The 230,686-nt window shown below is 38.8% G+C and carries 203 protein-coding genes, 18 tRNA genes, 3 rRNA genes, 9 pseudogenes, 1 CRISPR repeat array, 1 riboswitch and 1 other annotated feature (2 of these 236 running past the window's edge); of the genes and pseudogenes, 81 read left to right on the plus strand and 152 right to left on the minus strand.

Going from position 1 to position 230,686, the window contains the following annotated elements; genetic code table 11:
• Positions 1-360 carry the start of a bifunctional oligoribonuclease/PAP phosphatase NrnA gene (locus NSQ84_RS13530; RefSeq protein WP_130156151.1) on the minus strand. Its footprint begins 579 nt before the window's first position, so 360 of the gene's 939 nt are visible here — the first part of the coding sequence; its start codon is at positions 358-360; its stop codon lies beyond the left edge, outside the window.
• Positions 361-448: 88 nt separating this feature from the next.
• Between NSQ84_RS13530 and NSQ84_RS13535 the strand changes: the two genes are divergently transcribed.
• Positions 449-748 (plus strand): YtpI family protein, encoded by a 300-nt coding sequence (locus NSQ84_RS13535; protein ID WP_063387389.1) that lies wholly within the window; start codon positions 449-451, stop codon positions 746-748.
• Positions 749-795: 47 nt separating this feature from the next.
• Here the strand turns inward: NSQ84_RS13535 and NSQ84_RS13540 are convergent, their stop codons facing one another.
• From NSQ84_RS13540 to NSQ84_RS13560, 5 genes are all read right to left on the minus strand, one after another.
• On the minus strand, positions 796-2,115 hold the full coding sequence (locus tag NSQ84_RS13540; RefSeq protein WP_066247825.1) for a CBS domain-containing protein: 1,320 nt from the start codon (positions 2,113-2,115) through the stop codon (positions 796-798).
• A gap of 142 nt (positions 2,116-2,257) precedes the next feature.
• Positions 2,258-2,938: a metal-dependent hydrolase gene (locus NSQ84_RS13545; RefSeq protein ID WP_063387387.1), complete on the minus strand. Its 681-nt coding sequence runs from the start codon at positions 2,936-2,938 to the stop codon at positions 2,258-2,260.
• Positions 2,939-3,007: 69 nt separating this feature from the next.
• The gene (locus NSQ84_RS13550) at positions 3,008-3,769 is read right to left on the minus strand and encodes an SDR family oxidoreductase (RefSeq protein ID WP_063387386.1); all 762 of its coding nucleotides are present in this window, start codon (positions 3,767-3,769) and stop codon (positions 3,008-3,010) included.
• A 229-nt stretch (positions 3,770-3,998) separates the two neighbouring features.
• Positions 3,999-5,369, minus strand: a complete 1,371-nt coding sequence (gene argH, locus NSQ84_RS13555; RefSeq protein ID WP_063387385.1) for an argininosuccinate lyase — start codon at positions 5,367-5,369, stop codon at positions 3,999-4,001.
• Entirely contained in the window at positions 5,366-6,571 is a 1,206-nt protein-coding gene (locus NSQ84_RS13560) for an argininosuccinate synthase (RefSeq protein WP_063387384.1), read from the minus strand. The genes argH and NSQ84_RS13560 overlap by 4 nt, the downstream gene beginning before the upstream one ends.
• Positions 6,572-6,737: 166 nt before the next feature.
• On the opposite strand from NSQ84_RS13560, the gene NSQ84_RS13565 reads away from it, so the two are divergent.
• Positions 6,738-7,040 carry a hypothetical protein gene (locus NSQ84_RS13565; RefSeq protein ID WP_117017227.1) on the plus strand — a complete coding sequence of 101 codons (303 nt, stop codon included), beginning with the start codon at positions 6,738-6,740 and terminating at the stop codon, positions 7,038-7,040.
• A gap of 12 nt (positions 7,041-7,052) precedes the next feature.
• Here the strand turns inward: NSQ84_RS13565 and NSQ84_RS13570 are convergent, their stop codons facing one another.
• The 9 genes from NSQ84_RS13570 to sppA form a co-directional block, all read right to left on the minus strand.
• Positions 7,053-7,874, minus strand: a complete 822-nt coding sequence (locus NSQ84_RS13570; protein WP_327873800.1) for an EcsC family protein — start codon at positions 7,872-7,874, stop codon at positions 7,053-7,055.
• A gap of 75 nt (positions 7,875-7,949) precedes the next feature.
• The gene (locus NSQ84_RS13575) at positions 7,950-9,407 is read right to left on the minus strand and encodes an alkaline phosphatase family protein (RefSeq protein WP_327873801.1); all 1,458 of its coding nucleotides are present in this window, start codon (positions 9,405-9,407) and stop codon (positions 7,950-7,952) included.
• 327 nt (positions 9,408-9,734) lie between these two features.
• Positions 9,735-10,925 carry an acetate kinase gene (locus NSQ84_RS13580; RefSeq protein ID WP_327873802.1) on the minus strand — a complete coding sequence of 397 codons (1,191 nt, stop codon included), beginning with the start codon at positions 10,923-10,925 and terminating at the stop codon, positions 9,735-9,737.
• Positions 10,926-11,290: 365 nt separating this feature from the next.
• Complete coding sequence (locus NSQ84_RS13585; RefSeq protein WP_144597838.1) at positions 11,291-12,280, minus strand: class I SAM-dependent methyltransferase; 990 nt, start codon at positions 12,278-12,280, stop codon at positions 11,291-11,293.
• 90 nt (positions 12,281-12,370) lie between these two features.
• A complete protein-coding gene (tpx, locus tag NSQ84_RS13590) occupies positions 12,371-12,871 on the minus strand; it encodes a thiol peroxidase (RefSeq protein ID WP_063387376.1) in 501 nt (166 codons plus the stop codon).
• Between the two features lie 101 nt (positions 12,872-12,972).
• Complete coding sequence (ytfJ, locus tag NSQ84_RS13595) at positions 12,973-13,440, minus strand: GerW family sporulation protein (protein ID WP_063387375.1); 468 nt, start codon at positions 13,438-13,440, stop codon at positions 12,973-12,975.
• On the minus strand, positions 13,437-14,141 hold the full coding sequence (locus NSQ84_RS13600) for a DUF2953 domain-containing protein (RefSeq protein ID WP_339211987.1): 705 nt from the start codon (positions 14,139-14,141) through the stop codon (positions 13,437-13,439). Before NSQ84_RS13600 ends, ytfJ begins: the two co-directional genes overlap by 4 nt.
• 68 nt (positions 14,142-14,209) lie before the next feature.
• Positions 14,210-14,695, minus strand: coding sequence for an RDD family protein (locus NSQ84_RS13605; protein WP_063387373.1), 486 nt, complete (start codon positions 14,693-14,695; stop codon positions 14,210-14,212).
• 11 nt (positions 14,696-14,706) lie between these two features.
• The gene (gene sppA, locus NSQ84_RS13610) at positions 14,707-15,708 is read right to left on the minus strand and encodes a signal peptide peptidase SppA (RefSeq protein ID WP_063387372.1); all 1,002 of its coding nucleotides are present in this window, start codon (positions 15,706-15,708) and stop codon (positions 14,707-14,709) included.
• A gap of 136 nt (positions 15,709-15,844) precedes the next feature.
• On the opposite strand from sppA, the gene NSQ84_RS13615 reads away from it, so the two are divergent.
• On the plus strand, positions 15,845-16,645 hold the full coding sequence (locus NSQ84_RS13615) for an NAD kinase (protein ID WP_094246343.1): 801 nt from the start codon (positions 15,845-15,847) through the stop codon (positions 16,643-16,645).
• 53 nt (positions 16,646-16,698) lie between these two features.
• Here the strand turns inward: NSQ84_RS13615 and NSQ84_RS13620 are convergent, their stop codons facing one another.
• From NSQ84_RS13620 to ezrA, 6 genes and pseudogenes are all read right to left on the minus strand, one after another.
• Complete coding sequence (locus tag NSQ84_RS13620; protein WP_063387370.1) at positions 16,699-16,917, minus strand: alpha/beta-type small acid-soluble spore protein; 219 nt, start codon at positions 16,915-16,917, stop codon at positions 16,699-16,701.
• A 92-nt stretch (positions 16,918-17,009) separates the two neighbouring features.
• Positions 17,010-18,227: a tRNA uracil 4-sulfurtransferase ThiI gene (gene thiI, locus NSQ84_RS13625; protein ID WP_066247844.1), complete on the minus strand. Its 1,218-nt coding sequence runs from the start codon at positions 18,225-18,227 to the stop codon at positions 17,010-17,012.
• Positions 18,228-18,229: 2 nt separating this feature from the next.
• On the minus strand, positions 18,230-19,378 hold the full coding sequence (locus NSQ84_RS13630; RefSeq protein WP_117017221.1) for a cysteine desulfurase family protein: 1,149 nt from the start codon (positions 19,376-19,378) through the stop codon (positions 18,230-18,232).
• Positions 19,379-19,548: 170 nt separating this feature from the next.
• A pseudogene (locus tag NSQ84_RS13635) lies at positions 19,549-19,696 on the minus strand (ATP-binding cassette domain-containing protein); the annotation flags it as partial.
• 635 nt (positions 19,697-20,331) lie between these two features.
• Complete coding sequence (locus NSQ84_RS13640; protein WP_094246540.1) at positions 20,332-21,231, minus strand: aldo/keto reductase; 900 nt, start codon at positions 21,229-21,231, stop codon at positions 20,332-20,334.
• A gap of 495 nt (positions 21,232-21,726) precedes the next feature.
• Positions 21,727-23,427, minus strand: a complete 1,701-nt coding sequence (gene ezrA / locus NSQ84_RS13645) for a septation ring formation regulator EzrA (protein ID WP_327873804.1) — start codon at positions 23,425-23,427, stop codon at positions 21,727-21,729.
• Positions 23,428-23,611: 184 nt separating this feature from the next.
• Here ezrA and hisJ point away from each other — a divergent pair, with 184 nt between their 5' ends.
• Entirely contained in the window at positions 23,612-24,409 is a 798-nt protein-coding gene (gene hisJ / locus NSQ84_RS13650; protein WP_063387365.1) for a histidinol-phosphatase HisJ, read from the plus strand.
• Here hisJ and refZ read toward each other — a convergent pair.
• Positions 24,406-25,041, minus strand: coding sequence for a forespore capture DNA-binding protein RefZ (refZ, locus tag NSQ84_RS13655; RefSeq protein WP_063387364.1), 636 nt, complete (start codon positions 25,039-25,041; stop codon positions 24,406-24,408). The genes hisJ and refZ overlap by 4 nt on opposite strands.
• A 124-nt stretch (positions 25,042-25,165) precedes the next feature.
• Here refZ and NSQ84_RS13660 point away from each other — a divergent pair, with 124 nt between their 5' ends.
• Complete coding sequence (locus NSQ84_RS13660; protein ID WP_066247848.1) at positions 25,166-25,645, plus strand: GAF domain-containing protein; 480 nt, start codon at positions 25,166-25,168, stop codon at positions 25,643-25,645.
• 145 nt (positions 25,646-25,790) lie between these two features.
• Here the strand turns inward: NSQ84_RS13660 and NSQ84_RS13665 are convergent, their stop codons facing one another.
• Positions 25,791-27,596: a sensor domain-containing diguanylate cyclase gene (locus tag NSQ84_RS13665; protein ID WP_327873805.1), complete on the minus strand. Its 1,806-nt coding sequence runs from the start codon at positions 27,594-27,596 to the stop codon at positions 25,791-25,793.
• A gap of 385 nt (positions 27,597-27,981) precedes the next feature.
• Here NSQ84_RS13665 and rpsD point away from each other — a divergent pair, with 385 nt between their 5' ends.
• Positions 27,982-28,584, plus strand: coding sequence for a 30S ribosomal protein S4 (gene rpsD, locus NSQ84_RS13670; RefSeq protein ID WP_063387361.1), 603 nt, complete (start codon positions 27,982-27,984; stop codon positions 28,582-28,584).
• A 1,437-nt stretch (positions 28,585-30,021) separates the two neighbouring features.
• Here rpsD and NSQ84_RS13675 read toward each other — a convergent pair.
• The 13 genes and pseudogenes from NSQ84_RS13675 to NSQ84_RS13735 all read right to left on the minus strand — a co-directional run.
• Positions 30,022-30,345, minus strand: a complete 324-nt coding sequence (locus NSQ84_RS13675) for a hypothetical protein (protein WP_144597833.1) — start codon at positions 30,343-30,345, stop codon at positions 30,022-30,024.
• Positions 30,346-30,432: 87 nt separating this feature from the next.
• Positions 30,433-30,759, minus strand: a complete 327-nt coding sequence (locus NSQ84_RS13680) for a hypothetical protein (RefSeq protein ID WP_144597832.1) — start codon at positions 30,757-30,759, stop codon at positions 30,433-30,435.
• Positions 30,760-31,658: 899 nt separating this feature from the next.
• Positions 31,659-31,924: pseudogene (gene tnpA / locus NSQ84_RS13685) on the minus strand (IS200/IS605 family transposase); the annotation flags it as partial.
• Positions 31,925-32,716 carry a hypothetical protein gene (locus tag NSQ84_RS13690; RefSeq protein WP_130158291.1) on the minus strand — a complete coding sequence of 264 codons (792 nt, stop codon included), beginning with the start codon at positions 32,714-32,716 and terminating at the stop codon, positions 31,925-31,927. It lies immediately after the preceding pseudogene.
• 286 nt (positions 32,717-33,002) lie between these two features.
• Complete coding sequence (istB, locus tag NSQ84_RS13695) at positions 33,003-33,740, minus strand: IS21-like element helper ATPase IstB (protein ID WP_327848832.1); 738 nt, start codon at positions 33,738-33,740, stop codon at positions 33,003-33,005.
• 2 nt (positions 33,741-33,742) lie between these two features.
• Positions 33,743-35,242 carry an IS21 family transposase gene (gene istA, locus NSQ84_RS13700; protein ID WP_327848831.1) on the minus strand — a complete coding sequence of 500 codons (1,500 nt, stop codon included), beginning with the start codon at positions 35,240-35,242 and terminating at the stop codon, positions 33,743-33,745.
• A gap of 111 nt (positions 35,243-35,353) precedes the next feature.
• Complete coding sequence (locus tag NSQ84_RS13705; protein WP_339211989.1) at positions 35,354-35,785, minus strand: RHS repeat-associated core domain-containing protein; 432 nt, start codon at positions 35,783-35,785, stop codon at positions 35,354-35,356.
• Between the two features lie 126 nt (positions 35,786-35,911).
• The gene (locus NSQ84_RS13710; protein ID WP_311066395.1) at positions 35,912-36,259 is read right to left on the minus strand and encodes a hypothetical protein; all 348 of its coding nucleotides are present in this window, start codon (positions 36,257-36,259) and stop codon (positions 35,912-35,914) included.
• Between the two features lie 39 nt (positions 36,260-36,298).
• Positions 36,299-37,128, minus strand: a pseudogene (locus NSQ84_RS13715) (RHS repeat-associated core domain-containing protein); the annotation flags it as partial.
• Positions 37,129-37,130: 2 nt separating this feature from the next.
• Positions 37,131-37,871: an immunity 26/phosphotriesterase HocA family protein gene (locus tag NSQ84_RS13720; RefSeq protein WP_082829339.1), complete on the minus strand. Its 741-nt coding sequence runs from the start codon at positions 37,869-37,871 to the stop codon at positions 37,131-37,133.
• Positions 37,861-38,623: pseudogene (locus tag NSQ84_RS13725) on the minus strand (RHS repeat-associated core domain-containing protein); the annotation flags it as partial. The gene NSQ84_RS13720 and the pseudogene NSQ84_RS13725, both read right to left, overlap by 11 nt.
• Positions 38,624-39,945: 1,322 nt before the next feature.
• The gene (locus tag NSQ84_RS13730) at positions 39,946-40,365 is read right to left on the minus strand and encodes a hypothetical protein (protein WP_311066397.1); all 420 of its coding nucleotides are present in this window, start codon (positions 40,363-40,365) and stop codon (positions 39,946-39,948) included.
• A gap of 19 nt (positions 40,366-40,384) precedes the next feature.
• Positions 40,385-41,362: pseudogene (locus tag NSQ84_RS13735) on the minus strand (RHS repeat-associated core domain-containing protein); the annotation flags it as partial.
• Positions 41,363-41,894: 532 nt separating this feature from the next.
• Here NSQ84_RS13735 and NSQ84_RS13740 point away from each other — a divergent pair.
• Positions 41,895-42,042 (plus strand): annotated as a pseudogene (locus NSQ84_RS13740) (ISNCY family transposase); the annotation flags it as partial.
• A 401-nt stretch (positions 42,043-42,443) separates the two neighbouring features.
• On the opposite strand, the gene NSQ84_RS13745 reads toward NSQ84_RS13740, so the two are convergent.
• The 7 genes and pseudogenes from NSQ84_RS13745 to tyrS form a co-directional block, all read right to left on the minus strand.
• The gene (locus NSQ84_RS13745; RefSeq protein ID WP_311066398.1) at positions 42,444-42,821 is read right to left on the minus strand and encodes a DUF2750 domain-containing protein; all 378 of its coding nucleotides are present in this window, start codon (positions 42,819-42,821) and stop codon (positions 42,444-42,446) included.
• Positions 42,822-42,825: 4 nt separating this feature from the next.
• Positions 42,826-43,140: a polymorphic toxin type 8 domain-containing protein gene (locus NSQ84_RS13750; protein ID WP_311067363.1), complete on the minus strand. Its 315-nt coding sequence runs from the start codon at positions 43,138-43,140 to the stop codon at positions 42,826-42,828.
• Positions 43,141-43,248: 108 nt separating this feature from the next.
• Positions 43,249-43,748: pseudogene (locus tag NSQ84_RS13755) on the minus strand (RHS repeat-associated core domain-containing protein); the annotation flags it as partial.
• Positions 43,749-43,968: 220 nt separating this feature from the next.
• Positions 43,969-44,586 (minus strand): hypothetical protein, encoded by a 618-nt coding sequence (locus tag NSQ84_RS13760; protein WP_311066399.1) that lies wholly within the window; start codon positions 44,584-44,586, stop codon positions 43,969-43,971.
• A gap of 94 nt (positions 44,587-44,680) precedes the next feature.
• Positions 44,681-44,920 carry a hypothetical protein gene (locus tag NSQ84_RS13765; protein ID WP_044743717.1) on the minus strand — a complete coding sequence of 80 codons (240 nt, stop codon included), beginning with the start codon at positions 44,918-44,920 and terminating at the stop codon, positions 44,681-44,683.
• On the minus strand, positions 44,921-51,904 hold the full coding sequence (locus NSQ84_RS13770) for a DNRLRE domain-containing protein (RefSeq protein ID WP_339211994.1): 6,984 nt from the start codon (positions 51,902-51,904) through the stop codon (positions 44,921-44,923). It abuts the gene before it with no gap.
• Positions 51,905-52,189: 285 nt separating this feature from the next.
• Entirely contained in the window at positions 52,190-53,452 is a 1,263-nt protein-coding gene (gene tyrS / locus NSQ84_RS13775; RefSeq protein WP_327873344.1) for a tyrosine--tRNA ligase, read from the minus strand.
• A gap of 48 nt (positions 53,453-53,500) precedes the next feature.
• Positions 53,501-53,717: a binding site (T-box leader), on the minus strand.
• Positions 53,718-53,845: 128 nt separating this feature from the next.
• Here tyrS and NSQ84_RS13780 point away from each other — a divergent pair.
• On the plus strand, positions 53,846-56,635 hold the full coding sequence (locus tag NSQ84_RS13780) for a transglycosylase domain-containing protein (RefSeq protein ID WP_327873345.1): 2,790 nt from the start codon (positions 53,846-53,848) through the stop codon (positions 56,633-56,635).
• Positions 56,636-56,764: 129 nt separating this feature from the next.
• Here NSQ84_RS13780 and NSQ84_RS13785 read toward each other — a convergent pair whose 3' ends face one another.
• Positions 56,765-57,211 carry a GNAT family N-acetyltransferase gene (locus NSQ84_RS13785; protein WP_094244649.1) on the minus strand — a complete coding sequence of 149 codons (447 nt, stop codon included), beginning with the start codon at positions 57,209-57,211 and terminating at the stop codon, positions 56,765-56,767.
• Positions 57,212-57,324: 113 nt separating this feature from the next.
• Positions 57,325-59,040 carry an acetate--CoA ligase gene (acsA, locus tag NSQ84_RS13790; protein ID WP_063387341.1) on the minus strand — a complete coding sequence of 572 codons (1,716 nt, stop codon included), beginning with the start codon at positions 59,038-59,040 and terminating at the stop codon, positions 57,325-57,327.
• Between the two features lie 159 nt (positions 59,041-59,199).
• On the opposite strand from acsA, the gene NSQ84_RS13795 reads away from it, so the two are divergent.
• The 3 genes from NSQ84_RS13795 to NSQ84_RS13805 are packed head-to-tail and all read left to right on the plus strand — an operon-like array spanning position 59,200 to position 61,706.
• A complete protein-coding gene (locus NSQ84_RS13795; protein WP_063387340.1) occupies positions 59,200-59,832 on the plus strand; it encodes a GNAT family N-acetyltransferase in 633 nt (210 codons plus the stop codon).
• Between the two features lie 34 nt (positions 59,833-59,866).
• On the plus strand, positions 59,867-60,508 hold the full coding sequence (locus tag NSQ84_RS13800; RefSeq protein WP_063387339.1) for an acetoin utilization AcuB family protein: 642 nt from the start codon (positions 59,867-59,869) through the stop codon (positions 60,506-60,508).
• Position 60,509: 1 nt separating this feature from the next.
• Positions 60,510-61,706 carry an acetoin utilization protein AcuC gene (locus NSQ84_RS13805; RefSeq protein ID WP_063387338.1) on the plus strand — a complete coding sequence of 399 codons (1,197 nt, stop codon included), beginning with the start codon at positions 60,510-60,512 and terminating at the stop codon, positions 61,704-61,706.
• A gap of 35 nt (positions 61,707-61,741) precedes the next feature.
• Here the strand turns inward: NSQ84_RS13805 and ccpA are convergent, their stop codons facing one another.
• From ccpA to NSQ84_RS13825, 4 genes are all read right to left on the minus strand, one after another.
• Complete coding sequence (gene ccpA / locus NSQ84_RS13810) at positions 61,742-62,746, minus strand: catabolite control protein A (protein ID WP_066248881.1); 1,005 nt, start codon at positions 62,744-62,746, stop codon at positions 61,742-61,744.
• Positions 62,747-62,986: 240 nt separating this feature from the next.
• On the minus strand, positions 62,987-64,063 hold the full coding sequence (locus NSQ84_RS13815) for a bifunctional 3-deoxy-7-phosphoheptulonate synthase/chorismate mutase (RefSeq protein ID WP_063387336.1): 1,077 nt from the start codon (positions 64,061-64,063) through the stop codon (positions 62,987-62,989).
• A gap of 477 nt (positions 64,064-64,540) precedes the next feature.
• Positions 64,541-64,984 (minus strand): YtxH domain-containing protein, encoded by a 444-nt coding sequence (locus NSQ84_RS13820; protein ID WP_311066406.1) that lies wholly within the window; start codon positions 64,982-64,984, stop codon positions 64,541-64,543.
• Between the two features lie 32 nt (positions 64,985-65,016).
• Positions 65,017-65,448 (minus strand): DUF948 domain-containing protein, encoded by a 432-nt coding sequence (locus NSQ84_RS13825; RefSeq protein WP_063387334.1) that lies wholly within the window; start codon positions 65,446-65,448, stop codon positions 65,017-65,019.
• 197 nt (positions 65,449-65,645) lie between these two features.
• On the opposite strand from NSQ84_RS13825, the gene NSQ84_RS13830 reads away from it, so the two are divergent.
• A complete protein-coding gene (locus NSQ84_RS13830) occupies positions 65,646-66,761 on the plus strand; it encodes an aminopeptidase (RefSeq protein WP_311066407.1) in 1,116 nt (371 codons plus the stop codon).
• Between the two features lie 59 nt (positions 66,762-66,820).
• Here NSQ84_RS13830 and murC read toward each other — a convergent pair whose 3' ends face one another.
• The 10 genes from murC to NSQ84_RS13880 all read right to left on the minus strand — a co-directional run bounded on the left by murC (position 66,821) and on the right by NSQ84_RS13880 (position 77,813).
• The gene (gene murC / locus NSQ84_RS13835) at positions 66,821-68,119 is read right to left on the minus strand and encodes a UDP-N-acetylmuramate--L-alanine ligase (protein ID WP_063387332.1); all 1,299 of its coding nucleotides are present in this window, start codon (positions 68,117-68,119) and stop codon (positions 66,821-66,823) included.
• Between the two features lie 203 nt (positions 68,120-68,322).
• The gene (locus NSQ84_RS13840; protein WP_339211997.1) at positions 68,323-70,905 is read right to left on the minus strand and encodes a DNA translocase FtsK; all 2,583 of its coding nucleotides are present in this window, start codon (positions 70,903-70,905) and stop codon (positions 68,323-68,325) included.
• Between the two features lie 153 nt (positions 70,906-71,058).
• Positions 71,059-72,318 carry a M48 family metallopeptidase gene (locus tag NSQ84_RS13845; RefSeq protein ID WP_327873347.1) on the minus strand — a complete coding sequence of 420 codons (1,260 nt, stop codon included), beginning with the start codon at positions 72,316-72,318 and terminating at the stop codon, positions 71,059-71,061.
• Positions 72,319-72,401: 83 nt separating this feature from the next.
• Positions 72,402-72,707 (minus strand): AzlD domain-containing protein, encoded by a 306-nt coding sequence (locus NSQ84_RS13850; RefSeq protein ID WP_311066410.1) that lies wholly within the window; start codon positions 72,705-72,707, stop codon positions 72,402-72,404.
• Positions 72,700-73,419, minus strand: coding sequence for an AzlC family ABC transporter permease (locus NSQ84_RS13855; RefSeq protein ID WP_094244637.1), 720 nt, complete (start codon positions 73,417-73,419; stop codon positions 72,700-72,702). The genes NSQ84_RS13850 and NSQ84_RS13855 overlap by 8 nt, the downstream gene beginning before the upstream one ends.
• Before the next feature lie 18 nt (positions 73,420-73,437).
• The gene (locus NSQ84_RS13860) at positions 73,438-73,995 is read right to left on the minus strand and encodes an XRE family transcriptional regulator (RefSeq protein WP_094244636.1); all 558 of its coding nucleotides are present in this window, start codon (positions 73,993-73,995) and stop codon (positions 73,438-73,440) included.
• Between the two features lie 105 nt (positions 73,996-74,100).
• Complete coding sequence (locus NSQ84_RS13865) at positions 74,101-74,889, minus strand: ABC transporter ATP-binding protein (protein ID WP_063387326.1); 789 nt, start codon at positions 74,887-74,889, stop codon at positions 74,101-74,103.
• The gene (locus tag NSQ84_RS13870; RefSeq protein WP_094244634.1) at positions 74,864-75,832 is read right to left on the minus strand and encodes an ABC transporter permease; all 969 of its coding nucleotides are present in this window, start codon (positions 75,830-75,832) and stop codon (positions 74,864-74,866) included. Before NSQ84_RS13870 ends, NSQ84_RS13865 begins: the two co-directional genes overlap by 26 nt.
• A gap of 17 nt (positions 75,833-75,849) precedes the next feature.
• Positions 75,850-76,812: an ABC transporter substrate-binding protein gene (locus NSQ84_RS13875; protein WP_063387481.1), complete on the minus strand. Its 963-nt coding sequence runs from the start codon at positions 76,810-76,812 to the stop codon at positions 75,850-75,852.
• 263 nt (positions 76,813-77,075) lie between these two features.
• Positions 77,076-77,813, minus strand: a complete 738-nt coding sequence (locus NSQ84_RS13880) for an MBL fold metallo-hydrolase (RefSeq protein WP_063387324.1) — start codon at positions 77,811-77,813, stop codon at positions 77,076-77,078.
• A 103-nt stretch (positions 77,814-77,916) separates the two neighbouring features.
• Between NSQ84_RS13880 and yhfH the strand changes: the two genes are divergently transcribed.
• Positions 77,917-78,048 carry a protein YhfH gene (yhfH, locus tag NSQ84_RS13885; protein WP_065095529.1) on the plus strand — a complete coding sequence of 44 codons (132 nt, stop codon included), beginning with the start codon at positions 77,917-77,919 and terminating at the stop codon, positions 78,046-78,048.
• A gap of 61 nt (positions 78,049-78,109) precedes the next feature.
• Here the strand turns inward: yhfH and NSQ84_RS13890 are convergent, their stop codons facing one another.
• The 5 genes from NSQ84_RS13890 to NSQ84_RS13910 all read right to left on the minus strand — a co-directional run bounded on the left by NSQ84_RS13890 (position 78,110) and on the right by NSQ84_RS13910 (position 85,093).
• On the minus strand, positions 78,110-79,123 hold the full coding sequence (locus NSQ84_RS13890) for a LacI family DNA-binding transcriptional regulator (RefSeq protein ID WP_063387323.1): 1,014 nt from the start codon (positions 79,121-79,123) through the stop codon (positions 78,110-78,112).
• 279 nt (positions 79,124-79,402) lie between these two features.
• Positions 79,403-80,821, minus strand: a complete 1,419-nt coding sequence (gene hemY / locus NSQ84_RS13895; protein ID WP_063387322.1) for a protoporphyrinogen oxidase — start codon at positions 80,819-80,821, stop codon at positions 79,403-79,405.
• 12 nt (positions 80,822-80,833) lie between these two features.
• Positions 80,834-81,772 carry a ferrochelatase gene (gene hemH / locus NSQ84_RS13900; RefSeq protein WP_311066411.1) on the minus strand — a complete coding sequence of 313 codons (939 nt, stop codon included), beginning with the start codon at positions 81,770-81,772 and terminating at the stop codon, positions 80,834-80,836.
• A 41-nt stretch (positions 81,773-81,813) separates the two neighbouring features.
• The gene (gene hemE / locus NSQ84_RS13905) at positions 81,814-82,854 is read right to left on the minus strand and encodes a uroporphyrinogen decarboxylase (protein WP_311066412.1); all 1,041 of its coding nucleotides are present in this window, start codon (positions 82,852-82,854) and stop codon (positions 81,814-81,816) included.
• Positions 82,855-82,981: 127 nt separating this feature from the next.
• Positions 82,982-85,093, minus strand: coding sequence for a PBP1A family penicillin-binding protein (locus tag NSQ84_RS13910; RefSeq protein WP_327873352.1), 2,112 nt, complete (start codon positions 85,091-85,093; stop codon positions 82,982-82,984).
• Positions 85,094-85,226: 133 nt separating this feature from the next.
• Between NSQ84_RS13910 and NSQ84_RS13915 the strand changes: the two genes are divergently transcribed.
• The 3 genes from NSQ84_RS13915 to NSQ84_RS13925 all read left to right on the plus strand — a co-directional run bounded on the left by NSQ84_RS13915 (position 85,227) and on the right by NSQ84_RS13925 (position 87,789).
• Complete coding sequence (locus tag NSQ84_RS13915; protein ID WP_327873349.1) at positions 85,227-85,733, plus strand: antibiotic biosynthesis monooxygenase; 507 nt, start codon at positions 85,227-85,229, stop codon at positions 85,731-85,733.
• Between the two features lie 111 nt (positions 85,734-85,844).
• Positions 85,845-86,594, plus strand: a complete 750-nt coding sequence (locus NSQ84_RS13920) for an ABC transporter ATP-binding protein (protein ID WP_327873350.1) — start codon at positions 85,845-85,847, stop codon at positions 86,592-86,594.
• Positions 86,578-87,789: an ABC transporter permease gene (locus NSQ84_RS13925; RefSeq protein ID WP_066248913.1), complete on the plus strand. Its 1,212-nt coding sequence runs from the start codon at positions 86,578-86,580 to the stop codon at positions 87,787-87,789. Before NSQ84_RS13920 ends, NSQ84_RS13925 begins: the two co-directional genes overlap by 17 nt.
• Positions 87,790-88,321: 532 nt before the next feature.
• On the opposite strand, the gene NSQ84_RS13930 is transcribed toward NSQ84_RS13925, so the two are convergent.
• A complete protein-coding gene (locus NSQ84_RS13930; RefSeq protein ID WP_339211999.1) occupies positions 88,322-90,148 on the minus strand; it encodes an IS1182 family transposase in 1,827 nt (608 codons plus the stop codon).
• Between the two features lie 202 nt (positions 90,149-90,350).
• Here NSQ84_RS13930 and NSQ84_RS13935 point away from each other — a divergent pair, with 202 nt between their 5' ends.
• The 5 genes from NSQ84_RS13935 (at position 90,351) to NSQ84_RS13955 (ending at position 94,176) form a co-directional block, all read left to right on the plus strand.
• On the plus strand, positions 90,351-90,773 hold the full coding sequence (locus tag NSQ84_RS13935) for an HIT family protein (protein WP_063387316.1): 423 nt from the start codon (positions 90,351-90,353) through the stop codon (positions 90,771-90,773).
• A 130-nt stretch (positions 90,774-90,903) separates the two neighbouring features.
• On the plus strand, positions 90,904-91,983 hold the full coding sequence (gene serC / locus NSQ84_RS13940) for a 3-phosphoserine/phosphohydroxythreonine transaminase (protein ID WP_063387315.1): 1,080 nt from the start codon (positions 90,904-90,906) through the stop codon (positions 91,981-91,983).
• 82 nt (positions 91,984-92,065) lie between these two features.
• Positions 92,066-92,593 carry a tryptophan transporter gene (locus NSQ84_RS13945; protein ID WP_063387314.1) on the plus strand — a complete coding sequence of 176 codons (528 nt, stop codon included), beginning with the start codon at positions 92,066-92,068 and terminating at the stop codon, positions 92,591-92,593.
• Between the two features lie 319 nt (positions 92,594-92,912).
• Entirely contained in the window at positions 92,913-93,278 is a 366-nt protein-coding gene (locus NSQ84_RS13950; RefSeq protein WP_063387312.1) for a hypothetical protein, read from the plus strand.
• 295 nt (positions 93,279-93,573) lie between these two features.
• Positions 93,574-94,176, plus strand: coding sequence for an HTH-type transcriptional regulator Hpr (locus NSQ84_RS13955; RefSeq protein WP_066248920.1), 603 nt, complete (start codon positions 93,574-93,576; stop codon positions 94,174-94,176).
• On the opposite strand, the gene NSQ84_RS13960 is transcribed toward NSQ84_RS13955, so the two are convergent.
• Positions 94,160-94,498, minus strand: a complete 339-nt coding sequence (locus NSQ84_RS13960) for a DUF1878 family protein (protein WP_144597108.1) — start codon at positions 94,496-94,498, stop codon at positions 94,160-94,162. The two genes, NSQ84_RS13955 and NSQ84_RS13960, sit on opposite strands and share 17 nt — an antisense overlap.
• Positions 94,499-94,621: 123 nt before the next feature.
• Between NSQ84_RS13960 and NSQ84_RS13965 the strand changes: the two genes are divergently transcribed.
• Positions 94,622-94,801 carry a hypothetical protein gene (locus NSQ84_RS13965; protein WP_066248923.1) on the plus strand — a complete coding sequence of 60 codons (180 nt, stop codon included), beginning with the start codon at positions 94,622-94,624 and terminating at the stop codon, positions 94,799-94,801.
• Positions 94,802-94,864: 63 nt separating this feature from the next.
• Here NSQ84_RS13965 and NSQ84_RS13970 read toward each other — a convergent pair whose 3' ends face one another.
• Positions 94,865-94,951 carry a YjcZ family sporulation protein gene (locus NSQ84_RS13970; RefSeq protein ID WP_063387309.1) on the minus strand — a complete coding sequence of 29 codons (87 nt, stop codon included), beginning with the start codon at positions 94,949-94,951 and terminating at the stop codon, positions 94,865-94,867.
• Positions 94,952-95,160: 209 nt separating this feature from the next.
• On the opposite strand from NSQ84_RS13970, the gene NSQ84_RS13975 reads away from it, so the two are divergent.
• Positions 95,161-95,997, plus strand: coding sequence for a peptidylprolyl isomerase (locus NSQ84_RS13975; RefSeq protein WP_094244627.1), 837 nt, complete (start codon positions 95,161-95,163; stop codon positions 95,995-95,997).
• A gap of 272 nt (positions 95,998-96,269) precedes the next feature.
• On the opposite strand, the gene NSQ84_RS13980 is transcribed toward NSQ84_RS13975, so the two are convergent.
• The 4 genes from NSQ84_RS13980 to NSQ84_RS13995 all read right to left on the minus strand — a co-directional run bounded on the left by NSQ84_RS13980 (position 96,270) and on the right by NSQ84_RS13995 (position 101,789).
• Positions 96,270-96,464, minus strand: coding sequence for a sporulation YhaL family protein (locus NSQ84_RS13980; RefSeq protein WP_063387307.1), 195 nt, complete (start codon positions 96,462-96,464; stop codon positions 96,270-96,272).
• A 69-nt stretch (positions 96,465-96,533) separates the two neighbouring features.
• Complete coding sequence (gene yhaM / locus NSQ84_RS13985; protein ID WP_066248928.1) at positions 96,534-97,478, minus strand: 3'-5' exoribonuclease YhaM; 945 nt, start codon at positions 97,476-97,478, stop codon at positions 96,534-96,536.
• Positions 97,479-97,558: 80 nt separating this feature from the next.
• Positions 97,559-100,537 carry an AAA family ATPase gene (locus tag NSQ84_RS13990; RefSeq protein WP_327873351.1) on the minus strand — a complete coding sequence of 993 codons (2,979 nt, stop codon included), beginning with the start codon at positions 100,535-100,537 and terminating at the stop codon, positions 97,559-97,561.
• Positions 100,538-100,550: 13 nt separating this feature from the next.
• Positions 100,551-101,789: a DNA repair exonuclease gene (locus tag NSQ84_RS13995; protein ID WP_165381992.1), complete on the minus strand. Its 1,239-nt coding sequence runs from the start codon at positions 101,787-101,789 to the stop codon at positions 100,551-100,553.
• A gap of 179 nt (positions 101,790-101,968) precedes the next feature.
• Between NSQ84_RS13995 and NSQ84_RS14000 the strand changes: the two genes are divergently transcribed.
• Complete coding sequence (locus NSQ84_RS14000) at positions 101,969-102,154, plus strand: YhzD family protein (RefSeq protein ID WP_130158916.1); 186 nt, start codon at positions 101,969-101,971, stop codon at positions 102,152-102,154.
• 204 nt (positions 102,155-102,358) lie between these two features.
• On the opposite strand, the gene NSQ84_RS14005 is transcribed toward NSQ84_RS14000, so the two are convergent.
• The 11 genes from NSQ84_RS14005 to NSQ84_RS14055 all read right to left on the minus strand — a co-directional run bounded on the left by NSQ84_RS14005 (position 102,359) and on the right by NSQ84_RS14055 (position 113,387).
• Positions 102,359-102,553: a hypothetical protein gene (locus NSQ84_RS14005; RefSeq protein ID WP_311066419.1), complete on the minus strand. Its 195-nt coding sequence runs from the start codon at positions 102,551-102,553 to the stop codon at positions 102,359-102,361.
• Between the two features lie 368 nt (positions 102,554-102,921).
• A complete protein-coding gene (locus tag NSQ84_RS14010; RefSeq protein ID WP_130158840.1) occupies positions 102,922-104,415 on the minus strand; it encodes a coproporphyrinogen III oxidase in 1,494 nt (497 codons plus the stop codon).
• A gap of 97 nt (positions 104,416-104,512) precedes the next feature.
• A complete protein-coding gene (locus tag NSQ84_RS14015) occupies positions 104,513-105,376 on the minus strand; it encodes a Cof-type HAD-IIB family hydrolase (protein ID WP_094244621.1) in 864 nt (287 codons plus the stop codon).
• 95 nt (positions 105,377-105,471) lie between these two features.
• Positions 105,472-106,701: an ROK family transcriptional regulator gene (locus tag NSQ84_RS14020; protein ID WP_130158842.1), complete on the minus strand. Its 1,230-nt coding sequence runs from the start codon at positions 106,699-106,701 to the stop codon at positions 105,472-105,474.
• A gap of 173 nt (positions 106,702-106,874) precedes the next feature.
• Entirely contained in the window at positions 106,875-107,291 is a 417-nt protein-coding gene (locus tag NSQ84_RS14025; RefSeq protein WP_063387297.1) for a GreA/GreB family elongation factor, read from the minus strand.
• Between the two features lie 179 nt (positions 107,292-107,470).
• Positions 107,471-107,821, minus strand: coding sequence for a YlbF family regulator (locus NSQ84_RS14030; RefSeq protein WP_066248950.1), 351 nt, complete (start codon positions 107,819-107,821; stop codon positions 107,471-107,473).
• A 122-nt stretch (positions 107,822-107,943) separates the two neighbouring features.
• Positions 107,944-109,146: a Ger(x)C family spore germination protein gene (locus tag NSQ84_RS14035; RefSeq protein ID WP_311066422.1), complete on the minus strand. Its 1,203-nt coding sequence runs from the start codon at positions 109,144-109,146 to the stop codon at positions 107,944-107,946.
• On the minus strand, positions 109,143-110,252 hold the full coding sequence (locus NSQ84_RS14040; protein ID WP_311066423.1) for an endospore germination permease: 1,110 nt from the start codon (positions 110,250-110,252) through the stop codon (positions 109,143-109,145). The genes NSQ84_RS14035 and NSQ84_RS14040 overlap by 4 nt, the downstream gene beginning before the upstream one ends.
• Before the next feature lie 15 nt (positions 110,253-110,267).
• The gene (locus NSQ84_RS14045) at positions 110,268-110,501 is read right to left on the minus strand and encodes a hypothetical protein (RefSeq protein ID WP_066248956.1); all 234 of its coding nucleotides are present in this window, start codon (positions 110,499-110,501) and stop codon (positions 110,268-110,270) included.
• A 24-nt stretch (positions 110,502-110,525) separates the two neighbouring features.
• Complete coding sequence (locus tag NSQ84_RS14050) at positions 110,526-112,151, minus strand: spore germination protein (RefSeq protein ID WP_311066424.1); 1,626 nt, start codon at positions 112,149-112,151, stop codon at positions 110,526-110,528.
• A 108-nt stretch (positions 112,152-112,259) separates the two neighbouring features.
• Positions 112,260-113,387: a DUF445 family protein gene (locus NSQ84_RS14055; protein WP_311066425.1), complete on the minus strand. Its 1,128-nt coding sequence runs from the start codon at positions 113,385-113,387 to the stop codon at positions 112,260-112,262.
• 120 nt (positions 113,388-113,507) lie between these two features.
• On the opposite strand from NSQ84_RS14055, the gene NSQ84_RS14060 reads away from it, so the two are divergent.
• The 5 genes from NSQ84_RS14060 (at position 113,508) to NSQ84_RS14080 (ending at position 118,725) form a co-directional block, all read left to right on the plus strand.
• A complete protein-coding gene (locus NSQ84_RS14060; RefSeq protein WP_130158442.1) occupies positions 113,508-114,869 on the plus strand; it encodes a YheC/YheD family protein in 1,362 nt (453 codons plus the stop codon).
• Positions 114,870-114,922: 53 nt separating this feature from the next.
• Positions 114,923-116,032, plus strand: a complete 1,110-nt coding sequence (locus NSQ84_RS14065) for a YheC/YheD family protein (RefSeq protein ID WP_066248962.1) — start codon at positions 114,923-114,925, stop codon at positions 116,030-116,032.
• On the plus strand, positions 116,016-117,368 hold the full coding sequence (locus NSQ84_RS14070) for a YheC/YheD family protein (protein WP_130158445.1): 1,353 nt from the start codon (positions 116,016-116,018) through the stop codon (positions 117,366-117,368). The genes NSQ84_RS14065 and NSQ84_RS14070 overlap by 17 nt, the downstream gene beginning before the upstream one ends.
• Entirely contained in the window at positions 117,358-118,401 is a 1,044-nt protein-coding gene (locus NSQ84_RS14075) for a YheC/YheD family protein (RefSeq protein ID WP_165381968.1), read from the plus strand. The genes NSQ84_RS14070 and NSQ84_RS14075 overlap by 11 nt, the downstream gene beginning before the upstream one ends.
• A gap of 126 nt (positions 118,402-118,527) precedes the next feature.
• Positions 118,528-118,725 carry a hypothetical protein gene (locus NSQ84_RS14080; RefSeq protein ID WP_063387287.1) on the plus strand — a complete coding sequence of 66 codons (198 nt, stop codon included), beginning with the start codon at positions 118,528-118,530 and terminating at the stop codon, positions 118,723-118,725.
• A gap of 83 nt (positions 118,726-118,808) precedes the next feature.
• Here NSQ84_RS14080 and NSQ84_RS14085 read toward each other — a convergent pair whose 3' ends face one another.
• On the minus strand, positions 118,809-119,054 hold the full coding sequence (locus tag NSQ84_RS14085) for a hypothetical protein (RefSeq protein ID WP_327873883.1): 246 nt from the start codon (positions 119,052-119,054) through the stop codon (positions 118,809-118,811).
• A gap of 249 nt (positions 119,055-119,303) precedes the next feature.
• Between NSQ84_RS14085 and NSQ84_RS14090 the strand changes: the two genes are divergently transcribed.
• Positions 119,304-119,519, plus strand: a complete 216-nt coding sequence (locus tag NSQ84_RS14090; RefSeq protein ID WP_063387285.1) for an alpha/beta-type small acid-soluble spore protein — start codon at positions 119,304-119,306, stop codon at positions 119,517-119,519.
• A 75-nt stretch (positions 119,520-119,594) separates the two neighbouring features.
• Positions 119,595-119,801, plus strand: coding sequence for a DUF1657 domain-containing protein (locus NSQ84_RS14095; protein WP_063387284.1), 207 nt, complete (start codon positions 119,595-119,597; stop codon positions 119,799-119,801).
• 91 nt (positions 119,802-119,892) lie between these two features.
• On the opposite strand, the gene NSQ84_RS14100 is transcribed toward NSQ84_RS14095, so the two are convergent.
• Complete coding sequence (locus tag NSQ84_RS14100) at positions 119,893-120,840, minus strand: LysR family transcriptional regulator (protein ID WP_063387283.1); 948 nt, start codon at positions 120,838-120,840, stop codon at positions 119,893-119,895.
• A 240-nt stretch (positions 120,841-121,080) separates the two neighbouring features.
• Here NSQ84_RS14100 and NSQ84_RS14105 point away from each other — a divergent pair, with 240 nt between their 5' ends.
• From NSQ84_RS14105 to NSQ84_RS14135, 7 genes are all read left to right on the plus strand, one after another.
• Positions 121,081-121,698 (plus strand): isochorismatase family cysteine hydrolase, encoded by a 618-nt coding sequence (locus tag NSQ84_RS14105; protein WP_063387282.1) that lies wholly within the window; start codon positions 121,081-121,083, stop codon positions 121,696-121,698.
• Positions 121,699-121,733: 35 nt separating this feature from the next.
• Positions 121,734-122,999, plus strand: coding sequence for an MFS transporter (locus tag NSQ84_RS14110; RefSeq protein ID WP_327856409.1), 1,266 nt, complete (start codon positions 121,734-121,736; stop codon positions 122,997-122,999).
• Positions 123,000-123,394: 395 nt separating this feature from the next.
• Positions 123,395-124,606 carry an ABC transporter substrate-binding protein gene (locus tag NSQ84_RS14115; protein WP_327873884.1) on the plus strand — a complete coding sequence of 404 codons (1,212 nt, stop codon included), beginning with the start codon at positions 123,395-123,397 and terminating at the stop codon, positions 124,604-124,606.
• 89 nt (positions 124,607-124,695) lie between these two features.
• Positions 124,696-125,556: a branched-chain amino acid ABC transporter permease gene (locus tag NSQ84_RS14120; RefSeq protein WP_094246385.1), complete on the plus strand. Its 861-nt coding sequence runs from the start codon at positions 124,696-124,698 to the stop codon at positions 125,554-125,556.
• Entirely contained in the window at positions 125,557-126,549 is a 993-nt protein-coding gene (locus NSQ84_RS14125; RefSeq protein ID WP_327856411.1) for a branched-chain amino acid ABC transporter permease, read from the plus strand.
• Positions 126,546-127,301: an ABC transporter ATP-binding protein gene (locus NSQ84_RS14130; protein ID WP_063387278.1), complete on the plus strand. Its 756-nt coding sequence runs from the start codon at positions 126,546-126,548 to the stop codon at positions 127,299-127,301. Before NSQ84_RS14125 ends, NSQ84_RS14130 begins: the two co-directional genes overlap by 4 nt.
• Positions 127,294-127,998: an ABC transporter ATP-binding protein gene (locus NSQ84_RS14135; RefSeq protein ID WP_063387277.1), complete on the plus strand. Its 705-nt coding sequence runs from the start codon at positions 127,294-127,296 to the stop codon at positions 127,996-127,998. The genes NSQ84_RS14130 and NSQ84_RS14135 overlap by 8 nt, the downstream gene beginning before the upstream one ends.
• A 372-nt stretch (positions 127,999-128,370) precedes the next feature.
• On the opposite strand, the gene NSQ84_RS14140 is transcribed toward NSQ84_RS14135, so the two are convergent.
• The gene (locus NSQ84_RS14140) at positions 128,371-129,660 is read right to left on the minus strand and encodes a globin-coupled sensor protein (RefSeq protein WP_327856412.1); all 1,290 of its coding nucleotides are present in this window, start codon (positions 129,658-129,660) and stop codon (positions 128,371-128,373) included.
• A gap of 343 nt (positions 129,661-130,003) precedes the next feature.
• Here NSQ84_RS14140 and NSQ84_RS14145 point away from each other — a divergent pair, with 343 nt between their 5' ends.
• The 6 genes from NSQ84_RS14145 (at position 130,004) to NSQ84_RS14170 (ending at position 135,693) form a co-directional block, all read left to right on the plus strand.
• Positions 130,004-130,444, plus strand: coding sequence for an Hsp20/alpha crystallin family protein (locus NSQ84_RS14145; RefSeq protein WP_063387274.1), 441 nt, complete (start codon positions 130,004-130,006; stop codon positions 130,442-130,444).
• Between the two features lie 133 nt (positions 130,445-130,577).
• A riboswitch (cobalamin riboswitch) is annotated at positions 130,578-130,757 on the plus strand.
• Positions 130,758-130,892: 135 nt separating this feature from the next.
• Positions 130,893-133,157 carry a ribonucleoside-diphosphate reductase subunit alpha gene (locus NSQ84_RS14150; protein WP_327873885.1) on the plus strand — a complete coding sequence of 755 codons (2,265 nt, stop codon included), beginning with the start codon at positions 130,893-130,895 and terminating at the stop codon, positions 133,155-133,157.
• A 12-nt stretch (positions 133,158-133,169) separates the two neighbouring features.
• Entirely contained in the window at positions 133,170-134,213 is a 1,044-nt protein-coding gene (locus tag NSQ84_RS14155) for a ribonucleotide-diphosphate reductase subunit beta (RefSeq protein WP_063387272.1), read from the plus strand.
• A 563-nt stretch (positions 134,214-134,776) separates the two neighbouring features.
• Positions 134,777-135,184: a fluoride efflux transporter CrcB gene (gene crcB, locus NSQ84_RS14160; protein WP_327873886.1), complete on the plus strand. Its 408-nt coding sequence runs from the start codon at positions 134,777-134,779 to the stop codon at positions 135,182-135,184.
• Positions 135,185-135,196: 12 nt separating this feature from the next.
• On the plus strand, positions 135,197-135,559 hold the full coding sequence (gene crcB / locus NSQ84_RS14165) for a fluoride efflux transporter CrcB (protein ID WP_063387269.1): 363 nt from the start codon (positions 135,197-135,199) through the stop codon (positions 135,557-135,559).
• 60 nt (positions 135,560-135,619) lie between these two features.
• Positions 135,620-135,693, plus strand: a tRNA-Pro gene (locus NSQ84_RS14170).
• A gap of 75 nt (positions 135,694-135,768) precedes the next feature.
• Here NSQ84_RS14170 and NSQ84_RS14175 read toward each other — a convergent pair.
• Together NSQ84_RS14175 and ytvI are read right to left on the minus strand one after the other, a co-directional pair.
• Positions 135,769-136,860, minus strand: a complete 1,092-nt coding sequence (locus NSQ84_RS14175) for an AI-2E family transporter (RefSeq protein WP_066250881.1) — start codon at positions 136,858-136,860, stop codon at positions 135,769-135,771.
• A gap of 141 nt (positions 136,861-137,001) precedes the next feature.
• On the minus strand, positions 137,002-138,030 hold the full coding sequence (gene ytvI / locus NSQ84_RS14180) for a sporulation integral membrane protein YtvI (protein WP_063387477.1): 1,029 nt from the start codon (positions 138,028-138,030) through the stop codon (positions 137,002-137,004).
• A gap of 377 nt (positions 138,031-138,407) precedes the next feature.
• Between ytvI and NSQ84_RS14185 the strand changes: the two genes are divergently transcribed.
• The 3 genes from NSQ84_RS14185 to NSQ84_RS14195 are packed head-to-tail and all read left to right on the plus strand — an operon-like array spanning position 138,408 to position 139,834.
• Positions 138,408-138,854: a sporulation protein gene (locus tag NSQ84_RS14185; protein ID WP_063387267.1), complete on the plus strand. Its 447-nt coding sequence runs from the start codon at positions 138,408-138,410 to the stop codon at positions 138,852-138,854.
• Positions 138,817-139,092, plus strand: coding sequence for a DUF1232 domain-containing protein (locus NSQ84_RS14190; protein ID WP_327873887.1), 276 nt, complete (start codon positions 138,817-138,819; stop codon positions 139,090-139,092). Before NSQ84_RS14185 ends, NSQ84_RS14190 begins: the two co-directional genes overlap by 38 nt.
• A gap of 52 nt (positions 139,093-139,144) precedes the next feature.
• A complete protein-coding gene (locus tag NSQ84_RS14195; RefSeq protein ID WP_066250886.1) occupies positions 139,145-139,834 on the plus strand; it encodes a TerC family protein in 690 nt (229 codons plus the stop codon).
• A gap of 173 nt (positions 139,835-140,007) precedes the next feature.
• Here NSQ84_RS14195 and NSQ84_RS14200 read toward each other — a convergent pair whose 3' ends face one another.
• Positions 140,008-141,423: a SpoVR family protein gene (locus tag NSQ84_RS14200; protein WP_063387264.1), complete on the minus strand. Its 1,416-nt coding sequence runs from the start codon at positions 141,421-141,423 to the stop codon at positions 140,008-140,010.
• A gap of 54 nt (positions 141,424-141,477) precedes the next feature.
• On the opposite strand from NSQ84_RS14200, the gene NSQ84_RS14205 reads away from it, so the two are divergent.
• Positions 141,478-141,600: a hypothetical protein gene (locus NSQ84_RS14205; protein ID WP_339212004.1), complete on the plus strand. Its 123-nt coding sequence runs from the start codon at positions 141,478-141,480 to the stop codon at positions 141,598-141,600.
• A gap of 57 nt (positions 141,601-141,657) precedes the next feature.
• Here NSQ84_RS14205 and hmpA read toward each other — a convergent pair whose 3' ends face one another.
• Complete coding sequence (gene hmpA, locus NSQ84_RS14210) at positions 141,658-142,878, minus strand: NO-inducible flavohemoprotein (protein WP_066250888.1); 1,221 nt, start codon at positions 142,876-142,878, stop codon at positions 141,658-141,660.
• Positions 142,879-143,055: 177 nt separating this feature from the next.
• On the opposite strand from hmpA, the gene NSQ84_RS14215 reads away from it, so the two are divergent.
• Together NSQ84_RS14215 and NSQ84_RS14220 are read left to right on the plus strand one after the other, a co-directional pair.
• Positions 143,056-143,493 (plus strand): Rrf2 family transcriptional regulator, encoded by a 438-nt coding sequence (locus NSQ84_RS14215; protein WP_063387262.1) that lies wholly within the window; start codon positions 143,056-143,058, stop codon positions 143,491-143,493.
• A 155-nt stretch (positions 143,494-143,648) separates the two neighbouring features.
• Positions 143,649-143,894 (plus strand): YhdB family protein, encoded by a 246-nt coding sequence (locus NSQ84_RS14220; protein ID WP_063387261.1) that lies wholly within the window; start codon positions 143,649-143,651, stop codon positions 143,892-143,894.
• A 342-nt stretch (positions 143,895-144,236) separates the two neighbouring features.
• Here the strand turns inward: NSQ84_RS14220 and NSQ84_RS14225 are convergent, their stop codons facing one another.
• Both NSQ84_RS14225 and NSQ84_RS14230 read right to left on the minus strand, forming a co-directional pair.
• Positions 144,237-145,985: a phospho-sugar mutase gene (locus NSQ84_RS14225; protein ID WP_327856419.1), complete on the minus strand. Its 1,749-nt coding sequence runs from the start codon at positions 145,983-145,985 to the stop codon at positions 144,237-144,239.
• Positions 145,986-146,280: 295 nt separating this feature from the next.
• The gene (locus tag NSQ84_RS14230; protein WP_063387258.1) at positions 146,281-146,703 is read right to left on the minus strand and encodes a CBS domain-containing protein; all 423 of its coding nucleotides are present in this window, start codon (positions 146,701-146,703) and stop codon (positions 146,281-146,283) included.
• 158 nt (positions 146,704-146,861) lie between these two features.
• Between NSQ84_RS14230 and NSQ84_RS14235 the strand changes: the two genes are divergently transcribed.
• The 3 genes from NSQ84_RS14235 (at position 146,862) to NSQ84_RS14245 (ending at position 150,242) form a co-directional block, all read left to right on the plus strand.
• Entirely contained in the window at positions 146,862-147,281 is a 420-nt protein-coding gene (locus NSQ84_RS14235) for a disulfide oxidoreductase (RefSeq protein WP_063387257.1), read from the plus strand.
• A 299-nt stretch (positions 147,282-147,580) separates the two neighbouring features.
• Entirely contained in the window at positions 147,581-148,054 is a 474-nt protein-coding gene (locus NSQ84_RS14240; RefSeq protein WP_063387256.1) for a thioredoxin family protein, read from the plus strand.
• Between the two features lie 244 nt (positions 148,055-148,298).
• Complete coding sequence (locus tag NSQ84_RS14245) at positions 148,299-150,242, plus strand: IS1182 family transposase (protein ID WP_339212005.1); 1,944 nt, start codon at positions 148,299-148,301, stop codon at positions 150,240-150,242.
• 152 nt (positions 150,243-150,394) lie between these two features.
• Here NSQ84_RS14245 and NSQ84_RS14250 read toward each other — a convergent pair whose 3' ends face one another.
• Entirely contained in the window at positions 150,395-151,219 is an 825-nt protein-coding gene (locus NSQ84_RS14250; protein ID WP_094244595.1) for an aldo/keto reductase, read from the minus strand.
• An 81-nt stretch (positions 151,220-151,300) separates the two neighbouring features.
• A complete protein-coding gene (locus tag NSQ84_RS14255) occupies positions 151,301-151,876 on the minus strand; it encodes an NAD(P)H-dependent oxidoreductase (RefSeq protein ID WP_144597066.1) in 576 nt (191 codons plus the stop codon).
• 196 nt (positions 151,877-152,072) lie between these two features.
• Between NSQ84_RS14255 and NSQ84_RS14260 the strand changes: the two genes are divergently transcribed.
• Positions 152,073-152,312, plus strand: a complete 240-nt coding sequence (locus NSQ84_RS14260; protein WP_144597064.1) for a hypothetical protein — start codon at positions 152,073-152,075, stop codon at positions 152,310-152,312.
• Between the two features lie 99 nt (positions 152,313-152,411).
• The gene (locus NSQ84_RS14265) at positions 152,412-153,029 is read left to right on the plus strand and encodes a DedA family protein (RefSeq protein ID WP_066250903.1); all 618 of its coding nucleotides are present in this window, start codon (positions 152,412-152,414) and stop codon (positions 153,027-153,029) included.
• A gap of 201 nt (positions 153,030-153,230) precedes the next feature.
• Here NSQ84_RS14265 and NSQ84_RS14270 read toward each other — a convergent pair whose 3' ends face one another.
• The 3 genes from NSQ84_RS14270 to NSQ84_RS14280 are packed head-to-tail and all read right to left on the minus strand — an operon-like array spanning position 153,231 to position 156,429.
• On the minus strand, positions 153,231-154,379 hold the full coding sequence (locus tag NSQ84_RS14270) for a thiolase family protein (protein WP_311066436.1): 1,149 nt from the start codon (positions 154,377-154,379) through the stop codon (positions 153,231-153,233).
• Positions 154,376-155,857 (minus strand): AMP-binding protein, encoded by a 1,482-nt coding sequence (locus NSQ84_RS14275; RefSeq protein WP_144597060.1) that lies wholly within the window; start codon positions 155,855-155,857, stop codon positions 154,376-154,378. Before NSQ84_RS14275 ends, NSQ84_RS14270 begins: the two co-directional genes overlap by 4 nt.
• An 11-nt stretch (positions 155,858-155,868) precedes the next feature.
• A complete protein-coding gene (locus NSQ84_RS14280; RefSeq protein ID WP_094244590.1) occupies positions 155,869-156,429 on the minus strand; it encodes a biotin transporter BioY in 561 nt (186 codons plus the stop codon).
• 480 nt (positions 156,430-156,909) lie between these two features.
• Between NSQ84_RS14280 and yidC the strand changes: the two genes are divergently transcribed.
• Positions 156,910-157,686: a membrane protein insertase YidC gene (yidC, locus tag NSQ84_RS14285; RefSeq protein ID WP_063387247.1), complete on the plus strand. Its 777-nt coding sequence runs from the start codon at positions 156,910-156,912 to the stop codon at positions 157,684-157,686.
• A 269-nt stretch (positions 157,687-157,955) separates the two neighbouring features.
• On the opposite strand, the gene yhbH is transcribed toward yidC, so the two are convergent.
• Both yhbH and NSQ84_RS14295 read right to left on the minus strand, forming a co-directional pair.
• Positions 157,956-159,122, minus strand: coding sequence for a sporulation protein YhbH (gene yhbH, locus NSQ84_RS14290; RefSeq protein WP_311066437.1), 1,167 nt, complete (start codon positions 159,120-159,122; stop codon positions 157,956-157,958).
• Positions 159,123-159,320: 198 nt separating this feature from the next.
• The gene (locus NSQ84_RS14295) at positions 159,321-161,216 is read right to left on the minus strand and encodes a PrkA family serine protein kinase (protein WP_063387245.1); all 1,896 of its coding nucleotides are present in this window, start codon (positions 161,214-161,216) and stop codon (positions 159,321-159,323) included.
• 449 nt (positions 161,217-161,665) lie between these two features.
• Here NSQ84_RS14295 and NSQ84_RS14300 point away from each other — a divergent pair, with 449 nt between their 5' ends.
• On the plus strand, positions 161,666-162,778 hold the full coding sequence (locus NSQ84_RS14300; protein ID WP_144597056.1) for a glycerol dehydrogenase: 1,113 nt from the start codon (positions 161,666-161,668) through the stop codon (positions 162,776-162,778).
• Between the two features lie 189 nt (positions 162,779-162,967).
• Here the strand turns inward: NSQ84_RS14300 and trmL are convergent, their stop codons facing one another.
• Genes trmL through queG form a run of 3 tightly spaced genes read right to left on the minus strand, consistent with a single transcriptional unit; the run spans position 162,968 to position 165,568 of the window.
• Positions 162,968-163,441, minus strand: a complete 474-nt coding sequence (gene trmL / locus NSQ84_RS14305; RefSeq protein ID WP_063387243.1) for a tRNA (uridine(34)/cytosine(34)/5-carboxymethylaminomethyluridine(34)-2'-O)-methyltransferase TrmL — start codon at positions 163,439-163,441, stop codon at positions 162,968-162,970.
• Positions 163,442-163,473: 32 nt separating this feature from the next.
• The gene (locus tag NSQ84_RS14310; protein WP_186439328.1) at positions 163,474-164,394 is read right to left on the minus strand and encodes an amidase domain-containing protein; all 921 of its coding nucleotides are present in this window, start codon (positions 164,392-164,394) and stop codon (positions 163,474-163,476) included.
• Positions 164,395-164,434: 40 nt separating this feature from the next.
• Positions 164,435-165,568: a tRNA epoxyqueuosine(34) reductase QueG gene (gene queG / locus NSQ84_RS14315; RefSeq protein ID WP_063387242.1), complete on the minus strand. Its 1,134-nt coding sequence runs from the start codon at positions 165,566-165,568 to the stop codon at positions 164,435-164,437.
• Between the two features lie 82 nt (positions 165,569-165,650).
• On the opposite strand from queG, the gene NSQ84_RS14320 reads away from it, so the two are divergent.
• Entirely contained in the window at positions 165,651-166,316 is a 666-nt protein-coding gene (locus NSQ84_RS14320) for a phenylalanine--tRNA ligase beta subunit-related protein (protein WP_339212007.1), read from the plus strand.
• Positions 166,317-166,435: 119 nt separating this feature from the next.
• On the opposite strand, the gene NSQ84_RS14325 is transcribed toward NSQ84_RS14320, so the two are convergent.
• The 3 genes from NSQ84_RS14325 to NSQ84_RS14335 all read right to left on the minus strand — a co-directional run bounded on the left by NSQ84_RS14325 (position 166,436) and on the right by NSQ84_RS14335 (position 169,250).
• Positions 166,436-166,509 (minus strand) — tRNA-Gly (locus NSQ84_RS14325).
• Between the two features lie 1,100 nt (positions 166,510-167,609).
• Entirely contained in the window at positions 167,610-168,773 is a 1,164-nt protein-coding gene (gene trpB / locus NSQ84_RS14330; protein ID WP_063387240.1) for a tryptophan synthase subunit beta, read from the minus strand.
• An 84-nt stretch (positions 168,774-168,857) separates the two neighbouring features.
• Positions 168,858-169,250 (minus strand): VOC family protein, encoded by a 393-nt coding sequence (locus tag NSQ84_RS14335; RefSeq protein ID WP_063387239.1) that lies wholly within the window; start codon positions 169,248-169,250, stop codon positions 168,858-168,860.
• Between the two features lie 362 nt (positions 169,251-169,612).
• On the opposite strand from NSQ84_RS14335, the gene NSQ84_RS14340 reads away from it, so the two are divergent.
• The 3 genes from NSQ84_RS14340 to ssuE all read left to right on the plus strand — a co-directional run bounded on the left by NSQ84_RS14340 (position 169,613) and on the right by ssuE (position 171,577).
• A complete protein-coding gene (locus NSQ84_RS14340) occupies positions 169,613-169,921 on the plus strand; it encodes a hypothetical protein (protein WP_063387238.1) in 309 nt (102 codons plus the stop codon).
• Positions 169,922-169,997: 76 nt separating this feature from the next.
• A complete protein-coding gene (locus tag NSQ84_RS14345) occupies positions 169,998-170,759 on the plus strand; it encodes a class I SAM-dependent methyltransferase (protein WP_144597049.1) in 762 nt (253 codons plus the stop codon).
• 278 nt (positions 170,760-171,037) lie between these two features.
• Positions 171,038-171,577: an NADPH-dependent FMN reductase gene (gene ssuE / locus NSQ84_RS14350; protein WP_117016930.1), complete on the plus strand. Its 540-nt coding sequence runs from the start codon at positions 171,038-171,040 to the stop codon at positions 171,575-171,577.
• Between the two features lie 163 nt (positions 171,578-171,740).
• Here ssuE and NSQ84_RS14355 read toward each other — a convergent pair whose 3' ends face one another.
• The 3 genes from NSQ84_RS14355 to NSQ84_RS14365 all read right to left on the minus strand — a co-directional run bounded on the left by NSQ84_RS14355 (position 171,741) and on the right by NSQ84_RS14365 (position 174,942).
• Positions 171,741-172,505, minus strand: coding sequence for a DeoR/GlpR family DNA-binding transcription regulator (locus NSQ84_RS14355; RefSeq protein ID WP_311066438.1), 765 nt, complete (start codon positions 172,503-172,505; stop codon positions 171,741-171,743).
• 90 nt (positions 172,506-172,595) lie between these two features.
• The gene (locus tag NSQ84_RS14360; RefSeq protein WP_117016929.1) at positions 172,596-173,834 is read right to left on the minus strand and encodes an MFS transporter; all 1,239 of its coding nucleotides are present in this window, start codon (positions 173,832-173,834) and stop codon (positions 172,596-172,598) included.
• Positions 173,835-173,853: 19 nt separating this feature from the next.
• Positions 173,854-174,942, minus strand: coding sequence for an alcohol dehydrogenase catalytic domain-containing protein (locus tag NSQ84_RS14365; protein WP_339212010.1), 1,089 nt, complete (start codon positions 174,940-174,942; stop codon positions 173,854-173,856).
• Between the two features lie 207 nt (positions 174,943-175,149).
• Here NSQ84_RS14365 and NSQ84_RS14370 point away from each other — a divergent pair, with 207 nt between their 5' ends.
• The 6 genes from NSQ84_RS14370 (at position 175,150) to NSQ84_RS14395 (ending at position 184,126) form a co-directional block, all read left to right on the plus strand.
• Entirely contained in the window at positions 175,150-176,799 is a 1,650-nt protein-coding gene (locus NSQ84_RS14370; protein WP_066250957.1) for a ribulokinase, read from the plus strand.
• A 296-nt stretch (positions 176,800-177,095) separates the two neighbouring features.
• On the plus strand, positions 177,096-178,115 hold the full coding sequence (gene adhP, locus NSQ84_RS14375; protein ID WP_063387231.1) for an alcohol dehydrogenase AdhP: 1,020 nt from the start codon (positions 177,096-177,098) through the stop codon (positions 178,113-178,115).
• A 2-nt stretch (positions 178,116-178,117) separates the two neighbouring features.
• Entirely contained in the window at positions 178,118-179,605 is a 1,488-nt protein-coding gene (locus NSQ84_RS14380) for an aldehyde dehydrogenase family protein (RefSeq protein WP_063387230.1), read from the plus strand.
• A 259-nt stretch (positions 179,606-179,864) separates the two neighbouring features.
• Positions 179,865-181,013, plus strand: coding sequence for an iron-containing alcohol dehydrogenase (locus NSQ84_RS14385; RefSeq protein ID WP_063387229.1), 1,149 nt, complete (start codon positions 179,865-179,867; stop codon positions 181,011-181,013).
• Positions 181,014-181,015: 2 nt separating this feature from the next.
• Positions 181,016-182,665 (plus strand): ATP-binding protein, encoded by a 1,650-nt coding sequence (locus NSQ84_RS14390; RefSeq protein WP_339212012.1) that lies wholly within the window; start codon positions 181,016-181,018, stop codon positions 182,663-182,665.
• A gap of 18 nt (positions 182,666-182,683) precedes the next feature.
• A complete protein-coding gene (locus NSQ84_RS14395; RefSeq protein ID WP_327856435.1) occupies positions 182,684-184,126 on the plus strand; it encodes a sigma-54 dependent transcriptional regulator in 1,443 nt (480 codons plus the stop codon).
• A 151-nt stretch (positions 184,127-184,277) separates the two neighbouring features.
• Here NSQ84_RS14395 and NSQ84_RS14400 read toward each other — a convergent pair whose 3' ends face one another.
• The 4 genes from NSQ84_RS14400 to NSQ84_RS14415 form a co-directional block, all read right to left on the minus strand.
• Positions 184,278-185,495 carry a dihydrolipoamide acetyltransferase family protein gene (locus tag NSQ84_RS14400; RefSeq protein WP_327856436.1) on the minus strand — a complete coding sequence of 406 codons (1,218 nt, stop codon included), beginning with the start codon at positions 185,493-185,495 and terminating at the stop codon, positions 184,278-184,280.
• A 77-nt stretch (positions 185,496-185,572) separates the two neighbouring features.
• Positions 185,573-186,607, minus strand: a complete 1,035-nt coding sequence (locus NSQ84_RS14405; protein ID WP_327856437.1) for an alpha-ketoacid dehydrogenase subunit beta — start codon at positions 186,605-186,607, stop codon at positions 185,573-185,575.
• A gap of 26 nt (positions 186,608-186,633) precedes the next feature.
• Complete coding sequence (locus tag NSQ84_RS14410) at positions 186,634-187,626, minus strand: thiamine pyrophosphate-dependent dehydrogenase E1 component subunit alpha (protein WP_063387224.1); 993 nt, start codon at positions 187,624-187,626, stop codon at positions 186,634-186,636.
• Positions 187,627-187,780: 154 nt separating this feature from the next.
• A complete protein-coding gene (locus NSQ84_RS14415) occupies positions 187,781-189,631 on the minus strand; it encodes a sigma-54-dependent Fis family transcriptional regulator (protein ID WP_130157094.1) in 1,851 nt (616 codons plus the stop codon).
• A gap of 535 nt (positions 189,632-190,166) precedes the next feature.
• Between NSQ84_RS14415 and efeO the strand changes: the two genes are divergently transcribed.
• Genes efeO through NSQ84_RS14430 form a run of 3 tightly spaced genes read left to right on the plus strand, consistent with a single transcriptional unit; the run spans position 190,167 to position 194,110 of the window.
• Positions 190,167-191,018: an iron uptake system protein EfeO gene (gene efeO / locus NSQ84_RS14420; RefSeq protein ID WP_066250965.1), complete on the plus strand. Its 852-nt coding sequence runs from the start codon at positions 190,167-190,169 to the stop codon at positions 191,016-191,018.
• Positions 191,019-191,021: 3 nt separating this feature from the next.
• Positions 191,022-192,320, plus strand: a complete 1,299-nt coding sequence (efeB, locus tag NSQ84_RS14425; RefSeq protein WP_063387221.1) for an iron uptake transporter deferrochelatase/peroxidase subunit — start codon at positions 191,022-191,024, stop codon at positions 192,318-192,320.
• A 32-nt stretch (positions 192,321-192,352) separates the two neighbouring features.
• Positions 192,353-194,110, plus strand: coding sequence for an FTR1 family protein (locus NSQ84_RS14430; RefSeq protein WP_066250968.1), 1,758 nt, complete (start codon positions 192,353-192,355; stop codon positions 194,108-194,110).
• 118 nt (positions 194,111-194,228) lie between these two features.
• On the opposite strand, the gene NSQ84_RS14435 is transcribed toward NSQ84_RS14430, so the two are convergent.
• The 16 genes from NSQ84_RS14435 to NSQ84_RS14510 form a co-directional block, all read right to left on the minus strand.
• The gene (locus tag NSQ84_RS14435) at positions 194,229-195,077 is read right to left on the minus strand and encodes a TIM barrel protein (RefSeq protein WP_066250971.1); all 849 of its coding nucleotides are present in this window, start codon (positions 195,075-195,077) and stop codon (positions 194,229-194,231) included.
• Positions 195,078-195,115: 38 nt separating this feature from the next.
• Positions 195,116-195,760 (minus strand): SDR family oxidoreductase, encoded by a 645-nt coding sequence (locus NSQ84_RS14440; RefSeq protein ID WP_339212017.1) that lies wholly within the window; start codon positions 195,758-195,760, stop codon positions 195,116-195,118.
• A 43-nt stretch (positions 195,761-195,803) separates the two neighbouring features.
• The gene (locus NSQ84_RS14445) at positions 195,804-196,748 is read right to left on the minus strand and encodes an LLM class oxidoreductase (protein ID WP_063387217.1); all 945 of its coding nucleotides are present in this window, start codon (positions 196,746-196,748) and stop codon (positions 195,804-195,806) included.
• A 132-nt stretch (positions 196,749-196,880) separates the two neighbouring features.
• Positions 196,881-197,993, minus strand: a complete 1,113-nt coding sequence (mnmA, locus tag NSQ84_RS14450) for a tRNA 2-thiouridine(34) synthase MnmA (RefSeq protein ID WP_082829590.1) — start codon at positions 197,991-197,993, stop codon at positions 196,881-196,883.
• Positions 197,994-198,075: 82 nt separating this feature from the next.
• Positions 198,076-198,510: an Rrf2 family transcriptional regulator gene (locus NSQ84_RS14455; protein WP_063387215.1), complete on the minus strand. Its 435-nt coding sequence runs from the start codon at positions 198,508-198,510 to the stop codon at positions 198,076-198,078.
• 677 nt (positions 198,511-199,187) lie between these two features.
• On the minus strand, positions 199,188-199,823 hold the full coding sequence (locus tag NSQ84_RS14460) for a LysE family translocator (protein ID WP_066250976.1): 636 nt from the start codon (positions 199,821-199,823) through the stop codon (positions 199,188-199,190).
• Between the two features lie 317 nt (positions 199,824-200,140).
• Positions 200,141-200,503: direct repeats of the CRISPR family, unit length 30 nt; unit sequence GTTTCAATTCCTTATAGTTAAGATAAAAAC.
• A 496-nt stretch (positions 200,504-200,999) separates the two neighbouring features.
• Positions 201,000-201,197: a hypothetical protein gene (locus NSQ84_RS14465; protein WP_314736881.1), complete on the minus strand. Its 198-nt coding sequence runs from the start codon at positions 201,195-201,197 to the stop codon at positions 201,000-201,002.
• Positions 201,198-201,548: 351 nt separating this feature from the next.
• A complete protein-coding gene (locus NSQ84_RS14470) occupies positions 201,549-201,902 on the minus strand; it encodes a n-acetylglutamate synthase (RefSeq protein ID WP_186439329.1) in 354 nt (117 codons plus the stop codon).
• Positions 201,903-202,240: 338 nt separating this feature from the next.
• Positions 202,241-202,681 carry a hypothetical protein gene (locus NSQ84_RS14475; RefSeq protein WP_066250979.1) on the minus strand — a complete coding sequence of 147 codons (441 nt, stop codon included), beginning with the start codon at positions 202,679-202,681 and terminating at the stop codon, positions 202,241-202,243.
• Between the two features lie 278 nt (positions 202,682-202,959).
• The gene (glpK, locus tag NSQ84_RS14480; protein WP_066250982.1) at positions 202,960-204,450 is read right to left on the minus strand and encodes a glycerol kinase GlpK; all 1,491 of its coding nucleotides are present in this window, start codon (positions 204,448-204,450) and stop codon (positions 202,960-202,962) included.
• Positions 204,451-204,485: 35 nt separating this feature from the next.
• On the minus strand, positions 204,486-205,313 hold the full coding sequence (locus tag NSQ84_RS14485) for an MIP/aquaporin family protein (protein ID WP_066250984.1): 828 nt from the start codon (positions 205,311-205,313) through the stop codon (positions 204,486-204,488).
• Positions 205,314-205,610: 297 nt separating this feature from the next.
• Positions 205,611-205,874 (minus strand): HPr family phosphocarrier protein, encoded by a 264-nt coding sequence (locus NSQ84_RS14490; protein ID WP_066250986.1) that lies wholly within the window; start codon positions 205,872-205,874, stop codon positions 205,611-205,613.
• Between the two features lie 24 nt (positions 205,875-205,898).
• Positions 205,899-206,291: a dihydroxyacetone kinase phosphoryl donor subunit DhaM gene (dhaM, locus tag NSQ84_RS14495; protein WP_063387208.1), complete on the minus strand. Its 393-nt coding sequence runs from the start codon at positions 206,289-206,291 to the stop codon at positions 205,899-205,901.
• On the minus strand, positions 206,288-206,917 hold the full coding sequence (dhaL, locus tag NSQ84_RS14500) for a dihydroxyacetone kinase subunit DhaL (protein WP_066250987.1): 630 nt from the start codon (positions 206,915-206,917) through the stop codon (positions 206,288-206,290). The genes dhaM and dhaL overlap by 4 nt, the downstream gene beginning before the upstream one ends.
• A gap of 54 nt (positions 206,918-206,971) precedes the next feature.
• Positions 206,972-207,967 carry a dihydroxyacetone kinase subunit DhaK gene (gene dhaK, locus NSQ84_RS14505; RefSeq protein ID WP_339212018.1) on the minus strand — a complete coding sequence of 332 codons (996 nt, stop codon included), beginning with the start codon at positions 207,965-207,967 and terminating at the stop codon, positions 206,972-206,974.
• 115 nt (positions 207,968-208,082) lie between these two features.
• The gene (locus NSQ84_RS14510) at positions 208,083-210,128 is read right to left on the minus strand and encodes a sigma 54-interacting transcriptional regulator (RefSeq protein ID WP_339212020.1); all 2,046 of its coding nucleotides are present in this window, start codon (positions 210,126-210,128) and stop codon (positions 208,083-208,085) included.
• Positions 210,129-210,497: 369 nt separating this feature from the next.
• Between NSQ84_RS14510 and NSQ84_RS14515 the strand changes: the two genes are divergently transcribed.
• From NSQ84_RS14515 to NSQ84_RS14550, 8 genes and pseudogenes are all read left to right on the plus strand, one after another.
• Positions 210,498-211,058, plus strand: a complete 561-nt coding sequence (locus tag NSQ84_RS14515; protein ID WP_063387204.1) for a glycerol-3-phosphate responsive antiterminator — start codon at positions 210,498-210,500, stop codon at positions 211,056-211,058.
• A gap of 331 nt (positions 211,059-211,389) precedes the next feature.
• A complete protein-coding gene (locus tag NSQ84_RS14520; RefSeq protein WP_339212021.1) occupies positions 211,390-213,060 on the plus strand; it encodes a glycerol-3-phosphate dehydrogenase/oxidase in 1,671 nt (556 codons plus the stop codon).
• Positions 213,061-213,442: 382 nt separating this feature from the next.
• The gene (locus NSQ84_RS14525) at positions 213,443-213,859 is read left to right on the plus strand and encodes a hypothetical protein (RefSeq protein ID WP_063387202.1); all 417 of its coding nucleotides are present in this window, start codon (positions 213,443-213,445) and stop codon (positions 213,857-213,859) included.
• A 23-nt stretch (positions 213,860-213,882) separates the two neighbouring features.
• The gene (locus NSQ84_RS14530) at positions 213,883-214,281 is read left to right on the plus strand and encodes a hypothetical protein (protein ID WP_063387201.1); all 399 of its coding nucleotides are present in this window, start codon (positions 213,883-213,885) and stop codon (positions 214,279-214,281) included.
• A 174-nt stretch (positions 214,282-214,455) separates the two neighbouring features.
• Positions 214,456-215,132: pseudogene (locus tag NSQ84_RS14535) on the plus strand (pre-toxin TG domain-containing protein); the annotation flags it as partial.
• Positions 215,109-215,465, plus strand: a complete 357-nt coding sequence (locus NSQ84_RS14540; RefSeq protein WP_261308793.1) for a hypothetical protein — start codon at positions 215,109-215,111, stop codon at positions 215,463-215,465. The pseudogene NSQ84_RS14535 and the gene NSQ84_RS14540, both read left to right, overlap by 24 nt.
• Positions 215,466-215,470: 5 nt before the next feature.
• The gene (locus NSQ84_RS14545) at positions 215,471-215,821 is read left to right on the plus strand and encodes a hypothetical protein (protein WP_029761977.1); all 351 of its coding nucleotides are present in this window, start codon (positions 215,471-215,473) and stop codon (positions 215,819-215,821) included.
• 100 nt (positions 215,822-215,921) lie between these two features.
• Positions 215,922-216,119: pseudogene (locus tag NSQ84_RS14550) on the plus strand (tyrosine-type recombinase/integrase); the annotation flags it as partial.
• 135 nt (positions 216,120-216,254) lie between these two features.
• Here the strand turns inward: NSQ84_RS14550 and NSQ84_RS14555 are convergent.
• From NSQ84_RS14555 to NSQ84_RS14645, 19 genes are all read right to left on the minus strand, one after another.
• Positions 216,255-216,338: transfer RNA gene (locus NSQ84_RS14555), tRNA-Leu, on the minus strand.
• A 26-nt stretch (positions 216,339-216,364) separates the two neighbouring features.
• Positions 216,365-216,453: transfer RNA gene (locus NSQ84_RS14560), tRNA-Leu, on the minus strand.
• Between the two features lie 6 nt (positions 216,454-216,459).
• Positions 216,460-216,533, minus strand: a tRNA-Cys gene (locus NSQ84_RS14565).
• A gap of 5 nt (positions 216,534-216,538) precedes the next feature.
• Positions 216,539-216,613 (minus strand) — tRNA-Gly (locus NSQ84_RS14570).
• A gap of 16 nt (positions 216,614-216,629) precedes the next feature.
• Positions 216,630-216,704 (minus strand) — tRNA-Gln (locus tag NSQ84_RS14575).
• Positions 216,705-216,716: 12 nt separating this feature from the next.
• Positions 216,717-216,792 (minus strand) — tRNA-His (locus NSQ84_RS14580).
• An 11-nt stretch (positions 216,793-216,803) separates the two neighbouring features.
• Positions 216,804-216,877: transfer RNA gene (locus NSQ84_RS14585), tRNA-Trp, on the minus strand.
• Between the two features lie 4 nt (positions 216,878-216,881).
• Positions 216,882-216,966 (minus strand) — tRNA-Tyr (locus NSQ84_RS14590).
• A 12-nt stretch (positions 216,967-216,978) separates the two neighbouring features.
• Positions 216,979-217,051, minus strand: a tRNA-Thr gene (locus NSQ84_RS14595).
• Positions 217,052-217,067: 16 nt separating this feature from the next.
• Positions 217,068-217,143, minus strand: a tRNA-Phe gene (locus tag NSQ84_RS14600).
• Between the two features lie 5 nt (positions 217,144-217,148).
• Positions 217,149-217,224: transfer RNA gene (locus NSQ84_RS14605), tRNA-Asp, on the minus strand.
• 2 nt (positions 217,225-217,226) lie between these two features.
• Positions 217,227-217,303 (minus strand) — tRNA-Met (locus NSQ84_RS14610).
• 108 nt (positions 217,304-217,411) lie between these two features.
• Positions 217,412-217,487 (minus strand) — tRNA-Val (locus tag NSQ84_RS14615).
• Between the two features lies 1 nt (position 217,488).
• Positions 217,489-217,563: transfer RNA gene (locus NSQ84_RS14620), tRNA-Glu, on the minus strand.
• Positions 217,564-217,576: 13 nt separating this feature from the next.
• A tRNA-Ser gene (locus tag NSQ84_RS14625) sits at positions 217,577-217,668 on the minus strand.
• 3 nt (positions 217,669-217,671) lie between these two features.
• A tRNA-Asn gene (locus tag NSQ84_RS14630) sits at positions 217,672-217,746 on the minus strand.
• A 112-nt stretch (positions 217,747-217,858) separates the two neighbouring features.
• Positions 217,859-217,974: ribosomal RNA gene (gene rrf / locus NSQ84_RS14635) — 5S ribosomal RNA — on the minus strand.
• A gap of 137 nt (positions 217,975-218,111) precedes the next feature.
• Positions 218,112-221,043, minus strand: a 23S ribosomal RNA gene (locus tag NSQ84_RS14640).
• Positions 221,044-221,181: 138 nt separating this feature from the next.
• Positions 221,182-222,735, minus strand: a 16S ribosomal RNA gene (locus NSQ84_RS14645).
• The 16S, 23S and 5S rRNA genes sit together here with 16 tRNA genes alongside, the layout of an rRNA operon.
• A gap of 1,210 nt (positions 222,736-223,945) precedes the next feature.
• Between NSQ84_RS14645 and NSQ84_RS14650 the strand changes: the two genes are divergently transcribed.
• Positions 223,946-224,308, plus strand: a complete 363-nt coding sequence (locus NSQ84_RS14650) for a YgzB family protein (protein WP_066247276.1) — start codon at positions 223,946-223,948, stop codon at positions 224,306-224,308.
• 24 nt (positions 224,309-224,332) lie between these two features.
• On the opposite strand, the gene perR is transcribed toward NSQ84_RS14650, so the two are convergent.
• The 6 genes from perR to NSQ84_RS14680 form a co-directional block, all read right to left on the minus strand.
• On the minus strand, positions 224,333-224,776 hold the full coding sequence (perR, locus tag NSQ84_RS14655; RefSeq protein ID WP_186439264.1) for a peroxide-responsive transcriptional repressor PerR: 444 nt from the start codon (positions 224,774-224,776) through the stop codon (positions 224,333-224,335).
• Positions 224,777-225,021: 245 nt separating this feature from the next.
• Positions 225,022-225,492 carry a thioredoxin-dependent thiol peroxidase gene (gene bcp / locus NSQ84_RS14660; protein ID WP_063386251.1) on the minus strand — a complete coding sequence of 157 codons (471 nt, stop codon included), beginning with the start codon at positions 225,490-225,492 and terminating at the stop codon, positions 225,022-225,024.
• Positions 225,493-225,553: 61 nt separating this feature from the next.
• Positions 225,554-225,958, minus strand: coding sequence for an ion channel (locus tag NSQ84_RS14665; protein WP_063386252.1), 405 nt, complete (start codon positions 225,956-225,958; stop codon positions 225,554-225,556).
• 138 nt (positions 225,959-226,096) lie between these two features.
• Positions 226,097-226,882 (minus strand): ABC-2 family transporter protein, encoded by a 786-nt coding sequence (locus NSQ84_RS14670; protein ID WP_063386253.1) that lies wholly within the window; start codon positions 226,880-226,882, stop codon positions 226,097-226,099.
• Between the two features lie 4 nt (positions 226,883-226,886).
• The gene (locus NSQ84_RS14675; RefSeq protein WP_063386254.1) at positions 226,887-227,678 is read right to left on the minus strand and encodes a hypothetical protein; all 792 of its coding nucleotides are present in this window, start codon (positions 227,676-227,678) and stop codon (positions 226,887-226,889) included.
• The gene (locus NSQ84_RS14680) at positions 227,671-228,705 is read right to left on the minus strand and encodes an ATP-binding cassette domain-containing protein (protein WP_063386255.1); all 1,035 of its coding nucleotides are present in this window, start codon (positions 228,703-228,705) and stop codon (positions 227,671-227,673) included. Before NSQ84_RS14680 ends, NSQ84_RS14675 begins: the two co-directional genes overlap by 8 nt.
• 162 nt (positions 228,706-228,867) lie before the next feature.
• On the opposite strand from NSQ84_RS14680, the gene NSQ84_RS14685 reads away from it, so the two are divergent.
• Together NSQ84_RS14685 and NSQ84_RS14690 are read left to right on the plus strand one after the other, a co-directional pair.
• Positions 228,868-230,169 carry a glutamate-1-semialdehyde 2,1-aminomutase gene (locus NSQ84_RS14685; protein ID WP_339212024.1) on the plus strand — a complete coding sequence of 434 codons (1,302 nt, stop codon included), beginning with the start codon at positions 228,868-228,870 and terminating at the stop codon, positions 230,167-230,169.
• Between the two features lie 342 nt (positions 230,170-230,511).
• A protein-coding gene (locus NSQ84_RS14690) for an aromatic acid exporter family protein (protein WP_066247279.1) crosses the window boundary here: on the plus strand, positions 230,512-230,686 show its start. 899 nt of this gene lie beyond the right edge of the window; only the first 175 of its 1,074 coding nucleotides appear in the window; the start codon lies at positions 230,512-230,514; its stop codon lies beyond the right edge, outside the window.

Raw genomic sequence — 230,686 nt, forward strand, 5'->3', positions numbered from 1 at the left:
GGCAGATGTGTCTACCCAGACTATATCTCCATAAGGATCTTCATTTGGATGATGATCGATTTTGATCAATTTTTTCCCTTTATCATATCTTTGATCGCAAATTCGTTCTTGGTTTGCTGTGTCACATACGATGACGAGTGCTTCTTGATAGACGTCATCTTGAATTTCATCCATTTTGTACAAAAACGTTAAAGAAGGCTCATCGTTGCCGACTACATATATGTTTTTTTCAGGAAACGATTCTTTTAACAATTCCGCAAGCCCGCACTGAGAACCGTATGCATCAGGATCCGGCCGGACATGTCTATGTATAATAATCGTATCGAATGCTTTTATTTCATTTAAAATCTGTTGTTTCATTTCAGCTCTCCTTTATCATCATAAATGTTTTATTTCATCATTTACTAATGGTAAAATGATAATCGATACTTAGATGGAGGTTGACATCATGCCTGTTTTAGCTATCCTAACGGTCATTTCTTTATCTTTTTATGTTTTTTACAAAATCAAATATTTTCGCACGAAACGTCCGATGGAAAGAAGCTGGATTTCATCTAAATCTAGCATTTCTCTAGGATTGTTTGTCTTCTTTTTCGGATTAAACCAAATGTTTTTAAACCGATCCACTGTTGCGCTCATCGTCGGTGTTGTTTTTATTATAACAGGTTGTCTGAGCATTTGGGCAGGATATAAAGCTTACAAATATTATTTGCCTTTGGCAATCAAAGAAAGCGAAAATGCCCGCTAAGAAAATTATATGGGAGAGACTGTCCTTATTTTTCAGACAGTCTTTTTTTAATTACGATCCATGATTTGCACCATTAACATAGCTTTGCCGACTAAAGTGTTTTCGTGGAATACTTCCACATCAATTTTCCCGAATTTTCGACCCACGTCTAATATTTTCGGATGAATTTCAATCATGCTTTCCATTTGAACAGGTTTCAAAAAATAAATCGTCATATTCTCAACGACAAGCTCGCCTTTCTTTTTTTGTCTCAAATGATAATTGGCCGCTTCTGTAACTAGAGTTGTGAAGGCACCGTATGAAATGGTACCGAACTGGTTTGTCATTTGCGGTGTTACTTCACATTTAAAAATGTTTGATTCTTTTGCTTCATCAGAAAGATTGATCATCTGCCTCGTGATGATGTCATCAATTTTTTCACCTGTGTGCGGCTGCCGTTCAATTGAATGGAGAGCCTTTAAAACGTCCTGTCTGGAAATCATACCTGATAGGCGGCCGTTTCCGTCCACAACAGGCAATACTTCAATTCCTTCCCAAACCATTATTTGCGCAGCTGAAGCGACAGATGTTTTTCCTGTAACGGTTATCGGGCTTTTTGTCATCACTTTTTCAATGGATGTTTTTCGATCTGACGTCATAATATCCTTTGCCGTGACAATTCCAACAACCTTCAAACCTTGATCAATGACCGGGAATCGTCCGTGTCCAGTTTGCCGGTTGTATTCAAACCAGCGTTCAATCGGATCATTCGGGGTTAACGTGACAGTTTTTTCTAATGGGGTCAAAATGTCTTCCACTAACACGATTTCCTTTTTGATCAGCTGGTCATATATCGCTCTGTTTATCATCGTAGCCACTGTAAAAGTATCGTAGCTAGTGGATATTATCGGGAGCTCGAGCTCATCCGCCAGTTTTTTTACATAATCATCTGTGTCAAATCCCCCGGTTATTAAAACGGCGGCACCTGCCTCTAAAGCCGACTGCTGGGCTTTTGTCCTGTTGCCGACAATGAGCAAGTTTCCAGCACCTGTATATCTCATCATCGCTTCCAATTTCATGGCGCCGATAACGAATTTATTTAAAGTTTTATGAAGACCGGCCCTGCCGCCTAACACTTGTCCGTCGACAATATTGACAACCTCCGCAAATGTCAGCTTTTCAATATTGTCTTTTTTCTTTTTTTCAATTCGAATGGTGCCGACCCTTTCGATTGTGCTGACAAAGCCTTTATTTTCCGCATCTTTAATCGCACGATAGGCAGTTCCTTCACTGACATTCATAACTTTGGCAATTTGTCTGACAGAAATTTTATCTCCGACGGGCAGAGACTCAATATAGTTCAAAATTTGTTCATGCTTTGTCGCCAATTTCTTCCCTCCTTTTAAGTTACATGATTGGCAAATTCTTCAAACATTTACTTATTTTTTCCTAAAATTTACTGTTTAACAAACAAATGCTTTGAACTCATAATACGTAAAATGAACGGCTAAAAGCCGTCCATCAACAATCTCACAGTTCGATTGTTTCTCCTGGTTTCAATAGGAGACCGACACCGTCTGGAAGCTTGGAAACAAAATCTTCAGGGTTTTGCTGGATCACTGGGAACGTGTTGTAATGAATCGGCACGACTTTTTTAGCTCGAATCCATTCTGCTGCTGTAAGAGCATCCTCCGGCCCCATTGTATAATTATCGCCAATCGGCAAAAAGGCTAAATCAATTTCATTGCGTTCTCCAATTAATTTCATATCAGAAAACAATGCTGTATCGCCTGCATGATAAATCGTTTTGTCCTCAGCTGTCAACAAAATTCCTGCTGGCATGCCAGTATACACAATGTTTTGGTTATCTTCCGTATAGCTGGAGCCATGGAAAGCCTGAGTCAGCTTTACTTTTCCAAACTCAAACTCATATGCTCCCCCGATGCTCATTCCATGGGTTTTAATCCCTTTCCAGCTCAAGTATGTAGCCAGCTCTGCAATCGCCACGACTAACGAATCATTTCTTTTTGCAATCTCAACCGTATCCCCTACATGATCATTATGGCCGTGTGTCAACAAAATGACATCTGCTTTCACATCTTCTACCTTCAAATCGGTTTGCCCGTTCCCATTAATGAACGGATCAATGATAATGTTTTTCCCATTTGTTTCAATTTGAACGATGGAATGACCGTGAAAGGAAACCTTCATAAAAAACCCCTCCTTTTCGAATCTACTTTCATTTTACTGGAAACTTATGCTTTTGAAAACGTTTTATCGTTATTGATGAAATCGATGAATGACATTAGCAGCTCCCGTCGCTTCAATTATGGCGCCTGTAATAAAATCTGACTGTTCATCGCACAAAAAGGTTATAATTCTTGCGATATCTTCCCCTGTACCTGATCTTCCAATCGGAGTGTTCACGTCAATATGCTTTCTAGCTTCTTCAATGGTCGCCTCTTTCATTTCCGCCGTAATGTTTCCTGGACAAACCATATTTGCTGTGATGCCGTTTTCCGCCTCTTCAATAGCAATCGTTTTTGTCAAAGAGACTAGTCCGGTCTTAGCCGCGCTGAACGCCGAGCGGTGAAGCCATCCTGAAGCATCCCCGGCACCTTGGAAGCCGTAGGTAATGATTCGGCCATACTTTTGTTTCCTCATAATCGGGATTGTTCGTTTCACTAAATGAAACACCGAGCTTAAATTTCCTTCAATCATTTCATACCATTCCTGATCAGAATAATCAGCAAGCTTTTTCCTCTCAAATATATACGGACCCGCATTATTAACTAAACAGTCAATACGGCCAAAGCACTGATAAGTTTGATCAATCAGCCGAATTAAATCTTCCTTTTTCGTCACATCACATCGTATAAACAGCAAACGGTCGCGCATAGAAGCATATTTTTCCTGCAGTTGTTCAACTCCTGTTTGATTATTGTGATAACTGACCGTCACGCTGTACCCCTTTTCCAAAAATAATTCGGTCACCTTTCTTCCAAGACCTCTTGAGCCTGCCGTAACAATTGCATGGCGCACCCATCAATTCCTCCCTTTATTTACTACAATCATTTTACAATAATTTTTTAAAATGCAAAAACGGAATAGCTTCCACGATTTTTATCAGCAAGAGGTTGGAATGCAAGTGCAAGGCGGCCTTTCCATACAAAAAAGCGGGCACAATGAGTACCCGCCTGTTTCAGCTTATGCGCAGAAGACTGATTTTTCATTGAAGGTCTTTATTCAATTAAAACAAATGGAGTTGGATTTATATAATCGCCTTTGCTTTATTGATTTGCTCCTTTACTTCCTTAAATCCGGTTCCACCTAAGCTGTTTCGTTTGTTGACCGCTTCGTATGGGTTCAGAACTTCATATACATCATTTTCAAACAGAGAGGATGCTTCCTTATACTCTTCTAATGGCAAGTCAAGTAAATAGATTCCTTTTTGAATGCATTTATATACAAGTTTTCCGACTACTTCATGAGCTTCGCGGAAAGGAAGGCCTTTTTTCGCCAAATAGTCAGCGAGTTCAGTAGCGTTTGAAAAATCCTGCTTCACCGATTTTTCCATCTGCTCTTTATTTACTTTCAGCGTTTCGATCATTCCCGTCATAATTTGCAAACAGCCCTCTACTGTTTTTACAGTATCGAACATGCCCTCTTTATCTTCCTGCAGGTCTTTGTTATAGGCAAGAGGGAGACCTTTTAAAACCGTAAGCAAACCGACGAGATTGCCGACGACGCGGCCGCTCTTCCCTCGAATTAATTCCGCCATATCCGGATTTTTCTTTTGTGGCATGATGCTGCTGCCGGTCGAATAAGCGTCATCCATTTCAACGAACTGGAATTCCTGCGAGCACCATAAAATTAATTCTTCGCAAAATCTTGAGAGATGAATCATCAACAGCGAGCTGTTGCTCATAAATTCAACAATAAAATCCCTGTCGCTCACAGCATCCAGGCTGTTTAAATAAACTTCATCGAAGCCTAAAAGCTCAGCCGTATATTTCCGGTCAATCGGAAAGGTTGTCCCAGCTAATGCGGCAGCGCCAAGCGGACTGATATTAATCCGTTTCAAAGATTCTGTAAATCTAGATTTGTCACGCTCAAGCATCCAAAAATAAGCCAATAAATGATGGGCGAATGAAACCGGCTGCGCCCGCTGCAAATGTGTATATCCCGGCAAAATTGTCTCAATATGCTGTTCAGCTTTGTTTACAAGCGCTTTTTGCAATTCTCTGATCAGTTCCACAATGGCTTCAACATGTTTTTTTAAGTATAGATGCATATCGGTCGCCACTTGGTCGTTGCGGCTTCTTGATGTATGCAGCTTTCCGCCGATCGGTCCGATTTCATCTATTAACATTTTTTCAATGTTTAAATGAATATCTTCATATTGAACGGAGTATTCAAGCTCCCCATTTTTTGCTTTTTCCAAAAGACGGTGCAGCCCTTTTTCAATCGCTTCTCCTTCCTCTTTTGTTAAAATGCCGCACTTGGCAAGCATTTTAACATGGGCGAGGCTCCCTTGAATGTCTTCCTCTACGAGCTGTTTGTCAAACGTGATCGACGCATTGAATTCGTCGACCCATGCTTCGGGCGTCTTTTGAAAACGGCCGCCCCAAAGTTTTTTCATATTGTCACCTTCTTGTTTTTCACGATGCTGTTCACCGCTGTTGGAAGGCCGAACAGTTTAATAAAGCCGACTGCTGCTTCATGATCAAATGAATCTTCTTGCGTGTAGGTGGCCAGCTTTTCATCATAAAGCGAGTACGGAGATTTTCTTCCTTCAACAATTGCGTGCCCTTTATACAATTTTACGCGCACTGTCCCTGTTACATATTTTTGAGTTTCTTTCAAAAATGCTTCCAATGCGCTTTTCAGCGGAGAGAACCAAAGACCGTTGTAAATAAGCTCGGCAAGCTTTTGTTCGATCAGCGGTTTAAAATGCGCTACTTCTTTAACCTGTGTTAAATCTTCCAATTCTTTATGCGCTTTGATCAATGTCATAGCCGCAGGGCATTCGTACACTTCGCGCGATTTAATGCCGACAAGTCTGTTTTCCACATGATCGATTCTGCCGACGCCATGTTTTCCAGCGAGCGCATTCAGCTTCAAAATTAGTTCATCTAACTGCATTCTTTGACCGTTCACTGCTACCGGTACGCCTTGTTCAAATTCAATTTCGATGATGTCCGCTTCATCCGGTGCATTTTCAATGGAAGAAGTCAGTTCATAGGCATCCTCAGGCGGTGCAGCCCATGGATCTTCTAAAACTCCGCATTCATTGCTTCTTCCCCATAAGTTTTGATCGATGGAATATGGGCTGTCCAGATCAATCGGAATTGGAATGTCATGCTGTTTCGCATATTCAATTTCCTCTTCACGCGACCATTTCCATTCCCGAACAGGTGCCAAAACCTCCAGCTCAGGATTTAACGCTTTTATGGAAACTTCAAAGCGCACTTGGTCGTTTCCTTTTCCGGTACAACCGTGAGCAACTGCAACAGCGCCGGTCTTTTCCGCTATTTCCACTAATTTTTTGGCAATGAGCGGTCTTGAAAGAGCGGAAACAAGAGGATATTTACCTTCATAAAGGGTGTGTGCCTGAAGGGCGATCAACGCATATTCTTCCGCAAACTCTTTTTTCGCATCTATAATATAAGATTGTACAGCACCGACTTTTAGTGCTTTTTCTTTAATAAACTCTAAATCCTTCCCTTCCCCAACGTCCAGACAGCAGGCAACGACGTCGTATCCTTTTTCTTGCAGCCACTTGATGGCGACAGATGTATCTAAACCTCCAGAATAGGCCAATACTACTTTTGGTTTTGACATGTTCATTCTCCTCTCCGATGTATACAAAATGAATAAAAATACTTTTTTATTCATAAAAATGCAATCATTAATTAAAAATGTAACAGTTTTGCTGACTTTTTTCAATAGTTTTTTTAAAAAAGCATTATTTGTTTATGATATAATTTGCATAATAAAAAATGGAGGAATGGAAATGTTTGAATATAACGAAAGATTGGGGATTCCTCTTCCTGCATTCAGCAAGCATTGGGAGGAATATCCAAATGAGGTTCAACAGCAAATTTTATCGGATTGGGAATGTATACGTGGACAAATCCCTGACCGCATTAAACATTTAGAAGCGATAATAAATAAAAAGCAAGAGCAGTTGAATGACGAAGAGGATTTTGAGCTTTCGTGCAGACTAAATGAAGAAATCAGTGAGATTGCTTCCATCATCAATGATTTATGGCTTTGGTACCGGATTGATCCGCATATAACAAAAGCTTGAGAAATTATATTTTCATCTCAAGCTCATCCCTTCATAATGATGTCTATATTGATAAAATTTATGGGCAAACTCAATGGCCACTTTCATAGAACGATAGCGAATGCCGCCTCCGATCATTAAGCTTAAAATCGGCTTTCCCCGAATTGTTTTATATTTGAATGTTTGCACGGCAATGCATTTTAAGATTTGGTTTACAGTTTGATGGTTGACAAATGGTTCGTTCTGCTCATAAAAATAAGCATCATCTCCATTTTGTAATTCCTCTTTTAGTTGATTCCACGCTTCAAATTTTAAATGTTTCGGCATTAAAGAGCTGTGAAAAACCTTTAGAGACAGCATCATTTCATAAGGTGACGAAACTTCATAACCATACGCAAGAGATAATGTTTGCACAGCCCGCATATGAAAAATTATTTGCAGCACAATATCTGCACTTAGCGAAAAAACACCACCTGAAGATGCGATTCCTCCTTGAATAAAGGAATACAGCCGCTGCTTCGCCATTTCCTTCTCAGCCAATTGATAGCATTCTTCTAAAGGGAGCTTTTTTAAATCAGTGATCGTTTGAACTTGATCGGAAATAACACGTGCAAATGAGAGGATCCGCTTCCGTGTTTCTGAATAGAAGATCGAGCTTTGCAAAATCGAATGCATATGAAACAAAACGTAATCGACCTTCTCAAACATTTCTTTTTGAATATGCTCAGGAAGGTCATTCAATCTTGTTTCCAGCCATTTGTCAAATGGAAGCGTGCATTTACATGCACATTTTTCCAACTCTTCCTCCCAGCATTTCATTTGATTTACCCAGCTTTCTTCCAAAATGGCCCCCAAAAATGCACCGCCTTTCTTTTTAAACAAATGCTCGCAAATATACAATGATATTATATCACGGAATTGATATAACTCTTAAGAGTCGAGCATTGATAAAATCCAATCCTTTACATCTATCATCCGATTATACTTCGGCAATCGCTCTGTCCCTGAAACGATGATTGCTGCTAAAGAGTCATGCTGGTGTAAACCGCCATGACTCGCACCGCCCACATGCACTGGAGATGACCCGTACTTGAATTCAAAGCCAGGATAAGCGCTAATCATAAGAAATTGTCCTTTATGTGACAAAGCGGCTGCATGTAATCTTGCCAGCGCATCCGGATATTCCCCGTACTTAATTCGGGTTCCTTCCGTGAAAATATCCAACACTTCAATGTCTCCGTTTAAAGTCCACATACTTCCATACGGATCTTCCCATTGACCTCCTTTTTTAAACATCAGCATTCCTTCCCGCCGCCCTGAAACAACTTTTATTTTTTCCTCTTCTTCCCGCCAAGCGATGACATCGATGCGTGCATCTGTTTTCAAAATGTTTGCAATTTCTTCAAGCGAATGGTTCGGCTGTAATAAATATACGAACGCCATGCGTTGATTGACCGCAAGTACGAGATCATCATCCTTCCGTACACCTTTTGACAGCTTGGTAATACGATATGGGCTGAGTAGCTTTTCTAAATGGATCAGAGGATTTTGATTTCTCGGGCGGACAACCGCTTGGCCGTTATCGCCCATAATGATCCAAACATTGTTCTTCAGCGCTTCCTCCCATGAATGAAAACTGTCTAACACTTTTTGCAATTCACGATCTGTTTTTACGATTCCTGACAGATCCTCAACTCCTTTTTTATGTATAATTTGATCCATATCAGGAAAATAGACCATTGTAAAAGGAGGCAAAGAATGATTTTTAATAAGATAAATAAGCTCCTGAGCAGAAAATCGATTATTAAAGCCAAATCTTTGCCAGAAGTGTCCATACTTTGCAAATGGGTTTTGTTTAATGAAGGAGCCGTAAGTTAACAAATCCGGTCCCTTAACAGTAAGGCTTCTATGAAAAGTAGGCAGCAAAGATAATAAAAACGGAAGCTGCATTACTTTTTCCTGACTTCCTCGATAGAGAAGTCCATTAATAGACGCGGAATTTTTCCCCTTTTTGCTCAGTTCTTCAAAAATGGTTGCGGCCTTTTTGTTTAAATGCTCATGATTTATATTGTACAGCGGATCCTTTAATGAAGTTGCGAGCCCCAGCTGTAAAAGCTCAGATGCATTTGTTCCATAATTAATAAGACGCTTTTCTTCATCATGAAACCAGACTAATCCTGGAACGTGATGCACATCTGAGTAATGCCCGGTAAGCAGACTGCTTTCCACATTGACGGACATCGTCGGAAAAGGACTGATAATTTCTGAAGCAGTACCATGCTTCATGAAAAAGGCGAAAGCCGGCGCCATTTTATTGTCTACTGCTTTTTTCAAAAAAGGGAGCATGAGAGTATCGATAATCAACAATATCACATTTTTTTTAGCCATTTTGTTCCATCCTCATCGTTTATTTGCTATTAGAATTTGTCTAGAAGGTGAAAATCATGCAAAAAACTCCGGTTTTTTAAACCGGAGCAATATTAAACGCTATTATCATTCTCATCCCCTTTCAATCATCACTACTTTATTTTTGAAATAAAAAATGTTGGAGGGAATGAATCATTTTAGTTCCCCTGCATCGTTCATCATATAAATAGATTATTTCCACTTTTTATTGGTAAAAAAAAGCAACCTCCGTTCATATCCATTTCGGAATATGAAAAAAGGTTGCGTTGGTTACGAGTTCAGGTTTTGCTGTTATCCCTCGGCAAAACCTTATAAATTCGCTATTCTCATTACATCTCTTGCAATCATCACTTCTTCATTTGTCGGTATAACTAGAACTTTTACTGGTGAGTGTGGATAGTTAATAAACGCTTCTTTTCCACGTACTTTGTTTAAGGCAGGATCCCAATAAACGCCCATAAATTCCAATCCCCGCAGCACTCGTTCGCGGACAACGTCACTGTTTTCACCAATGCCGGCGGTAAAGATAATCGCATCCACACCGCACATCCGCGCCGCATAAGATCCGATATATTTATGAATGCGGTCAGCAAAAACCGCCAATGCCAATTCGGCGCGAGCATTCCCCTTCGCTGCAGCATCTTCGATATCGCGCAAATCGCTTGAGAAACCGGATATTCCTAAAAGTCCGCTCTTTTTATTTAATACATTAATAACTTCATCAGCGGTTTTACCTGTTTTTTCCATGATATATGGGATAAGCGCTGGATCAATACTTCCGGAACGAGTTCCCATCGCAACACCTTCAAGAGGCGTAAATCCCATCGATGTATCGATTGATTTTCCGCCTTCAACTGCTGCAATGCTGGCACCATTTCCTAGATGGCAGGAAATAAGCCGCAAATGCTTTAAAGGTCTTTCAAGCAATTGAGCTGCCCGTTCCGTTACATATTTATGAGACGTTCCATGGAAGCCGTATTTGCGAATTCCGTATTTTTCATAATAATCATATGGCAAACTGTATAAGTAAGATTGTTCCGGCATCGATTGGTGAAAGGCAGTATCGAACACCGCTACCGCTGGAACGTCCGGAAGCACCTTTTGGAAGGCGCGAATGCCAAGCACATTGACTGGATTATGCAAAGGCGCCAAATGAGAGAGTTCTTCAATTTTCTTTAAAGTTCCATCCGTAATAAGCTCTGAGTCACTGAAGATCTCTCCTCCATGTACAACCCTATGACCGATTCCGTCAATATCATTTAACGTCCGGATAATTCCATATTCAGTTAATTTATTTAGCACAAGCTGTACCGCTATTGAAAAATCGGTAATTTGACAACTTTCTTTCTTTTCTTCTCCGTTAACATATATCTTAAAAAATGATTGGTCCAAACCAATCCTTTCAACTACCCCTTTTGTTAAAACTTCTTCATTCGGCATTTCAAACAATTTAAACTTTAATGAAGAGCTTCCAGCATTTACAGCTAAAATCTTAGGCATGTATTTTCATTCTCTCCTTCTTTTTGTTGATGAAACTTTTTTAAAAATTCCTGCATGTGACATAGAAATTAGCAAAATATGTGAAACACCAGACTTGTCTAATTTTAAAAAGAGAGATGATCGCTCTATACATTTAAACATTGATAAAGCAACATTTCAAGTGAAAAATAAATGTTTATCTGTATACAAAAATTTCTAAAAATAAAAAGCGCTTCCATCCACTTCCTAAATGAAACGGAAAGCCACTATTCGCTAAAACCGAAGATTTCTTTTCTCTAGTTTAGTTTTTATGAAAAATAGATGAAATAAACCGAATCCTAAAAAAAAAGGCGACATGGCTGTCACCTTTTAGTGTCTTCATCTTTTCATTTATTTGTCCGGAGCCACTCATCAATTTGATCCATAATCGAAGCAAGAGCTTTTTTATTCGAAAATTTCGGTAGATCAACAAGCATAACCCGTTTGGGCGGTACAATTCCTTCTCCCTTTTTTTGCAAAATAAAGATGCTTTTTCGACTATTTTCCGATTTAAACATGGAGCGCGGGAGCTGCAACAGGCCTTGAATCACTGTATTTTCTTTTAAATATCGATTCAATTTTGGAGCTTCAGGCGTCTCAAAAAGATGGTTTGGTATAAGGAAAAACAAATAACCGCCTTCTTTTGTATAGCGGATGCTCTGCTCAATAAAAAGATGATGGGCGTAAGAATGGCCTTCATCAGCCTTCAATTCAAAATGCTTTGCGACGTCATGATCGGGATAATAGCCGACTGGCAGGTCGCACACCACCGCATCCACAGGGTCGATAAAAAGGTTTTTTAAGCTATCCTGATTATAAAAGTCAATAGAATGCTTCTGCAAATTTGCATTCACATAAGCGATTTTAACTAACAAATCATTTATATCGATTCCAATGCTTTCAACTTGCTTTGCTTCCAGTTGGTTTAAGACAGCCGAGAGTAAATTACCCGAACCTACAGCAGGGTCTAAAATCATTAAATTTTTTTCATCTTGAAAAAATTTTTGCACAAGATAGCCGAGCAATATGCAAACACTGTCAGGGGTCATTTGGTGGATTTGCTGATTATCTTCCTTTAATCCTTTTAAAACAGCGAGCTGAAAAGCTCTCCGAATTTCTTCATTTGAGTAGTGATCCAAATGAAACGTCCGGTATATATTGTTCAGTTTTTTACTTGTAATTTCGCTAATGGAATCTTGAACTGCAGTTCCGTGAAACAGGTTTTCTCCTGTGTTCGCTACCGCTTCAATGTATGTACAATTCATCTCGTTTTTAATGATTTCTGCCGTCTCATTAATGAGTGAAAACAGTTTTTCAACATTTGAAAATCCTTGCATAAAGGCTTCCTCCTTTAAGCTCGTCACATCCTTTCATTTTAGCGTTTCATTGTTTTATAAGCAAGAAAAAAAGGACCTTGCATCAGGTCCTTAATTTGCTGCTTTTGCAGCTTCAATCGCCGCTTCATAGTTTGGATGATTTGTCGCCTCGCTGACATATTCTACATATGTTACATTATCGTTTGAATCAACAACAAAAACAGCGCGAGCAAGCAGACGCAATTCTTTGATTAATACTCCGTACGCCTGTCCGAAAGAAGCGTCGCGATGGTCAGATAACAATTGTACATTTTCAATTCCGTTCGCACCGCACCAACGTTTTTGCGCAAAAGGAAGATCCATGCTGATTGTTAAAATTTTAACATTATCCAGCTTGGAAGCTTCTTCATTAAAGCGGCGTGTTTGTGCATCACATACGCCAGTATCGATCGAAGGAACAACAGAAATGATTCGGACCTGCCCTTTTGTATCAGCTAAAGTAACTTCCGACAAATCATTCGCAAGCACTTTGAAATCAGGCGCTTTATCTCCAACCTTCACTTCATTTCCTAAAAGAGTTACCGGATTTCCTTTAAATGTTACGTTCGCCATTTTATCCCCTCCAAATCTATGTATAGTTTAACTATAGCTTGTTTTTGTAGACTTTTCAAAGAAAAAGTGTTTGAAAATTTCAAAAAGCTGCCAAAGCAGCTTTAAATGTCAAAATCAATTTTTTCTTTTTCATTGTTATCGTCTTGTATATGTTTTTTCTTTCGAAACAGTTCTTGAATTTTTTCTACCGTTTGAGGGGTTGCATCTAAAATTTTTTCATAAAGATGGGTATTTTCATCTAAATGAAGAATTTTGATTCCATTTGTTCCAACAATAAGAAATGCAATTGGCGTAATCGATACACCGCCTCCGCTTCCTCCGCCGAAAGGAAGTTTTCCTTTTTCACCTGTAGTGCTGCTTCCATAAGGACCGCTTGAATGTTTTTCACCTGTCGGTCCGTAAAATTCACTGCCACCTGCCGCAAATCCGAATCCCACTTTTGAAACGGTTAGTATAACACTCCCATCAGGAGTTTCAACTGGATCGCCAATTATGGTATTGACATCGATCATTTGCTGCAAGTTTTCCATTGCCGTTTTCATTAACCCTTGAATCGGATGATCGCTCATACTTTTGCCTCCTCTAAACTATGTTCATTCTTCTTGTTTTTCTTGGCAAACGGTAAGTTTCGCCATAATGCTGTTTTTGATCTCGACCATTTTACGAGACGCAATCCTGCTATGATAGCATTCCCAAGTCGGAATTGCATCATACATACAAATGTCGTTTTCAAAACCATTCGGTTGAAATTAGGAAAGATTGAAACAACTGGATAACCTTTTAATGTAAAGTATCGGGAAGCGAAATAAATAATAGAGCTTTTCATCCCCCATAGTGTACCCGCCGACATTCCTGTTGAGGCAGCTTCTCCCGTTCCGATTTCAGTACGCCACTCCCATTTCACAATCCGAACCTTCTTCAAAAATTTCCGAATAATAAAGGAAAAGTGGATAACATTTTCCAATATTTCTTTAAAATTTTGCAGCTTCTCAAACAGCTCTTCAGGAGTCACTTTTTCGGACGATTTTTGAGTTGAATGTTTCGTTTCTTTTTCTTGTTTATAAACGATATTTGGACCTTCTTGATCCAGTTTTATAAAAGGGATTTTGATTGTGTAGCGAATAAGGCCGAAAAACAATAGAAATGTCACTCTTAGCCGATCGTCATATTTATCGTGTTTATATGAAAGTACAATCGTTAATTTTGTCATTGCAACTAGAAGCACAAATATCAAAAATAGGACAAAGACTATTGAAAGCCAAAATGGCATAATTTCACATCCTTTCAGTGAACCATTATCACCTCTCTATAAAAAAATAAACCTGCCTTTTCGGCAGGTCATCTTGAAAACCGTTCATCATGAATAACTGTTGTATCGCTGAATAAATCGTGCAGTCCTTGTTTCTTTTTTGTAAAAGCAACGATCAAATATCCAATCCACGTAACCTTGGAGATGTACCGTCCGATCCATTCCCTGAAGAAAACATCGGTCCATGTAAGCTTATCATTTTTTAAAGATATAACACGCAGGCCAAAAACCATTTTCCCGAGCGTTTGTCCTAAAAACTTCGTCATAAGAATAAAGTAGGAAAAGAAAAACAAGGCGCTTAAAATTCGATAAGGTGAAAAAATAAAATCGCTTTTTTCCAATCCGATCAGTAAAAAAAGCGGATTGGCAACAATTCGGATGACGCTTGAAACAACAATGAGGTCAAGCAAGTATGCCCAAAACCGCATCCAAAATCCCGCAAAGTGATAAGAGATGTCTGTTTGAACCTCACGCTTTTGTTCAATTTGATTTATTTCTTCAAATGTTCCATCCATGTTGGCACCTCCTACTCCGAATATAAATACATCAGGCGGGGAGAATTCGGTTGTGAAAACAATTTGTATAGTCCCTGCATTTCCAGATCTTTAGAGATCACCTTCCCAGCCATCATGGAAAGGAACGATTCAAATCCAAAGCTCGATTTATATTTGAATACATATGGATCTGATAAGTCTAAGTCTTTTTTCATCATTTCCACCGCATCATCAAAATAGCCTAGCTCGTCAACTAAATGGAGCTGCTTCGCCTGCCGGCCGTCATAAATTCGTCCATCGGCAATTTTCCGCACTTCCCCTTCATCCATCTTTCTTCCTTGCGAGATTACGTCTACAAAGCCTTCATAAGCGTTATTCACCATTTTTTGAAGAATTTCTCTTTCCTCTTTTGTCATATCTCTTGTTGAAGAAAAAATGTCTTTATATGGACCGCTTTTGATCGTTTCTACTTTCACCCCAAAGTTTTTTGCCAATTCACTGTAGTTTATTCCTTGCATAATGACCCCTAGCGAGCCTGTCATCGTATCCGGTGCTGCAATAATTTTATCGGCAGGAGTTGAAATATAATATCCTCCTGAAGCTGCCATGGTTCCCATCGAAACATAAATCGGCTTTTTCGCCTTTTCTTTAACTTCCATTAGTTTTTTATGAATTTCTGCACTTTCCACTACTCCCCCGCCAGGAGAGTTGACTCGCAAAATTATTCCTTTTACGCTTTTATCCTCGCCGGCCTTTTCAATCAATTTCAAAAATTCTTTATGATTGTAGCCTTCACTGGCAAAAATCGATGTAACATCTTCTCCCGTATCTTGAATCACTCCATTTACTTCCAGCACCGCAATTTTTTCATCCGGCATTCCTTCTTCAAGGACTTCCTCGGAAAACTGCGATTCAAAAAAATTCTCAGACAATTTTTCTGCATTTGAAACAGCCATAGAAGTAAAGCTAATGATCATCGAAAAAACAAATAATGCTGCGGCAATTCCTAACGCAGCCCACCTTTTTCCACTCAAGATGTTTACCTCCTTGATTCAATTTCACCTTTTTTGACATGTTCCATTATAAAAATGTTAAACTATATATCATAGTGTATTTTAACATTTATTTATATAATTGTGGAGAATCTTCCAAAAAGAGGAGGTTTTTTTGATGGATCCACGCCGAAATATCTACTTCTTTTACAAACATAGCGATCACCTTGAACAGAAAATAGCTTCGTTGATTGACTTGGCGAAGCAGTATGATTTTCGTCCTGTTGAAGATTGGAGACATGCGAACATTATCGTAGCAATCGGAGGGGACGGAACATTTTTGCAAGCGGTTAGAAAAACGCAATTTCGCGACGACTGTCTGTACATAGGCATCGCAACTGAAGGGCATATCAGTTTTTATTGTGATTTCCATATAGATCAAAAAGACAAATTAGTTGAAGCTTTTCAGCTGGAAAAGGTCGAGGTAAGAAGATATCCAACCATCGATGTCACCGTCGACCATGAAGTAAAGATTTCCTGCTTAAATGAATGCAGTGTCAGATCAGCAATTATTAAAACATTTGTTCTGGATGTATTTATTGATGATATGCATTTTGAAACGTTCCGAGGCGACGGAATGATTATTGCCACTCCAACAGGGAGCACAGCCTACAATAAATCTGTGAAGGGAGCTGTCGTCGATCCGCTCATAGACTGTTTACAAGTAACTGAACTTGCATCTTTGAACAATAATCTATATCGGACGTTAGGATCCTCTTTTATTTTAAGCGGAAATCGAAAGCTTACATTAAAAGTAGTGCAGGACGGCAACGATTATCCGATTATCGGAATGGACAACGAAGCTCTAAGCATTCGTCATGTCAACCAGCTGGATATTGAATTAGGAAAGAAAAAAATTAAAACTGTTAAATTAAAAGATAATTCTTTCTGGGATAAAGTGAAAAGAACCTTTTTATAAAATGAAAATGAGCGAAAAGGATCACCTTTTCGCTCAAAAGCCAAAATATTCATTTATTGAAATGTTCCGCCACCGCCAGATAGTTGCTGCTGAGCAAAAGATACAAGCCGCTTTGTAATTTCTCCTCCAACGGAGCCGTTCGCGCGGGATGTAGTATCAGGACCTAAGTTTACACCGAATTCTGATGCGATTTCAGTTTTTAATTGCTCAAGTGCTTGTTCAGCACCAGGAACTAAAATTTGGTTAGAGTTGCTAGATCTGTTTTGAGCCATGTGTCATTCACCTCCTTGTGGATATAGAATGTGAAAAAACACATGGCTTCATGCATAAAACGAAATGGTAATTGTTTTGAACTTGTGGAATATTATAGTAAATTTTCAAAATCCTCTTCTATTTTTTCTTGTATATCATGTTTTCTTGGAAATTCAATTGTTACTGTTTCCTCAATCGCCTTCTGAATGAGAGGTTGAAAATCTACATAGCTTTCAAGCTTTAATATTTTCTCCCTTTTCGGCTTCGTTTTCGGTGAAGCTGGTGTAAAAATAGTACAGCAGTCTTCATAAGGTCTGTTTGAAATCTCAAACGTATCAATTTTTTCGGCAATTTCAATGATTTCATTTTTATCCATTGAAATTAAAGGTCTCAGTATAGGAGTTGTCGTCACTTCATTAATAGCATACATGCTCTCAAGCGTTTGGCTTGCTACCTGCCCTAGACTTTCGCCTGTTACAATGGCTAAGGCGCCTCGGTTTTTCCGAATTTCATCGGCAATTTTTAACATCATTCTTCTAGTCGATGTCATTGTATAATTTTCTAATATTTTTTGCTGAATGGTCACTTGAATTTCTGTAAACGGAACGATGTGAAGCACGATTTTGCCGCCAAATTCGGTTAATTTTTCTACGAGATCCATAACCTTTTGCTTCGCTCTTTCATTCGTATATGGAGGGCTGAAGAAATGGATCGCTTCAATCTCCAAGCCTCTTTTCATTGACAAATACCCAGCGACAGGGCTGTCAATTCCTCCAGAAAGCATCAGCATCGCCTTTCCGCTTGAACCAACCGGAAGCCCTCCCGCCCCTTTAAAATCTTTGCACATTATATATGTGGCATGCGGACGGACCTCTACGCGCACGTTTATGTCCGGATGATGAACATCTACTTTCAAACCGTCAGTATGAATAAGTATATGCCGGCCAATTTCATAATTGAGTTGGTCTGAAGTTAACGGAAACGATTTATCTGCTCTTTTGGCCGACACTTTAAAAGTGTCTCCGTTTTTATACAATTGCTTGACTGCCTGTAAAGCCGTGTCCTTTATGGCTTCGATGTCGCTTTTCGTTCTGATTGCCAAACTGAAGGACTGTATGCCAAAAACTGTTTGCAATTTTTCCGCTACCTTTTCCCCGTCTTCTCCATTTAATTTGATGAAAAGACGATCTCTGTTCGCTGTATACTCTAAAGACGAAAAGGAAGACAATGCAAGTTTTATATTGTTCTTCAAATGGTTAATAAAATGTTTGCGATTTTTTCCCTTTAAAGACATTTCACCATATCTGACTAAAATATGATCATATTGCATGTTTATAACCCCATTATATTTTTTAATTTTTGTATAGATGATGGCAGGACGTCAATCAACGGCTTGACATCATCGATCGTCTGCCCAATTGAAAGGCTTATGCGGATGGCGCTTTCGGTGATGCTGCTTTTTTTGCCCATCGCCTTCAATACTTTGCTTTCTCCCTTTTTCCTTGAAGAACAAGCTGAAGTAGTGGAGACATAAATATTCTCCTCTTCAAGCATATGAACTAAAACTTCCGCTTTTATACCAGGTACAGAAAAGTTGATAATATGAGGGGCGGAAGATTCCTTTGGTGTGTTGATAATAATGCCATCTATTTTTTCAAGCTCATTTATAAGATAGTTTTTCGTATTAATCAGACGATCGATCTTCTCTTCATAGTCGTTGAATGCCAGCCTTAAACCTTTCGCTAGGGACACGCTGCCCGCTAAATTTTCGGTGCCTGATCTAATGCTTGCTTCCTGGCCACCCCCTGATAAAAGAGTGAGAATTGGTGTATTTTTTCTAATGTACAACACTCCTGTACCGTTTAGGGCATGAAATTTATGGCCAGATATTGTACATAAATCAATTCCCGCTTTTTTTATATTTAAAGGAACCTTCCCGACTCCTTGCACGTGATCGACATGATAAACGATGTTCGGATAGTTTTTAAGTATTTCGCCAATCTCTTCAATTGGCTGAATCGCTCCGATTTCATTGTTGACATGCATAACGGACACTAAGATTGTATCGTTACGTACAGCCTTTTGTATGTCAGCTGGAGACACAATGCCATTTTCATTTACAGGAATCCACGTCACTTCAAACCCGAATTCTTTTTCAAGCTGTTCAAATGCTTCGCTGACAGAAGGGTGTTCAATTACAGTCGTAATCAAATGCTTTCCTTTATGTCTTTGTGCAAAAGCCGCGCCTTTAATCGCCAAATTATTTCCTTCCGTTGCTCCAGACGTAAATATGATTTCCTGTCCGCTTACACCTAGCAAATCGGCTACTTGTTCTCTTGCTTTTGTTAAAAGTCTTTCCGCTTGAACACCCAAATGATGAAGAGATGATGGGTTCCCGAAAAACTTTTCCGCCACTTGCCGGTACGTATCAAGTACATCAGGGTAAGGCTTTGTAGTTGCACTATTATCCAAGTAAAGCATCGGTTGTATACCCCTTTGAATTATATTTTCTAACACTTTGCAATGCAATATTAACATAAGTAAATTGAAATGAAAAAGAAAAGATCATCACATAAACGGGCTCATTCAGACGAAAGCCTTTGTCCACGCACGTAAGCCGCTTTTTTTGTGAATTCAACAACGTCATCTTCGATCATCGTCGTCTTCCCGCATCCGCCGATCCCAAGCAGCGTGTAAAACTTCCCGCGTTCAATCTTAAAAACTGACATCATCAAGCACGACTAACCTATCGTATTCCTTCGTCACTCGCTTCACAAAGCGGATGATTTCTCCATCAATCGTTTCCTACTCCTTGCGCCGAAAATAAAATTTCATTTCTCTCAATCCTTTACTAGTGAGATCAAACTCTTCCTTATTCCTATCAATGACGCTTAGAACATGCACACAATAAAAAACTCGTTTCTCACTAGCATTACGCTAGAGAGAAACGAGAAAAAGCTGATTTTTGCCGCTGTTCATTATGCCATAAAAAGAGACATCGGCTCTATTTTTCAAAGAAGAACTAAAAATAAGCGCTCATTAGACGCCTATAGATCAAAAAGTTACGTTGTTCAAGAAAAGACTGCCGGAACACTGCCACAGCTGCCAGCAGGTTCAATAGTTTTAACCTGCTGATGATTCGCTTCTTGAATCCGTTCATTCATCATGTCCTTTAGCTGCCCTTTTTGCTTGCTCCTTGCCTGCCTGAGCTAAATCGGGAAACGTCAATCCTTGAAAAAAAGTTTTCATTGACTGCCTTCGTTTCTATTTCCTTTTAATGAAGGGGCTGTCTAATAAGTCGTTTTTTCGGGTTATTGACCCCTTTAATGTTTTAGAAACTTTGATATATCGGTGTTTATGATTTTTTGTTTTCGATGGGAGCTTGACTTTCTGGACAACTCCAGCGTATTACCGAATATTGCTTCAGCAACATGTTAAATGATATCCAAAGGCACTTTTTTACGAGGTTTTGGAAATGCCTCATCAAGTCGGTTCAAGTCTTCTTGGGTTAATTCAATAGCAGCAGCTTCAGCATTCTCCAGCACATGCTGCTCTTGCCCAGCTTTTGGAATAGCAATGACATCATTCGTGCGTATCGTCCAAGCAAGTGCAATTTGTAATGGTTTTACATTGTATTTTTTGGCAATTTCATTAACAGTTGGATCCGTCAACAACTGCTTTCTTAATGTACCTCCTTGGGCAAGGGGGCTGTACGCCATAATCGGTATATGATGTTCCCGGTGCCAAGGCAGCAGATCAAAATCAATTCCTCTCGAACCTATATGGTATAACACTTGGTTTGTCGCACAGTTTGATCCGTTGAGCGTGTTCCATAGCTCTTCCATATCGTCTGTGTCAAAATTGGAGACTCCCCATCTTAATATTTTTCCTTCTTTTCGCAGCTTTTCCATACCTTCGATTGTTTCTTCTAAAGGAATGCGGCCTCGCCAATGTAAAAGATATAAATCTAAATAGTCCGTCCCCAGCCGTTTTAAGCTGTTTTCACATGCAACGGAAATCTTGTCTAGTCCTGCATTATGCGGATACACTTTAGAGACTAAAAACACATCATCTCTGCGCCCTTTGATTGCTTCGCCGACTAAGCGTTCAGAAGCGCCATTTCCGTACATCTCAGCAGTGTCAATTACTTTCATGCCCAATTCTATTCCAAGTTGTAAGGCTTTTATTTCTTTAGCTTTCTCCTGTGGCTTATCTCCCATGTACCATGTTCCTTGACCTATACATGGAACAGTCGTGCCATCAGGCAGCTTCACTACTCGTTTTTCAACATGACTTCTTATTTCCATGATTTTATTACTGTCCAATAATCCCATCCACTCTCGACCCTTTCCGTTATATTGTGAATTTCCCATTCTATAAAATTCCGCTTTCATACCTTTTTGACTTCAAAAATATGTACGTGCTTTCGAAACTTGTTTTTAGTGTTTGTTTAATTGCTATTGTTTCCCTTTTACACCTTTATAACAAATGTGGCAATGAATTACAATAAAAAAGCCCTTCACAGCGGCAAGCGCCTAGAAGGGACAAATAAAAATAAGGAAAGGGCGATTCACAAAATCATCCGGCTGTGGAATTTCATTATCTTATAGATAACAAGCTCTGCAATTGTTCATGTTTGTACAAGTGGAGTTTCAATTTCTTATAGGTTTTCTCATGTTAAGTGAAAAAATATGCTCTCCAAACCGACATTTCGCACAGCATTATTGCTTCAACTCCTCATAGTTAAATAAAAATGCTTACTGACTATAGTCCAATATGGAAGCATGGGCAATAAAAATGCCCGTCTTTCAAACGAAGACAGGCATAAATCATAGATCTTTCAATTCATTTTCAACAAGCTTCTGTATTCTTTCCATCGCTTCCGAATCGATTTCTTCTATGGCAGCAGCCGCTTGCTCCAAAGATTTGCTGTATTCATAATTTCTGAACAACTGTTCAGCTTCTTTTAATTTTTTATCAAGGCCCGAATACGTGCTGCGGTATCGATTACCGTATTGTATTAATCTTTCGACTAAACAAACTTGGGCAATGATCTCATCTGTGTTTTCTTTTAATTGTTCGATGATGCTCACAGCATCGTTTAAATACGTTTGGACTCGATCCATATCGAGCGGAATTTCTTCAAGCGCATTGCTGACCTTTTCAAACGATTGCTGAGCAGTTTGTAATTGCTCCACGAAGCTTTCCGGAAGGCCGGGAATGTTGTTTTTTCGAATCGCCCGTTTAATCTCAGCCATCATTCGCTTTAGTTCTGCTAATTTGTCGCGCGCGTTTAATTCATCCTTTCTCAATGCCTGAAGCATCGAATGCCATTCGTTGTATTTTTCCTTTGCTTGATCAATTTGCTTATTAAAACTTTCCAGTTCCTCCTGTAAAACGGAATACGCAATATTGGAGTTCTCTATGCTTGCCAAAATATGCTTGTAATGATTTTTCAGTTGGTTCATCAGTTTATCCAACTCTTTTAGCTTGTCGACATCATCATTTGACAGCTGGTAGCTCTGCTGTACAAGACTGACTTGTTCTTTTAAATCATTTTTTTCCTCTAATAAAGATTGCAGCTTTTCCCCGGTTTTTTCCGCTTCTTGTCTTACATATTGGCTCGCATACACTTCCTTCTCAAGCATTTCGTAAATGTTATCAATCGTTTCTTTTATGGAATCAAGACCCATTTTCACGTCTTCTGTCTCTGCTTCACTTAGCTTCTTTTTCAAGCCCTGCATTTTTTCCTCAATATGCGAAATTTCTTTTTCCACTTCCAAATGCTCAAGCTTGTAGCCATCCTCGAGCAGTTTTTTATACCCTTCTTTCAATTCGGAAATCTCGTTCGGCACAATCATTTGACATTCAGTTAAAAGCTTTGGAATCTCCTCTACTTTTAATTGGAGTGCTTCAAGCTTCTGTTTTTGTTCATCCAAAATTTCCTTCGCTGTTACGTAATTTCCCGAGTTCATTTCCTCATCAAATTTTTCCATTGTATGTAACATTTCATACAACTCTTTTTCCAGCCGTTCATACGCAGTTCCAAATGTATGGCGATGGGAGAGCAGTGTTTTTTTCAACTCTTTTAGCTGTTGTTTGACTGCTTCACCTTCTGTCTTATTATTGCTTTCTGTTGCAACAAGATCGTTAATGTGCTGAACAATGCCGGCTATTTGTTCTTCTATTTCTTTTAAAACCGATTCAATATGTAATAAAACTTCTTTTGACTTTTTAAAGCGGTATTTTTCAGCATATTCCTCCGCTTCAAACAGAAGCTCTTCCACCTGCGGAAGCCTGCTAGTGACGATATCGTCCCAATCTTTTCGCCAGCGTTCAAACAATTCTTCTGTTTCTCCACTCATGATTAATTCTTTTACTTTGGACAGTTCATCTGTTATGGACTGATTCATAATGTCTATTTTCCAAGCTTCAAGACGGTCTACTTCTTTATAAATATTTTTTCGAAATCCATAACCGATTCCAAATAGAAGGAAAATCAATAAAATTAATACAATCACAACTTCCATTATGAGCCCCCTCGGTCCGTTTCACTTTCTTAAAGGGTATGTATATTTTAAACGACGTTGTCGAAAAAACTTTCAAAAGAAAATAATGTGTTCTCAATGTATTTATGATACCATGATAACGACATTTTTTGAGCAAAATTTTTAATTTTTTCACATAAATCTCGACAAACTTGAGGTGATTTCTATGAAAAAAGATGGACATGTTCACACCCCTTTTTGCCCCCACGGTACGGACGATTCATTTGAATTGTATATTGAAACTGCCATAAAAAAAGGATTTTCTGCTATAACCTTTACAGAACATGCTCCATTGCCGGAAGGGTTTGTTGATCCAACTCCCGATAAGGACAGCGCAATGCCCTTCAGTGATATCGACCGCTACTTGTCTATTTTGCTAGACTTAAAAAAACAATATAAACGCGATATCGATATTCATATCGGTTTAGAAGTAGACTATATTAACGGTTTTGAAAGAGAAACAGCGCAATTTTTGGACAAATACGGTCCTTTTCTTGATGACAGCATTTTGTCCGTACATTTTTTAAAATTAAATGGACAATATTATTGTGTAGATTTTGATGAACATACGTTTCAAAAAATGGCGGAGCTTTCAGGCGGCATCAATCATTTATACGAATTATATTATGCGACAGTATTAAAAGGGGTTGTTTCAGATCTTGGAAAGTATAAGCCGAAGCGGCTTGGACATATTACGCTAATACACAAATTTCAAAAGCTTTTCCAAGCCACATTTGATGAAAAGCCTTATATTGAACAGATTTTTGCTGAAATGAACAAAAGGGGGATGGAACTGGACGTCAACACTTCCGGTTTACGAAAAGCCTTTTGCGGAGAAATTTACCCGCCAGAGGATATTATACAAGCGGCCAAAAAACAAAGCATCCCTCTCGTTTATGGTTCTGATGCCCATAGCGCGAAGGATGTAGGCAGCGATTTTTCACTTTTTGAAAAAATGGTTTAGTCATTTGATTGTTTTTCGTTTTTCTGAAAAAGTATTTGTTCCAGCCATGAAACCAGCTGTTTACTATATTGCTTGACAAAATATTCTTCGTACGGATTAATATGTAAAACTTCATACATGTATTGAGGCTGTAAAAACGGCATATTTATTAAGCTTTTGAATTGTACTAAAAAATGGGGAATGTCTACTTGTTTAAATTGGTTCGCTCGCATCCCTCGTTCAAGCAGGTTAAGCAAATAATATTTTTCTTTCGCTAAATAAGTCATCATCACCTGGCGAATGAGAGTCGAATCAAGCGTTACTTCTCGGTGGACAAAACGGGCAAGCCGGCGGTTTTCATATTGATAGCGGAGAAGTTCTTCAACGATTGCCATAAGAGAGAGTTTTGGAGATTCTGTACATTTTTGATAGCATTGATCGATTACGTCTAAATAACCTTCATAAAACTTGGACACTAAATGTTCCAATAATCCGTTTTTTCCTTTAAAATAGTAAGAAATATGGGCGATATTTGCATTGGCCCGTTTGGCAATTTCCCTAACCGATGTTCCGGTGTAACCTTTTGTATTAAAAAGGAAAATTGCTGCATCAACGATATTTTCTTTCGTAACAGTGTTCGTTTTCGTTTGCAAGTGGATCACTCCTTTTGTTGATGGCTGTTAGAAGTTTTCTACCCGCAACGATATTTTCCTGCTATAATTTCTCGACAAAGTTCGTACTTACTTGTCATTTTGAAAAAGAAAGTGAGGAATTTCCATGTTTGTCGTCGAAAGCTATAATGGAACAAAAGAAGAAAATTATGAGCTTGTGTTAAAACAGCTTACAGCATTGATTGAAGGGGAAAAAAATGTCATAGCGAATTTAGCTAATGCATCCGCCTTGTTGAATCAATTTTTGTCAGAAATCAATTGGGTTGGTTTTTATGTAAAAGACGGAGATGAGCTTGTTCTCGGACCTTTTCAGGGGCTGCCGGCATGCGTTCGAATTCCTATTGGCAAAGGTGTATGCGGAACAGCTGCTTTCGAAAAAAGAACGGTGAGAGTGGCTGATGTAAATGAGTTCCCTGGACACATCGCCTGCGACGCGCGATCACAATCGGAAATCGTTGTCCCGCTTATTAAGAACGATGAGGTAATCGGTGTGTTAGATATTGACAGCCCGATTAAAAACCGATTTGATGAAATAGACCAAAGATATTTAGAAAAATTTACGAATATTCTTACAGAATACCTTTAATAGCCTTGTTTTTCAAACGCCGGAAGTCGTGAACAGGTGGAAATGAGCATTCAACTTTTGAACCCTTTCAAATGATATAAAAAAGGGTTCCTAGTTACGATCTGTCAAACGATTTTAACAAATCAGAGCAATACCTAGGAACCCTTTATGCTCTTTCTTGGTCTAAAACCGATACTTGATTTTTTCCATTGCGCTTTGCCTGATACAAGGCATCATCTGCTCTTTTAAAAAGAAGGGCAGGCGAATCATTTTTATGAGCTGCATCCCAATAGGAAACACCGCATGAAACTGTTACAGGCGGTTTCGTTGATTTCCGCACAGCTGAAACAATTCTGTTTGCCACTTCACATCCGATTTTTAAACCCACTTTAGGAAGATAAATGGCCAGCTCTTCTCCGCCCCATCTAGCTCCTACATCTTCCTCCCGTATGTTGTTCCTTATCGTTTTAGCAATTTGAATAAGCACTTTATCGCCTACTTGGTGGCCATACGTATCATTGATTTGTTTAAAATTGTCTACGTCTATTAAAATTAATGTGCCTCTTTGGTCTTCTTTAAACGATTGATGAACAACCTCGTCAAAATATTTTCGATTAAAAAGATTTGTAAGCGGATCTGTAATCACGAGCAATTCCAGCTTTTCCCGAAGCATGGAGTTCGTAAAGGCGAGTGTAGAATGAGACACAAGCGATTCCATTAATTTGTACATATCAAACGTGAAGGAATACGGTTCCTTACGCAGCACAACAGCAAATCCGATGATTTTTTCACTGTCGATCATCGGAACAGCCATTATTGATTTATAAACGGCTTCCCCGAGAATGGAATTGGAAATATCGCCAGTGAATACACTATTTTGCTCCAATATATTTTGTGCAACCCAATCAACGTAAGCCTTCGATTCATCTGAATGGAAAAACGATGTACTTTCTGAAAGCATGTTCCATTTTTTATTTTCATCAAAAATAAAAAAAGCGGCCTCATCTGCAGAAAATGAACGAAGCATTCTTTTAACCATGTATTTCATCGTATCTGAAATCCGCAAGTTTTTATTAATTTTTCGAGCCGTATCATTAATGAGCTGCAAATCGTTTACATGCTGCTTCGACTGTTCATACAGCTTGGCATTTTCCAGCGCTTTGCCGCCGGCCTTTGCCACTTTTTCGATCATATTGATTACGTCATCGATTTGTTCAATATGAAGTGGGATATGTACATCAATTAATCCATAAACACCCTGTCTTCCTGCAATCGGGACATAAATATAGAGCCCGTTTGACGAGCTTCTTACGACCATATCGCCTTTCAAAAAGGCTGTCATAGCTTCCTCATACTGATCTATTTCCTGCTCCAAATTTTTCACAGGAATTTCATGTCCTAATGAATAATCCATTGGCAAAATGAAATGGCATAATAGGTCGGGATACATTTGCCTCAAAGTGTTATAAAGCTTGTTTAACACTTCTTCTTCTTTCATAATGGAATAAAGTTCATCAGTTAATAAAAACAATTGATAATATTTTTCTTTAAGCGTTTTTTGCAAATATAATTTTTTTCCGTGAAAAAACATGGCAAAACATATTTTAGAAATTTTTTCTAGTTGTTGATTAGAAAGTTTGTGAAGTACACGGCCTCCTCTGAATTCCAACAGCATTTTTGGAGAGGATTCTGCCGAATACTGCAAAAACAATCGTCCTTTTTCTTTGTAAACTACAAATTGTTCATCGTCTTTGAAGCTAAATGATTTCGAAGCACCTTTTACATCGTCATTGCTCGAGTATTGGCATAAAAAAAGATTCGAACCGATCTCTTTCCAAATCGACACATTTTGAAGATTAAATGCTTTGATTAAAATTGCAAACATTTCATTAATAAATTCATCGAAATGCTGTCTGTCCGAATCATTCATAAGTAATCGGAAAAATAAGTTTTCAAAATGATCCCAATCCATACTCCACCACCTATAACCGGGAAAATAGACCTTATTACTTTAATAGTATTATAACATGAAGCACAATTTTTTTTGTGAAATAATTGGTATTTTTTTCACAAAAAATAGAAATGAATGTGTGAAGTTCGTCGGATTAAATATTCCTTTTCGCTGACAGCAAAGGAAATAATCTTGACACCGCTCATTTAAAATCATATAATGATCGTTGTGTAAAATATAGCAGCCTAAGGATTCGACAATTATGATTTCATTTTGTTCCTCAAATCTGAGGTGTACCGTGTAACTCTCTGCTGCTGGAGCGAAGGTACATGAAAACAAAATGTGCATAATTGAGAGAATCAGTCTGTTTGTATTTTACAATCGAAAATACAAAAGGAGGAGCAATATGTCTCGTTATACAGGTCCTACATGGAAAATTTCCCGCCGTTTAGGCATTTCTTTGAGCGGCACAGGCAAAGAGCTTGAAAAACGTCCGTATGCACCTGGTCAGCATGGTCCAGGCCAACGGAAAAAACTTTCTGAATACGGCTTACAATTGCAAGAAAAACAAAAGCTTCGCCATATGTACGGAGTTAACGAACGTCAATTCCGCAATACTTTCGTAAAGGCGGGCAAAATGCCGGGTATTCACGGTGAAAACTTCATGATCCTTTTAGAGTCTCGTTTAGATAACATTGTTTATCGTCTTGGCTTGGCTCGCACTCGCCGTCAAGCACGCCAATTGGTTAACCACGGCCATATTTTAGTGGATGGAAGCCGCGTGGACATTCCGTCTTACCAAGTAAAACCAGGCCAAACGATTTCTGTCCGTGAAAAATCCCGCAACCTTCAAATCATTAAAGAAGCGGTTGAATTAAACAACTTTGTTCCTGAATATTTAACATTTGATCCGGAAAAGCTTGAAGGAACATACACTCGTCTGCCTGAACGCTCTGAATTGCCTGCGGAAATCAACGAATCGCTCATCGTTGAGTTCTACTCTCGTTAATAAAATTAGATTGTATAATTCAGTATTTAAAAACCCTGAAACCCTTGAGAAGAAAGGATTTCAGGGTTTTTTTGTTTCAATTTAGGTTTGATCACAATTTGATCATAATGTATTATTTTGGGGCAAGTGGGGCAGCTTTTGGAGCTACTTTTTATAAAAATGCGGACAGATGCTGAATTATTTTTATATACATGAAAGTACCAAAATGAGATTTAGAGCCTGTGGAAATCCTTGAAATCGTATCAGTAAATTCAGATCTATCACGATTCATAAAATGTATGTGCATAGTAAAACGTTTTTATAACTTAAAATTTTCCCTATTTTAACCAATTCTTTTTACTCACATAAAATACACGGGACATTTGCTCTATTGAATTTAAATTGTTTAGTTTTGTGCCTGCATGCCATATCGTTGCAGAAAAAAGCTTGAAGACTCACTTCTTAAAACAAAAAAAGGAATTGAGCGCATAATGAAGAATATTTATATACGGCAATATTCTATTAGATTTAGTTGTAAAATCCCAATAACGAATGCTTTCACAGCTGGTGAAATAATATCGATTAATGATCTTCTAATGAAATAGATGCTGATACATCGGATGACGAAGCAAAATTTGAGGTAGGAATTTAGTTCTTTACTCAAATTTAAAATTAAAAGTTGATGATGAGTAAGAAATCAATTTTTTAAAGGGGCTGCCTGATGAGTCCCTAAAATGAAAGATTTGGGAGAAATACTACAGTAAAGGACAAAAATAATTGAATCAAATTTGTAAATGTCCTTCATAGAGGCAATGAACCCAACAAGAAGCAATTATATGTGCTGAATGTCCGTCAGAAAACTTTTGAAGAACCAATTCAGAAAGAGGGAGCATAAGAAAAGTCCTTCATAAGACTTCTGAAGGATATAAAAAGATAGAAAAAATGGTCTGCCCGATAAGTCCCTAAAATGAAGGGGCTCGAAAAAGTCAGTTAACCCTGACCTTTTGGACAGCTCCTTGTTTCTTTAAATATTACAGTATTTCACGCAGGTGGTGGACGATATATTGGATGATTTTAATTTGATTATATTCTTATGGAGAACTTCATTTGTTATTTCAATAATTACATTTATAATTGGTTTACTCCATCGTTCTTGGCTGTTTATGCTTATTAGTACTGTAACATTTTTACCAGTTGCATATTATTTTCTCGGTGCGTTAAACGCATGGCGGTTAGTTGGATATATACCAATTTTATTATTTTCACTTACAGTCCTGTTCTGGTTTCTTAAAAAAAGAAATAAGAGCGGAGAGAAAATAAAACGATAAGATCTTCCTCTTCAACAAAAGTATTTGAATAGATAAATGCAAAGATTGACCATAAAATTTGGCCAATCTTTTTTGCATAACCGTGTTATGAAAAAACAAGTGGAATATTGAAAAATCCAAGATTTAACATTCAATTGTCTTTCCTTTTCCCAAACCCTACTGCAAGTCCTAGAAAAATATACGCATAGGACAGGATGATTAATTCCAAAAAGCCAAATTTATGAAAAATAAGTGAATCCGGAGCTTTTTCATCGATATAATCCCCCTTGCCAACCATATAAACCCCGACCAAGAGATAGATCACAATGGATATTGCCAAAAATAATTTACCGAATATAGTAAAACGAAATTTAGAAACAACTAACGCAATTATCATCCAATATCCTAATCCAAGTAAGACTAAAAAAATTGAAATATAATATGGCTCGTAAACAGCCAATTCACTAATTTTCATTGTTATCGTTCTCCTTGATTCCTTTATTATGGATTACATCCTTATATCCCGTCTCCACGGCTCCAAATTCCTTGGGGATTTCCAATTTCAATTCTCTTTCCTTTTCCCAAACCCTACTGCAAGTCCTAAAAAAATGTACGCATAGGACAGGATGATTAATTCCAAAAAGCCAAATTTATGAAAAACAAGCGCATCAGGTGCCTCCTCATCGATATAATATCCTGTTCCTACCATATAAGCTCCGACCAATAAATAAATTACAATGGATATTATCAAAAAAATTTTACCGGAAATCTTAAATTGATATTTAGAAATAGCTAATCCTATTAAAAATAAATAACCTAAACCGAGTAAGATTAACAAGATGGTTATATATGTAGGTTCATAAACACTTGGCTCAATATTCATAATCATCCACACTCCTTCTTACAAACAAAAGTGCTACATCATCCTCTAAGTTTGGGGCATCGACAGAACCGATAGCTCCGAGCCCGCTTCTTGATCGTCTATGTCAATTTTCACTTCAAATCCATCTTGCCGAGAGATCACCTCTTCTCCCTTCTCCACAGTCGGAACTGTTTCTAAATCTTCAATTAAATCACAGGGCAATTCGTCATATAATCAGGCGATGATAATTGTCTGAAGATTACTTTGTGCATTTACTGGAAAACTCGTATAAAAATAAGGACAAAAAAGTGCAATGAAACCAAACAAATATTTTTAATTTTCATATAATTACCTATATAACTAGTATTTTACAATTAAAATAAAATTTGACAAGCTTTTCTTTATTAAAAACCCACTCCCAAAGAGGGTGGGATGCTATGGATGAAGGTTATTCTTGCACATGTATTGGACATGCACTGTTAGTATTTAACTGTAGATGAGTGAATTTCATTACATTTATTACCATCTTCAAAAAGTAAACAAAGATACCCTTATGCCACTCGTAACTGGTGTTTAATGGAATCTAGTGGCACTCCTCGTTGAGCTTCGTAATAAATAAACTCAATGAGATTGTGAATTTTTCTCGATCTCACACTCGCAAGACCGGTTGAAAAATCACTTGAATGTTCTGTCATGCAATAGATATACGTAAATTGTACGATGACCCAAAATCGTTTAATGCCTCGCTCATGTCGGGGCTGTCTAATAAGTCGATTTTCCGGCTTATAGACGTCCCTTTAATGTTTTAAAATGTTGATTTTATGATGTTTCGTTTTCAATGGATTTTGACTTTCTGGCCAGCCCCTAAAAGAATATGAAAGGTTCGCCAACTGCACTTCTCTTCCGGCAACCCTCAAATGGTTACTTTTTATCTCTTTCCCCGTGAACGGATCTATCTTATTTGATCTGTAACTATATCATCCTGTATTTGATTCCGTATATATTCTTCAATTACTTTCTTATTTCTTCCTACCGCATCCACATAAAAACCTCTGCACCAAAATTTTCTGTTGCCATACCGATATTTTAAATGTACATGTCTATCAAATATCATTAAACTGCTTTTCTCTTTTAAATATCCCACAAACGAGGAAACATTCATTTTTGGCGGGATATTTACTAACATATGAATTTATGAAGAAAGATACGAAACTTTATTTACTTTCCATATAAGCTGCGTTTCTTTTTCTAAAAAAGTTACAACCCACCCAAAATGATGTAAATGATCGGTAAATGTTACCTTATGATTTAGTGTCCATGTTAAATCCCCTAAATATCTCCAATAAAAAGATTCGTGTGGTCTGTCTACTCTTACCAATCTTTCTTTTTTTAAAACCTTATTTCCTTTTTGACGTTTTATTTCTAAATATATATCTACATAAGAGACTTCGTGTTCACATATAATGCTACATATATATCTACGATTAGGGCTGCTCTTTTTCTTATAGATAAATGTATTTTTGTAATTTAATTCTTTTATCTTGTTGTATATTTCACGAAAAATTTGCTTATCCCATCCTCGCTCATCAGCAAGTTTTTCCATACCCTCTTGTAACACTTCTAATACCATTTTCTTTTTTTCCAAGTCATCCGTAAGAGAGAAGTATTGATTATAATCCATTTCAACATAAACAGTAATAAAATCGGGTACCATTTCCATTTCAATTTCTTTCTCGCTTAATTTAGATAGATCCGGTACGCATTGAATGATAACCCCCTTTTCCCCATCTGTATGAATTTCGGGCAAAAGACGAGTATAAAGTGATGTAATACATCTTGTTTCATAATGAAAGATGGCGGACTTGCTTTGCCTATAATCGGTAAAGGGGCTTGTCTCACCAGTATCATAGTCAACTATTACAGTATGATCAAAATAGTTTATATCACTTGGAATAGAAAGTTGAATATCCCTTATAACAGTCATTTTTTCACTTCCTTTTATTAAATTTATGGACGATAGTGAAATGGAGGTGATAATTTGTTGTTAGGCTGGATTCTATTAATGTATTCCTTATGCCTTTTTTTCCATCTCAGTGCATTATACCTACCACGTATGTTAGTTTTTACTATTCGTGAAGCATACCGATCTGTCCTGTATTGCCTATTCCACTTTCTAACTTGTCTTTCAGCGCGATATGTGTTTTTTGCAAGCAAAAAGTGCAGAGTATTGCAGCGAAAAATACATAGGCTTGCAGCTTTATTTTTTTACATTAATTACCATTCAATTTCACAGAAGAAAGAGCATTTTTCAGCCGGTAACTTTCACCTGTGAATGCGATGATATGGGCATGGTGTACCAAGCGATCCACTAAAGCGGAAGTTAAGCGGTTATCTCCAAACACTCGATTCCATTGGCCAAACTCTAAATTCGATGTGACAATCACACTTTTATGTTCATAACAGTCGGCTATGATATGAAACAATAATTCCGATCCTTGTTTTTGGAAAGGAACATATCCCAGTTCGTCTAGTATAAGTAAATCGCACTTATCGATTTGACGTTTTACTCGTTGTAAAGTACCTTCTTTTAACGCCTCCTCTAATTGTCCTACCAAATCTGCGACACGAAAGAAACGAACCTCAAACCCTTTTTCGCAGGCTTTTAATCCAAGAGCTGTCGCTAAATGGGTTTTGCCTGTTCCTGGTGAGCCAAGAAGCAATAAATTTTGTTTCCCATGTAAGAAACGAAGGTCACAAATCTCTTCTTTTGTCGTGGTAGCTGGCAGATGCAACTGGTCGTTCCATTCATAATCTTTCAACCATTTCAGTTCTCTAAATTTGGCTTTTTTTATTAGTCTCGATACCTTGGCAGCTTGTCTTGATGAGACTTCGGCCAGTAATACATCACATAAAAACTGTTCTTTATTCTCAAAGACAATGTCTTCATACTGATCAGCTATATAAGCAAGGTGCAGGGTTTTACAGACTTCTTTCAGATCACGAGCGATCATCAGTTATCCCTCCCTTCTAAGGTCGGACATAGCCTCTGATCATACATGCTTAAATCCGTTTCATAATCTAGTAATACAGAAGGGGTATGGGGTTCTGACAATTTTTCCGGATAAGTTGCTTTCTGAGCTTCCAATAAGGAACCCAATTCGTGCGGCTCTTTTTCAATACGTTGCTCCATTTCCAAACATTTATGGATGTCTTGTAAGGCATGAACCTCCAGCAGTTTTTTTAAGCCTGCCACCCGTTTCTTAATCTCATCAGGTTTTATCGTAAGATAAGTTTGTACTCTTTCGGGCAGGTATTTAAAGAAACGAGAATACTTAACAGCACGTGGCTTTTTCTCCCAGTCGGCCAAGATGTTGTCCCATGGTATAGGCCTTGTGGTCATCATATAGGGACGTGAGTCTTGATAGATCATTTCACCGTCATTCGAAAAGCAAGTGAATTTGTCCCATTCCTTTTTAATAACTAGTGTCTGTTTGATCCTCGCTTTATGAATAAGGAATTTTTCTCTATCGACTAGAATCTCGCCATATTTATTTACAGTAGCCGAGTCGATTGAAAAGATTGGAAGATCACTGATTGGCAAAGCTTTTAATTGCTTCTGATCCTCAGCCCACAATTCTTCTATCGGAACTCCTTTTTCGTAGTGAGGGCGTTTTCGATCGGTTACCATTTTCTCTTCTAGCCAGTGGGCCAGTTGTGAAAAATCCTCCATTACTGGGGCTGTTACAAAAAAGTTATTTCTTGTATAGCCTACCTTTTTCTCTACATTCCCTTTTTCATGTCCACTACCGGGATTGCATGGTTGTACTTCAAATCCATAATAGGACTGGAAGCGTAAGAAAGAGTCCGTATAGCTTCTCTTGTCTCCCTTGCCTACCGTTACAACCGCTGCCGACAGGTTATCAATTCGTAAATATGTCGGGACACCCCCAGCCTGGTGAAATAACTGTTTCAAGCCCTCTAGAAAACACTCCGAGTTTTCTGCCGGCAGGGGATAAGAAAAGGCGGCATTACTATATGGAAAACTGAGAATAAGAGTTTTGATGTCTTTATATGCGCCGTCTTTTACAGCCGTCATATTTCCAAAATCCACTTGGGCTTCGCCCGGAGGGTGCTCCAGACGTTCGTATCTTGTGGTTTTTTCTTCTTTTATTTGTGGTCTGCGATGCTGAATGTACTCACAAACGGTTCGATAAGAACCTTTAAACCCGTGCTCTTCTTTAAGTTGTTCAAACATCTTCTTGTTTGTTCGTCTTTCTTTTTTCTTAAGCTTCATGTCCTCCTCAAGCCAACAATCTACGATTTCTCCGTACTCTTCCTCGTACATCATTCCCCTTCGACGGAAGGGAAGAGATTCTACTGGTACTTCACCGTCAGCGTATTTTTTTGCTGTTCTCCAATTTTTACCTGTCTTTTTAGCGATCTCAGAGATTGACATATCTTCGACTTCTCTTAAATGTTTGATATAATTAACTTCAGGCATTGCTAGCATCCTTTCTTATCCTCCTACTGTTAAGTTCTGCTCAATCTCAACAGTAGAGGTTATTGGGTGAGCTGGCAAGCCTTTTTTTATGCAGCTATTCTGCACAAATTTCTTGCAAAACTATGTACTTTTATTTTGCAATAAACAGCGATATGATTTTCCCTTTTTAGAAATCCTTCCACTACTAATACCAACTTTAACTACTTTATTAGTTTTTTTATCATAAATTTCATATCCATGTATCGCAGAATTTCTTTTACGATTCGAACGATATTTTTTTGAAATTTTTTTATACTTCTTGTAGACCTTATAAATCTTATAAGCTCTATAAGCCCCCATTCCAGCTATAATAACAATATGAGCATAATGCCCATCCGGATCGACCAGCATCATCGGGTTGTTGTTTGCATACGTATAGCCGTTCTGCGTAAGAATGTCATCCGCATCGCCTGGATCTGGATCCAAGAACAAGAACACGCCATGAGTTGGATGGTAGTATCGGGCGATCAAGTAGTATAGACCCGTTTCTTGGTCATATTTGGTATCCCGCATAGCGGTAGGGTTTTTTCTTCTGTTTCCCGAATTCTGAGATGGTTTCCCCAAACCTCGTAATTGAAAAGGCAGATTTCCCCTAGCTAAGAAACCTGCCTTTCTCTCTTATAAAATTTCTTACATAGTCTATAACTTCTTATCTTTTTGAGGTGGATTTAAAAACATATCATCATCAATGCCATATCCTTCTGGAGCCCAATAAGTTTCAGGATAACAATATTCATTAAACAACTTCCTCAAATACCTTATCGTTTCACTCCATGTCAAAAAAGTAACAAAACTATAAGGTGGATCTCCTTCATTATTCCATACTGCCCAAGTTCTATTTGGCAATTCAGTAACATACCATCCCCCGTCTTCTGGAATATGAAACATAAAGAATGTATTATCACTAGCCTCAGACCATGTACGATAGCCAAGCTCTTTAGCAAACTGTTCATATTTGCTAAAGAAAATCTTTTTAAAAAAATTCATTTTTCCCTCCACATATAAACATTTTACAAAATATATAAGCTATTTTTTCCTGTTCTTCACTTTCCATATTGTAATCCTCCAGGCTTCTCCACTTCTATAAAATTTACCTTTAAAATGAGGATGATTTTTAGTAAACTTGTTACTTTGTAAATGATAACCATGGTTATTATGCGGAGGATGGAGTTCTATAGATCTATATTTCCTTTTACCTTTATTATTTTTAGTAGAATAAAGAACTCCCCAATATCCTTTACCCGAATCGTTTGCCCCCTTTATCCGTCCTATTTTGTGAATTTTAAAGCCTGTTTTCTTTATCTTTTGAAATATGTCTTTAAATAATTTAGCCCTGTGCCCATCCGGATCGACCAGCATCACCGGGTTGTTGTTCGCATAACTATACCCGTTTTGCGTGAGTATGTCATCGTCATCCCCCGGGTCGGGATCTAAAGATAGGAACACGCCATGCGTTGGATGATAGTAACGGGCGATCAAGTAGTATAGACCCGTTTCGTTGTCATATTGGTATCCTGCATATCGATATGGGTTTTCCGCTGCCATATCCCCCGATTGGGAAAGAATATTTCCCCACGTATCGTATTGATAGCGCGCGGCAATGTTTCCTTGGGCATCCGTTAAAGCAATGACATCGCCATGGGCGTTATAGTGGTAAAAGTAGGTGGCACTACCTTTTTTCATCGCCAACAGCTGGCCGTTTTCCCCGTATATATACGATCTTACCACATTTCCGCTCGCATCCGTTTCGTACAGAACATTCAAGCTGTCGTCTTGGTATGGTAGTTTGTAATTACGCTATTAATGTTCTTTTGAATTCGTTAACTATCTTCACTGTATAATAAAAAAAAGCTAATTACTATTTTCTCGTTTGCTTTTCATAGTAAGATTTTACAAGCATTTCCACTATATTATTACTACCAATCAGACCAATTGGATTTTTTATTTTTTCCCCTTCCTCTTTAGAAATAGGCTCTAATTCTGCTATTGGTGTATTCGCATCCCCTCGACTCACAAAATATTCCTTACCATTGTAAAACACAAAATCAGGTAACTCATATTCTTCAGGATTGAATTTTCTTTTAGACAATTTCCCAATAATTTTCCATTCTTTATTAACGATTCCATATATTCCACTGTTAATAGTATATAGAACAGAAAGTTTTTCAAATTGATTACTAAAGTTTTTTATATCTAATATTTCATTAGTGAAGATATCAAAATATTGTATATAAATGTCATCCTTTAGACCTTCTCCTTTTACTACTAAACCATAAGCATATTTTTCAATTTCTTTAAGCGGGATTGCAAATACAATGCCTGGTTCAATGTTAGGAACCTTTTTTCTCTTTTTCAACTTAAATTTTACATCGGAGATTTCCATTTCCTCCAATTGTTCGGCTATATTTGAATCAAGTTGCATAGCCTCCATAATCAATGCTTCTAATTCAACCACCGTTGGTTTTCTTTCTAAATCTTCTTCATAAATTTTTTTGATTTCTAATAGCGTATCACTTAACAAATCGATTGCATCGTCACTTAAAATAATTGTTTCCTTGTTCTTTATGCTTTCCCAGAATGACATACAATCACCAACCATATCTTCTTATTACTTCTTTATAAATCCTTCTAGATTCGCTCATATATTTTCTATACTTTTTATTTCTTTTACTAATAGGTCTTATCTTGTTTCTAAGCTTACTTTTTCCACCGTGTTTCAAATATAGGCGGTGTTCTAATCCACGCGCTTGTCCCCAGGACAGATTGCTAGCAACTTCTTCAAAATCTAAATTAGAATGGTTTTTACTATGGACATATCTTCTCTTCTTAATATTTTTAGTTCTTCCGACATATTTTACTACATTTCCTTTCTTTAAGACATAAACAGAGTGTTTTGCCGCTTTGAGTCTTCCTCCACCAACAAAACCAATAGCTGCAGCAGTTGCGACACCTTTCCATCCTTTTCCTGACTTGTACGCCTTATACCCGTCATAAACCGCAAACCCTGCATTGATAGCCATCCACACAAAATGCCCATCCGGATCGACCAACATCACCGGATTGTTGTTCGCACTATACCCGTTTTGCGTGAGGATATCATCGAATCTCCTGGATCAGGGTCCATGGATAAAAACACGCCACGCTCTGGGTGATAGTATCGGGCAATCAGGTAGTATAGACCCGTTTCTCGGTCATATTGGTATCCCGCATATCGGTATGGGTTTTCGTCGGCCAAGGAGCCGGATTGGGAAAGAAGGTTCCCCCACGCATCGTATTGATAGCGCGCGGAATGTTTCCTTGCGCATCCGTCAAAGCAATGACATCGCCATGGGCGTTATAGTGGTAAAAATACATGGAAGTACTTTTTTGTGATGAGAAACTATATAAGTTGCAATTTTGTTTTACATGGCATTGTTCGCTCTTCTTGTCACCGTGCCAGCTTGTCAGGTGATAAAGACGGGACATGGAGATCGGAAATTCTTTATTACAACCTATATACCTAAATTTTTTCTTTGTTTTCTATTCATTTTTTTCACAATAATAAATAAAAAGACTATCTCATAAATCATGAGATAGCCCATATTACAGCTGTTTTTTAAACATAATTTCCATGTTCGTCTATTCCTATTGGATAAAATGGCATTTTTTCAATAATTCTAAATAGCTCCTCATGTTCACCTGACAACCAATCAACACAAAAATCTTTTGGATTTACATAGTATTCATTTTCCTCATTATCGTTTAACTTGTCACACTCAAACCAATATTTCCTAAATACGGCAATTACTCTTCCGCTAATACTTAATTCGTATTCATATCTCTCTTTGTCAAGATTCGGATCTAAAAATTCCTTTTCTTCTTCAATTGTCTCTTTTAATTCTTTTACATATTTTTAAAAAAGTATTTCATAGTCGTTCATTATCATGGCCTCCATTCATCAGGATAATATCTTTCCTGTTTACTACGATTACATCTTTGACAAGCAGTTTTTAGATATTTTGGATTATTGGCATATTTTATACGTGCTTTTCTAGACATGGCATACCCTTTCTTATAATAATGAATGATGGATTATGATCGACCTCTTGTTTACCCCCTTTTCTACCACAATACTGACAAGTATAATTATCTCTTTAAAACTGCATCTCTTACACTCTTTCTAGTACCATTTCCGTAATGTTTTTTACGATTGTGAATTCCTTTATTTACCTTTATTTTTTTCGGTTGCAGTTGGCATCGTACCTCATCGTTTCGCTGCCAAACCGAATAAGCTGATTGGCCCGTTATAATCGGCATTTGTCGTCGTCGATTGTCCATCCTTTGTTTTCGCAACTTTCTTTCAACTAATTAAATCCGTCATAAGTATAGTTGTTGTTCATTGTAACTAAAGACTGTTTAAACGAACCTATGTCTTCAAAGGTTAATCTAGCTAAAATTAGGCTAAACGATGTTTATAAATAATCCTCAAAAACTTAACTATAAAAAAAGGGGGTGATTCCCCCTTTTAAACGATAAATTTCACTCTCATGTTTAAGGTTTTAATTTCTTACTAATAAAATTCTGTCAATACCATCTGAAGTTGAAGTAATGATTAACTCTTGTAGAATACAACAAAAAATTTTTCGTGCTCTTCTAACAAAATAGCCATCCTCAATTCAAAATCAAATAATAAATTATTTTTTTATATTTATTATTTTTCCATCTAGAGAAATTTTTCTTGTCTCAATCAACAAAATTGAATCCCAAATTTCTATTATAATATTTACTTTAGAATGATATTGTTTACTCCATTCCTCCTCATTTGGTAAGCAAAAATGTAGTTCACCTAAAGGTTCGTTTTGATAATGGATGGAGGTTAACTCTAAAAAATCCACTTTTTCCCTATCATAAAAATTAAATCTAAATTCCTCACTATCCTTAACAAAGTAAAATGAAGAAACATCAATAAAAGCTATTTCATGAAATTTTACAACCTTATCATCCGTAATCTTAATCTTAAATTTTATAATGTCATTTAGTAAGTCTACTTGTGTATCTAAAATTTCAGCGCCCCATAGCTTATCAAGTATTTTCTGTATATCAACGTTCCCCATATTACTCCTTCTTTCTGTTCTAATATTTTTTATTTAAAATACGGCTTATTTCTTTATAAGATTTCCTTGAAAGATTAATATGTGTGTGTAGCCTATCACTACTTTTGTTGCCATACCTATCGAATGAACCATATTTGGAATGACTTATTCGATAATATGCTTTCTTTCTATTACCAGAGCCAGCATTCATCACTCTAACCCGATAGGAGTGCTTTCCATCAGGAATAGATACTTTCCATCCATTGCCCTTAGCTCTTTCCAAAGTACCTCCATGTTTTTTTGCAACTTTTTTCGCTAGCCTATAAGTTCTTGAAAATTTACCTGCTTTATATGCCCTATACGCAATTTTGGCACCTTTAAACGCAGCACCGCCAACCAATCCCACACCAACGGCAATCGCCGCAGCCTTCCAACCGCCTTTTTTAAATGCCTTATACCCATCATACGCCGCAAATCCCGCATTGATAGCCATCCACACAAAATGCCCATCCGGATCGACCAGCATCACTGGATTGTTGCTCGCATACGTATAGCCGTTCTGCGTCAAGATATCGTCCGAATCTCCCGGATCAGGGTCCATGGACAAGAACACGCCATGAGTTGGATGGTAGTATCGGGCGATCAAGTAGTAGAGTCCCGTCTCTTCGTCATATTGGTATCCCGCGTAGCGATACGGGTTTTCTTCTGCCATCCCACCGGATTGGGAAAGAAGGTTCCCCCACGCATCGTATTGATAGCGCGCGGCAATGTTTCCTTGCGCATCCGTCAAAGCAATGACATCGCCATGCGCGTTGTAGTGGTAGAAGTAGGTGGCATTGCCCTTTTTCATCGCCAACAGCTGGCCGTTTTCTCCGTATATATACGATCTTACCACATTTCCGCTTGCATCGGTTTCATACAGAACGTTGAGGCTGTCGCCTTGATAATGGTAGTTGGTCACAACCCCATTTACTTTCTTTTGAATGCGCCGGCCGTCTTCTTTATAACAAAAAGAGATTATACCCGAAATTCCGGTATAACCTCTGACCAAGAAACACTTTAATGCCGTTCTTGCGATTGAATCATCGAGTGTAGCCAAAAGATCGCTTTCTCTTTTTTTAAATGCTAGGATTCATCTCTAATTTATAAGGTTTTAACTCTCTTTTAATAAAATCTTATGAATATCCTCGATGTTTGAGGTCGTAGGGAGCATATACGGAGTATTTCCAAGGCTGATGAAAAGTTTCTCATCATGATTTGGCTAACATGCTTCAAAAGTGAAAACTAGTCCACTAGAGTTAAAATAATAGTCTTCTTCTAAAATGTTTATTGCAAAATAAAAATGCAGAGCTTTGCAGAGAATTTGGCTTATGCCAACTTTACATGGAGTGGTGGGCGTGATAGCCTTGTTAGGCGAAGCCAGCCCTTGATATTGCTGGCTTTCTGGCTTTTTAATCACGCCCACAGAGGCTTCATGTCAAGTTGCAATTCTCTGCACTTTTCTTTGCAAAACTCTGTATTTTTTCTTTGCTAAAAACAGCCAATGGCTGTGGCTGTTTGGGCTTCGACGGGAGATTGAACGGGTATTTAACGAGTAAAGAGTAATGGGATGGAGCCCCCCCATGATATGGATTTCATCGATATTTACTGCATGTGTTATGTTGCATTCTTATGCATAATTTCGAGTTTTTACTCTAGTTTTGCAACACCATCGAGCATATTCAACCTCCACCTCATGGATACGCAGGACGAAGGAATGTGTGGACCATCATCTAGTGATACATGGGAGGGTGAGCGACCATGAGAAGTGTGGAGACTTTTAGCACGGTCATACGCAGTATTATAGATATTGTAAATATGTTCCGTAGGATAGGTCTTAACATGTAAATATATTGTATAAATTCAAGTAATATTTATTTATATGAGGTGGCAAAGCTATCATGTGTTCTGCAAAATTTAAAAAAAACGTAAGAAATCTGAAGAAAATTAAAGTTTATAGAGGGAGGTTCTAAAAATGAATTTACAAAAAGAGCGGCAGTTACTGAACTGCCGCTCTTTTACCCCAAAATTTTACTATAGATAACGTTGCTATCAAAAGTCTAATAATTTTCTAATTCACCTTCTAAATCTCCTAACAAAACTTCAACTTCCATTACTGCGGAATCATAACCATTCCAAAAAATCGATGGTCTATATCCATCTTCTTTTATCCTAGGAAGCCATTCATTCATAAACTCATCGAGTTCAATTGGTTCAGGAGTATATCCTTCCCATTCTTTGGCGGCACAATATTGAGCAAATTCTCTTTTAGGCCAAAAAGGAATTAGTAGATTGCCATTATCATCCTCAGTCATTGCCCAACCGTCTTCGTAGAGTCCCCATACCTCTCCCCAATCGACCACTTTTTTTATAAAGTATTCATACCTTTTGTTAGCTGGTAAGTTAAGAACAGAGTAAAATTCTTTTTCATTTATCATGTTTTTACCTCCTTCTTCCATAGCGATCATACTTGTGCTGAGTTCTATGATTTCTTATTGTTTGTATATCACTGTGTTCGTACCCGTATCCTTTTCTTGCCTCATATCCACGTCTATGAGCTAACTCATATCCCTTTGGCACTCTTATAGTTCTTCTTTTCCCCCTTTTAATCTCATTAATATCACGTCGAATTTCACCACGTAAAGCTGATGATAATTTATCATCATTTGCTAATTCTCTTAAACGTGCTTGTTTACCTCTTCTACCACTAGCAAAAAACTGTAAATCCAACCTTCCAGCCCGTCTAACTTTATACACCCTATACGCAATTTTGGCACCTTTAAACGCAGCACCACCAACAAGCCCTACGCCTACTGCAATCGCCGCCGCTTTCCAACCGCCTTTTTTAAAGGCCTTATACCCGTCATAAACCGCAAACCCTGCATTGATGGCCAGCCATACCCAATGCCCATCCGGATCGACCAGCATCACTGGATTGTTGCTCGCATACGTATAGCCGTTCTGTGTGAGGATATCGTCCGAATCTCCTGGATCTGGATCTAACGATAAGAACACGTCATGCTCTGGGTGATAGTATCGGGCGATCAGGTAGTATAGACCTGTTTCGTTGTCATATTGATATCCTGCATAGCGATATGGGTTTTCCGCTGCCACATCCCCCGATTGGGAAAGAAGGTTCCCCCACGCATCGTATTGATAGCGCGCGCCAATGTTTCCTTGGGCATCTGTTAAAGCGATGACATCGCCATGGGCGTTATAGTGGTAAAAGTATGTCGCATTGCCTTTTTCATCGCCAAGAGCTGGCCGTTTTCTCCGTATACATACGATTGTACCACCGTTCCGCTCGCATCGGTTTCATACAAGACATTGAGGCTGTCGACTTGGTAATGGTGATAGTTAGTGATTTTTCAGTTGTGTATAGTTAAACATAGGGATCTTTTTCAGACTTATTTTGTGCGTACAAGATAACTCAAAAAATTATCATTGCAGGGGTTTCGGTGATAATGTTTTTTGGTTGTAACAATCGGTTTATCCGGTACTCCGCCCATGTAAAAAGCCTTAAGAGAATAATTCTCTTAAGGCAATATTAAGATAATAACTCTATAATAACTCTTTTCACAATACTTAATAACCACTTTTATAATTTAAAAATAGTTTGTCTTTAACGTCTTTTGGAATAGTGAAGTTTTTATAATTAAGGCCAATCCAATCAGTAACCTCATTATCAATTGGTCTCCAATTATTGAATATCGGATTTAAGGAGTCCTTATACATTTTTTCACTGAATGCAATAACGCAAACCTCTTTTTCTCTTTCTGCCCATATTCCCCACTTCATTGAAGGAGAAGCCCATACTACAGTATAGGAATTAACAAATATGGAGTCGGCTGGACTATCTTCTGGACTGAAATTCAAAATATCCAAGTATTGATCAGGGGTAATACTTATTTCTAACTTAACCCAATTAAAATAACCGAACTCTTTAAAATAATAGGTTATTGGATCAGGATCAAGTACAGCCATTATGATAAAATCATCATTTGTTTTATTAGCTAATTCCCTGATTTCACTCCAGAATTCGTCTGTCATAGTGAAATCAAATTCTTTAAACAAGTAATTTGTAAACTCTTTATGAAATACTTGGTTTGGTAAAGAACTATTAGAAATAAAAATTGTATTTATAAGATTTTTGAGATTCTCAAATTCCCTCATATTATCAATAAATTTATTTTTATATTCCATTATTTCGCTCCTAACCTTATTTTTAAAGTATCTTTTTTACCATTGGGACTATAAATCGTAAATCTGAGAAATTTCACCTTTTAAACAGACATACTTACATAAAACACCTTCCAATTTCGTCTATTAATCTCTCTAATTTTATCCCCAGCTCATTTGGTTCATCATCATTATTTAATCCTTTTTCCAAAAACTCTTCATTTACAATATCTCTCAATTCGTTACCTAAAGTTTCATTTATATTAATTTCATTATTTAAAACCCACAGAAGGTCGGGTCTACGGGATTCCAAGCATTCTCTTAATAAAAGTAACATATCTGCGCTTAGCTTTAACATTTACTTCCTCCTTATACCTTTTGAGCCCTTTGCGTAAGTAGTAATTATTTTTCCGTTCTTATTTAGAACTACAACCGCATTCTTACCCACATATTTCGTTCTTCCTCCTGACTGTTGAACCACTTTCTTTGGGTTTCTAGTTGCATCTAGAATAGCTTTAGGAGCCACTCCTCTACCACCATCTCTTTGCATAGCCTGTGCTAAACCATGTTTAGTATATCCTGTTATTTTTCCAGCTACAGCCTTTCTAGTAACTTTAGCAAAATTTAGAGCCCGTCTAGCTTTATACACCCTATACGCAATTTTGGCACCTTTAAACGCCGCACCGCCAACCAATCCCACACCAACGGCAATCGCCGCAGCCTTCCAACCGCCTTTTTTAAATGCCTTATACCCATCATACGCCGCAAATCCCGCATTGATAGCCATCCACACAAAATGCCCATCCGGATCGACCAGCATCACTGGATTGTTGTTCGCATACGTATAGCCGTTCTGTGTAAGGATATCGTCAGAATCTCCTGGATCAGGGTCCATGGACAAGAACACGCCATGCTCTGGGTGGTAGTATCGGGCAATCAGGTAGTATAGACCCGTTTCTCGGTCATATTGGTATCCCGCATATCGGTATGGGTTTTCGTCGGCCAAGGAGCCGGATTGGGAAAGAATATTCCCCCACGTATCGTATTGATAGCGCGCGGCAATGTTTCCTTGCGCATCCGTCAAAGCAATGACATCGCCATGCGCGTTGTAGTGATAGAAGTAGGTGGCATTGCCCTTTTTCATCGCCAACAGCTGGCCGTTTTCTCCGTATATATACGATCTTACCACATTTCCGCTTGCATCGGTTTCATACAGAACGTTGAGGCTGTCGCCTTGATAATGGTAGTTGGTCACAACCCCATTTACTTTCTTTTGAATGCGCCGGCCGTCTTCATCGTATTTGTAGGTGACAAACGGAGTGCTTTCGCCTTTTCTTGTAATCGAAACCAATTGGTCCGCTTCGTTCCATTCATATCGATACTGGCCGTCTTCCAATCGATTGCCGTTGGCATCGTACGTGATCGTTTCACTGCCAAACCGAATAAGCTGATTGGCCTCGTTATAATCGGCATTTGTCGTCGTCGACTGCCCACCCTTTGTTTTCACGACTTTCGTCCGGTTGCCGAATCCATCATACGTATACTCGATCTTCGTTCCATCTGGAAGCTCTTCTTCCACTAATTGATCCAGCTCATCATAACGGTAATCGATTGCTTTTCCTGTTGGGAATTCCACTTTCGTCCGATTGCCGTTTTCATCATAACGGTACGTTTCGGACAGTATTTCTTTTCCGTCCGCTGTACCAACCGATACGTTTTCGACGAGGCCACGATCATCATATATAAAGGTTGAACCGGCTCCGTTTCCTGTCGTGAAGGTGCGGATGTTTCCTTTCTCGTCGTAGTCAAAGCGGTACGTATACGTCCCGTCTGTCACAATTGTATTTTGGTCCAAGGCATTATATTGAAAATTCACTGTTTGGCTAAAGGAGCCGTGGGAAAACATAAACTGCTGCAATTTATCCGATGTCGTTGGATATTGCCATTTTTGCAGCCCACCGCGATCGGATTGTTCGATAACACGGTTCGCCGAATCAAATTTTCTTGTCTTCGTCGTGCCGTCTTTTAGATATTGGACGGAAAGTTCGTTTCCATTTTTATCGTAGCTGAATTCGTAATATGGGACGTTATTGTAGGAAATTGTTTTGACTCTTTCCGTTCCGTCATAAGACCATTGAATCGTGTTTCCCTTCGGAAGGACTGTTTTAGTTTTATTTCCATTTGCATCATATTCATTTGTCGTCGTATCTTTGAGCGGACCAACAGTTTTAATGAGTTTATCAGCTGCATCATACGAGTAGGTAAAGGTTTGCGACCGGCCGCCGCTTGTCCGAATGACTTTTGATGTCATATTTCCGTTCGCGTCATAATCATAATTGACGGAAGTGCCGTTCGCTAACAGCAGCTGTTTTAAGCGATTCGATAAATCATACGTGTATTCTTTCTTGTTTCCTTTCTCATCGAACTCGCTCAATATATTACCAACGGCATCATAATTCTTTTTCGTAACATATCCGGCTTCATCAGTTTCTTGAATAACATAATTTCCGCTAGAATCATACTTATTTTTCGTCACGACGTTTCCTTCCATCAAACGGATCGCGTCAAACCACACTGTTCCCGTGTAATTGCCTCGAAACACAACGGATACATCGATTTTATCGATGGGCTTCGAAGGATTGATGGAAACGGCGGCACGGTTCCATTCTTGGGTTCCGATCGGAAAGTCTGCAGTATACGTTTGAGTTGCCCCGTCTGTAAAATACGCTTTAGCCGTTATGGAATAGTCGCTCGGGCTCACCGTACCGTTTGCTTTGACATCCTGCGCTTTCGAAAGACCTGTGAGTGTCAAACGAAGCGGTGTATCATTTGATGTTTGGCCAACAATCACCGTCTGTTTATATTCGCCGGCCGATTGCGTAGTGCTTGTTCTTGAAAATTTTAAAGAGGATCCTCCGTCAAAGGATTGCGTAGAATCCACACTTCCTCCTGTTCCGTTCCAATTCGCAATGGTCCCTTCAAAACTGCTATTGATAACTGGGTTATAACTCGAAGAAACCTGTGCCTCTTCCAATTGGATGCTATCAAACCAGGCTTCTCCGGAAGCATCTGGAGACTTATGATCGACCTCTAAATACACGCGAATTTTGACGGTACTCGGTGGAGTAGTAAACGTCACTTGCCGTTCTGTCCATGGTCTCGTACCGGTTAGTTGGCTGTAGCGATTGTCAGCCCAAGAAATCCGGCGATTTTGACTGTCTAAAAATTCGATATTAAAGAACGCATTGGCCTTCGTCAAATTCGTTTTGATCTTCCCGCTTAACGTATACGTCGTGTTCGGTTTCACGGCAATTTCTTGGGTAGCCGCCACATAGCCAAGTTCCGTTCCAGGCGAACTTGAGGCAGTGACGATTTTTAAAGTTTTTCTTCCAAGCGACCGATGATGACGATTCGTGTCTTCAAACAATTGTCCGGAATCGTTAGAACGAAGAAGATTCCAAGCTGTGATTCCCTGTTCGAAGCCGCTATTTGAGAGTAAGTTCGCTGCACTGCCTAATGTATTGCTTTCTTCAATAATATTCCCATAGGTATCGTATTTTGCTATAGAAGATGTTTTTCCGGATTGATCAGTTTCGGATACAGGATTTAAGCCATCGTAGGCAATCGTAGTGGTATCACCTTCCGTATCTGTCTCTGAGATGACATCATTATTTTTGTTATACTTGTATGTTTCTGTACCGTACTGATCTTTCACCGTTAACACATTCCCGTTTGCATCATACGTATATGTTTCAGTAGGTTTCACAGCATTTTGATCATTCGGATCCCGTGATTCTACTAGATTATTTCCCTCATACACGTAGCTTGTCGTAATGTTTAACCCGCCTGCATCTTCGATTATTTGAATGGGGTTCGCTGCTTCATTAAAGGTATACTGAATTTTGCGGCCATTCGGCTGGATCACGACGAGCTGCCGTTTCGTTTGATCATAATTCAACTTATAAATGCGGTTCTCGGGATCTATTACTTGACTGATCCTGTCTCCATTGTAAATGAATTGATTGACAACAGCTTTAGCTTCTGTATGCGTCGGTTCATATACTTTCTCTAGACGGCCATGTTCATTATATTCGTATCTCGTGGTTTCTTTGCCCGCCTTGGTGACTTTTGTTAACAAACCATTCTGATACTCAAACGTGATCGAACGGTTTAGTGGATCGGTAATCTTTTGAATTTTGCCGCTTGCGTTATACTCCATAGTCAGTTTTCTTCCTGATGCATCAATAATGGACACAAGCTTTCCATTCGCATAACTATAAGTCGTTGTATTTCCATGACCGTCGACCATTTTGGTTAACTTTCCGTCGCTTTTTCGGAAGTGAATTTTCGTTTGATCTTTGTCGGTCAATATATATTCATCGGCTGTTTCGCTTAATTCCAAATAAACACCTGTCGGAGCTTTATACGTACCATCGGATAGCTTCGTGAATATATGGAGCGTACCATCTTCATCTGTAAATCTCGCTTCTTTACCCTGAGCAATGATGCTTATTTCCGCATCACTCTGCCATCCTTTTCCAAATAATCCATCCGAAGTAGATAGACTATTGTAAGTTCTTGTCATTCCTAGCCCCGGTCCTCTTCCAGAAATCGATACATCATCTTCGTCGACGATGAGGTTACCGGTAGCGGCATTCACGCTTGCATAAGGAACATCAATGATGGACCAGTATTCCTCCTTTCCTAAATACTCATTCCCCTCCGGAATTTTTACCGTCAATGCCTGATTGGAATATATTGTTTCCCCATCTGCATCGTATGCACTGAGTCTAAACCAGTAATTGGTGCTTGTCGCGTAATTTGTCCCCATTTTTGCATATAATGGGGAAGGATCCTTCGGAAGCTCCAATCCCTTTCCATCATGATGCAGCGTTAAAGATCCGGAAGCCCCTTTTTGGATTTCCTCTGAAGTAGGCCAGATTCCTTTATTTTGGGTCGTCCAATGGTCCACATCTCCTACATCAAATGCTTCATAGTACTGGCCGTTAAATATCCACACTTTGTAGCCTGTTGCACCGGGAATTTTTTTCCAATCCAGCATAACATAACCGGATTTGCTTCCTAATTGGTTGGCGTAAGCAAATCCAGAAGGAGCTGACGGCACAGGTAAATCCGAAATGCTCGGCTTATACGCATCCGAGTAGACGGTTTCCCCTTGAGCGTTATAGGCACTGACACGAATCCAGTAGTTGGTCGCCGTTGCATATTTTGTTCCTGCATTTTCATAGACTGGGGAAGGATCAACGGCCAATTCTGCGCCAAGACCATCATGTAAATGGAGTTTATAGCGGCCAGTATTTATTTCTGCAGCAGTTGGCCAATATTTTTTGTTTTTCGTTGTCCAAGAAGTGACGTTCCCGACATCAAGCGATTCATAGTTTGAACCGTTAAAAAGCCAAATTTTATACCCCGTCGCTCCGCTCACCGGTTTCCATTTGAAATCGATATATCCTGTTCCGTTGCCATTGGTATAACTAACCCCCGTTGGTGCAGATGGTTTCTTCAAATTAGGAATGGTTGGCATAAAGGCTCCAGACATGGCGCTTTCGCCTTGGGGAAAAATCGCGCTTACTCGGAACCAGTAGTTCTTGTTATTCGGATAACTTCCTCCTGAATTTCGATAGACTGGGGAAGGATCGACAGCCAGCTCCGTTCCTTTCTGATCTTGGTGTAGGTCGAATTTTCCGGCGTTAATTTCAGAAGAAGTCGGCCAAATTTTCTTTCCATTAGTGCTCCAAGAGGTAACATTGCCTACCTCAAAGGCTTCGTATGATTTACCGTTATATATCCATACTTTATAGCCCTTTGCCCCAGGAACCGGATCCCATGATACATTCACATATCCTGTGCCGTCTCCATTGCTAAAAACTGTTCCTTTAGGAGTTTGGGGAGCAGGGATCGTATACGTCACCGACAAATACGGTTTATAATTACTATTCGTAGAAGAAACGACTTTTTTCCAATAGGTTTTTCCATTTCCATTCGTATGAAGTTTGAAACCATACTGTTGCTTCTTGCCAGAAGCCCATTCTTTAACTGTATTCGTTACATTAAATTCCGCCCATTGATCTCTGGCCACATCAACTTTCCCAATATTAGTTGAAGAGGGCTTATTATTCCAATTCAATGCACTAGCTGACCATGAACCATTCACAGCATCTAACCATAACCCCGTTTTGGTGGTAGAGGAGTATGAATGGGTTACATAAACATTAAAAGTGGCATTCGTAATATTCATATTCTGTATACTTGATAGATTGTGATTTAAGAAAGCATAGCAAGTGCCGGTTGTGTTATCATAATAACCAACTTTTAAAACATACTGTCCTTGTACTAAATCCCATTTACTGGATGAAGAACTGTAATTAGTCGTTGGATATGCACTCATCACAAATGTATCCGTTGACACATTTATTGAAGTGCTTGGATCAATATAAACTGGATATACGCGTTTAGGATCTTTCAACCATTCAGGATCAGCTTTTATCGTTAAAACATATCCTTGCGCTTCTTTTTGCAATTCGTATGTTACATCTTCTGAACGCTCTACTTCACCAGAGTATTCATCGACATTGGAATCTACCATAAACGGCTTCGGCAGTTCAAAAACCTTTTCTTTTTCTTGATTCATAAACAGTATTGAACCATCATTTTGGACTTCAGCCTTTAAATCCGTTTTCAAATAAAATTTAAATATATGATAACCGGTAAATGAGTGAAGAACTAAATCTTCTTTTGTCGCTTGATTGAATGTAATATTCTGTAAATCTATAAAAGGAAAAATATTTTTGTGAAAAATTTTATTATCTTTTTTCTTATAAATAGCAGAAACATCCTTCGCCTTTATTGGCTGTACACCATTGCCGGCTGCTTCTAAAATGGAAAAGGAAATTGAATGTCCATTATAATGGAAAGTGGCATATTCTCCTTTGACCATTTTTTTATGAAAGTTTGTCTCGATAATAGTATTCTCTGTTTCGACAGAATTCGACTGATCGGTGCTTTCTGTTAGATTAGGAGAAATTTCCTCAAATGGCTTCCCCTTCTTTTTCCTTATATGGATCGGCTCAAAATAAATCTTTTTGGTAAATGTGCCATCACCATTGTAAAAAACTTTTGTATTCTCTGTCCGTTCCTCAATGATTTCCCCTCGTTTAAGGTTAATTTTAGGGGTCGGGACTTTTGACGGTAAATGACTTTCAGTAGAGTTGTTGTCTTTAGAATGAATGGTTTCTGCGAAAACGTCTAAAGGAACGGATGAGAAAAATAACAGATTCACAATTGCCCATATCAACCATTTTTTTAAACGACTAATTTTCATATAATTCCTCCTTTTCAATAATTTGTTAAATTGATTATACTTTATAAAAACTAGATTTAGGTACATTTTTTGACATACAAAATTCTGTATTTTTCGACAAATTTTGCTTCTTTTGTACGAAAAAACCCCCCTTCAATGAATAAATTAATCCATTCAATTGAAGGGGGGGTGCTTTTGACTTATTTAATAGAATACGGGTATGAGCGGTGGTCGTTTAGAATCACTCGCCCGTATATTTTCCAATTGATTTTAATAGGCCCCTAAAGTGTGAGCAGAGGCATATGATTATTTGAAATGAATTAAGAAATATTTCTTTTTGCCCCGGCGGATCACAGCAAATTGACCTTCGATGGTGTCTTTTTCAGACACAATATAATCAAGCTCCTGCACCCGTTCGCCGTTAATGTAAATCGCACCGTTTCCGATGTCTTCTCTTGCCTGCCGTTTCGATGGAGAAATTTTCGCCTGAACCAATAAATCGACTAATCCGATTTCATTTTCGGTCGTTTCATACGAAGGCACATCTTTAAAGCCTTGTTTTATTTCTTCTGCTGTTAAAGCTTTTATATTGCCGCTGAACAGCGCTTCGGAAATTTTGACTGCCTGTTTGAGTGCTTCTTCGCCATGGACAAGCTTTGTCACTTCTTCCGCTAACGCTTTTTGCGCAGACCGTTTTTCAGGAGTATTTTTCACTTCTTCTGCCAATTGTTCAATTTCTTCTTTTGATAAGAAAGTAAAATATTTTAAATATTTGATGACATCCCGGTCATCGGTATTGATCCAAAATTGATAAAATTCGTAAGGCGATGTTTTTTCTTTATCGAGCCAGATGGCTCCTCCTTCCGTTTTGCCGAATTTTGTGCCGTCGGCTTTCGTGACGAGCTGGAGTGTAAGACCGTATGCTTTCGCATTTTCTTCCGTTTTTCGAATTAGTTCAAGTCCTGACGTAATATTTCCCCATTGGTCGCTTCCGCCGATTTGCAAGCGGCAATCATAGGTTTGGTACAGCTTTAAAAAATCGTACGATTGCAAAATCATGTAGCTGAATTCCGTAAAGGAAATGCCCGTTTCAATTCTTGACTGCACGGTTTCTTTCGCCAGCATATAGTTTATGCCAAAGCTTTTGCCGATATCGCGCAAAAATGTGATGACATCCAATGGCCCGATCCAATCGTAGTTGTTGGCCAAAATGGCCGGATTCCCTTCTTTTTCAAAATCCAAAAAGCGGGAAAGCTGTTCCTTAATGCGTTCTGACCACTGCTTCACCGTTTCTTTTTCATTTAATGTTCTTTCCTGTTTTTTTCCGCTTGGATCGCCGATCAAGCCTGTTGCGCCGCCAACAAGAGCAATCGGTTGATGACCTGCCTCTTGAAATCTTTTTAACGTTAAAATCGGCAGCAAATGCCCGATATGAAGGCTGTCTGCCGTCGGGTCAAAACCGCAGTACAGCTTCACCTGTTCCTCTGACAACAATTTATCTAATCCTTCTTCATCCGTTACTTGATTAATGAGTCCGCGATATTTTAAATCTTCTAGCAAAGCATTCATCAAACCCACTCCTTTTCAAATTTTATCCAAATAAAAAACGCCCCTTCATGAAGGGACGTATAATTACGCGGTACCACCCTGCTTAAGAACATTTGCATGTTCTTCACTCATTCTGATAACGGCTAAAAACCGTCCTTTGCTACTTCACTTTCACAAAGAATGCTCATGGAGGTAATTCACAAAGCATTTATGTGCTGATTCGCACCGGCCATCAGCTCTCTGAAACAGGGAAATGCCTGCTACTTTCTCCAATCAACGCTCAAGTATTTTTTTCATTAATAAACATTTTTAGCATAATTGACATCCTTTGTCAACTAAGATTAGAACAGAGGGCGTCAACCGGAGAAAAAAATATGCTATAATAAACTAGATTTTGTAGAGGGATGATGAAAAATGGAGAAATGGTACGAATTTTTTAGGAAGGTAAGCTCCTTTTATCATAAGCACCAGCAAAAAATGGTCATTGCCTATAACGTAACATGGAACTTATTTCTTTTACTATTGGTTATCGGTTTAATAGGCTTCTCCTTTATCGGAGGATTAGGAGCTGGTTATTTTGCATCGCTTGTAAAAGATGAGCCGATCCGTTCCGAAAAAGAATTGGAAAAAGACATTTACGATTATTCTGAAACAACGAAAGTGTACTTTGCAGACAATGTCTATTTAGGGAAAATTCGCACAGATCTTGAACGTGAAAAAATCAAAATTGATCAAATTTCCGAGCATTTAAAACATGCAATTGTTGCAGTGGAGGACGAATATTTTTACGAGCATAAAGGGATTGTCCCAAAGGCGATCATGCGGGCGATTTTCCAGGAGTTCTCAAACTCTTCTGTCAGAACCGGCGGAAGCACCCTCACACAGCAATTAATTAAAAACCAAATATTGACCAACGAAGTGTCATTTGAAAGAAAAGCAAAAGAAATCCTGCTAGCATTGAGATTAGAAAAATATTTTACGAAAGATCAAATATTAGAAGCCTATTTAAATGTATCATCATTTGGACGAAACAGCTCCGGAAGAAACATTGCAGGCGTGCAGGCTGCAGCGCAGGGGATTTTTGGCATAGATGCGAAAGACTTATCGATACCGCAGGCAGCTTTTATCGCTGGTCTCCCTCAAAATCCTTTTGCTTATACACCGTTCACAAAGGACGGAGAAGTAAAAGAAGATTTACAGCCTGGTATAAACCGAATGAAAACCGTCCTAAGAAAAATGTTTGCAGAAGGATATATTACAAAAAAAGAATATGAAGAAGCACTTAAGTTTGATTTAAAGGCTCATTTAGCCAAAAAGAAAAAACCTGATATTGAGCAATATCCTTGGATTATATACGAAGTTGAAAAAAGAGTGAAGGATATACTGGCTGAGCAGCTAGCGAAAAAAGACGGTCACAAGCTGGAGGATCTCCGAAAAAATAATAAAGAGCTGTTTAATCGATACATGGCGCTGGCCGATCAAGACATGAGACAAAACGGCTACAACATTCATACGACCATTGACAAGAAAATTTATGACAAAATGCAAGAGGTTGTCAAAAACTACAAGTATTACGGAAGTCCAAAGCTTGAAAAGAAAAAAGATCCTGAAACAGGCAAGACCGTAACCATCGAGGAACCGGTTGAAGTCGGCGCTGTTTTAATCGAAAACAAAACTGGAAAAATTATCTCCTTTGTTGGCGGCCGTGATCATAACAGGGAGCAGACAAACCATGCTACAAGAGCATTAAGACCAAACGGTTCAACAATGAAACCGCTCGCTGTCTATGCACCCGCGATGGAAATGGGCATCGTCCAGCCGGGAACTGTTGTGGCAGATCTTCCATTTTCAATCGGGAAATATCAGCCGAAAAACTATGGAGGCGGCTATCACGGATTAACAAGTATTCGAACAGCATTGAAACATTCATATAACATTCCGGCGGTAAAAACCTATGCAAAAATTATTTCGCAAAATCCGGTATCCTATTTAGAAAAAATGGGATTTAGTTCACTTGCTCAAGAAGATTACAGTTCATTCTCCCTCGCTCTTGGGGCAATGACTTACGGAGTAACCGTGGAGGAAAACGTAAACGCCTTCGCAACATTTGCCAATAACGGTGAATTTGTCGACGCCTACATGATTGAAAAAATTGAAACACAAGACGGAAAAGTTATATATCAACATAACAGCAAGAAAGAGAAGGTCTTTTCCCCTCAAACAGCCTATTTAATGATTGATATGATGCGGGATGTCATTCAAAGCGGAACGGCTTCCTCTTTAAAAAGGTATCTATCATTTCAATCTGATTGGGCTGGAAAAACAGGAACTGGGCAGGATTATCGGGATGCATGGTTTGTTGCTGTAAATCCTAATGTATCCTTCGGCACATGGATCGGTTATGACACGCCGAAAAGGCTGGAAACGACCTACAAAGGTTTGACCTACAGCAATAGAAATATATTGCTTTGGGCAAAATTAATGAACGCCGCATACAGCGTCAAACCTGACTTAATAGATCCTAACACTTCCTTTAAAATGCCTAAAGGAATTGTTTCAAGATCGTATTGCGCCCTCTCTGGGGATCTGCCTTCTGAATTATGTAAGAAAGCTGGACTCGTTCAAACTGACTTGTATAACGCTAAATTTCTGCCGAATAAAGTGGATAAAAGCTTGGCGTACGGCAAATTTGTTTTAGTAGACAACGTAGCCTATCAAGTGCCGGCAAATGCACCGGCTGAATTCGTCCAGGAAGGGCCTCTGCTGAAAAAAGAAGTATTGAATAATCTTGGGATTTCAGACGTGTCCCAATTGACTAAACTTCTTCCTAGCGGAGTTAATTTAGAGGCTTTGACGTTGACCGGCAATAGGGTTCTTCAGGATAATGGCAAAGCTCCTTCTAAAGTGCCCGCTGTAAAGCTTAGCGGAACAACATTATCCTGGAGCAAAAGCGGTGAATATGATGTTATCGGGTACAGGGTTTATGCAGCTCCATCTAATTCAAATAGTTTCAAAAAAATTGCCAGTATACCTGCAAAAAATAACTTAAGCATCTCAGTCGGAAAATCTCCTGCCTCCTATTACGTCGTTGCAGTTGATGTGGCAGGAAAAGCGTCTCCTCCTTCAGCCATTGTAAAAACGGCGCAATCTGGAAAAACAGAGCCGCAGCAAAAACCGAAGCCGACGGCAAATGCAAGGCAATAGGCGAATGGAAAAGATGCATTAAACGATCAACAAAGTAGACGAAACAGAAAAAACAGCCCAGCAAAACTTGCTTTCACCCAATAAATATTTTAAAAAGGACCGCACGTGGTCCTTTTTATCTTTTACTGGCTAGTGTGACGGCAGCTTTTTTAAGAAAACATAGCTTACTTTATTGTATCGCATTTTTTCTTCATAGAAGCGGTGTGCGTCAACGCGCTGCAAGCCGGAAGATAAAGAAACAATATTATAGCCATTTTCTACAGCATATTGATGAACATACGTTAAAAGCTTTTCACCGTATCCTTTTGATCGTTCTTCAGGCAATGTCACTAAATCACAAACCCAAATGAAACGCCCGTAGTATAAAGTGATCATTGGCATAAATCCGGTGATGGCAACCATTTTATTATGATCGTAAAGAGCAACTAATTGATATCCTTCCTTTTGTTTAGCTTCAAGCACCAATTCAAGAAATGATTGTTCATCAAGATGAGTCCGCAAATGTTTCATTACTGAAAATCCTTCTAAAATTTCCTCTTTCGTTCGCAATTCTTTCAATAAAAGGGATGATTCCATAAGCTTCTCTCCTATTTCATTTTAGCGTTTATTTTATCAATCTATTATTAATGCCTGAACCGCCAATAACAAAGCCGCAAGCCTATTTACTAGACTTACGGCTTCTATTATTTTTAATCTTCCAACGTCGACAAGTCACCTGTTGGCAAGTTAAGCTCCCATGCTTTCAACACGCGGCGCATAATTTTTCCGCTTCGAGTTTTCGGCAGTTTTTCGCAAAATTCTATTTCCCGTGGCGCTGCATGTGCTGCCAGCCCTTTTTTAACAAACTGGCGAATATCCTCTTTCAAATCTTCTGATGCTTCATAGCCGCTGCGCAATGCAACGAACGCTTTAATAATTTCTCCTCGAACAGGGTCCGGCTTGCCGATAACTCCAGCTTCCGCTACAGCGGGATGTTCAACAAGCTTGCTTTCTACTTCGAACGGTCCGACCCGTTCGCCGGAAGTCATAATGACGTCATCAACCCGTCCCTGGAACCAAAAATATCCATCTTCATCCATATAAGCGGAGTCTCCAGATACATACCAGTCGCCGATAAAATAAGATTCATATTTTTCAGGATTATTCCAAATTGCTTGCATCATGGAAGGCCAGCCTTTTTTAATTGCTAGATTCCCCATTCGGTTTGGAGGCAATTCATTTCCATGATCGTCAATAATTGCTGCTTTTACGCCGGGGATCGGCTTGCCCATTGATCCAGGCCGGATATCCATACACGGATAGTTGCAAATAAGATGCCCGCCTGTTTCCGTCATCCACCAAGTATCATGAATGCGCTTATTAAATACTTTCATTCCCCAGCGAATAACTTCAGGATTTAAAGGTTCTCCGACACTTAAAATATGGCGCAGAGAGCTTAAATTATATTTTTTCACCAATTCGTCTCCTGCACTCATCAGCATCCGAAACGCTGTTGGAGCGCTGTACCAGACAGTGACACCGTATTTTTCGATTGTTTCATACCAATAATCAGGGCTGAATCTGCCTCCAACAATAACATTTGTAACACCTAGGAGCCACGGACCAAAAATACCATAAACTGTTCCGGTCACCCATCCAGGGTCTGCCGTACACCAATAAATATCTTCTTCCTTCAAGTCAAGAACCCATTTTGCTGTTTGATAATGCTGAATCATCGCATTATGGACATGGAGAACGCCTTTCGGTTTTCCTGTTGATCCGGAAGTATAATGCAAAAGAAGTCCGTCTCTCCGATCCACCCATTCAATTTCCAAATCTTTGCTTGCATTTTCAAAATGAGCAAAGAAATCGATTATTTTTCCTTCTTCTTTTACATCTTCTCCTACAACCACCACATGTTTGAGCGCAGGCAATTCATCAATTGGAACTCTTGGCAGCAGCTCTTTTGTTGTTACAATCACTTTTGCTTCACTATCTTCCAAACGATCCTTTACCGCGCTCTCCATAAACGCTTCAAATAAAGGACCTACAATAGCTCCCAGTTTAATTGCGCCCAAAATGACAAAATAAAGCTCTGGACTTCTAGGCATAAATACGAAAACCCGATCACCTTTTTGAAGGTCGGTATGCTGTTTTAAAACATTCGCAGCTTTATTGGAGAGCTCTTTCATCTCTTCAAACGTATACTTTTCGTCACGATTCGCATCGCGATAATAAAGTGCGACTTTATTTTTTTTGGCCCCATCTGCATGACGGTCAATCGCCTCATAAGCCGCATTGATTTTCCCAGTTTTACTCCATGAAAAATTCTCCTCTACTTCTTTCCAGTCAAAGCTTGCATATGCTTCCTCATAGTTTGCTAAGTTGTGGTTTCCTTTTATTGCTGGTAGCGCTTCCACTTTCATCGAAGTACCCCCCTAAAAATTAGTATATTTGTTTATCATTATATAACTTTTTATTCCATTTCGCAATTTTGTAAAAATTTTTTACAAAACAAATCCGATTATGTTCGACAATTCCTGTATAATATGAATAGGTTATTAGATTGGTAGGCGGTGTAATGAATGGAACATAAAAAAACATATCATGCCAAAGAAATTGAAACTCCAAATGGAACGGTGATTGTCGAAGGGCCAATTCCCCCCGATAAACTGGCAGGCTATAAATTTCATGAGGATTTAACAGCTTTCCGTCCTGCACCAAGGCAGCACAAAGCGCTTGTAGAAATTGCCAAGCTTCCTGAAGGACGGATTATTATTGCCAGAAAAGGCGAAACAATCATCGGGTATGTTACATTTTTATACCCTGATCCTCTAGAACGATGGTCTGAAGGAAAGATGGAAAATTTAATTGAGCTAGGAGCCATTGAAGTGATTCCAGAATTTCGCGGATGTGAAATTGGAAAAAATTTATTGATTGTTTCGATGATGGATGATGCAATGGAAGATTACATCATTATTACAACGGAATATTATTGGCATTGGGATTTAAAGGGAACTGGCTTAAATGTTTGGGAGTATAGAAAAATGATGGAAAAAATGATGAATGCAGGCGGTCTTGAATGGTATGCAACAGATGATCCAGAAATTTGCTCTCATCCTGCAAACTGTTTAATGGTTCGTATTGGAAAAAGAGTAGATAACGAATCGATTCAGAAATTCGACCAATTAAGGTTTACAAACAGATTTTTGTATTAATCGCCATGCTATTCTTGGAAAGGGGATGGATAACATGATTATTGAAAAAATCATGCAAAAAAACGTACTCACGCTTTCTCCGGATCACTCGATCCAAGATGCTTTAAACTTAATTAAAAAAGCTAGAATCAAGCATATTCCGATCATCAGCGAAGAGAATACCCTTATTGGCATTATATCAGACAGAGATATTCGCGATGCTGCTCCCTCTATATTAAGTAAAAATGAAAAATTGGATGCGCTTTTAAACAAGCCAGTTAAAAACATTATGAAAACCGATGTCATAACCGGACACCCTCTTGATTTTGTTGAAGATGCTGCTACGATTTTTTATGAGCATAAAATCAGCTGCCTCCCCATTACTACAAATGGAAAGCTTGTCGGAATTATTACCAAAACAGATGTTTTGAATACGTTTGTAAAGTTGACTGGAGCCCATCAGCCCAGCTCCCGCATTGAAGTAAGAGTTCCCAATATAACCGGAATGCTTTCAGAAGTCGCAACAGTATTTCATAAAGGAAAAGTAAACATTTCCAGCGTTTTTGTGTATCCGGAAGAAAACGAAAAATTCAAAACACTAGTTTTTCGGGTGCAGACGATGAATCCAATGGGGCTTATTACTGAGCTTGAGAAAAAAGGTTATACCGTTGTATGGCCTCATATGATGGGGGAATAACATGAAAGACAGCGTGTTTATTTATTCCCCTTTATTTTTAAATTATAAATTTAGTAATAAGCACCCATTCAACCAGCTGCGAGTAGAATTAACAGTTGATTTGCTAAAAAAATTGAAAGCGCTTGAAGATGATGAAATAGTTGAACCAAGATTTGCAACAGATGAGGAGCTGGAGCTTATTCATGATGCCGGCTATATTCGTGCAGTAAAACAGGCAGGGGAAGGAAAGCTGTCTGAGCATGAAGCTTTAAACTACGGACTTGGTACGGAAGATACACCTATTTTTCAAAACATGCATCAGGCCAGTTCTCTTATTGTTGGCGCGACATTAACAGCAGTTGATCATGTCATGATGGAAAAATCGAAGCATGCCTTAAATTTAGGCGGAGGTCTTCATCACGGCTTCAGGGGGAAAGCGTCTGGATTTTGTATATATAATGACAGCGCAGTGGCGATTAAATATATTATCGAAAAATATGGGGCAAGGGTGCTGTACATTGACACGGATGCGCATCACGGAGATGGTGTTCAATGGTCGTTTTATGATGAGCCAAACGTTTGTACACTATCTATTCATGAAACTGGGCGATATTTATTTCCTGGGACAGGAACAGTTCATGAGCGGGGACAAGGTTCTGGATACGGTTTTGCCTTTAATATTCCGTTAGATGCATTTACCGAAGATGAATCATGGCTAAAAGTTTACAAAGAGGCCGTTACAGAAGTTGCAGAGTACTTTAAGCCTGATGTCATCGTCACTCAAAACGGAGCTGATGCCCACTATTTTGATCCACTAACTCATCTTCACGCCAGCATCAATATTTACCGGGAAATTCCGAAGCTTGCACATGAAATTGCCCATAGCTACTGCGATGGAAAATGGATAGCTGTCGGCGGAGGAGGCTACGATATTTGGCGGGTTGTTCCAAGAGCTTGGTCGCTCATTTGGCTGGAGATGAAAAATTTAAGCTGCAAAGCACAAGGGGCTCTTCCGAAAGAATGGCTGGAAAAATGGCAGGAGAAATCTCCCGTTGAATTAATCCCAACATGGGAAGATCCCGATCCGTTATATCAACCGATTCCAAGGAAAAAAGAAATTGAAGAAAAAAACAATCACACTCTTGAATTGGCTCTGCAATTCATCCGGCAGCAAAGGGAATATAATGCAAAAAAAAATGTTAACGGCCAAACTTTTTAAAAAAGCTTGGCCGTTTTTTCTTCAGCTTAAAAAGATTATGATTTTGTCGATTGCCGAATTTCAATACGATGCGGGAGTTCAACAATATGATTATCTACTTCCTCTTTGTTCATCAATTTTGTTAACAGGCGCATCGCAACCGCACCGATATCGTAAGACGGTTGGACAACGGTTGTTAATCGCGGACGAACCATAGTCGCCAAACGAGTATTGTCAAAGCCGATGACATCAAAATCTTTCGGAATTTCATAGCCTTTATCTTGAGCGGCATGAATCACGCCCAATGCCATTTCGTCCGTTCCAACAAAGATTGCAGTCGGTTTTGGCGACAGCTCCAACACTTTGTCAAATGCTTCAATCCCGGATTCGTAGGAATAATCTCCTTCTACTACAAATTGTTCATCGTATTTGATCCCTGCCTCTTCAAGTGCACGTATGTATCCTTTAAGTTTTTTCACTTTATTCACAGGCTCTTCCATCGGCCCGGATACATAGGCAATATGTTTGTGTCCTTTATCGATTAAAAACTTAACCGCATCATAGGCTGCCTGTTCATAATTGATATTAACAGAAGGCAGTTCATTGTTTTCATCAAAAGTTGATGCAAGCACAATAGGAACCGGTGAACGTTTAAATTCTTCCACATGCTCCTCTGTAATATTGCCGCTCATAAATACAATTCCATCCACTTGTTTCCCTAAAAGGGTGTTAAGCAAATGCAATTCTTTTTCTTTATTTTGGTCAGAATTGCTTAAAATAATATTATATTTATACATCGTTGCGATGTCTTCAATCCCGCGAGCCAATTCTGAATAAAATGTGCTTGATACATCCGGTATAACAACACCTACAGTCGTCGTCTTTTTGCTAGCCAGCCCTCTTGCGACAGCATTTGGCCGATAGCCGAGACGCTCAATCGCTTCCAATACTTTCTTTCTAGTTGTCGGCTTTACATTCGGGTTGCCGTTTACAACTCGTGAAACTGTCGCCATTGAAACGTTCGCTTCACGTGCAACATCATATATCGTCACATTATTCATGATCAACACTCCTCATCTAAATGATCTATATCAAATAAATAACAGTCTCTTCCGTATAACTCTTATCATACGATACAAAGCATTCGTCCGCAATGTGCTTGGCGTGTTTTCTTATATTTTTACCTTTTTCGTTAAAAAAATATGTTCATTAAAGTATATCCTTCATTAAATAATGTAAACGATCTACGCAAAAAAAGGAACCTTAAAAGGCTCCTTTTTTAAAAAATAGACGATATTCAATTAGGCATTTACTTTCGCTAATGGTCTTAATTCAGAAATAAACTGATTGAATTGCTCAATATTCATTTGCTGCGCAGAATCTGACAAAGCTACTTCCGGATCCGGATGAACTTCAGCCATAATACCGTCTGCCCCAATAGCAAGAGCAGCTTTTGCAGCAGGAATTAGAAGGTCTTTCCGGCCTGTTGAATGAGTGACATCAACTAATACAGGCAAATGTGTTTCCTGTTTTAAAATCGGAACTGCTGTAATGTCCAGCGTGTTTCTTGTAGCGCGTTCATACGTGCGAATTCCGCGTTCACAAAGAATGATTTGATCGTTACCTCGAGAAATAATGTATTCCGCAGCATTCATAAATTCTGATAACGTTGCAGAAAGACCGCGTTTTAACAATACAGGCTTGCGAACAGATCCTGCTGCTTTTAACAATTCAAAGTTTTGCATGTTCCGTGCCCCGATTTGGATGACATCGATGTAATCAAGGGCCACATCAATATCTTGAGGCGACACAATTTCACTAATAACTGCCATATCAAACTCATCAGCAATTCTTTTTAAAATTTTTAAGCCTTCAATACCTAAACCTTGGAAATCATATGGTGATGTTCTAGGTTTAAATGCACCGCCTCTTAGCAGCTTCAAGCCTTGTTTCTTCGCTGCTTCCGCAACAGCAGCTACTTGCTCATAGCTTTCTACCGCACAAGGACCGACAACAAAGTATTGACTGCCATCCCCGATTTTTTCGCCTTTGACGTCAACGATTGTATTCTCTTTCTTTTTCTTTCTTGATACTAACAATGCTTTGCGATGATCGTCCTCTTGAAGCTCTAATGCCGCTTTAAATATTTCCTTAAAAATATGCTGTAAAGTGGAATCTTCAAATGGACCATTATTATGTTCTTTTATTAAATCGAGCATTTTTCGTTCACGGACAGGATCATATCGGTTAACTCCTTGCGCTTCTTTCGCTTTCCCAATTTCTTGAACAAGCTTGCCTCGCTCGTTAATTAATTTTAAAATTTGCAAATTGATTTCATCAACCCGTTCCCTAAGCGCTTCTAATTCTGTATTGCTCATTTTTTCCACCCTTTCACATCCGTCAAAATTTTAAGCATTTGATTTTAATTAGGGTTTATTATAAACCATATTCCTTGAAATGTCACTAAAAATTTCTTTATCGATTAAACGCTTTTAAGCGGTAAAGCGTTTATTTTTTTCAAAATATTTTCTTCAGTTCTTCACAAGTCATTTTCCAATGATCATCATGCCAGATAAAATTATTATACAATATTTGGGGGATTTATGTTTATTTTATGTTATGTTTCAGTTATGGAATCGGACAATTCTTGTACATGTAAACTAAATGATTAGGGCTTTGGCAATCAGCAGCAAAAGCTTAAAATTCTTGAAAACCTTGCCGGCTGATGGACTTGTAACACTGTTCGAAAAATATTCCCCATGAAAATTTTCACGCTTTTTTCCTCTATTCGCTGCCTATTTTCCTGTAAACGAAAATCATCGGCTTGTTTGCCGATGATGATTGTCTTGCCAAACCTATGACTTTGTTTCTTTATTGTTTTCGCTTTGAAGCTCTTCATCTAAGGCTTGTGAAGTGTCAGTCAAATTTTCTGTTTTCTGACTTTGTTCGTCGTCAAGCTCGGTGTCAGCGGAATCTGAAGGATTTTCTTTTTCAGAAATTTCATTTTCATTGCTTCGTTCCTTTATTTTTTTTACCAAGCCCTCAGACTGCTCTTGGATTTTCTGTTGAATATTTTGTGATTTTTCTTTTGCCAAGCTGATAAACTGTACTCCTTTTTCATATGCTTCGCTTGTAATTTTTGATGTTTTTTCCTTCACTTTTCCCGCCTGATCATTAAAATTTTCGCGAAGCTCTTTTCCTGACTTTGGCGTAAGCAATAATGCGGAAGCTGCCCCAACAACAGCGCCTATAATAGAACCTATTATGAACCCTTTTTTATTCGTGCTTTTTTTTGACATGTTTGCGCCTCCTGTTTTTTAAGTAAAATTAATTAATCAGTTTGCTTCTTTGATCGTTTTCTCTGCTTTACTTTATCAATCAATTCCATCACAGCATTTGTCCACTGGATGGCTTGAGCAACTTTTTCTTCATTTTTTTCCAATTGTCCAGTTACACTCGCTGAAACTTTTTTCATAGACCGATTAAATTGTTGAATGGATGTTCCGATCTCTTTTACGGCATCCACCACTGAGTTGACCTTCTCAGATTTTTTCTGAATGTCTTCCGCCAATTGGTTTGTTTTATGAAGCAAATCTGTTGTTTCTTTTGTAATGCCCTCCACCTGCTTTTCAAGGCCCGCAAGCGTCCCGGCTACTTGATCGAGTGTAATGCGCAGAGATTTTAATGTTTTGGCTAAATAAACAACTAACACTGTAAAAGCTACGGCTATTAGCGCAATGCTTGCATATAATATGAATTCCAACTGCTGCACCTCCAAGTAAAACCAATAATACAATTCCCTAATTTTTCGGAATGCAAACATAAAATCTGCAATCATTTATCTATTCGACATTTTGTCAATTGAATCCTTTCGATCATATCAAAAATAGAACAAGTTTTAAATCCAATCAGGAAACGCTACAATATTATTGTATAACGAAAAAAAAGGAGGCCGGCAAGTTGAAAGATCCAAGAATCAAAAAATTGGCAAAAATTTTAATTCATTATTCATGCCAACTGCAAAAAGGCGAAAAAGTGCTTATTGAAAACTTTGGTCTTGAGAAGGAGCTTGTGATTGCTCTCATCCGCGAGGCTTACAAAGCTGGCGGGCATCCGTTTGTTTCCATTAAAGATCATCAAATAAACCGAGCTTTATTGCTTGGAGGACAAGAAGAACAATTCGAAATGATGGCTGATTTCGAAGCAAATGTCATGAAAGAAATGGACGCATACATAGGCCTCAGATCAGGCAAAAACATTAATGAATTTGCTGACGTTCCAGAAGAAAAAATGAAGCTGGAAGGCAGAACAATCGGGCAAAAGGTGCATCGTGAAATCCGCGTTCCGAAAACAAAATGGGTGGTTCTCAGATACCCGAATGAATCCATGGCACAGCTTGCAAAAATGAGCACAGAAGCGTTTGAAGACTTTTATTTTAATGTCTGCACTCTTGATTACGAAAAAATGGATAAAGCGATGGATGCGCTTGTTGAACTGATGAACAAAACTGACAAAGTACATATTAAAGGTCCTGGCACTGATCTGACTTTTTCAATCAAAGATATTCCTGCGATTAAATGTGCAGGACGCATGAATATTCCTGACGGTGAAGTATTTACAGCGCCTGTTAAAAATTCTGTGAACGGCACCATTACGTTTAATACGCCTTCTCCGTACCAAGGATTTACATTTGAAAATGTTCGGTTAACATTTAAAGACGGAAAAATCATTGATGCGTCAGCTAATGATACAAAACGATTAAACAGCATTTTGGATACAGATGAAGGAGCAAGATATATCGGTGAATTCGCCATCGGTGTCAATCCATATATCCTTCACCCGATGCAGGACATTCTGTTTGACGAAAAAATCGCTGGAAGCTTCCACTTTACGCCAGGGCAATGCTACGATGAAGCGTATAATGGCAACCATTCCAATATCCACTGGGATTTGGTCGTCATTCAGCGTCCGGAATATGGAGGCGGAGAAATTTATTTTGACGACGTATTGATCCGAAAAGACGGACTGTTTGTCATTCCGGAATTGGAGCAGCTAAATCCTGAGAATTTAAAATAGTGCATTCTTCGCTATAAAAACAAAACGACTGTAACATTTTTTGTTACAGTCGTTTTGTTTTAAACACACAGCTTTTCATAGGCATCTTGATATTTTTGAATATCTCCTGCACCCATGAATAAAATAACGCTGCTTTCATGCTTTTTCAAAACTTTAATGTTCGTCTCATCGATTAACTCTGAATGTTCAATTTGCGCCTGCAAATCTTTTATCGTGAGGTTCCCTATGTTTTCACGGGCAGAGCCAAAAATTTCGCATAAGTATACTTTGTCGGCGCTTTTTAAACTATCCGCAAACTCATTAAGAAATGACTGTGTTCTTGAAAAGGTATGAGGCTGAAAAACAGCAACAATTTCCCGGTCAGGATATTTTTGCCGCGCAGCTTCAATTGTTGCTTTTATTTCCGTAGGATGATGGGCGTAATCGTCAATCAGCACTTGTCCTCCGAAATTTTTGGCGCTGAATCTTCTTTTTACGCCTTTAAACGTTTTGACGCGCTCCTGAATAACATCAATTCCAATATTTTCGTATTGGCATAACGTAATAACCGCCAGCGCATTTAGAACGTTGTGATCCCCGAATGCAGGAATTTCAAACGTGCCGTAAAACGTATTCCGAATATATACATCAAATACAGTTCCCGTTGTGCTTTTCACCACATTTCTCGCTTGAAAATCGTTTTCCTCATGAAAACCGTAATATAATACCGGAACTTTCGCTTGTATTTCCTGTAAACGCTCATCATCTCCGCAAGCGATAATTCCTTTTTTCACTTGTAAAGCCATTTGCTGAAATGCTGAAAAAACATCATCCAGATCACGATAATAATCAGGGTGGTCAAAATCAATGTTCGTCATAATCGCATAATCCGGATGATAGGATAGAAAATGGCGCCGGTATTCACATGCTTCAAAGACAAAATATTTGCTGTTTTGAACTCCTTTTCCCGTTCCGTCTCCAATCAAGTATGAGGTAGGAAAAGCACCTTGCATAACATGAGACAGCAAACCGGTTGTAGATGTTTTACCGTGCACGCCAGTTACCGCTATGCTTGTGAATTTGTTCATCAATTCCCCTAAAAATTTGTGATAGCGGTAAACCGGCAATTGAAGTCTCTTTGCTTCTTCAATCTCCTCGTGTGTATCTGGAAAAGCATTACCAGCTATTACAGTTAAACCAGGGTGAATGTTATTTTTCGAAAAAGGAAATATTTGAATTCCCCGTTCCTCCAAGCCTTTTTGTGTAAAAATATATTTTTCAATATCAGATCCTTGTACATTTTCATTCATATCATGAAGGATTTGAGCTAAAGCACTCATCCCTGTTCCTTTTATGCCAACAAAATGATAAGCAGTCATATAAGAACCTCCAACAATCGTCTATCTGTAAAATAATATATGACGAATGACTAGTTTTGCAACTATAATATTTATTTCCTGCAAGCTTCATAACGCAATATTGTATACTTTTAGTGTTTCCTAATTGAAAGCAACGTATATCGTTTTAAATCGGCATTGCCAAAATCAGCCCAACATTTTAATAATATCATGTTCAGTACATCTCAACTACTCTCTTTTATTGTTTTCAATTGTTCTTCTGACACTAGCACGTCTCGCGGCTTGCTTCCTTTCGGCGGGGAAATGATCCCTTGCTCCTCCATTAAATCAATCAATCTGGCCGCTCTATTATAACCGATTCGAAAACGGCGTTGAAGGCTTGAAGCCGAAGCATGCCCCTGCTCTACAACAAACTCGCAGGCTTCATAAAAAAGATCATCTTCTTCTGCTTGGAAATTTGTTTTCGCAAGCAATTCCTCTTGTTTAAACAAATAATTGGGAGCCATCTGGTTTTTTACATGGTGAACGACGCGATCAATTTCATCATCAGAAACAAAAGTTCCTTGAACTCTTACCGGTTTTGCAGAACCGTTTTCTAAAAACAGCATGTCTCCTCTTCCTAGGAGTCTTTCTGCACCGGAAGTATCAAGAATCGTTCTTGAATCTATTTGCGATGATACGGAAAATGCTATTCTTGTAGGAATATTCGCCTTTATTAAACCGGTTATAACATCAACAGACGGTCTTTGTGTGGCAATTAATAAATGGATGCCGCAAGCTCTCGCTTTTTGGGCAATCCGGCAAATCGCCTCCTCCACATCGTTCGGCGAAACCATCATTAAATCAGCGAGCTCGTCAATCACAATCACGATGTACGGCAATCGTTTCTCCTTTTCCTTGTCGCCGACTCGTTCATTAAATTTCTCGATATCTCGAACGCCTACATGGGCAAATAATTCATACCTTCTTTCCATTTCATCTACCGCCCATTTCAGTGCAGCAGTAGCTGCTTTTACATCCGTAATAACAGGGCTGACGAGATGAGGTATGCGGTTATACGGTGCAAGCTCCACCATTTTTGGATCAATGAGGAGCATTTTCACATCATTTGGAGTTGCTTTATAGAGCAGGCTGACTAAAATCGTATTGATACAAACGCTTTTTCCTGACCCTGTAGCTCCCGCAATCAAACCATGCGGCATTTTTTTCAAATCCGTCACAATCGGCTCCCCTGAAATGCTGAGGCCCAGAGCAACCGTTAACGGAGAGCGGTTGGCTTGAAAAGCTTTCGACCGTAAAATCTCTCTTAAAAAAACCGTTTTGCTTTTCCGGTTTGGCACCTCAATCCCTATTGTGTTTTTCCCCGGTATCGGAGCCTCAATCCGGATGTCTTTTGCAGACAAGCTTAATTTAATATCGTCTATCAAGTTAGTTATCTTGCTCACTTTTACGCCGGGTTCAGGGTGAACCTCAAACCTCGTGACGGAAGGTCCTTGTGACACATTGACCACTTTTGCATTGACATGAAAATTTTGCAGCGTAAGATCGAGCAAATTCTTTTGCTTTTCTATCCACTGATCATCCGCTTCTTCCTCAAACGGCTGAACGTTCAGGAGGGTGAGCGGCGGAAACAAATAATTTTGCCGTTTTTCCTTTACTTCAAGCTTTCGTTTATCTTGTCCAAACATAATGACATTATATGGAATAATTGTCTTTTCGTTTTGATTTGATGAAAGCTTTCCTCTGGAAACAGGCTTTCGTCTGTCATCGAACTTTTTCTCTAAATGCTTTGGATCCGCTTCCTGTTTTAGGCTCGTCTCCTGTTTTGGACCTTCCTCCTGATTTAGATCTGTTCCTTGTTTTAGATCTGTCTCCTGTTTTAGATTCGTCCCCTGCTTTAGAACTGTCTCTTGTTTTAGATCCGTCTCCTGATTTAGACCTGTCCACTGTTTTAGATTCGTCTCTTGCTTTGATCCCGTCTCCTGGTTTAGATCCGTCCACTGTTTTAGATTCGTTTCTTGCTTTGATTCCATCTCCTGGTTTAGATCCGTCCACTGTTTTAGATTCGTCTCTTGCTTTGATTCCGTCTCCTGGTTTAGACCTGTCCACTGTTTTAGATTCGTCTCTTGCTTTGAATCCATCTCCAGCTTTGAAGCCTCGACCGATTGAGCTTCCTCAGCTTCCCGCTGTTTATCCTCCGAAGGCGGTACTGTTATTTCAAAATATGAATCCTCAGCTTCGTGATCTTGTGTTTTTGATATTTCTTTTTCATAATCGTTTTCATATTCTATCATTTCATTTATTTCTATTTCTTCTGCTGCAGCAAACTCCCTTTGCACTTCTTTTTGTTTTTCCAGATCATTGACGAAAATATCATGTACGTCTATGTCCGTCTGTTGCTGATATTGCTCTTCAATTTTTTTGAAAAATAAATCATCTCTATTCCTTGGTCCAAATCCAAAAATCGGTGAAGGGATTTCCGTTGGCTGAAAAGATTTTCTTTCCTTTTGTGCGCCTTGTGCACTATTCAGTCGAGACTGCTTGCGTTCAGAAGATGTTTTTGCTTTTGATTTTGCCGCATCCGCTGGGCGTCTCGTTTCTCGCAATGTTTCATCATCGGATATTAGCGGAAACCGAAAGTTTCCTTTCGGATATTGATATGTAACTCTAGCTTGCATCTCTAATCTATCGTCAGTTAATGATTGATCTTTTATTTTTTCAGTAGAATTGTTTTTATCTATCTTTCTTTCATATTCTTCTTCCTGATTATCGAAAAACAACCGCAACAGTTTTGACAACCAGCTCATCTATGATCACTCTTTCATTCATACTAATCTCATCCTATATTTTATCAATAAAAATACTTTTTGGAAGTTTAAAAAGCAATGACAAACATTAATATTATATTGCTAAAATCACAGATTTAAAAATAAATAAGACTCCCTGTATAAACAAGGAGTTTATTCTTTATTTTTTATATTTTCGATATACATTATTCGTTCAATCAGAGGCGGATGATCGTAACGTAAAAATTTCACTATTTTCGGCGGATTTATTTCGCTGCGGCTAAATTTCGCCAAATGTTGAAATGTTTTTACAGCCGCTTCCTCGTTTTTTGTCATTTCAATTGCATATAAATCCGCCTGTTTCTCTTGATACCTTGATACTATGCCGGATATAGGGCTTGAAGCGAACGATAACATCCCCAGCAGCAAAAGAAATAGAGGAAGCGACGACAATTCACGTATAGATTGAATGTTCAGCCTTTTTCCCCATCGATTTGTACAAAAAATCATTAACCGATGAATGATATATAAACCTGCCAAGGAAAGAAGCAAATACCCGGCTATTCCGATATAGATGTGCTTCATCACATAATGTCCCATCTCATGAGCCATAATGAATAATATTTCATCTTCGCTTAATTTATTTAACGTCGTATCCCACAAAACGATTCTCGAATTTGATCCTATTCCTGTCACATAGGCGTTCAACGCATTTGTTTTGGTGGACATATCCACTTCATACACATGCTCCGCGGGAATATCTGCTTTGGAAGCTAGCTGTAAAATTTCTTCCTCCAGCTTTTTATTTTTCAACGGGTAAAAATCGTTGTACAGCGGATCAATGATTACCGGCTGAATAAACATTATAAACAATGTGAATGGTATCGATGCAAACCATGCCCAAAGCCACCAGCGCTTTTCAAATTTTCGAATAATGATGTATAGAAACGTGACGACAACCGCCATTAAAACATAATTAACAAGAAAATCGGTCACTTCATCCTTCAGCCACGAGTTCAACGTCTGGGTCGAGATTTGAAAATCCTTTGACAGTTTGTAGTTCAGCCAGCTGACAGGTAATGTTAGTAAAGTGACAAGCAATGACAGCCAAAAATAGTATAAAGCTGTTTGGACTATAAAGAAACGGGATGCTGTTTCCGCCCATTGCTGAAATGTTTTTGAAAACCCAAAGCTTAGCACAATAAAAAAGATGATCCACTCTAACGGAATAGATATGAAAAATACCAAATTTTTCAATTGCGAATAATTTTCTGACAGCTGCAGCTCCTCTGCCGTTAAAAACGTTTTCGGATCGGCAGAAGTACCTTCAATTCCCTTCGGCAGCTCATAACCCGTCCAGAAGAATAAATAGAAGTATAAAACCAAACCGTAAACTGCATATAATAAAATGATCGTTAGAAGACTCTTTTTCAAGCCGAATACCCCCTTGAGCTTAACTCCCTCCTTTAGTAGTTTAGATAAAAAAACATCGTAATAGAACTGCTTTTCCAAAATATTTAGAAAAAGAAGCTGTAAAAAGATAAAACGGCAATTGAACACATAACTACAAAAAAGACGTTGGCTCCGAAATAAGCAGCAATGAACGCTGTAAATGCACCGACTGCTCCAAACAGGAAATCCTCGTGAATAAAAAAGACCGAGGGCACGATCAATGCACCTAATGTTGCATATGGTACATTTTTTAATACATTTTGCCAAAACGGAGGGAGATGTAATTGACTGAAGACAACAAAAGGAAGCATTCGCGGTATGTATGTCACAACGCCCATTCCGATAATCAACCAAAATATTTGGCTATTCATCTTGCTGCACCTCTAATTTTCTAAAGATACATTCCACAACAACGGAGGAAAATAAGGACGACAATGCAATAGACCAGCCTATAGACAGCCGTCCGGTCGTCAATAAAACGGAATTTATCACTGCAGATAATAAAGCTAGTACGATAATTTTCCGATGTTTTTTTAATGAAGGAACCAATAAGCCGATGAATAGGGCATATAGAGCAATTCCCATGCTTTCCTGTAAGAAAGCGGGCAAATTTTCTCCAACTATATAACCGATTCCAGAATTGATCACCCAGCTGCTATATGCCATCAAGCATAGTCCAAACATATATGGTGCTGTGACCATTTCCTGTCTGACAGCCGCAACTGCATATGTTTCATCTGTTACACCAAAGCCGTACAGAGCTTTTATCCATATGGAGTCTTTCTCCACTTTCTCATTTAATGATGCTGACATAAGGAAATGGCGGATGTTTACAATGAAAGTTGTCATAATAATTTCCCAAGCACCAACATGCGCAGCAATTAGGCTTAATGACATATATTGAGCCGCTCCTGCAAAAACGATTGCACTCATCATCACCGTTTCCGCAATCGAAAGTCCCGTTCTTTCAGCAAGAAGGCCGAAAGCGATGGCAACGGGGAAATAGCCGATGGCAATGCTGATTCCTGCTTGAATGCCTTGGATTAATTCCGATTTATATTTTGCCAATGCTGTCGAATGCAATCGGAATCACCTCCATTTCTAGTTTTCCGGATAATAAATGATCACATAATATTTAACTTTTTGATCCGTTATATTTTTATAATCATGCTTTTTGTCCGCTGCAAATCGGATCGCTTCCCCTTCGCGAACAACATAAGAACATCCATCAATTACAATTTCTAAAGCTCCCTTTTGAATGATCAAAATTTCTTGCACCCCGTGCGCATGTTCATCCGATTGATGGACATGTCCAGGCTCTAAATGTGCTTCAAACACCTCAAACGGCTTGCCGATTTCAAACGTAAACATCGGGTATACTTTATACTTTTCATCATCATCAGATATAGCCGGTATGTTTGATAAAGATATTTTTTGAACGCTTGACGCCTCCTCCTTCATCAAAGCGGAAAATGATACATGAAGTCCGTTCGCTATTTTCCACAGCGTGGAGACAGTCGGATTCGCTTCCCCCCTTTCAATTTGTGCAAGAATCGCTTTGGAAACGCCTGTCTTTTCAGACACCTTGTCGAGGCTTAGCGCCATCCTTTTTCGGATTTTACAAAAATTTTCCCCAATAATTTGCTGAATCGGCTTCATGTTTTCCTCCTTTTTTATGTTTTGTTTATTATATCATACATTTGTTTTATATATTGAACAAAATTGCATTTAAAAACCTCTCCCCTGAATGGAAAGAGGTAAATATCAGCTTAAGAGCACCCGGTCAGATACTGCATCTTGAATTTTGGCAAATTCGTCCATTAATTTCGGAATGGTCAGTTTTACTTTTTCTTCAGCAGATGCCTCAAAAATGATTTTTCCGCGATTCATCATCAGCAATCTGTTTCCTAGATCAATCGCCTGCTGCATATTATGTGTAATCATAATCGTTGTTAAATTATATTCTTCAATAAATTTTTTCGTAAGCGACAGGACGACCTCTGCGCGTGCGGGATCTAATGCGGCTGTATGCTCATCAAGCAATAATATTTTCGGTTTCGTAAATGTTGCCATCAAAAGCGACAACGCCTGTCTTTCCCCGCCTGACAGCAATCCTACTTTCGCATTTAAACGGTTTTCTAATCCAAGCCCTAAAAGCGACAGCTGCTCCTTAAAATAATTTTTCCGCTTATTCGTTACACCTCTGGCCAAAGTTCGTTTATGAACACGGCCGTAAGCGATCGCCAAATTTTCTTCAATGGTCAACGTCGGCGATGTGCCTGACAACGGATTTTGAAACACTCTGCCGATATATTTTGATCGTTTATGCTCAGGAAGTGTTGTTATATTTACGCCGTCAAGCCAGACTTCCCCCTCATCGGGAAACAGCTTTCCAGCTATGATGTTCAGCAAAGTCGATTTCCCTGCGCCGTTGCTGCCAATAATCGTAATAAAATCGCCTTTTTCGACCTCTAAATGAATTCCATCTAAGGCGATTTTTTCATCCAATGACCCTTCGTTAAACACTTTATGAATGTGTTTTAGCTGAAGCAACTTGTTCACCCCGCTTTCTTGCCAATTTTCTTTTTTTCTCACGCCGTTTTTCAAAATATCGCGGGATGATTAACGCCAAAATGACGATACAAGCTGTAATTAATTTTATATCGCCTGTTTCAAAAAAGTTAAATCTAAATGCAAAGGCGACTATGAAACGATAAATGACAGCACCGATTATAACAGCTAAGGTAGCCCGAACAATCGTCTTGCTGCCGACAATTGCCTCTCCAATAATAACGGAAGCAAGCCCGATCACAATCATTCCAATTCCCATATTGGCATCGCTGAAGCCATTATATTGGGCGACAAGTGCACCTGACAAAGCAACCAAACCATTTGACAATCCTAATCCTAATACTTTAAGAAAGTTTGTATTCGCCGAAAAACTTTTAATCATTTCTTCGTTATCTCCGACAGCTCTTATAGCAAGTCCGATTTCCGTTTTTAAGAAGTAATCAAGGATGAGCTTTAAAAAAGCGACCAATAACACCATTGAAATGATGACTGACCATGTGGTCGGGGAAAAAGAAATGACGCTCTTAACGGCTTGATCGATCGGTGCCAGCGCATCGGCCAGCTTTGAGAAAAGCGTTTCCTCCTGTAAAAGCGAAACATTCGATTTTCCCATAATTCGCAAATTAATGGAATAAAGAGCGATCATCATTAATATACCGGATAACAACGGATTAATTTTCCCATACGAATGCAAAATTCCCGTTAAGATCCCAGCTAGAAAGCCGACAATCATTCCGGCAATCGTCGCCATAACAGGATGAGCTCCGTCTATGATCATGACGGCTGCGACGGCAGCTCCAGTAACGAAGCTACCGTCAACCGTTAAATCTGGAAAATCTAATATTCTAAAAGATAAATAGACTCCGAGAGCCATTATTGCGTAAATAAGTCCCGCCTCAAGTGAGCCATATACTGCTGTCAGCATGTAAACACCCTTCCAAATTACTCAATAAACTCTGCTTCTTTGCTCCACTCGTCTAAAATCTTAACGTTCATCTCAGCTGCTGCTTTTTTATTAATAAGAAGCTTTAAGTTTTGCGGATATTGAACAGGCAGTTCAGACGGCTTTTTCCCTTCTGTTAAAATTTTTGCAGCCATTTCTCCTGCTTCATAGCCAATGTCATAATATTCAAATCCGTACGCAGCAAAACCGCCTTTTTTGACTGAATCTAATTCACCGACAAACAGCGGGATATCGTTTTCATTTGCAACGGAAATGACCGAATCAAGCGCAGAAACAACGGTATTGTCAGTGATAATGTAAAAGCAATCGACTTTGCCGACAAGAGATTCAGCAGCTTGTTTCACTTCAGCTGAAGTAGAAACAGAAGCTTCGACAATTTTCAAATCCGTTCCTTCTGTCGCTTTTTTAACAAGGTCAATTTGCGCAACAGAGTTTTGTTCGCCTGAATTATAGATCATTCCTATTCTTTTGCCATCTAAATATTGATCAATAAATTTCACCGTTTTCGGTATGGCATCAGGATGGGTATCAGTTGTTCCTGTTACATTCCCTCCTGGATTTTCCATCTCTTTCACAAGCCCGGCGCCGACAGGATCTGTTACGGATGTAAATACAATTGGAATATCCTTTGTAGCATTTGCTGCAGCAAGTGCACTAGGCGTTGCATTCGCAAAAATTAAATCGACGTTATCTCCGACGAAGTTATTCGCAATCGTTTGGGTATTCGATTGATCCCCTTGAGCGTTTTGAATATCATAATCTACATTTAACCCTTTATCTTTAATTGCTTGTTGAAATCCCTTCAATGCCTCATCCAGCGACGGGTGCGCTACAAATTGAGTGATACCAATTTTAAATGTTTCTTTCTTTCCTTCTTCACTATTGCTTTCGCTGCTGGACCCTTTGCTGCTTCCACAACCTGACAGCACGAGGAGCGCCATCAAAAAAATTCCTCCGATTGCTCCTATCCTAGTTTTCAAAATTTTCTTCCCCCTTTTTTACTTTTATGCTTTAAATTATAACAATATATTTTTGATTTTCAATTATTTTCTGACGAATTTTCCAAAAAAATAAGGATGCCAACATACTGCACCCTTACAGAAAATGGAACACTATTCTGTCAAAATGAAGTTTGCAAGTAGCTTTAAGTTTATGAAATGTTCGGCAAAAGGCTGTCCCATAATTTTGCTAATATAATTTCTCTTTAATCAATATGTAACGACAACCCTGTTTTAGCCAGCTTGATCGATCCATTAAAAATCGTTTTAGCTTCTTCTATCAATTCTTCATGATTGCCTTTATGAGGCAAATGAGTCAGCAAAAGTTCTTTTACATTTGCTTCCTTAGCAATTGTCGCAGCTTCGTGGGAATTCATATGCCCAAACTTTTTGCCGTCTTCATTCGCATACATATTGCATTCGCATATAAGCAAGTCCGCATTTTGGCTGAATGGAATGAATTCATTTTTAAAGCTTGAATCTGCCGTGTATACAACCGTTTTATGTCCTGAAGTAAATCTCATGGCAAAACAGTCAACAGGATGATCTGTTTTTAAAAATGTAATCGTAAACGGACCGATCGAAATCGATTGATCAGGATCGTATGAAATTCCTTTTGTCACATTCAAATGTGTGAGTCTGTCAAATTCTTTTGTATCAAGGCTATGTCCGTAAATGGGCAAAATTTTGTTTGATTTTTGCAACATGCCGGTAATTTGTCTTGCATATTGCAGCGGTCCAATATCTGCAATATGATCATGATGATAATGAGAAAGGATCACAGCATCTAAATCTGAAAGTGATACAAAATTTTGCAGCTGTGATAATACAGCACTTCCGCAATCAACTAACAGGTTAAACCCCTTTTCCTGAAATAAATAGCCTGATGTAGCCTCATTCGCTTCTGGATAGCCTCCCCAGAACCCTACAACTGTTACTTTCATCACCCTTATCCTCCTCAATAAGAAAAAATGTTTTAAAACAGTATTGACATTTTTCATTCTGTTATAATACAATGTTAATAACAACAGCACGGGGGGATAATAAATGTTAGGACAAAAAATCACTGAATTTTTTAGAAACTTGCCAAGAAAAAAATGTATTGAATGCGGAAAAGAAATTGAAGAACAGCACGAATGCTACGGGAACAAATGCAATCATTGCTTACATGTAAAATAAATTTATTCAGGCAATTCTAAAAAGAATTGCCTGAATATTTTTTCTCTTCTCTTAACCTGTACTAATACACATTGTAATTGGCTAGCTTTGAAGAATCCCTTACAATTAATGTAAGAGGCAAAAGATGCACCTCTCTCTCTTTATACCGTCTCGTTTTTATTTTTTCCATCATCACTTCCATTGCTAAATGACCCATTTCTTTCACCGGCTGATTAACCGTCGTAATCATAGGCTCCATCAGTTCAGTTATAGCCTGATTGTCAAACCCGACGACCGCTAATTCTTCCGGGACACGGACGCCAAGTCTCTTTGACTCAGAAATCATCCCGGCTGCCACTTCATCAGAACCTGTGAAGACCGCCGTTGGAGCTTCAACCATCTCCATCATTTTCCTCAAGACATTTTTTCCGTCTTCAAATGTAAATACATTTCGGAAAATATATTGCTCAGGAAGGTACAATCCCGCTTCACGAAGTGCTTTTCGAAAACCTTCTTCCCTAGCTCTCGAAACATTACTGTTTACATTTCCACAGCAAAAAGCAATTTTATTGTATCCTTGATCGATTAAATGCTTAGTTGCAACATACCCTCCGTAGTTTTGATCCATATGAATCATCGGGACATTTGCCTGTTCATCGAATTCGTTGCATAAAATAATCGGACCGTATTCTAAAAACGGCTCAACAGCCTCCCAGCCATTTAGCAATGTCGTCATAATCACTCCATCTACTTGTTTCGTTTTTAACAAGTTTAAATAGTCTAATTCTTTTTTTGCTGAATATAACGTTTGACAAACAATCAATTGATAATGGTATTGAGACGCAACGATTTCCAGCGATTCAACAAATTGTCCAAAAAACGGGTTCATAACCCTAGGAATAATGACAGCAATAATTTCAGTTTTTTGATTTCTTAAACTTCTAGCTGAAGAATTAGGTACATACCCTAATTGCTTCATTGCTTCTAGCACTAATTGTTTTTTTTCCTCCGATACGTAAGGCTGATTATTTATCACCCTTGAAACTGTCGTTTTCGATAAACCAGCCAGTTTTGCCACATCTTCAATTGTAGCCACTTTCATTCCTCCAAAAACTTTGGGATCCCTTGATTTTCTTTTGATTATAGATCAATGGTCAACAGATGTGCAATGAATTTTTTATATCTTTCCAGATCGCTTTTTCTAAAAAAAACAGAAATGCTAACTTGTTCAACAAATATATATTTTCTTCAATTTGAATTGTCGGACTTTAAACAATGGGAACCAACCAAGGCGTTTTAAAGATCAGAAGTCGGAAGCGTCAAAACTTGCTAAAATGGATGCCTCCTCTGAAAAAATAAGAGACAAGCCTGCCTTTTAAGCTTGTCCCAAATGTAAAAATTGAAGAACATCTTTCACCGCTTTTTTACCTTGATCAATGCAGTCCGGGATCCCCAATCCTTCAAAAGAGGCACCCGTTAAATATATTCCGGGGTATTTTTGTCCCATAATACTTTTTATATTTCTTATGTTGTCAAGGTGTCCGACAATGTATTGAGGCATTGCTTCCTTCAATCTTGTAACAATAGAAAAAATCGGTTCTCCTTTTACCGGCATCAATCGATTTAAGTCATCCAAAACGGTTTGAATGATCACATCATCCGGCTGGTCAACAACCGCTTCATCTCCTGCTTTTCCAACATACGCTCTTAGCAGCGTTTTGCCCTTCGGAGCAGTATGCGGCCATTTTTTGTTGGTCCATGTACAAGCAGTAATCGTATAGCCGCTGTTTCTCGAAACAACAAACCCCGTTCCATCTGCGGGCAGCTGAACAGCTTCTTCCGGATAAGCCATTGCAACGGTTGCAACAGATGTTGAAGGCATTTTTTTGAAATAAGCGAGTGTTTGCTGCTCATTCGGAAACATAGATGGAATAGCATCATGCTGAGCGGTAATGACTATCGCATCCGCCTTGTCAACAGTTCCGTCAGATAATTCCAAATGGTAGAGATCATCTTCCTTTTTAATCTCCGAAACTTTTATTCCTTTTTTCACTACCGTATGATCCAATTGGCGTTCTATTGCTTCAACAATCGATTGCAAACCAGTTGAAACGGTTTGAAAAATCCCTTTATGTTGCTCCTGTTGTTGTTTTTGTTTAGACTTTTGCGCCTGCTTGGCCATTCCTAAAATTAAACTGCGATGCTTTTGTTCAATTTCATAAAAGTGCGGAAAGATTGCTAATAAACTTAAATTATAAATATCTCCTGCATAAATCCCGGAAAGAAGCGGTTCAATCAAATTTTCAACCACTTCGCTGCCGAGCCTGCGGCCAAAAAATCCGCCTAATGACTGATCTCCGTCCACTTTTTTCTTCGGCAGGAAAAGGTCAAACGAAGCCCGCAGCTTGCCAGTTAACGAAAACAAACCGGAGGTGGCGAAAGAAGCAATATTTGTTGGCACGCCCATAACCGCTCCTTTTGGGATCGGATGGAGCTTGTCGCCAACAAGGACAAAAGATTGCCCCACGTCATTGTTCACCAAATAATCTCCAAGCCCTACGTCCTTTGCAAGCTGCGTAGCGCTTTTTTTCCGCTCCAAAAAGGAATCCGGACCTCTTTCAATGATAAATCCGTCCCTTTTTATCGTTTCTATTTTTCCTCCTAATCGCGGCTTCGCTTCAATCAGCACAACATCTATTGGAAGATGATTTTTTTTAATTTCTGACTGCAAGTAGAACGCAACTGAAAGCCCAGTTATTCCCCCGCCAACAATTGCTACTTTTTTTCTTCCCATAAAATCTCCTTCTTATTTTGACATTCCTAAGTGTTTTAACACGACTGTAGCTAAACAATCGATGAATTCAGGTTTTGCATTCGGCATTTCTGGACGATAATAAGCTGCTCCAAGCTCGTCTGTTACTGCCTTGCACTCGACATCGTTATCGTATAGAACTTCCAAGTGATCAGCCACAAAACCTACTGGAGCATAAACAAACGTCCGGTATCCTTTTTGTTCAAACAGATCTCTTGTTAAATCTTGAACATCTGGTCCGAGCCACGGCTCCGGAGTATTGCCTTCACTTTGCCAGCCAACAGCAAAATGCTGCACTCCGGCTTCTTTTGCAATTAATTCAGCTGTTTCTTGTAATTGATCTGGGTAAGGATCCCCTAATTGCACAATTTTTTCCGGCAGACTATGTGCTGAAACAATTAATACAGCTTTTTCCCGTTCTTCTTCAGTCATTTTCGCGTACGTTTCTTTTATTTGTTTAGCCCAATATTCAATAAATTTCGGTTCTTTATACCAGCTTTCGATAGAAGTGATGGAAGGCCCTCCGAGTTTTTTTGCAATTTCCTTTGCCCTGCCGTTGTACGACTTAATGCTGAAGGTCGAATAGTGCGGAGCTAAAACGATGCTGACCGCCTCAGTAATTCCATCTTTATTCATTTGTTCAACTGCATCTTCAATAAACGGCTCAATATGTTTTAATCCTAAATACATATGGAATTCTATTTCATTTTGAATATGATTTAAATATTTTTCTAAACCTTTCGCTTGTTCCTCTGTTATTTTAGCAAGAGGAGAAATGCCTCCGATCGCCTTGTATCGTTCTTTTAAATCTTCCAGACTTTCTGGATCAGGCTTTCTTCCATGGCGAATGTGGGTGTAATAGCGTTCAATATCCTCTTCTTTATATGGTGTACCATAAGCCATCACTAACAAACCCATTTTTTTCTTCGACATTACGTGCACCTCCAAAATTCAAGTTGATCATTTATTTCGATCTATTTTTGCTTATAATCATGAATAAATTCCGTTAATTTTTTTAATGTTTCCGGTTTTACTTGTGGAAAGACGCCATGTCCAAGATTAAAAATAAAACCTGGCTGTTTCATTCCTTCATCTAAAATAGCCTTTACCCGTTCTTTCACAAAATCCCACGGCGCAAGCAAAACTGCCGGATCAAGATTTCCCTGCAATGTTTTGGAAATCCCCATTTCTCTGGCAGCAGAAATCGACAGACGCCAATCTAAACCGATCACGTCTAAAGGCAAATCATTCCATTCTTCTACTAAATGTCCTGCACCCACTCCAAACATAATAAGCGGCGCCTCTTTTTCCTTTAATTCCGAAAAGATGCGGTTCATCACCGGCTTAATATAATATCGATAATCAGAAGCATTTAATGCTCCGACCCATGAATCAAAAATTTGCACCGCTTTAACCCCTGCGTCAATTTGCGCTTTCACGTAAGCAATGGTCATATCGGCAAGCTTTTCCATTAAAAGAAACCAAGCTTCTGGTTCAGCATACATGAATGCCTTTGTTTTGTTATAATTTTTGGAAGGGCCTCCCTCAATCATGTAGCTGGCAAGTGTGAATGGTGCTCCGGCAAATCCAATCAACGGAACGTTCAGTTGCTCATTGACTAAAAGCTTAATCGTATCTAAAACATATGGAACATCTTCCTCAGGATGAATTTCACCAAGTTTTTTTACATCCTCCAGCGACCTGATCGGATTTTCAATAACAGGCCCTGTTCCCGCTTTAATTTCAACTTGAACTCCAATGGCAGGCAGCGGCGTCATAATATCTTTATATAAAATTGCGGCATCAACCCCGTACTGCTCGACAGGAAGTCTAGTGACATATGCACAAAGCTCTGGTTGATGAGTAATTTCAAATAAGCTGTATTTTTCTTTTAACGCCCGGTATTCAGGCTGGGATCTCCCGGCTTGTCTCATATACCAAACAGGAACATAGTCCGTCGCTTCGCCTCTGCACGCTTTTAAAAAAGTATCATTAAAGCTTTTCTTCCTATCCATGTAAATCCCCCTTTAAAAACGATTCCTTTCTAATACTCTTTTTAAACTATACCTCTTCCCTTGCCCGATTGTATAGGAATATAAGGGAAATGTCATAAAATCGACGAAAGATCTTTCCAGCATTTTGTTATTCCCAGCGCGGGCTGACAAAATCAGTACCTTCCCCTTCCTGATGGGTTTGTGGATTATAAGGGACAACTTGATAAAAATGCTCTGAAAAAATGTTAATATACGGTATTTCATATTCTCCTTTTCCCTGTACAGATCCGACCAAATTCTTGCTTTCTCCGCTTCGTTCATAAATTCGGTATACGACCCGGTCATCATCTTGAGCAGGCCATTTTAATGTCACTTTAAATAATTGAAGTGCGTGAAATTGATATGTGGCGGAAAGCGAAGGGATTTGTGAAAGCCTGATTGGTTTTTCTAAATCTTTCACTTTTTTCGGAATCGTAAAGGATGTTTTTTCCTCAAATTTCAAACCGCTTAAAATATTTTTAAACATTTTCGTTGGATAATCGCTCCCACCCTTTAAAAAATGTTCTTCATCTGTCCGGTCATATCCGATCCACACTGCCCCCGTCACGTCAGGAGTATATCCGACAAACCATGCATCCATCACGGCGCCCTTTTTCCCAGGAAATGATGTCGTACCCGTTTTTCCAGCTAAAGCTCCTTCATATTGTCCCGCTTTGGCAGTTCCTTCTTTAACAACCTGCTCCAGCATCCTCGTCATATTCCACGAGGTTTGCGGAGAAAAAACTTGATATTTTTGTTTTTTTACTTCTGCCACTACATCGCCGTTGGCATTCACAATTTTTTGTATGAAATACGGCTTGCTGTATTGGCCATTATTGGCAAAAGTTCTGTATGCATTTGCCAAATCAAACGGCGACACGCCGTACTTTAGTCCTCCTAAAGCAATCGCCAGTCCTTTATCCTCAATATAAATCCCGTTTTTCTCTAAATACTCTTTGCTTTTATCGATTCCAAGCTTATCGAGCACCCATACAGAAGGAGCATTTTTTGAATGGATTAGCGCATCATACATGGTTACATGTCCGTCATAACGTCCATCGTAATTGCTTGGAGAGTATCCTTTATAATCCAATTTCTCATCTTTTAGAAGAGAATAAGGCTGAAAAAGTCCTTCCTCCATTGCCGGAGCATACACAGCTATCGGCTTAAACGTTGACCCCGGCTGGCGCTTCGCTGTCAATCGATTAAATCCTTTGGAAACATAATTTCGTCCGCCGATCGCAGCGAGCACACCGCCTGTTTTATTATCTAATAAAATAAAAGCGCCTTGAGCATCATCTTTCGTACCTTGAAAATAAGCCTTTTCTTTAAAAACTTTGAATGCTTTTTCCTGAACATCGATATTGATCGGAACGGTAATTTTATATCCGCCTTTTAGGAGTTCTTCATTTGAAAGATGATACTTATTTTCCGCTTCCTCAAATACCATGTCAATATAGGCGGACAGCCAAGGCTTATCTTCCGTTTTATGAATATTCAGACCTAATGTTTTCCCCTGGCTTCTGACAGCTTGCTCCGGAGAAATATAGTTTTCGCGCTCCATTAAGGTTAATATCGCATTTCTTCTTTCTAAGCTTTTTTCTGGGTGCAAAATCGGAGAATAGGCTGCTGGAGCCTTCGGCAGGCCGGCTAGCAGCGCCCCTTCTTCAATAGTCAGTTCAGAGGCATCTTTATTGAAAAAAAATTTTGATGCAGACTGGATGCCGTATACGCCATGTCCAAAATAGATTTGATTCAAATACATCTCTAAAATTTTTCTTTTGCTATATTTCTGTTCAAGATAAATGGCAATGATAGCTTCTGTCATTTTTCTCAAAACCGTTTTATCGTTTGTTAAAAAAACATTTTTGGCGAGCTGTTGGGTGATTGTACTGCCGCCCTCTACTTTTTTGAAAGCAGCAATGTCCTTGAACAGCGCCCTTGAAATTGCCCGAAAATCAATGCCGTGATGCTCATAAAACCTTTTATCTTCAACAGCGATGAAAGCATTTTGTACATGCTTCGGAACTTTATCAATATCGATGATCTCTCTGTTTTCTAAATATAATTTCGTAATGGGCCGTCCTTCTTGATCGATCAAAGAGGTCGCAGAATGCAAAACAAGCTTTTTTTCATCCACAACGATAGCGCCTATCCAAATCATGGCAAAGTATGCGATAATACTTAACACAGCAGCAGCTAAAACGATTCCCGAGATCATCTTTATTTTTTTCAACAATGTTTTCACCTCTGTTTAACTCCCATAATTAGTATTGTATAATTTTGGATACAGTATGTAACATGTTTAACTTTTTTCGCAAATTGTCAAGTGATTTTCGTGCGAGGTGACTGTTATGAATGTTTATATAGCTTTCGGCACTATTGAATATTTAAGCAAAATCAAAAAAAATAATCTAGCAGAATGCATGTTATTCATGCATGACGGTGAAAGCGCCGTCCTTATGCATGAAACAAAAGGAACAACAATTTTTAAAGAACCCAAAAAATATGAAATTATTGATAAAAGAGGAAGCATCTGCAGCGATGGAGGGTTTGCGGTGTTTACCTATATATCTGTTACAGATGAAGGAAAACCTCTATTTGAACAGCAATTTAAAGAGCTATCTCGATTCATTGAAAGCCATTCGGGCTTTGTTGCCTTAAGAGTTCTCCGCCCTCTTTTCAAAAACACTTATATCATTTTCACTTTATGGGAGACAGAACAAGATTTTAACAAATGGGAGCAAAACGAAGCTTTTGCTAACCACTTTAAAAAAGCTTTAGGGATGAGCGATAAACTCATTTTTCCTTCTCCACCCCGAGTAAAGAAATATTATATTGTAAAAGATGAGAAGGAATGATTTAAAATGGAAAGAGAGAAGAATGGATCAAAACATGCAAAAATAGTTGAAACGGCTAAATACATCAAGCCTCATTTAATTTTAAAAAAATAAAGGGGAGAGGCGGAAAATATGACTTTATTATCAGTAGATCAGATTACCGGCGGGTACACAAATAAGCCTGTTTTAAAAAATGTTTCATTCACTGTAAACGAAAATGAAATGGTCGGTTTAATTGGATTAAACGGTGCGGGGAAAAGCACAACGATCAAGCATATCATCGGTTTGATGGAGCCAAGTGACGGGACTATTAAAATTAACGGCAAAACATTTCAGGAAGATCCGGTGCAATATCGAAAGCAATTTAGTTTTGTTCCTGAAACCCCTATTTTATACGAAGAAATGACGTTATTTGAGCATTTGCAATTGATGGCTATGGCGCACGGGATCAGTGAAGAGACATTTAACGAGCGGCTCGATCCTCTTTTAAAAACATTTCGAATGGAAAAGCAGTTGAAATGGTTTCCGGCACATTTTTCTAAAGGGATGAAACAAAAGGTCATGATTATGTGCGCTTTTTTAGTTCAGCCATCCCTTTACATAATTGATGAACCGTTTGTCGGGCTGGATCCGTTAGCCATTCACGCCCTGCTTGATCTCATGAATCAGGCGAAAAAACAAGGTGCTGGCATTTTAATGTCAACCCACATTTTAGCAAATGCAGAACGGTTTTGTGACACTTTTGTGATTTTGCACAACGGAACCGTCCGGGCTCAAGGAACTAAACTTGTGCTGCAGGAGCAATTCAATATGCCTGGTGCAACATTGGACGATCTTTATATTCGGCTGACAAAGGAGCAAGACGATGAGATCAATCAATGATATTTGGCCTGCCCGTTTGGCAGCACATATAAAAGAAACACAAACATACTTGCGTTATATGCTGAACGATCATCTGCTTTTAGTGATTATGTTTTTATTAGGCGGAGGAGCCTATGCGTATCAGCAATGGCTTGATCAACTCCCACCTCATTTTCCATCAGCATTCTTAATGGCACTCTTGTTAGCATTAACGGTAACTTTTTCGCAAGTGCGCACGTTGTTAAAAGAACCTGACATCATCTTTTTACTGCCTATGGAAAAAGGATTAAACCATTATTTTCAGCGTGCTTTTATATACAGCTATATCCTTCAGACTGTCCAAATGATCGTATGCCTAATCATTCTTGCACCTTTATATTTTCAAAGCGGTGAAGGTGAAGGCATCAACTATTTATTCCTTATCTTCCAGCTTACGGTTATTAAATATTGGAATTTGTGGATTCAATGGAAAATGACCCATTTTCCGGAGCGGTTATCCCAGATAATGGATAAGTTTGTCCGATATGCTGTCAATTTCACGGTAATTTATTTGGCTGTTAAGGAAAGCATGCTGTCCCTGTTTATTTACGGCATGATGGCATTGGTAACCATTTATTTCTTCAAGATAACGAGGAACAAAACGCTGCAGTGGGAATTTTTAATTTTGCAGGAAAATCGCAAATTGCAATCATTTTATAGATTGGCCAATATGTTTACTGATGTGCCGAAACTGAAGGCTGAAGCAAAAAGACGGAAATGGATGGACTGGATTTTGTCTTTCATCCCTTACAAGCAATCAAATGTATTTTTATATATGTTTTCCAGATCCTTCATTCGTTCAGGAGATTATTTCGGATTGTTTATCCGCTTATTGATGATCGGCGTTATTGTCAGCATCTTTTTGCCTTTGTCACTTGTATCTTGCATCATTTTGCCGGCAGCTGTTCTCTTCCTAACCGGAATTCAATTAACGAGCTTATACAAGCATTATGATGCTCTTTTTATCGCTGACTTATATCCAGTTCCACAAAATGTAAAGAAAAAAAGCTTTTTACGCCTTCTTTTTACCATTCTTTTCATTGAGCTAGCCGTTCTTACCATTGTTTTATTAACGCAAACGAATATTTTATTTGTCGGCGTCCAGCTGGCAGTCAATGCGTTATTTGCATATATTTTTGTTTATATGTACTTTTCGGGAAAGTTTTTGGCACGATAAAGGAATGGAACGGAACGGAAGAATCTTCTTGGACATCTGTTTTTTATCGTTTTTCATGGACGGTTTGAATAAACTTTATGGCATTTAAGGAAGCGTCCTAATTTATTTTCAACAGGAAGCTCTTTTTCATTTGAACCGTGAGGAAAAGCGTTCATTTTCCAAGCAACCTGTTTTGGCAGATGGCTGCGAATGCTAAAAACATTTCACAAAGCCAATTTTCTCTTACGGCGCCGGATTGTTTTTTTAGAGCGAGCGGTTTTTTTGACTTAACGCTTTTTGCTTATGCCGCCAATTTTTTTCCCGAGGCGTTAAACGCCTTTTCATATTTATCATCAAAAAACGCTCAATTTTTTTATTTTACACAACATAAAAAATAAATTAGTGGGTATGCTATTGACTGAAGAGGGTGACAACACACTTTAACAGATGTTTGTCATTAAAATTTTTTCATGTCGTGTTCTAACAAAAGTTTAAAGTGTCAAAAAGGAATACCATTCATTATTTGAAAATGGGGTGTTGACGAAAGACACTTTTAAATCGCTTTTTTAACATGTGCATTGAAACCCCTCTTCAAGGGGCTGTCCGATAAGTCCCTAAAATGAAGCAAGTGGAGAAAAACAATTCGTTTCTCTCCACTTGCTTTTATATTTTTTCGATTTTTATCTGAAAGTAGCTGGCGGATGCCGGCTACTTTCAGTATGTTGTGGGCTAATGCCACAATCCCAAACTCAACATGTACCTTGTCGAGGCCCCGCAAAGAAAATCTGCGGAACGACCGATTGCCCTTGATGTGACCGAACACACTTTCTGCCTCGACTTTGCGTCGAGCGTAGATGGCGGCTTTCTCTTCACATTCAAGGGCTGTTTTGGCCTTTGCTTTCATTTCTTCGAAGATGGGATTCCAGTGAACTTGACGATTTCCCTTCGCTTTTGTGCATTTCGCTTTCAATGGGCAATCGGTACAATCTTCACATTCGTATATTTTGAAGCTTTGTTCATAGCCAGATGGATTCTTTTTGTTTTGGTATTTTTTAAACGTTACTCTCCTTCCATTCGGGCAAATAAAACAATCATCCTCTTCACAATAGGTCCAGTTTTTGGCATTTTTAATGTCTTTTTTGTATGTACGTGTTTGTTCTTTTACATAGCTCCCATAAGGAATTAGAAACTCAAAACGGGGCTCTTTCTCATCACCAACTGCATATACATAGTTTTCTTCACTACCATAGCCTGCATCCGCAATGACCGTTTTGGGCATCGGTAATGAACTGGAGGCTAGCTTCTCCATATGTGGGATAAAGCAACGTGTATCGGTCGGTCGTTGATGAATGGTATAAAACAAGATAAACTGATTCTCTGTCCCCATTTGCACGTTGTATCCGGGCTTGAGCTGACCGTTTTTCATATGGTCTTCTTTCATGCGCATGAAGGTTGCGTCTTTGTCTGTTTTCGAGTAGCTGTTACGGTCACCGAACATTTCCTTTTGTTCCTTGTATCTTGCCATTCGGGGCAGGAAATCTTCACGAATTTGTTTCACCGATTTCTTTAATTGACTGCGTTTTTTTCGCTTCTCTTTCCGAATGGATGTATCGGTCTCCTTTTCGATTTCTTCCGTTAGCGTTTCAACTTTTTCTTCTATTTCTTTTGCGATTTCCTCCATGTTTTGTTCGGTGATCTCTGTATGTTGATCGCTTTCCTTTTGCCCTGTTCCGGCTTCTAATTGGGTTAATTCATGAATGTGCTTTAGTGTTTCTTGGATTTTTTCTTTTAATTTCTCTTCGAATTTCAAAGTGGATTTTTTCCACACAAAAGAATACTTATTGGCATTGGCTTCGATCTTAGTGCCATCCAAAAAGTAGTTTTCCATCGTGATGTAATGTTCTTTTATCAATTTGAGAATCATGACTTCAAAGAGCTCATCCATGAAAGCTTTCATCCGTTCCCCTCGGAACTCATTAATGGTGCGAAAATCTGGTTGTTGCATCGCTGAAAGCCACATGGCAGGAATATTTTCTTTAACGAGTTTTTCGATTCCTCGGCAGGAATAAACCTTTTGAGAATAAGCATACAGAATGATTTTCAGCATCATTTTGGGATGATAGGAACTTCTGCCGCCGCCTTTATAATGAGAAAACAATTGTTTATCTGGTATCGCCTCCACCATTTCGTCCACGACACGTGCCACGTGATGTTCGGGTATAAGAGATTCAATATCATAAATCATTTGAACTTGACGGTTGTCATATGGTTTGAAAGTAGGGGCTAAATTTCTTTTGGCAGGAGTTTTTTCTTCTTTTCCATCTAGAGGAAGTGTCATTTGTGTGTTATAATTTTCACGAGTAATCATTTGATTGCTCATAAAAAATCGTCCTTTCTGTAATGTTGTGTGGTAACTTCATTTTACTAGAAAGGACGATTTTTTTGTGCATTTTTTTTAAAAAGTGAAAAAATGAGGGGCTCCAAAAAGTCAGTTACCCTGACTTTTTGGACAGCCCCTTTTATGTTTTCTTTCATTTTCAACACGTGGTAAAATAAAGAAAAAAATTGCGGGGAGTGTCATTATGAGCGATTGCATTTTTTGTAAAATTATTAACGGAGAAATTCCTTGTGCAAAAGTATACGAGGATGAACACGTTTTAGCTTTTATGGATATTATGCAGGTAACGAAAGGACATACACTCGTCATCCCAAAAGTACATAAAGAAAACGTTTTCGAGCTCACACCTGACATCTCAAGAAACTTTTTTGAAGCTGTTACGAAGGTCGCAAAGGCGGTAAAAAAACAATTGAATCCAAAAGGATTAAATTTAATCAATAACAATGGCGAAGAAGCCGGTCAAACAGTGTTTCATTACCATATGCACATAATTCCTCGACACGGAAAAGAAGATGGTTTAGGCATAGTATGGAAATCCCATCAAAATGATTATACTCCAGAAGATCTTGCACAGCTTGCTGAAACAATAAAAGGCGGATTGCAATAAAAAATAAACGGCTAAAGGATCCTAACAACAGGATCCTTACTGTTTTCTAACCGACACAAAATTTTTTATTTCCCCTCTCCTTTTTTCATGATAGGATGTTTTTATAAATGTGTTAAAAGGAGGACGAATCGTGGATCGAGTATACAATTTTAATGCAGGACCAGCAGCTATACCAGTCGAAGTATTACAAAAAGCTCAAGGCGAGCTGTTGAATTTCAATCATACAGGCATGTCCGTCATGGAGCTGAGCCATCGGAGCCAGGCGTATGATGAGGTTCACAATAATGCCAAGAGCTTATTGAAAGAATTGCTTAATATCCCTGATTCGTATGATGTGTTATTTTTACAAGGCGGGGCAAGTCTGCAATTTGCCATGATCCCGATGAATTTTTTGAATAATGAAAATATCGCCTATTATATTTTAAGCGGAGCATGGTCTGAAAAAGCGTTAAGCGAAGCAAAAAAATTTGGTGAAACAAATGTGTTGGCATCAAGCAAAGAGTCAAATTACACACACATCCCAAAACAATTCGAGGCAAATTCGCTCCAAAATGCTGCGTATTTGCATATTACGTCAAACAACACAATTTTTGGGACGCAATGGCATGAGTTCCCAAGCACGAATGCACCGCTGATTGCGGATATGTCCAGCGATATTTTGAGCAGAGAGCTGAATATCGAACAGTTCGATCTCATTTACGCAGGGGCGCAAAAAAATCTAGGACCTTCCGGAGTCACTGTTGTCATCATTAAAAAAGATCTAATTGAAAAAGCAAATAAAAATGTACCAACTATTTTGAGCTATCAAACACATGCAAGCAAAAACTCTTTATATAACACTCCACCGACCTTTGCCATTTACATGCTTTCTCTAGTGTTGGAATGGGTAAAAGAACAAGGCGGAGTAGCTGAAATTGAACGCAGAAACAAACAAAAAGCTCAAATATTATATAACGCTATAGACGAAAGCGATGGCTTTTACAAAGGACATGCAGAAAAAGAAAGCCGTTCATTCATGAACGTAACATTTACGCTGCCGTCTGATGAATTGACAAAAGCGTTTGTTCAAGAGGCAAAAGAAAATCGATTAATAGGTCTATCCGGTCATCGTTCTGTCGGTGGCTGCCGTGCATCCATTTATAATGCGGTAACGATTGAAGCATGTGAAAAGCTCGCCCAGTTTATGAAAGAATTCAGAAAAAAACATTAAAAGCCTATCCTAACTTTAACGATCATACGCTATAATAGTGGAAAGTTTATTAAAGATGAGAACAGAAGAGGAGAGTTTAGAGATGAGAACGAAAGAATTAGTCATTTTATCTTTATTTGTCGCCATCGGCGTTGCTCTTCATGCGATTGTGCCGCCCATATTTAACGGGATGAAGCCGGATATGATGCTGTTGATGATGTTTTTAGGAATTTTCTTGTTTCCTGGGATGACAAACGCCGGTCTGCTGGGCATTGCAACTGGCATATTATCCGGATTGACAACCAGTTTTCCCGGCGGACTCGTTCCGAATATTATTGATAAAATTTTGACGGCATTTTTAATATATTTTCTATTTCTAGCCTTAAAACCACTCAAACAAGCAATAGCAAGGGCGGGAATTTTAACAGTCATAGGAACATTAATTTCCGGCACAGTGTTTCTTTTAGCAGCGCTCTTACTTGTAGGTCTCCCAGGAGGCGCCGGATTTACTGCATTGTTCCTTGCGGTTGTATTGCCGGCAACAGTTATCAATACAATTGCAATGGTGATTATTTATCCCATTGTTGAAAGCATTCTTAAACGTTCTAACGTTCTATCAGAAAATAAATAAAACAGATTGACCCGATCTATGATCGGGTTTTATTATTGTATATAATAAAGAAGAAAAGCTATTAAAAGTGACGTTAATCCGCCAATCGCTAAAACTGACGCCCTCTTTTTCAGAAGATGTTTTGGAGGATATGAACTCGCAGAATTGGCTAACTTCAAATTATAAAAAGCTCCTACAAGAAACAACATGCTAATGATAAAAAATAAAAAAATAACACCCGCCATAATTTCCCTCCCTTACTTTTAGTTTATGCATCTTCAACTAAGGCTATGTTTTTATTGACGGATTTTGAAAACAAGGAACTATAGGAGTGGTAAAAATGTCAAAAGGCAAATCTTTTCTATATGGATTTTTCGTCGGCGGTGTTGTTGCCGGAGCAGCTGCACTGATTACGGCTCAAGCGAGGAACGGCAATGTTTTAAAAAAAACCAGATGCAATTTGCATAAGCTTGAAAACATATTTGGAGACTTGAAATCTGATGGGAAATCGTTAAAAAAGCAAATCGCACAATCAGCGAAAGAAGGCTTGCAAATTGCTAAAGAAGTCGCTGCAGATGTCAATCGGTCCATTCAAGCATGGCAGATGGAAATTGATCCGAATAAAAAAAATTTGGAGCTGCATGTAAAAGAGATTAAAGATAAATTAACAGAGCTAGAAGATCAAATCAAAAAAGAAAGAAACTGACGCTTCAAGTTTGCGGAAGCCTTTTACAATTAAAAATATTAAGCATGTCAAAGAATTGGCAGGGTGTCAATTCTTTTTTGCTATAATTTATAATCATGAAAAATTGTTACAGTATAGAAAATCTTGATCGTTCTCATCATTCTTCGCAAAATTTATTACCGCTTCTATGTGTACTATTTTTAGTGTTTCACTATTTATTTAAAAATTTCGTAAATTACATCTTTATAAATCTTTATTTTATTGGCATAATAGAAGATATTAAAAATGTTAGTATTATACAAAGTAGGTGGAAAAATTGAAGAGATCGCTCGACAGCTATACGATAAAAGATGCACTTCTGTTCAGCCAGCGTGTCGCTCAGCTAAGCAAAGCGCTTTGGAAATCCATTGAAAAGGATTGGCAGCGCTGGATTAAACCATATGATTTAAACATCAATGAACATCATATATTATGGATCGCCTATCATTTAAAAGGAGCCTCGATCTCAGAAATCGCAAAATTTGGGGTCATGCACGTATCGACGGCATTCAACTTTTCGAAAAAATTAGAAGAACGCGGTTATTTAAAATTTTCCAAAAAAGAAAATGATAAAAGAAATACTTACATACAATTAACAGAAAAAGGAGAGGAAGTGCTGCTTAAGCTTCTTGAAGATTATGATCCATCCAAAAACACCGTTCTGAAAGGCGCGCTTCCGCTGCAAAATCTATACGGAAAATTTCCTGAAATGATCGAAATTACAGCAATTATCCGAAACATTTACGGAGACGATTTCATGACAATTTTTGAACGCTCATTCAATAATATCGAAAATGACTTTGTCATTGAAGACGGAAAAATCAAGAAAAAGAAAGATGTGGAGGAACATTCTTATTTAAAAACTACAGTGAATCAATAGTTCGTTTTAAGTCTTTCATTAATTCAGTATACAGCCCTTGTAAATAAAGGGCATCGATCGTTTCATTGACATCCAGCTTTGGCGTCAGCTGTCCGGCAAAAAGCGTAAGAAGATTTTCAAAATATACAAATCCTTGCGCTTTTTGCTCCTCATGCTCCTTTGCTAATTCATCGCATATGCGAAAAACCTCTTCTATTTCCTCCTTCATAAGCCCTTTTTCCATCACGAGCTTGTAGAAAGGATACATTTCAATATTCATCATTTTCATAAACAAAGACATATAATATTCTAGAGTTTCCAGTCTTCTTTCTAAATCTTTCATTCCATCACATCTTTCTTCGGTTCATAATGGGGGCTGAAAACTCCCCAAAAATTTCCCATAACCCTATCTTTTTTGTCATTATTTTGATATTGTAATAGGTATGAATGGAAGGGGGGATTTCAAATGCTATTATATTTTATCATTTTTGCCGTCTTCATTCTATTTTATATAAACAAACTGACAACTGCTCTTTGTTCCATTCGTGAACTCCCTGAAGAAAAACAGTCAAACGTATTCCGCACCATTAATGTCTTAATTACCATTTTACTAATTTCATCATACATAGAAATTTCCTTTACTTAAAAGTTTTTTTACTTCATTAAAAAAGCCGGCAGAAAACCTCTTCTGCCGACTTTTTTGAAACCATTAATAGATCCAAGCAGCACCAACAATAATTAGTAAGATGAACAATACAACGATTAACGCAAAGCCTCCACCATATCCTCCGCTCATCACGACACCCCCTTTTTGTGTCTTTACGTTATCGTATGCACTGTTCTTTTTTTCGCATAGGCATTTGTCCTTCTTACTGGAATTTTCTTAACCCAAATTCGAAACGATTTTTCCATTACTTGGACAAACAGTTGCAAATCATATAGTTTCATGTCAAAATGTGAGTATATTTGTTTTAGATAGACAAAAAAAGGTAGGAGTTGTAAAGTATGAAAAAATTTGCATTAGCGGTTATCGCAACGGCCAGCTTATTCGCTTTGAATGCATGTTCAAACGGTGCAAATGATGCGGTCGTTGAAACAAAAGCCGGAGATATTACGAAGGACGAATTTTATGAAGCATTGAAAAACCGTTTTGGTAAAGATGTTTTACAAGAACTTGTGCATGAAAAAGTATTAAGCGAAAAATTTAAAGTCTCCGACAAAGAAATTGATGAAGAGCTCGAAAAAATGAAACAGCAGTACGGCTCCCAGTACGATTTAATTGCTCAGCAATACGGAGACAAGGTTTTGAGACAAATCGTGAAGGTCGACTTGCTACGCAAGAAGGCAACAGAAGCGAATATTAAAATTACAGATAAAGATTTAAAAGAATATTATGATTCATTGAAAGGAAAAGTACGCGCCAGCCACATTTTAGTGGAAGATGAAAAAACAGCGAAAGAAGTAAAAGAAAAACTTGATAAAGGCGAAAAATTTGAGGATTTGGCAAAAGAATATTCGATCGACGGATCTGCCTCCAACGGCGGAGATCTTGGATGGTTTGGCAAAGGCCAGATGGTGAAAGAATTTGAAAATGTGGCATTTAAATTAAAAGAAGGAGAAATCAGCGACCCTGTTAAAACAGAATACGGTTACCACATTATTAAAATCACTCAGACGGTAAAACCATTCGAAGAAATGAAAGACAGCCTGAAAGAAGATGTCAAAAAACAGAAAATATCTGATCCGTCATTGATGCAGGAAGCTATTGACAAAGCAATTAAAAACGCAGATGTAAAAGTAAACGACAAAGATCTAAAAGATTTGTTTGAAACCCAAAATTAACATATGGCATATAGAAGAAAGGGGGACTAAAAGCAAAGCTTCGTCCCCCCTTTTTAGCATTCAAAACATGACAGCGTATATAAATGTTTTTTTATCAACCTGCACCAGCTTTGCCGGGTTGACAATGGATCTTTTTATCCGGATTAAAGCAGCTCACGTTTTGTCTGATGTCTTTTGACTGTTTGATGATGTTTTTCCGAAAATCGTCGCGCTCCCGCTGGTCGGATAGAGGAAATTGAAAGCATAGTAGAAAAGCTGACACAATTTTGTTTCTAATTTGCAGATGTCATCTTTTCTTTCGCTCGCTTTTCTTTTTCTTTTTTCATTCTTTCGATATATACATTTCCTTCCCGCTCAATAAAAATTTCTTCTATTTCTTTGTCTTTTTTAGCTGTTTTATATGCCATATATGCACTAAAAATAATTCCAACAATACATAAATATACCCACCACGGCAGAAACGTCATTCCATCTCCTCCTTGCATAGACAAGCTTTTTTATTTCATTTTATGCAAGGGGCTCTATATTATGATTCTCTATCGATGAAATGACGGTTTATAGAATGAGCGATTGTCCAGAGCGAAAATCCGTTCCGTAAATTCTCCCGGCTTGACTCGTTCAAGCGCCCGGTCCAGCATGTTCATTTTTGCATCGATATTATCAATATGATGGAGAATTTCCGCTTCCTTAACCATCGGCATTTTCGGACTTCCCCATTCCGGTTTCCCGTGATGGCTCAATACCATATGCTGCAAAATGACGACCTCTTCGCCGGAAATCCCAAGTTCCTTCGCTGCTTCTCCAATTTCGTTTACCATGATGGAAATATGCCCAAGCAAATTCCCTTCAACTGTATAAGAAGTGGAAATGGGGCCCGACAGCTCAATTACTTTGCCAAGATCATGAAGTATGACCCCGGCATATAATAAATCCTTGTCTAAACTCGGATAAAAGTCAGCAATCGCTTTGGCAAGATCAAGCATGGAAACAACATGATAGGCAAGGCCTGATACATATTCATGATGGTTTTTCGTCGCCGCCGGATATAAGAGAAAAGCGCTTTGATGCTTGTTCATCAAGAATCTTGTTATCCGTTGAATGTTTGGATTTTTCATTTCAAATATGTACTTCGTAATTTTTTCAACCATTTCTTCTTGAGATAATGGCGCTCTTTCTACAAAATCCTGTACATTTAAATTTTCATGCGGCTCTGCCAATCGGATGTTGCGGATTTTCAGTTGATTTCTTCCCCTGTAATGATGGATATCGCCAAATATTTTAACAATCTGTTGAGGCAGATAATTTTCTTCATCTTCTTTGCTCACATCCCATAGTTTTGCTTCAATTTCCCCGGAACGGTCTTGCAAAATTAACGTTAAAAAAGGTTTTCCATTGCTTGCAATACCTTTTGTTACTGATTTTATCAGCAAAAAAAGATCTACCTGCTCCCCAACATTGTAATGAATAATTCCTTTAGCCATCGTATTCTCCTTCCACTTTCCGCCTCGTAACTTATAGTATAGCATACGAACCAAATGTGCGACGGTCTAACAAATATATTTTATAAGTAAATGATTTCTTCGTCTTGAAAGTAAGATAATATATGCTGATGGCAAGTAAACAGCAGCATTTGATGATGATCCGACAGCTGTCTCATAATACTCACAATATTTTTTATGCGCAAATGGTCAAAATTCACAAAGCTGTCATCGATCATTAATGGAAGATGAATTCTCTTTTGCATGCTTTCTGCCAGCGCAAACCGGATCGCCGTGTACAGTTGTTCAGCTGTTCCTTGACTCAGTTCTTCAGCCGTAAAAATAAGCCCGTCTTTCCTTTTCACTGAGAAAGAAGGCGAACCCTCCGCCAGATAAATGTTTTCGTATTCCCCAGACGTTGCTATTCGGAAAAAATATTCCATTTTATGCAACAACTTCGGCATTTTTTCATTTCGAACATAATTCGTCGTATGTTTCAGCATCTCTCTTGCCACTGCCATTGCCGCCCATTTTTTCGCAAGCTTTTTTGCTACAGAACGCTTCATTTCAAACGAATATTTCAACTCAGAATATAGACCTGATAGTTCTATTTTTCTAATCTCTATTTCTGTTTCCGCTAATTTCTTCCGGATAGAATCCTCCATTTTTTCGAGTTCTTCTTCTTTTTCCTCAAGAAATGTTTCTCGCTCTTTCAAAGCCCTCTCATTTTGATAATCGTTCATATCGCTTGATGTCAATAATCCTTTCGTTCGCAGCTGCCCTTCAATCCAGTTTAATTCGGTTTCGATTTTTTCTCTCTCTTTTTTGAGCATTCCTATTTTTCTATATTCTTCCTCGCTTGCTGCTCCGACTGACTGAAACAGCTTCTCTAATTCTCTTTCAATGCTTTGAAAGGTCAAACGAAATTTTGTTTTTTCCTCTTGAACCTCTTTTAGCTGCTTCATCAATGCCTCTTTTTGCGATCGTTTCTTTATATTTTCTTCCATTATTCTTCTCAGTTCTGAATAGCGTTTCTCAATTGAGTCGGCACGAATGTTATAATATTCACACAAAGGATCAAACTTTTTTCTAAACTGATTTAAGTTTTCTTCATACAAACGAACTTTTTCCTCTAACATTCTTTTTTCTCTTATCAGCTTTTGACAGCTTGCGATGCGTTCAAACTGCTCAAGCAATTGTGATCCTTCGGCTTCTTTCGGAAGATGAAAATGTTCATAAAACGGGAAAATTAAATGTTGCAATTGATACTTTTCATGTTCCCATTCGTCATATAACGAAAGAATCCGTTCATAAGCTTGTTCTTTACCTTTATAATTCATCTTCTCGATCTCAATTTTTTGGCGGACTTGCTGATCCTTCCATAATATTTCCTTAATATGCTTCAAACGCAACGTTCTTTCCAAGATTCGGGAATCATTTTGTTTATCAAGTTTTTTCACAAGCTGTCCATGCTCATTTTGTAAATGCTTTAACAGCTCATCATCCTGTGGACGGAAGAAAAAGAAAACAATGATGAAAGGAAGAAACGCTGTTAAAAACAGCCAATTCTTATAAACGAACGAAAGAACAATGGCAAACGCAAAAACAGATAGCAAAGATACAGTGAGAATTTTCCATTTTTTTAATTTTTCCCGATTCTTTTTTTCTCTTTCATTGATTTTTGCTTTTAACTGGGCAATCTGCTCTTTTAAATAATGTTTGTCGGCCGTTTGCGCCATTTCTTGTTCTATGGCTGACTGCTCCTCTATTAATCTTTCCCTTTCAGATGGATCAAGCAGAAAAGATTCGTATTCTTTTATGCGGCGCTCACATTCTTCCAGCGAATATTGGGCACGCTCATATTGTTCATCGAGAAGCTTTTTTCTTTGAAATAATTGTTCATATTTCTTCGCAGCATCCTTTATTTTTTCCTTCATGCGAACAGATGTGTCGATTTTTTTTATAGCATTTTCATCTTGATGGCCGAAAATATAGATGAGCTCCTCATGAATCTGTCCTTCCATCATTTGTTGTTGAACAATGAAAAGTTTTTGCTCTTCTAATTGTTTTTGGATGAGGGGAAATTGGCTTTTTAATTCCTCAAATATTGTCTCGTCAGCTGGACGGCCGTCGATCTTCAAGGCTGATAAGGAATCCTCGATCCCCTTTTCTTTTTCCTGCACCCTTCCCAGCTGTTCTAAAACTTCGTCTCTTCTTGCCGAAAGCTTTTCCAGCCGAACAAACCCGTCCTCCGGGAATTGAATGCCGTCAGGAAAATCTTTTAACAGCTGCAAGCATTCTTTCCGTCTTTCCAAAAGGGGAAGAACTGCTATTTGTTTTTCCACTTTTTTCCGTTCTGTTTTCAGCGTCACCTTCTCGTTCTGGCAGTCCTTCAGCTGCTTCTCTAAGCTGTCCCTTTCTTTGATCAAAAAATTGTAAGCGCGCTGCTGTTCTTTTGCATGTTGCAGTTCTGCAAAGTCCTCCATCAGTTCATTTAACGATCTGTTCAGCAACGGTTTTCGTCCGTTCGGTTTAAACAAATCCTCCTGCTCTCTCTGCAGTTTCTCCTCTAAACGATATAACTGATCAGACCCGAATACACTTGTTAAAAATAAATATTTTCCCAGCTTCTCACGATTCAGCTCATACACTTTTTGCAACCCGAATAAATCAAAGGAAAAAATCGCTTGATATGTTGGTCTGTCGGTTCCTTTTAAAATTTCAGCCAGCTCTTTATCCCCTCCTGTCCGTCCATCCTGGAAATAAAGAGTTACATCCCCCGCTGCGGCTCTCCCTTTTACGCGCTCCACTTTTACTGTTCCGAAATTTTCACATTCGATGATTAATGCCCCGCCGTATTTTCCGCCCGTTTTTGGTTCGAACCGTTTATCCGGATGCTGTTTAACGGGAAATCCGAACAGCATGCTATGGATAAAAGACATCAGCGTCGATTTTCCGGCTTCATTTAAACCGTAAATGACTTGTATGCCATGATCCGAAAATGAAATTTTTTTATCTGCAAATTTTCCGTAGCCATAAATATGCAGTTCTTTTATTTTCATCTTATCACCTTTTTTACGACCGCTTCCATTCTTGCTTAAACAGCTCATAATAAATCATTGTTTTCGCTTCTTTTATCAATTCTTCTTTTTCATTTTCTGTGAAAGATTGAAAGAAACGCCGAAATAAACGATTTTTATATAAAGGCTCCATCGCTTCGTCAAATTGATGAAAATGATCCAAAATTTGTTCAAAATCTTTCGAAATGTAAGAGGAGGAGAAAAAGTCGTCGCTCGGCACGATTTGATGTTGAATGGAAACAATCCAAACGAATTCGTTCTTTCCTTCTTCCTCTTCATTCAATATTTGCGCAAGCTCATCCAAATGATCCTGATCCATAAGATCCCAAAACAATGATGAAGCTCCATCTAGCATAATTGTCAAAAGAGCCGAGCCATTTCGTCTCTGCTGTTCCTTTACCGCTCGAATATGATCATATAGCTCGCTAACAGCAGCTATTTCATTTACAGAGAGCTTGATTTCATTCCAAAGTATGTCAAATACCGGCACAAATCGGTACGCGCTTTTCCCGCCTTCTGCTAATTCTACAAGATACACTCCCTTTTCTCCCGTTTCTTTTTTATGGCGGCCTTGAATATTTCCCGGATAAATAATCGGAGGGTCGGAACGATGTAAAATTTGCCGTTTATGTATATGTCCTAAAGCCCAATAATCAAAATCTTTTTCCAATAAATTTTGAATCGTAAAAGGACAATACGGCTCATGTCCTTCCGTCCCTGACGCGGTGCCGTGAAGAAGACCGATATGAAGCGGCGCTTCGCTTCTTTTTTGAAATTTATAGACAATATTTTCTGTAACCGAACGAGTCGGATAGCTGTAGCCGTAAATGTTGGCTAAAACCTTTCCGTCGCGGACAAACGGTATACATTCTACATCACGATCGGAAAAAATATGAACGTTTTCAGGCCATTGAATATGAACCCAATTACCTCCTGTATGATCATGATTTCCAAAAATAATAAAAACTTGGATGCCTTCTTCATTGAGCCGTTCAAACTGTTTCTTTAATCTCAACTGGGCTTTCAAACTGCGGTCTTCGTCATCATACAAATCTCCTGCGATCAGTATAAAATCGACTTTTTCTTTTGCCGCCAGTTCAATTACACGTTCAAATGCCGTAAAAGTACTTTCTTGAATTCTTTTAAAGATGCTTTCCGGCAAATGCTCAAGCCCTGTGAACGGACTATCTAAATGCAAATCTGCCGTATGTATAAATGTTATGCGGCGAGTCATAGTCTCCCTCTTTTCACTCGTTTCCGGAACGTACGTTTGCTTTTCCATATTATATCATTTTAATGTGAAAAAATACATCCCGGTACCCGGGCCCCTGCCAAAAAATTTTTTAAAAAAAGCTGAAAGGATTTTTTTTCAGGAAAAAGAAATATATTTTTTAAAAAAGGAGGATGTTTGAAATGCCGACATATTTTTTAACTGCGTTTACAAACAAAGGAGAACTGTTTTTAAATGAAAAGTTTGAAGCAAATTCAGAACAAGAGGCAAAAGAAATCGGTTCAGAAATATTGAAGGAGCATCAATGTTTAAATACCGCGCATCGCTTAGTTACTTCTTCTGGCCGGCTTGTTTTATTTCATCGCTAAAACTTAACAGGATTGACAGTCCACAAAACAATGACAGGGGAAGTCTTTCACAACAAAAATACTGCGCGGCATAAGCCGCCCGCTATATTCATCCTGCTCCCCAAATTTTATGAGGCTAATTTAAAATATCTAAATGGATATGACGCTTTTTAGCCATTTACCCGTGTGGAAAAATTGTAGTGGGCATCTAAAATCAGTTTTTTCCTAGTCCCCTGCATTTTGTGGGGGGCATTTTTCTTTCCAAAACTGCCTCTCAAAAATTAGGATGATTTTGGTTCTGGAGCTCACTAAAATCCCGATCACAACAATGCTAATAATGGTCGCGACGACATCATGTTTAAGAACTAAATTTGAAAAAGTAATAGCTAAAAGACCGACTATTCCAATTATGATGAACATCTTATTATCTCCCATTTTGTTCACAGAGCCCCCTTCAATATCATCCCATTAATTTAAAGCTAACATGATGAAACAGATTTATCAGAGGCTGTCCAAGAAGTCCTAAAAATAAAAGCAAGTAGAGAATAGCTCGTATTTCTCTACTTGCTTTTGTATGTTTTGTCTGAAGTCTGCCGGCTACGTTTGTTGCAGGCTAATGGCGCAATCGCTTTTATGATTAAGTCTCGCGATCTCATCTATTAAAATTTGTTCTAAAGTGTTTTTAGGGAAATACGGAAATCGTTCTCCATTTTCGACGTTCCCAAGCTCTTGTTTTCTATCGGGCCCTCCTTTCAACACGACCCGATACGTTGTGGAGCGTAAAATTATCAATTTTCGCCATAAAGAGCGTTTAGCAATTTGATTTTTTCATTTGTATAATGTTTAAAGCCATCGTTATACGATTTCGGATCTTTCGGATTGGCGAAATGAGTGATTTCCCGGGAAACCGGGTCGATCAATTTGCTTGATGCCCCGCAGCCTAATCCGATAATCGTTTGCATTTCTTCCATGATGATTATATTGTATATACTCTCATAACCCTTCCGGGAATATCCGACATTTTCTAAATTTCCTAAAATATTTTTTTGACGGTACAAATAATAAGGCTCATAATGATTTGCCTTTGTCCATTCAACCGCTTTATTCATCATTTTTTCTACTTCGCTTCGTTCAGCTACTTTATATTTTTCTTTGTTTTTTGTCATTTCCGATGCCCGCTTAAAGGAAAGCGTGTGGACAGTCAATGATTCAGGCATCAATTTGGCTGTCTCCTCAAGGGTGAACTCAAATTCTTTTAACCCTTCCCCCGGCAGTCCAATAATTAAATCCATGTTGATGTTGTTGATGCCCATTTCCCTAGCTAAATGAAATTTTTCAATCGTCTCCTCAACTGTATGATGTCTTCCGATTGCTTTCAATGTTTCCTGTATATATGATTGAGGATTAATGCTGATTCTGTCTATGTTCCATTTTTTTAAAACATTCAGCTTCTCTCTTGTAATTGTATCCGGCCTGCCGGCTTCTACTGTGATTTCCCGAATGCGATCAACATTTGGAAAAGATGTATACATTTCTTCATAAAGCATATCCATTTCTTCTGCCGTAATGCTTGTCGGTGTCCCTCCGCCGTAATAAACGGTCGTAATATTGATGCCTCGTTCTTTTAGCCATTCGCCGATCATTCTCATTTCATAATGCAGACCGCCGAGAAAAGAATCAACTTTTCCTTGCTTGCCGCCAATAGCATAGGCAGGAAAGGTACAATATGCACATTTTGTCGGGCAAAAAGGAATGCCGATATAAATGCTTACTTCTTTTGTCAAATTGTAAAGATCAGGAACAACAGTTAATTGTTTTTCTACAATTTGTTCCATGATGCGAATTTTTTCATTTGATACGAGCAAATCTTCTTTTAATTGTTTATAAATTTCTTCATTTTTTCTTCCTTCAAGCTTCTTTTTATGAAAAAGCTTAGTGGGTCGGACACCTGTTAAAATCCCCCATTTTTGCGTAATTCCCGTATACTGTTGAAGAGCTGTTACATAAACATTCAATACCGCCTGCTTCATTTGTTTGAATTGTTCTTTTTCATCTGTTGCGGTAAAGCTTTTTTCTAAAAAAGCTTCATACGTTTTTCCTTCTGCTTTTAGCTCGCAAGCCAACCGAAAATCACTCTGTCTGAATTCGAAATTGAATAATGCTTCGATATCATGTTCAGAAGGTTTTAAAAAAATTTCGGCTTCTTCAAAAAACAAATTAGATATTAACTGAAGAGGCCGCATAAAACGTTCATCATTTATGCCGCTGATTTGAATGCGCATGTGATCACCTTGTCGAATAGAATAAAACTCCTTATAGTGTACTAAAGGGGATTTTTTCAGTCAATACGAAAAAAACATCCTAAGAAGCGGATGTTTTTTATCTGTTTTTAATTTTATTTAAAAATTTAATTGGGTATTGTTTTCGGAAATGCTCTTTTACCATATATGAAACGCCTTGTTCATCATTCGACCTCGTGATCCAGTCTGCTGCCCGTTTTACTTCAAACGGAGCATTCCCCATCGCAACCCCCAAACCTGCCTGCTGGATCATATCCAAGTCGTCAAGGCCGTCGCCGATTGCGACCATTTCATCCAGCTTAATGCCTAAATGATTGCCAAGTACCTGCAAGCCATTCAGTTTAGATATTCCCTTTGGAACAATTTCAATTTTTCCGTCATGAATCTCGATCACATCTACATCATAAAAAGAATCAAGTATCGTTTTTTCCGCCTCTTTCAATTCCTCCTTCGTATCAAAATATACATCAATTTTTGGGGCAGCTACTGGCTCATCAATTAACGCATCAGCAAGAGATTCTACAAATTGAATTGGATAAAAAAGCGGATCTGACGAATTCAATAGCATTTTGCTTACAAGATTTGAAGAGATTTTTTTCCGGTTGCCGATCGAAAAACGCTCATGAATGATTCGAATATTACAATTAAAATATTCGAGCACTTGCACAATATTAAATGTTTTTTCTTCTGAAATTCGCTTCACATAAAGAGGTTCATCTAAACGGTTTCCGATGAACGCTCCCCCATGAGTAATTAAGTGGCTGTCTATTTTGAGCGCCTTTGCAACTTTTTTTGCCGATTGAAAATGGCGGTTCGTCACCAAAGTAATATATACATCCTTTTTTTGAACAAATTCTATCGCATCCTTCGTAGAATGCTGAAGGCGTCCATTTGAACGGAGGAGCGTTCCGTCGATATTTAAGGCAAGCAAGCGGTAGAGCATGTGTTGTCCCCCTTCTCTTGTTGTTAAATTCTATTATGAAAATATGTCCTTGTGAGACAAATTAGAACTTTTGTGTACTAAAGGAAGGGGAAACATTATGACACCGATTCATATTGAACAGAAAACATTTCATTTAGCACTAGGGCAACAGCGCCAATGACCGTCGCTTGATCTCCCAGCTTTGACAACACAATTTCTGTTTTTTTCGCTTGCTCTGTCAAAGCTCTTTGTTCAACCACTTCTTGAATCGGAGTTAAAATAAAATTCTTTGCCTTTGCTAATCCGCCCCCAATAATAATACGCTCTGGATTGAATAAATGGATAATGTTCATGATGGCAATTCCTAAATACCTGCCAGTCTCCTCTAAAATGTCTTTAGCAAGCAGGTCTCCTTCTAATGCAGCCTCATAAATCAGTTCTCCGTTCACATTTTCTATCATTCCGTTTGTCCGTTCTATTAATTTCGTTTTATACCCAAGCGATATTTTGTTTAATGTACGCTGTTTTATCCCTTCAGACCCAACAAGCGCCTCTAAACATCCGTCTTTCCCACACGAACATTTCAAACCGCTGCTTTCTATAAACATATGGCCGATTTCACCCGCTAGTCCGTTCGTTCCATGAAACAGCTTCTTATTTAAAATCAAACCTGCCCCAACTCCATGACTGATCTTAATGCATACAAGATTGCTAATTCCCACCCCGCTGCCAAACCAGTTTTCGCCTATTGCCATGGCACGAACATCATTTTCAATTTTGACAGGAAGACGAAATTCTTTTTCAAGCTCTTTTTTTAACGGTACATTTCGATGCTGCAATTGGGGAGCAAAACCGCTTGAACCTTCATCTGCGTCAATCCTGCCATGAATACCGATGCCAATTCCTACAAATTTTTTTAATTCTATACAAGCTTCATCCATCATAATGTAAAGCTGTTTAGCAATCATTTGGAACAAACGTGAACTCGTCATCTCTTCTTTCATCGTGATTGTTTTATATAAAAGTGTTTGAGCGTTTAAATCCGTGATGGCAAATCGGATTTCCCTCGGGCTGATATCAATACCGAAAACATAAAAATTTGATGAGTTGATTTTCAGCAAAATGGGTTTTCTTCCCCCGCTGGAAGATCCGGTCTGCCACTCTTTTACCAATCCTTCTTCCAACAATTCATTTACAATATTTGTGACTGTCGGAGGTGTTAATTTTGTTTCTTTCGCAATGTCAGATCTTGAAATCGATCCGTGTGTCCGAATTGTATTAAGAATTAAAGATTTATTCAATGATTTCATTAATTGGAAACTGCCGACAATTTTTTCATCTTTCATGACAACCACCCCGAAATATACAGAGGCTCGTAATGTAAACCCTTACATTTTAGTATCTCAATGAATCAAGGTTTTCGCAAGTAATATTTTATTAGAAATTCCTACAGCTCGACGCTGCAAGAGGAAATGAAGAGAGTATGAAAGGGGATTTCTCCCCTTTCATGTTTCATAATTTATTTTTCTAAATAATGGATTTCAGAAATTTTAACAGCTGTTTTTCCTCCAGGTATGTCTAAATCAATCGAATTTCCTCTCATTTCAAGCAGCAGCTGATTACCGATGGGAGATAAAAATGAAATTTTCCCTTGGTCAGGATCAGCTTCTTCAGGAAAACAGATTGTATATGTTTCTTCATCCTCTTCTTCCAAATATACAATTTTCACTGTCGCCCCAATAAAAACTTTTGTGAAAATATCTTCATCTTCTTGATTAAAAAGCTGTTCCAATTCCCTTACATATTGCAAAAACTTTTTTTGATTATTCATATAAAATCGGCCGATTGGAGAAGTTCTGTCATTTTGTTGTTTCTGAAAAAGCGTTAATTGTTCTCGCAATGCCGTTTTTAAGCTGGATAGCGTACTATGGCTCATAAAATATGCCACCTCCTTTTTCTTTAATAAAAAAATGGAAAATGAGTCTTTGATTCATGATCTGTTCCCTCCAATTTTGAAAATGAAAAAAGAGATGCACAAAAAGTACATCTCACTCTAGACTACCAAATATTTTACTTTTTTCAATAAAATCCTTGATTTGATATTCTTTTCTTTTACTATTCACTTTTTTTATAAAGCTCATCAAGCGGCTCCAAAATAATGCTGGTTATCCTCTGTAAAAGCATATTCATGCTTTCCTCTGCTTTCAACAATGCAGCAATCTTGCCGTTTTGCTGTACTAATTGAACGCATTTTTCTGCATGAATAATTTCTTCTTCAGTAATTTCTTTTCCGGTTACTTGTTTTTCATGCAGGTTTAATTGAGTGCTGCGAAAGTTGTGGAAAATGTTTTTCGCTGATTCATCGTGTTGGACATCATCATACAATTTTTTTAATTGAATATATTCCTTGCTTTGTTCTAATGCTTTTTTCAAATCGTACGCGGAATTATATAAAATATTAGACACTCCTAATCCCTCCTCGCTCCGCGAGCCCTTTTAGCTAATATAAAGGATGACAAGGCCGCCTGTCAAAAAAGTTTTAAAATTCCCTTACACCCTGAGGAATTTTTTTTTGGAAGTTCGGGAAGCTACGGTTTCATTTCATGAAGAGGAGAGTTATTAATTGTGCCGATTCTCCTTAGCTTTACGTCAACATCCACATGAACCGGTATATCTTTAAAATGAGAGTGCCAATCTTTTTTAACTTTATGCCAAATCGACGGATGGCTGCGATGAAGGGCTTCTCCAAATCCAAAAATATCTACTTCATATTTTTTCTGGGAAGCTTGAATAGCTGTCAGAATATCTTTTTTAACCTTTTCCTCAGCTTTTTTCTGCAAAAGGTTTATCGTTTCTATTTTCTCCAAATCCATTCGTTCGCATTGAACCTCGGCTACCGCCCCATCTATATGCAGCTGAACGGTGCCTTTAAACTGATGACCGTCAACTTTTGTTTGAATCTTGCTGTTTGTTCGGATCGTTTCAATTGCCACCTTCTTCTCTTTGCATGGCACATTAATGACTGCTCTTTGCACTTTTCCTAATGCATAATGGAGACCATTGCTTTCCTTCTCCGTTAACCAGTCAACTAACTTATCTTTCCTCATGATAGCTACACTACCAAATTTGAGATACGCATCAGCTTTTGTTTTTTCAACATTTTCTATTTTTTCTCCAGCTTCAGGATTGCCTATTATTTCTACACCTATCACATGAGGTTCAATGCCTTTATAAACTAACTCGTTGACAAATTGATTGATTTCTATTGTTTCGATAGGCCCCCATGATTTTTCAGATAACTTTAATGAAGAACTTAATTTATGTGCAGGAATTGTCTCCAGCTGGCTAAGTACTTTTAAAATGTTTTCAGCTCTAGTGTTTTTAGCGATAGAGAGATAAAAATCTGTCCGAAATTCTTTCCCCCTTACTACATAATCAATAATTTCCCCCATTCCTTCTTTTGCTAAATCCTCTCCAATAATCAACATGCGGAGATGACTTGAATAAACGGCTCTTGGCGAGAAAGTTGTCACTTTTCTCATCGCCTCAGACAATGTACGCGCTTTCGACTGGAATGTTCTAACAGGAGCTTTTGTTATTCCCCCTTGTTTTACAGTTGCTACCTGTCCCGGGTTGATCACTTGTATCGTTACAAGTAATTCATCATCTACTTTGTCTATTCCTAATGCTGAAACGATTGCGATGTCATTTAACTCCCTCCGATCCCAGCAGCCTGCCAGCAACATGATGGACGCCAATATGAATAAAAGACTTGTCAACCGCTTATTCATCTATTTCCCCTCACATGACGCTGACGTTTTTTCATTAGAGCTGTACCCAACAGGATGAGAGGAAAAAGAAACCCGATCGTTAAAGAGTACAAAGGCCAAATATTATGTACAAACTCAAAAAAGTGAACGATGTTCGGATGGAAGGCGATCGCATACACAATCAGCATCATAGAAATAGGAAGAGTAATCGAACGATAATCTTTTATTTTAAATAGTTGAGAGAGACCTAAAACAAAAGCATAAAAACTGATGGTTAGCTTATAAAAAATAGATAAAAACCAAATTCCCGCCATAATAACCTCTACGCGTTGAAAAAATTTTCCTATTTCAATTTTTCTTGCCAGGGCATAGCTCGGATATATTTGTCTGGCTGTATTTTCGACACCTAAAACAAGAATAGAAAACATGACAACAAATGTAAGCAGGATTCCTCCAATTATAACGCCTACTAAAAATCCTTTTTCTGCTCCTTTTTGATGATTGACAAAGGGAGCAATCATTAAAAAAACGATTAATTCTAAATACGGCAGACTAATAAAATGATAAAACCCAAATAAAATCGGTTTCATTCCTTCTCCCAATATCGGTTGCAGGTTTCCTATTTTGATTTGAGGCAAAATCGCGATGAAATAGATTGCTAAAAGGATGAATAGCCATAATGAAATGATTTCTGAAGAACGTCCAATCACTTCTAATCCTAAAAGGGTTGCCATAACAACGACTCCCATAAAAACAATATGGATAGCATCGATCGGTGTATCAGGCATCATTTGAGTAGTTGTAAAATCGCCGATTTCCCTGAGCAATTCACCGGATAAAATAAAAGCATACATGAGAAATAATGCAACCGCGAATTTTCCAATCCATTTTCCGAGCAAAAGCTCGCATATTTCTACAAGAGTCATATTTGGAAAAATTGAATATATTTTAATGTACATAAGCACTAAAAGAATGGAGATGATGACCGTAAAAATGGTTGCTATCCAAGCATCCTGTTTCGCATCATTCACTAATGCAGTAGGAGCAACGAGAATTGAACTTCCAATCGTAAATAATAAAACTAACATTTTATATTGATTTGCTGTTATTTTCCCGTTGTCTAACATACCTTCACCAACCTCTTATTGAAATATTTTGTTCACTGCTTCGCTTAGCGGCTGGTAGATCCATGTGAGCAATTCAATCGGATTTGGAATAGGAAAATTAATGCATCTGGCAATACTTAATCCTGTTCCTAAAAAAAGAAAAATGATAAACACAATAAAATCCTTCCAGAGCTTATGTTTTAATAGCAGCAGAGCTTCGATTATAAAAATACATGCAGAAACGAAAAGAATGCCGATTATGTTCCACATTCATTTAATACCCCTTTAGGTAATCTATTTCTTCTTTCGTTGATTTTCGTTTTGAAAAAGTGATTTCTCTCTTTTCGTATTTTGCTGTGAACTAAAAACTCGTGGTCGAAAAATAAGCAGACGGCGGGGCAGACGAATAAAAACGTCCTTTTGATCTGCCAGCGTAAACGGAGCCATTGGACTTAAATAAGGGACGCCAAATGAACGAAGACTGCTCAAATGAAGAACTAGCGCCACCAATCCAAGGATAATTCCGAACAAACCGAAAGATGCGGCAAGCCCCATAAAAACAAATCGTAACATCCGCACGGTGATCGCTAGGTCATACGAGCTGACCATAAAACTTGAGATAGCTGTAAATGCTACAACAATTACCATTGCGGCGGAAACAATTCCCGCGTCTACTGCTGCCGTCCCGACAACTAATGTTCCAACAATTGAAACGGCTTGTCCGATAGCTCTTGGCATTCGAAGTCCTGCTTCCCTTAAAATTTCAAGCATAATTTCCATTAGAAATGCTTCAATAAATGCGGGAAACGGAACGCCTTCCCTTTGGGCGGCAAGACTGATCAAAAGCTGTGTCGGCAGCATTTCCTGATGAAAAGTTGTAATAGCAACATAAAGAGACGGTGCAAGGAGCGCAGTGAAAAAACCGAAAAAACGGAGAAAACGAATTAATGAACTTATATCTGCGCGTTGATAATAATCTTCAGGGGATTGCAGAAATTGCACAAAAATTGACGGTACAGTTAAAACGAAAGGAGTGCCGTCCACTAAAATGGCTACGCGGCCTTCGAGAAGATGTCCTGCCACGATATCAGGACGTTCCGTATTATAAATAGTTGGAAATGGCGTGTATGAGTCATCTTGAATCAGCTCTTCGATATAACCGCTCTCTAATATTCCATCAATATCAATTTGTTCAATTCTGCTTCTGACCTCCTGCACCACTTCTTCTCTCACAATCCCTTTAATATACATAATGCTGACTTCCGTTTTTGTTACTTTTCCGACTTTTTTTGATTCAATCCATAAACGATGGTCTTTTATCTTTCTGCGAATAAGGGAAGTATTGACACGCAAATTTTCCGTAAATCCTTCCCGAGGACCGCGAATAGTTGTTTCAGTTGTTGTCTCTTGGACTCCCCTCTCCTTTCCGCCTTTCATTTCAACGGCAAAGCCTTGTTCGTATCCATCGAATAATAAAACAACTTTTCCAGACAGAACAGCATTCGTGATAACGTTGAAATCATGCACATCTTCAATCGAACCGACGGTCAAGACCATTTCTTTTATATAATTGAGCAGCGTCAAACCTGCCAGATCTTTCAGATCCACTTCATTTCTTCTCAATTCAAACATTAACGATTCCATAACAAAATTATGATTCGCTTCACTGTTAATCAAACCGTCCGTATAAATAATCCCGACGCGGATTTCCCCTTGTCTTCCTATTCTTATTTCCCTTGTAACAATGTCGCTGCTGTTGCCAAATGCTTCTCTAATTTTTTTTAAGTTTTCATGCAAGCTGCGTTTGAGCGTTTCATTGCTTTGCGGTTGCTTGCTGCTATCTTGCTTTTCCTTGTCTGCTAATAGCTGTTCAAATGACTTTTTATCGATCGATTTCTTAAAAAATTTTAAAAAGCTCATGCCGAATCCCCCTAACGGTTTTTGAACCTTTTACTTGTAAAGTGCCCAATTGTTCTTTTAATATGTAAAAAATCCCATGAAGCAGGCGGTTTGCCTGTTTTCATGGGATTAAATAAACAGAATGATAATCGATTGTACGAACCCGATTATACCACCAAGGAGAGCGCCTAAGTAGGTAATCATTTTAAATTCCCTTTTGGAAATAGTCAGTACAACTTCTTCGAGACGTTCAACCGAGAAGGATTCTACCTGTGCCGTCACAATTTCATCGATATCGAAAGCTTTCATAATCTGTTCCACACTGTTTTGCAAATAAAGAACAGAGCTGGAAATGACGGCTGGCAGCATTTTTTCCATAATTGCTTGTTTATACGGCTGGATAAGCTCTGAAATTGGTTTATCCAATGTTTCGTAGATACGTATTTTTTCCGAAATAAGTTTTGCAATGGACAAGCTTGTCTTTTCTTTGTCCATCCTGCTTGTAAACTCAGAAACCGGCATATCAAGCAATCGGCTCCATTCTTTAAAAAGAATGGAAGAAATCAGATCAATCGTCCCTTGATGACGAAAAAACTTTGCTGCTTCTAATTGAATTTTATCTGCGATATTCAAGTTTCCTAAAAACATTTGAATCATGCCGCCAAACGTTCCTTTTTGTTGAAGAAAGTCATCGATCATTCTTTGCAGCGCTTGTTTCCCTTCATCACTTTCAACATATTGAACGCCTTTCATTGCAATCCATTCTGCAAGACTAGGAATTTGCAATTCGATGTTCTTCTTCCATTCTTGCGGCAAAAAATGACTGACTTTTTGATCTGTATTGAAAAAATGAAGTATGCTTTTTTCAATCGCTCGTTCAAGTCGGGTGGCAATCATTTCCTTGCTGTTGGATACTCCATACTCTTCCAGTAATTCCGTTAAAGTTTTTTGTTTGGCAAGCCAAGCATCTATCGATTGAAGCAGGAATGATTGTATTTTCTGCTGGAAGGAGACCTCCTCCATTTTCTTTTTGATTCCTTCTGGTGTAACTAAATGCTCGATCACCATTTTTCCTAGCTGCCTAGCCAGCTCATCCCGGCGTTTCGGAATAAGGCCTGGCGTAAAGGGAAGCTTTTTTCCAAACAAATAGATTGGTCTATATGGGCGAAAAAGCATTTTAATGGCAATGTAATTCGTAACACCGCCAATAAATGCACTAATTACGACCATCATAGCTGATGTTAATATAAATTCCATTTGCATCTTCCTCACTGTTTATTCACAAGATCAACTGCCAGACATACGATATCATAGCATGATTTACCTAAGTTAATATTATAAATCGGTTAACATTTGTAAGCAAACGGGGTAATTCAAATGGCAGAAACAAAAATTTTAATGATTCCACTCGAAGAAAAAAACGGTTTCTATATGGAAATAAGCGATTCTTTGCAAAAAGCTTTGACCCTTCCACTGATCCAAACGTTTTCCTTACATTGCGGCCAAGAAACAGTTAAAACAAAAGCCTCCTTCATCCGAAACGAAAAAATCGTTCTTTATGCCAGTGAAGAGATTTACAACGCTCTTCATCTTCCTATAAAATCTTTAACGCTTCGTCTTCAGTATGATAAATTCACCAACACCTTCAAACTTGGACCGGTCATTTGTGTATTGATTGATTCTATTCAGGACGATGAAAAAATCCAGTTTGGAAATATTGATGATTTTTGTAAAGAGATGGCGAATTACTGTGCGGAAATTGGCGCATTTTTTTGTATTTCAACATTAACTGATCTGCAGCAAAATCAGAAGAAAGGGTTTCATTTATCTCATCAAAATTGGAAAAAGGAAACCATTCCTTGTCCTGACGTGATTTATAATCGGATTCGATCAAGAAAATTAGAGTATTCTCAAAAATATTTGAAGTTTTTGCAATTTGCAGCTGCAAACGATATACCGGTGTTTAACCACCGCTACTTAAACAAATGGGAAATTCATAAAATTTTTGCGTCCAACCAGCATCTTCTTCCCTACCTTCCAAAAACGATGCTTTTAACAAAAAAATCAGATTTGCAAGTGTTTGTAAATGATTTTCAAGACGTATTTATTAAACCGATTAACGGCAGTCAAGGGAGAAGAATTATTCGCTTGAAAAATAGAAACGATCTTTTCGAAATATACTTTACCCATCCCGGTAAAAGCGAGCAGCCAATTATTTTTCATTCCTTTCAGGAAATGTATAAACATCTCTTTCCATATCTCAAAAGAGAACCGCATATTATTCAGCAGACAATCGACACAATCAAATTGGATAATCGACCGCTTGATTTCAGGTTTCTATGTCATAAAATCAATCATCAGGACTGGAAAATAACCTCTTCTGTCGCCCGCCTTTCCGCTAAAGATCAATTTGTTAGCAATTTAGCTAAAGGTGGAGAGCTGTATAAAATTAAAAAAATCTTATCTGACATTTTTGATAAAAGCACTTGTTTACATCTTTGCAGCATTCTTTCGGAAATAGCACTGGAAGCCGCCAAAACAGTTGAAATGAACGTGGAGGGAGAATACGGGGAATTTGGAATTGATATGGCTGTAAGCGAAGATCAGAAACCATGGATTTTAGAAGTCAATACAAAGCCATCTAAAAATATTGAATACTCTCTCAATCCTTCCATTCGTCCGTCTGCCAAAGCAATCATCCGTTATTGTTACTTGATAAGTGGTTATGATGTTTCATAACGATTCATATAATAATTGGGTAAATATAGATAAACGGAGGCAGGCGGATATTTGTGGCAGAACCTCTTTTGTCTTTCGGATTTTTAGTCAATAAATATTTTCATGAAGCAGCCTATTTTAAAAATATTTCAAAAGCGGCAAAAAAATTGAATATGAAATGTATTATGTTTCGCCCGTTGGACGTACAATTTGCAAATGGGACGTTAACGGGATTTACATTCAATTTGACATCTAATAAATGGGAGCGAAGTACTTTTCAGCTTCCACATTATATTTATGACCGCTGTTTTTATGGCAAAGATGCTGCTTCCATTCAAAACAAAAAAGCCGTTCAAAAATTAAAAATACAACAAAATGTTTCTTTTCTAGGCTACGGATTCCCAGATAAATGGAAACAATATAAAACATTAAAAACTGATCCATTCATTTATCAATATCTTCCTGAAACAGAATATTTCCATCATCCCGATCAAGTTTATACATTTTTGCAATCATATGAGGAATGTATCTTAAAACCAATTCACGGCAGTTCAGGAAAAGGAGTGCTTGTAATTAAAAAGGAAAAGGAGACGCTATTTCTATACTTTTTCATTGGAGCGAATCAAAGGATCGTCCGTTTGAAACATTTCAATCAATTGAAACCATTTCTTGCGAAGAGACAAGTTGACTCATACATTCTTCAACGATTGCTCCCTTTAAAGGACAAACAGCAGCGTCCATTTGACTTGCGCATTTTATTTCAAAAAAACGAGTTCGGTCAATGGATTATGCAAGGAAAAGGAATTCGAATCGGTCAAAAACATACGTATGTATCCAACTTGTCAAAAGGCGGTTCTGTCGTTTCCCTTGAACAATGGGAAAAAGATATTCCAAGGCAGCGATTGAACCATATTTATAACCAAATCGAACAGCTTGCTCACCATCTTCCGCAAAAAATTGAAAAAAATTTTGCTCCTTTATTTGAGCTTGGTGTGGACATCGGCATTGATTTGCAAAATGAAACGATATGGATTTTAGATATTAATTCTAAACCAGGGAGAAATGTCGTTTTAAAAACAGATCCTGCGAGAAAAACAGTTCTGTACGAAGCTCCTGTCCGCTATGCCCGCTACTTGCAACATTCTCTACAAACCGGGGTGGAAATAAATGATTTATCAAATTAAACAGGCAGACCACCTAAACCAAACCGTATTGCTTCCTAGCTCTTTTTCCCATGTAACGATCGAAGCGATCTCTTTCGGCAAACGGAAAATAGCGTGCCGTTCTATTCTCCATGACGAAGACAGCCAAAGCATTTATATTTCAAAAGATATTGCCGAATCTCTGCTTTTACCTAAAAATATTAGGATCAAAGCTTTAGTCCATAGTGAAACGCTATTTTTAGGCCCCGTTGTCGGCATTTTCACAGCAGGTTTTTATAAATCCCTTTTGCGCCCATTGGGCGACAGATCGATATTTTTTTCAAAATTAGTGGTCAACGGCTGTTCAACAGGCGCTTTTTGTTTTGTATTTGGGATACATCAAATTCATTGGGATTTAGAGATGATTGAAGGCTATACATTCAATGAATCCGGATGGGTAAAAATAACCGTTCCATTTCCAAATGTCATCTATGATCGTCTTCCAAATCGGAAGGTAGAAAACTCAGACTACTTTCAGTCTGCGAAAAAAAACTTATTTATGCGCTCAATTCCGCTTTTCAACTCAGGCTTTTTCAACAAATGGGATGTCCATCATATTTTATCCAAAGATGAAACAGTAAGGCATTACTTGCCGGAGACATATCATGCTCCGTCCATAAAAACAATTGAACAGCTGATTAACCGCTTTCAAACGATTTATTTAAAACCTGAAAACGGAAGCCTTGGCCTAGGAATATTTAAGCTGGTGAAAAATCGGAAAAATGGATCAATTCTTTGCTGCTATTATGATGAGAACGGAAAAGGCCAGTTGAAGCTGTCCTCTTCTATTGAAGGCTTTTTGCAGCATTTTTTTACACAGCGATCATTAGATCAATATATTGCTCAACAAGGCATTTCTCTTCTCCACTCGAGTGGAAATCCTGTCGATTTCCGCGTGCACACAAACAAGAACGAAAACGGAATCTGGCTTGTCAGTGCAATCGCTGCGAAATTGGCGGGAAAGGGAAATCCTACAACACACGTAAAAAACGGAGGAACAATAAAATCTTTGCATGAATTATCATTGCCGCTGAATAAAGAGGACATTTACCGTTCACTTTCCACCGCGGCCCTTTCTATTAGCAAGGCGATTGATCGCAAAATGGACGGTGAAATCGGAGAAATCGGTTTTGATTTCGGCATCGACAATAACGGGAACATATGGCTATTTGAAGCGAACTCGAAGCCTGGCCGCTCCATTTTTATGCATAAAGATTTGCAGCAAGAAGACCGGCAAACATTGCGCTTTCCATTCCAATATGCCGAATATTTAATGAAAAAAACAATTTCAACTGAGGAGATCTATGATGCCCCATGAAATGCTCGTCGGAATTTTAGCTGGTGATAACGATCGAAGCGGTTCTTTTTATGGAAACATTTCGTTATTTAAAGCTATACAAAGACATTTGGCTGAGCAGCACAGTTCAAGCTTTGTTTTTACACCTTCTGGCATGAAAGAAAAATCGATCGTCGGCTATATATATGAACCGAACGAAAATCGCTGGTTGAAAAAAAAGTTTCTATATCCAGATGTTGTCTATAATCGCTATCCGTTTCGCGATACAGTTCAAAAAACAGATTTCGTTTTCCGCTCTTTAAACAAAAAAAACATCCCATATTTCAACAGACATTTTTTTAATAAATGGGATGTCATTACTTGTTTGCAAAAAAATAAGCACCTTCTTCCTGTCATACCTGAATCGCAATTAGTAACATCGAAACAAGATTTTTATACATTTTTTGAAAAATACCCCTCCGTTTATTTAAAGCCTGTTGGACAAAGCCAAGGGAAAGGAATCATTAAAATAACAGCCGAATCCAAACATAACTACATTATCAAAACGGTAAATTCTATAAAAAATGAATCTCCATTGGAAAATATTTGGAAAGAAATAAAACATTTCATTTTAAACGAGCCGTATATGATGCAGCAGGAGATCGTCTCCGATCAGATTAACAATCAGAAATACGACTTGCGCATTCTCGTTCATTACAGTCAAAACCAATATGTTATTTCGGGAATTGGCGTGCGCGCATCTAAAAACATTACAACACATGTAGTACATGGAGGCACTATCCTTCCCTTCTCCTTTGTCAAAAACCGTGTCGATACAAAAAAACTGGAAACTATTTGCCATGAAATTGGCAGCACACTCTCTCAATGTTTTCAATTCATTGGGGAATTTTCTATTGATGCTGGAATTGATACAAAAGGAAATATTTTTATTTATGAGGTTAATTCGAAACCGATGGTGTTCGATGAAAAAGACATATTCCAAAACGGAATTGTCCAGCTAAGCAAATTGTTCCATCATTTAGCAAAAAATCAAATCGATTCCAAAAAAACTTGATAAAAACGGATGCACAAGCCACAAATTTTTGTAATCATCCATGATATCATACATTCTTTTTATAATTTTACCTTTTCCTGAGCAACCTAATGAATAATTCCAGTGAATAAGGAGGGTAATACGGTTATGGATAAGGATAAGGAAGTAAAAGATTCGCTATATGAAGGTCGTGATCAATCGTTTATGGACATTGACAGAATGATTAATGAAGGTCTTTCAGGAGGATCTGTTCACTACCGTTACAATGCGACCAATATTGAAGAAGCAAGAGACCTCGAGGAAGAAGAACCGCCTTTTGACATAGAGAAAAATAACGGAAAGTAAGCCTGATGTTTGAAAAACACATCAGGCTTTTTAAATTTTAGCTGTAAAAGAATTCAGAGCTTAAAGCTTAAAAGCCCCTTTCGTTATGTTTCCTGAATGATTGCATGCTCTCCTTCATGGCATTGACTGCAATATAAAAGATGTATGCATTGATAATTTTTTAGTGAATCTCTTTTTCCATCTAAAAGCTTCATCAAGTCCATTTCCATATAAGCACTGTAGTCATCTAAATAGTCAGTAATTTTCCCTGCATCCAATAAAATGCCTCCGCATTTGGAACAATACTTATGAAGTTGCTGAAATCCATTGCATAACGGACAAGCTCGCATATGAAAACTCCTTTATTTGTTGTTGATTTATGTATAATGTTCCCTTTCTAGTCTGATTTACAGAGTAACGACACAAAACAGAAATTACCATTTCTCATTTCGAATAGATTTTTACATCCTACTCATACTACTTAATGAACAGCATACATCCCGGTGGGTTAAGCCGAGTTTGGCAGTGAATCTTTTGATTCACGCTGGTGCAACTCCAGCTAACCCAGCCAAAAAAAAATTCACAAGGAGTTGAAAATTATGGCTCAACAAAACCGAAGCAACAACTCTAACCAACTTTTAGTTCCTGGTGCACAACAAGCGCTTGAACAAATGAAATACGAAATCGCAACAGAATTCGGTGTAAATCTCGGACCAGACACAACTTCCCGTGCCAATGGATCTGTTGGTGGAGAAATCACAAAGCGTTTAGTTGCACTTGCTCAACAACAAATTGGCGGTTTCCAACAACAATAACTAAAAAATTTATATTCATGGCTATGGAGGCACTACCCGTGTCTCCTTTTATTTGAGAATAAGGAGGTTTTTCAAATGACAGTTGGTACAAAATTGATGGAAACTATTTCAAGCTGTGAAAGTGCGGTTGCAAACTTACATAGCTTCGCACTGGAAACAGAAGATCAACAAGCTAAGCAGTTATACCAAAACCTTGCAAAACAACAACAGGAAGTGCTTGACCATTTAAAAGCGAGGCTAAATTACATTCAAAACGAAGAGCCGCAATTTAAACAGCTATAAATCAGGAGGGGACCATTCACTCTCCTGATATTTCCCATTTTGTTCTTGAACCCTTCCAATTCAGATTCCTCTTTCTTTCTAGACTTCATCTTCATTCATTTTTCTTCATTGTCTGTTTAAAATCAACAACACGCCTGTACACATTATAAGAAATTTTTTCTACAGGAATTGAGGCACCGTTCGCTTTCAAATATGCGATTTGAATGTGGATCTTAGGTATTTTATTAGTACCTATGTCAACCAGCCGAACCGGAATCCTTCCCTGATGAATTTGATCAAAAAATTGAGTTATGCTCGATTTTGGAATAATCGTATAACCATAATCGCCAGCGACAAGATTGATCATAACATTCATATCATCAATTATGTGAAACTTCGCGATCTCAAGCTGCTGAATGATTTGGGACGTAATGTTGCTGTGATAAACAAGTACTGGATTATCAAAAAGCAAAAACGGTTTGTTTTTTAATAAAGAAATGTTCGATAAATCATTTTCGATCTTAAAACTATTGTTAGAACAGTAAAGAAGAACCATCTCGTCTTCGATTAGCGGTAGACTATTAAAAACGCTTTTTTGCTCTTCAGTATAAAAAATTCCGATCATTACAGCTTCATTTTCAATTAGTGTAATAATGGTCTCTGTTGGCAGCGACAAAATTTTAAACTCGATCTCAGGATCATATTGAAATTCAGCCAAAATGTGTTGAACAAAAAGAGGGACAAGCCAGGAATCAATTCCAATATATATTTTTTTTATATCAATAACCTCTTTATAGGATACCTTAAATTCATGACACACAGTTAAAGCGTTACTAAAATCTTGCAAAAATTGAGCAACATAAGGCAAAAAATATCTCCCTTTTTCAGTTAACCTTACTCCTTCCCAGTTTCGTTCAATCAAAGAGAAACCGAGACCCTCTTCAAGTTTTCGAATGCGCGCACTAAGTGTAGGTTGTGTCACATGCATTTGTTTCGCCGCTTTAGAAATACTTTTCGTTCGAGCAACCATTAAAAAAGAATATAAGCTTTCAAAATCCATGCTAACCTCCTCCAACGAAACCGTTTTCTTAACAAATATGTTGCAGTGATGAAATAAATAATAAAATGGCTATAAAAAACTTCTATATCCATCATATAATCAATCCATGCTATACTATATCAAAAATTATAGCAATATTCACAAAATTAAAAAAAGAATGGTGAATGCTTCTTTTTTTAAACTAGGATATCTTTAAATATTTAAAATTCAAAACAATAAAAATATTATGGAGGGATTTCTATGGAAAATTTTATTGCATGGAATTTCAATAAAAATAAAGCTGTTCTTCTTGTGATTGATATGCAAAATGATTTTGTCAAAGAAGGCGCCATCATGGAAGTTCCAATGGCACGCCGCAATTTGCCGAATATGAAAAAAATTCTTGATTCATGCCGCCAACATCATATACCGGTCATTTTCACGACACATGTGCTTTTCGACGAATATGAAGTATCTCCATTAGAAGTTGCTTACCAGCCTTGGCTAAAGAAAGAAGGAATGCGAAGCGGTACACTAGGTGTACAAGTGGTCGATGAATTGAAACCGCTTCCAAGCGAAATAACCATCCAAAAACATAGATATGACGCTTTTTACAATACACAATTGGAAACTATTATACGGAACATCCGAGGAGCAGGAATAGTGGATACTGTCATTATTACAGGAACAGTTACGAACGTCTGCTGCGAAAGTACAGCTAGAAGCGCTTTTATGCGTGATTTCAAAGTAGTCTTTGTCGGGGATGCCTGCGGCGGATTTGACGATGCTTCTCATCAGGCAACATTAACTGTTATCGATAAAGTTTTTGGACGAGTTATGTCAACAGAAGAGCTTATTCAACAAATCGAAAAAAATTAGATATCAATTAATACATTTAGGGAGTTGGAGTGAATATGCGAGAAAACATGTTGAATAAATGGGATCGGTCATATGAAAAAAAGTCTGTTCCTCTTCTCGCCATTGGTTTTGGACTTGTAGGACTAGATAGATGGATCATTAGTCCTCTATTCCCAGTAATGATGAATGATCTAAATTTAAACTATCAAGATTTAGGCATCATTGTCGCGATCACGGGAGTTTTCTGGGGTTTGTTTTCCATTATTATGGGCGGTGTATCAGACAAAGTCGGAAGACGTGTTATTTTAGTACCCGCTATGATTATTTTTTCGTTATTAGTTGGCTTTACAGGCTTAGCTGCCGGATTGATGAGTTTACTGTTTATAAGAGCTGCCATGGGTGTTTTTGAAGGTGCATTTTGTTCGGTTAGTGTTGCGGCAACAGCTGAAGCCTCTCATCCGAAAAGAAGAGGGTTTAATATGGGGGTTCAGCAAAGTACATTTGCTCTATTTGGTCTAGGTTTAGGCCCAATTATTGCTACTCAATTGTTAGGCATTGTTCCTTCATGGCACTGGGTATTTGCTGTTGTAGCTGTTCCCGGATTGATCGTTGCTTATTTGTTGCATCGCACAATTCGTGAACCAGATCATGTAATGTCAAACAGTCTTGACAAAAGCCAGTTGTCAGAAATGGGAAAAACGGAACGGACGCCTTGGATCAAGATCTTTCGTTCTCGCAATGTCAACTTATCTATGATCGGATTGATTGGAATCATGTGCTGTGTTTTTGTTTTAAGCGCGATGCTGCCTAACTATTTTACAGATTATTTACATTTTTCTGTTGCTCAAATGGGCTTTGTGATTTCAGGAATTGGGTTCGGTGGATTCCTGGGGCAATTAATCCTTCCGGGGATTTCTGACTTGCTCGGAAGAAAAACAACTTTGATTGCAGCTTTCATTTTAGCAATAATTGTTCTCCTTATTTTCATGAACATCGGCGCTCAACCCGTTTTACTGTTTATGCTTCTGTTTATATTAGCATTGCTTGCCTTTGGAAGTTTATGCTTAATGGCAGGTCCTGTACCGGTTGAGTCAGTGCCGCCTTCTCTTGCTGCTTCTGCAGCGGGTATTCCTATTGGGATCGGCGAGATTTTTGGCGGCGGAGTGATGCCGGCATTAAGCGGGTTCATTGCGCAAAATTATGGCATCGAGAAAACGCTTCTCCTTGCTCTTGGAGGCTTAATAGTATGTCTCGGCATTGTTTGTTTTATAAAAGAAACTGCGCCCACTAAAGTAAAAAAAGGAAATGCTGTTTCCATTTAATTTTCGATATAGGGAGATAAGTTGTTAAGGAGCAATTCAGTAAAATTGGGATGTATAGCTCTTTTCGCGTGTTTTTCATATAAACAATTTTAATCCGAATAAACAGCTTCTGCTTTAACCGAAACAGTCATAGTCACATTAGGAATTTATAAATTTGCTAAGTGCGATAAGAATCATCTTTCTGGACAGCTGTTTATTTTAAAATTATAAAAATTATTCATTCGTTGCACATTCTGAAACAACGATGTTGTGAAGACAATCTGCAAGCAATAATATAAAAAACAATAATAAAAAAATTTGGAATATTAAAAATATAAATAAGGGAGGGAAAAGCTTTTTAACCTTGCAATCCAAAAAATGAAAGCGTTTAACTAATGCTTTTAGGGGGGTATAAAATGGTGGGAAAAGGTAAATTTTTGAGTGTTCTTTTTATTACTATAATGTTGATTTTATCAGGTTGTTCAGGATCGGCTGTAAGCAATAGCAAGTCTAATTCCAGCGGTGAAAAAGATACAATCAAAATTGGCGTCATCCTTTCTTCAACTGGAACATTCGCTCCGCTTGCGGAAAGCATTAAAAACGGATTTAACCTTTATCTTGAAGAAAATGATAACAAGTTGGGCGGAAAAAAGGTGGAAATAAAATTTGAAGATGATGAAGCAAACCCGCAAGTTGCTTTAAGGAAATATCGCCAATTAGTCAAGAATGAAAAAGTAGATATACTTGTTGGACCAATTTCTTCAGCAGTCGCTTACGCATTGAGAGACGAGGTGGAGAAAGACAAAATTATATTAATTGATGCCAATGCTGCCGGAAACGATCTTTCCTGGAGCAAAAAAAGCGATTACATTTACCGCCTGTCATTTTCCAACTGGCAAAATGGCAGCAGTGCTGGAGAATATTTAGCAAAAAATGTTGGAAAAACAGCGGTAGCGATTGCACCCGACTACCCTGCAGGAAAGGAAGTTGTTTCCGCTTTTAAAGAAGCTTTTGAAGCTGCTGGCGGTAAGGTAGTAAAAGAAATATACCCTAAATTAGGAACGAATGATTTCGCAACGTATCTTACTGATGTAGCCCAAGTAAAGCCTGAACTAGTTTTTACATTCATGGCAGGCAGCGATGGAATTCGGTTTGTTCAGCAATACAATGATTTTGGCTTAAAGGGAAAAATTCCGCTGTCAGGTCCAATGGAATTTGGCGATCAACTGATCCTCGAACCTACTGGTGAAGCAGCAGAAGGAATCATTTCTGGCATCCTGTACTCGCCTTGGCTAGAAAATGATGAAAACAAAAAGTTTGTAGAGGCATATCAGGAAAAATACGGAAAGCTGCCAAACACTTTTTCAGTGGGAGGCTATGACTCCGCAAAAGTCATAGATATAGCGATTAAAGAAGCAGGAAGCACAAATGCAGAGGATTTAATAAAAGTCCTTAAAGGGATTTCCTTTGACAGCCCACGCGGACCAATTACGATTGATCCAAAAACGAACAACCCAATACAGAATTTCTACATCGCAAAGAACACAAAAAAGGATAATCAAATTGTCCCTGAAGTACTGGAGACAGTCGAAAAAGTAACGATGCCTGAAAAAGCTCCTGCAAATTAGTCCATGTAACCGGATTGGGATCTGGGGCAAAGTTCTCCAGTCCCAATTTGTCGTTTCATAAATTGAGAAAGTGGGGGATCGTTTTGTCATTGTCTATATTTTCTGTACAGCTATTAACGGGATTAGCGTATGGGATGCTGTATTTTATGATAGCAGCAGGGTTGACGATTATTTTAGGAGTTATGAATATTGTTAACTTGGCGCACGGTACATTATTTTTACTTGGATCCTATATGGCCTTTACCTTTATGAATCAACAATTCAGTTTTTGGATTGCTTTATTGTTATCAGTTGCTGTTACGGCTGTGATCGGGATTATTATTGAAAAATTATTTATTCGACAAATTTATGGAAAAGAGCTTGAGCAGGTGCTGCTCACATTTGGTTTAGCCTTCGTTATTGCGGATACCGCAAAGTGGATTTGGGGTACAGAGCCTCAAACGATGGCTGTCCCTGCTTTGCTCGATTCGTCGATCTCCATTGGACCGATGGTTTTCCCTTTTTATCGGTTGTTTGTTGTTTTAATTGGCTGTCTGCTAGCGCTGCTTCTTTGGTATTTTGAGAGCAAAACTAGAATCGGCGCGATTATTCGTGCAGGTGTGGATGACAGGGCAATGGTTTCAGCTCTTGGAATAAATGTTGGGGTCGTATTTACTGGAGTTTTTGCTTTCGGTGCAGGACTAGCTGCGTTGAGCGGAGTATTAGGAGGACCGTTAATCGGGATGTATACAGGTATGGAATCAGACATTCTCGTTACATCATTAATTGTTGTAGTGATCGGCGGCTTAGGTTCGTGGAAAGGCTCTTTCATTGGTGCAATTCTCATCGGATTGATTGAGACCTTCGGCAAGATTTGGTTTCCTTCATTATCAATGCTAATCGTATTTCTTCTCATGGTTGTAGTATTAATTATCCGTCCTCAAGGGCTATTTGGAAGGGAGGTGGCATAGTTGAAAAAGAATATTCTAATTTTCATTGTATTTCTGCTTATTGCTTTCGTTCTGCCCTTCGTTTTAAGTGTGTATGGGATCGATCTTGTTTCCGAAATCTTCATTATGGCTATTTTTGCCATGAGTCTTGGTTTAATAATGGGGTATGCAGGAATGGTTTCACTAGGTCATGCAGGATTTTTCGGAATTGGAGCCTATACCGTGGCACTTCTCGGACCGCATATTCCAAATTCCTACTTGTTACTATTTTTTTCTATCTGCTTATCTGGTCTTCTTGCATTAGTTACTGGCGCGATATTTATACGCACTTCGAAATTTTACTTTTTAATGATTACTCTTGCTTTCGGACAATTGCTGTTTGCTCTGGCTTGGCAATTAAAGCAATGGACTGGCGGAGCAGACGGCATGAAAGTTTCCGCTCCTTTGAATCTCGGTTTTGGCGAAATTGTCAGTCCTATAGGGATTTATTCCGTAATGGCAGCAGCTTTTATTATTGTTTATTTACTGCTTAGATTTTTTGTTGAATCTCCAGTCGGTAAAGTTGTCAAAGGAATAATGGAAAACGAAGCACGAATGAGTGCATTGGGGTACGATGTACGCATTTATAAGCTTTTAACATATACATTTTCCGGAGCCCTAGCAGGATTTGCAGGATCTTTATACGGATTTTACAACCTTTTTGTAAGCCCAGATGTATCGAGTTGGATGTTTTCGGGTCAAGTTATGATGATGGTAATAATTGGAGGAGTTGGTACACTGATTGGTCCGGCAATCGGAGCTGGCCTATTCATTTTTTTACAGAACTTTATCAGCACGTACACAGAACGGTGGCCAATTATAATGGGAGCCCTGTTAGTGATTCTTGTGCTGGTTGGCAAAGGTGGAATTATCCATTGGTTTGCTTTATTGAAATCTAAGATTTTTTATAAAAAACGAAAAAATAGCGATGATTACGCTCCGCAGCATGTTGAAAAAGAGGAGGTAGTCAATTGAGTATATTAAAAGTAGAAAATATAAACAAATCATTCAAAACATTACAAGTTCTTCAAAACGTATCATTGGAAGTTCAGCCAGGAGAACGCCATGTTATCATCGGCCCTAACGGTGCGGGGAAAACAACTCTTTTTAATTGTATTACAAATGTCCTGCCAATTGACTCAGGAAAAATATTTTTGGAAGGGCAAGAAATAAGCAATATGCCTTCCAGTAAATTGGTTCATTTAGGAATGTCGCGAACGTTTCAAAAAAACAACTTGTTCGGAAATTTGACAGTCGAAGAAAATCTTCATCTTGCTTTAACAGCAACGAAACGATATCGCTACCAAATGTTTCATGCGTTGACAAAGCATATCGACCTCAAAAAAGAAACAGATGAAATCCTTGCACAATGGGAGATTTCTACACGCAGAAATGTCAAGGTGAACAATCTTTCCTATGGAGAGCAGCGGCTTCTTGAGATTTTGCTAGCGATGGCGTCTAAACCGAAGATCTTGCTTTTGGATGAACCGACATCAGGAATGTCTCCAGCAGAAACTGCACAGACAGCTGAAATGATTCAAAAGCTTCCTCGGACAGTATCTATACTAATTATTGAACATGATATGGATGTTGTATTTTCCATTGCTGACAGAATTACTGTTCTTCATCACGGAGAAGTGATATTAAGCGGCACTCCCGAAGAAGTTCGAAACAATGAAGAAGTAAGGAAAATTTACTTTGGGGGAGGTGCAAAAGCTCATGCTTGAGCTTCAAAATGTCCATTCTTACTACGGAACGAGTCATATTCTTCAAGGTGTTTCATTTTCAGTTCCAAGCAAGAAATGTGTTGCTCTTCTTGGGAGAAATGGAGCAGGTAAATCAACAACGATTCATACGATTGCCGGGCTGCTTAAACCGCGGAGGGGAAAAATTCAATTTAAGGAACGGCAGCTGAATAACCTGTTGCCTCATCAAATTTCGTGCCTTGGAATTGGATTCGTTCCACAAGGAAGGCGGATTTTCCCTTCTCTTACCATTCGTGAAAACTTGACAATGGCTGCCCGTAAAAATTTAATAGACCGAAATAATAATTGGGATTTGGAAAGGGTATATGAATTATTTCCTGTTTTAAAAGAAAGAGAAAAAAATATGGGTACTGAGCTTTCAGGCGGACAACAGCAGATGCTTGCAATCGGAAGAGCTTTGATGACAAATCCCAGCTTTTTATTAATGGATGAACCATCGGAAGGATTAGCCCCTGTCATTATCGATCAGGTCGGCGATATAGTTGTAAAACTGAAGCAGGAAGGACTTTCGATCTTAATGGTTGAGCAAAATATATCACTCGCATGCAAAGTAGCAGATGAAATTTTAATTATGAACAAAGGTACTATTGTATGGCAGGGCAGTCCAGATGAATTAATGAGAAATAATGAAATACAACATAAATATCTTGGGGTATAGAAAAACACCACATAACATTTGGAAGAATATGAGGATATATGTTCAATATATGAGCATATATCCTTATTTTTTAATCTCTAAGCAAAACGATAACGATGTTAGAACTGCGTAAACAATTTTTTTAGATCCTCGTACATTAAATTTGTACAGAACCAAAGAACTTGTTCAGCTTTTTTGTGATTCATCCAGAAAAAGAAGGAAAAACATTTGCAACAAGCGGATTTGCCGACGGTACAGGCGGTATGGTGATTTATGACGCAAACATCTCCCGGCCGCCCTCCTTTTCATCTATCTATTTTATGGTTCAGTACCAATAAAAACCCCATCTCTCCTAAGTTCGGAATGATGGGGCTCGAGCGTCTGAAAAAGAATTTATATATGATTGGCCAGCTTTTTTAAATGTTCTGAAGTCTCATTGATTTGCGCAATGAAATTTGTTATATCATCAATGATTTCAGCAAAGTTTTCGAGTTCATTTTTCGTCTTTTCAGTTTGTTCTTTATTTTTGTCGAAGGCATACAAAATATTGTCGAAGAATTGGTTCATCTCTTTCATTCTTTGCGAACCATTGCCTGTAAGCTCTGTTACTTCCACAATAGATGAAGCGGTATCGTTAATTTTCGCTCTGATTTCCTCAATTAAATTGGAAACGCCAAGCACGGAATTTTTTGTTTCTTCCGCCAGCTTTCTCACTTCACTAGCAACAACAGCGAATCCTTTCCCGTATTCCCCTGCGCGCGCTGATTCAATTGCGGCATTTAAAGCCAGCAAGTTAGTTTGTTCAGCAATAGAAGTAACAATCGAGACGACATGATTAATTTTTTCAGAAGTTTGTTCAAGCGACTTTATTTTTAAAGCAATATCATCAGTCCGTTCTTTTATATTGACCATTAAACCGGAGTGAAAATTCAAGTCTTCTCTCCTTGAACTGACCTCTGCTTCGGTTGATGCCGCTGTTTCAAAACGATCAACTGCAATTAAGGCAAATTGTTTGGATCGTTCGTTAATTTTTTGTATAGCTGAATTGGCTGATTCAATAAGATCAGCAAGACGAATGGAGGTTTGGGCGATGTTTTCATGAAGCTCCTGTTTTTCCTTTTCGATTTTTTGCCGTCTTTTTAAATACTCCTCATTATATGCTTCCAGCACAATTTGCTGTTCAAAGTTTAACATTTTTGCAATGGTGACCACCGCTTTATGATAATCTTCCTTCGATGGACACGCTTTCGCAACAACGGAAAAAATAGATTTCTGTAATTGCTGGAATGAACTCATGTACCAAATCGTATCTAATCCAATGCGGACGTGAGCTACAGCAATCCGCTTCATTCTTGTTATATCTTCATCTGTCAAGGATCCGCTAAACATAAGCAGCACATGTTTTTTCAATCTTTCCTTCTGCTTTTCGATCGAGCTGTATTTATTAATTATGTCAATCAAAAATTGTTCTTGATGGAGAGCATCATAAAATGCATCGATAATAAACTTTATGTTTTCTTCAATCGCATCTTTTAATATAAGAGTACAAATAAGATCATCCTTTGTCAGGCCAACCATCGCTAATTGTCTTTGATATTTTTCATCAGTCACTTCAAGTTTTACTTGTTGAAGATCTACTTGTTTTTCAAAAAGTGATGGAACTTGTTTTCTTTTTTTAAACATTGGTTGATTTCCCCTTCAAAATTCATTATTAGTGTCCATTGTATATATCGGCAATTAAAAATAGATGATCAACAATTTTTTCAATTAATTTTTAAAATTTATTCAAATTCGTTACATTCAATATTCGAAAATGAAATATTTTCTATAAAACTAAAGATTACTGTTGACGAAAAACATGTTTAAAGGCGATTATAAATAGTAAAAATCTGAAAGAGCTCTATTCCGAAATAACTTTGGATACACCGGACATTGAAAACAATAATTGGAATTTTGCTTGGTGAATATTTCTCGGTTACAACACAAATAATATTTTCTGTAAAAAAATCAAAGGAGGAACAATCATATGGCTCTCATTCCTTACGATCCTTTTTCTGAGATCAACCAATTTAGACGAAACATGAATCGCGTTTTTTCTGAAAGCTTCCCGCATTTTTTTGAAAACTTTGAGACTATGAATACCCCCCGGCTTGATATTCATGAAACTGCTAATGAAGTAATTGTTACGTGTGATTTGCCCGGCCTTGAAAAAAAGGAAGACGTTGACATTCATCTTGATCGCAACGTTCTTACGATCAGCGGCACAATTCAAAGAAGCAAAGAAGTAAAGGAAGAAGAAATGCATAGACGCGAACGGTTTGTCGGGCGGTTTCACCGCGCTGTTGCATTGCCGGCAAATGTAAAAGAAGAAGAAGTGAGCGCGACATATAAAAATGGCGTTTTGGAAATCCGTATTCCAAAACAAACCGAAAACAACAAAAAGAAAATTGATATTCAGTTTCATTAATTGTTTCGTGAGGTTGCAAAATTTCAATCAGCCTCACTTTTTTATTGCAATTTTCGCCAAGTACGATTATGATGAATATATAACACCAAAAATCTATATATTGTGTAATCAAAAACAATTAAATACTATATATTGAAAACCTAACGACAAAGGTGCTGTTTTCAGCTTAAAAGGGAATCCGGTGAGAATCCGGAACTGTCCCCGCAACTGTGAGTGCTACGAAATGAATAATCCACTGTACGTTTCGTATGGGAAGGATTCAAAGTAGGATGAAGCACGAGTCAGGAGACCTGCCTTTGTCCGAACGTTTCTAATTCTTCGGGGGTTGGGAAGATGAAACGATGGTTTGAATGGAGTAGTTTCGCCTTATAAACTGCCTCCCTTTTAATCATCGTTTGATCCGCTCAGCTTCCTGAGCGGTTTTTTATTTTGATAAGGAGGATGTTTGATGAATATTACGAAAGCATTAAATCTATACGAGGTTTTTCAAAATCATTTTAACAGGAGCGATTGGGAGCTTTATCTAAGGCAGCTTGAAAAAAAGTTTCCATCCCTTTCCTTTCATGAATACAGCGAGAGAGTGTCGACAACCCTACAATACCAGCAGATTGATGATCTTGAAAAATTTACAAACCTGCTGATTATTGAAGCTTTAGCAAACATTTCGGAAAGTGAGCCGGATTGGACTTTTTTAGCTGCACACGTATTTCTTGAAAAAATTTACTATGAAGCGAGCCAAAACAGAAATTACAACCAACCGGGCTACGGCGATTTTTATTTGTTAATCGAAACATTAACCGATCTTGGAATCTACAACCCTCTTTTGCTAGAGCATTATTCAAAAGAGGAAATTATGGAGCTGGGAAATGCCATTGATCCTGAGAAGGACAAGCTGTTTACATACATCGGATTAAGGACTCTTTACGACCGGTATTTAGCTAAAGATTTTCATAAACGAACATTTGAGCTACCACAGGAACGTTTTATGATCATCGCTATGACGTTAATGATCAACGAGCATCCGTCCAAACGTTTGCATCTTGTAAAGGAAGCGTATTGGGCATTGAGCCATTTATATATGACGGTTGCAACACCGACATTGGCTAATGCAGGAAAATCAGTCGGTCAGCTTTCAAGCTGCTTTATTGATACGGTAGACGACAGCCTTCAAGGCATTTATGATTCGAACACTGATATTGCCAATGTTTCTAAAAGCGGCGGAGGCATTGGAGTTTATTTAGGGAAAATCAGAAGCCGCGGAAGCGATATCCGGGGGTTCAAAGGAGTTTCATCAGGTGTCATTCCTTGGATGAAGCAATTAAATAATACTGCAGTGAGCGTCGACCAGCTCGGCCAAAGAAAAGGAGCAATTGCCGTTTATTTGGATGTTTGGCATAAAGATATTTTCGCCTTCCTTGATGCAAAATTAAATAACGGAGATGAACGGCTGCGCACCCATGATTTATTTACAGGTGTATGCATTCCTGACCTATTTATGGAGCAAGTTGAAAAGCGCGGGGACTGGTATTTGTTCGATCCCCACGAAGTTCGCAAAGTCATGGGATTCAGTCTGGAAGATTATTATGATGAAGAAAAAGGTAACGGCAGCTTTCGGGAAAAATATTTTGAGTGCGTGAATCATCCTTCCTTATCTAAAGAAAAAGTGCCTGCGATTGAAATAATGAAACGGATTATGATCAGCCAGCTTGAAACGGGAACGCCTTTTATGTTTTATCGGGATGAAGTGAATCGAAAAAACGCAAACAAGCATGCCGGCATGATTTATTGCAGCAATTTATGCACAGAGATTGCGCAAAATCAAAGTGCTACTACTGTTGAAGAACAATATGTTGAAGATGGAAAAATTGTCATTGTGAAAAAGCCCGGCGATTTCGTCGTCTGCAACCTTTCTTCCATCAACTTGGCACGGGCTGTCCCAGACAACGTTCTGGAACGTTTAATCCCTATTCAAGTGCGGATGCTGGACAACGTTATCGATTTAAATAACATTCCGGTATTACAGGCGAAGCTTACAAATGAAAAATACCGTGCAATCGGTCTTGGAACGTTTGGCATGCATCATTTATTTGCACTAAAGGAAATTACATGGGAAAGCGACGAGGCAGTCCAATTTGTCGACCAATTATATGAAAAAATTGCGTATTTAACCATTCAGTCGAGTATGGAGCTCGCAAAAGAAAAAGGCGCATACCCTCTCTTTAAAGGCTCGGAGTGGGATACAGGGCGATATTTTGAAATCCGCGGTTATACGTCAAAAAAATGGCAGGAATTAAAGGAAAAAGTGCAGACTTTTGGGATTCGCAACAGCTATTTAATGGCGGTCGCACCGAACGCATCGACCTCCATTATAGCCGGAAGCACAGCAAGCATCGATCCAATTTTCCAAAAAGTTTATTCAGAGGAAAAGAAAGACTACAAAATTCCAGTTACCGTTCCCGACTTAAATGCGAAAACGACTTGGTATTATAAATCCGCTTATTTGATCGACCAAACATGGAGCATTAAACAAAATGCAGTGCGCCAGAAACATATTGACCAGTCCATTTCCTTCAACTTTTACGTCCTAAACACGATTAAAGCGAAAGAATTGCTGGAGCTTCATTTGACAGCTTGGAAATCCGGATTAAAAACAACGTATTATGTCCGTTCGACATCAAGCGACATTTATGAATGTGAATCATGTGCAAGTTAAGGAGGAATTAATATGGAGCAAACATTAACAAAACGAGTTATTATGGATCCTGATGCACCAAACCGTTCAACAGCAATAGTGAACGGAAAATGTTCCAACGTGCTCAATTGGGATGATGTCGCCTACCCGTGGGCATATCCAAAATATAAACGGATGCTCGCAAACTTTTGGACACCTTTTGAAATTAATATGGCTCAAGATGTGAAGCAATTTCCTGAGCTTTCAGAAAGAGAACAGGACGCATTTTTAAAAATTATCGGCCTCTTAGCTTTATTAGACAGCATTCAAACCGATTATGCCGGAAAAGTTGCTGATTATATTACAGACTCGAGCATAAACGCCTTAATGATTTTGCTCGCTCAGCAGGAAGTGATTCATAACCATTCATATTCGTATATTCTTTCAAGCATCGTGCCTAAAAACGTACAGGATGAAGTATTTGAATATTGGCGGAACGAACCGGTTTTAAGGAAGCGAAATGAATTTGTCACCAACGGGTATAAAGCATTTGCAGAAAATCCGAATGTGGAGAATTTGTTGAAATCGATCGTCTTTGATGTCATACTGGAAGGTTTATTTTTCTATTCCGGTTTCGCATTCTTTTATAATTTAGCCAGAAACCAAAAGATGGTAGCCACTAGCACGATGATTAACTACATTAACCGTGATGAACAAATACACGTAGGTTTGTTTGAAAAAATTTTCAAAGCGGTGCTGAAGCAATATCCTGAATATGATACAGATGAACTGAAACAATTCGTTTCGAAAACATTTATGAAAGCAGCCGAGCTGGAAATCGAATGGGCCGGTGTAATTATCGGCAATGACATTGAAGGCCTGCATTTAAAAGATGTGGAGAGCTATATTAAATTTTATGCGAATTTCCGTGCCAATCAGCTGGGATTCGAACGTCCTTTTGAAGGCTATCGGACAAATCCTTTGAAATGGATACGGGCTTATGAAGAAGTGGACTTAGGAAAATCAGACTTCTTTGAACAAAAATCGAGACAATATACAAAAGTCAACACGATTGATAACGGCTTTGATGAGTTGTAAAAATTTACGTTCTCATGATAACGGGCAGCAGAGACTGCCCGTTTTTTTATCTGCTGCCAAACCAAAAGGAATGCTATGAATGAATTTTTCGATAAGCAAATACTTTCTTTTAAAAGAGCTTATCTTTTTGGGAACCTAAGCATCCCATTTTTCCATGCCATGGTATAATATGTGCGGAGGGGATCTATGTTAAAATCAACCTTGATCATAATGTCAATTTTGTTAGTAACAATTCATTTCGCTATTCTATATTTTTGGATGTTTGATTGGAAAAAATTAGCTACAAAAACAGGCTTTATAAGTTGGTTTGCCTCGATTCTATTAGGCATCTTTGTATATTTTTCTTTTCAAACTTTCAGCAGATGCGACAAAGCTGCTGTCGTCATCAGAAACATATTGTTATGTTCAACTTTACTGACCATCTTTTTAGCTTGTATTGCGTTCATTATAGAAGCAATTACAAAGGCGATGCCCTAAAAAGAAATATAGTTTTCACGAAGATTAAGAAAATCATATTGGCTAAAAAGAACTATGTTGTTTTCCACCATTGCGAGGTGAATATAATGATTTATTTATTAGTCGGTTTGGGCGGGATAGCAGGTGCCTGCCTTCGATACAGTGTCGGCCTATGGACTTCCAGCTTTTGGACCGGATCTTTCCCAGCAGCGACACTTTTAGCCAATTTGGCTGGAAGTTTTCTTTTAGGATGGTTGACTGAATATGTATTTAAAATAAAAGGATTTCCTCCCCATTTTGCCACAGCGATCGGTACTGGCTTAATCGGGTCATTCACAACATTTTCAACTTTTAGTTTTGAGAACATTCAATTGATGATTGCCGATAAATGGGAAACAGCCATTATGTATACATTGTCAAGCTTAATAGGCGGTTATTTATTTGTTTCATCTGGTTATCATCTTGGCCGAAAAATGCTTTCCCAGCACAACGCACGAACGGCCGGTCATGAATAGGAGTGAAGAGTAATGCTTTTCAACTTTATCGTTGTAGGAATCGGAGGTTTTTTAGGAGCTAATGCCCGCTTGATCGTCACCAATTGGATTAAAAAGAAAAGCAATATGAAGTTCCCTGTCGCGACATTTATTATCAATGTCAGCGGATCTTTCCTGCTCGGCCTTTTGATCGGCATGAATATTTCAGAAGCATATCTACTGTTATTTGGAACAGGATGTTTAGGAGCCTTTACCACCTTTTCTACGTTTCAGCTTGAAAATAAACAGCTGTTAACAGAAAAACAAAAAACAGTGTCCATTTGCTATTTTCTTTCAAGCTATGCGTTCGGTCTTTTGTTTGCCTTTCTCGGCTTCCAACTAGGCGCTATATTTTAAAAACTTATTTGAATCATATTGTCATGGTTTGATTTTTTCTTTATAATACAGATTGTCCAGCGGGATGTAGCTCAGCTTGGTAGAGCACCAGCATGGGGTGCTGGGGGTCGCAGGTTCGAATCCTGTCATCCCGACTCTGTAAATCTCCTAAATCATCATTTAAAACCAAAAACGCCGCTTGAGCTTTTTCAAGCGGCTTATATTTTGAATTACGTCTTTTTAATCCCTTTCCTCAGTTTAATTAATTTATATAAGTTAATCACAACCGTTTTGGTTACAGCATATGTTGGAACAGCCAAAATCATCCCCAAAATTCCCGCGATATTTCCTGCAACAAGCAACAAAATAATAATGGTCAACGGATGTGTATCAAGCCTCTTGCCGATAATAAACGGAGAAATCACATTCCCATCAATTTGCTGAACAATTGTCACGACAATAATCGCAAGAAGTGCTTTAAAAGGCGAATCAAGCAAGCCGACAATAACGGCTGGAGCAGCTCCAATAAACGGACCTAAATACGGAATAATATTGGTGATTGCCACAGTTATTCCAAGCAGCAAAGCATATGGCAGATCAATAATTAAGTATCCGATAAACGTAAAGAGCCCGACAAACATGGAAACAAGCATTTGTCCTTGAATATAGGTAGATAAGGTTTCGCCTGTTTCCTTTAAGATAATCATAACTTCATCGCGGAAATCGCTCGGAAAAAACTTTACGACCTGGTGCGGCAGCTTATGTCCGTCCTTGATCATATAAAATAAAATGAACGGCACCGTGACAATAATGAGTGTTATATTTGTGATAACGCTGAAAACGGACTGAACGCCATTCGTAATATTATTTGTAATTCTCGATGCATATTGCGTAATGGTGCTCTCAATTTTTTCAATGGAAAAATAATCTTGCGTCAATACCCATTGGAACCAGCTTGTTTGATAGAGGTTTTCAATGATTTCTCTCGTTTTTGTTATATAAAAAGGAATGTTTCGAATTAAATCATTAAACTGCTTAACAATCGTAGGACCTACCAATCCGATGGCGATCGAAATTCCTCCGATAAACACGATATACAAAATCAAAATGGCCAGCACTCTTGGAATTTTTCGCTTTTCAAGAAAGCCAATAATCGGAGCAAACAAAAAGTAAAGAAAACCGGAAATAATTATAGGAAAAAACAAAGTAGTTATAAAGATCACAATGGGCTCAAAAAGAAAAGATATTTTTGTGCTGAAATATAAGATCAAAATGATCAAAAGTATTTCTAACGTCCAAAAATGAAGTTTTGATTTAAACAAAATGCTTGCCTCCCGCATCCAATTTTGCAACATTCGTTCCAATATTTAGAATATCATGTATTTACATATTCTAAGCAATTTTTTTCAATCCTCCTATTGCTTCTAATCCAAATTTTCCGCTCAAATTTAAGGAAAACCTTTTTAAATTTTTATGTTAAGCTTTATAATGTTTGCTCTTCGCAATGTTTCAAACAAAATCACAACAACTGGACCTAAGAATAAACCTAATATACCGAGCATCTTTAGTCCAATGAACATGCTGATCAAGGCGGCAAGAGGGCTTATTCCCATGTTGGTTGACATAATTTTCGGTTCGACAGCACGTCTGACGACAGTGATCACAAGAAATAAGACAACTAATCCTATTCCGAGATTGGTTTGCCCCTGGCTAAATGCATAAATAGCCCAAGGAACCAGCACTGATCCTGTTCCCAATATAGGAAGGATGTCAACAACCACGATAATGATCGCCAAAATCAAGCTATAATCCACACGAAGCAGCACCAACCCAATATAAGCTAGTATAAATGTCAGCAAACTTAAAATAACTTGCGCTTTAATAAAGCCGAAGCCTGCTTTATAAAGATCATTCACAACATATTTTATTTTATTTCTCGTTTTTTCTGTCAGCATGGTCTCGAGCGAAGCCCATATTTTCGGCAGATCCAAACTGATTAAATAGAGAGCAATCAAATAAATCAGCGCTTCAATGAAAAAGCCAGGAATGCCGGAAACAAATAATATGAGCGATTCCATCAATTGCTTCACAAGACCGTCAACTGCATTGACAGAATTATTAATGGAAATTTCAATAGACGTCATGACACCTTCTGGAAGGGAAGCGGAATAATTTTCCCACGTATCAAGAAGAGGATTAATAAAATCATGATTGAATTTTCTAACATATAAAGGGATATTTTCTATAAAACTCACAAAGTTTGTATATATAAAGTTTATCAAACCAAAGCCTAGAATACATAATAAGAGTAAAAAAACAACAAAAATGAGCAAAACTGCATAAGGTCTTTTTATTTTAAATCGATTTTGGAGAATGCTGATAGGCTTTTCAAGTACAAGAGCTGTAAGCAGCGCAAGCAATATCGGGATGCTGAACGGTATTAGTATAAGAATGGCAATACCAATGATGATAAGCGGAAGATACTTTTTCATTTTCAATACATCATTCTCCTATCTATTCTATACTCAAAATCATCATGTTATCCTTATTATATCGTGGATTTTCCATTTGAACTATTGAAATTCCTTATTATTTTTATAAATTGTTATTTGTTCGACATTTTGCAAAACACATTTACTTCAGTAAAAAAAATACTAGACAAATCGCAATTTGACCAATATAATCAAATTAGAAAAACGGAATAAGAATAAAAATTCCCAAAGGGGAGTAGCTTAACAATAAAGTCGTCATTTCGTGGAGGAATCCACCGGCTTTATTGAACAACTGGATGTTGTTAGCGAGACCTTTGCCATAAAAATGGCAAAGGTCTTTTTGCATCTTAAAACAATTTTTGGGAGGATGATTTGAGTTGCTGCTTAGAAAATATATGTCCAAAATCGGAATAGGCTCTGCAACAGTCGATCTTGTACTGGATAAAGAAACGTATTCTCCAGGAGAAAAAGTAACAGGCACGCTCTACATTAAAGGAGGCACTATAACTCAAAAGATTAAGCAGCTGCAATGTGATCTTATGAAAATAAACAATCAGGCTGATCAGCAATCAATCGCCTCCATTACGTTATTCGCTCCTGACATAATCGATCCAGCTGATTGCGCAAAAATTCCTTTTGAATTTGTTTTACCAAAGCATCTTCCCGCAACAACAGACAGTTTAACATACCGTTTTAAAACAACATTAGTGTTTGAAGAAGGAATCGATAGTCTGGATCATGACACAATACAAATTTTAAAAAATAAACCTAGTGGAGGGGAAAACGATGAGAAAAATATGGAAAAGAATTCGGTTCATTTATAACTTTCGTTCATTTTTCCCTTTTATATTTGAATTTTTCTTATCGAAGGAGGTGAATAGGAAAAAAAAGCTATTCTCGATCGCTTTCATAATTGGATATTTCCTGTTGCCGTTCGATGCAATACCAGATTTCCTGTCCTTAAATGGAATTGTGGATGATGTCGTTATATTTACTTTTATCATGCAGCAAATGATCAAAATGGCTCCGAAGGAATTACAGGAAAAATATTGTCTTGCATAACAAAGGATAAAAACATCGAAATGAGTATAAAATATTTGAGGAGTGATAAATATTGGAACTATTCTCACCTGAGTTTTTTTCAGCATTACTTTCGATTGTTATCATTGACCTTGTTTTAGCTGGTGATAATGCCATTCTAATCGGTTTAGCAGCTAGAAATGTGCCGAAACACCAACAAACAAAGGTCATTATATGGGGGACATTTGGAGCGATTTTTATCCGGGCAATTGCGACGCTTGCGGTTGTTTGGCTTTTAAAAATCCCTGGACTGCTATTAGTCGGCGGAATTCTTCTCCTTTGGATCGCCTATAAACTTCTCATCGATAAAAAAGAACATAACGTCGATACCGGGAATAGCTTTTGGTCCGCTATGAAAACGATCATTGTAGCAGACGCTTTAATGGGGCTTGATAATGTTTTAGCGGTTGCCGGTGCCGCGCACGGATCGTTCCTTTTAGTCATAATCGGATTGTTAATTTCCATTCCAATCGTTGTGTGGGGCAGCACGCTCATCATCAAATGGATTGAACGGTTCCCAGTTATCGTGACAATTGGGGCTGCCGTTATTGCCTTTACAGCAGCCAAAATGATCGTAGATGAAAAATTTCTAAAAGGCTTCTTTGAAGAAAACCCGCTTCTAAAATGGGGCTTAACCATTATTCTTGTTGCAGGCGTTATTTTTGCCGGATATTTAAAAAAGAAAAAAGCTTCCCCTGTGGAAGCAAAAGAAGAAGCATCTTAAAAAATGATGCTGATACCGTTTTTCCTAAAGCCTAAAAACAAATTCCGTGGGGCTGTCTAATAAGTCGATTTTCCGGCTTATAGACGTCCCTTTAATGTTTTAGCAATGTTGATATATCAATGTTTATGATGTTTCGTTTTCAATGGATTTTGACTTTCTGGACAGCTCCATCATTACAAATATTTTCGATGGACATTCCGGCCGTCAAAATTAAATAAAACAGGTTTATCCTCAATAATCGTTTCTAAATGGACACCTCTCCCCCAAAGCTGATAAATGTATGGAAGCACCTTTTCAAGGTACTTAATATCAAGTTCAATCCCTTCATACCAATGTTTTAAATATAGTTCGCCGTTTTTCATATAATCCCCATCCATTACCGTAATGTACGGAAAACCGCCATTCACCCGCATGCTTACGAGCTGATCCCGCACTTTTTCCCAATCTTTATCAACAATTTTATAGTCTTTGCCTTGTTTTTGAAATAAGTACATGTCTTCCCGCATAACAAGATCTTTTGTTAAATAGTTGCGAAGAAATGAAATATCCGATTCAATTTCCCGCACCTCAAACAGCTTTTCCCTGCCCGAACCGGGTTGAATTCCCCGCTTTTTCATTTCCTCTGTCGGATTGTTATACCTTTCTTCGATATCCTCAAATATTTTTAAACCTAAATAATAAGGGTTAATGCTCGTTCTTGACGGTTGTACGACACCTGCATTTAATTTAGCATATTCAATTGCTTCATCAGAGGTCAAATCCAGCTCTCTCATGATCCGCTGGTGCCAATACGTCGCCCAGCCTTCATTCATTATTTTTGTTTCAAGCTGAGGCCAAAAGTATAGCATTTCCTCTCTCATCATTGTTAAAATATCACGCTGCCAGTCTTCAAGCTCCCGGCTATACTCTTCGATAAACAAAAGCACGTCTTTCTCCGGTTTGGGAGGGAATTTTTTCTTTTTCTTGATTGTCTGTTCACTTTTTTCTTTTTTTTCTCCTAAAGACCAGAGATCATCATACGGTGTTTTGTATGTCTTAAGCTCTTCTTCCTCATCAACATCATCCAAGCTCCAAGAAAGTTTTGTCCGAACTAAAGACGGATCAATATGTTCTTGGATGGATAAAACCGCGTCTAAAAATTTTTCCACTTCTCTTTTTCCATATAAAAGTTCATATTTCTTGATTCTTTCCGCTGTTGCCGCCATGCTTTCGACCATATCCCGTTTCGTATTACTAAAGCGAATATTGTTTTTAAAAAAATCACAATGCGCGAGGACATGTGCAACAATTAGTTTATTTTGAATAAGAGAATTAGTATCAAGCAAAAAGGCATAACAAGGATTTGAGTTAATCACCAGTTCATAAATTTTACTAAGACCTAAATCATAATGGAGCTTCATTTTATAAAATTGCTTTCCAAAGCTCCAATGGGAGAAACGAGTCGGCATTCCATATGCACCAAATGTATAAATAATATCAGCTGGACAAATTTCATATCTCATCGGATAAAAATCAAGACCAAACCCCTTTGCGATTTCTGTTATTTCTTCAATTGCATATTGAAGAACTTTATGATCCTCCTTGTTCATTGTTCATCCCCCTTCTTTTTCCTTACAACAATTTATGAAAACAAACGGGAGATGATGAAAAACATTTTGAACGTTGTGTCAGATTGCACTATTTCCATTTCACATCTTGAACTGCCTGTCACAAAACGAAAAGCAAAAAAGGGAGACATTCCTGTTCAAAAATACACAATCTTATAAAAAAAATGGTGCCTTCTCACGGCACCAAATATTAAAAACTTTTTTGGAAAAACTACATTAAATGGTCGAACCTTCAGGCTGCGCAATTTGTAGAGCTGGTCCAAAAAATTCGTAATGAATATTTTCAGAAGCAACCCCCAGCTCCTTTAAATAATTAATGACTGCTTTCATAAATGGCACAGGGCCGCAAATAAAATAATCTGCATTTTCAGATATGAATTGCTTAAGAATGTCTTTAGTCATATAACCTGTATGATTGGCGCTTTCTTGACGTGACGGCTCCGTATAACAAATAAAGGATGTTCCATTTGGCAACCTGTTCATTAACTCTTTTACTTCCAAACGAAAAGCATGAACATCTTCATTTTTAGCAGAGTGAACAAAACGAACCGGTCTAGAAGGATTTTCTTTTGCTATTGTATTCAGCATGCTCATAATTGGCGTTACTCCAACACCGCCGCTGATGAAAACAACCGGCGAGTTTTGCGTGACATCCAATGTAAAATCGCCAGCAGGCACGCTAATATTAAGCTCATCGCCAATTTGAACATCATCGTGCAGGTAATTCGATACGACCCCTTTTGGTTGATCCGGTTCTGCCTCACGTTTAACAGAAATTCGAAAATATTCTTTGCCAGGAGCGTCTGATAAGCTGTATTGACGATTCAGTAAATATTGATGGCCGTCTATTTTTACTTTTACGGTAACATATTGTCCGGGCAGGAATGATGGCAATACAGCATTATCTTTCGGTTTTAGGTAAAACGATGTAATAACAGAGCTTTCTTTTACTTTATCTACAACAACAAACGGCTTAAAGTCTTTCCAGCCACCTTCCATATTTTCAGCGTCAGCATACATTCGTTGCTCCAATTCGATAAATACGTTTGCAATTTCGTTATAAGCTTCTTCCCACGCAGAAATAATTTCATCTGTTGCTAAATCGCCTAACACTTCTTTCATAGCTGCTAATAAATTTTCGCCGACAATTGGATAGTGTTCTTTTTTAACCCCTAAGCTTCTGTGTTTATGAGCAATTTGCTTCACAGCTGGCAAAATCGTCTCCAATTGATCAATGCGCTCGGCAGCAGCATAAAGTGTGGTTGCTAGCGCTGTTTGCTGTCTTCCTTTCTGTTGGTTTGTATGATTAAAAATATTTAATAACTCCGGATGATTGGAAAGCATTCGTTTATAAAAATGACTTGTGATTTCTGTTCCTTGCTTAGCTAAAACTGGCACGGTGGACTTTATAATTTCAATAGTACGTTCGGATAACATAAATTTGCACTCCTTTGTTTTTAAAAAAAGATGTATTTTATATATATCTTTAAAATAGTTGATCTTCGTCTTAAAAGCAATATTTTAAATACATCTTTTGAAAAGATGTCACATTTTTGAACCTAAATTATCCATCAGTGTATAATGGAGCTAGTACGGACAAAGAGAGGGAGGCCAATGCGTCTTACAAACTATACTGACTATTCGCTCCGTGTGCTCATTTACATTGGCACGAAAAACCGAGAGGAATTATCCAATATTAAAGAAATTGCGGATGTGTACGGCATTTCAAAAAACCATTTAATGAAGGTCATTTACCAGCTTGGGAAAAACGGGTATATTGAAACGATTCGAGGACGAAATGGCGGTTTCCGTTTAGCACGTCCTGCATCTGAAATAAATATTGGCGATGTGGTCAGAAAAACTGAAGAAGATTTCCATCTTGTCGAATGTTTTAATGAAAAAAACAGCGAATGTGTGATCACATCCGCCTGCAGGCTGCGCCATGTTTTCCAGCAAGCCTTGCAAGCTTATTTACAAGTGCTGGATCAGTACACACTCGCTGATTTAATCATAAATCAAAACGAATTGAAGCATTTGTTTAATGTGAAGTAGAAAAAAGCCTTAAATGGTCTTTCGTTTTTTGAATGAGGCATTTATACATTTGTTTTGAAAGAAACGGCTGTTGTTATGTCCAACATTTGCAACGGTACAAAAAACCGATTTATTCATACAATAAACATAACTCCTTTTAGGGAGGGATGTTTATTATGAATAAAATGGATTACGACAAAGCATTATATTACACGCACCGTTCGCAATGGGACAATTTGATTATTTTAATGGTGCGCACAAACGACGATTTTCTTTCCAAAAAAATTGAGCATTTTTTACACGCTTATAATTTTGAACACGATTATCAAATTATTGAGCATAAACTATATGCTTTACTTCGTTATATTGACCATGCATTAGAAAACGTAACAGAGGTTGAACCGGAAATCGCGCTGAAATAGTTTCCAGAAAGGTGACTCAATAGTTTAAGCAACCTTTTTTCAGAAAAGTTATTTCTGAAAAATGGGGTTGCTTTTTCTTTCTGTTTTAGTCGTTTAAGTTATTGCTTCAATGCTAAAAGCGGCGATCGTTTTTGCCGAAAGCCCGTTTTTTCAGGAGCCTTTTTTCATGGCTATTGATCCGCTGCTATAATCGGCTATCAACTTTGCCAAAACTCGGGACTTAGCTCGCTTTTTCAAGAGCGTAAACGAAAAAGCGAGGGTGGAAAAACGTCTTGTTTTTCTCCCTCGCTCTTATTTTTAAGACTTATTGGATAGACTGAAGGGATCTCAATCGAAATGGAGTTAAGCTTTTTTAACTGTCAGAATATCATTTACTTTTTCCATTACGGCATTTATTAATTCTTCCAATGCCTTTTCACTATTATTCAGTGAATCGGCCTGAACAGCAAAATAAAATTTCACTTTCGGCTCGGTTCCCGAAGGCCGCAAACAGAACCAAGATCCGTCTTCAAGGAAATATTTCAATACATTTGATTTTGGCAAATCAATTGTTTCCTTTTTGTTCGATTGAAGCAATGTACGTTCACTTGTTAAATAATCCTCGATAATCGTAACCGTTTTACCTGCAATTTCAGCAAGCGGATTTTGGCGGAAAGATTCTAAAATTCGCTTAATCTGTTCTGCTCCGTCCTTACCTTTTAAGGTTAACGATTTTAACCCTTCTCTGTAATACCCGTATCGATTGAAAATTTCCATTAATCCGTCATAAAGTGTGAGCCCTTTTTTCTTATAAAATGCACATACTTCAACAGCTAAAACGGCCGCTTGAACGGCATCTTTGTCTCTGACAAAATCGCCAATTAAATATCCGTAGCTTTCCTCATAACCGAATTGAAATTTGTATTGTTTCGTTTGTTCAAATTCTTTAATTTTTTCCCCGATAAATTTAAACCCGGTAAGCGTATCAATTGTTTTTAGTCCATATTCCTCCGCTATTGCGCGGCCTATTTCCGATGTAACAATCGTTTTTAGAACAACGCCATTTTCAGGCAGCAATCCTTTTTTCTTTTTCTCAGAAAGGATATAGTTGAGCAAAATCGCACCCGTTTGGTTTCCTGTTAACACAATGTATTCGCCTTTGTCATTTTTGACAGCAACTCCTAAACGGTCAGCATCAGGGTCAGTTCCGATTAAAATATCAGCATCAATGCGTTTCCCTTCTCTTATCGCTAGCTCAAACGCTGCATGCTCCTCAGGATTCGGCGAAGCCACTGTCGAAAAATTTGGATCTGGAAGTTCCTGCTCTTTGACGACGGTTACATTTTGATAGCCTAATGATTGAAGAGCTCGTCGAACCGGTTTATTGGCTGTACCATGCAGCGGCGTAAAAACGACCTTTACATCTACTTCTTTTGCCAAATTAGGATTCAGTGAAATCGTTTTGATCTTTTCATTATATGCTTCGTCTATTTCCGCTCCAATGATTTTAATCAAGCCTTTTTGTTTTAAAATATCTTCATTTTCAACAGCAACTTCTAATTCATTTTCAACTTCATTCACTTTTTTGATGATTTCATCAGCTATTTTTGGAGGAATCTGACCTCCATCCTCTCCGTAAACTTTAAATCCATTATATTCCGGCGGGTTATGGCTTGCCGTTATTACAACACCTGAAAATGCGTTTAAATAACGGACAGCAAAAGATAATTCAGGAGTTGGCCTTAATTCATCAAATACATAAGTTTGAATACCATGCGTTGCGATAGTTTTTGCCGCTTCCATAGCAAATTGCGGCGATTTGTGGCGGGAATCGTAAGCAATTACCACGCCGCGTCTTTTGGCTTCTTCTCCAAAAGATTCAATATATCTTGCCAATCCCTCAGAAGCCTTGCGGATTGTATAAATGTTCATCCGATTTGTGCCTGGGCCAATTTCTCCCCGCATTCCTCCTGTACCAAACTCTAAGCTTTTATAAAAGCAGTCCTCTAATTCGAGTTCATTGTCTGCTTTTTCTAGTAATTGCTGTTTTAGCTCTTGATCTATATCTTCTTTCGATATCCATCGTTGATAATTTTCTTTCCATTTCGCCATAACTTAACACCCCTCCAGTTCCCCTTCTTTTTCTCTCCTGAAATATTTTATCACAAATTTTATGGAAATGAGATGATCATCCCTATTTTTAGAACTATTCGAAACAGCTTTTACATATTTTCCGCAAATGATCGTCTTTCCATTTCTCCAGTTATTTATAAATTTATGTATTATTTGTATCATTTGAAAAAAACAAACCGAGCGACAAAGCTCTTTGCCACTGAACGGAAAAAAGAGCGCCAAACGGACGCTCTTTTTTCAGCAAGGCACTCCCATCCCGGGATTGCAAGAGGGGTTATTGAAGATCTTTTTCAGAAATGTTTGTTAATGCTTCTCCTGCCGCTTCATCAGAAGTCTTATTTGTTGCTAAATCTCCTAATGCGACCATGCCGACAACTTGATTATTTTCCACTACAGGCAACCGGCGAATTTGATTTTGTGCCATGATTTGGGCAGCTTCTTGCAGACTCGCGTCTGGACTACAGCATACAGGGTTTGTCGACATAACTTCTGCAACGGTTGTGCTTTCGTTTTTGCCCTGAGCTGTTGAGCGAAGCGTAATATCACGGTCTGTAATAATTCCTTTTAATTGTCCATTATCTGCAACAGGGATCGCACCAACATTATGCTGTCTCATTAACTGAGCAGCTTCCTGAACAGTTTGATTTGATGAAACGGAAATGACATTAGAAGACATGATATCGCGAATTTTATCCATAGTCTCACTCCTTTCGTTGATAGTTTGAACAATATGTAAAAATTTATGAATGATAATAATTCTTAGCTGATGTTTTATTGATTTCATCGCAAAATCATTTTTAATTCAGGGGAAATGTATTATAATGCCTTTAGAAAGAAAACAGAGAGGTTAGTTGGATGGATGATAAGCGAAAAGACAATTTGCTGTTGATAGGCTGGATCGCTTCTTTAATTTCTACCTTAGGAAGCCTGTATTTTTCTGAGATCATGCATTTCGAACCATGTAAATTGTGCTGGTTTCAAAGGATATTTATGTACCCGCTCGTTGTTATACTTGGAATAGCTGTAGTAAAAAAGGATTACAAAATTGCAAGCTATTCCTTAACTTTGTCCATTATGGGAGGCATGATTTCCATTTACCATTATTCTATACAAAAAATTCCTTTTTTAGGGGAACATAGCCTCGCATGCGGAAGAGTTCCTTGTACAAGCGACTACATTAATTGGTTTGGATTCGTTACAATTCCTTTCTTGGCTTTAATTGGCTTTTCAATTATTTTCCTCACAAGCTTTTTCATTTTACGGCAGAAAGGATAACGTTTCCGTTATTTTCAGATTTTTCAAGAGGCGAATGATGCAAATTCTATAGACCAGCAAACAAAACCTTTGGATTTATAGCTTTCAATTATGTTTTTTACCCATATTAAGACTTAATCGCAATCCGGCAAGTTCATGAGGTCTTAGAAAGATAAACATTTATTTTTTGCGGTTTCCGTCATACCCAATCATTCACGAAAATCTGTTTACATTTTTTAGTGCAAAGGAACGAAAGGAGTGAATAACGGCGATACTTTCCCCAAAATTTTTAAAATTACGGGGTCTTCTCGCCAAATTATATGAAAAAACTGCTTATATTCGGCGGAATCATTATTGTACTGTTCGCGGCACTGGCAATTGTAACAAATTTGCAAAATAAGCAAAAGGCGGAAGGAAATCCGTACAAAAAGTCGAGCCTGCATCCTGAAACCGTCAAGCTGCTGGATGATCCAAATTATCAAAACATCATACTTCCGGATGAGCTAGAAACAAAATTAAATAATCAAGAAGATGTCATTGTCTATTTTTTCAGTTCTACCTGCCCGCACTGTAAAAACACAACACCGATCTTAATGCCTTTGGCAAAAGAATTAAATGTGGATATCTACCAATACAACCTTCTTGAGTTTGAAGAGGGCTGGGATGAGTATAAAATTGATGCAACTCCAACGCTTGTCCATTATGTAAACGGAAAAGAAGCCGATCGTATCGTCGGTTCACAGGAAAAAAGCGTTTTTCGAGAAGCGCTGGAAAATTGGACAAAATCAAAATAAGGAAAACCTGTCTTTTCATGACAAACATGGAAGCTGTAAATGCTTGCTTGGCAATATGGAACAATTGTCTGTCGGAGAAAAACAAAAACTTGCACAAGAAAGTTAAAGGGGCTGTCCAAAAAGTCAGGGTAACTGACTTTTTGGAGCCCCTCATTTTTTCACTTTTTAAAAAAAATGCACAAAAAAATCGTCCTTTCTAGTAAAATGAAGTTACCACACAACATTACAGAAAGGACGATTTTTTATGAGCAATCAAATGATTACTCGTGAAAATTATAACACACAAATGACACTTCCTCTAGATGGAAAAGAAGAAAAAACTCCTGCCAAAAGAAATTTAGCCCCTACTTTCAAACCATATGACAACCGTCAAGTTCAAATGATTTATGATATTGAATCTCTTATACCCGAACATCACGTGGCACGTGTCGTGGACGAAATGGTGGAGGCGATACCAGATAAACAATTGTTTTCTCATTATAAAGGCGGCGGCAGAAGTTCCTATCATCCCAAAATGATGCTGAAAATCATTCTGTATGCTTATTCTCAAAAGGTTTATTCCTGCCGAGGAATCGAAAAACTCGTTAAAGAAAATATTCCTGCCATGTGGCTTTCAGCGATGCAACAACCAGATTTTCGCACCATTAATGAGTTCCGAGGGGAACGGATGAAAGCTTTCATGGATGAGCTCTTTGAAGTCATGATTCTCAAATTGATAAAAGAACATTACATCACGATGGAAAACTACTTTTTGGATGGCACTAAGATCGAAGCCAATGCCAATAAGTATTCTTTTGTGTGGAAAAAATCCACTTTGAAATTCGAAGAGAAATTAAAAGAAAAAATCCAAGAAACACTAAAGCACATTCATGAATTAACCCAATTAGAAGCCGGAACAGGGCAAAAGGAAAGCGATCAACATACAGAGATCACCGAACAAAACATGGAGGAAATCGCAAAAGAAATAGAAGAAAAAGTTGAAACGCTAACGGAAGAAATCGAAAAGGAGACCGATACATCCATTCGGAAAGAGAAGCGAAAAAAACGCAGTCAATTAAAGAAATCGGTGAAACAAATTCGTGAAGATTTCCTGCCCCGAATGGCAAGATACAAGGAACAAAAGGAAATGTTCGGTGACCGTAACAGCTACTCGAAAACAGACAAAGACGCAACCTTCATGCGCATGAAAGAAGACCATATGAAAAACGGTCAGCTCAAGCCCGGATACAACGTGCAAATGGGGACAGAGAATCAGTTTATCTTGTTTTATACCATTCATCAACGACCGACCGATACACGTTGCTTTATCCCACATATGGAGAAGCTAGCCTCCAGTTCATTACCGATGCCCAAAACGGTCATTGCGGATGCAGGCTATGGTAGTGAAGAAAACTATGTATATGCAGTTGGTGATGAGAAAGAGCCCCGTTTTGAGTTTCTAATTCCTTATGGGAGCTATGTAAAAGAACAAACACGTACATACAAAAAAGACATTAAAAATGCCAAAAACTGGACCTATTGTGAAGAGGATGATTGTTTTATTTGCCCGAATGGAAGGAGAGTAACGTTTAAAAAATACCAAAACAAAAAGAATCCATCTGGCTATGAACAAAGCTTCAAAATATACGAATGTGAAGATTGTACCGATTGCCCATTGAAAGCGAAATGCACAAAAGCGAAGGGAAATCGTCAAGTTCACTGGAATCCCATCTTCGAAGAAATGAAAGCAAAGGCCAAAACAGCCCTTGAATGTGAAGAGAAAGCCGCCATCTACGCTCGACGCAAAGTCGAGGCAGAAAGTGTGTTCGGTCACATCAAGGGCAATCGGTCGTTCCGCAGATTTTCTTTGCGGGGCCTCGACAAGGTACATGTTGAGTTTGGGATTGTGGCATTAGCCCACAACATACTGAAAGTAGCCGGCATCCGCCAGCTACTTTCAGATAAAAATCGAAAAAATATAAAAGCAAGTGGAGAGAAACGAATTGTTTTTCTCCACTTGCTTCATTTTAGGGACTTATCGGACAGCCCCTTTTTGAATAATCAAATTTTGTCAATCTTAACAGGAAAAGCGGACAGAATATCCGTAGCTCCAATATTTAGAAATTTTGTTCATACTGCAATAAATCGTCTTCATACGCTTGGCTCCAGCAAAATGATGAATGATTTGCAAATCACTATCGCAAAATAATCAATTTATCCGGAAAGATTTCCAAACATATTTCTTCTTCAAGCTCACAAATGTATTTCCATTGAAGCTGAAGCATTTTTTCACCTTTCAAAAGCTGCTGAACAGCATATAGGAAAGGCTTGTAGTATTACCGATTTCTTATTTCTTACCTTTTAAAAAGTATCAGGATCAGGACCTATCCGCTCATTTTTATTGAGGGAATCGATTTTTTCCATATCTTCTTGAGATAGTTCAAAATCGAAAATAGAAGCATTTTCAATAATTCGATGCTCTTTTGTCGATTTTGGAATTGTCACGACCTCATGTTGAAGATCCCAACGGAGAATCACCTGTGCGATCGTTTTATTGTATTTTTCAGCAATCTCGGCTAAAGTTTCATTATCGAGAAGCCCGCCTCTCATAAGCGGGGACCAAGCTTCAAATTGAATGTTTTGCTCTTTGCAATATTTTCTAAGTTCCTCCTGTGTTAATCTTGGATGAAATTCCACCTGATTAACCATCGGTTTAATCTCCGCACTTTGCAATAAATCCTCTAAATGGTGAACATGGAAGTTGCAGACTCCAATCGCCCGAACTCTTCCGTCTTTATACAACCGTTCTAATGCCTTCCATGTTTCTTTATATTTTCCTGAAACTGGCCAGTGGATTAAATATAGATCCAAATAGTCTAATCCTAATCGATTTAGGCTGTCATCAAACGCTTTTAATGTAGAGTCGTAGCCTTGATCGTCATTCCAAACTTTTGTTGTGATAAATAGTTCTTCTCTCGGTATTCCCGATTCTTTTATCGCAATTCCGACTCCCTCTTCATTTTTATAATATGCCGCCGTATCTATGCTGCGGTAGCCCGCTTTAATTGCTGATTTTACAGCTTGAATTACTTCTTCCCCTTCGTTGACTTTATATACGCCTAAACCAAACCACGGCATTTTAACACCATTATGTAAAGTCACCGTATCTTGCAAGCTTTTGACCAACCAACTCCACTCCCTTTCTAGTTTTGGTGCATCATTTCTATTATGCATGATCCTTATCAAAAAGTGAATATTTCGAAAAGATTAAATCATTTCAACTATATCTTCTACTTCCTTTAGCATCGCCTTTTTTGTATTTTCATCGACATAAGGAACTGAATAAAAAAACTTATGAGTGATTGTTTCAATCCCGCAAAAATTTAAAATACCGACATCAACGATTGTCTCCATTGATGCAATTAACTGATATGGCTTTAAATAATTTTCCGGATGAGATGTTGTTTGAAAAATAATCGCTCTTTTATTTTGCAAAAGCCCTTTTGCCCCTTCATCCGTAAACGTAAAAGCGAAGCCATTCGTGAATATTTTTTCGATATATCCTTTTAAAATAGCGGGCATGCCGTTCCACCATGTCGGATAAATAAAAATTAATTGTTTTGCCCACGAAAAATGCATTTGTTCCTCTTGTATCGCTTTGGATACGGCTGGATTTTGTTTTGTAAAGTAATCTTCTTTTAAGACAGGATTAAAATTCATTTCATACAAATCCCGAATTCTAATTTCATGCTGTTTCTGCTGAAGTTTTTGTACAGTAGTCTGCAAGATCGCATAATTAAAACTGTTGGGATTAGGATGGGCGTAAATAATCAGTGTATTCATAAAACTACCTCCAGACGATGTTACTTTTAGTATGAAAGTTCTTGTTGATCTTCATGCACGACAGCACATAATGAATCCCCTTTCATTTTTCATAATTTTTGAAAAGGAAAATAATCTTAAAATAAGGTTGAAAGTTAGTTGGAACTTGGTAAAATAACAGTAATCTAAATCTTTTTTAAAAGGTTGGGAATACTATTTGAGTACAAAAAAAACTTGCCGTTTTATTATTCATGCAACTGGAAAAAATGGAGAAACGTATTTAGCGACCTGTCAAAACAAAAGGGAAGTAAAACAATGGATTACAGCCAATCACTCGAAAGTAAATAAAAAAGAATTGAAAATCATTGACAAACAGAAAAAACAAATAGTAGCCAAAAACATTTTCATTGTGTCCACCGTTCTACTTGTACTTTATCAGCTTTATATACTTCTTTAGGGACATCCAGTCAATTGGCTGGATTTTTATTTTTGATCATTTAGGACAATTTCTTTAGTATAATATATAGAGAATTTGTTCTTTATAGGAGGAACTTGAATGGAAAACTGGATTACAGATTTTATGGAACAATATGGCTACCTCGGGATTTTTTTAATTATTGCGCTAGAAAACATTTTTCCACCGATTCCGTCCGAAATTGTCCTTCCTTTTGGCGGTTTTATGACCACTTATTCGAACCTGACAGTTCCAGGAGTTATTTTGGCGGCAACTTGCGGCTCCGTTGTCGGTGCAATCATTTTATACGGCGTCGGTCTGTTGCTGGATGTTGAGAGGTTGGAAAAAATTGTTGACCGTTGGGGATACATATTGAAAATTTCAAAAGAGGATATACATAAAGCAGACAATTGGTTTGATCGTTACGGCATATGGACTGTGTTATTTTGCCGAGTTATTCCGTTATTGCGAAGCTTAATTTCCATTCCTGCTGGAATGTCCAACATGAATTTCGTTTTATTTTTGATTTTCACTACGATCGGTTCTCTCGTATGGAATATATTTCTCGTATCGGTTGGCGCGGGATTAGGAGAAGCTTGGCCTCTCATTACCGAATACATAGATATTTATTCGAAAATCATTTATGCTGTGATCGCCGTTCTTGTATTTGCTGCAATCATCATTTGGTATTTTTTTCGATTCCGACGCTCCAAATCATAACGCTTTGCCTGAAGCGCTGAAAAATAATATATGCGCGTTTTTTATACTTTTGGCTCGCCTCAATCAAACAAATACCGCTCGCAATGATGATTGAGGCTTAGCTATTCCATTCATCGCTGATAAGCGATTATTTCCACTTGTCTGGCCGAATGAAAGGATATTGGAAAGCTGCTTCGAAAACGCGCTTTCCAATGATTTGTTTTATGCGTCATACAATTCAAACAATGTAGCGAGGCCCAGACCACCTGCGATTCCTAATGTTGCGATTGCCCGTTTGCCTCTCAATCTTTTCATTTCTGTGCAAAGCCTTGCAACAAGAATAGCGCCTGAAGCACCATAAGGATGTCCGATGGCAATAGCCCCTCCTCCCACATTCAGCTTTTCCAATGGGATGTTTAATTGCTTAACAGAAGCCAATACTTGAGAGGCAAAAGCTTCATTAAATTCGATTAAATCGATATCCTCCATTTGGAAGCCGGTTCGTTTCAGCAGCTGTTGCACTGCTGGAACAGGACCAATGCCTAAAAGGTTCGGATCGACACCTGCACTTGTACAATCGACAAATTTCAGAACGGGCAGAAGCCCAAGCTCTCGGCATTTTTTTTCAGACATGACAAGGACGGCACAAGCCCCGTCATTCAATGGACAAGAATTTCCAACAGTCACTGTGCCATTTTCTTTAAATATCGGCTTCATGGCACGAAGCCTTTCCAAGCTCAACCTTTTCCTTGGACATTCATCACGATCCATGCCATTTACAGGGACAATTTCACTGCTGAATCTGTCATTCTCCATCGCTTGAACCGCTTTTTGATGGCTGCTGTATGCAAACAAGTCCTGCTCTTCCCTTGAAATTTGAAACGCTTCCGCAACATTTTCCGCCGCTTCCCCCATTTCAGGATCACCGAACGACTCCGGCGAAAACCGTGCTCTCGTATAGATCTTAGGTGGCTTCATTTCATATAAAGATAAAGGTTTTTCAATTTTCCAAGGGGCAAGGCTTGTACTTTCGACTCCTCCGGCAATATAAATGTCGCCGGCTCCTGATTGGACAAGCCGGCAAGCGAGATTCACCGCTTCCAATCCTGATCCGCATTGGCGATCAACAGTAATACCCGGAACTTGATCGGGAAGCCCCGCTAAAAGGAGTGAGAGTCTAGCGATATTTCCTCCTGGACCGACCGCATTTCCTAAAATAACTTCATCAATTTCCTGCGGATCAATTCCGCTCTCGTCTACAACCGCTTTGATGACTGCAGCAGCCAGTTGTTCAGGGCGGACGTATTTAAACATTCCCCCCATTTTTCCAATAGCCGTTCTTTTTGCCATAACAATGACAGGGATCGTCATTTTTCTTCCCCTTTCACAATGAATTCAAGTTCTTTTCGCGCAATCTTTCCGCTGGATGTATAAGGGAACTCGTCCACTTCATAAAACGTTCGCGGGCATTTATATAACGGGAGCTCAGATCGGCAATAGCGCTTTAATGCATTGAAGCTTCTATGCTGAGCTTTCTCTTTCCATTTAATAAATGCAACCGGCTTTTGCCCCCAATAATCGTCCTCTACTCCAATAACAACCGCTTCCTCAACCTCATCCCGTTCCTTCAAAACTTTTTCAATTTCTTCCGGATAAATATTTAAACCGCCGCTGATGAACATATTTTTCTCGCGCCCAACGATCGTTAGAAAACCGTTCTCGTCTAAGTACCCTAAATCACCAATTGATGCGCCGTCATCCTTCAATACATTTTTTGTTTCAATCGGGTTGTTGAAATACCCTGAAAATAATAAATTGCTACGTACGACTACTTCCCCAACTTCATTAAAGGATGCTTCCGATCCATCTTTTTTTCTGATTGCTACTTCCACACCTGGAAAAGGAATGCCGACACTTTTTGGCGCTTTTTTAAAAATTTCATCATCGACATAACTGACAAAGCTTAATTCTGATGCGCCATAAAACTCAAACAACTGTCCGTTCGGAAACATTTCTTTTAACTGCTTTCTAGCTTCATAAGAAAGCTTTGCACCAGACGAAATGATTGTTACATTGTTCATTATGCATTTCTCTTCATTTTTCTTCATTTGAAGCAAAGCTTGAATCATCGTTGGAACACCATAAAATACAGTTGCCTCTCTCTTTAACAAAATATTAAATGTTTCCTTTTGAGAAAAAGCCGGGAGCAAATAAAAAGTCGCCCCGATATGTAAGGCGTGAACAGCCGCAAACAGGGACAACGAATGACATAAAGGACCGGGAGCAAGGATGACATCATTTTTTCCATATCCAAAAATTTGTTCTCCGACATTAAAGCTTTCCAGCCAGGATTTATGATTTCTCATATATCCTTTCGGTTTTCCAGTTGAACCTGAAGTAAAGCCGAGATAAAACAATTCTTCATCAAACTCTTCCCACTTCTCGTGATGATCCGTTTGGACATCTTTTTTTATTTCGTCAATTAACATGACGTTCTCCTGCTTTATTCCGGTCCGCTCCAAAAAATCGCGGCTTCCAATGCATACATCCAGCTGGCCGCTTTCCAATACATGCCGGATATCGCGCTTTCTCCATTTTGGATCAAAAGGAACAGCAATCCCGCCAAGTGTAATAACGGCAAAAAACACTTCTAAAAATTCTGAAGTGTTTCCCATTAATATGCCAACTTTTATATTTTTTTTGTTTGTCATTCGAACGAAAGCTGTTTGTATTTTTTTTATATTTTCGTACAGTTCATAATATGTAACTGTCTCTCCATTTATTTGTTTAATTGCCGGTTTTTGAGGATGTTCGTATGCAAATTGACTAATGTTTCTCCCGATCCCCATCAGCTCACCCCTTAAGCAGCCTGTTTATTACGAGCTTTAATCAATGGATACGATTTTTGAATTCTTACTGCCAAAAATGCTGAAATCACCGCTTTTGTTAAATCTCCTGGAATATAAGCCAACGCCGATATGCTCGCACTTATCCAATTCATATTGGCAATCCAAGACAAATAGGAAATGCCGCATAAATAAACAAATAAAATGCCTCCAATTATATTAAATACTAACACTTTCCAAAATGCTAATTTTTCAAAATTCTTTTCAACTAAAAAACCGATTATAAAGGATGCAAAAGGCCAAGATAAAATATATCCACCGCTCGGACCAAATAATACTGCCAGCCCGCCTCTTCCGCCAGCAAGAATCGGTGCTCCGGCTCCTACAAGTAATACAAACAACAATAAACTGATAAATCCTCGTTTGGATCCTAATATTGCCCCTGCCAGCATCACACCCAATGTTTGAGCGGTGATTGGCACTGGCGTGAACGGAAGCGCAATCGGCGGTATGAGGCCGAGCACAGCAACAACAGCCGCGAACATTGATACTAATACCATATCATATAACTTCATATAAATAACTCCTTTCGAAAAAATTTTATAATCACATAATAGTTGAAATAACGATTTTTGTAAACCTAAAATTTATTTAAGTTTACATTAAAATGTTTTTTCATAAAGAAATGACAATTAGGTTTGTTCACGATACAATATCTTTATAATTGCTATTGAGGTGACTCTTGTGCCCGAACTAGAGCTGACTTTTGATACATTAATCATCGCCCTTTCACTGCAGATCTGCATACAGATCGGGCTAAACTTTTTTCATCGTTATGTCCGTACTGGTTATCAAATTTCTGCCAAAGCGAAATTTGAACAGTTCAAAAACAGCTTTTTTGACAGCATTTCAAGAGAGATCCCGTATTTCACTTTCCTTTTTCTTTCATTTCTTATAAAGAAAAGAAAGCGGAAAGAGGGACCGGACGATATGGAGGATCATCTTTTTCCTTCCCTGTTGGAGACACATTTTGTTTATTTATAAGGAGGAAAAAGATGCGAAATATTTTGTATATCGTAGTCATGATCACTTTTGTTGCACTAACTGGATGCAGCGCTGGCAGCTCAAATCAATCAGGCTTTTTCCATCAAACATTCGTTGAACCTTTTTCAATTATTATTAAAACTTTTGCGGACTGGTTTCACGGCAGCTATGGAATCGCGATTATTTTAATTACGGTCTTGATTCGGTTGATTCTTATGCCGTTAATGCTTCGCCAATATAAAGACCAGCAAAATATGAAATTGAAAATGGAGAAAGTCATGCCGGAGATGAAGGAGCTGCAAGAAAGGTTTAAAAAGGCGAAGGATCAAGCAGAACAACAAAAAATTCAAAAGGAAATGATGGATTTCTATCGAAAGCACGACATCAATCCATTGAAAATGGGCTGCCTTCCCATTATTATTCAAATGCCGATCATCATGGGGCTGTATTATGCCATTCGCGGTTCGAAAGAAATTGCAACACATTCATTTTTATGGTTTAATCTCGGAACACCTGACCTTATTTTGACGCTTTGTGCTGCAGCTATTTATTATGTGCAATTTAAAGTTTCCATTAGAACGGTACCTGAAGATCAATTGCAAGGACCGATGAAAATGATGGGAATGCTGTCGCCGCTAATGATAGGAACAGCTTCTTTTGCTTCACCAGCTGCCTTGCCTCTTTACTGGACAGTAAGCGGATCATTCCTTATTCTGCAAACATTACTTGCGCAAAAGCTCTACTATAAACCAATAGAAAAAGAAAAAGGCAAGAACTCTGAACAGTAGAATCAGTAGCCGTACAAAAATACCTTTTGCGAACAATATGAATAAACTAGCGAATTGATCTTTCCTCTTGCGTTAGACAGTAAAATCACCTGTCTAGCGCAGGAGGAAATTTTTTTGGTTGAAGGGGACTGTGAAAATCTTCGTGCTTATCTTCTCTCCAACATGCAAATGAATCTGCTGAAATTTTCCTTCAAAAAATCTTTTTGAACAGCTGTTACTAGAAACTGCAAAACAAAAGAAGGAACCTATGTCAGGTTCCCTTTTCACACTTAGCCGGTTTTACTTTCTTGTTTTTTAAAAAAAGTTTTCATCGCATGAAACACATCTGCTTTTTGCTTTAACACAAAATAGCGGAATTTTGGATTGTTGATGTTTTTATAAGCTGACATTAAGGTGGAGTATCTGTTGTACTGGTTGACCTCGCCGTAACAAAAGATGTTGCAAATTTTCATTAGTTCTTCGACAAGCTTCACGCATCGGCTGTTATCTGAAGTTAAATTATCTCCATCGGAAAAATGGAACGGATAAATATTGTACCGGGAAGGCGGGTATTTTTCTTCAATAAGTGCTAATGCTTTTCGATAGGCAGAAGAACAAATGGTGCCTCCGCTTTCACCTTTTGAAAAAAATTCATCCTCAGTGACAACCTTTGCCTCCGTATGATGGGCAATAAATTCAATATCTACCGTTTCGTATTTCGATCTTAAAAATCTAATCATCCAAAAGAAGAAACTTCTTGCCATGTATTTTTCCCATATTCCCATAGAACCGCTCGTATCCATCATTGCAAGCACAACAGCTTTTGACTCTGGTTTTTCCACTTCGTTCCAAGTCTTAAATTTCAAATCTTCCGGATATATCGGATAAAAACTTCGTTTTCCTGCCATCGCATTTCGTTTAAATGCCGAAAGCATTGTCCGTTTTTTATCAATGTTTCCCATAAGGCCTGTACGGCGAACATCGTTAAATTCTATTTTTTCAGCAATATTCTCATCCATTTCTTTTTGCTGTAAATCTGGAAGTTCAAGTTCCTGAAAGAACGCTTTTTCCAAGTCCATAATCGACACTTCAGCTTCATAATAGTCCTCTCCAGGCAAATCTCCAGCGCCTTCGCCTTTCCCAGCTGCTTGTGCATCATTTGTGCCATCCCTCGCAACGACATCGCCAATTTTACTGTCTCCCTTTCCTTGGCCGACATGTTTGTTTTTGTCATAGTTATATCGAATTTTATATTCATCAAGCGACCGTATCGGAATTTTTACTACATTTTTTCCGTTTGACATGATGATGCTTTCTTCTGAAATAAGATCAGGGAGATTATTGCGAATCGCTTCTTGCACTTTTTCTTGATGGCGAACTTGGTCATCATGGCCTTTACGATGGAGGGACCAATCCTCTCTAGAAACAACAAAGTGATGGTTCCCTTTGGATGTCATTTTTTTCCCTCCCTTAAAAAACTTGGCAATTCTTTTATTATATTCAAACGAATGAGTTCGTTTGGACAAATAAAAGATTATTCTATCATATGCTCGAATCTTCCAAAATTGACATGCTGTTGCACACCTTTTTTGATTAGAAATTTTGAAAAAAATAGCGCCCATTGGGCGAATCATGAACGAAACCAGCTTCAATTGTCAACGATTTAGTAAACTGCCTACATAGCGAAGAAGTTCATTGGCAGATGTTGAATTGTATCCATATTCATCAATGAGTCTCGCTACAACCTCGTTAATTTTCTTTAATTGCTGTTCGTCAGGCGTTTTAGTTGACGTTGTAATTTTCACAACGTCCTTCAAATCTGCAAACAATTTTTTTTGAATAGCTTCGCGCAACCGCTCATGGGAATTGTAGTCAAAACGTTTCCCTTTTCTTGCATATGCTGAAATGCGAATCAAAATTTCTTCTCGGAAAGCCTTTTTTGCATTTTCTGAGATGCCGATTTGCTCCTCAATCGAACGCATCAATTTTTCATCCGGATTCATTTCCTCGCCTGTCAGCGGATCGCGGATTTTGCTTTTATTGCAATACGCTTCAACATTATCTAAATAGTTGTCCATTAAAGTTTTTGCTGATTCTTCATATGAATAGACAAACGCCTTTTGAACCTCTTTTTTCGCAATTTCATCGTATTCTTTCCGCGCGATGGAAATGAAATTCAAATAACGCTCACGGTCTTCTTCTGAAATCGAAGGATGCTGATATAAACCTTCTTTTAACGAACGAAGTACATCTAACGCATTGATAGAAGGCACTTCTTTCCGAATAATGGTAGAAGAAATCCGATTGATGACGTAACGAGGATCGATGCCGCTCATTCCTTCTTCCGGATATTCTTTTTTTAGCTCTTCCACATCTACAGCATTAAACCCTTCAACCAATTCTCCGTCGTAAAGCCGCATCTTTTTCACAAGATCGATATCCGATCTCTTCGGCTCCTTTAAACGGGTTAAAATAGTAAACATTGCCGCTACTCTCAATGTATGAGGAGCGATATGAACATCGGATACATCGCTTTCTTTAATCATTTTTTCGTAAATTCTTTCTTCATCGGAGACCTTTAAATTATACGGGATCGGCATGACGATAATTCGCGAATGGAGAGCCTCATTTTTTTTGTTTGAAATAAATGAACGATATTCTGTTTCATTCGTGTGAGCGACTATGAGCTCATCAGCTGAAATGAGCGCAAATCGGCCCGCTTTAAAATTTCCTTCCTGAGTTAGAGATAGCAGATGCCATAAAAATTTTTCATCACATTTCAACATCTCTTGAAATTCCATCATTCCTCTGTTTGCCTTGTTAAGCTCTCCATCAAATCGATAAGCTCTCGGATCGGATTCTGAGCCGTATTCAGCAATTGTAGAAAAATCTATACTTCCCGTTAAATCGGCAATATCCTGCGATTTTGGATCAGACGGACTGAATGTGCCGATTCCTACCCGTTTGTCTTCTGAGAAAAAAATTCGCTCAACTAAAACATCCTCAATTCTCCCGCCGTATTCTTCTTCAAGGCGCATCATATTAAGCGGAGATAAATTGCCTTCAATTCGAATGCCGTATTCTTTATAAAAGTCGTCGCGAAGATGGTGCGGAATTAAGTGCAAAGGATCTTCATGCATCGGGCAGCCTTTAATTGCATAAACTGCACCTCTATCGGTTTTCGAATATTCTTCTAATCCCCTTTTTAACAAAGTGACAAGTGTAGATTTTCCGCCGCTGACAGGACCCATTAACAACAGAATTCTTTTTCTTACATCCAGCCGCTTAGCAGCGGGATGAAAATATTCTTCCACAAGCCGTTCCAATGCTTCGTCCAGTCCAAAAATTTCCTGGTTGAAAAATTTATATCGTTTTCGGCCATTAATCTCCTCAATCCCTGCATCTTTTATCATATTATAAACGCGAGAGTGGGCGGATTGGGCTATCCATGGTTTTTCTTTTAATATTTCCAAATATTCAGCGAAGGTGCCTTCCCATTTTAAGCGCTCTTCCATTTCTCTATGCTTTTCGATTTTTTTCAAAATATCCATCAGGGACCTCCTCCATCGTTGGTTTGAGCACCAGATTAATACAATTTATGCGAGGATGTCCTTAAAGATGCTTTTTGATTAGCTTAATGTTTGAAAATGAGTTAAAAAATTTTGACAAAATGACAAACCTTAGGGAAATTCTTTCACTCGTTGGGAATGTTAATGTATAATAAAACTAGTAATTTTTGATTACGTTGTACATATGAAGGAGGGATCTTTTTCATGAAAACTGCTTTAGTTTTAGGTGTCTGCATCGCATTTTTAGTTGCTATTTTCACGGCAGGATACAACGATAAACCTGGTGTCAACAAAAAATAATTTTGTGCATATTGATGATTTGTTCACAAGTAGTCCTCCCGGTAATTTTGTGAAGCGGTAAAGCAGGTAGGGAATTTCGGCTTGTTTTAGTTCCATGAAAATAACTCCAAAACATAAAAGGGGTGCTAATAATGGCGGCAGAAAGAGTATTTATCAGCCCTGCAAAATATGTTCAAGGTAAAAATGTCATTACAAAAATCGCGAATTATCTTGAAGGAATTGGAAACAAGACAGTCGTGATAGCTGATGAAATAGTTTGGAAAATAGCTGGGCATACAATAGTAAACGAATTAAAAAAAGGAAATATTGCAGCCGAAGAAGTAGTTTTTAGCGGAGAAGCTTCAAGAAACGAGGTAGAAAGAATCGCGAATATTGCAAGAAAAGCAGAAGCTGCTATTGTAATCGGCGTTGGTGGAGGAAAAACGTTAGATACCGCAAAAGCGGTAGCGGATGAATTAGATGCTTATATAGTGATTGTGCCGACAGCTGCTTCAACTGATGCGCCAACTAGTGCTCTTTCTGTTATATATTCTGATGACGGCGTATTTGAAAGCTACCGTTTTTATAAAAAGAATCCAGATCTTGTACTTGTCGATACGAAAATTATCGCCAATGCTCCGCCACGTTTACTTGCCTCTGGAATCGCTGATGCACTTGCAACTTGGGTGGAAGCACGCAGTGTTATAAAATCCGGAGGAAAAACGATGGCGGGCGGTATCCCTACAATTGCAGCTGAAGCAATTGCAGAAAAATGTGAACAAACTTTATTCAAGTACGGGAAGCTTGCCTATGAATCAGTAAAAGCAAAAGTCGTCACCCCTGCGTTAGAAGCGGTCGTCGAAGCAAACACGCTCCTTAGCGGACTAGGTTTTGAAAGCGGCGGTTTGGCAGCGGCTCATGCTATTCATAACGGATTTACCGCGTTAGAAGGCGAAATACATCATTTGACACACGGAGAGAAAGTGGCATTTGGTACTCTTGTCCAGCTCGCTCTCGAAGAACATTCACAACAAGAAATTGAACGCTATATTGAGCTTTATTTGAGCCTTGATTTGCCAGTCACGTTGGAGGACATTAAATTAAAAGATGCTTCACGCGAAGATATACTAAAAGTCGCTAAAGCAGCAACCGCAGAAGGGGAAACAATCCATAATGCATTCAATGTGACAGCTGATGATGTAGCAGATGCGATTTTTGCTGCTGATCAATATGCGAAAGCATATAAAGAAAAACACCGCAAATAACGTTTTGAATTGGCATTTCTTCATGGGATACCTTGATGACTGCAAAAAAGGCCAGGCGCTTTGACAGCTCTGGCCTTTGTATTTGCTTTTTTAACCTTATGGTAGTCCGCTTCCTTCTCATACTTCCTTTAATAACCGCCAAAAATAATGTATATTTACAATCCGAAAGAAGCCCAAAACTAAAAGTGTTTAAGATAATCCATGAAAGCTTTGCTGTCTTAGCGCCTCATACACTAAAATAGCGGCAGTGTTCGACAAATTTAATGCCCGAACGTTTTCCGTCATTGGAATGCGCAAACACCGATCTTCATTTTCTGCAAGCAATTCTTTTGGAAGTCCTGTTGTTTCACGTCCAAAAATGAAGAAAATCTCTTTGGAAGGATCACTAAAATCATAGCTCGTATAATATCGTTTTCCAAATTTAGTTATATAGTAGAAATCCCCGTTCTGGTTTTGCTGAAAAAAATGGTCAAGAGAATCATAATAATGAATGTTTACAAATTCCCAATAATCAAGCCCTGCGCGTCGAAGCATTTTATCATCCGTTGAAAAACCTAAAGGACGAATTAAATGAAGGGCTGTATTAGTCGCTGCACAAGTTCTAGCAATGTTTCCAGTATTTGCAGGGATTTCTGGTTGAAATAAAACAACGTGTAATGCCACAATGATTCACCTCGAAAACTATTATAACATTTTTAAGAATCCTCATTATCATCAATGATATGAAAAAATTTATATTGAATGTTTTCTGTATAGGCAGTTGAGTCTTCGTACGACCAATATCTCATTCGGCTGTTGGATGTTTGGGCATTGACAAGCGGCATATCGCTTTTATCTTTTGCAACAACAAATGTTGAATGGTCAAATCTGCCGTCGCCTTGAAAATCATAACAAATCACATCCCCGGGCTTAAGCAGCTCAGGAGACGAAACTTCTTCCGCTCTAAGTCCTGTTTTTGATGTGGACAAATACAGCATCAGCGCATGAGCTACAGACCAGCTGTAGCTCCAATTATTATTCGCAAGCCACCATCCTGATGACCGGTTCGGGTAGCCTCTCATCGGCGCATCACCGGCACGTAAACATTGGGAAACATAATTTGTACAATTTACGTCAAAATAAGGATAATTCGGATTTCTGCTGTTCCACCACCGTTCCGCATATTGGACGCTTTTCAACCGATCATATTGAAAAGAAACCCGTTCATCTTTTCCATGCCACTCTTCGTTTGACCAATCATCCTCTTCATCTTTATGAAAACAGTCTTTTAGTTTAACTTCATCAGATATTAAATGACCTTTATTGGAAAACTTCGCTACCCGCTCTTCCCCAATTTCTTCTATATATAAAAAATCACCCTGCTTATAAAGAAGCCTGTAATCACATAAATAATCTACAACGGTTGCCTCATCTTCGATCTGTTTCGGCCATTTTATGAGACAAGTCGCTTTCACTATTTCCGCTTTTCGTTTTGCTGCCAGCTCTTTTTTCTTTTCACACCATTCAAGCTCTGAAGATTGCTGCCGATTGTGATTGACAGATTTGTTCACTAAAAATTGCAGCTTTTCATTTATTTTTCGATAAACAGCCTGTACGTCCACATTTGTCACCACCATTTTCGTTTCTTCTATATACGTATGATGGTGACAATTAAAATCATGCTTTCAACATTTCAATTCCTTTGACAATTTCATTCTTTACTTCTTCATCTTGTTCTTTTTCCAGAGCTTTTTCCAATTCAAAAAGCACTGATTGATCTCCTATCCTTCCAATCGCCCATGCGGCGGTTCCCCGAATAATCGGTCTTGAATCTTCGTGCATCAGTTTAATTAAGTCAGGCAAAGCCGTTCTATCTTTATAATGGGCTAAAGCGATGATCGCATTTCGCTGAATCGGTTTTTTTCCTCTCCATGAACCAGCTATATGGCCGAATTTTTCTTTAAACTCGCGGTTTGAAATATGAAGAAGCGGCTTTAATTTTGGCTTTGCAATTTCAGGATCCGGTTCCATTTCAGAATGGATATGGAAATCCTTTCCTTTATTTTCCGGACAAACAAGCTGACAAGTGTCACAGCCGTAAAGCCTGTTTCCGATTTTCCCACGATATTCATCAGGCAGAAACCCTTTTGTTTGCGTTAAAAAAGCAATACATTTCTTTGAATCGAGCTGCCCGCCTTGTACGAGCGCACCAGTCGGACATGAATCGACACATATGTTGCAGGATCCGCATCGGTCTTCAATGGGGCTGTCGGGAGGAAAAGGAATATTTGTAATCATTTCGCCCAAATATACATAAGAGCCGAATTCCGGTGTAATAATCATGCAGTTTTTTCCGCTCCATCCGATACCGGCTCGCTCTGCTACGGCCCGATCCGACAGCTCCCCCGTATCGACCATCGATTTAACCTGTGCTCCGTCCACTTTTTCTAAAATAAATCTTTCCAGCTTTTTCAACCGATCTTTTAGAATCACGTGATAGTCTGTCCCCCATGAAGCCCTGCAAAATAAACCGCGCCGCTCTTTTTTTGTACTTCTGGGAGCATTTTTCATTTTTGAAGGATATGCCAACGCTATAGAGATAATCGATTTTGCTTTTGGAAGGAGCAGCTCAGGATTTGTCCGCTTTTCGATATCAGGCTCCTCGAATCCTGACTGATATCCTAACTGCTGCTGTACAATTAACCGCTCCTTCAATGTTTCAAAAACATCAGCACTCGCAAAACCGATTTTATCGATTCCAATTTGCTTGCTGTATTCAATAATTTCTTGTTTGAGAACTGCGAAATCCACACCGCTCCACCCCCTTTGTTTTTATTTCAAAAAATATATAAACTATGTTAAGATAAAATGGCTGAAAATAGGAGGGAAATCAATGGAATTTTTTATTGCTGAAGAGGTCAAACAACGAATTCCTCACTTTAAAATAGGCTTAATTGAGTATGATCATATTCAAGTATCCGAATCCCCCCAAATGTTAAAAGGGAGACTTCGTTTCTTTCAAGAATCTATTTTTTTCGATCTAGAAAATAAAAATGCAGCTGAATTAGACGGCATTCGAGAATGGCGGGAAGTCTTTAAGCGTGTTGGCACTGATCCTAATCGATACCGCTCATCCAATGAGGCTCTTTTTCGCCGCGTTCAAAAACAGCAATACTTACAGTCTATCCATTCAGCCGTTGACTTAAATAATTTTTTCTCCTTGAAATATGAAATTCCGTTAGGCATCTACGACCGAAACAAAATAAAAGGATCTATTACGTTAAAAATCGGTGAAAATGATGATTCATATGATGCCATCAACGGCCGCCAAGTAAATTTGGAAAATAAACTAGTAACCTGTGATGCAAACGGACCTTTCGGAAGCCCCTATGTTGATTCCAAGCGAACAGCAGTACAGCTTTCGACAACAAGCGCTTTACATATCGTTTATTTAAAGCCATCGATGCGGACAGAAGAAGCAAAAAAATTACTTGAAGCGATGGCAAACATGTTTGTTCAAATTCACGGTGGAGATGCTCGCCAACAAATTTTCGCTTAAGCCTCTCCCTTTTCTTTCTTTTAATGGCATGGCAGCCATATACAAAATTTCTATAATGAAAAAACGCAATGCTTCGTTTGCTTATAAAAACGAAACACTGCGTTGATGAATGATATGTATGGAGCGGGTGATGGGAATCGAACCCACGACATCAGCTTGGAAGGCTGAGGTTTTACCACTAAACTACACCCGCATACATTATTTCTTTTCTATCAAGACGAAAAACACGCACTTGCCATGCCTCTTCCTCTTCCAGCTTATTCGAGGAAGTAGATGCGTCGAGGCAACTCGATGCTTATTCATCGAAGCATCGCTCGTGGCTGAGGTTTTACCACTAAACTACACCCGCATACATTATTTCTTTTCTATCAAGACGAAAAACACGCACTTGCCATGCCTCTTCCTCTTCCAGCTTATTCGAGGAAGGAGATGCGTCGAGGCAACTCGATGCTTATTCATTGAAGCATCGCTCGTGGCTGAGGTTTTACCACTAAACTACACCCGCATACATTATTTCTTTTCTATCAAGACGAAAAACACGCATTTGTCATGCCTCTTCCTCTTCCAGCTTATTCGAAGAAGGAGATGCGTCGAGGCAACTCGATGCTTATTCATCGAAGCATCGCTCGTGGTAGCCGTAATGCAATGACGGGTTTTATTATAGCAAAGCGAAAATGACGGTGCAACGGAAAAATGTAAAAAAAACGACATTTTTTTATGTTTTTGTCGAAATTGTGAACAAAATAGATACCAAGCTGTCCATTTAACACCCTATACCACTGAAAAAAGCATTAAATCAACAGTTTTTCTTATTTTGTTCATATATTTACAAAGCTGGTGGTAAATGTCCGGCGTTTAAATGTAAACTCCGAAATCATGGCAAGCTTAGATAACAGTTAGATTGAACCCCTCAGTCATTCCTTCGCAAACTAAATTTATCAACCAACATAAAATACTAAGAGCTGAGAAGATTCCTATAAAATCAGAGTAAAGTTAAGACCAAATGATAACTATACCTCAAAAACTACACCATTTTGATTCATTGAAAAAATGTGATGAGCGCACTTATCCCATATCTTTTAACTTTCTATAGCACTTTCGTGACTACAGCTCCCATACCTTGCCCATTTCAGAGCTGTCAAGAATTTTTTCAAAGATAAATATACACTTATCCGGTGGATCAAAAATCTGCCTTTTTTATATTACTATAAACAACTTGCTCTTCTAAAAATTCAGCTGATGAATCGTTAAAAGAAAGTAAAAAATCGACGTTCAAAAACGCCGATTTTCACCTTATTTTTTCAACATTTCAAACACTTGCTCGACATCCTTATCTCCTCTGCCAGAGAGATTAACGATCACAATATCCTCCTTGCTTAGCTGCGGGGCAAGTTTCATCGCATATGCTACAGCATGTGAACTTTCAAGGGCAGGGATGATTCCTTCCAACTTAGATAATTGCTGAAAAGCTTCCAAAGCCTCTTTTCCAGACACCGTAACATATTCTGCCCGTCCGGTTTCCTTCAAATAGCTGTGCTCTGGACCAATTCCAGGATAATCAAGCCCTGCTGCAATAGAGTAAGTCGGCATTGGATCATTATTTTCGTCAAGCAAAGTTAAGCATTTAAATCCGTGAATAACAGCTGGAACACCTTTCGTAAGCGTTGGTGCCTCTTCCGGCTCCACTCCTATTAATCTTACGTTTGGTTCGTCCAGATAATGCGCAAAAGCTCCGATTGCATTGCTTCCTCCTCCTGCACAAGCAATCACTGCTGTTGGAAGCTTCCCTTCTTTTTCAAGAATCTGCTTTTTCGACTCTTCACTAATAACCGATTGAAAATGCTTGACAATTGTTGGATACGGATGCGGGCCGACAGCAGATCCAAGCAAGTAAAACGTGTTTTGGTAATTTTCCACATAATCAGCTAAAGCTGCATCCACCGCATCCTTCAAACGTCCTTGTCCTTTTTCAACCGGTACTACCTTTGCACCAAGCAGCTCCATCCGAAACACATTTAATGCCTGCCGCTCTGTATCGAGCTTGCCCATATAGATGGTGCATTCCATTCCAAACATCGCACACGCGGTTGCTGTTGCAACACCGTGCTGTCCAGCACCTGTTTCTGCAATGATTCTAGTAGCCCCCATCCGTTTGGCAAGCAAGATCTGTCCAATTGCATTATTGATTTTATGTGCTCCGGTATGATTTAAATCTTCACGTTTTAAATAAACTTTCGCGCCCCCGAGCGCTTCTGTGAAATTTTTCGCATATGTCAGCGGATTTTCTCTACCAACATATTCTCTTAAATAATATGCCAATTCTTCATTAAACGTTGAATCGTTTTTAAATTTTTCGAAATTCTCTTCCAGTATGTCCAATGCTCTTTGCAAATCCTTTGGAACAAAGCTTCCTCCAAATTGGCCAAAATAACCCTTCTCAACTGTTTGCTGACTCATCTTACTCATCTCCTCTAAGCTTTTATTCAATTATAGCAAAACATGTTCAAATCAAACACTTATTTTTAGAATTTCTGCCGCTTATTATTTTGCATAGTTTAGCTCCCAAACTACACCGAATTTATCGATTACCACACCATATTTTGAATTCCAAAAAGTATCTTGCAATTCCATTTTGACCTGTCCGTCTTTCGCTAATGTTGTAAAAATTGAATTTATTTCATCTTCTGACTCCAAATCCAATGTCAGCCATATATTGTTCCCCTTCGTCACCGGTGAGAAAACATCGGCAAAATAAAGTACACAGGATTCGTTAATATGCAGCTCGGCATGAATATATTTTCCTTCGTGGCCTTTAAACATTTCTTTTCCATCGGATGTCTCTACATTTTTAAGTTCTCCTCCAAATACTTGCTGATAATATTGCAACGCTTCCTTACAGTTATGCAAATAAATATGAGGGATTATTTTTTTCATCTTTTTTACCCGCCTTTGCCAGATTGTAGGGATAAACATTCTTCTCGTCCATTTTACCATAAGGGAATGACACCTTGTTTTTAAGAAGAGGAGTGCCTCCTGTTTCTGTGTAATGATTCAACATCGCATTTTCCTAGGGCCAAGCTACAATCTTTTTTGAAATAGAGCATTACTAGAAACAATTGAAATATTCTAAAATATAAAATGGAGTTAAAAAGCGCAGCGTGATGCAGGTTACCTGCTCCGAAATTGCTCTTCAAATTGGTAAACAAGAAACATCTTGTTATATTGTGTAATCTTTCTTAACGAGATACTTAGCAAAAAATTCAAATTATGTAAAAATCAATTTGGAGGACACACTCATGAAGAAGAATGACTACTTTCATTCGAAAAATTACACCGGGAATCATTTACATGTAGACAACTTTAAAGATGAATTTTCCCCTTTCATCGAAGGAATTGCCTGGGAAAGAACTGATGGCACAATGGATTTATTTTTTGATGATTTAAAAGAGGAAGAATTTCAACAATTATTTGTAAATAAAGAGCATTATTATGATAAATTTAAAGGTGGATTTATAGAAAATGTTCAAACAAATGAGGAAGCGTATGAAAAATTTCGTCAATGGGTGGATGAAGTACTGGAACCGTTTAGAAATGGCCAAAAATAAGCGAATGTTCCATTGAAATGCATTTTGCAAAATTCCCCCATATTTTTACTACAAATGAAAGAAGGGATCCTATCACATGAAAAAAGACAGTTGGAATGCAGCTTTGTATGATGCAAAACATTCATTTGTTTCCAAATTTGGAGAGCATTTGCTTGATCTGTTGGAGCCAAAAAAAGGTGAACGTATTCTTGACCTCGGCTGCGGTACGGGAGATTTAGCCTGGAAGCTTTACGAATTAGGAGTTGACGTCGTCGGAATTGATAAATCAGAAAATATGATTAATCAGGCTAAAGCAAAATACCCCGGTTTAACCTTTGAGGTGAAGGATGTTCTAAATCTTGGATACCGCAACGAGTTTGATGCCGTTTTCTCCAATGCAGTTCTTCACTGGATCAAGCCGCCAAAACAGGCGTTAATCAATATATACCAGGCCTTAAAGGAGAACGGCCGTTTTGTAGCGGAATTCGGCGGCAAAGGCAATGTCAAAACGATTACCGATGCCATCCGAAATGAATTCAATAAATTGGGCATGGAGGAATTAGCAGACCAATTTCCTTGGTATTTCCCGAGCATTGGTGAATATTCATCGTTGATGGAAGAAGTGGGGTTCCGTGTCGTGTTCGCCCAGCATTTTGACCGCCCAACGCCATTACATGGGGAAAATGGGGTAAAAAATTGGATAGAGATGTTCGCTGGCAGCCTGTTTAACAGTTTGACAAACGAAACAAAAAATCTTATCTTCACAAACGTGGAAAACAACTTGAAAAACGTCATATATAAAAATGGCATCTGGTTTGCCGATTATAAGCGAATTCGTGTCATCGGGATTAAAGAATAGCACGTAAAGAGGCGTCTCATATCTTCGCGAATTGTTGAATCTAAAAGAAAGTGAACAATATGTAACTTTCTCAAAAAAATTTTGGAAAAAGCTAAATCTCCAAGAGCTTAAAGTTGCTTCTTATTTTCTCTTGATTTATGCTCAAATTAAAGGCTATTAGAATAACAGCTAAGAGCCTCCATATATTGACAGAATATAAAAATGATGATAGCATAAAGCGAACTATTTCAATAAGATTTATATGTTTTTTAGAATCGTAGAAAGGAGCATAGTAGTAAATGAGCAAAGTTGTAATTATCAATGGAAGTCCGTTTCCATCATCAAGATTAAATGGATTAATCCAATATGCTGAACAGCAATTGCAGCAAAAAGGAATTGAGATTGATTACATTCAAGTAGCACAGCTGCCTGCGGAAGATTTAATCAAAGCTAAATTCGACAGCGAGGCGATTCTGAACGCCAACCAAAAAGTAGAACAAGCTGACGGAATTATCATCGCAAGCCCAGTGTATAAAGCAGCTTATACAGGCGTATTGAAAACATACCTTGACCTACTTCCGCAAAAAGGGCTTTTGGGTAAAACAATACTTCCGTTGTTTATTGGTGGCACATTGGCTCACCTTCTATCTATAGATTATGCGCTAAAACCAGTGTTATCCACAATGGGAGGCAGATATATTCTAGGAGGCGTTTATGCCGTTGATGCCTGGGTAACCAGAGAAGAAAATGAACAATACAGCTTGTCAGAAGAGCTAGTGCAAAGATTGGACGCAGCAGTAGAGGAATTTGCGAATGCTTTAAATGGACAAAAAGCATGATCAGCTCCTAATCGAAACTCAGAGGTTTTTTTGTTCGTTCTTGATTTCGCAAAATTGCCGCTAGTAAATTAAAAGCAGACTGCCCGTACGGTGCAATCTGCTTTTTTCATTATTATTGTTAATGAAAAATGAAAGCATTTTGAGTAAAATATTGAATTTTCCTTTATACAAGATGAAGATTAACGCCACTATTTTCCCATTTTTTGATTTCAATCTCACTTAATTCAGAGCCTATAATTACCGCATCAATTTGATTTGGACTGGCAACAGTATGCAAAGCAATCCTTCCTACTTTCGTATGATCCGTTACAACATAGACGCTCTTCGCAGCTTTTATCATAGAACGCTTCGTTGCAGCAATCTGTTCATCAAAATGAGTAAGGCCAAATTTGTGATGAAGGGCTGGCGTTCCGATGAATGCTTTGTCCACATGGAGATTGCCTAACACTTCATCAGCAATGAGTCCATTTAACATATAGCTTTCCGGATATAGCGTACCACCTGTTACAATAACTTTAATCCCATTTGAAAAACGCAACTTTGCCGCAACATTTATATCGTTTGTAATCACTGTTATGTTTTTTCTATCTAATATCGCTTCAGCAATATGAACGGTCGTTGTTCCTGAGTCTAGTATAATATTTTCGCCATCTTGTATAAACTGTGCAGCACGCATGCCAATTCTTCGTTTTTCCTCGAACTGAACGGTTTCCCGATCCTGAAAAGACGGCTCCGATTTTACTTTATCTTCCTCAATGACAACGCCGCCATGGGTCCTTCTCAATTTTCCCTCTGATTCTAATAGCGACAAATCTCTTCGAATCGTTGCCTCATGGACATGAAAATATACAGCCAATTCAGCCACAGTAGCAATTTTCTTTTCCTTTACGTATTCTACTATTTTTTTTTGCCTTTCAAGAGCTAACATAGTCGAACTTCCTAACAATTTAAATTTTTCTATTCTTATATTATTCTCTTTTCATTAGGAATTCAATCGACTATGTTTTTTCAGATCTTGTTATTTCGTTTCTTCAGGCAATGTAATAAATTTGGTTAATATAGCGCTTACAAAATAAAGTATTGCCAGCACCCAAATAACTCCTACATTTCCTATTGAACCAATTAACAGGCCAACGATAGCAGGACCAACAAAAACAGGCAAGCCAGCGCCTAAATTTAGAACAGACATTGCAGCTCCTTTGTCCTCTTTCACCAACGAAGGTACTAAAGCAGACAACGGAACATATCCCGCTAACAATCCGCCCCATAAAATGGCTACTAAGCCAACGATCCAAATATTACCATTAAACCACTCTGGAAAATAATATATAGCTAAAGTAGTAACTCCGCAGCCAATACCGCCAAAATACATGATGGTATTGCGCCAGCCAATTTTATCCCCTATATATCCAAAAAATAGATTAAATAAAATATTGCTTGTAAAAATTGTCCCCCAAATAGCCAACCATGTAGATGTTGGAATTCCGTGTCCAGCAAGATAAGTAGGCAAAAAAACAGGAAATGCAAACTGCGCAGTAGTATTAATGACACGAACAATGCCGCCTAATAATACTTTCGGCTCTTCCTTGACAATTGTGACACCTTTTATAAGCTCATATAATTTTTCTTTAGCAGAACTTCCTTGATTTGGTTCTAATTTGTCTTTATTAATTATTAATGCGATTATCGCCCCTAATACGACCCAAAAGATTGATGACCACAACGTAGTATAGTGCCCAAATAATTTGATTGCAACTACGGAATAATAAGCCCCTAAAACATTTAAACCTCCTGTAAATACAAACCAAAACCAGCCGACTGCTGTTCCGAGACGCTCCTGATCGGCACGGTAAGCAATCCATACTAGGAAAGAGTATGCAAACAGCGGGTATCCCAAGCCCCTTAATGCATAAAACGGAACCATCCACCAAATATTAAAATTCGGCAGCCCAAAACTCAAAAATCCAATTGTCCCCAGTATATAAAATAACACCCCTAGCCACATCGTTCTTTTTGTACCAAGCGCTTCAACTAATACTCCGGACAGCCACGAGGAAACAGCGACTGTCACCCCATAAGCTGAAAACAATAGGCTAGTTTGCTGAACTGTAAATCCTTGATCAATTAACCAAGGACTTAGCCAGCCAATTTCCAGTCCATCTCCCATCATGAAAATTAAAATCCCTAAATAACCCCATGCAATCGAAGAAGGTATACCTAATTTTTCAGTCCATTTCACTCCAGTTACTTGTGTCATTATTTTACACCCCTTTTATTTAGTTCCATGAAAAAGATAAATATGTTTTTTTCCACCCTTTATGTTCAGCAGCTTCATCCATTGCCTTTTTTAAATCTTCTGCGTTTCGGATTGCTATGCTTTTTCCCGGTATCAACTTAGAGAGAGTTTTCTGATAATCTTCATTTAGAAATGCTTGCATCAAAGTTTTAAAATCTTCACTTGAACTTCTAGAACTTCCGTAAAGCTGTAACCCTTTTTCTAATACATCTCTTGTATTAATTGGTACACACTGCTCTGTCACCCCCATTAAAATCAATTTGCCTTCAGGCTCCAATAAATCAATCGCTTGGTTGATAGCGCTTTCGCTAAACTTGCCACCTGTGCATTCAATTGCAACTGTCACCCCTTTAGCTTCTAAAAAAGGAAAATCGTTAACTAAGTGTACAGTGGCAAAATCAAACTGATTCAGTTTTTCTTCCACTGCTCCAAACACTAATAGCTGGCTTTTAGGAATATGAAAATAATGATATAGCATTGCGGCTGTTAAATATCCTACTGGTCCATCGCCGAACACAGCAATTTTCCCTTTATGAAAATCTTCTTTTTTCAAATGATTCAGTGCATGCAGTGAAACTGAGCATAACTCTGCTAATACAGCAATCTCATCTTTCAGCTTTTCTGGAATTGGTACAACATTTTCGCTTGGCAATACTAAAAACTCCTGACCAATGCCATCATATCCGCTTCCTAAAAACACTCCAGTTTTACAATAGTTATCTGCGACATTTCTCCTGCATGATTCACAACAATCTTCTTTTTTCTTTTGTTCTAATCTGTAACCAGGGATGCTTGGCACAATTGCAACCTTTTGTCCAACTTGTATAAACTCATCTTTTGAAATGACTACTTCTCCAATCCCTTCATGAAATAATGCCATCGGAAGCTTTTGGTTAAGAGCTTCTTTTCTTCTTTTGCCGGTATAGTATCTTAAGTCTGCATGACAAATACTGGCTAAAATAGGCTGGACGACAACTTCACCTTCCTTTACTTTATGTTCAATAACTGTTTCTTTAAATTTTCCAGGCTCTATTAACCTATAAGCCTTTGAATGAATCACATCTGTCATCCTTAATCCCCCATGTTCATTTATGTTCTTTCTTGCTTGTTTTTGATTGTTTATAATGAATATAATCCGATACTGTTTAAATTGTCAATATAAATGAACAAAAATATGTTTATTTTTGCTCGATTATATTAATTTTATGCTTGTAAATTTTATTTTATTAGTTTAATATAATCAGTACAATGAAAGCATTTTCATGGAGTGGTTGGTATGGAAAAATATACTATTGGAATTGATTTCGGTACTGAATCTGGGAGAGTTTTAATAGTAAACATTGACGATGGATCTATTAAAGGACAATGTGTCATTCCATATGCGCATGGAGTGATTACAGAGATGCTTCCGACGAACGATGGGACGAGATTACCCAGAGATTATGCTCTTCAGCATCCGGGCGACTATTTAGAAGTCATTATGAAAGGAATTCCTCATGCTATAAAAGATGCAAATATCAGCTCTTCACAAATTATAGGTATTGGCATTGATTTCACCTCATCTACTATGGTCGCAGTAGATGAAAAAGGAAAACCATTATGTTTTCACAAGGAATTTCAAAACAATCCCCATGCGTGGGTAAAATTATGGAAGCATCATGGGCCGAAAAAAGAAACAGAAGAAATGTTCAAATTAGCTTCTTCACATAAAGAAAGCTGGCTAAAAAATTACGGCTACAACATTTCAACAGAATGGTTTATCCCAAAATGCTATGAAGTTTTTTGCAAAGATCGTGAAGTGTATGAAAAAGCTAGCTTATTTTTGGAAGCAGGAGATTGGATTGTTTCACAGTTAACAGGGAAAGTTGTCAGAAGCAATTGCTCGTTAGGCTTCAAAGCTTTTTGGAATGAAAACAGCGGTTTTCCCGTGCAATTTTTCGAAAAGCTCCATCCTGAATTTAAAAACATTGTTTCTTCAAAGTTAAAAGGTAAAATTGGATATATTGGTGAAAAAGCTGGGGTCCTCACTGATGAAATGTCAAGTCTTTTAGGATTGCCGAAAAATCTGCCTGTCGCCGTTGCCATTATCGATGCTCATTCCGCAGTATTAGGAGTCGGTTCATCCAAACCACACCAATTGACAATGGTAATGGGGACGTCCACTTGCCATATTATGCTGAGCAAAAAAGAAATTCATATACCAGGTATTTCGGGAGTAGTAAAAAATTCTATTATCCCAAGATTATATGCATACGAAGCCGGACAATCCGCTGTAGGCGATTTATTTGGCTGGTTTGCAAAACAAGTTCCCGAATCATTGATGAAAGAAGCGAAAGAACAAGGAATTTCAGTATTTGATTTACTGGAAAAAAAGGCATCTCACCTAGAGCCTGGTCAATCTGGTCTCATTGCATTAGATTGGCATAATGGAAACCGGTCTATACTTTCAGATGCAGATCTTTCAGGAATGATTGTAGGACTGACCCTAGCTTCCAAACCTGAGGATATCTATAGAGCATATATGGAAGCTACAGCATTTGGCGCAAAAATCATTATTTCAAATTATGAACAAGCAGGATTAAAAATTAATGAAATATTTGCTTGCGGTGGTTTGCCCCAAAAAAATGATTTACTCATGCAAATATATGCAGACGTTTTAAATAAAGAGATTATTGTTTCAGCCAGCGATTATACCCCTGCAGTTGGCGCTGCCATTCTTGGCTCTGTTGCAGCTGGCAAGGAAAATGGAGGATATGATAGCGTAGAAGAGGCTGTTGAAAAGATGAAACAGCCAATTTTGAAAACTTACAAACCAATTCTCAGCCATGTAGAAAAATATAAAAAATTATTTCAAATATATCAGCAATTACACAATTATTTCGGAATTACGAAAAAAAGTTGGATGAAGGATTTAAAATCTCTTTAATCCGAACATGTCGCCCCAAAATATCTGCATGGAAGCATATCGTCAGTGCCGAAAGCAATATGATCATTCATGCTTGAGCAAAAACTGAACACTATATTTTTAGCAGGTTTCCCACTGGAACAACCTGCTTTTTCTTTTCACGCAACAATTCTGCCAATATTTTGTTCAAGTCTGCCAAAAATTCGGCAAAAATCTATTTTGTATTTTTTTAATATTCCGCAAATTAAGCGCTTTCAATTTTGGTACGGTTCTTGCATGATATAAAGTCGAAAAAAAAATGAAAGGGGTTGTTTTGAGTGAAAGCAGCAGTAGTTAACGAATTTAAAAAAGCACTTGAAATTAAAGAGGTGGAAAGACCAAAACTAGAGGAAGGTGAAGTTTTAGTTAAGATCGAAGCATGCGGTGTGTGCCATACGGATTTACATGCAGCCCATGGTGACTGGCCGGTTAAACCGAAATTGCCGTTAATTCCGGGGCATGAAGGAGTCGGAATTGTTGTAGAAGTCGCAAAGGGAGTTAAATCAATAAAAGTGGGAGATCGCGTCGGCATCCCATGGTTATATTCTGCATGTGGTGAATGTGAATATTGTTTAACTGGTCAAGAAACACTTTGCCCGCATCAATTGAATGGCGGATATTCCGTTGATGGCGGATATGCGGAATACTGTAAAGCTCCCGCAGATTATGTGGCGAAAATTCCTGATAACTTAGATCCAGTTGAAGTAGCTCCAATTTTATGTGCAGGCGTAACGACATATAAAGCGTTGAAAGTATCAGGTGCTCGGCCAGGTGAATGGGTGGCCATTTACGGTATTGGAGGACTTGGTCATATTGCATTACAATACGCCAAAGCGATGGGACTTAATGTGGTAGCTGTTGATATCAGTGATGAAAAATCAAAATTAGCCAAAGATTTAGGTGCAGATATTGCAATCAACGGTTTAAAAGAAGATCCTGTCAAAGCGATACATGATCAAGTAGGCGGTGTTCATGCTGCTATTAGTGTAGCGGTGAATAAAAAAGCATTTGAACAGGCCTATCAGTCAGTGAAACGGGGAGGCACATTAGTTGTTGTCGGTCTGCCAAATGCTGATCTGCCTATTCCGATCTTCGATACAGTATTAAACGGCGTTTCCGTTAAAGGTTCCATCGTCGGTACAAGAAAGGACATGCAGGAAGCATTAGATTTTGCTGCTCGCGGAAAAGTCCGTCCAATTGTTGAAACCGCTGAATTAGAAGAAATAAATGAAGTATTTGAAAGAATGGAAAAAGGAAAAATCAACGGTCGTATCGTACTAAAATTGAAGGAGGATTGATGATGAGCTCAATTGCAGCCCCTAAATTAAAAGAAAAAGTTGAAAAGTTTTTATCCGGTAAGAAAAAAATGTATATAAACGGCAGCTTTGTTGAAAGCGCTTCAGGAAAAACATTTGACACTCCTAACCCTGCAACGGGAGAAAGATTGGCAACAGTTTATGAAGGAGATGCTGAAGATATCGACCGCGCTGTGAAGGCAGCCAGAGAAGCGTTTGACCGTGGACCGTGGTCAAGAATGAGCGCAGCAGAAAGAAGCAGGCTCATGTATAAACTGGCGGATTTAATGGAGGAAAATAAAGAAGAACTGGCTCAGCTAGAAACATTGGATAATGGGAAACCAATTCGTGAAACAATCAATGCCGACGTACCGTTGGCAATTGAACACATGCGTTATTATGCTGGATGGTCTACGAAAATTGTCGGACAAACAATTCCAGTCAATGGACCGTATTTTAACTATACACGTCATGAACCAGTTGGCGTCGTAGGGCAAATTATTCCTTGGAACTTTCCATTGCTCATGGCAATGTGGAAGCTTGGCGCCGCGCTTGCAACCGGTTGTACAGTTGTATTAAAGCCAGCTGAACAAACACCTCTTTCAGCTTTATATTTAGCTGAACTTATTGAAGAAGCCGGTTTTCCTGCCGGTGTTGTCAATATTGTTCCCGGATTTGGTGAAACAGCAGGTGATGCATTAGTCAAACATCCACAAGTTGATAAAATTGCCTTCACAGGTTCAACTGAAGTCGGAAAATTAATTATGGCAAACGCTTCGAAATCTCTTAAACGCGTTACGTTAGAACTAGGCGGTAAATCACCGAACATCATTTTGCCTGATGCTGATTTTTCAAAAGCAATTCCGGGTGCTTTAAATGGCGTCATGTTCAACCAAGGACAAGTTTGTTGTGCAGGCAGCCGCGTCTTCATTCAGAAGAAACAGTATGACAATGTTGTGGCTGATATGGTATCCCATGCAAAATCTATTAAACAAGGATTTGGACTAAAAGCAGATACAGAAATGGGACCGCTTGTTTCTTCCGAGCAGCAAAACCGAGTCCTTGGATATATTGAAAAAGGGCTGGAAGAAGGTGCTGAACTTTTAACAGGAGGACAAAAACCTTCCGAACAAGGGTATTTTGTAGAGCCGACTATTTTTGCCAACGTTGAAGATTCTATGACCATTTCAAAAGAAGAAATATTCGGACCGGTAATCGCTGCTTTGCCATATGAAGATATAGACGAGTTGATTGAACGTGCAAACGATACAAATTATGGATTAGCAGCAGGGGTTTGGACGCGCGATGTTACAAAAGCTCATTACATTGCTAACAAGCTCCGTGCTGGAACAGTTTGGGTAAACTGTTACAACGTCTTTGATGCTGCAAGTCCGTTCGGTGGATATAAAGAATCCGGCATAGGAAGAGAAATGGGATCCTATGCATTAGACAACTATACAGAAGTGAAAAGCGTCTGGATTGCCCAGAATTAATACAAAATAGGGGAGTGCTCGATAGGCCCCTAAATAATTCAAGTAGAGAAAAACAAATCGTTTTTCTCTACTTGATTTCGTATTTTTGTCTGAAAGTAGCTGGCGGATGCCGGCTACTTTCAATATGTTGTGGTAAGCAATGAATTGTTGCTTGCCACTTACATATTTTGTTTACCTTTTACATATTAAAAGGATTTTTTTATTTTTATATGGAATTATGTATTTATGGAAAAACTGTCAATGTTAAAGGGGGGACATAATGAACATTCATAAATTTGTCATGCCGGAGATAATATTTGGAAACGGTTCCATTTCTGAAGTCGGCAACTGCTGTTTACGTTTGGGCGCATCCAATGTGCTCATCGTCAGTGATCGCGGTATTTCGGAGGCCGGCTGGCTGGATGTAGTCATTGATAGCTGCGTGAAAGCCGGTTTAAAATACGAGACATTCATTGATATTACGGTTAATCCAAAGGATACAGAAGTGGATAAAGGGCGAAATATATATCTTAAATATGGATGCGATTCGGTGATCGGGATTGGCGGAGGCAGCGCTATTGATGCAGCCAAAGCTATTGCTCTGTTAGCGACAAATGGCGGAGTCATTCATGATTATGAAGGCGTCGACAAAATTAAGCATCCCCTCCCGCCTCAAATCATGATCCCTACTACAGCCGGCTCGGGATCAGAGGTTTCACAATTTTCTATTATTTTAAATACAGAAAAACAGAAAAAGATGACCATTATTTCAAAATCGTTAATACCTGATATTGCTATTATTGACCCTGAAACACTCGTGACAAAAAGTTCCCATTTAACTGCTTCAACAGGAATCGACGTTTTAACACATGGGATTGAATCGTATATTAGTTTGGCCGCAACACCGCTAACTGATGTTCATGCCAAAAATTCTATATCGCTTGTCGCTAAATATTTACGGCCTTCTGTCGCCTCTAAATTAAATAAAGAGGCGAAAACCAATATGGCAATGGCAAGTTTACAAGCTGGAATTGCCTTTTCCAATGCCATTTTAGGAGCTGTTCATGCCATGTCTCATGCAGTTGGTGGCAGATATCCTATTTTGCACGGCGATGTGAATTCTATTTTATTGCCTCATGTCATGGAATTTAATTATTTAGCAAATCCTCAAAAATTTGCAGATATTGCGTATCTCCTTGGATTAAATGATTGCGACATATCGAAAATGGAAGCAGCCAAAAAGGCGATTGACCTTGTGAAGGAATTAATTCAAGATGTTGGAGCTCCGCAAAGGCTTTCTGAAATTCATGTAAAAAAAGAAGAAATTCCTCAAATGAGCTTAACTGCTTTAAATGATGCATGTATGATCACAAATCCAAGGGATGTCACTGTCGAAATTATTGAAGAACTTTTCAGAAAGGCTTGGTAGAAATGTTGCTAAAAGAGCGGGAAGAAATGATCAGCAAGCTGACTGGCGTCCAGTCTTCTAAAAAAAGCTACTATAATGAATTGAAAATCATGGTTGAAGAGCTCAAAAAGAAAAACATGCAGCTAGAGGTGATAAATGAGGTAAATAGAAGCTTCAATATCGATATGTCAATAGATGAAATGCTGAAAAATATATTTGAAAAGCTAAAAGTTTTTTTTCCGCTTGAACGAATCAGCTTATCTTTATATGAACATGATAAGCTGACGCTAACAAATGTATATCCTCCCAATTCTTTATATTTTCCTATTGGATTTGTTTTTCCAAAAAAAGATTCTTTATATTGGCAGGCAATTGAGTCGTCACAAAAAATTTTTTACCAAATGAATAATGATCTTCATTATTTCATTGAAAAAAAGGCGTATCAATCATTAGGTATTCAAAGCGCCTTAGTCATTCCCCTCGTAAGCAAAGAAGCGGCTATCGGTCTTTTAAGCATTGGAAGCAAAAAAATCAATCATTTCGATGAATCGGACCTTGCGTTTTTTCAGCAGCTATCCGATCAAATTGCCGTTTGCATCGAAAATGTCCGTCTTTATCATAAAGTCTTAACAGCCAAAAAAGAATGGGAAGAAACGTTTCGTGCGGTATCAGATATGATGTTTATTACAGATTTAGAAGGAAATATATTAAAATCGAATGATTCTGCAAAAGAATATTTTAAAACCGATCTTATCGGACAGAATATACACAAGTTATTAGAAATCGATAAAAAGGAAGCTACTCAGGAAAAATATCTCTCAGTCAAAGAAAATATTATTGATGAGTTTCATTTAAAAAATCACGTCTTTGAATTCCGCTCATTTCCGATCTTTAATAGGAGCCATGAGGTTTATTCATATATCATCTACATTATCGATATTACAGAAAAACGAAAGATGGAGGCTCAACTAATTCAGTCTGGAAAATTAGCGGCTATTGGAGAAATGGCAGCCGGAATCGCACATGAACTGAACAGCCCTTTAACAGCTATCCTTGGCAATTCTCAGCTTTTATTAAGATCATTCAAACAGGACGACCGCTCCTACAAACTTTTATCAGACATATATTTATGTGGAAAAAGGTGTAAATCCATTATCCAAAATTTACTTACTTTTTCGCGTCAAGATGAATATGTGTTCGAAGAATGCTCTATCAATGAAGCGGTGGAACAAGTATTAGGAATTTTTAGCGACCAGTTTAAGCAACAAAATATCATCATTCAACAAGAACTGGCTGAGCATATAGATCATGTGAAAGGAAATATTCAGCAAATCGGACAGATCATTTTAAACTTGTTAATTAATGCAAAGGATGCCTTGGAAGAAAAAAATATACCGAAGAAGATCATCAAGATTGAAACAAAAGAAATAATTGAAGACAACAAAAAATGGATCACACTGTCCATAACAGATAATGGAATCGGAATTCAAAACCAGCATTTGCAGGAAATATTTAATCCTTTTTTTACCACGAAAAGTCCAGGAAAAGGCACTGGACTAGGGTTGTCCGTTAGTTTAGGGATCGCTGAAACACACGGCGGTACAATTGTCGTGAACAGTAAATACGGAGAAGGCAGTGAATTTATTTTAAAGCTCCCAGTTAGACACGAATAGAAAGGGAGATGATTTGCAATGAAAAAGGTACTAGTAATAGACGACGAACGTGAAGTAGGAAACTTTTTTCGACATCTTTTAGAAGAAAAAGGATATGATGTAAAGGTAGGTTTGAATGCTGAAGATTTTTCCAACTTAATTTCGCTCCATTCCTTTGATTTAGCACTAATTGATGTAAAGCTGCCTGGTACAGATGGTCTTCATTTGCTTAAGCAATTAAAAACAGCTCATCCTTCCTGTAAAGCTGTCATTATGACAGGATACAGCACAGTGAAAACGGCTGTAGAGGCCATTAAGAATGGTGCAAATGATTATATTGAAAAACCGTTCGATGATATAAGCCAATTAGAGAAAACATTAGAAGATTTATTAAATAGCGAGAAATTTTCTTCACCAGCAAACACCGACAAACTGGCCGATACGATTGGATTTATTATCGGCAACAATAAAAAGATGAATGAATTAGTCAAGCTGGCGGAAAAAATTGCTAAGAAAAACATAAATGTATTAATTGAAGGAGAAACAGGAACAGGCAAAGAGGTGCTTGCCCATTTTATTCACAACATGAGCTTAAGATACGATCAACCATTTGTCCGAATAAATTGCGGAGCTGTTTCCGAAACGTTATTGGAGAGTGAATTATTCGGGCATGAAAAAGGTGCTTTTACTGGAGCCATTAAACAGAAAAAAGGAATATTTGAAATAGCCAATAACGGTACACTGTTTTTAGATGAAATTGGTGAAGCAAGCCAGGCCATTCAAGTACAGCTGCTAAGAGTACTAGAGACGGGGGAATATTTCAGAGTAGGCGGTGAATCGATCCGTAAAACGAATACACGGATCATTGCGGCCACGAATAAAAATTTGGCCGATGCTGTCCAAGAAAAAACGTTTCGAGAAGATTTATTGTATCGTTTAGATGTAGTGAAATTAAGAATTCCCCCACTGCGAAACAGAATAGAAGATCTCCCGCTGTTTTTGGATTATTTTCTAAAAAAGATAAACGCTTCACATCTTACATTCTCAGATGAAAGCATTGAACTAATGAAAAACTATAACTGGCCGGGAAATGTAAGAGAGCTATTTAACATTGTCAAAAGAGCCGCAACATTGGCAGATGGAGAGACAGACATAATTACGCCAAAATATTTACCCGACAAATTAAAAACCAGCTTCAGCTTCCAACTAACAAAATTTCCAAAAGCTAGCACAGTTCATGATGATTTAGAAGCTTATTTATCGAATTGGACGAAACATATTTTATCGTTATGGAAGCAGCAAGATGACATCGACCTTGAACAAGTATTGGATTCCATTAAAGAATTAGAAAAACAAATTGGCCGATCATTTGTCCTCAAATCACTTAAAAAACATACAGGAGATCGAAAAAAAACAGCAGAAGCACTAAACATTACAACTCGGCAGCTACGATATTTGCTTAATGAAAAAGGGAAAATTTAAATTAAGCACTTCTTAAATAAATAAAAATTATTGTGAATGAGAATTAAATGCTGCCCGTAAGCTAAAACAAGCGGATCATGAAAGATCCGCTTGTTTTATTAACGCATTACTTTTATAGTGAAAAAATCAAGCAAGCTTGAAAGCCGAAAACTCACAGCCATAAAAGCTGATACGGCTTTTCTAAATATTTTTTCACCAGCCCGAGAAATTGGCTTGCCGGAGCTCCATCAATTACTTGATGGTCAAACGTTAAGCTGAGCGGCAAAATTTTTCTCTTTTGAATGGTATCTCCTGAAAACACTGCCGTATCCGCAGCTGTTCCTACTCCGAGAATGCCCACTTCCGGAGGATTCAAAATCGGGGTGAAAAATTCAACGCCGTAAGCCCCTAAACTGGTGATCGTAAAGGTCGAGCCGCTCATTTCTTCGCTGCTTAAATTTCCTTCTCTTGCCTTCTTACTTAGTTCCTTGATATTTTTCGAAATTTCGTTTAAGGAAAGCTTGTCGGCATGGCGCAAAACCGGCACAACGAGCCCGTTCTCCAATGCAACTGCAATGCCTAAATGCACTGAATCATACGTTTGAATCTGCCCATTTTCATACAAACTGTTCATTTGCTTTTGATTTCGCAGCGACAGAATGACCGCCTTGGCTACAAAGTCAGTAATAGTCAATTTTAAATTCTGCTCATCCTGCAGTTCGCTTTTAATCTTTTCTTGCAGTTCAAATAAAGAGGTCACATCGGCTTTCATATGAATCGTCAGCTGTGCTGTCTGATGCAGACTTGTAAACATCCTTGATGCAATCACTTTACGCATGCCAGTGACAGTTTTTACTGCAATATCTTCTTGCTTTTCCGCCGGCTTATTTGTCGAGATTACTACTTCTTGTTCAGGTTCTAAATGGGGGGATGCTTTTTTCGATTGAATCGCTTTTTCAACGTCCGCTCTTGTAATTCTTCCTTTTGGCCCTGAACCCGAAATACTGCTCAAATCAATCCCGGCTTCACGTGCTAGTTTTCGGGCGGCAGGTGAAACGCGAATTGTTGTTTGAGAAGATAAGCTTTCTTCTTTCAAAATGGTTGTCGCCACTTCTTGGACAGCATCGTTCGTTATGTTGTTGATTACCTCCCCTTCTTGACCGATATAGCCAATGGCTTTTCCTACTTCCACTGTTTCATCCTGCTCGGCAGCAATCTCTAATAACACGCCATCTTGCGGTGCTTCGATATCCTTTTCAATCTTATCAGAGCTGATCACCACAACTGGTTCTCCTTTTTTTACTGGATCGCCCTTTTTCTTTAACCACTCTACTACCGTTCCTTCTTCCATGCTCATTCCCAGCTTTGGCATGATAATTTCAACTGTCATGTTTCATCTCTCCTTTGATGAATACTAGAAATGCTATGCGTGTTGATGTCTCCATTCATCAACACGCACAGCTTTTTTTATGCGGTCACGATCGCTTCGTCTCCAATTATTTCAGCCGCTGCCTTAAGCACTTTTTCCGGTGTCGGCAAGTAAAGATCCTCCAGCGCAGGCGAAAAAGGAACCGGACAATGCGGAGCCGTAATCAGCTTAATTGGTCCATCCAGATAATCAAATCCTTTATCTGCTACAAGAGCGGAAATGTCAGCAGCTGCACTGCAGCGAGGATTTGCCTCATCAATGACAATTAACCGGCCTGTCTTCGATACAGAAGATAAAATCGTATCTTCATCAAGCGGGGACAGTGTTCTCGGATCAATTACCTCCGTTTCGACTCCTCTCGTTTTTAATATGTCGGCAGCCTTCAAGGCCGTGTGCACTTGCTTCCCTATCGCTACGATGGTCAAATCGCTGCCTTCCCGTTTGATATCCGCTTTTCCAAACGGGATCGTATAAAATCCTTCCTCTACTTCTCCTTTCAGGTTATAAAGTGTTTTATCTTCAAAAAAGATAACGGGATCATCGTCAAAGATGGAGGTAAGCAACAGTCCCTTCGCATCCGCCGGTGTAGAAGGAACAACGACTTTTAAACCGGGTATATGGGTAAAAAGGGCATACAGGCTTTGGGAATGCTGCGCCGCCGCTCGAAAACCGGCACCGTGCATTGTTCGTATCGTTACAGGCACCTTCGCCTTGCCTCCGAACATATAACGAAGTTTTGCCGCTTGGTTCATAACTTCATCTAAGCAGCTGCCGATAAAATCGTTAAACATTAATTCGGCAATCGGTCTTAGTCCTGTTGCTGCGGCGGTAACTGCTGCACCAATATAGCCGGCCTCCGCAATAGGCGTATCCAACACTCTTTCTCTTCCAAACTCTTGAACAAGACCTTTCGTAACCCCCATTACTCCTCCCCAAGCTTCATCGTCCTGCAAATGATCCACATTCGCTCCTCCTGCAACGTCTTCTCCAAGTAAAATAACATTTTGATCTTTGCGCATTGCCAGCTTCATAGCTTCATTGACCGCACCAGAAAAAGAAATTTTTCTTGCCATTTTTCGTTCCTCCTAACTCCTTTGATTTAATAAGATACATAAACATCCTTTAAAAGATCCTCAGCAGACGGAAACGGGCTTTTTTCAGCAAAATGTACCGCCTCCTCAACCGCTTTTGTTACCTGTTGTTCGATATTTAATAATTCTTGTTCGGATATTAATTGATTGGAAAGAATGTAATGGCGGAATTTTGCAATTGCATCATTCTCCTGTAAATGCTTTTGTTTTTCTTCCGCAGATTTGTAAGTCTGGGCGTCACCTTCAAAATGTCCGTAATTCCGATATGTCTTACATTCAATTAATGTCGGGCCCTCTCCATTTCGAGCTCGTGCAACTGCTCTTTCTGCCGCCTCATATACAGCTACCACATCTTTGCCGTCGACCACTTCTCCCGGGATATTATAGGCTTGAGCCCGATCCGCAATGTTTTTACAGCTGGATGCATATTCAAATGGGGTCGCTTCTGCATATCCGTTGTTTTCCGCCACAAAAACAACAGGCAATTTCCATATAGCTGCAAGATTAATACCTTCATGAAATGTTCCATGATTGTTCGCGCCGTCTCCGAAAAAACAAACTGCAACCGCTCCCGACTTCTTCAATTTTGCTGTCAGGCCTGCCCCAACAGCTAGCGGGAACCCCCCGCCGACAATTCCGTTGGCCCCAAGCATTCCTTTTTCAACATCGGCAATATGCATCGATCCTCCTTTTCCGTTGCACAATCCTGTTGCCTTTCCGTAAATTTCAGACATCATTCCGTTCAAATCACAGCCTTTGGCAATGCAATGTCCATGTCCGCGATGCGTACTTGTGATATAATCTTTGTCATCTAAATGCGCGCAAATTCCTACAGCGACCGCTTCCTCGCCAGCATATAAATGGACAAAGCCAGGCAGCACTCCTTTGCTGAAAATTTCATGAACCTTGTCCTCAAACTGGCGAATTTCATGCATTTTCTGAAATATCCATTTTGCTTTTTCTTGTGTAATGGGAGTAGATGTTGATTTGGCAATCGTCATAAAGATAACCTCCTATTTGATTGGCTTCACTTTTTTCATTTGCAACTATCATGCCAATAAAAAAATGCTTACAAATCAACATTCTTTGTAAGCGCTTTATAAAAAATATTTTTTTCATCTCATTTTGTCCTAATTTTTATCGTTTTGTCGCAAATTAGCTCAATTTATATTTTTTTAATTTGCGATACAGTGTACTTCGAGAGATATTTAACGCAGCAGCCGCCTCACCAATATTTCCATTTGTTTTCTTCAACATATTTAGAATGCGTTCTCTTTCTAGCTGATCCCGATACGACAAATTACCTTTATGGAATGTTTCGGAATTTTCCTGTTCTTGCTCCCAAGCAATCAGCATGGATTTCAAGTGGGAAATGGATGGAATACGGTCTCCATATTCCACTCGTATACGCTCGAGCACGTTAAACAGCTCCCTTATATTTCCGGGCCAGTGATAAGCTGAAAACAACTGTATGACATCATCTGGAAAAGAAATGAGCCAATCATTTTTTTGACAATAATACTCAATAAAGAATGGGATATCTTCTTTACGCTCTCTTAATGGCGGAACGTTAAGCGTGCATACATAAATGCGGTAAAATAAATCTTCACGCAGCTTTCCTTCCTTTACTAATTTGTATAAATTGCGATGTGTTGCAGTTATGACTCTTATATCAACAGGAACGGGCTTTTCCCCGCCAATCGGTACAACTTCTTTTTCCTGAAGCACTCTTAAAAGCGCTACTTGCATTTCCGACGGTATTTCACCGATTTCATCAAGAAAAATGGTTCCGCCGTCAGCCTGAACAAATTTCCCTTTATGTCCCGTCCGTTTGGCTCCTGTAAATGCTCCGTCAACGTAACCAAATAACTCGCTGCCGATCAATTCCTTTGGAATAGCTCCGCAATTTACTGCAACAAACGGCTCATTTTTTCTCACGCTATTTTGATGAATCGAACGAGCAATGAGTTCTTTTCCTGTTCCTGTTTCTCCCATGATACAAACAGTCGACTCCGTTTTTGCAACTTTTTCACAGATCTTTAAAAGATTTTGAAATGATAAGCTTTTTCCAACTACTCCTTCAAAGTGATAAATTGTTGTAGGAAATGGAAAAGCTTCATGATGATTCGTCTTCTGCAGGGTAACTTCATAGCCAATCAAATCATGGTAAATGGAAGAAAAAATAGGAGTCTTCGTTTTGATTCGCCAATTTTTATCACAAATTTCTTCAAGCGGTTGATCCATCATGCTCGCGAAGGAAGAACGTAAACAATGGTTGATCCATACAATCTTCCCTTGATCATCACATATCATTGAAGGGAAATGAGGATTTTTCACTTTCGATGAATATTTAAGCAACTCCAACATATCGTCCTTTTTTCTCATGTGAAATTGTTGTTCAATCGTATACGCTGCAGCGACAACAGTGGCTAAGGCATGGTTGGAAAATTGAGAGCAGTCGATGGGGTAAGATAAGTCGATAATTCCGACAAGTTCTTTTTTTTCGTCATAGATCGGCGTGGCTGAACATACCCACTGCTGAGAAGCAAGAGAGTAATGCTCTAACCCAGTAACCGTAATAGGTTCACGAATCCTCAATGTTGTTCCAATTGCGTTCGTCCCCACCTCATCTTCAGTCCACTTCACCCCCTCAATAAATTTGATTGTTTCTGCCTTGTTCATGGCCTGTTTATGGCCGTTCATATACAAAACGTATCCGTTACTATCAGCGAGAAGAAGAATTGATTTCGTTTCTTGAAACACTTTTTCCAAATGTTCTAATATCGGAGCAGCAATTTGAAGCAATCTTTGATTCTTTTTCCTTCTTTCCGTCAACAGCTGCGAATCGAGCACAATCCTTCCTTTTCCATCGTAAGGATCGACATTTTGTCGGCGGCAAATATACCATGACTCTTCAATTCTTTTATTCATCCTCCCATGATCCAATACTCCCTCCCGAACAAAACGGCGCCAAATTTCGTGTTTCAAAGGATCAACGATACTCATTTTTCTCCTCCTTCCCACATTTTCCACCAATATGAACATTCGACTTTTTATGCAAAATTCCTTTTAAAATACGCTAATCGTTGAATTAAAGCTTTTACTGTTGAACAGTTTTTTATTTTAGATAGCGACTTGTCTGGAAAAGTTTTTTAGATAAACGCTTCATAGGTCATCGTGAAAATGAAAACAATCCAAGCGACAGCCATGGAACTTTTCATTGTCAAAATCAGATTATTATGATGCGGTGAAAACAATGAAACGTTGTGTTGACCAAACATTGATTAAATGGTTTTTCGTCATAATCAAATATATGAAACTGAAAGACTGAAATTCTGGAAGTATCTTAACATTTGCATTTCGAGGATGTTAGTCATTCAATATTTTCATGCAGTAAAACGTATAGGCTTATCTAGCGAGCAATATTGACATACAATTTTCACCTTTAAGTTCTAGTAACAGGGAAAAAACTATTGAAGTTGATTTTCATTCCCAATATAATTGAGAATGAAAATCATTAATTTGAGGGGTTGTTGATCGCATGAAGCGCTATAAATTGCCTGTCATATTATTTTTATCAAGCAGTTTGTTGTTTAGCTGTTCCCAATCAAATGAAAGTTCAACAACGGAACCGGCAAAAAAAGAGACAGCGAAAGAAAGCTCCCAAGTTGAATTAAATCAAATATCTACAGATTATCGCACGTTTGCGATCGCTGAAATAGATGAATTTGTTAAAAAGACAGAAGAGTTTGCCAATGCAGTGATCGCTGGGGATGTGGAAAAAGCAAAAGAACTTTATGCGCCGGCTCGCATGCACTATGAGCGTTCTGAACCGATTGCTGAAGCGTTTGCAGAACTCGATCCGAAAATTGACGCTCGTGAAGGTGATGTCCCTGATGCAGAGTGGGGAGGTTATCACCGGATTGAAAAGGGACTCTGGGTTGAAAATACGACGAAAGGCTATGAAAAATATGCTGAGCAGCTTATAAAAGATGTGAAGCTTTTGCGCGCAAAAGTTGAAACTGTCGATGTGACACCCGACCTTTTGATCACCGGCGCAGTCGACCTTTTAAATGAAGTTTCAACATCAAAAGTTACAGGGGAAGAGGATCGTTATTCCCATACAGATTTATACGATTTTGTTGCCAATGTTGAGGGTGCTGAAAAGATTTATGAATTAATGAGCCCTGCCCTTAAGGAAAAGGATGAGGCGCTCGCTAAGGAAATCGAACAGCGGTTTCAAGCAGTTTATGCACTTCTTGACAAATATAAAAAAGGCGACGGGTATATTTCATATACTGAGCTAACCAAGGATCAAGTAAAAGAATTGAGCCAATCGATCAATGAACTGGCAGAGCCTCTTTCTAAACTAGGGGTTGTACTGGAGGGATAGCCAATGTCTGAACCTGATAAAAAAGAAACGACATCTGTCTTTAACAAGAACGTATCAAGACGAGATGTGTTGAAGGCTGCGGGCATCGGAGGAGTCGGCGTGCTAATCGGTGCATCCGGCATTGGTGGAGCGCTAGCATTGGCTGACGTGTTGCCGACCTCTCAAAAAAAAGAAAATACAAATGCGGTTGTTCCGTTTTACGGAAAACATCAGGCAGGCATTGCAACTGAAGTGCAAAACCACATTTATTTTGCTGCATTTGACGTGACGGCTGAAGGCAGAAACGAGCTTATTCAGCTTTTTAAAGAATGGACGAAGGCTGCCGCAGCTATGACAGAAGGCAAATCGGTTGGAGATCCAGCTAATAATAAATACCTTCCTCCAGATGATACGGGGGAAGCTGCAGGACTTAATGCGTCAAATTTAACCATTACTTTCGGCGTCGGCCCGACGCTTTTTACAAAAAACAATAAGGACAGATTTGGTTTGCAAAAAAAGCAGCCGGATGAACTAAAAGAACTGCCGAAGTTTCCGCTTGATTCATTGGAAGAGCAGTGGACAGGCGGAGATCTTTGTATTCAAGCATGCTCGGATGATTTGCAGGTTGCCTTCCATGCGGTTAGAAATTTAGCGAGAATTGCCCGCGGCAAAGCGGTTCTTCGCTGGGCACAGGCCGGCTTCCAGCGTACAAAGCAAGCGAGTCCGAAAAAGGAAACGCCGCGAAATTTATTTGGCTTCAAGGATGGAACAGTGAATCCAAATGTGAAAAATTCTGCTGAAATGAATCAATACGTTTGGGTGCAGCCCGGTGACGGACCTGATTGGCTCGTGAACGGAACGTATTTAGTAGTAAGGCGGATTCAAATGTTTATCGAAGTTTGGGATCGGACTACTTTAAAGGAACAAGAAAATACGTTTGGCAGATATCGGGATTCAGGTGCATACCTTGGGCAAAAAAATGAGTTCGATCCGCCGGATTTTGAAAAGAAGGATGAAAACGGAGAATACTACATTCCAATGACCGCCCATGTTCGAGTCGCTCACGGTGACGGAAAACAGAAAATTTTGCGCCGTTCTTATTCATATGCGGATGGAATAGATGCAAAAACTGGAACATTTGATGCCGGATTATTGTTTATCAGCTTTCAGCGCAGCATAAGCAAGCAATTTATCCCAATTCAAAAGCGGCTTTCGCAAATGGATGAATTAAACGAATATATCGTCCATCGAGGAAGTGCCGTATTTGCCTGTCTTCCTGGAGTAAAAAAAGGCGGATATATTGGAGAAACGTTATTTTCATAATCCCTTTCTCTCTTTCATAGGAGTTGAAGCTGATGTATAAAAAATTAGGGCTTATTGCCTTCACAATTCTTTTCACAATGGGTATTTTCTCAAATAAAGCCGTAGCCGCAGAGAACCTTGATGATTTATATGTTTTGATAGGCGATGCCATCATGAAAACAAAGGAAGCGAACTGGGATGTCGTACAGGACAATTTGGAACAATTCTCACAGCAATGGAACGAAGTAAAAGCTGTTGATAGCAAAAAAACAGCTGAAGTCGATAAACAGTTAAAAAATGCGAAAAACGCCCTGGCTCAATCTGAAAAAGATGCAACGAAAATAAGTGAAAATTTGTCCGCTTTATCAAAAGCGCTTACTTCGTACGAAGAAGAACAAAATCCGACAGATCCGCAAAAAGAAAAAGAAAAGCTAAAACAGATGTATCAATTTATTGATGAAATCGAAAAAATGATTCAAAACAATAATTTTGATCAGGCGGCCATGAAATATCAGCAATTACTTTCCACTTGGACGGCAAACGAGAACATTGTTCGTACCGAAAGCGTTGTTTCGTATGGCGAAATTGAAACACAGCTTGCTTTGTTAAGAATTTCACTGACGCAAACTCCGCCTGATCGAGAGAAGGCTTTAAAGAGCCTCAAGGATCTGACAGCTTCTGTTGAAAATTTTTTAAGCGGGAAAAATGCGGGAAAATCCGCTGGAAATGAATACACATTAAGTGATGTAACAGATTTATTGGAAAAAAGCGTACAGTCGCTAAAAGATCATAACCCATCCGAGGCATCAGAACATTTAAACAAAATATTGCTTATATGGCCGGTAGTTGAAGGGGAGGTTCGGACAAAAGACTACTCCCTATACAATCGCATGGAAACTGAAATTCCCTCCGCAATCAGTTTATTGCAGTCTGACAATAAAAACGTAGAAAAAGCTCAAACGATGATTAGTGAATTGTATGATTCCCTTCAGCTCATCGCAGCCAAAACAAGCTATACGTATATAGATGCTATGCTTATTTTACTGCGTGAGGGATTTGAAGCTCTTTTAATCATCGCCGGTTTGCTTTCATTTTTGAAGAAAACGAATCATGCCGACAAACAAGGTTGGATTTGGATCGGCGTTTTGTGCGGCATCATTTCTAGTGCTATTCTAGCTGTTGTCATGAACATGTTTTTCTCCAAAATAACTGTTGCCGGAAGCCGCGAATCGATCGAAGGAATCGTCGGCATCACTGCTGTTGTAATGATGCTGACGGTTGGCGCTTGGCTTCACAAAAAGTCAAATATCGCCCACTGGAATCAATATATTAAAGAGCATCTCGGACACGCATTGGCAAAAGGAAGCTTGTTTTCCATGGCCTTGCTAAGTTTTCTCTCAATTTTTCGCGAAGGTGCCGAAACAATTATTTTCTATGCCGGAATGGCTCCGTCGATGGAAATCAGCCAGTTAATTTTAGGAATCGCTATCGCCATGGCGATCTTAGTGATCCTCGGGTTTATTATCATCCGCTTTAGTTCAGCGATTCCCGTCCGGCCGTTCTTTATGGGCGCAACGCTGCTTATTTATGTATTATCATTCAAAATGCTCGGAATCAGTATTCATGCCATGCAGATAGCAAACACGCTGCCAACACATTCATTGCCGAATGTTCCTTATATTGAACCAATCGGTTTCTATCCGACGATTGAAACAGTAGTGCCGCAGCTGCTTCTTATTCTTATCATCATCGGCGTAACGATGTATGTGAAAAAAACGGCTGTAAATGAAAAGGCAGTTGTTGAAAAATAAAGGATCTTAAAAGCTTCAATAAAAAAATGTACTTCGGTGAATACCGCAGTACATTAGCTGAATGCACGAGGTGCTAGTTGAACTTATTATTGTTCGACTAGCACCTCAATATTTTTCATTATGGAGTTAATTTTAAATCCGCCCAGTGCGGGTGTGCCTCAACTCTACGCTCCATATCACGGAACGCATTGAGTGAACGTCTCAGCTTACTATAAGCGTCGCCGCCTTCACTCCAACCTAAGTAGCCGATCATTCCGTTATAACCGATCTTTTTTAACTGTCCAAGCAACGCAAAATTATCTAACTCCCCAACATCCAAAGGCTCGATTGTTGCCACTCCGCCAAAACCGTGCGGATTGCGGCTGCTGCCGGACATGTTTACTTGTTTTAAGTAAGGAGCTACCGCTTGAATCGTTCCTTTTAGATTTGTTCCATCTGCCGCATACCAATGGTAGCCGCAAAAGACAATTCCAAGATTAGAATGGTTCAGGCGTTTGCATAGTCTCACTGCATCTTCATGGCGTTCAATCCAGAAGGATAGATGCGTGTAAAGCAAAATGTTAATATTTCTTCGTTCGGCAATCTTCAATGCTTTTTCCAGCCATTTTACTGCGATGTCGTCCCCTTTTGGATCTGAAGGGCGGATATGCTCTCCGACAGATTGAATCGCCAGCTCAACCGTGCTGCACCCTTCCATAATCTCCAGCATCTTTAAAATGCCTGCATTTCTTGGATGGTCCTCGCCTAGTGAAAGATCTAACACAACGTACACGCCTGCGACGTCCAGCCCATATTTCTCCTTAACGTTTTTGAGCTTTTCTACATCTCTCCATCGCTCTCCGTGCCAGACGGATAAATGGGTTGCGTCATAGCCAATTTCCTTTAACATTTCACATCGAGCTTCAAAACTATAAATACCCATTGAATTATAGAAAGCAAAATCCATTGCGTAAAAAGGGTAAGCCATTTTCTAATTTCTCCCTTCCTTTTCCATTGAACGGTACATTACAGTGATTTCAACGCTTCGCTAATTTCTTTATCTCCTGACATTAAATCGAATGCTTTTCTATACGTATTTGGTTCATCAAGAGCTTGAACAATCGTTCTTGCTACATCCTTCCGAGGAATGTAACCAACAGGTAAGTTTTCGGCTGCGGTAACCAGTCCTGTACCTTTTTCATTCTTTAGATAACCAGGACGAATAATCGTATAATTTAGGCCGCTATTCATCAACACACGGTCGGCATAATGTTTGGCGACATAATATGGCTTAAGGTTTTCCGGCCAGTTCTGACGATTATGGGCTTGGAATGAGCTCACGATAACAAAACGTTCAATTCCGATTTTTTCAGCAGCCTCCATGGCTTTTACAGCGCCGTCTAAATCTATCAGCAATGTTTTATCAGCCCCTGTGTGTCCCCCTGAACCAGCTGAAAATACGATCGCATCGCAGCCTTTGGCCGCTTCGGCAATTTCATCGACAGTGCCTTCCAAATCAGCGAGCACCGCTTCAATTCCTTTTTTCTGAAAATCCTCCAATTGCTCTTGCTTTCGAACCATTGCACGAACAGAATGCTGTTCATGCGCATGAAGCATATTTACTACTTGTTGTCCTACTTGCCCGTTGGCTCCAATGACCAAAACTTTCATCATATCCATCCTTTCTCATATTGATGGTTTTTAAATTTTCTTATCATGTTAAAGCAGGGAAATGCGGAAGCACATACTCGCCTAATTCTTCAATCACTTCTTCGACTGGACGCTGTCCATATTTTAAGTTGATGATGACATGGTTCACACCTGCATCCTGTAAAGCTCCAAGAAATTCGATTACGAAATTTCGTCCCGTACGGAATCCAAGATGTATCGGAATTGGTACATGATTTGGATCTTCCGTTAAGTCAATGTAAAGAGATTGGGAAAATGGCTTAAATTCTTCTGTTAGCGAACGCCAATTATCGATTAATGCTTTTTGAAACTTAATTCCACGCGGATAGTATATCCATCCATCACTATGTTCAGCAATCCATTCAGGAGATTGTCCACTGTGACCTGTTACCATTAATGGTATATCTGACAATTTTGGTTTTGGCAGCATATCTCCACTTGTCATATGCACTCGTGTCGTGTTAATCGTCGGAAAATGGTCACGCCAAACCTTTCTTATAGCAGCTACTGATTCTCGGAATAATTCGCTCCGTTCTTCTGGATTCACAGAAAATGCTGGAAACTCGATTGGACGGTCACCAGTTGCGACGCCGAGAATGAGTCTTTCACCAGATAATCTGTCTACAGAAGCTGCCGCTTTTGCCACATGAAGTGGGTGACGCAGCGTTAAAATAATGCTTCCAGTTGCTAAAGCAATCTTATCGGTGTGAGCCGCAACATACCCTAAATACGTAAACGGATCATACATTTGTCCAACATCTCCGAAATTTGGATCGCGCAGCGGCACATCTCTCACAAACAATGAAGCGAAATTCAGCTCTTCTGCTCGTTTTGCCAGCTTCATTTGCTTTTCGATATTCATCTCAGGGACGTCTCCCATATACGATTCAATCGGAAAGAACAGCCCTAAAGTCAGTTTGTTCTCTTGATACATGCGTGAATACCCTTTATGATTTTTAAATTTTTCCATTGTTTTTACCACTCCTTAAGAAAAGGTGGGCCGTATATAAAGGAAAGGCCCTGTTTAAAATAATTTGTTTTACAGATATGAACAATATTTATAATTTGTACAAAAACATATATTATATCTGTAACGAACTTTTTATGATGCAGCCGCGGCAATAGCAGCATCGTCTTTTATCACTTTGTCAATAATGGCGCTGCCAAGACAAATCTCACCTTCATAAAATACCGCTACTTGCCCTGGTGTCACAGCCTTAACTGGTTTTTCAAATTCTACAAACACCGTTCCATCCGGACGAATATGGACACGCACCTTTTGATCCTCTTGACGGTAGCGGAATTTAGCTGTACATGCAAACGTACTAAGACGAACATCCCCATTTATCAAGTTCAGGTTTGATGCAATCAGTCCAGTAGAGAACAATGCCGGATGGTCTTTGCCTTGAGCAACAAGTAAAACATTGTTGTCTAAATCTTTATCGACGACATACCAAGGTTCTCCTGTTCCTTTGCCGCCGATGCCAAGCCCTTTTCGTTGGCCGATTGTGTAATACATTAAACCATCATGAGTACCGAGCACTTCTCCATCAAGCGAACGAATTTCTCCAGGCTGTGCCGGCAAAAAATTCTTTAAAAAGTTTTTGAAATTTCGTTCTCCAATAAAACAGATTCCGGTACTATCTTTTTTATTGGCGGTAATAAGGTTCAATTCTTGGGCGATTTTTCGCACCTCACCCTTCGTTAACTCACCCAGCGGGAACAGAACTTTAGACAAATGGTCCGATGTTAGCTGGCTAAGAAAATACGTTTGATCTTTATTCGCATCTTTTCCACGCAGCAAGGTGATTTGGCCATTTTCTCTGTTGATTCTTGCGTAATGACCCGTTGCGATATAATCCGCATCAAGTGAAAGAGCATAGTCAACAAACGCTTTAAATTTAATTTCAGTATTGCATATTACATCTGGATTCGGTGTTCGGCCTCGCTTCAGCTCATCCATGAAATACGTAAATACACGATCCCAATATTCTTTTTCAAAGTTGACGCCATAGTAAGGAATCCCGAGTTGGTTGGCAACTCGTTTAACATCTTCATAATCCTCAGCTGCCGTACATACACCATCATCATTCGTATCATCCCAGTTTTTCATAAATACCCCGATGACGTCGTACCCTTCTTTTTTAAGAAGATAAGCAGCTACAGAGGAATCCACTCCTCCAGACATTCCGACGACTACTCGTTTTTTCTTCATCATCATTCACCTCCTTAAACTGAAACGTTTTTGATTACAGTTTTATTTAAAAAAAATTTTTGCCGCAACAAACTATTTTGTTTCAGGCATGAAACGAACTTTTTGAGCTATTATTATGAATTTCATTAATGATATCTTGGACCGTCACACCTTTTAAATAGTTTAAAAAATGTTCTTCTGCATTATGAAAAATACGAATGAGTACATCTGACAGATGTTTGCCTATTATACAGTTGTCATTGGAATCGGGACATTTCGGCACAAGCGTTTCCTCACTAGTGATTCTAAAAATTTTGTCTAACGTAATTTGTTCAGGCTGAGCGTTTAACGAAAATCCGCCCTTTGCCCCTTCTTTAGAAGCAATTATATTTTCTTTTCTTAATATGCTTAAGATTTTTCTTAATCTTACTGGGTGGACAGAAACACTTTGAGAAATGTCTTCACTGGTTACTCGCTGATTTTGCTTTTCAGCCAGATACGCAACGCAGTGAACGGCAATCGAAAAATCGCTATTCATATTGAACCTTCCTCCTAAGTGTAATAATAATGATTACAGTTTATATTGTCAACTTAAAATTACTTCTTTTCATCAGCCGCAAATAAAAAATTCGGATCATTGGCCTAAACTTAGTGTCGAGTAGTAATGATAATAAGCGATATAAAGCTCATTAGAAAAAAACAAAAATTAGCATTTTAATCATGATTCCATTCAACTATATGAGCTGCGATTGCTGAAGCTTTGCCAGAGCATCGATTCATTTCCAAACGATCAAAGTTAGTCATGTACAGTGTTTACATGTAGCGCAACGATTAAAAAATTCTTTGTAAAAAATCTTCACATTAGCAGAAACCTTTTGCTATTTCATTATAGACATGATCGATAGATTTACTATACAATTATCTGCTCATTGTGTCTATATAGACTGACATCAGAGAGCAACCTGCTAGTTAAGAAAGAATACTATCAAAACAAATACTCCTCTTTGAAAAGATGAATCTCAAAGAGGAGCAGAGAGCTTTCATTTTATTTTTCCACGCTTATCCAGTTGGCGGTATTTAGAGTTCCATAAGTACGGAAAGTTTTATCTTGCTTCAGTCCGAGTAATCTGCTTCCAATCTGGTGCAAAAATTACGGAATTTCAATACGGTTTTCGCCTAGTTTATGCTTTTGGTTGATGCAAACCCCGTCTAAATTTATTGAGACGCTTTCGTTTGAAATAATTTTATACCTAATCCTATAAAAATAATCCCCGATAATTTGTTTAATAGGTTTGCTATTTTTGTGTTTTCCCTTAGTTTTTCGGTTGCGAATGAAGCAAAATATGCAACGATTAAACACCAAAGAGTGCCTGTAATAATAAACGAAATTCCTAAAATCATAAAGGGAATGGGACCGTAAGGATTGTCTGTCATAATAAATTGCGGGAGAAAAGAAATAAAGAATAACGCCACTTTTGGATTTGTAACATTGGTTATAACTCCCTGCATATAGATCTTTTTGAATTCTAAATGCTGTAATGCTGAAGCTTCAAATGCTAGGGATGAATGTTGAAACAACATTTTTATACCAAGATAAACCAAATAAACAGCACCCATTATTTTAATTGCAGTAAATAATACAATAGATTTTGCTAAAATAATAGACAAACCAAAAGCAGCTAATAAAGTGTGGATGAAAGAACCCGTTGAAATTCCAAGTACAGAGTAAATACCTGCTTTTCTGCCTTGTGATATACTTCTGCTAATAATATACATAGTGTCAGTGCCAGGGGTTAAATTCATAAATATGGCCATAAGTAAATAAATTCCGTAACCAGTTATTCCAAACATCTGTACAGCCCCTTTTCCACTTAATTCACTAACAGCCGTCGCCGATGAAGTCGTTCAGAACTCTTCGGTTCGACTAACCTGCCCATAGTGGAACAACTCTACTCCTTTTTGATTAAAGCATCCGTAACTTTAAGTATATTTCACCGCAAACTAAAACATAGAGATACATTTAACATAGGTATTCAAATTAATATGTAATGGACCTACTCAACAGGTTAGTTAAGCTGAATTTTTACCCTTCTTTTCGTGGGACCCTTGTTTTGAATTTTAATAATGGAAAAGTCGTCAATTTCAGTTGTGTTTCGTTTTGGAAAATCGTTTCAATTCCTTATAGTTAAGATAAAAACTGACGATCGAACACAAACCGGTCGGTCGCGGTAGGGAGTTTCAATTCCTTATAGTTAAGATAAAAACCCAGCAATTCCAACAATTTATTAATTATGTCAAAACGTTTCAATTCCTTATAGTTAAGATAAAAACAAATAAACCTACTAAACCTACATGTCTTGAACATTTGTTTCAATTCCTTATAGTTAAGATAAAAACCGATAGTCATAGCTTAGGGAAAACATATCATTTTGTGGTTTCAATTCCTTATAGTTAAGATAAAAACGCTTTCGACACGTCGCTTTCGTCGCCGGGCGTCGCGTGTTTCAATTCCTTATAGTTAAGATAAAAACCCCAAAAAACGTTGATGTTAGTATGTTTTCTAAATAATGGCGGATGTTGGTTTTAATTATAACGAACATGGAAAATTTTCACAATGGCCCATTATTCTGCTGTTTCTTTCAAAAAACAGCTGTCGTCGATCTCCAGGGATTTTTACACGATTGGAGGGCGACGACTTTTTTCACACTTGGGTGATGTGATGTACTGCGTTTGTTTCAAAATTCATACCAGAAAAAATATCGTCATTGTTTTGAAACTAAACCTTGCCTTCTTCAGCTAGCCTGCCAATTAGTCAATCATGAAGAGAGCTTCACCACAGATAAAAAAGTTAGTCCGCTTTTCCATCGGAGTTAAATACGTCTAAATGTTTCCAAAGAAAAAACAACATCTGGTAAAAAGCTTTTTTTGCTGATGCTTCGTTATATTTTAAAGAGAATGGGTCGCTGAATCCATGTTGTCCATTCAACTTATGAACCTCAACATTATGCTTGTTTTCTAAAGCTAAAATTAACTCATCAACATTAAATAATTTTTCTTCTTCTGGAAAGAACAGCAATGCCGGGCATTGAGGCGATATTTCCATATAATTTCTAATACGGAACCATAATATCCAATAATTCCATCAACAAGTCGTTCTTCACTACATAGCCATGCAACGGCTGCTCCTGCACTGAATCCGGCGACAAATATGTTTTTTATATCCATCCTTAATCTCCGATAACAAACTTTTAATTATGACCAAAGCGTTTGTAAAACCTATGTTCTCCATAAAATTAAAGTAAGCATCTTCCTCTTGAGAATAATCAAAAGGAGTTTCCTGTTCTAACATAATCGAACAGAAGACATCAAAGTCGAATTTCAGATAATGATTGACAAACATGTTTCATATGTTGATTGATTCCATAAATTTCGTGAACAAGATAATTGCAGCATCAGAATCTTTTTGTGTGCTAATCATTATTGCTCCTCCACCAAAGCTGTTGCACCTACTTTAAATTCTCTTTTCACTTTTTCATCACTATACTGCCGGCGACGCAGCAATCTTTATTCTTCAACTCAAGTATTATTTTCAACAACTTCTTCAATAATTGAATTTCCTTCCGTTTCCTTATCATCGAGCCATTTCCAATTCTCATACAGTCTAATTCGCCCATCTGGTAAGATTTTTGGAGTAGAAGTACATTTTCCACCCCTAATCTCGTTTTTGATATTCATATGGTTATACCTAAACTCTAAGCATCCATCTTCTTTTACTATCCCAATTAAAAATCCTTTTATAATTTCTCCACCGCTATACGTTGCTGAGATTATATTTCCTTCTTGTTTATATTCAAAAAGCGTTTCTGAAGAAACTTCTCCATTATCTGTATTTTCAATTGAAACAAACTTGCGGCCATTATAATTTATCACAAACAACGCTCCTCTAATTTTTAATTTTCACTATTTTACCACATATTTTATCCTTTTTTAGCCATCAAATTTATTTTCTCATGTTCAACTATTTCACAAGGGATACTTTGAGAAATACTTAATCAGATTTTCTAGTGCGGAATCTGTCAAAAAGGGATTCCTACATTCAGCAGGAATCCTTGATACATCCAATGCCGAACTTAAATTTTAGTACAAGAAGGCGGGGTTATCGCTCTGCCTTTAGCTTCTCCGGATTCCTTCCTTTCGTTCCCCCGAGTTCAGCAGAAGTTAAAAGTAGATCTCCATTTTTGATACCGCTTTTACTTTTAATGAAAAAATTATTCTTGAGTTAAATAATTGAAATGTTTATCAGTGATATATGTTAGATCAATTCCAAAATTCATCTTATTTAAAATAGGTTTAATATATTCTATTAAATGTGCACCAGCCTCAAAATGATCAGGAAATTTACTAATATAAAATGAATTGTTATTGTCACAATTTGGCTTATGCTCCACTAATCCTTCAATTACTTCAATAATTCGACCGACAATATTTTCTTCTAATTTTTCCTCTGAAATTATTACAGTGTGGATATAATTCTCCGCGCCTTCAAATGAATTTTCATCCTCTATTTCCTTTAAATTTGGAAAATCATCCAAAACACTTGGTCTTCTGTAATCTAAAATCAACAGCATACAGATAGTTTCATTATCTTGATTATCTATACGAAACAATTCTAGATCTCGCAATTTTAGCATTCTTACCAATTTGAACATTAAATATCATCTTTCTAACTTTGGATTCCTTTTTCATTGAAGTATACTAAAGAATTTAGAATAACTATACTATACTTCATATAAAATTATATCCGTAAGTTAGAGTAAGCTGAATACACTTTGAGATGAATAACTTATACCGAGAAAAAATTTTTTATGGTTTTTCCGCAACTTTGATCGTCTCAGAAATAAGGAATAATGCTCACTGATTTACCTTCCATACATATAAAAGAGGTGCACTTCATATCAAGTGCACCTCAACAATTGACTGAGAACCTTTATTTAAAAGCCATCGCAGCTTTTACAGCTTTTTGCCAGCCTTCATATAATTTGTTACGTTTTTCTTCATTCATAGATGGTTCGAATGTACGGTCAATGTTCCATTGTGTCGCGATCTCTGATTGATCTTTCCAATATCCTACTGCCAAGCCGGCTAAATAAGCCGCTCCAAGAGCAGTAGTTTCATTGACAACAGGACGTTCAACAGGGACACCTAACAAATCGCTCTGGAATTGCATTAGAAAATTATTTTTTACTGCCCCGCCATCTACACGCAAGGTTTTCAAGGAAATACCCGAATCCGCTTCCATAGCAGTCAGCACATCTTTTGTTTGATAGGCAAGGGACTCTAAAGTTGCACGAACAAAGTGTTCTTTTTGCGTTCCCCGTGTCAAACCAAATATAGCTCCTCTAACATCGCTGTCCCAATACGGTGTTCCTAGCCCGACAAACGCCGGTACTACATATACACCGTCTGTGGATTCTACACGTTCTGCATATTGTTCGCTATCAGCAGCATTTTTTAACATACGAAGTCCATCTCTTAACCATTGAATGGCAGATCCTGCAACAAAAATACTTCCTTCTAAAGCATATTCCACTTTTCCGTTTAATCCCCAAGCAATCGTTGTTAATAGTCCGTGGTTAGAAGCAACAGCTTTTTCGCCCGTGTTCATAAGCATAAAGCAGCCCGTACCGTACGTATTTTTCGCCATGCCTTCTTCAAAACAAGCCTGACCGAATAGTGCTGCTTGCTGATCTCCAGCCGCTCCAGAAATCGGAACTTCCTGCCCAAAGAAATGATACGGAACTGTATGTGCATAAATTTCTGAAGATGGACGTACTTCCGGAAGCATGGATTTAGGCACGGTTAAAATTTCTAACAGTTCATCATCCCATTTCAGCTCATGAATATTGAACATTAATGTTCTTGAAGCATTTGAATAATCCGTCACATGCGCCTTTCCACCCGAGAGCTTCCAAATTAACCAAGTATCAATTGTTCCGAATAAAAGCTCTCCTCTTTCCGCTTTTTCTCTAGCCCCTTCAACATGATCTAATATCCATTTGACTTTTGTTCCTGAAAAGTATGCATCAATTAACAGACCTGTCTTTTCACGAAATGTATCATTTAATCCCTTCGCCTTTAACTCCTCACAAATATCTGCCGTTTGCCGTGATTGCCAAACAATGGCATTATATACCGGCTGACCTGTGTTTTTATCCCAAACAACCGTTGTTTCGCGTTGGTTCGTAATTCCGATGCCTGCAATTTGCTCAGGTTGTATTCCTGACTCAGACAAGGAAGTGGCGATGACGGATAAGATGGAACCCCAAATTTCATTGGCATTATGCTCTACCCAGCCTGGTTTAGGAAAATATTGCGCAAATTCTTTTTGTGAAATATGAACGATTTCCCCTTTTTTATTAAAAATGATCGCACGTGAACTTGTCGTTCCTTGGTCTAGAGCTAAAACATATGTTTCCATTTTCTTCACCTCATTATTTTATTAAAATTATAAACTTAAAGTGTTGCTTTCGTTTTCTTATAGACATTCAAGCTTTGTTCTTTATTACTTACTAGCGCTGCCACAACGATAGCTGCTACAACAATTGTGAAAATCCAAAAAGCAGAGGTACTGACTCCTTCAAAAGCCCATTTATAAAATAACGCTCCATACGTTCCCCCAATAATCGGCCCTACAACAGGAATCCAAGCATAACCCCAGTTAGAGATTCCTTTACCTGGAATCGGCAGAATAAAATGAGCAATTCTCGGACCTAAATCACGGGCAGGATTGATGGCGTAACCCGTAGTTCCGCCTAAGGAGAGACCTATTGCAACGATGAGAAATCCAACAATGAACGGGTTCATTCCTTCTGCAAATTTATTCGCTCCAAGTGCCAACAATCCAAGCAACAAAATGAATGTACCAATAACTTCACTTAAAAGATTCGCTGCAGGATTTTTGATTGCAGGATCTGTTGAGAATACGGCTAATTTTGCACCTTGGTCATCGGTCGCTTGCCAGTGGGGCAAATAGTGCAAATAAACGATCACAGCACCGATAAATGCACCAATCATTTGGGCAATAATATAGGTCGGTACATCACTCCATGGGAAAGAACCGATTGCAGCTAATCCGATGGTTACAGCCGGATTAAGATGGGCTCCGCTAAATTGACCTACAGCATATACCGCCATCGCTACGGCAAGACCCCATCCCATCGTAATAACAATCCAGCCTGAATTTTCAGCTTTTGATTTTTTAAGTACAACACCGCCGACAACTCCACCCCCAAAAACAATCAAAATCATCGTGCCAATTAACTCACCTAAAAATGCAGACATCAAAGTTTCCTCCTTTTTCATATATTTGTTATCTCTTGCGAAAAGACTACAATTTTGGTCAATAAAAAAGATCCGCAGCAAATTCCCCCCTTAGTATGCAGGCTGCATACAGGGAATTACTGTGGATCTCCATTTCTCCATCACAAATATTAACTTGATTTCAGATTATTACAAAAAGAAAGCGTTGTCAATCACTTTTTTTGAATTATGATATTATTTGTTTTGAAGTAAGTTCTAGGAAATGGGACCCATGAACCTAATATGAATTTTTGCAACAATTCAAAAGCAAAGGCTTGATTACGATTCTTTACCTGATTGGAGAAAAAAATCAATAAACGCTAATGCGTCTTTCTCATCTTCTCCATCAGTCATCACTTTGATCGTCTGTCCCTCCATTATGGCAACGCTCATAAGCTGAAGAATACTTTTCGCGTTAATCCTTCTGTCGCCGATCATTAACTCAACCTTGCTTTTATACTGGTTTACTTTTTTCACAAAATCTGCTGCTGGTCTGGCATGCAGACCATTTTCAATGGTCACAGTAATCTCTTTTTCGATCATTGAGTTCACTCCTAATTTTTCTCGCTAGTCATTGATTTTGACAAGTTCCTTTGCACTCTCGCCAGCTCGAACGACCTCTTCAATCGAGCTTCCCAAACCAGCCTCAACGACCGCTGCATAAGCTCCTTCTACGAGAGGAGCATCGGCTATTATAATGTTTTCATTGTTCTCTAGCATCTCAATAGCCATTTCAGCATTAATGAGTGCACTCCCTAAATCAAACAAAACGACAACGCCTTTCTCAGAATAGACTGATTCAATTGCTTCCTTAATGTCTAATGCATTTGTTCCGATATCGCCTTCAACCCCTCCAGCGATGGCTACAGATACTTCAGGTTGAACTTGATTCAGAAGCTTTTTTAGGCCGCTTACAATTTCATAGCTGTGTGAAATTAAGACAAGACTTACATATTTCATTGGGCCACCTCTCCTTCTTCGAACAATTCAGCTAAGGAAGCAAACAATAAATACGATGAAGCTGCCCCAGGATCAATATGACCAATAGAACGCTTTCCTAAATAAGCCGCACGGCCTTTCTTTGCCTCAAGCTCTTTTGTGACGTCCATTTTCTCTTTAGATAAATCAGTAAGCTCTTTAGAATGAATCGTTTCACGATTTTTCATATACTCAATGACAGGCTCCCAAACATCGATCATCGTTTTATCTCCTACTTGTGCCTTTCCCCTAACTTTTAACCCATCCAATGATGCTGCTAATGCCTCAACTAAAGCCTTTATATCAACTTCTTTTTTACCCTTTAAAGCAAGAGAAGCTTTCATGAAAGCTGTTCCATATAACGGACCTGAAGCTCCGCCTACTTTAGCAATTAAAGTCATGCCAACATCTTTAAACAAAGAACCAAGATCATCATATTTGCCTTCTGTAATTTTCTTGACGGTTTCCTGAAATCCTCGTGCCATATTTAATCCATGGTCTCCATCGCCAATTGCTTGATCCAGCTCCGTTAAATACTCCTTATTTTCCTGAATTTTATCGTTAAAAGTCATGATCCATTTTTTAGCCTGTTCAACGTCAAATGTCATTGATCATCTCTCCTCATATTCCTTCTATAGACAGACTGCAAGAAAGCGAGATTGCTATTTTTTGAATGCGATTGTATCCGCTTGTTCGTCTAACAACTCAATGAGTTGATCGTCTAATTTTAATAACGAAATAGAGCAGCCAGCCATTTCAAGCGATGTCATAAATTCACCAACAAACGTTTCATGTATATAAATGTTCTTATCCTTTAGGACCTCAGAGACTTTTTTGTTCATAATATATAATTCCATTAATGGTGTTGCACCTAAACCGTTAATCATGACCGCAACCTTGTCGTTTTCCTCAAGTTTTAAGTCATCTAAAATTTTTTCAAGAAGTATTTGTGCGATTTCATCCGCTGGCTGGATTTGTGTTTTTTCAATGCCAGGTTCTCCGTGAATCCCCATTCCAATTTCGATTTCATTTTCTCCGAGCTCGAAGCCAGGTTTTCCTGCTGCTGGAACAGTGCATGGAGTTAAGGCCATTCCCATTGACCGCACATTTTCCACAACTTTCTTAGCTACTGCTTCTACTTCTTTTAGCGTTGCACCCTTTTCCGCTAATGCACCGGCAATTTTATGAACAAAAACCGTACCTGCTATTCCCCGCCGGCCTGTCGTATATGTACTATCCTCCACAGTTACATCATCATTCACAACCACTTTTGCTACGTTGATTCCTTCTGCTTCAGCCATTTCGGCAGCCATTTCAAAATTCATAATGTCGCCAGTGTAATTTTTAATAATCAATAACACCCCATTTCCGCTATCAACCGCTTGAATCGCCTCAAAAATTTGATCTGGGGTTGGGGAAGTGAACACTTCTCCACATACCGCTCCGTCTAGCATTCCTTTACCTACATAACCAGCATGTGAAGGCTCATGACCGCTTCCTCCACCGCTAACCAAGCCAACTTTTCCTTGAATAGGTGCTTCTTTTCTTACGATTACGTTTGTATTTGGCAATCTCTTCATTCGATTAGAATGAGCCGCCACCATCCCTGCTAACATGTCTTCAACTACTTGATTAGGATCATTGATTAATTTTTTCATAGACATACCTCCTCTTAACTTTGCACTTTTTATTAATGCAAAAATGATGCCAACAACGAAAGCGCTTTACGGATGCGTTTTCATATTTTTGTGCCGAGTTCATTGGGAAAAAATATCAATCCATTTGATACTTTTTCCCAACTAAATGCTCCAATCCATATTCTCTTATTTTTTTAGCTGCCGTTTTATGAGTGATCCCAAGCGCTTTCGCTAATTGGTTATAGCTTGGGTAATATTGACAAGCAAACGAAAAAATTTGTTTTTCATATTCTTTGAAGGTCAGCACTTCGTTGCCAAAATTGATACTCTGTTTCTGCATTATTTTTTTATTTTCTTGACATTGAGGGTTCGAGATGTAGTAAGGTAAATCCTTGCATCGCAAAATTTCTTCATCTGCGAGATTAAATAACCGTTCAATTACATTTTGTAATTCTCTAATATTTCCTGGCCAATGGTAACTGCACAATGCTTCCATAAATCCTTTTTCATACCCTTTGATATTTTTTCCCAATCTAGCATTCAATTGTTTTCGAAACGCCTCCACCAAAAGGGGAATATCTTCTTTTCTTGCCCTTAAAGGCGGCAGATGAATTGGGACAACATTCAACCGATAATAAAGATCCTCGCGAAAATTGCCCTCATCTACCATTTTTTTGAGATCACGGTGAGTCGCGGCAATTACCCTAACATCAAGCTGAATGGGCGCATATCCGCCAATTCTTTCCACTTCCCTTTCCTGCAGCACACGTAAAATTTTTGCTTGCAAATCCAAACTTAAATCACCGATTTCATCTAAAAAAATCGTACCTTTATTAGCGAGTTCAAATTTTCCTCGATGTGTTTTATACGCTCCTGTAAAGGCTCCCTTTTCATAACCAAATAATTCGCTTTCCATTAATTGAGGAGGGATGGCTGCACAATTCACTCGAATAAATAGGTTATTCTTTCTGTCGCTTGCTTCATGAATAGCCTTAGCAACAAGTTCTTTCCCTGTTCCGCTTTCTCCTGTAATAATCACTGTCGAATTTGTTTTTGCAACCTTTGCGGCGATTGTTAAGGAATCTTTTAATGTCTCGCTGTTTCCTATAATCTTATGAAATGCCTCATCAAATCCTTGATGTTTGGACAGCTCCATTTCCAAATATTTTGTTCTTTGCTCCATTAGATCAATTTTTTCGAGGAGCTTTTTAATATCATCGAAAGGAGTCATGGTGGCGACTGTTCCGCGAAATTCATCGTCAACGAAAATAGGATTTATTTTTGTAATATAACTAGATTGTTGGTTTACTTGAATTAGTTTCATAATCTGATTTTGAGTGCTTTTAATATTTTCCCACTCGTGTTGGCCGATTATTGATTGAATGTTTGGGACACTGTTTAATTTTTTTAACAAAACATCCATTTCATCATTTTTGTATATAAAATTTCCATTTTTATCTGTTAATCCGATTAAATCTGAGACAGATTTTAAAACAAGATTTAATCGCTGCTGCAGCTCTTTTACTTCATTCAATTCTTTACTGATTTTCTCAATGGTAGATATATCTTGAAAAATAGCAACAGCCCCAATCGTTTTTCCATTAAAAATAATTGGCGAACGGGTTGTTAACAATGTATGATGGTTGATTTCTTGCTTTTTGGATAATTCCATTTTTCCTGTCTTCAGTACTTCATGCAATCTTGAATGGGGAATCACTTCGTCAGCGCGTTGATTGATAAGCTCATGAGGATCTTTTTCCAAAAGTTTTGCTGCAGCTGCATTGACATAAGTGATGATATTGTCGCTATTCACAACGACGATTCCATTCGGTAAAGCAGATATGGCCTCATGAAGGGTAATGGAATTTTCCATGAGAAGTCGATCTGTTTCTGCTTGCTGGGAATCTTCAAGATCCGTTTGTTCAAAAAAATCTTTTATCTGCTGGACGATTTGATCGTCTATTTTTTCTTCAAAATGCAGGATAAATTCCTCTCCTTGTCCAATCTTTAAGGACACTAAAGATAATAGATTATTCACTTGAACTTTTTTATCCTGATAGAGAACGTACGTCTTTTTTAATATCTCTTTATTTTGTATGAGATTTTGAAGCAGCGAAATAAAAGCTGCTGCCATCCGGACATGAAGACCGTTCTTTTTGTACACTGTTAATTTAATGAACATGAAATCCCCTCCTTTTTCCATTTTAATATACTTGTTAACAGGATTACTGGAAAATTTTTTGAAAAAGATAGTAGTTATGAATCTCACGATTAAAAAATTTTTTTCACCCTGTAAACGATCATGCGTGGATGTTCTCATTGCTTTGACAGCGCTTTTGTTTATGGTACAATTATTAATAAGTTAATAAATTGTAGCGGAGAGAAGGAGATCCACATCAATTCCCTTTAGTCGTTTGGATGAAGGGGTGTTTTGTTGTGGATTTCTTTTTTTCTAGAGACTTGAAGCAAAGACCTCTTCTCTGTTTCAATTAAGTTTGAAAGCTGAATTCACACTGATTTTTTGCCAATAATAAAAAAGGTGGAACGAACAATGGAATATAAAGATCAAAAAATTATTCCAGCGATTCGCAATATGAAGGATTTTGAAATTTTTCTTCAGAGTTCCTATGCATATGGTGTGTTATTAGATGTCCATATTGCCCAGTTGAAAAATATCGTCAATATTTCTAAGCAGCATTGTAAAAACTTGTTATTGCATGTTGATTTAATACATGGTCTTAAAAATGATGAATACGCAACCGAATATTTATGCCAGTCCTTCAAGCCCTATGGACTGCTTTCGACAAAAGCAAGTGTCGTTTTGAAAGCGAAACAAAAAGGCGTATTGGCCATTCAACGAGTTTTTCTCATTGACTCAAACGCTTTAGAAAAAAGCTATTCCTTATTAGAAAAAACAAAACCCGATGTGATTGAGGTTTTACCTGGCGCCATGCCGAACATTATTGCTGAAATTCATCAACGAATTCAAATCCCGATCTTTGCTGGTGGATTTATCCGCAGTATTGACGATGTCAACAATGCTTTACAAGCTGGTGCTGCAGCCGTGACAACATCCAATAAGCAATTATGGAAAGAATTTGAACAGTCATAATTTATTTTGAATGGCTACCCAATTTTTCGATGCTTTAGGTTTTGGCGGCAGTTTTAGACATTCAGTTTCAGAAACGCTGTAGAAGACATGAAAGACGCAAGCCATCTTCATCAACTGAATAAAGAAAAGTTCATTATGGGGAAAAGCTTTGAATTTTAAATTCGCATACAAAAGAATTTTCAGAAGATGAAGAATATGCTATAATACATTCAAAGTTAATATTCGGTTGGAGACAAGGAGAGACCACATAGCATTACGTCTGTAGAAGAAGCGTAGTGTGTATGTGGTCTCTTTTTTTAGGACTTTTGACGGATCACAGGAGGAATAACAAATGAACAAAAATGTATTTGCTTATCAAAGACAAGAAATATTAAAAGACGTCGATGGAAAACAGTTTGATGTCATCATTATTGGCGGTGGTATTACAGGTGCAGGAATTGCACTTGATGCAACAACACGTGGAATGAAAACAGTTTTATTTGAGATGCAGGATTTTGCAGCAGGAACCTCAAGCCGTTCCACGAAGCTTGTGCACGGAGGCCTCCGTTATTTAAAACAGCTGGAAGTGAAGTTAGTCGCTGAAGTTGGGAAAGAACGCGCTATCGTCTATGAAAATGGCCCGCATGTAACTACACCTGAATGGATGCTTCTTCCGATTTATAAAGGAGGAACATTCGGTAAATGGAGCACATCCATTGGACTGAAAATTTACGATTACCTTGCTGACGTGAAGAAAAGCGAACGAAGAGCGATGTTGAATGCGAAGCAAACTATTGATAAAGAACCTTTATTAAAACAAGATGGATTATTAGGCGGAGGATATTATGTCGAATATCGAACTGACGATGCCCGCTTGACGATTGAAGTTATGAAAAAGGCAGTCGAATGCGGTGCAAAAGCGATTAACTATGCAAAGGTAGACGAATTTATTTATGAACAAGGCAAAGCCGTAGGTGTAAAAGTTGTTGATCAATTAACAGGAGAATCATATCAAGTGTTCGCAAAGAAAATTATAAATGCAACAGGCCCTTGGGTCGATACGTTACGGGAAAAAGATCACTCTTTAAAAGGAAAACATTTGATTTTGTCAAAAGGAATTCACCTTGTTTTTGACCAAAGCCGATTCCCATTAAAACAAGCGATCTATTTTGATACACCTGATGGACGAATGGTGTTTGCCATTCCGCGTGATGGAAAAACTTACGTTGGCACAACAGATACTTTCTATGATGGGGATATTGCACATCCTAAAATGACTGTTGAAGATCGAGATTATCTTATTAAGGCCATTAATTATATGTTCCCAACGGTCCATATCACCGTGGAAGATATTGAATCAAGCTGGGCCGGGCTCAGACCATTAATCCATGAAGAAGGAAAAAGTCCTTCTGAAATATCACGCAAAGATGAAATTTGGACGTCTGATTCAGGTATTATTACCATTGCTGGCGGAAAATTAACAGGATACCGTAAAATGGCAGAAACGATCGTTGATCTTGTTGCCAAATTATTAAAAGAGGAAGAAAACGAAGCATTTTCCCCTTGCAGAACGAAAAACCTGCCGATTTCGGGAGGAAATTTCGGAGGTTCAACAAATTTTGAATCGTTCGTAACTAAAAAAGTTGAACAGGGAGAAAAATTGGGATTTAGCAGAAAACAATCGGAAAGATTGGTCCGATTATATGGAACGAATGTAGACCGGGTGTTTGAACTGGCAGTTGATTTAAAGAAAGTAAGAGATGAGTTTCAATTACCGATTGATGTTTTAGCCCAGCTTCAATATGGTTTGGAAGAAGAGATGGTCGTAAAACCGGAGGACTTCTTTATCCGGAGAACGGGATCGTTATTTTTTGAAATTCATTCAGTTCACCAATGGAAGGAATCCGTTATTCAATATATGGCGAAAAACTTGGAGTGGACAGAAGAGGAGCAAAACCGTTATCGCAAAGAATTAGAAACATATCTGCACGACGCCGTCACGCCTGTTGATGAAAAACAATAATAGACAAAATATATTATGGCTGCAAAGGCTTTTATTATCCGGTTATTTGAACGAAAAGGAAAAAGTAGCCGAATTTTGACAGCATCCCCCTATAAGGAGACAGTAAATATGCATCAATTTACTGTTTACTTATGAGGGGATTTTTTTCGATAATGGTGGTGTTTAACTTTGCACCGGTTATTTCTTAAATTCGTAAATACAAAAAATCATATTAAAGAAAGCTTATTATGTAAAAAGTTTTTAAGAAGTGGATGTCGCAAAGTAATGCAAGGTCTAACTTACAACAGTTGTATCAAGCATTTCACATCCAGTGCACCCCAACAATTGACATAGCCTGACCAATCTGAAAAATTCAATCCCTGACCGGCAAATGGGATCTGCCATGGAAGGGATTGAGAACGTTAAAGTTCCGCCCGAAAACACCAATGGATTGGAGAATAAAGTTCGAGCTTATCTGAGTGAGAAGACGGGGTTAAATCTAGGCGAAGGTAAAGCAGGCAACGATGGCGTTGAACTTAGCATTAAGGGTACTGGCAAAACAGTTGATGATTTAATTAAAGTTGCTAAGCCTGGAAGAGCAACAAAAGGAAGAACTATTCAGTATGAGTTATCTGGTGGATTTAGTGAAGCAATGAATGACTTTCACTCGTTGGGACCCAAAATTACTAAGGATACGCCTGACCTCAAAGTCGGTATTTTAAAGGATGGAAGAACAGTCATTGTTAGAAAGAGAAGTAGTGATGGCCGTCCTACACTTGAAATTCAAGATGGCAAGAAGAGAATAAAGTTTCGTTACTAGAAAACAAATATGGAGGAAGTTTTATGGAACAATGGGAAAGATGGATACCGCTAGATGATATACCTTCAACAATTTATAATGATATGCTTTTGGATGGTAAAGATGGTGTTATTTTAGAATTTAGTGATGAAAATGGTGAAAAAAAAGTTGTAGTGAATTTTAAAGAAGGAGTATTATCGTTTAGAAATACTGATGAAGGTTCGTTATTAGAAACGCTAAACTATTTAGATCAATATTACGGTACAGATTTTTATAGTGATTGGTCTTTATTTAAAGTTAAAAACTCAGAATACTTGAAATGGTTTCATAAAGAAAGTTGCGGTATATACGAGTCAAGAGAGGTAGAACATTATGTATTTTTAACTTCTAATGATGTAATTGAAATATTATCAATATATCCTCCTAGTATTACGGTAAAGTAATTTTGTTATAGTGTGTGAAGCAAGGTTCCCTAATACATCGATAAATAAACAATCCGCTTGAACAAAAAGTTCAAGCGGATTGTTTATTCCTCAAGGAGCGCTTCGAATAAACTATATAGAGCAATGCCCTATACAATGCGCGCGGACCTTGCTTTCCTAGGAGATTCCCTCTTTTTAGCCATGGAGATTCCCGGCATCGGTTCCGCCGCCATCCGCGAGCTTACAGACGAACTGATTCATTGGCTCGACCGCTATGGAGAAAAGCTGAATGAAGCGGAGGAACTGCTGTATCAGACGGCCGCGTCCATCAGACAGGCAGACCAAACGCTCGCGGACAACATAAAAGAATTCGGTCTGGAGCTTCTTGGCTGGTATGACTTGCATCGATTGTTTGGAGAATACGACCCGATTACTGGAGAACGGATATCCGGATGGGACCGCCTAGTTGCGGGAGGAATGTTATTGTTGTCCGTCATTCCTCCAGCCAAAGGGGCAGGAATCGCTGGAAAAGCGGGGGTCAAAGGAGCGAAAGCGGCCGGGATAGCAGCGGATGTTTCGAAATTGGTCCCGCAAATGAAATATGTTCTCCGCTATGATAAAATGATGTCTGTCTTCAAGCGGCGTACCTCCAAGTCGTGAAAGCGCCGATTACCAAAACGCTGCGATATTTTAAGAAGCAATGGGATGACCGTCTTACCAGCGTTTCGTCTGTCCAATGGCAGCCAGCCTTGGCGGGAATTGGTCCAGCGTCCCGCGCATGGATGAGCAAGGCTAAGGAAGAAGTAAAAGAAACTGCGATTAACATGATTGGCAAAACTGGGGATGAGGTGGACGGTAAGGGTACGGGTAAATTTAGTAAGTATGATGTAGGATTATATAAAGAAATAAAAGGTGTACCGAGGTTAGATGCACATCATGTTGGACAAAAAGCAATTATGAAAAAATTCATTCGAAATTATGATCCAAATAATGCACCAGCAATATTAATACCAAAAGCTGGACATACAAGAAAAGGTCCTAGGGGAATAGTTTCGAGAAGTTCAAAAGGAATTGAGAGTGTAAGACAATTATTAGCAAGAGATATAATGGAGTTAAGAAGAGTATATCCAGACATTCCTAATTCTCAACTTCGAAAATTAATTGAATTAAATAAACAATTGTATCCAGAGATGAGAAGGAGATGAGATATATGAATAAAGAAGAGTTTGTTAAACTTTTACATCAGTCAATTATAAAAGAAAATCGTAATTTTTATCGAGATATATTCAATAATACTGATATTAATGAAGTTACAGACCCTTATTGGAAAGAAGCGTTGATGTTTTATTCAGAACTATCAGATAAAAATAAAGAAATATTATTTAAAATAATCGAACAAGTAGAAGTGGATGCTGTATCTAATATTTTAGGGGTGTTAGATGGGGTAGTATCAATAGGAGAAGAGGATATTGAGTTTAAAGTGACAATTAACAATAATAATGAACCAATTAATGGAGATTTACAAGACCTATTTTTGGAGTATGATGAAGAGAATAGGTAACAAGTAATGTTAGACTAAAAGCAGACACAGATTATTATAGTAATAATAGACTAAAAAATGAGGTGTCTACATGACAAAAAACAAAGGCGGTACGATCGGGATTAAGCCAATTACTTGTTATGGCCTTCGCCACACTCACGCATCAATGCTCCTATATAAAGGGGTGAATATTAAATACGTTTCTCGACATCTTGGTCATAAGGACATTGTGACAACATTTCAGACGTATTCACACATTTTGGACGAGATGGAGCAAAAAGAATCCCGTGCAATGGAGGAGCTCTACCATACAAAATAGCCGTGCAAAATTCGTGCAAAATTTTTTCGAATTCTATCGGATTCTTCCGGTTTTCCAAAAAATGAAAAACGACTGCGTTTGCAGTCGTATTAAAGCTTCCACGATTTTTGATCGTGAGATATCGGATACTAATGATGCCGATGGTGGGAGTCGAACCCACACTCCCGCAAGGGAACACGATTTTGAGTCGTGCGCGTCTGCCAGTTCCGCCACATCGGCGTAATGATATTGATGCAATTCCTCACTGGTGCCGAGGACCGGACTTGAACCGGTACGGTAGTCACCTACCGCAGGATTTTAAGTCCTGTGCGTCTGCCAATTCCGCCACCCCGGCTTGTAATGGAGGCGGCACCCGGATTCGAACCGGGGATAAAGGTTTTGCAGACCTCTGCCTTACCACTTGGCTATGCCGCCATTATTGGAGCGGAAGACGGGATTCGAACCCGCGACCCCCACCTTGGCAAGGTGGTGTTCTACCACTGAACTACTTCCGCACTTAAATTTAAAAGGTGGCTGGGCTAGCTGGATTCGAACCAGCGCATCACGGAGTCAAAGTCCGTTGCCTTACCGCTTGGCTATAGCCCAATGATATTAATATGGGGCGACTGATGGGAATCGAACCCACGAATGCCAGAGCCACAATCTGGTGCGTTAACCACTTCGCCACAGTCGCCATCTTATAAATGGCAGGGGCAGTAGGAATCGAACCCACACCGGAGGTTTTGGAGACCTCTGTTCTACCGTTAAACTATGCCCCTATCATGGTGGAGGGGGACGGATTCGAACCGCCGAACCCTAAGGGAGCGGATTTACAGTCCGCCGCGTTTAGCCACTTCGCTACCCCTCCGATTGTAAAAAATGCCGGCGAGAGGAATCGAACCCCCAACCTACTGATTACAAGTCAGTTGCTCTACCAATTGAGCTACACCGGCATATGTATACATATAATGGTGGCTCGGGACGGAATCGAACCGCCGACACAAGGATTTTCAGTCCTTTGCTCTACCGACTGAGCTACCGAGCCTTTTATGGCGGTCCCGACGGGAATCGAACCCGCGATCTCCTGCGTGACAGGCAGGCATGTTAACCGCTACACTACGGGACCATTGGTTGCGGGGGCAGGATTTGAACCTGCGACCTTCGGGTTATGAGCCCGACGAGCTACCGGACTGCTCCACCCCGCGCCGATAAAATAATAAACACACTTCACTCAAAAATTATGTATACATATCATAACATGCTGTGGCCCTAGCGCCGAAATTCATTAATATTCATTTTATTTACTATGTACATGGTGGAGGATGACGGGATCGAACCGCCGACCCCTTGCTTGTAAGGCAAGTGCTCTCCCAGCTGAGCTAATCCTCCATGGTGACCCGTACGGGATTCGAACCCGTGTTACCGCCGTGAAAGGGCGGTGTCTTAACCACTTGACCAACGGGCCAAAAATTTCATTCTGGCGGAGAGCAAGGGATTCGAACCCTTGAGACGGCGTTGACCGTCTACACGATTTCCAATCGTGCTCCTTCGACCACTCGGACAGCTCTCCAAATGGCTCCGCAGGCAGGATTCGAACCTGCGACCGTTCGGTTAACAGCCGAATGCTCTACCACTGAGCTACTGCGGAATGTAAAAGAAGACTAGCTGATATTACTATTATGTAGAATGCCTCATTTTCTATAGGCTGAATCAAATTGAAAGAAATAAACTTACAACTTCTTTTCTATTGTAAAGTGATTGCCTGGCAGCGTCCTACTCTCACAAGGGATAGACCCTCACTACCATCGGCGCTGAAGAGCTTAACTTCCGTGTTCGGGATGGGAACGGGTGTGACCTCTTCGCCATTGCCACCAAGCAAATTATTGTATTCATTTGTTCCATTCAGTGGATAGACAACTACTATTATAACTTTTTGACCGTAGTTGTCAATTCCTTTTTAAACATGATCTTTCAAAACTAGATAACGGTTCCTTCACGAATAGATGCTCTTACTTGGTTAAGTCCTCGATCGATTAGTATCCGTCAGCTCCACGTGTCACCACGCTTCCACCTCGGACCTATCTACCTCGTCATCTTCAAGGGATCTTACTCGCTTTTCGCGATGGGAAATCTCATCTTGAGGGGGGCTTCACGCTTAGATGCTTTCAGCGCTTATCCCTTCCGCACATAGCTACCCAGCGGTGCCCCTGGCGGGACAACTGGTACACCAGCGGTGCGTCCATCCCGGTCCTCTCGTACTAAGGACAGCTCCTCTCAAATTTCCTGCGCCCGCGACGGATAGGGACCGAACTGTCTCACGACGTTCTGAACCCAGCTCGCGTACCGCTTTAATGGGCGAACAGCCCAACCCTTGGGACCGACTACAGCCCCAGGATGCGATGAGCCGACATCGAGGTGCCAAACCTCCCCGTCGATGTGGACTCTTGGGGGAGATCAGCCTGTTATCCCCGGGGTAGCTTTTATCCGTTGAGCGATGGCCCTTCCATGCGGAACCACCGGATCACTAAGCCCGACTTTCGTCCCTGCTCGACTTGTAGGTCTCGCAGTCAAGCTCCCTTCTGCCTTTGCACTCTCCGAATGATTTCCAACCATTCTGAGGGAACCTTTGGGCGCCTCCGTTACCTTTTAGGAGGCGACCGCCCCAGTCAAACTGCCCACCTGACACTGTCTCCCGCCCCGATCAGGGGCGCGGGTTAGAATGTCAGTACAGCCAGGGTAGTATCCCACCGTCGCCTCAGCGCAAGCTGGCGCTCACGCGTCTCTGGCTCCTACCTATCCTGTACAAGCTGTACCCACATTCAATATCAGGCTGCAGTAAAGCTCCACGGGGTCTTTCCGTCCTGTCGCGGGTAACCTGCATCTTCACAGGTACTATAATTTCACCGAGTCTCTCGTTGAGACAGTGCCCAGATCGTTACGCCTTTCGTGCGGGTCGGAACTTACCCGACAAGGAATTTCGCTACCTTAGGACCGTTATAGTTACGGCCGCCGTTTACTGGGGCTTCGGTTCGCACCTTCGCTTTTCGCTAAGCGCTCCCCTTAACCTTCCAGCACCGGGCAGGCGTCAGCCCCTATACTTCACCTTACGGTTTCGCAGAGACCTGTGTTTTTGCTAAACAGTCGCCTGGGCCTTTTCACTGCGGCTCATCATGGCTTATCACCTTGATGAGCACCCCTTCTCCCGAAGTTACGGGGTCATTTTGCCGAGTTCCTTAACGAGAGTTCTCTCGCTCACCTTAGGATTCTCTCCTCGCCTACCTGTGTCGGTTTGCGGTACGGGCACCTCTCACCTCGCTAGAGGCTTTTCTTGGCAGTGTGGAATCGGGAACTTCGGTACTTCCTTTCCCTCGCCATCACAGCTCAGCCTTCCGGCAAGCGGATTTGCCTGCTTGCCAGCCTAACTGCTTGGACGCGCACATCCAGCCGCGCGCTTGCCCTATCCTCCTGCGTCCCCCCATTGCTCAAACGGTGAGGAGGTGGTACAGGAATATCAACCTGTTGTCCATCACCTACGCCTTTCGGCCTCGGCTTAGGTCCCGACTAACCCTGAGCGGACGAGCCTTCCTCAGGAAACCTTAGGCTTTCGGCGGAGGGGATTCTCACCCCTCTTTCGCTACTCATACCGGCATTCTCACTTCTAAGCGCTCCACCGGTCCTTCCGGTCCGGCTTCGATGCCCTTAGAACGCTCTCCTACCGCTGACACCAACGGTGTCAACCCGCAGCTTCGGTGATACGTTTAGCCCCGGTACATTTTCGGCGCAGAGCCACTCGACCAGTGAGCTATTACGCACTCTTTAAATGGTGGCTGCTTCTAAGCCAACATCCTGGTTGTCTAAGCAGCTCCACATCCTTTTCCACTTAACGTATACTTTGGGACCTTAGCTGGCGGTCTGGGCTGTTTCCCTTTTGACCACGGATCTTATCACTCGCAGTCTGACTCCCAAGGATAAGTCATTGGCATTCGGAGTTTGACTGAATTCGGTAACCCGATGGGGGCCCCTCGTCCAATCAGTGCTCTACCTCCAAGACTCTTCCCTTGAGGCTAGCCCTAAAGCTATTTCGGAGAGAACCAGCTATCTCCAAGTTCGATTGGCATTTCACCCCTACCCACACCTCATCCCCGCACTTTTCAACGTGCGTGGGTTCGGGCCTCCAGCAAGTGTTACCTTGCCTTCACCCTGGACATGGGTAGATCACCTGGTTTCGGGTCTGCGACCTCGTACTATTTCGCCCTCTTCAGACTCGCTTTCGCTGCGGCTCCGCCTTTCGGCTTAACCTTGCACGAAATCGCAACTCGCCGGTTCATTCTACAAAAGGCACGCCATCACCCGTTAATGGGCTCTGACTACTTGTAGGCACACGGTTTCAGGTTCTCTTTCACTCCCCTCCCGGGGTGCTTTTCACCTTTCCCTCACGGTACTGGTTCACTATCGGTCACTAGGGAGTATTTAGCCTTGGGAGATGGTCCTCCCTGCTTCCGACGGGATTTCACGTGTCCCGCCGTACTCAGGATCCACTCGGGAGGGAACGGAGTTTCGACTACAGGGTTGTTACCTTCTCTGACGGGCCTTTCCAGACCTCTTCGTCTACCCCGTTCCTTTGTCACTCCTTAATCGAGTGTCCTACAACCCCAAGAGGCACGCCTCTTGGTTTGGGCTGTTCCCGTTTCGCTCGCCGCTACTCAGGGAATCGCTGTTGCTTTCTCTTCCTCCGGGTACTTAGATGTTTCAGTTCCCCGGGTTGCCCTCCATACCCTATGGATTCAGGTATGGATACTGCCCCATTACGGGCAGTGGGTTCCCCCATTCGGACATCTCCGGATCGACGCTTACTTACAGCTCCCCGAAGCATTTCGGTGTTTGTCCCGTCCTTCATCGGCTCCTAGTGCCAAGGCATCCACCGTGCGCCCTTTCTAACTTAACCGTTTCTTCCTAACATGAGCGATCTATTCGTGAATGTCTTTCCGTTATCCAGTTTTCAAAGAACAATCAAGAAGGATATGATCCTTCAAAACTAAACAAAACGGAAAAGCGTACCCTATTTCAATGTATATATCCTTAGAAAGGAGGTGATCCAGCCGCACCTTCCGATACGGCTACCTTGTTACGACTTCACCCCAATCATTTGTCCCACCTTCGGCGGCTGGCTCCCGTAAGGGTTACCCCACCGACTTCGGGTGTTACAAACTCTCGTGGTGTGACGGGCGGTGTGTACAAGACCCGGGAACGTATTCACCGCGGCATGCTGATCCGCGATTACTAGCGATTCCGGCTTCATGCAGGCGAGTTGCAGCCTGCAATCCGAACTGAGAGTGGTTTTTTGGGATTCGCTCCACCTCGCGGTTTCGCTGCCCTTTGTACCACCCATTGTAGCACGTGTGTAGCCCAGGTCATAAGGGGCATGATGATTTGACGTCATCCCCACCTTCCTCCGACTTTTAGCCGGCAGTCACCTTAGAGTGCCCAACTGAATGCTGGCAACTAAGGTCAAGGGTTGCGCTCGTTGCGGGACTTAACCCAACATCTCACGACACGAGCTGACGACAACCATGCACCACCTGTCACCCTGTCCCCGAAAGGGGAACGCCCTATCTCTAGGGTTGTCAGGGGATGTCAAGACCTGGTAAGGTTCTTCGCGTTGCTTCGAATTAAACCACATGCTCCACCGCTTGTGCGGGTCCCCGTCAATTCCTTTGAGTTTCAGCCTTGCGGCCGTACTCCCCAGGCGGAGTGCTTAATGCGTTTGCTGCAGCACTAAAGGGTGGATACCCTCTAACACTTAGCACTCATCGTTTACGGCGTGGACTACCAGGGTATCTAATCCTGTTCGCTCCCCACGCTTTCGCGCCTCAGCGTCAGTTACAGGCCAGAGAGCCGCCTTCGCCACTGGTGTTCCTCCACATCTCTACGCATTTCACCGCTACACGTGGAATTCCGCTCCCCTCTCCTGCACTCAAGTTCCCCAGTTTCCAATGGCCGCTCGCGGTTGAGCCGCGAGATTTCACATCAGACTTAAGGAACCGCCTGCGCGCGCTTTACGCCCAATAATTCCGGACAACGCTTGCCACCTACGTATTACCGCGGCTGCTGGCACGTAGTTAGCCGTGGCTTCCTCGTCAGGTACCGTCAAGGTACCGCCCTGTTCGAACGGTACTTGTTCTTCCCTGACAACAGAGCTTTACGATCCGAAGACCTTCTTCGCTCACGCGGCGTTGCTCCGTCAGACTTTCGTCCATTGCGGAAGATTCCCTACTGCTGCCTCCCGTAGGAGTCTGGGCCGTGTCTCAGTCCCAGTGTGGCCGGTCACCCTCTCAGGTCGGCTACGCATCGTCGCCTTGGTGAGCCGTTACCTCACCAACTAGCTAATGCGCCGCGGGCCCATCCTGCAGTGACAGCTAAAAGCCGCCTTTCAACCGAAAACCATGCGGTTTTCGGTGTTATCCGGTATTAGCTCCGGTTTCCCGAAGTTATCCCAGTCTGCAGGGCAGGTTGCCCACGTGTTACTCACCCGTCCGCCGCTAACCTAAAGGAGCAAGCTCCCTTCGGTCCGCTCGACTTGCATGTATTAGGCACGCCGCCAGCGTTCGTCCTGAGCCAGGATCAAACTCTCCAAAAAAAGTTTGTCACCAAATGCTCTTTTAGAATCAACAGGCACGCTTTTCGTTTTGTTCAGTTTTCAAAGATCATTTCCGATCAGGTTTTTTATTCTAGCAGATAAATGAAGTTATGTCAACAATCGGAATAAAATTTTTAAACTTACATTTATAGATTATTTTGCTGTTTCGAAGATTATTCATCTTTTCAACAGCGACGCTTTATAATATATCATCATAAAATTTTAGTGTCAACACTTTTTTTAAAAAATATCAATAAAAACTGCCAACGCCTGTTCCCTTTGATTCTAAACAACTGCATCCGCTCGATTAAATATTCCAGCAGCACACTTAATCCGCAAAATACAGTCTGACTTTAAGATGTTCAAATAACTCGGAAAAACATTTTTTTGAGCCGCACAGAAATCAGCTTTTGAACGGATTAAACAGCCAAACGCAGTATAAAAATAATTTGAAACGTTTTTATACTGCCCTTTATCATATTCAATTAATTTAATTATTTATACAGCTTGGTTTACTTGAGCACATATAGCAGCCAGAAACCGATCACTTCCGGTCTTTACAAGTGATACAGTGCAGCAACAATATGATTATATGCTTCAAAGATATCGTTTTGCATCAACAATGCTTTTCCTTTAGCCAACACTGTCTAATTAATTTTGCAAATTCAACTGAATTTTTCCACTTTCTCTCTTCTGGTTGAGTTCCTGATTATCTTCGACGATGGTAACTTTTCCGCCCCGAAATGGTAATGTATTTTAACGCTCGATTCAGATCGGAAAGATACTCGTTCCAGTCAAACAATATTTTTCCATTATTTAAACATCAGTCGATAATTCTCCGGCTACTGCCTAAAAAATTTGTTGCTATATTGAGTGCTGCCTTTTCATTAAGTAATCCATAATATTTTATAATCAAAGGTTTATCGGAGGTTTGTATAAACAACAGCAGCAAAGCAAAGGCCAAATAATCGGATTGCAGAGAAGCAGCATTCTTTTTCTATTAAATAATACAGCTAATATATCTGGATGGCGAGTCCTTTCTTTAAGTGTATATAGATTCTCTGCAAATCATTTATTCATCCGCTGTCTGAATAAAACACATTAAACAAAAGCTTCTATAAATAAAAAACGAAATACTGTTAGCAATTGGCCGTTCTGTGACGAAAAAAAAGTGAAAATATGCTATAGTAGTGTTCAGGAGGTTTGTACAATGGCTAAAAAATATACAAGCAAAATAAATAAAATCCGCACTTTTGCCTTAAGTTTAGTATTTGTTGGTTTTATCATTATGTACATAGGCATCTTTTTTAGAGAATATGTATGGGTCATGACCATTTTCATGCTGCTTGGTTTATTATCCATCATCGGAAGTACTGTCGTCTATTTCTGGATCGGGATGCTATCGACGAGAGCTGTTCAAGTTGTATGTCCTTCATGCGGGAAAGTGACAAAAATGCTCGGTCGTGTGGATATGTGCATGTATTGCAGAGAGCCTTTGACTCTTGATAAAGAGCTTGAAGGCAAAGAATTCGACGAAAAGTACAATCGTAAATCAAGGAAAAGAGAAAGCTGATAGTTTGTTTTCCTACCAGCTTTCTCAGTGCATATTTTTTTCTTTTTGCTGACATGCAGGGCATTTCCCGTATATTTCCATTCGGTGGTGGCTAACTTTAAAGTTCGTTACATGCTCTGCAAGATCCTCCACCTCGTCTAAACCTGGATAATGGAAATCAACGATTTTTCCGCATTCCTCGCAAATGACATGATAATGCTCCGTTGTCACAAAATCGAATCGACTAGATGCATCGCCATACGTTAATTCTTTTACCAGTCCAACTTCACGAAATACCCGAAGGTTGTTATAAACAGTTGCAACACTCATGTTTGGAAACTTACCTTCTAACGCTTTATATATATCATCAGCAGTTGGATGATTCATTGAATTAACTAAATACTCCAAAATCGCATGACGCTGCGGAGTGATGCGGACTCCCGTTTGTTTTAAAATTTCAAGAGCTTCCTTTAACGTATTGTCTGACATCGCCATGCACCTCATTTCTTGAAAACATTCTTATTTTGTATCATTATTACTTTATAATATTTATAATTAGTGTACATTGATTATAAGACTTTTGTCAATGGGAGCGTTTAATTTAGTAGAACATTTTATCTATTCCTTGAAAAAATGCACCAATTTAAGAAAAAGATTTTCGCTTTTGCACGGGAAAAAGCGGGCACAAATGCCCGCCTTGACAACATAGGGTGAACAGAGCAAATCATTTGCTGTCATTCTTCTCTATTTTGAATAAATGTGAGAGCTTCTTCAACATGTCCTTTCACTTTTACTTTTCGCCATTCTTTCACTAATATTCCTTGTTTGTCTATAATAAAAGTCGATCGTTCGATTCCCATGTATTCTTTTCCAAAGTTTTTCTTTAATTTCCATACTCCGTATTGTTCCGCAACTTTATGATCTTCATCAACGAGAAGCAAAAAAGGGAGCCCGTGCTTCTCTTTAAATTTTTGATGTCGTTCCTGCGGATCAGGGCTTACTCCTAAAATGACGGCATCAAGCTCTTGAAAGCTCTCATATTTATCGCGAAAATCGCACGCTTCCGTTGTGCATCCCGGAGTCATATCTTTCGGGTAAAAATACAGCACTACATATTTTCCTTTAAAATCAGAAAGTTTTACTTTTTCTCCAGTATCAGCAGTCAGCTCAAAATCTGGTGCAGGCTTTCCCACTTCAGCTGCCATATCTAATCCCTCCAGTTGTTCATTTTATCTTCAGCGTACCGAATTTCGCTTCATGTTACAACTATTGTTTCTTCTCAATATCAATCATTGTTTTGGCAACAACAACCGTAGGCAATATGTAGCCAATCATCGCCTGTACAATTGCAATCCACCTTCCAATGCCGAAAGGAGTGATATCCCCATAGCCTACAGAAAACAGCGTAACTGCACTAAAGTATAAGCAGGTGGTTAAATTTTCTAAATACGTCCCATAAAGAGGCCGCCCAGATTCAGCTAAAATCGGAAAGCCGTATTGAGTTAAAATTAAATAAATCACACCAAATCCTAACAAAAAAGAGGCATATACTAAAGCAATTAAATATACAGTTTCAAACGTAAGGAACGTACCTCTTTTCACAGCAGAAAACATCGTTCGAATGCTCATAACCAAACAGAACATTATCCCTGTTCCTACGACAATCGCCATAATTTCCCCCGAAAATTATTGTTTGTACATGTTATTCAGCCTTATTGAATTTTATCACTAGCTAAAGGAAACTTGTTCGTCAACCAAACCGATGTCAACAATCTTTGAATTTTATCGCTTAACGAAAGGAAACTATGATCAGCTTCCTGCCCCTCGATATCGCTTCACTCCAATATTCCAAATAATAACCGACAAAATAAAAAACAGAAGGCCTATCACAGGAGTTAAAAAAGCGTAAATATACCAATCCGTTTTTCGTAAAAAATAGGAAGCCGGATAAACTCCCACAAAGGCAAACGGCAAAATCCACGTTAAAATAAAACGTATCACATCGTTGTAAATATTTACTGGATAGCGGCCGTAGTTTCCAATGTTATACATCATTGGCATAATCGATGTTTTTGCATCCGACCAAAACCCAATCGATGCAAGTGCAACAAAAATACTGCCGCAGACAAGGGTGCCGCCAAATACAAATAGAATAAAAATAAAAATGTCATACCAATGAAAAGTAAGATTCAGCCGGGCTGCTGCATACCCCATGACAACAAGCCCTGTAATAACGCCAAAAAGCGATTCAAGCTCCATTCTCTCCAATATCACCTGAAACAAACTGTGGATCGGTCTCGTTAAAATGCGATCCATTTCACCGTTTACAATATATCGTTCATTAAAATCCCAAATGTTAAAAAAGGTGCTGAATAAAGCATAAGGAACTAAGAAAAAGCCATAAATGAAAATAATTTCATCTCTTTGCCAGCCGCCAAGCGATTCTGTATGTCCAAATACGACGAGAATGAAAACTAAATTTACTGCCTGAAACAATAGATCAGACAATATCTCTACAATCATATCCGCTCTGTATTCCATCCTTGTTTTTAAATATTGAGCGATATATTGAAAAAACATTGACACATAAAACATTTTTTCACCCCCCTTGAATAATCATTTTTCTTTTCGCAACCGCCCACATAGCACAAATTGGAATGATCAATAAAATGGACCAAAACAATTGAAAAAGAATAGCGTCTGTAATTTCAGCCTCTTGGAATCCTTTTGTAAAGATCATGCTTGGAATATAACTGATTGCTTGAAAAGGCAAATATTCCATTATTTCTTGAGCCCAAACTGGGTAGAAGCTAATGGGGAGCAGCAGTCCGGAAAACAAGTCAATGATGACGCGTTTCGCTCTCATTAGTCCGTCGTTGTTAAATAAGAAAAAAGCTGAGATTCCTGTCAATAAATTAATTTCTGTATTAATAACAAAACTAAAAAATATGGAAATGGCAAAAAAAGACCACGCCTGCCAATCAAGCGGCAATTCGAGCGGAAAAATAAAGCTTACAATCACCATTCCAGGCATGGAAAAAAAGAAAAGGCGAAAAACGCCTTCTCCAAACGCCTGCATCGTTTTCATGCCAAGATAATTGTAGGGACGAATCAGCTCCACTGCCACTTTTCCTTCTCTAATTTCCATTGCGATTTCCCTGTCGATGTTGTTAAAATAAAATGCTCTTGCCATCCATGAAATTGCCACGTATGTCACCATTTGCGCTGCATCTAAACCTTGAATGCTTTCTTTTCCCCCATAAATGGCTGTCCATAAAAAGTAGTAAGCACCGATATTAATGCTGTATATGAGAATTCCAGAATAATAGTTTGTCCTGTAAGCGAGCATCATTAAAAAACGGATGCGGATCATTTCCAAATATTTAGACATTCATGATCACCTTTTCTAAGTTACTGTTCGCATCACCTTTTTCATAAATGTTGCGTATAATCTCCTCCGTTGATATTTCTTTAATGCTTAGATCCACGATAGTTTGAGCCTTCATGACGCGGCTAATGATTTCCGGCATTTCCTCATGATTCGCAATTTGCGCGATCCAAACATTGCTTTTATCTCCCTTCATCCATTGCACGTGAAAACCACTCGTTAATTGCAATAAAAGGGATTCATCAACAGAAGAGGCAAATTGAAATTCAATTTGCTTCCCTTTTCCCCAATTCCCGCGCAAATGGTCCAAAGAGCCGTCATATATAATTTTTCCTTCATCAAGCATTATGACGCGTTCACACAATGCTTCTATATCCGCAATATCATGTGTCGTCAGCAAAATCGTTGTTTTGTATTTTGCATTTATCTCTTTCAAAAATTCACGAATTTTCAGCTTGACTAAAACGTCCAAGCCGATCGTCGGCTCATCCAAAAATAAAAGAGGAGGATTATGAATTAATGCTGCGGCAAGCTCGCATCTCATCCGCTGCCCTAATGACAGCTTTCGCACCGGCTTATCTAACAAAGGGCCGATATCCAGCGTTTTAATGACATGATCCATATGTTCGTTATAATCTTGATCGGACACTTTATATACCTTTTTTAAAAGCCTGAATGACTCTTGAACAGCAATATCCCACCAAAGCTGTGAACGCTGTCCGAATACAACACCGATTGTCCGGACAAACTTTTCCCGTTCCTTATGAGGATTCATATTGTTCACCAGGACCTTCCCTGATGTCGGTGTTAAAATCCCTGTTAGCATTTTGATCGTTGTCGATTTCCCTGCGCCGTTTTCGCCTATATAACCCACCATTTCTCCCTGTTTCACTGTAAAGGAAATATCATTAACAGCTCTGTTGATTTTATAGTTTCTAGTGAATAAATCGCGAAAAGCCCCCTTTAATCCAGAGCGGCTTGAATAGCTTTTAAATTCTTTGCGCAAATTCTCTACTTCAATGACATTCATAGCTGTAACCTCCATCGATCAATCACAAACATTAGTTTACTCGAATTATTTGAAATTAACAATTTGCATGCACCTTTTTTCTTTTTTATGAAAAGTGCTAGAATAAACGAGGATGCTTGAATATTTTTGGCTGTACAGTTAAGTAAAAAAGAAGGTGAAACAATGAATTTTACAAAATCAGAACAGCTGCATAAAGAAGCGCTCGAACATATTGTAGGAGGGGTAAATAGCCCGTCCCGTTCTTATAAAGCTGTCGGCGGAGGAGCGCCTGTTGTAATGGAGCGGGCGCAGGGCGCCTATTTTTGGGATGTTGATGGCAACAAATATATCGATTACTTAGCAGCATATGGCCCGATCATCACCGGCCATGCACACCCTCATATTACAAAAGCAATCAAGCACGCTGCCGAGACAGGCGTCCTATATGGAACACCGACGCCTCATGAAATCAAATTTGCAAAAATGTTAAAAGAAGCTATCCCTTCTCTAGAAAAGGTCCGCTTCGTCAATTCTGGAACAGAAGCAGTAATGACAACAATTCGAGTTGCCCGTGCATACACAGGAAGGGATAAAATCATTAAATTTGCCGGGTGCTACCATGGACATTCCGATTTGGTGCTTGTCGCAGCAGGATCAGGTCCATCTACCCTTGGAACGCCTGATTCCGCAGGGGTACCAAAAAGCATTGCTCAAGAAGTTATCACTGTACCTTTTAATGATGTGGAGTCGTTTGAACAAGCTATTCATAGATGGGGAAATGAAGTTGCAGCCGTTTTAGTTGAACCAATTGTCGGAAACTTTGGTATTGTGGAACCTAAGGAAGGATTTTTAGAAACAGTCAAACAGCTTACTCACAAAGCAGGCGCGCTGCTTATTTTTGACGAAGTTATTACAGCGTTTCGATTTATGTACGGCGGTGCCCAAAATCTGCTTCATGTAGAGCCTGATTTAACCGCACTTGGAAAAATTATCGGCGGAGGCCTTCCGATCGGAGCTTACGGCGGCCGTAAAGAAATTATGGAGCAGGTGGCGCCATTAGGACCGGCTTATCAGGCAGGGACGATGGCAGGAAACCCTGCATCGATCTTAGCAGGAATTGCTTGTTTGGAAGTGCTGAGCGAAGAAGGAGTTTATGACTATCTTGATAAGCTCGGCATGATGCTTGAAGAAGGCATTTTAAACGCTGGAAGATCATATAATATACCGATCACCATCAACCGTTTAAAAGGTGCATTAACAGTATATTTTACACGCGAAAAGGTGACGAATTATGAGCAAGCCGAAAAAACAGACGGAGAAATGTTTGCTAAATTTTTCAAACTGATGCTTCATCAAGGCATTAATTTGGCGCCGTCTAAATATGAGGCCTGGTTTATTACAATCGCTCATACAGAAGAGGACATTAAAAAAACCATTTCGGCAGTCGAACAATCGTTTAAACAGCTTTCACATGACAAAAAATGAGTCTTACTAAAGCGCCTACTACTGCACAAGCAGGCAAAATGAAAAAGTAAATCTTTAAGCAGCCTGAGCCCGATATTTATGGACTCAGGTTGTTTATTTCTTTTGGAAACGATGGAGGTGATGTAAAACTGCCGCCTCTTCAGTTGTACGAAAAAAGTGCAAAAGTTCGCTCGATCACAACGTAACTATTTGGTCTGTCTATATTAAAGGATCATATCATATTACAAGAGTGTTAATTTTTTCCTTTCTCTTAAAATAACCTTGAATATTCGTGTTAAACAATGTATAGTCTGAATAGCTTACAACCTTTTTGATGAAAGGAAGGAAAAATTTTTATTCAACATGAAACTTGGAGCCCGTATCTTAAAAACAGGTATTGCAATTACACTGGCATTAATGCTGGCAGAGATGCTTCATTTTCCATCTCCAGCATTTGCAGGGATTGCAGCTATCTTTGCGATACAGCCGTCAATATATAGATCATATTTAACCGTCATTGAACAAGTTCAGGCAAATA

Origin of the sequence: Aeribacillus sp. FSL K6-3256, assembly GCF_037965805.1 — a bacterium.
GTDB classification, from domain to species: Bacteria; Bacillota; Bacilli; order Bacillales; family Aeribacillaceae; genus Aeribacillus; species Aeribacillus composti.

Bases quoted from the DNA above. Each gene is read 5' to 3' on its own strand.
- NSQ84_RS13535 (WP_063387389.1), top strand. From the start codon at position 449: ATGCCTGTTTTAGCTATCCTAACGGTCATTTCTTTATCTTTTTATGTT.
- NSQ84_RS13545 (WP_063387387.1), bottom strand. From the start codon at position 2,938: ATGAAGGTTTCCTTTCACGGTCATTCCATCGTTCAAATTGAAACAAAT.
- argH (WP_063387385.1), bottom strand. From the start codon at position 5,369: ATGAAAAAACTTTGGGGCGGCCGTTTTCAAAAGACGCCCGAAGCATGG.
- NSQ84_RS13560 (WP_063387384.1), bottom strand. From the start codon at position 6,571: ATGTCAAAACCAAAAGTAGTATTGGCCTATTCTGGAGGTTTAGATACA.
- NSQ84_RS13565 (WP_117017227.1), top strand. From the start codon at position 6,738: ATGGAAATGTTTGAATATAACGAAAGATTGGGGATTCCTCTTCCTGCA.
- NSQ84_RS13575 (WP_327873801.1), bottom strand. From the start codon at position 9,407: ATGGCTAAAAAAAATGTGATATTGTTGATTATCGATACTCTCATGCTC.
- NSQ84_RS13580 (WP_327873802.1), bottom strand. From the start codon at position 10,925: ATGCCTAAGATTTTAGCTGTAAATGCTGGAAGCTCTTCATTAAAGTTT.
- NSQ84_RS13585 (WP_144597838.1), bottom strand. From the start codon at position 12,280: ATGCAAGGATTTTCAAATGTTGAAAAACTGTTTTCACTCATTAATGAG.
- tpx (WP_063387376.1), bottom strand. From the start codon at position 12,871: ATGGCGAACGTAACATTTAAAGGAAATCCGGTAACTCTTTTAGGAAAT.
- ytfJ (WP_063387375.1), bottom strand. From the start codon at position 13,440: ATGAGCGATCATCCGATTCAAGGGTTAATGAAAACGGCAATGGAAAAC.
- NSQ84_RS13600 (WP_339211987.1), bottom strand. From the start codon at position 14,141: ATGCCATTTTGGCTTTCAATAGTCTTTGTCCTATTTTTGATATTTGTG.
- NSQ84_RS13605 (WP_063387373.1), bottom strand. From the start codon at position 14,695: ATGGATGGAACATTTGAAGAAATAAATCAAATTGAACAAAAGCGTGAG.
- NSQ84_RS13615 (WP_094246343.1), top strand. From the start codon at position 15,845: ATGGATCCACGCCGAAATATCTACTTCTTTTACAAACATAGCGATCAC.
- NSQ84_RS13620 (WP_063387370.1), bottom strand. From the start codon at position 16,917: ATGGCTCAAAACAGATCTAGCAACTCTAACCAAATTTTAGTTCCTGGT.
- thiI (WP_066247844.1), bottom strand. From the start codon at position 18,227: ATGCAATATGATCATATTTTAGTCAGATATGGTGAAATGTCTTTAAAG.
- NSQ84_RS13630 (WP_117017221.1), bottom strand. From the start codon at position 19,378: ATGCTTTACTTGGATAATAGTGCAACTACAAAGCCTTACCCTGATGTA.
- NSQ84_RS13640 (WP_094246540.1), bottom strand. From the start codon at position 21,231: ATGGGATTATTGGACAGTAATAAAATCATGGAAATAAGAAGTCATGTT.
- ezrA (WP_327873804.1), bottom strand. From the start codon at position 23,427: ATGGAAGTTGTGATTGTATTAATTTTATTGATTTTCCTTCTATTTGGA.
- hisJ (WP_063387365.1), top strand. From the start codon at position 23,612: ATGAAAAAAGATGGACATGTTCACACCCCTTTTTGCCCCCACGGTACG.
- NSQ84_RS13660 (WP_066247848.1), top strand. From the start codon at position 25,166: ATGTTTGTCGTCGAAAGCTATAATGGAACAAAAGAAGAAAATTATGAG.
- NSQ84_RS13665 (WP_327873805.1), bottom strand. From the start codon at position 27,596: ATGGATTGGGATCATTTTGAAAACTTATTTTTCCGATTACTTATGAAT.
- rpsD (WP_063387361.1), top strand. From the start codon at position 27,982: ATGTCTCGTTATACAGGTCCTACATGGAAAATTTCCCGCCGTTTAGGC.
- NSQ84_RS13675 (WP_144597833.1), bottom strand. From the start codon at position 30,345: ATGAAAATTAGTGAATTGGCTGTTTACGAGCCATATTATATTTCAATT.
- NSQ84_RS13680 (WP_144597832.1), bottom strand. From the start codon at position 30,759: ATGATTATGAATATTGAGCCAAGTGTTTATGAACCTACATATATAACC.
- NSQ84_RS13690 (WP_130158291.1), bottom strand. From the start codon at position 32,716: ATGACTGTTATAAGGGATATTCAACTTTCTATTCCAAGTGATATAAAC.
- istA (WP_327848831.1), bottom strand. From the start codon at position 35,242: ATGCTAGCAATGCCTGAAGTTAATTATATCAAACATTTAAGAGAAGTC.
- NSQ84_RS13705 (WP_339211989.1), bottom strand. From the start codon at position 35,785: ATGCGGGATACCAAATATGACCAAGAAACGGGTCTATACTACTTGATC.
- NSQ84_RS13710 (WP_311066395.1), bottom strand. From the start codon at position 36,259: ATGAATTTTTTTAAAAAGATTTTCTTTAGCAAATATGAACAGTTTGCT.
- NSQ84_RS13720 (WP_082829339.1), bottom strand. From the start codon at position 37,871: ATGGTTGGTGATTGTATGTCATTCTGGGAAAGCATAAAGAACAAGGAA.
- NSQ84_RS13730 (WP_311066397.1), bottom strand. From the start codon at position 40,365: ATGGGGAACGTTGATATACAGAAAATACTTGATAAGCTATGGGGCGCT.
- NSQ84_RS13745 (WP_311066398.1), bottom strand. From the start codon at position 42,821: ATGATAAATGAAAAAGAATTTTACTCTGTTCTTAACTTACCAGCTAAC.
- NSQ84_RS13760 (WP_311066399.1), bottom strand. From the start codon at position 44,586: ATGGAATATAAAAATAAATTTATTGATAATATGAGGGAATTTGAGAAT.
- NSQ84_RS13765 (WP_044743717.1), bottom strand. From the start codon at position 44,920: ATGTTAAAGCTAAGCGCAGATATGTTACTTTTATTAAGAGAATGCTTG.
- NSQ84_RS13770 (WP_339211994.1), bottom strand. From the start codon at position 51,904: ATGAAAATTAGTCGTTTAAAAAAATGGTTGATATGGGCAATTGTGAAT.
- tyrS (WP_327873344.1), bottom strand. From the start codon at position 53,452: ATGAATGCTTTGCTAGAAGATTTAAAATATCGCGGACTCATTAATCAA.
- NSQ84_RS13780 (WP_327873345.1), top strand. From the start codon at position 53,846: ATGGAGAAATGGTACGAATTTTTTAGGAAGGTAAGCTCCTTTTATCAT.
- NSQ84_RS13785 (WP_094244649.1), bottom strand. From the start codon at position 57,211: ATGGAATCATCCCTTTTATTGAAAGAATTGCGAACGAAAGAGGAAATT.
- acsA (WP_063387341.1), bottom strand. From the start codon at position 59,040: ATGAAAGTGGAAGCGCTACCAGCAATAAAAGGAAACCACAACTTAGCA.
- NSQ84_RS13795 (WP_063387340.1), top strand. From the start codon at position 59,200: ATGGAACATAAAAAAACATATCATGCCAAAGAAATTGAAACTCCAAAT.
- NSQ84_RS13800 (WP_063387339.1), top strand. From the start codon at position 59,867: ATGATTATTGAAAAAATCATGCAAAAAAACGTACTCACGCTTTCTCCG.
- NSQ84_RS13805 (WP_063387338.1), top strand. From the start codon at position 60,510: ATGAAAGACAGCGTGTTTATTTATTCCCCTTTATTTTTAAATTATAAA.
- ccpA (WP_066248881.1), bottom strand. From the start codon at position 62,746: ATGAATAATGTGACGATATATGATGTTGCACGTGAAGCGAACGTTTCA.
- NSQ84_RS13815 (WP_063387336.1), bottom strand. From the start codon at position 64,063: ATGAGCAATACAGAATTAGAAGCGCTTAGGGAACGGGTTGATGAAATC.
- NSQ84_RS13820 (WP_311066406.1), bottom strand. From the start codon at position 64,984: ATGTCAAAAAAAAGCACGAATAAAAAAGGGTTCATAATAGGTTCTATT.
- murC (WP_063387332.1), bottom strand. From the start codon at position 68,119: ATGACTGCTTATCATTTTGTTGGCATAAAAGGAACAGGGATGAGTGCT.
- NSQ84_RS13840 (WP_339211997.1), bottom strand. From the start codon at position 70,905: ATGAGCTGGTTGTCAAAACTGTTGCGGTTGTTTTTCGATAATCAGGAA.
- NSQ84_RS13850 (WP_311066410.1), bottom strand. From the start codon at position 72,707: ATGAATAGCCAAATATTTTGGTTGATTATCGGAATGGGCGTTGTGACA.
- NSQ84_RS13860 (WP_094244636.1), bottom strand. From the start codon at position 73,995: ATGAAGCCGATTCAGCAAATTATTGGGGAAAATTTTTGTAAAATCCGA.
- NSQ84_RS13870 (WP_094244634.1), bottom strand. From the start codon at position 75,832: ATGCTGACAGCAGTATATGGCTCACTTGAGGCGGGACTTATTTACGCA.
- NSQ84_RS13875 (WP_063387481.1), bottom strand. From the start codon at position 76,812: ATGGCGCTCCTCGTGCTGTCAGGTTGTGGAAGCAGCAAAGGGTCCAGC.
- NSQ84_RS13880 (WP_063387324.1), bottom strand. From the start codon at position 77,813: ATGAAAGTAACAGTTGTAGGGTTCTGGGGAGGCTATCCAGAAGCGAAT.
- yhfH (WP_065095529.1), top strand. From the start codon at position 77,917: ATGTTAGGACAAAAAATCACTGAATTTTTTAGAAACTTGCCAAGAAAA.
- hemY (WP_063387322.1), bottom strand. From the start codon at position 80,821: ATGGGAAGAAAAAAAGTAGCAATTGTTGGCGGGGGAATAACTGGGCTT.
- hemH (WP_311066411.1), bottom strand. From the start codon at position 81,772: ATGTCGAAGAAAAAAATGGGTTTGTTAGTGATGGCTTATGGTACACCA.
- hemE (WP_311066412.1), bottom strand. From the start codon at position 82,854: ATGGATAGGAAGAAAAGCTTTAATGATACTTTTTTAAAAGCGTGCAGA.
- NSQ84_RS13910 (WP_327873352.1), bottom strand. From the start codon at position 85,093: ATGATCTCGGGAATCGTTTTAGCTGCTGCTGTGTTAAGTATTATCGCA.
- NSQ84_RS13915 (WP_327873349.1), top strand. From the start codon at position 85,227: ATGAATGTTTATATAGCTTTCGGCACTATTGAATATTTAAGCAAAATC.
- NSQ84_RS13920 (WP_327873350.1), top strand. From the start codon at position 85,845: ATGACTTTATTATCAGTAGATCAGATTACCGGCGGGTACACAAATAAG.
- NSQ84_RS13925 (WP_066248913.1), top strand. From the start codon at position 86,578: ATGAGATCAATCAATGATATTTGGCCTGCCCGTTTGGCAGCACATATA.
- NSQ84_RS13930 (WP_339211999.1), bottom strand. From the start codon at position 90,148: ATGAGCAATCAAATGATTACTCGTGAAAATTATAACACACAAATGACA.
- NSQ84_RS13935 (WP_063387316.1), top strand. From the start codon at position 90,351: ATGAGCGATTGCATTTTTTGTAAAATTATTAACGGAGAAATTCCTTGT.
- NSQ84_RS13945 (WP_063387314.1), top strand. From the start codon at position 92,066: ATGAGAACGAAAGAATTAGTCATTTTATCTTTATTTGTCGCCATCGGC.
- NSQ84_RS13950 (WP_063387312.1), top strand. From the start codon at position 92,913: ATGTCAAAAGGCAAATCTTTTCTATATGGATTTTTCGTCGGCGGTGTT.
- NSQ84_RS13960 (WP_144597108.1), bottom strand. From the start codon at position 94,498: ATGAAAGATTTAGAAAGAAGACTGGAAACTCTAGAATATTATATGTCT.
- NSQ84_RS13965 (WP_066248923.1), top strand. From the start codon at position 94,622: ATGCTATTATATTTTATCATTTTTGCCGTCTTCATTCTATTTTATATA.
- NSQ84_RS13970 (WP_063387309.1), bottom strand. From the start codon at position 94,951: ATGAGCGGAGGATATGGTGGAGGCTTTGCGTTAATCGTTGTATTGTTC.
- NSQ84_RS13975 (WP_094244627.1), top strand. From the start codon at position 95,161: ATGAAAAAATTTGCATTAGCGGTTATCGCAACGGCCAGCTTATTCGCT.
- NSQ84_RS13980 (WP_063387307.1), bottom strand. From the start codon at position 96,464: ATGACGTTTCTGCCGTGGTGGGTATATTTATGTATTGTTGGAATTATT.
- yhaM (WP_066248928.1), bottom strand. From the start codon at position 97,478: ATGGCTAAAGGAATTATTCATTACAATGTTGGGGAGCAGGTAGATCTT.
- NSQ84_RS13990 (WP_327873351.1), bottom strand. From the start codon at position 100,537: ATGAAAATAAAAGAACTGCATATTTATGGCTACGGAAAATTTGCAGAT.
- NSQ84_RS13995 (WP_165381992.1), bottom strand. From the start codon at position 101,789: ATGACTCGCCGCATAACATTTATACATACGGCAGATTTGCATTTAGAT.
- NSQ84_RS14000 (WP_130158916.1), top strand. From the start codon at position 101,969: ATGCCGACATATTTTTTAACTGCGTTTACAAACAAAGGAGAACTGTTT.
- NSQ84_RS14005 (WP_311066419.1), bottom strand. From the start codon at position 102,553: ATGTTCATCATAATTGGAATAGTCGGTCTTTTAGCTATTACTTTTTCA.
- NSQ84_RS14010 (WP_130158840.1), bottom strand. From the start codon at position 104,415: ATGCGCATTCAAATCAGCGGCATAAATGATGAACGTTTTATGCGGCCT.
- NSQ84_RS14015 (WP_094244621.1), bottom strand. From the start codon at position 105,376: ATGCTCTACCGCTTGCTTGCCTTAAATATCGACGGAACGCTCCTCCGT.
- NSQ84_RS14020 (WP_130158842.1), bottom strand. From the start codon at position 106,701: ATGAAAGATGAAAAAATTGTCGGCAGTTTCCAATTAATGAAATCATTG.
- NSQ84_RS14025 (WP_063387297.1), bottom strand. From the start codon at position 107,291: ATGAGCCATAGTACGCTATCCAGCTTAAAAACGGCATTGCGAGAACAA.
- NSQ84_RS14035 (WP_311066422.1), bottom strand. From the start codon at position 109,146: ATGAATAAGCGGTTGACAAGTCTTTTATTCATATTGGCGTCCATCATG.
- NSQ84_RS14040 (WP_311066423.1), bottom strand. From the start codon at position 110,252: ATGTTAGACAACGGGAAAATAACAGCAAATCAATATAAAATGTTAGTT.
- NSQ84_RS14045 (WP_066248956.1), bottom strand. From the start codon at position 110,501: ATGTGGAACATAATCGGCATTCTTTTCGTTTCTGCATGTATTTTTATA.
- NSQ84_RS14050 (WP_311066424.1), bottom strand. From the start codon at position 112,151: ATGAGCTTTTTAAAATTTTTTAAGAAATCGATCGATAAAAAGTCATTT.
- NSQ84_RS14055 (WP_311066425.1), bottom strand. From the start codon at position 113,387: ATGGAATTTATATTAACATCAGCTATGATGGTCGTAATTAGTGCATTT.
- NSQ84_RS14060 (WP_130158442.1), top strand. From the start codon at position 113,508: ATGGCAGAAACAAAAATTTTAATGATTCCACTCGAAGAAAAAAACGGT.
- NSQ84_RS14070 (WP_130158445.1), top strand. From the start codon at position 116,016: ATGATTTATCAAATTAAACAGGCAGACCACCTAAACCAAACCGTATTG.
- NSQ84_RS14075 (WP_165381968.1), top strand. From the start codon at position 117,358: ATGCCCCATGAAATGCTCGTCGGAATTTTAGCTGGTGATAACGATCGA.
- NSQ84_RS14080 (WP_063387287.1), top strand. From the start codon at position 118,528: ATGGATAAGGATAAGGAAGTAAAAGATTCGCTATATGAAGGTCGTGAT.
- NSQ84_RS14085 (WP_327873883.1), bottom strand. From the start codon at position 119,054: ATGCGAGCTTGTCCGTTATGCAATGGATTTCAGCAACTTCATAAGTAT.
- NSQ84_RS14090 (WP_063387285.1), top strand. From the start codon at position 119,304: ATGGCTCAACAAAACCGAAGCAACAACTCTAACCAACTTTTAGTTCCT.
- NSQ84_RS14095 (WP_063387284.1), top strand. From the start codon at position 119,595: ATGACAGTTGGTACAAAATTGATGGAAACTATTTCAAGCTGTGAAAGT.
- NSQ84_RS14100 (WP_063387283.1), bottom strand. From the start codon at position 120,840: ATGGATTTTGAAAGCTTATATTCTTTTTTAATGGTTGCTCGAACGAAA.
- NSQ84_RS14105 (WP_063387282.1), top strand. From the start codon at position 121,081: ATGGAAAATTTTATTGCATGGAATTTCAATAAAAATAAAGCTGTTCTT.
- NSQ84_RS14110 (WP_327856409.1), top strand. From the start codon at position 121,734: ATGCGAGAAAACATGTTGAATAAATGGGATCGGTCATATGAAAAAAAG.
- NSQ84_RS14115 (WP_327873884.1), top strand. From the start codon at position 123,395: ATGGTGGGAAAAGGTAAATTTTTGAGTGTTCTTTTTATTACTATAATG.
- NSQ84_RS14135 (WP_063387277.1), top strand. From the start codon at position 127,294: ATGCTTGAGCTTCAAAATGTCCATTCTTACTACGGAACGAGTCATATT.
- NSQ84_RS14140 (WP_327856412.1), bottom strand. From the start codon at position 129,660: ATGTTTAAAAAAAGAAAACAAGTTCCATCACTTTTTGAAAAACAAGTA.
- NSQ84_RS14145 (WP_063387274.1), top strand. From the start codon at position 130,004: ATGGCTCTCATTCCTTACGATCCTTTTTCTGAGATCAACCAATTTAGA.
- NSQ84_RS14150 (WP_327873885.1), top strand. From the start codon at position 130,893: ATGAATATTACGAAAGCATTAAATCTATACGAGGTTTTTCAAAATCAT.
- NSQ84_RS14155 (WP_063387272.1), top strand. From the start codon at position 133,170: ATGGAGCAAACATTAACAAAACGAGTTATTATGGATCCTGATGCACCA.
- crcB (WP_327873886.1), top strand. From the start codon at position 134,777: ATGATTTATTTATTAGTCGGTTTGGGCGGGATAGCAGGTGCCTGCCTT.
- crcB (WP_063387269.1), top strand. From the start codon at position 135,197: ATGCTTTTCAACTTTATCGTTGTAGGAATCGGAGGTTTTTTAGGAGCT.
- ytvI (WP_063387477.1), bottom strand. From the start codon at position 138,030: ATGAAAAAGTATCTTCCGCTTATCATCATTGGTATTGCCATTCTTATA.
- NSQ84_RS14190 (WP_327873887.1), top strand. From the start codon at position 138,817: ATGAGAAAAATATGGAAAAGAATTCGGTTCATTTATAACTTTCGTTCA.
- NSQ84_RS14200 (WP_063387264.1), bottom strand. From the start codon at position 141,423: ATGAACAAGGAGGATCATAAAGTTCTTCAATATGCAATTGAAGAAATA.
- NSQ84_RS14205 (WP_339212004.1), top strand. From the start codon at position 141,478: ATGAAAAACATTTTGAACGTTGTGTCAGATTGCACTATTTCCATTTCA.
- hmpA (WP_066250888.1), bottom strand. From the start codon at position 142,878: ATGTTATCCGAACGTACTATTGAAATTATAAAGTCCACCGTGCCAGTT.
- NSQ84_RS14215 (WP_063387262.1), top strand. From the start codon at position 143,056: ATGCGTCTTACAAACTATACTGACTATTCGCTCCGTGTGCTCATTTAC.
- NSQ84_RS14220 (WP_063387261.1), top strand. From the start codon at position 143,649: ATGAATAAAATGGATTACGACAAAGCATTATATTACACGCACCGTTCG.
- NSQ84_RS14225 (WP_327856419.1), bottom strand. From the start codon at position 145,985: ATGGCGAAATGGAAAGAAAATTATCAACGATGGATATCGAAAGAAGAT.
- NSQ84_RS14230 (WP_063387258.1), bottom strand. From the start codon at position 146,703: ATGGATAAAATTCGCGATATCATGTCTTCTAATGTCATTTCCGTTTCA.
- NSQ84_RS14235 (WP_063387257.1), top strand. From the start codon at position 146,862: ATGGATGATAAGCGAAAAGACAATTTGCTGTTGATAGGCTGGATCGCT.
- NSQ84_RS14240 (WP_063387256.1), top strand. From the start codon at position 147,581: ATGAAAAAACTGCTTATATTCGGCGGAATCATTATTGTACTGTTCGCG.
- NSQ84_RS14245 (WP_339212005.1), top strand. From the start codon at position 148,299: ATGAGCAATCAAATGATTACTCGTGAAAATTATAACACACAAATGACA.
- NSQ84_RS14255 (WP_144597066.1), bottom strand. From the start codon at position 151,876: ATGAATACACTGATTATTTACGCCCATCCTAATCCCAACAGTTTTAAT.
- NSQ84_RS14265 (WP_066250903.1), top strand. From the start codon at position 152,412: ATGGAAAACTGGATTACAGATTTTATGGAACAATATGGCTACCTCGGG.
- NSQ84_RS14270 (WP_311066436.1), bottom strand. From the start codon at position 154,379: ATGACGATCCCTGTCATTGTTATGGCAAAAAGAACGGCTATTGGAAAA.
- NSQ84_RS14275 (WP_144597060.1), bottom strand. From the start codon at position 155,857: ATGGGGATCGGGAGAAACATTAGTCAATTTGCATACGAACATCCTCAA.
- NSQ84_RS14280 (WP_094244590.1), bottom strand. From the start codon at position 156,429: ATGAAGTTATATGATATGGTATTAGTATCAATGTTCGCGGCTGTTGTT.
- yidC (WP_063387247.1), top strand. From the start codon at position 156,910: ATGCGAAATATTTTGTATATCGTAGTCATGATCACTTTTGTTGCACTA.
- yhbH (WP_311066437.1), bottom strand. From the start codon at position 159,122: ATGACATCCAAAGGGAACCATCACTTTGTTGTTTCTAGAGAGGATTGG.
- NSQ84_RS14295 (WP_063387245.1), bottom strand. From the start codon at position 161,216: ATGGATATTTTGAAAAAAATCGAAAAGCATAGAGAAATGGAAGAGCGC.
- NSQ84_RS14300 (WP_144597056.1), top strand. From the start codon at position 161,666: ATGGCGGCAGAAAGAGTATTTATCAGCCCTGCAAAATATGTTCAAGGT.
- NSQ84_RS14310 (WP_186439328.1), bottom strand. From the start codon at position 164,394: ATGGTGGTGACAAATGTGGACGTACAGGCTGTTTATCGAAAAATAAAT.
- NSQ84_RS14320 (WP_339212007.1), top strand. From the start codon at position 165,651: ATGGAATTTTTTATTGCTGAAGAGGTCAAACAACGAATTCCTCACTTT.
- trpB (WP_063387240.1), bottom strand. From the start codon at position 168,773: ATGAGTCAGCAAACAGTTGAGAAGGGTTATTTTGGCCAATTTGGAGGA.
- NSQ84_RS14335 (WP_063387239.1), bottom strand. From the start codon at position 169,250: ATGAAAAAAATAATCCCTCATATTTATTTGCATAACTGTAAGGAAGCG.
- NSQ84_RS14340 (WP_063387238.1), top strand. From the start codon at position 169,613: ATGAAGAAGAATGACTACTTTCATTCGAAAAATTACACCGGGAATCAT.
- NSQ84_RS14345 (WP_144597049.1), top strand. From the start codon at position 169,998: ATGAAAAAAGACAGTTGGAATGCAGCTTTGTATGATGCAAAACATTCA.
- ssuE (WP_117016930.1), top strand. From the start codon at position 171,038: ATGAGCAAAGTTGTAATTATCAATGGAAGTCCGTTTCCATCATCAAGA.
- NSQ84_RS14355 (WP_311066438.1), bottom strand. From the start codon at position 172,505: ATGTTAGCTCTTGAAAGGCAAAAAAAAATAGTAGAATACGTAAAGGAA.
- NSQ84_RS14360 (WP_117016929.1), bottom strand. From the start codon at position 173,834: ATGACACAAGTAACTGGAGTGAAATGGACTGAAAAATTAGGTATACCT.
- NSQ84_RS14365 (WP_339212010.1), bottom strand. From the start codon at position 174,942: ATGACAGATGTGATTCATTCAAAGGCTTATAGGTTAATAGAGCCTGGA.
- NSQ84_RS14370 (WP_066250957.1), top strand. From the start codon at position 175,150: ATGGAAAAATATACTATTGGAATTGATTTCGGTACTGAATCTGGGAGA.
- NSQ84_RS14380 (WP_063387230.1), top strand. From the start codon at position 178,118: ATGAGCTCAATTGCAGCCCCTAAATTAAAAGAAAAAGTTGAAAAGTTT.
- NSQ84_RS14385 (WP_063387229.1), top strand. From the start codon at position 179,865: ATGAACATTCATAAATTTGTCATGCCGGAGATAATATTTGGAAACGGT.
- NSQ84_RS14390 (WP_339212012.1), top strand. From the start codon at position 181,016: ATGTTGCTAAAAGAGCGGGAAGAAATGATCAGCAAGCTGACTGGCGTC.
- NSQ84_RS14395 (WP_327856435.1), top strand. From the start codon at position 182,684: ATGAAAAAGGTACTAGTAATAGACGACGAACGTGAAGTAGGAAACTTT.
- NSQ84_RS14400 (WP_327856436.1), bottom strand. From the start codon at position 185,495: ATGACAGTTGAAATTATCATGCCAAAGCTGGGAATGAGCATGGAAGAA.
- NSQ84_RS14405 (WP_327856437.1), bottom strand. From the start codon at position 186,607: ATGGCAAGAAAAATTTCTTTTTCTGGTGCGGTCAATGAAGCTATGAAG.
- NSQ84_RS14410 (WP_063387224.1), bottom strand. From the start codon at position 187,626: ATGACGATTGCCAAATCAACATCTACTCCCATTACACAAGAAAAAGCA.
- NSQ84_RS14415 (WP_130157094.1), bottom strand. From the start codon at position 189,631: ATGAGTATCGTTGATCCTTTGAAACACGAAATTTGGCGCCGTTTTGTT.
- efeO (WP_066250965.1), top strand. From the start codon at position 190,167: ATGAAGCGCTATAAATTGCCTGTCATATTATTTTTATCAAGCAGTTTG.
- efeB (WP_063387221.1), top strand. From the start codon at position 191,022: ATGTCTGAACCTGATAAAAAAGAAACGACATCTGTCTTTAACAAGAAC.
- NSQ84_RS14430 (WP_066250968.1), top strand. From the start codon at position 192,353: ATGTATAAAAAATTAGGGCTTATTGCCTTCACAATTCTTTTCACAATG.
- NSQ84_RS14435 (WP_066250971.1), bottom strand. From the start codon at position 195,077: ATGGCTTACCCTTTTTACGCAATGGATTTTGCTTTCTATAATTCAATG.
- NSQ84_RS14440 (WP_339212017.1), bottom strand. From the start codon at position 195,760: ATGAAAGTTTTGGTCATTGGAGCCAACGGGCAAGTAGGACAACAAGTA.
- NSQ84_RS14445 (WP_063387217.1), bottom strand. From the start codon at position 196,748: ATGGAAAAATTTAAAAATCATAAAGGGTATTCACGCATGTATCAAGAG.
- mnmA (WP_082829590.1), bottom strand. From the start codon at position 197,993: ATGAAGAAAAAACGAGTAGTCGTCGGAATGTCTGGAGGAGTGGATTCC.
- NSQ84_RS14455 (WP_063387215.1), bottom strand. From the start codon at position 198,510: ATGAATAGCGATTTTTCGATTGCCGTTCACTGCGTTGCGTATCTGGCT.
- NSQ84_RS14460 (WP_066250976.1), bottom strand. From the start codon at position 199,823: ATGTTTGGAATAACTGGTTACGGAATTTATTTACTTATGGCCATATTT.
- NSQ84_RS14465 (WP_314736881.1), bottom strand. From the start codon at position 201,197: ATGGATATAAAAAACATATTTGTCGCCGGATTCAGTGCAGGAGCAGCC.
- NSQ84_RS14475 (WP_066250979.1), bottom strand. From the start codon at position 202,681: ATGTTCAAATTGGTAAGAATGCTAAAATTGCGAGATCTAGAATTGTTT.
- glpK (WP_066250982.1), bottom strand. From the start codon at position 204,450: ATGGAAACATATGTTTTAGCTCTAGACCAAGGAACGACAAGTTCACGT.
- NSQ84_RS14485 (WP_066250984.1), bottom strand. From the start codon at position 205,313: ATGTCTGCATTTTTAGGTGAGTTAATTGGCACGATGATTTTGATTGTT.
- NSQ84_RS14490 (WP_066250986.1), bottom strand. From the start codon at position 205,874: ATGATCGAAAAAGAGATTACTGTGACCATTGAAAATGGTCTGCATGCC.
- dhaM (WP_063387208.1), bottom strand. From the start codon at position 206,291: ATGAAATATGTAAGTCTTGTCTTAATTTCACACAGCTATGAAATTGTA.
- dhaL (WP_066250987.1), bottom strand. From the start codon at position 206,917: ATGACATTTGACGTTGAACAGGCTAAAAAATGGATCATGACTTTTAAC.
- dhaK (WP_339212018.1), bottom strand. From the start codon at position 207,967: ATGAAAAAATTAATCAATGATCCTAATCAAGTAGTTGAAGACATGTTA.
- NSQ84_RS14510 (WP_339212020.1), bottom strand. From the start codon at position 210,128: ATGTTCATTAAATTAACAGTGTACAAAAAGAACGGTCTTCATGTCCGG.
- NSQ84_RS14515 (WP_063387204.1), top strand. From the start codon at position 210,498: ATGGAATATAAAGATCAAAAAATTATTCCAGCGATTCGCAATATGAAG.
- NSQ84_RS14520 (WP_339212021.1), top strand. From the start codon at position 211,390: ATGAACAAAAATGTATTTGCTTATCAAAGACAAGAAATATTAAAAGAC.
- NSQ84_RS14525 (WP_063387202.1), top strand. From the start codon at position 213,443: ATGGAAGGGATTGAGAACGTTAAAGTTCCGCCCGAAAACACCAATGGA.
- NSQ84_RS14530 (WP_063387201.1), top strand. From the start codon at position 213,883: ATGGAACAATGGGAAAGATGGATACCGCTAGATGATATACCTTCAACA.
- NSQ84_RS14545 (WP_029761977.1), top strand. From the start codon at position 215,471: ATGAATAAAGAAGAGTTTGTTAAACTTTTACATCAGTCAATTATAAAA.
- NSQ84_RS14650 (WP_066247276.1), top strand. From the start codon at position 223,946: ATGGCTAAAAAATATACAAGCAAAATAAATAAAATCCGCACTTTTGCC.
- perR (WP_186439264.1), bottom strand. From the start codon at position 224,776: ATGTCAGACAATACGTTAAAGGAAGCTCTTGAAATTTTAAAACAAACG.
- bcp (WP_063386251.1), bottom strand. From the start codon at position 225,492: ATGGCAGCTGAAGTGGGAAAGCCTGCACCAGATTTTGAGCTGACTGCT.
- NSQ84_RS14665 (WP_063386252.1), bottom strand. From the start codon at position 225,958: ATGGCGATTGTCGTAGGAACAGGGATAATGTTCTGTTTGGTTATGAGC.
- NSQ84_RS14670 (WP_063386253.1), bottom strand. From the start codon at position 226,882: ATGTTTTATGTGTCAATGTTTTTTCAATATATCGCTCAATATTTAAAA.
- NSQ84_RS14675 (WP_063386254.1), bottom strand. From the start codon at position 227,678: ATGTCTAAATATTTGGAAATGATCCGCATCCGTTTTTTAATGATGCTC.
- NSQ84_RS14680 (WP_063386255.1), bottom strand. From the start codon at position 228,705: ATGAATGTCATTGAAGTAGAGAATTTGCGCAAAGAATTTAAAAGCTAT.
- NSQ84_RS14685 (WP_339212024.1), top strand. From the start codon at position 228,868: ATGAATTTTACAAAATCAGAACAGCTGCATAAAGAAGCGCTCGAACAT.